This is a genomic window from Streptomyces sp. NPDC037013, assembly GCF_055607265.1.
Genome location: NZ_JBVJRV010000010.1, coordinates 115,344 through 340,587, shown reverse-complemented (window position 1 = coordinate 340,587; position 225,244 = coordinate 115,344). Strand labels below are relative to the sequence as shown.

The 225,244-nt window shown below is 71.5% G+C and carries 198 protein-coding genes, 5 tRNA genes and 5 pseudogenes (1 of these 208 running past the window's edge); 67 read left to right on the top strand and 141 right to left on the bottom strand.

Annotated features, from left to right (window positions below):
* Positions 1-248: 248 nt before the first annotated feature.
* The 3 genes from ACZ7DY_RS34250 to thyX form a co-directional block, all read right to left on the bottom strand.
* A complete protein-coding gene (locus ACZ7DY_RS34250; RefSeq protein ID WP_471142516.1) occupies positions 249-1,934 on the bottom strand; it encodes a ribonuclease J in 1,686 nt (561 codons plus the stop codon).
* A 149-nt stretch (positions 1,935-2,083) separates the two neighbouring features.
* A complete protein-coding gene (dapA, locus tag ACZ7DY_RS34245) occupies positions 2,084-2,983 on the bottom strand; it encodes a 4-hydroxy-tetrahydrodipicolinate synthase (protein WP_471142515.1) in 900 nt (299 codons plus the stop codon).
* A 190-nt stretch (positions 2,984-3,173) separates the two neighbouring features.
* Entirely contained in the window at positions 3,174-3,914 is a 741-nt protein-coding gene (thyX, locus tag ACZ7DY_RS34240) for an FAD-dependent thymidylate synthase (RefSeq protein ID WP_471142513.1), read from the bottom strand.
* 199 nt (positions 3,915-4,113) lie between these two features.
* Between thyX and ACZ7DY_RS34235 the strand changes: the two genes are divergently transcribed.
* Together ACZ7DY_RS34235 and ACZ7DY_RS34230 are read left to right on the top strand one after the other, a co-directional pair.
* On the top strand, positions 4,114-4,353 hold the full coding sequence (locus tag ACZ7DY_RS34235) for a hypothetical protein (RefSeq protein ID WP_471142511.1): 240 nt from the start codon (positions 4,114-4,116) through the stop codon (positions 4,351-4,353).
* 121 nt (positions 4,354-4,474) lie between these two features.
* The gene (locus ACZ7DY_RS34230) at positions 4,475-5,041 is read left to right on the top strand and encodes a hypothetical protein (protein ID WP_471142508.1); all 567 of its coding nucleotides are present in this window, start codon (positions 4,475-4,477) and stop codon (positions 5,039-5,041) included.
* 13 nt (positions 5,042-5,054) lie between these two features.
* Here ACZ7DY_RS34230 and ACZ7DY_RS34225 read toward each other — a convergent pair whose 3' ends face one another.
* From ACZ7DY_RS34225 to eccD, 6 genes and pseudogenes are all read right to left on the bottom strand, one after another.
* Entirely contained in the window at positions 5,055-5,507 is a 453-nt protein-coding gene (locus ACZ7DY_RS34225; protein ID WP_471142506.1) for a hypothetical protein, read from the bottom strand.
* A 35-nt stretch (positions 5,508-5,542) separates the two neighbouring features.
* Positions 5,543-6,295 (bottom strand): 4-hydroxy-tetrahydrodipicolinate reductase, encoded by a 753-nt coding sequence (gene dapB, locus ACZ7DY_RS34220; RefSeq protein ID WP_471142503.1) that lies wholly within the window; start codon positions 6,293-6,295, stop codon positions 5,543-5,545.
* A 52-nt stretch (positions 6,296-6,347) separates the two neighbouring features.
* Positions 6,348-7,727, bottom strand: coding sequence for a M16 family metallopeptidase (locus tag ACZ7DY_RS34215; protein WP_471142501.1), 1,380 nt, complete (start codon positions 7,725-7,727; stop codon positions 6,348-6,350).
* Positions 7,724-9,940, bottom strand: a complete 2,217-nt coding sequence (locus ACZ7DY_RS34210; RefSeq protein WP_471142498.1) for a polyribonucleotide nucleotidyltransferase — start codon at positions 9,938-9,940, stop codon at positions 7,724-7,726. The genes ACZ7DY_RS34215 and ACZ7DY_RS34210 overlap by 4 nt, the downstream gene beginning before the upstream one ends.
* A gap of 448 nt (positions 9,941-10,388) precedes the next feature.
* Positions 10,389-10,676 (bottom strand): 30S ribosomal protein S15, encoded by a 288-nt coding sequence (rpsO, locus tag ACZ7DY_RS34205; RefSeq protein ID WP_055568703.1) that lies wholly within the window; start codon positions 10,674-10,676, stop codon positions 10,389-10,391.
* 299 nt (positions 10,677-10,975) lie between these two features.
* A pseudogene (gene eccD, locus ACZ7DY_RS34200) lies at positions 10,976-12,142 on the bottom strand (type VII secretion integral membrane protein EccD); the annotation flags it as partial.
* Between the two features lie 299 nt (positions 12,143-12,441).
* Here eccD and ACZ7DY_RS34195 point away from each other — a divergent pair.
* From ACZ7DY_RS34195 to ACZ7DY_RS34160, 8 genes and pseudogenes are all read left to right on the top strand, one after another.
* Positions 12,442-12,756, top strand: coding sequence for a DUF397 domain-containing protein (locus tag ACZ7DY_RS34195; protein WP_471142495.1), 315 nt, complete (start codon positions 12,442-12,444; stop codon positions 12,754-12,756).
* Between the two features lie 444 nt (positions 12,757-13,200).
* Positions 13,201-13,281 (top strand): annotated as a pseudogene (locus tag ACZ7DY_RS34190) (SCO5717 family growth-regulating ATPase); the annotation flags it as partial.
* A 387-nt stretch (positions 13,282-13,668) separates the two neighbouring features.
* Positions 13,669-16,638 (top strand): nucleotide-binding protein, encoded by a 2,970-nt coding sequence (locus tag ACZ7DY_RS34185; RefSeq protein WP_471142559.1) that lies wholly within the window; start codon positions 13,669-13,671, stop codon positions 16,636-16,638.
* A gap of 398 nt (positions 16,639-17,036) precedes the next feature.
* Positions 17,037-18,935, top strand: a complete 1,899-nt coding sequence (locus ACZ7DY_RS34180) for an ABC transporter substrate-binding protein (RefSeq protein ID WP_471142493.1) — start codon at positions 17,037-17,039, stop codon at positions 18,933-18,935.
* A 3-nt stretch (positions 18,936-18,938) separates the two neighbouring features.
* Positions 18,939-20,033 carry an ABC transporter permease gene (locus ACZ7DY_RS34175; RefSeq protein ID WP_471142490.1) on the top strand — a complete coding sequence of 365 codons (1,095 nt, stop codon included), beginning with the start codon at positions 18,939-18,941 and terminating at the stop codon, positions 20,031-20,033.
* On the top strand, positions 20,030-20,974 hold the full coding sequence (locus ACZ7DY_RS34170) for an ABC transporter permease (protein ID WP_471142488.1): 945 nt from the start codon (positions 20,030-20,032) through the stop codon (positions 20,972-20,974). The genes ACZ7DY_RS34175 and ACZ7DY_RS34170 overlap by 4 nt, the downstream gene beginning before the upstream one ends.
* Before the next feature lie 38 nt (positions 20,975-21,012).
* Positions 21,013-22,041 carry an ABC transporter ATP-binding protein gene (locus ACZ7DY_RS34165; RefSeq protein WP_471142556.1) on the top strand — a complete coding sequence of 343 codons (1,029 nt, stop codon included), beginning with the start codon at positions 21,013-21,015 and terminating at the stop codon, positions 22,039-22,041.
* Between the two features lie 29 nt (positions 22,042-22,070).
* On the top strand, positions 22,071-23,072 hold the full coding sequence (locus ACZ7DY_RS34160; protein ID WP_471142486.1) for an ABC transporter ATP-binding protein: 1,002 nt from the start codon (positions 22,071-22,073) through the stop codon (positions 23,070-23,072).
* A 95-nt stretch (positions 23,073-23,167) separates the two neighbouring features.
* Here the strand turns inward: ACZ7DY_RS34160 and ACZ7DY_RS34155 are convergent, their stop codons facing one another.
* From ACZ7DY_RS34155 to rimP, 9 genes are all read right to left on the bottom strand, one after another.
* Positions 23,168-24,121 carry a bifunctional riboflavin kinase/FAD synthetase gene (locus tag ACZ7DY_RS34155; RefSeq protein ID WP_471142484.1) on the bottom strand — a complete coding sequence of 318 codons (954 nt, stop codon included), beginning with the start codon at positions 24,119-24,121 and terminating at the stop codon, positions 23,168-23,170.
* Positions 24,122-24,255: 134 nt separating this feature from the next.
* Positions 24,256-27,891 (bottom strand): serine protease, encoded by a 3,636-nt coding sequence (locus ACZ7DY_RS34150; RefSeq protein ID WP_471142481.1) that lies wholly within the window; start codon positions 27,889-27,891, stop codon positions 24,256-24,258.
* Between the two features lie 251 nt (positions 27,892-28,142).
* Positions 28,143-29,051: a tRNA pseudouridine(55) synthase TruB gene (gene truB / locus ACZ7DY_RS34145; RefSeq protein ID WP_471142480.1), complete on the bottom strand. Its 909-nt coding sequence runs from the start codon at positions 29,049-29,051 to the stop codon at positions 28,143-28,145.
* Positions 29,048-29,512, bottom strand: coding sequence for a 30S ribosome-binding factor RbfA (gene rbfA / locus ACZ7DY_RS34140; protein WP_471142477.1), 465 nt, complete (start codon positions 29,510-29,512; stop codon positions 29,048-29,050). Before rbfA ends, truB begins: the two co-directional genes overlap by 4 nt.
* Positions 29,513-29,562: 50 nt before the next feature.
* Positions 29,563-29,856, bottom strand: a complete 294-nt coding sequence (locus tag ACZ7DY_RS34135; protein WP_471142474.1) for a DUF503 domain-containing protein — start codon at positions 29,854-29,856, stop codon at positions 29,563-29,565.
* A 162-nt stretch (positions 29,857-30,018) separates the two neighbouring features.
* On the bottom strand, positions 30,019-33,111 hold the full coding sequence (infB, locus tag ACZ7DY_RS34130) for a translation initiation factor IF-2 (protein WP_471142471.1): 3,093 nt from the start codon (positions 33,109-33,111) through the stop codon (positions 30,019-30,021).
* Positions 33,112-33,269: 158 nt separating this feature from the next.
* Positions 33,270-33,548 (bottom strand): YlxR family protein, encoded by a 279-nt coding sequence (locus ACZ7DY_RS34125; RefSeq protein ID WP_471142468.1) that lies wholly within the window; start codon positions 33,546-33,548, stop codon positions 33,270-33,272.
* Between the two features lie 130 nt (positions 33,549-33,678).
* The gene (nusA, locus tag ACZ7DY_RS34120) at positions 33,679-34,668 is read right to left on the bottom strand and encodes a transcription termination factor NusA (protein WP_471142466.1); all 990 of its coding nucleotides are present in this window, start codon (positions 34,666-34,668) and stop codon (positions 33,679-33,681) included.
* Between the two features lie 2 nt (positions 34,669-34,670).
* Positions 34,671-35,168, bottom strand: coding sequence for a ribosome maturation factor RimP (gene rimP / locus ACZ7DY_RS34115; protein WP_471142463.1), 498 nt, complete (start codon positions 35,166-35,168; stop codon positions 34,671-34,673).
* 267 nt (positions 35,169-35,435) lie between these two features.
* Between rimP and ACZ7DY_RS34110 the strand changes: the two genes are divergently transcribed.
* The 3 genes from ACZ7DY_RS34110 to ACZ7DY_RS34100 are packed head-to-tail and all read left to right on the top strand — an operon-like array spanning position 35,436 to position 37,384.
* Positions 35,436-35,978 (top strand): hypothetical protein, encoded by a 543-nt coding sequence (locus ACZ7DY_RS34110; protein WP_471142460.1) that lies wholly within the window; start codon positions 35,436-35,438, stop codon positions 35,976-35,978.
* The gene (locus ACZ7DY_RS34105) at positions 35,975-36,448 is read left to right on the top strand and encodes a ferritin-like domain-containing protein (RefSeq protein ID WP_471142458.1); all 474 of its coding nucleotides are present in this window, start codon (positions 35,975-35,977) and stop codon (positions 36,446-36,448) included. The genes ACZ7DY_RS34110 and ACZ7DY_RS34105 overlap by 4 nt, the downstream gene beginning before the upstream one ends.
* Before the next feature lie 27 nt (positions 36,449-36,475).
* Positions 36,476-37,384, top strand: coding sequence for an aminoglycoside phosphotransferase family protein (locus ACZ7DY_RS34100; RefSeq protein WP_471142456.1), 909 nt, complete (start codon positions 36,476-36,478; stop codon positions 37,382-37,384).
* 59 nt (positions 37,385-37,443) lie between these two features.
* Here the strand turns inward: ACZ7DY_RS34100 and ACZ7DY_RS34095 are convergent, their stop codons facing one another.
* The 6 genes from ACZ7DY_RS34095 to dxr all read right to left on the bottom strand — a co-directional run bounded on the left by ACZ7DY_RS34095 (position 37,444) and on the right by dxr (position 45,038).
* Entirely contained in the window at positions 37,444-39,138 is a 1,695-nt protein-coding gene (locus ACZ7DY_RS34095; RefSeq protein WP_471142454.1) for a proline--tRNA ligase, read from the bottom strand.
* Between the two features lie 79 nt (positions 39,139-39,217).
* The gene (locus tag ACZ7DY_RS34090) at positions 39,218-39,760 is read right to left on the bottom strand and encodes a GNAT family N-acetyltransferase (protein WP_471142452.1); all 543 of its coding nucleotides are present in this window, start codon (positions 39,758-39,760) and stop codon (positions 39,218-39,220) included.
* 30 nt (positions 39,761-39,790) lie between these two features.
* The gene (locus ACZ7DY_RS34085; protein WP_471142450.1) at positions 39,791-40,639 is read right to left on the bottom strand and encodes a GNAT family N-acetyltransferase; all 849 of its coding nucleotides are present in this window, start codon (positions 40,637-40,639) and stop codon (positions 39,791-39,793) included.
* A 455-nt stretch (positions 40,640-41,094) separates the two neighbouring features.
* Entirely contained in the window at positions 41,095-42,252 is a 1,158-nt protein-coding gene (ispG, locus tag ACZ7DY_RS34080; RefSeq protein WP_471142448.1) for a flavodoxin-dependent (E)-4-hydroxy-3-methylbut-2-enyl-diphosphate synthase, read from the bottom strand.
* A 210-nt stretch (positions 42,253-42,462) separates the two neighbouring features.
* Complete coding sequence (locus ACZ7DY_RS34075; protein ID WP_471142445.1) at positions 42,463-43,764, bottom strand: M50 family metallopeptidase; 1,302 nt, start codon at positions 43,762-43,764, stop codon at positions 42,463-42,465.
* On the bottom strand, positions 43,761-45,038 hold the full coding sequence (dxr, locus tag ACZ7DY_RS34070; RefSeq protein WP_471142444.1) for a 1-deoxy-D-xylulose-5-phosphate reductoisomerase: 1,278 nt from the start codon (positions 45,036-45,038) through the stop codon (positions 43,761-43,763). Before dxr ends, ACZ7DY_RS34075 begins: the two co-directional genes overlap by 4 nt.
* A 250-nt stretch (positions 45,039-45,288) precedes the next feature.
* Here dxr and ACZ7DY_RS34065 point away from each other — a divergent pair.
* A pseudogene (locus ACZ7DY_RS34065) lies at positions 45,289-46,179 on the top strand (alpha/beta hydrolase); the annotation flags it as partial.
* 111 nt (positions 46,180-46,290) lie between these two features.
* Positions 46,291-47,355, top strand: coding sequence for a serine hydrolase domain-containing protein (locus ACZ7DY_RS34060; RefSeq protein WP_471142553.1), 1,065 nt, complete (start codon positions 46,291-46,293; stop codon positions 47,353-47,355).
* A gap of 21 nt (positions 47,356-47,376) precedes the next feature.
* On the opposite strand, the gene ACZ7DY_RS34055 is transcribed toward ACZ7DY_RS34060, so the two are convergent.
* The 5 genes from ACZ7DY_RS34055 to ACZ7DY_RS34035 form a co-directional block, all read right to left on the bottom strand.
* Positions 47,377-49,320 carry an acyl-CoA dehydrogenase family protein gene (locus tag ACZ7DY_RS34055; protein ID WP_471142441.1) on the bottom strand — a complete coding sequence of 648 codons (1,944 nt, stop codon included), beginning with the start codon at positions 49,318-49,320 and terminating at the stop codon, positions 47,377-47,379.
* A gap of 134 nt (positions 49,321-49,454) precedes the next feature.
* Positions 49,455-50,336 carry an SDR family NAD(P)-dependent oxidoreductase gene (locus ACZ7DY_RS34050; protein WP_471142438.1) on the bottom strand — a complete coding sequence of 294 codons (882 nt, stop codon included), beginning with the start codon at positions 50,334-50,336 and terminating at the stop codon, positions 49,455-49,457.
* A gap of 160 nt (positions 50,337-50,496) precedes the next feature.
* On the bottom strand, positions 50,497-51,942 hold the full coding sequence (locus ACZ7DY_RS34045; protein ID WP_471142436.1) for an aldehyde dehydrogenase family protein: 1,446 nt from the start codon (positions 51,940-51,942) through the stop codon (positions 50,497-50,499).
* Positions 51,943-52,294: 352 nt separating this feature from the next.
* Positions 52,295-53,980 carry a PucR family transcriptional regulator ligand-binding domain-containing protein gene (locus tag ACZ7DY_RS34040; protein ID WP_471142433.1) on the bottom strand — a complete coding sequence of 562 codons (1,686 nt, stop codon included), beginning with the start codon at positions 53,978-53,980 and terminating at the stop codon, positions 52,295-52,297.
* A 192-nt stretch (positions 53,981-54,172) separates the two neighbouring features.
* Complete coding sequence (locus tag ACZ7DY_RS34035; RefSeq protein ID WP_471142431.1) at positions 54,173-56,326, bottom strand: ATP-binding protein; 2,154 nt, start codon at positions 56,324-56,326, stop codon at positions 54,173-54,175.
* Positions 56,327-56,614: 288 nt separating this feature from the next.
* On the opposite strand from ACZ7DY_RS34035, the gene gabT reads away from it, so the two are divergent.
* Positions 56,615-57,949, top strand: a complete 1,335-nt coding sequence (gabT, locus tag ACZ7DY_RS34030) for a 4-aminobutyrate--2-oxoglutarate transaminase (protein ID WP_471142429.1) — start codon at positions 56,615-56,617, stop codon at positions 57,947-57,949.
* A 221-nt stretch (positions 57,950-58,170) separates the two neighbouring features.
* The gene (locus ACZ7DY_RS34025; RefSeq protein ID WP_471142427.1) at positions 58,171-59,262 is read left to right on the top strand and encodes a phosphatase PAP2 family protein; all 1,092 of its coding nucleotides are present in this window, start codon (positions 58,171-58,173) and stop codon (positions 59,260-59,262) included.
* Here ACZ7DY_RS34025 and ACZ7DY_RS34020 read toward each other — a convergent pair.
* From ACZ7DY_RS34020 to ACZ7DY_RS33985, 8 genes and pseudogenes are all read right to left on the bottom strand, one after another.
* A pseudogene (locus ACZ7DY_RS34020) lies at positions 59,201-60,205 on the bottom strand (chitinase); the annotation flags it as partial. The gene ACZ7DY_RS34025 and the pseudogene ACZ7DY_RS34020 overlap by 62 nt on opposite strands.
* 259 nt (positions 60,206-60,464) lie before the next feature.
* Entirely contained in the window at positions 60,465-60,941 is a 477-nt protein-coding gene (locus ACZ7DY_RS34015) for a hypothetical protein (protein WP_471142424.1), read from the bottom strand.
* Between the two features lie 167 nt (positions 60,942-61,108).
* Complete coding sequence (locus ACZ7DY_RS34010) at positions 61,109-62,527, bottom strand: NAD(P)/FAD-dependent oxidoreductase (protein ID WP_471142421.1); 1,419 nt, start codon at positions 62,525-62,527, stop codon at positions 61,109-61,111.
* A gap of 50 nt (positions 62,528-62,577) precedes the next feature.
* Positions 62,578-63,381: an ABC transporter permease gene (locus ACZ7DY_RS34005; RefSeq protein ID WP_471142419.1), complete on the bottom strand. Its 804-nt coding sequence runs from the start codon at positions 63,379-63,381 to the stop codon at positions 62,578-62,580.
* On the bottom strand, positions 63,381-64,319 hold the full coding sequence (locus ACZ7DY_RS34000) for an ABC transporter permease (protein WP_471142417.1): 939 nt from the start codon (positions 64,317-64,319) through the stop codon (positions 63,381-63,383). The genes ACZ7DY_RS34005 and ACZ7DY_RS34000 overlap by 1 nt, the downstream gene beginning before the upstream one ends.
* Positions 64,316-65,482 (bottom strand): ABC transporter ATP-binding protein, encoded by a 1,167-nt coding sequence (locus tag ACZ7DY_RS33995; protein WP_471142415.1) that lies wholly within the window; start codon positions 65,480-65,482, stop codon positions 64,316-64,318. The genes ACZ7DY_RS34000 and ACZ7DY_RS33995 overlap by 4 nt, the downstream gene beginning before the upstream one ends.
* Before the next feature lie 113 nt (positions 65,483-65,595).
* Entirely contained in the window at positions 65,596-66,846 is a 1,251-nt protein-coding gene (locus ACZ7DY_RS33990; protein ID WP_471142413.1) for a polyamine ABC transporter substrate-binding protein, read from the bottom strand.
* Between the two features lie 69 nt (positions 66,847-66,915).
* Complete coding sequence (locus ACZ7DY_RS33985; RefSeq protein ID WP_471142411.1) at positions 66,916-68,418, bottom strand: gamma-aminobutyraldehyde dehydrogenase; 1,503 nt, start codon at positions 68,416-68,418, stop codon at positions 66,916-66,918.
* Positions 68,419-68,625: 207 nt separating this feature from the next.
* Between ACZ7DY_RS33985 and ACZ7DY_RS33980 the strand changes: the two genes are divergently transcribed.
* Positions 68,626-69,210, top strand: coding sequence for an NADAR family protein (locus tag ACZ7DY_RS33980; protein WP_471142410.1), 585 nt, complete (start codon positions 68,626-68,628; stop codon positions 69,208-69,210).
* Here ACZ7DY_RS33980 and ACZ7DY_RS33975 read toward each other — a convergent pair.
* A complete protein-coding gene (locus ACZ7DY_RS33975; RefSeq protein ID WP_471142409.1) occupies positions 69,207-69,944 on the bottom strand; it encodes a DUF4190 domain-containing protein in 738 nt (245 codons plus the stop codon). The genes ACZ7DY_RS33980 and ACZ7DY_RS33975 overlap by 4 nt on opposite strands.
* A 123-nt stretch (positions 69,945-70,067) precedes the next feature.
* Between ACZ7DY_RS33975 and ACZ7DY_RS33970 the strand changes: the two genes are divergently transcribed.
* Genes ACZ7DY_RS33970 through ACZ7DY_RS33955 form a run of 4 tightly spaced genes read left to right on the top strand, consistent with a single transcriptional unit; the run spans position 70,068 to position 73,271 of the window.
* Positions 70,068-71,132, top strand: coding sequence for an adenosine deaminase (locus ACZ7DY_RS33970; protein ID WP_471142406.1), 1,065 nt, complete (start codon positions 70,068-70,070; stop codon positions 71,130-71,132).
* A 24-nt stretch (positions 71,133-71,156) separates the two neighbouring features.
* Positions 71,157-71,837 carry a glycerophosphodiester phosphodiesterase gene (locus tag ACZ7DY_RS33965; RefSeq protein WP_471142405.1) on the top strand — a complete coding sequence of 227 codons (681 nt, stop codon included), beginning with the start codon at positions 71,157-71,159 and terminating at the stop codon, positions 71,835-71,837.
* 22 nt (positions 71,838-71,859) lie between these two features.
* A complete protein-coding gene (locus ACZ7DY_RS33960; RefSeq protein WP_471142404.1) occupies positions 71,860-72,756 on the top strand; it encodes a DUF72 domain-containing protein in 897 nt (298 codons plus the stop codon).
* A 47-nt stretch (positions 72,757-72,803) separates the two neighbouring features.
* A complete protein-coding gene (locus tag ACZ7DY_RS33955) occupies positions 72,804-73,271 on the top strand; it encodes a hypothetical protein (protein ID WP_471142401.1) in 468 nt (155 codons plus the stop codon).
* Between the two features lie 16 nt (positions 73,272-73,287).
* Here ACZ7DY_RS33955 and ACZ7DY_RS33950 read toward each other — a convergent pair whose 3' ends face one another.
* From ACZ7DY_RS33950 to ACZ7DY_RS33935, 4 genes are all read right to left on the bottom strand, one after another.
* Entirely contained in the window at positions 73,288-74,022 is a 735-nt protein-coding gene (locus ACZ7DY_RS33950) for a GNAT family N-acetyltransferase (RefSeq protein WP_471142399.1), read from the bottom strand.
* A 122-nt stretch (positions 74,023-74,144) separates the two neighbouring features.
* Complete coding sequence (locus ACZ7DY_RS33945) at positions 74,145-75,308, bottom strand: ABC transporter substrate-binding protein (RefSeq protein WP_471142397.1); 1,164 nt, start codon at positions 75,306-75,308, stop codon at positions 74,145-74,147.
* Between the two features lie 170 nt (positions 75,309-75,478).
* Positions 75,479-78,073 (bottom strand): MXAN_6230/SCO0854 family RING domain-containing protein, encoded by a 2,595-nt coding sequence (locus tag ACZ7DY_RS33940; RefSeq protein WP_471142395.1) that lies wholly within the window; start codon positions 78,071-78,073, stop codon positions 75,479-75,481.
* A gap of 150 nt (positions 78,074-78,223) precedes the next feature.
* Positions 78,224-79,663 carry a gamma-aminobutyraldehyde dehydrogenase gene (locus ACZ7DY_RS33935; protein WP_471142392.1) on the bottom strand — a complete coding sequence of 480 codons (1,440 nt, stop codon included), beginning with the start codon at positions 79,661-79,663 and terminating at the stop codon, positions 78,224-78,226.
* Positions 79,664-79,826: 163 nt separating this feature from the next.
* Here ACZ7DY_RS33935 and ACZ7DY_RS33930 point away from each other — a divergent pair, with 163 nt between their 5' ends.
* The 6 genes and pseudogenes from ACZ7DY_RS33930 (at position 79,827) to ACZ7DY_RS33905 (ending at position 85,867) form a co-directional block, all read left to right on the top strand.
* Positions 79,827-80,372 (top strand): Lrp/AsnC family transcriptional regulator, encoded by a 546-nt coding sequence (locus ACZ7DY_RS33930; protein ID WP_471142390.1) that lies wholly within the window; start codon positions 79,827-79,829, stop codon positions 80,370-80,372.
* Positions 80,357-81,736, top strand: coding sequence for an aspartate aminotransferase family protein (locus tag ACZ7DY_RS33925; protein ID WP_471142387.1), 1,380 nt, complete (start codon positions 80,357-80,359; stop codon positions 81,734-81,736). Before ACZ7DY_RS33930 ends, ACZ7DY_RS33925 begins: the two co-directional genes overlap by 16 nt.
* A gap of 198 nt (positions 81,737-81,934) precedes the next feature.
* A pseudogene (locus tag ACZ7DY_RS33920) lies at positions 81,935-82,708 on the top strand (ABC transporter ATP-binding protein); the annotation flags it as partial.
* A gap of 230 nt (positions 82,709-82,938) precedes the next feature.
* The gene (locus ACZ7DY_RS33915) at positions 82,939-84,114 is read left to right on the top strand and encodes a hypothetical protein (protein ID WP_471142385.1); all 1,176 of its coding nucleotides are present in this window, start codon (positions 82,939-82,941) and stop codon (positions 84,112-84,114) included.
* A 144-nt stretch (positions 84,115-84,258) separates the two neighbouring features.
* Positions 84,259-84,663 carry a VOC family protein gene (locus ACZ7DY_RS33910; protein ID WP_471142382.1) on the top strand — a complete coding sequence of 135 codons (405 nt, stop codon included), beginning with the start codon at positions 84,259-84,261 and terminating at the stop codon, positions 84,661-84,663.
* A gap of 37 nt (positions 84,664-84,700) precedes the next feature.
* Positions 84,701-85,867, top strand: coding sequence for an LOG family protein (locus ACZ7DY_RS33905; RefSeq protein ID WP_471142381.1), 1,167 nt, complete (start codon positions 84,701-84,703; stop codon positions 85,865-85,867).
* 41 nt (positions 85,868-85,908) lie between these two features.
* Here the strand turns inward: ACZ7DY_RS33905 and ACZ7DY_RS33900 are convergent, their stop codons facing one another.
* From ACZ7DY_RS33900 to rpsB, 10 genes are all read right to left on the bottom strand, one after another.
* Positions 85,909-86,700: a maleylpyruvate isomerase N-terminal domain-containing protein gene (locus ACZ7DY_RS33900; RefSeq protein WP_471142379.1), complete on the bottom strand. Its 792-nt coding sequence runs from the start codon at positions 86,698-86,700 to the stop codon at positions 85,909-85,911.
* A gap of 116 nt (positions 86,701-86,816) precedes the next feature.
* A complete protein-coding gene (locus ACZ7DY_RS33895) occupies positions 86,817-87,854 on the bottom strand; it encodes an ABC transporter ATP-binding protein (protein WP_471142550.1) in 1,038 nt (345 codons plus the stop codon).
* 26 nt (positions 87,855-87,880) lie between these two features.
* On the bottom strand, positions 87,881-89,584 hold the full coding sequence (locus ACZ7DY_RS33890) for an ABC transporter permease (protein ID WP_471142548.1): 1,704 nt from the start codon (positions 89,582-89,584) through the stop codon (positions 87,881-87,883).
* A complete protein-coding gene (locus ACZ7DY_RS33885; RefSeq protein WP_471142377.1) occupies positions 89,560-90,645 on the bottom strand; it encodes a thiamine ABC transporter substrate-binding protein in 1,086 nt (361 codons plus the stop codon). The genes ACZ7DY_RS33890 and ACZ7DY_RS33885 overlap by 25 nt, the downstream gene beginning before the upstream one ends.
* Positions 90,646-90,889: 244 nt before the next feature.
* The gene (gene rlmN, locus ACZ7DY_RS33880; RefSeq protein WP_471142375.1) at positions 90,890-91,996 is read right to left on the bottom strand and encodes a dual-specificity RNA methyltransferase RlmN; all 1,107 of its coding nucleotides are present in this window, start codon (positions 91,994-91,996) and stop codon (positions 90,890-90,892) included.
* Between the two features lie 103 nt (positions 91,997-92,099).
* The gene (locus tag ACZ7DY_RS33875) at positions 92,100-93,209 is read right to left on the bottom strand and encodes a phosphatidate cytidylyltransferase (RefSeq protein WP_471142373.1); all 1,110 of its coding nucleotides are present in this window, start codon (positions 93,207-93,209) and stop codon (positions 92,100-92,102) included.
* Between the two features lie 32 nt (positions 93,210-93,241).
* Positions 93,242-93,799 (bottom strand): ribosome recycling factor, encoded by a 558-nt coding sequence (gene frr / locus ACZ7DY_RS33870; protein ID WP_355811774.1) that lies wholly within the window; start codon positions 93,797-93,799, stop codon positions 93,242-93,244.
* A gap of 156 nt (positions 93,800-93,955) precedes the next feature.
* Complete coding sequence (gene pyrH / locus ACZ7DY_RS33865; protein ID WP_471142371.1) at positions 93,956-94,717, bottom strand: UMP kinase; 762 nt, start codon at positions 94,715-94,717, stop codon at positions 93,956-93,958.
* Positions 94,718-94,919: 202 nt separating this feature from the next.
* The gene (gene tsf / locus ACZ7DY_RS33860; protein WP_471142369.1) at positions 94,920-95,756 is read right to left on the bottom strand and encodes a translation elongation factor Ts; all 837 of its coding nucleotides are present in this window, start codon (positions 95,754-95,756) and stop codon (positions 94,920-94,922) included.
* A gap of 101 nt (positions 95,757-95,857) precedes the next feature.
* On the bottom strand, positions 95,858-96,784 hold the full coding sequence (gene rpsB, locus ACZ7DY_RS33855; RefSeq protein ID WP_471142367.1) for a 30S ribosomal protein S2: 927 nt from the start codon (positions 96,782-96,784) through the stop codon (positions 95,858-95,860).
* A 430-nt stretch (positions 96,785-97,214) separates the two neighbouring features.
* On the opposite strand from rpsB, the gene ACZ7DY_RS33850 reads away from it, so the two are divergent.
* On the top strand, positions 97,215-97,853 hold the full coding sequence (locus tag ACZ7DY_RS33850; RefSeq protein WP_471142364.1) for a peptidoglycan DD-metalloendopeptidase family protein: 639 nt from the start codon (positions 97,215-97,217) through the stop codon (positions 97,851-97,853).
* Here the strand turns inward: ACZ7DY_RS33850 and ACZ7DY_RS33845 are convergent.
* From ACZ7DY_RS33845 to proS, 18 genes are all read right to left on the bottom strand, one after another.
* Complete coding sequence (locus tag ACZ7DY_RS33845) at positions 97,822-98,379, bottom strand: TetR/AcrR family transcriptional regulator (protein WP_471142546.1); 558 nt, start codon at positions 98,377-98,379, stop codon at positions 97,822-97,824. The genes ACZ7DY_RS33850 and ACZ7DY_RS33845 overlap by 32 nt on opposite strands.
* Before the next feature lie 105 nt (positions 98,380-98,484).
* A complete protein-coding gene (whiG, locus tag ACZ7DY_RS33840) occupies positions 98,485-99,327 on the bottom strand; it encodes an RNA polymerase sigma factor WhiG (RefSeq protein WP_471142363.1) in 843 nt (280 codons plus the stop codon).
* 375 nt (positions 99,328-99,702) lie between these two features.
* Complete coding sequence (gene dprA, locus ACZ7DY_RS33835; RefSeq protein ID WP_471142360.1) at positions 99,703-100,863, bottom strand: DNA-processing protein DprA; 1,161 nt, start codon at positions 100,861-100,863, stop codon at positions 99,703-99,705.
* Entirely contained in the window at positions 100,860-102,479 is a 1,620-nt protein-coding gene (locus tag ACZ7DY_RS33830) for a YifB family Mg chelatase-like AAA ATPase (RefSeq protein ID WP_471142357.1), read from the bottom strand. Before ACZ7DY_RS33830 ends, dprA begins: the two co-directional genes overlap by 4 nt.
* Positions 102,479-102,904, bottom strand: a complete 426-nt coding sequence (locus ACZ7DY_RS33825; protein WP_471142356.1) for a YraN family protein — start codon at positions 102,902-102,904, stop codon at positions 102,479-102,481. The genes ACZ7DY_RS33830 and ACZ7DY_RS33825 overlap by 1 nt, the downstream gene beginning before the upstream one ends.
* Before the next feature lie 69 nt (positions 102,905-102,973).
* Entirely contained in the window at positions 102,974-103,282 is a 309-nt protein-coding gene (locus ACZ7DY_RS33820; protein ID WP_006139554.1) for a DUF2469 domain-containing protein, read from the bottom strand.
* 55 nt (positions 103,283-103,337) lie between these two features.
* Positions 103,338-103,814 carry an NUDIX hydrolase gene (locus tag ACZ7DY_RS33815; protein WP_471142543.1) on the bottom strand — a complete coding sequence of 159 codons (477 nt, stop codon included), beginning with the start codon at positions 103,812-103,814 and terminating at the stop codon, positions 103,338-103,340.
* A gap of 100 nt (positions 103,815-103,914) precedes the next feature.
* Positions 103,915-104,670 (bottom strand): signal peptidase I, encoded by a 756-nt coding sequence (lepB, locus tag ACZ7DY_RS33810; RefSeq protein ID WP_471142355.1) that lies wholly within the window; start codon positions 104,668-104,670, stop codon positions 103,915-103,917.
* Positions 104,671-104,746: 76 nt separating this feature from the next.
* A complete protein-coding gene (gene lepB / locus ACZ7DY_RS33805; protein ID WP_471142540.1) occupies positions 104,747-105,700 on the bottom strand; it encodes a signal peptidase I in 954 nt (317 codons plus the stop codon).
* Entirely contained in the window at positions 105,594-106,679 is a 1,086-nt protein-coding gene (gene lepB, locus ACZ7DY_RS33800) for a signal peptidase I (RefSeq protein WP_471142352.1), read from the bottom strand. The genes lepB (ACZ7DY_RS33805) and lepB (ACZ7DY_RS33800) overlap by 107 nt, the downstream gene beginning before the upstream one ends.
* The gene (gene lepB, locus ACZ7DY_RS33795) at positions 106,672-107,394 is read right to left on the bottom strand and encodes a signal peptidase I (RefSeq protein ID WP_471142349.1); all 723 of its coding nucleotides are present in this window, start codon (positions 107,392-107,394) and stop codon (positions 106,672-106,674) included. Before lepB (ACZ7DY_RS33795) ends, lepB (ACZ7DY_RS33800) begins: the two co-directional genes overlap by 8 nt.
* Before the next feature lie 45 nt (positions 107,395-107,439).
* Positions 107,440-107,790, bottom strand: a complete 351-nt coding sequence (rplS, locus tag ACZ7DY_RS33790; protein ID WP_471142348.1) for a 50S ribosomal protein L19 — start codon at positions 107,788-107,790, stop codon at positions 107,440-107,442.
* Between the two features lie 131 nt (positions 107,791-107,921).
* Entirely contained in the window at positions 107,922-108,743 is an 822-nt protein-coding gene (gene trmD / locus ACZ7DY_RS33785) for a tRNA (guanosine(37)-N1)-methyltransferase TrmD (RefSeq protein ID WP_471142346.1), read from the bottom strand.
* On the bottom strand, positions 108,743-109,285 hold the full coding sequence (rimM, locus tag ACZ7DY_RS33780; RefSeq protein WP_471142343.1) for a ribosome maturation factor RimM: 543 nt from the start codon (positions 109,283-109,285) through the stop codon (positions 108,743-108,745). The genes trmD and rimM overlap by 1 nt, the downstream gene beginning before the upstream one ends.
* A 94-nt stretch (positions 109,286-109,379) precedes the next feature.
* Complete coding sequence (locus ACZ7DY_RS33775; RefSeq protein WP_327353152.1) at positions 109,380-109,619, bottom strand: RNA-binding protein; 240 nt, start codon at positions 109,617-109,619, stop codon at positions 109,380-109,382.
* Positions 109,620-109,621: 2 nt separating this feature from the next.
* Positions 109,622-110,059 (bottom strand): 30S ribosomal protein S16, encoded by a 438-nt coding sequence (gene rpsP, locus ACZ7DY_RS33770; protein ID WP_150186450.1) that lies wholly within the window; start codon positions 110,057-110,059, stop codon positions 109,622-109,624.
* Between the two features lie 191 nt (positions 110,060-110,250).
* On the bottom strand, positions 110,251-110,847 hold the full coding sequence (locus ACZ7DY_RS33765; RefSeq protein ID WP_471142340.1) for a hypothetical protein: 597 nt from the start codon (positions 110,845-110,847) through the stop codon (positions 110,251-110,253).
* Positions 110,848-111,106: 259 nt separating this feature from the next.
* A complete protein-coding gene (gene proS / locus ACZ7DY_RS33760; protein ID WP_471142337.1) occupies positions 111,107-112,525 on the bottom strand; it encodes a proline--tRNA ligase in 1,419 nt (472 codons plus the stop codon).
* 218 nt (positions 112,526-112,743) lie between these two features.
* On the opposite strand from proS, the gene ACZ7DY_RS33755 reads away from it, so the two are divergent.
* Positions 112,744-113,604: a class I SAM-dependent methyltransferase gene (locus ACZ7DY_RS33755; RefSeq protein WP_471142335.1), complete on the top strand. Its 861-nt coding sequence runs from the start codon at positions 112,744-112,746 to the stop codon at positions 113,602-113,604.
* A gap of 12 nt (positions 113,605-113,616) precedes the next feature.
* On the opposite strand, the gene ftsH is transcribed toward ACZ7DY_RS33755, so the two are convergent.
* The 6 genes from ftsH to nsdA all read right to left on the bottom strand — a co-directional run bounded on the left by ftsH (position 113,617) and on the right by nsdA (position 123,561).
* Entirely contained in the window at positions 113,617-115,551 is a 1,935-nt protein-coding gene (ftsH, locus tag ACZ7DY_RS33750) for an ATP-dependent zinc metalloprotease FtsH (RefSeq protein WP_471142333.1), read from the bottom strand.
* A gap of 147 nt (positions 115,552-115,698) precedes the next feature.
* Positions 115,699-117,252 carry a signal recognition particle protein gene (gene ffh / locus ACZ7DY_RS33745; protein ID WP_471142331.1) on the bottom strand — a complete coding sequence of 518 codons (1,554 nt, stop codon included), beginning with the start codon at positions 117,250-117,252 and terminating at the stop codon, positions 115,699-115,701.
* A 136-nt stretch (positions 117,253-117,388) separates the two neighbouring features.
* Entirely contained in the window at positions 117,389-119,935 is a 2,547-nt protein-coding gene (locus tag ACZ7DY_RS33740; RefSeq protein ID WP_471142328.1) for a [protein-PII] uridylyltransferase, read from the bottom strand.
* 70 nt (positions 119,936-120,005) lie between these two features.
* Positions 120,006-120,344, bottom strand: coding sequence for a P-II family nitrogen regulator (locus tag ACZ7DY_RS33735; RefSeq protein ID WP_471142326.1), 339 nt, complete (start codon positions 120,342-120,344; stop codon positions 120,006-120,008).
* Positions 120,341-121,738, bottom strand: a complete 1,398-nt coding sequence (locus ACZ7DY_RS33730; protein ID WP_471142323.1) for an ammonium transporter — start codon at positions 121,736-121,738, stop codon at positions 120,341-120,343. The genes ACZ7DY_RS33735 and ACZ7DY_RS33730 overlap by 4 nt, the downstream gene beginning before the upstream one ends.
* Positions 121,739-122,085: 347 nt before the next feature.
* Complete coding sequence (gene nsdA / locus ACZ7DY_RS33725) at positions 122,086-123,561, bottom strand: transcriptional repressor NsdA (protein ID WP_471142320.1); 1,476 nt, start codon at positions 123,559-123,561, stop codon at positions 122,086-122,088.
* 421 nt (positions 123,562-123,982) lie between these two features.
* Here nsdA and ACZ7DY_RS33720 point away from each other — a divergent pair, with 421 nt between their 5' ends.
* Positions 123,983-124,645, top strand: coding sequence for a bifunctional DNA primase/polymerase (locus tag ACZ7DY_RS33720; protein WP_471142318.1), 663 nt, complete (start codon positions 123,983-123,985; stop codon positions 124,643-124,645).
* Between the two features lie 101 nt (positions 124,646-124,746).
* Entirely contained in the window at positions 124,747-125,229 is a 483-nt protein-coding gene (locus tag ACZ7DY_RS33715) for an SAM-dependent methyltransferase (RefSeq protein ID WP_471142315.1), read from the top strand.
* Between the two features lie 63 nt (positions 125,230-125,292).
* Here ACZ7DY_RS33715 and ftsY read toward each other — a convergent pair whose 3' ends face one another.
* A complete protein-coding gene (gene ftsY / locus ACZ7DY_RS33710) occupies positions 125,293-126,516 on the bottom strand; it encodes a signal recognition particle-docking protein FtsY (protein WP_471142314.1) in 1,224 nt (407 codons plus the stop codon).
* A gap of 199 nt (positions 126,517-126,715) precedes the next feature.
* Between ftsY and ACZ7DY_RS33705 the strand changes: the two genes are divergently transcribed.
* Both ACZ7DY_RS33705 and ACZ7DY_RS33700 read left to right on the top strand, forming a co-directional pair.
* On the top strand, positions 126,716-128,164 hold the full coding sequence (locus tag ACZ7DY_RS33705; RefSeq protein ID WP_471142312.1) for a purine-cytosine permease family protein: 1,449 nt from the start codon (positions 126,716-126,718) through the stop codon (positions 128,162-128,164).
* A 114-nt stretch (positions 128,165-128,278) separates the two neighbouring features.
* Entirely contained in the window at positions 128,279-129,262 is a 984-nt protein-coding gene (locus tag ACZ7DY_RS33700) for an LLM class flavin-dependent oxidoreductase (RefSeq protein WP_471142310.1), read from the top strand.
* Positions 129,263-129,316: 54 nt separating this feature from the next.
* Here ACZ7DY_RS33700 and ACZ7DY_RS33695 read toward each other — a convergent pair whose 3' ends face one another.
* The 4 genes from ACZ7DY_RS33695 to ACZ7DY_RS33680 all read right to left on the bottom strand — a co-directional run bounded on the left by ACZ7DY_RS33695 (position 129,317) and on the right by ACZ7DY_RS33680 (position 135,668).
* Positions 129,317-130,741, bottom strand: coding sequence for a sugar porter family MFS transporter (locus ACZ7DY_RS33695; RefSeq protein ID WP_471142307.1), 1,425 nt, complete (start codon positions 130,739-130,741; stop codon positions 129,317-129,319).
* 252 nt (positions 130,742-130,993) lie between these two features.
* Complete coding sequence (smc, locus tag ACZ7DY_RS33690) at positions 130,994-134,554, bottom strand: chromosome segregation protein SMC (protein WP_471142305.1); 3,561 nt, start codon at positions 134,552-134,554, stop codon at positions 130,994-130,996.
* A 225-nt stretch (positions 134,555-134,779) separates the two neighbouring features.
* Entirely contained in the window at positions 134,780-134,983 is a 204-nt protein-coding gene (locus ACZ7DY_RS33685) for a hypothetical protein (protein WP_055551056.1), read from the bottom strand.
* A 403-nt stretch (positions 134,984-135,386) separates the two neighbouring features.
* Positions 135,387-135,668: an acylphosphatase gene (locus tag ACZ7DY_RS33680; protein ID WP_471142302.1), complete on the bottom strand. Its 282-nt coding sequence runs from the start codon at positions 135,666-135,668 to the stop codon at positions 135,387-135,389.
* 139 nt (positions 135,669-135,807) lie between these two features.
* Here ACZ7DY_RS33680 and ACZ7DY_RS33675 point away from each other — a divergent pair, with 139 nt between their 5' ends.
* On the top strand, positions 135,808-136,695 hold the full coding sequence (locus tag ACZ7DY_RS33675) for a CAP domain-containing protein (RefSeq protein WP_471142300.1): 888 nt from the start codon (positions 135,808-135,810) through the stop codon (positions 136,693-136,695).
* A gap of 85 nt (positions 136,696-136,780) precedes the next feature.
* Positions 136,781-137,161, top strand: coding sequence for a winged helix-turn-helix transcriptional regulator (locus ACZ7DY_RS33670; protein WP_471142297.1), 381 nt, complete (start codon positions 136,781-136,783; stop codon positions 137,159-137,161).
* On the opposite strand, the gene mutM is transcribed toward ACZ7DY_RS33670, so the two are convergent.
* From mutM to ACZ7DY_RS33625, 9 genes are all read right to left on the bottom strand, one after another.
* Positions 137,134-137,994 carry a bifunctional DNA-formamidopyrimidine glycosylase/DNA-(apurinic or apyrimidinic site) lyase gene (gene mutM / locus ACZ7DY_RS33665; protein WP_471142295.1) on the bottom strand — a complete coding sequence of 287 codons (861 nt, stop codon included), beginning with the start codon at positions 137,992-137,994 and terminating at the stop codon, positions 137,134-137,136. The two genes, ACZ7DY_RS33670 and mutM, sit on opposite strands and share 28 nt — an antisense overlap.
* Before the next feature lie 136 nt (positions 137,995-138,130).
* Positions 138,131-138,949, bottom strand: coding sequence for a ribonuclease III (rnc, locus tag ACZ7DY_RS33660; protein ID WP_355811673.1), 819 nt, complete (start codon positions 138,947-138,949; stop codon positions 138,131-138,133).
* 7 nt (positions 138,950-138,956) lie between these two features.
* Positions 138,957-139,130 (bottom strand): 50S ribosomal protein L32, encoded by a 174-nt coding sequence (rpmF, locus tag ACZ7DY_RS33655; RefSeq protein WP_026165248.1) that lies wholly within the window; start codon positions 139,128-139,130, stop codon positions 138,957-138,959.
* 2 nt (positions 139,131-139,132) lie between these two features.
* Complete coding sequence (locus tag ACZ7DY_RS33650) at positions 139,133-139,807, bottom strand: YceD family protein (protein WP_471142292.1); 675 nt, start codon at positions 139,805-139,807, stop codon at positions 139,133-139,135.
* Positions 139,808-139,953: 146 nt separating this feature from the next.
* The gene (locus ACZ7DY_RS33645) at positions 139,954-141,024 is read right to left on the bottom strand and encodes a cell division initiation protein (protein WP_471142290.1); all 1,071 of its coding nucleotides are present in this window, start codon (positions 141,022-141,024) and stop codon (positions 139,954-139,956) included.
* 111 nt (positions 141,025-141,135) lie between these two features.
* Positions 141,136-141,615 carry a pantetheine-phosphate adenylyltransferase gene (gene coaD / locus ACZ7DY_RS33640; protein WP_469200100.1) on the bottom strand — a complete coding sequence of 160 codons (480 nt, stop codon included), beginning with the start codon at positions 141,613-141,615 and terminating at the stop codon, positions 141,136-141,138.
* A 26-nt stretch (positions 141,616-141,641) separates the two neighbouring features.
* Positions 141,642-142,235 carry a 16S rRNA (guanine(966)-N(2))-methyltransferase RsmD gene (gene rsmD, locus ACZ7DY_RS33635; protein ID WP_471142287.1) on the bottom strand — a complete coding sequence of 198 codons (594 nt, stop codon included), beginning with the start codon at positions 142,233-142,235 and terminating at the stop codon, positions 141,642-141,644.
* Between the two features lie 70 nt (positions 142,236-142,305).
* The gene (locus ACZ7DY_RS33630; protein WP_471142284.1) at positions 142,306-145,557 is read right to left on the bottom strand and encodes a helicase-related protein; all 3,252 of its coding nucleotides are present in this window, start codon (positions 145,555-145,557) and stop codon (positions 142,306-142,308) included.
* Positions 145,558-145,607: 50 nt separating this feature from the next.
* Positions 145,608-147,293, bottom strand: coding sequence for a DAK2 domain-containing protein (locus ACZ7DY_RS33625; RefSeq protein ID WP_471142281.1), 1,686 nt, complete (start codon positions 147,291-147,293; stop codon positions 145,608-145,610).
* A 219-nt stretch (positions 147,294-147,512) separates the two neighbouring features.
* Between ACZ7DY_RS33625 and rpmB the strand changes: the two genes are divergently transcribed.
* Positions 147,513-147,698, top strand: a complete 186-nt coding sequence (gene rpmB / locus ACZ7DY_RS33620; RefSeq protein WP_016642993.1) for a 50S ribosomal protein L28 — start codon at positions 147,513-147,515, stop codon at positions 147,696-147,698.
* Positions 147,699-147,813: 115 nt separating this feature from the next.
* Here rpmB and thiD read toward each other — a convergent pair whose 3' ends face one another.
* The gene (thiD, locus tag ACZ7DY_RS33615; RefSeq protein WP_471142279.1) at positions 147,814-148,608 is read right to left on the bottom strand and encodes a bifunctional hydroxymethylpyrimidine kinase/phosphomethylpyrimidine kinase; all 795 of its coding nucleotides are present in this window, start codon (positions 148,606-148,608) and stop codon (positions 147,814-147,816) included.
* Positions 148,605-149,573: a thiamine-phosphate kinase gene (locus ACZ7DY_RS33610; protein ID WP_471142278.1), complete on the bottom strand. Its 969-nt coding sequence runs from the start codon at positions 149,571-149,573 to the stop codon at positions 148,605-148,607. The genes thiD and ACZ7DY_RS33610 overlap by 4 nt, the downstream gene beginning before the upstream one ends.
* A gap of 208 nt (positions 149,574-149,781) precedes the next feature.
* Between ACZ7DY_RS33610 and ACZ7DY_RS33605 the strand changes: the two genes are divergently transcribed.
* On the top strand, positions 149,782-150,015 hold the full coding sequence (locus tag ACZ7DY_RS33605) for an Lrp/AsnC ligand binding domain-containing protein (protein ID WP_361720591.1): 234 nt from the start codon (positions 149,782-149,784) through the stop codon (positions 150,013-150,015).
* A 20-nt stretch (positions 150,016-150,035) separates the two neighbouring features.
* On the top strand, positions 150,036-150,533 hold the full coding sequence (locus ACZ7DY_RS33600) for a DUF3515 domain-containing protein (RefSeq protein ID WP_471142277.1): 498 nt from the start codon (positions 150,036-150,038) through the stop codon (positions 150,531-150,533).
* Between the two features lie 45 nt (positions 150,534-150,578).
* Here ACZ7DY_RS33600 and ACZ7DY_RS33595 read toward each other — a convergent pair whose 3' ends face one another.
* Genes ACZ7DY_RS33595 through ACZ7DY_RS33585 form a run of 3 tightly spaced genes read right to left on the bottom strand, consistent with a single transcriptional unit; the run spans position 150,579 to position 153,614 of the window.
* Positions 150,579-151,760: a D-alanine--D-alanine ligase family protein gene (locus ACZ7DY_RS33595; protein WP_471142274.1), complete on the bottom strand. Its 1,182-nt coding sequence runs from the start codon at positions 151,758-151,760 to the stop codon at positions 150,579-150,581.
* Positions 151,761-151,806: 46 nt separating this feature from the next.
* Positions 151,807-152,835 (bottom strand): NAD(P)H-dependent glycerol-3-phosphate dehydrogenase, encoded by a 1,029-nt coding sequence (locus ACZ7DY_RS33590; protein ID WP_471142271.1) that lies wholly within the window; start codon positions 152,833-152,835, stop codon positions 151,807-151,809.
* Positions 152,832-153,614, bottom strand: coding sequence for a lysophospholipid acyltransferase family protein (locus ACZ7DY_RS33585; RefSeq protein WP_471142268.1), 783 nt, complete (start codon positions 153,612-153,614; stop codon positions 152,832-152,834). The genes ACZ7DY_RS33590 and ACZ7DY_RS33585 overlap by 4 nt, the downstream gene beginning before the upstream one ends.
* Positions 153,615-153,812: 198 nt before the next feature.
* Between ACZ7DY_RS33585 and cofC the strand changes: the two genes are divergently transcribed.
* Positions 153,813-154,448, top strand: a complete 636-nt coding sequence (gene cofC / locus ACZ7DY_RS33580; protein ID WP_471142265.1) for a 2-phospho-L-lactate guanylyltransferase — start codon at positions 153,813-153,815, stop codon at positions 154,446-154,448.
* A gap of 14 nt (positions 154,449-154,462) precedes the next feature.
* On the top strand, positions 154,463-154,666 hold the full coding sequence (locus ACZ7DY_RS33575; protein ID WP_451515758.1) for a hypothetical protein: 204 nt from the start codon (positions 154,463-154,465) through the stop codon (positions 154,664-154,666).
* Positions 154,667-154,775: 109 nt separating this feature from the next.
* Here the strand turns inward: ACZ7DY_RS33575 and ACZ7DY_RS33570 are convergent, their stop codons facing one another.
* The 4 genes from ACZ7DY_RS33570 to leuC all read right to left on the bottom strand — a co-directional run bounded on the left by ACZ7DY_RS33570 (position 154,776) and on the right by leuC (position 158,138).
* Positions 154,776-155,468 carry an HU family DNA-binding protein gene (locus ACZ7DY_RS33570; protein WP_471142263.1) on the bottom strand — a complete coding sequence of 231 codons (693 nt, stop codon included), beginning with the start codon at positions 155,466-155,468 and terminating at the stop codon, positions 154,776-154,778.
* 161 nt (positions 155,469-155,629) lie between these two features.
* The gene (locus ACZ7DY_RS33565; RefSeq protein ID WP_471142259.1) at positions 155,630-155,866 is read right to left on the bottom strand and encodes an SCO5555 family protein; all 237 of its coding nucleotides are present in this window, start codon (positions 155,864-155,866) and stop codon (positions 155,630-155,632) included.
* 248 nt (positions 155,867-156,114) lie between these two features.
* Positions 156,115-156,708, bottom strand: a complete 594-nt coding sequence (gene leuD, locus ACZ7DY_RS33560) for a 3-isopropylmalate dehydratase small subunit (RefSeq protein ID WP_471142258.1) — start codon at positions 156,706-156,708, stop codon at positions 156,115-156,117.
* Positions 156,709-156,713: 5 nt separating this feature from the next.
* Positions 156,714-158,138 carry a 3-isopropylmalate dehydratase large subunit gene (gene leuC / locus ACZ7DY_RS33555; protein WP_471142256.1) on the bottom strand — a complete coding sequence of 475 codons (1,425 nt, stop codon included), beginning with the start codon at positions 158,136-158,138 and terminating at the stop codon, positions 156,714-156,716.
* A gap of 180 nt (positions 158,139-158,318) precedes the next feature.
* Here leuC and ndgR point away from each other — a divergent pair, with 180 nt between their 5' ends.
* Complete coding sequence (gene ndgR / locus ACZ7DY_RS33550; protein ID WP_468336647.1) at positions 158,319-159,038, top strand: IclR family transcriptional regulator NdgR; 720 nt, start codon at positions 158,319-158,321, stop codon at positions 159,036-159,038.
* 130 nt (positions 159,039-159,168) lie between these two features.
* Here the strand turns inward: ndgR and ACZ7DY_RS33545 are convergent, their stop codons facing one another.
* The 10 genes from ACZ7DY_RS33545 to ACZ7DY_RS33500 form a co-directional block, all read right to left on the bottom strand.
* Positions 159,169-159,654: a DUF4188 domain-containing protein gene (locus tag ACZ7DY_RS33545; RefSeq protein ID WP_471142253.1), complete on the bottom strand. Its 486-nt coding sequence runs from the start codon at positions 159,652-159,654 to the stop codon at positions 159,169-159,171.
* A gap of 248 nt (positions 159,655-159,902) precedes the next feature.
* Positions 159,903-159,975: transfer RNA gene (locus ACZ7DY_RS33540), tRNA-Glu, on the bottom strand.
* A 28-nt stretch (positions 159,976-160,003) separates the two neighbouring features.
* Positions 160,004-160,075 (bottom strand) — tRNA-Gln (locus tag ACZ7DY_RS33535).
* Positions 160,076-160,106: 31 nt separating this feature from the next.
* Positions 160,107-160,179, bottom strand: a tRNA-Glu gene (locus tag ACZ7DY_RS33530).
* 62 nt (positions 160,180-160,241) lie between these two features.
* Positions 160,242-160,314: transfer RNA gene (locus ACZ7DY_RS33525), tRNA-Glu, on the bottom strand.
* Between the two features lie 43 nt (positions 160,315-160,357).
* Positions 160,358-160,429, bottom strand: a tRNA-Gln gene (locus tag ACZ7DY_RS33520).
* Between the two features lie 87 nt (positions 160,430-160,516).
* The gene (locus ACZ7DY_RS33515) at positions 160,517-161,245 is read right to left on the bottom strand and encodes an HAD family hydrolase (protein ID WP_471142251.1); all 729 of its coding nucleotides are present in this window, start codon (positions 161,243-161,245) and stop codon (positions 160,517-160,519) included.
* Between the two features lie 134 nt (positions 161,246-161,379).
* The gene (gltX, locus tag ACZ7DY_RS33510; protein ID WP_471142248.1) at positions 161,380-162,858 is read right to left on the bottom strand and encodes a glutamate--tRNA ligase; all 1,479 of its coding nucleotides are present in this window, start codon (positions 162,856-162,858) and stop codon (positions 161,380-161,382) included.
* Positions 162,851-163,639: a fumarylacetoacetate hydrolase family protein gene (locus ACZ7DY_RS33505; RefSeq protein WP_471142245.1), complete on the bottom strand. Its 789-nt coding sequence runs from the start codon at positions 163,637-163,639 to the stop codon at positions 162,851-162,853. The genes gltX and ACZ7DY_RS33505 overlap by 8 nt, the downstream gene beginning before the upstream one ends.
* A 94-nt stretch (positions 163,640-163,733) precedes the next feature.
* A complete protein-coding gene (locus ACZ7DY_RS33500) occupies positions 163,734-163,934 on the bottom strand; it encodes a hypothetical protein (RefSeq protein WP_471142243.1) in 201 nt (66 codons plus the stop codon).
* A gap of 571 nt (positions 163,935-164,505) precedes the next feature.
* Between ACZ7DY_RS33500 and ACZ7DY_RS33495 the strand changes: the two genes are divergently transcribed.
* From ACZ7DY_RS33495 to ACZ7DY_RS33460, 8 genes are all read left to right on the top strand, one after another.
* On the top strand, positions 164,506-168,420 hold the full coding sequence (locus tag ACZ7DY_RS33495) for a sensor histidine kinase (RefSeq protein ID WP_471142240.1): 3,915 nt from the start codon (positions 164,506-164,508) through the stop codon (positions 168,418-168,420).
* A 9-nt stretch (positions 168,421-168,429) separates the two neighbouring features.
* A complete protein-coding gene (locus tag ACZ7DY_RS33490; protein ID WP_030787430.1) occupies positions 168,430-168,843 on the top strand; it encodes a roadblock/LC7 domain-containing protein in 414 nt (137 codons plus the stop codon).
* Positions 168,844-168,983: 140 nt separating this feature from the next.
* Positions 168,984-169,385 carry a DUF742 domain-containing protein gene (locus tag ACZ7DY_RS33485; RefSeq protein ID WP_471142237.1) on the top strand — a complete coding sequence of 134 codons (402 nt, stop codon included), beginning with the start codon at positions 168,984-168,986 and terminating at the stop codon, positions 169,383-169,385.
* Complete coding sequence (locus tag ACZ7DY_RS33480; RefSeq protein WP_471142235.1) at positions 169,366-169,950, top strand: GTP-binding protein; 585 nt, start codon at positions 169,366-169,368, stop codon at positions 169,948-169,950. Before ACZ7DY_RS33485 ends, ACZ7DY_RS33480 begins: the two co-directional genes overlap by 20 nt.
* A gap of 339 nt (positions 169,951-170,289) precedes the next feature.
* Entirely contained in the window at positions 170,290-173,436 is a 3,147-nt protein-coding gene (locus ACZ7DY_RS33475) for a sensor histidine kinase (RefSeq protein WP_471142232.1), read from the top strand.
* Between the two features lie 10 nt (positions 173,437-173,446).
* The gene (locus ACZ7DY_RS33470; protein ID WP_030787419.1) at positions 173,447-173,860 is read left to right on the top strand and encodes a roadblock/LC7 domain-containing protein; all 414 of its coding nucleotides are present in this window, start codon (positions 173,447-173,449) and stop codon (positions 173,858-173,860) included.
* A gap of 95 nt (positions 173,861-173,955) precedes the next feature.
* On the top strand, positions 173,956-174,546 hold the full coding sequence (locus ACZ7DY_RS33465) for a DUF742 domain-containing protein (protein WP_471142228.1): 591 nt from the start codon (positions 173,956-173,958) through the stop codon (positions 174,544-174,546).
* Positions 174,527-175,111, top strand: a complete 585-nt coding sequence (locus ACZ7DY_RS33460; protein WP_030361923.1) for a GTP-binding protein — start codon at positions 174,527-174,529, stop codon at positions 175,109-175,111. The genes ACZ7DY_RS33465 and ACZ7DY_RS33460 overlap by 20 nt, the downstream gene beginning before the upstream one ends.
* Before the next feature lie 64 nt (positions 175,112-175,175).
* Here ACZ7DY_RS33460 and ACZ7DY_RS33455 read toward each other — a convergent pair whose 3' ends face one another.
* On the bottom strand, positions 175,176-175,562 hold the full coding sequence (locus ACZ7DY_RS33455; RefSeq protein ID WP_471142225.1) for a tautomerase family protein: 387 nt from the start codon (positions 175,560-175,562) through the stop codon (positions 175,176-175,178).
* Between the two features lie 124 nt (positions 175,563-175,686).
* Between ACZ7DY_RS33455 and ACZ7DY_RS33450 the strand changes: the two genes are divergently transcribed.
* Positions 175,687-176,577 (top strand): LysR family transcriptional regulator, encoded by an 891-nt coding sequence (locus tag ACZ7DY_RS33450; protein ID WP_471142223.1) that lies wholly within the window; start codon positions 175,687-175,689, stop codon positions 176,575-176,577.
* Positions 176,578-176,608: 31 nt separating this feature from the next.
* Here the strand turns inward: ACZ7DY_RS33450 and ACZ7DY_RS33445 are convergent, their stop codons facing one another.
* From ACZ7DY_RS33445 to ACZ7DY_RS33415, 7 genes are all read right to left on the bottom strand, one after another.
* Positions 176,609-176,800 (bottom strand): acyl-CoA carboxylase subunit epsilon, encoded by a 192-nt coding sequence (locus ACZ7DY_RS33445; RefSeq protein WP_471142221.1) that lies wholly within the window; start codon positions 176,798-176,800, stop codon positions 176,609-176,611.
* Between the two features lie 62 nt (positions 176,801-176,862).
* A complete protein-coding gene (locus ACZ7DY_RS33440) occupies positions 176,863-178,455 on the bottom strand; it encodes an acyl-CoA carboxylase subunit beta (protein WP_471142219.1) in 1,593 nt (530 codons plus the stop codon).
* Positions 178,456-178,640: 185 nt separating this feature from the next.
* The gene (locus ACZ7DY_RS33435; RefSeq protein ID WP_471142217.1) at positions 178,641-180,989 is read right to left on the bottom strand and encodes a polysaccharide lyase 8 family protein; all 2,349 of its coding nucleotides are present in this window, start codon (positions 180,987-180,989) and stop codon (positions 178,641-178,643) included.
* Positions 180,990-181,152: 163 nt separating this feature from the next.
* Positions 181,153-182,082 (bottom strand): ABC transporter permease, encoded by a 930-nt coding sequence (locus ACZ7DY_RS33430; RefSeq protein WP_471142215.1) that lies wholly within the window; start codon positions 182,080-182,082, stop codon positions 181,153-181,155.
* Complete coding sequence (locus ACZ7DY_RS33425; protein WP_471142213.1) at positions 182,079-183,071, bottom strand: ATP-binding cassette domain-containing protein; 993 nt, start codon at positions 183,069-183,071, stop codon at positions 182,079-182,081. Before ACZ7DY_RS33425 ends, ACZ7DY_RS33430 begins: the two co-directional genes overlap by 4 nt.
* A 311-nt stretch (positions 183,072-183,382) precedes the next feature.
* The gene (locus ACZ7DY_RS33420; protein ID WP_471142212.1) at positions 183,383-184,231 is read right to left on the bottom strand and encodes a DUF4097 family beta strand repeat-containing protein; all 849 of its coding nucleotides are present in this window, start codon (positions 184,229-184,231) and stop codon (positions 183,383-183,385) included.
* 166 nt (positions 184,232-184,397) lie between these two features.
* The gene (locus ACZ7DY_RS33415; protein WP_471142209.1) at positions 184,398-185,018 is read right to left on the bottom strand and encodes a hypothetical protein; all 621 of its coding nucleotides are present in this window, start codon (positions 185,016-185,018) and stop codon (positions 184,398-184,400) included.
* A gap of 295 nt (positions 185,019-185,313) precedes the next feature.
* On the opposite strand from ACZ7DY_RS33415, the gene ACZ7DY_RS33410 reads away from it, so the two are divergent.
* Positions 185,314-185,949 (top strand): YceI family protein, encoded by a 636-nt coding sequence (locus tag ACZ7DY_RS33410; RefSeq protein WP_471142206.1) that lies wholly within the window; start codon positions 185,314-185,316, stop codon positions 185,947-185,949.
* A 167-nt stretch (positions 185,950-186,116) separates the two neighbouring features.
* Positions 186,117-186,671, top strand: a complete 555-nt coding sequence (locus ACZ7DY_RS33405; RefSeq protein WP_471142204.1) for a hypothetical protein — start codon at positions 186,117-186,119, stop codon at positions 186,669-186,671.
* Between the two features lie 31 nt (positions 186,672-186,702).
* On the opposite strand, the gene ACZ7DY_RS33400 is transcribed toward ACZ7DY_RS33405, so the two are convergent.
* Both ACZ7DY_RS33400 and ACZ7DY_RS33395 read right to left on the bottom strand, forming a co-directional pair.
* Entirely contained in the window at positions 186,703-187,311 is a 609-nt protein-coding gene (locus ACZ7DY_RS33400; protein ID WP_471142203.1) for a DUF6000 family protein, read from the bottom strand.
* A gap of 55 nt (positions 187,312-187,366) precedes the next feature.
* Positions 187,367-188,254 carry an alpha/beta fold hydrolase gene (locus tag ACZ7DY_RS33395; RefSeq protein ID WP_471142200.1) on the bottom strand — a complete coding sequence of 296 codons (888 nt, stop codon included), beginning with the start codon at positions 188,252-188,254 and terminating at the stop codon, positions 187,367-187,369.
* 22 nt (positions 188,255-188,276) lie between these two features.
* Between ACZ7DY_RS33395 and ACZ7DY_RS33390 the strand changes: the two genes are divergently transcribed.
* Positions 188,277-188,402, top strand: coding sequence for a hypothetical protein (locus ACZ7DY_RS33390; protein ID WP_471142198.1), 126 nt, complete (start codon positions 188,277-188,279; stop codon positions 188,400-188,402).
* On the opposite strand, the gene ACZ7DY_RS33385 is transcribed toward ACZ7DY_RS33390, so the two are convergent.
* On the bottom strand, positions 188,387-190,888 hold the full coding sequence (locus tag ACZ7DY_RS33385) for a hypothetical protein (RefSeq protein WP_471142196.1): 2,502 nt from the start codon (positions 190,886-190,888) through the stop codon (positions 188,387-188,389). The two genes, ACZ7DY_RS33390 and ACZ7DY_RS33385, sit on opposite strands and share 16 nt — an antisense overlap.
* A gap of 173 nt (positions 190,889-191,061) precedes the next feature.
* On the opposite strand from ACZ7DY_RS33385, the gene ACZ7DY_RS33380 reads away from it, so the two are divergent.
* Entirely contained in the window at positions 191,062-191,256 is a 195-nt protein-coding gene (locus ACZ7DY_RS33380) for a hypothetical protein (protein WP_471142194.1), read from the top strand.
* Positions 191,257-191,296: 40 nt separating this feature from the next.
* Here ACZ7DY_RS33380 and ACZ7DY_RS33375 read toward each other — a convergent pair whose 3' ends face one another.
* From ACZ7DY_RS33375 to ACZ7DY_RS33345, 7 genes are all read right to left on the bottom strand, one after another.
* Positions 191,297-192,679: a hypothetical protein gene (locus ACZ7DY_RS33375; RefSeq protein ID WP_471142191.1), complete on the bottom strand. Its 1,383-nt coding sequence runs from the start codon at positions 192,677-192,679 to the stop codon at positions 191,297-191,299.
* Positions 192,680-192,727: 48 nt separating this feature from the next.
* Positions 192,728-194,332 (bottom strand): citramalate synthase, encoded by a 1,605-nt coding sequence (cimA, locus tag ACZ7DY_RS33370; protein WP_471142189.1) that lies wholly within the window; start codon positions 194,330-194,332, stop codon positions 192,728-192,730.
* Positions 194,333-194,661: 329 nt separating this feature from the next.
* The gene (locus tag ACZ7DY_RS33365) at positions 194,662-195,927 is read right to left on the bottom strand and encodes a TolB family protein (RefSeq protein ID WP_471142186.1); all 1,266 of its coding nucleotides are present in this window, start codon (positions 195,925-195,927) and stop codon (positions 194,662-194,664) included.
* Between the two features lie 212 nt (positions 195,928-196,139).
* On the bottom strand, positions 196,140-196,748 hold the full coding sequence (locus tag ACZ7DY_RS33360) for a TetR/AcrR family transcriptional regulator (protein WP_471142183.1): 609 nt from the start codon (positions 196,746-196,748) through the stop codon (positions 196,140-196,142).
* Between the two features lie 179 nt (positions 196,749-196,927).
* A complete protein-coding gene (locus tag ACZ7DY_RS33355) occupies positions 196,928-197,779 on the bottom strand; it encodes a helix-turn-helix domain-containing protein (RefSeq protein WP_471142182.1) in 852 nt (283 codons plus the stop codon).
* 24 nt (positions 197,780-197,803) lie between these two features.
* Entirely contained in the window at positions 197,804-198,331 is a 528-nt protein-coding gene (locus tag ACZ7DY_RS33350; RefSeq protein ID WP_471142180.1) for a DUF6879 family protein, read from the bottom strand.
* Positions 198,303-198,563 carry a hypothetical protein gene (locus ACZ7DY_RS33345; protein WP_471142178.1) on the bottom strand — a complete coding sequence of 87 codons (261 nt, stop codon included), beginning with the start codon at positions 198,561-198,563 and terminating at the stop codon, positions 198,303-198,305. The genes ACZ7DY_RS33350 and ACZ7DY_RS33345 overlap by 29 nt, the downstream gene beginning before the upstream one ends.
* A 227-nt stretch (positions 198,564-198,790) precedes the next feature.
* On the opposite strand from ACZ7DY_RS33345, the gene ACZ7DY_RS33340 reads away from it, so the two are divergent.
* Positions 198,791-199,297, top strand: coding sequence for a hypothetical protein (locus ACZ7DY_RS33340; protein WP_471142175.1), 507 nt, complete (start codon positions 198,791-198,793; stop codon positions 199,295-199,297).
* A gap of 8 nt (positions 199,298-199,305) precedes the next feature.
* On the top strand, positions 199,306-199,473 hold the full coding sequence (locus tag ACZ7DY_RS33335; RefSeq protein WP_471142172.1) for a hypothetical protein: 168 nt from the start codon (positions 199,306-199,308) through the stop codon (positions 199,471-199,473).
* A 120-nt stretch (positions 199,474-199,593) separates the two neighbouring features.
* On the opposite strand, the gene ACZ7DY_RS33330 is transcribed toward ACZ7DY_RS33335, so the two are convergent.
* The 3 genes from ACZ7DY_RS33330 to ureA are packed head-to-tail and all read right to left on the bottom strand — an operon-like array spanning position 199,594 to position 203,106.
* Entirely contained in the window at positions 199,594-200,640 is a 1,047-nt protein-coding gene (locus ACZ7DY_RS33330) for an agmatine deiminase family protein (RefSeq protein WP_471142170.1), read from the bottom strand.
* Between the two features lie 13 nt (positions 200,641-200,653).
* Positions 200,654-202,375, bottom strand: a complete 1,722-nt coding sequence (locus tag ACZ7DY_RS33325) for an urease subunit alpha (RefSeq protein WP_471142168.1) — start codon at positions 202,373-202,375, stop codon at positions 200,654-200,656.
* Positions 202,372-203,106 (bottom strand): urease subunit gamma, encoded by a 735-nt coding sequence (gene ureA, locus ACZ7DY_RS33320; protein WP_471142165.1) that lies wholly within the window; start codon positions 203,104-203,106, stop codon positions 202,372-202,374. Before ureA ends, ACZ7DY_RS33325 begins: the two co-directional genes overlap by 4 nt.
* A gap of 155 nt (positions 203,107-203,261) precedes the next feature.
* Between ureA and ACZ7DY_RS33315 the strand changes: the two genes are divergently transcribed.
* Together ACZ7DY_RS33315 and ACZ7DY_RS33310 are read left to right on the top strand one after the other, a co-directional pair.
* Positions 203,262-204,704, top strand: a complete 1,443-nt coding sequence (locus ACZ7DY_RS33315) for a cytosine permease (protein ID WP_471142164.1) — start codon at positions 203,262-203,264, stop codon at positions 204,702-204,704.
* Between the two features lie 80 nt (positions 204,705-204,784).
* Entirely contained in the window at positions 204,785-204,979 is a 195-nt protein-coding gene (locus ACZ7DY_RS33310; protein ID WP_471142162.1) for a hypothetical protein, read from the top strand.
* A 78-nt stretch (positions 204,980-205,057) separates the two neighbouring features.
* Here the strand turns inward: ACZ7DY_RS33310 and ACZ7DY_RS33305 are convergent, their stop codons facing one another.
* Positions 205,058-205,987 carry a zinc-binding dehydrogenase gene (locus tag ACZ7DY_RS33305; protein WP_471142160.1) on the bottom strand — a complete coding sequence of 310 codons (930 nt, stop codon included), beginning with the start codon at positions 205,985-205,987 and terminating at the stop codon, positions 205,058-205,060.
* Positions 205,988-206,114: 127 nt separating this feature from the next.
* Here ACZ7DY_RS33305 and ACZ7DY_RS33300 point away from each other — a divergent pair, with 127 nt between their 5' ends.
* Entirely contained in the window at positions 206,115-206,753 is a 639-nt protein-coding gene (locus ACZ7DY_RS33300) for a TetR family transcriptional regulator (RefSeq protein ID WP_471142158.1), read from the top strand.
* Positions 206,754-207,042: 289 nt separating this feature from the next.
* On the opposite strand, the gene ACZ7DY_RS33295 is transcribed toward ACZ7DY_RS33300, so the two are convergent.
* Positions 207,043-208,134, bottom strand: coding sequence for a branched-chain amino acid aminotransferase (locus ACZ7DY_RS33295; protein ID WP_471142155.1), 1,092 nt, complete (start codon positions 208,132-208,134; stop codon positions 207,043-207,045).
* Positions 208,135-208,380: 246 nt separating this feature from the next.
* Positions 208,381-209,421 carry a 3-isopropylmalate dehydrogenase gene (locus tag ACZ7DY_RS33290; protein WP_471142153.1) on the bottom strand — a complete coding sequence of 347 codons (1,041 nt, stop codon included), beginning with the start codon at positions 209,419-209,421 and terminating at the stop codon, positions 208,381-208,383.
* Positions 209,422-209,550: 129 nt separating this feature from the next.
* Here ACZ7DY_RS33290 and ACZ7DY_RS33285 point away from each other — a divergent pair, with 129 nt between their 5' ends.
* Entirely contained in the window at positions 209,551-211,149 is a 1,599-nt protein-coding gene (locus ACZ7DY_RS33285; protein ID WP_471142150.1) for a purple acid phosphatase family protein, read from the top strand.
* Between the two features lie 38 nt (positions 211,150-211,187).
* Here ACZ7DY_RS33285 and ACZ7DY_RS33280 read toward each other — a convergent pair whose 3' ends face one another.
* Both ACZ7DY_RS33280 and ACZ7DY_RS33275 read right to left on the bottom strand, forming a co-directional pair.
* Positions 211,188-211,316, bottom strand: a complete 129-nt coding sequence (locus ACZ7DY_RS33280; protein WP_471142148.1) for a hypothetical protein — start codon at positions 211,314-211,316, stop codon at positions 211,188-211,190.
* 208 nt (positions 211,317-211,524) lie between these two features.
* Entirely contained in the window at positions 211,525-212,463 is a 939-nt protein-coding gene (locus tag ACZ7DY_RS33275; protein ID WP_471142538.1) for a LysR family transcriptional regulator, read from the bottom strand.
* Between the two features lie 188 nt (positions 212,464-212,651).
* Between ACZ7DY_RS33275 and ACZ7DY_RS33270 the strand changes: the two genes are divergently transcribed.
* On the top strand, positions 212,652-213,656 hold the full coding sequence (locus tag ACZ7DY_RS33270) for an NADP-dependent oxidoreductase (RefSeq protein WP_471142146.1): 1,005 nt from the start codon (positions 212,652-212,654) through the stop codon (positions 213,654-213,656).
* Here ACZ7DY_RS33270 and ACZ7DY_RS33265 read toward each other — a convergent pair.
* The gene (locus tag ACZ7DY_RS33265) at positions 213,650-214,213 is read right to left on the bottom strand and encodes a GNAT family N-acetyltransferase (RefSeq protein ID WP_471142143.1); all 564 of its coding nucleotides are present in this window, start codon (positions 214,211-214,213) and stop codon (positions 213,650-213,652) included. The two genes, ACZ7DY_RS33270 and ACZ7DY_RS33265, sit on opposite strands and share 7 nt — an antisense overlap.
* A 141-nt stretch (positions 214,214-214,354) precedes the next feature.
* Here ACZ7DY_RS33265 and ACZ7DY_RS33260 point away from each other — a divergent pair, with 141 nt between their 5' ends.
* Positions 214,355-215,062: a nitroreductase family protein gene (locus ACZ7DY_RS33260; RefSeq protein ID WP_471142142.1), complete on the top strand. Its 708-nt coding sequence runs from the start codon at positions 214,355-214,357 to the stop codon at positions 215,060-215,062.
* Between the two features lie 93 nt (positions 215,063-215,155).
* Positions 215,156-216,076, top strand: a complete 921-nt coding sequence (bla, locus tag ACZ7DY_RS33255) for a class A beta-lactamase (RefSeq protein WP_471142140.1) — start codon at positions 215,156-215,158, stop codon at positions 216,074-216,076.
* Positions 216,077-216,173: 97 nt separating this feature from the next.
* Here bla and pruA read toward each other — a convergent pair whose 3' ends face one another.
* Positions 216,174-217,805 carry an L-glutamate gamma-semialdehyde dehydrogenase gene (pruA, locus tag ACZ7DY_RS33250; protein ID WP_471142137.1) on the bottom strand — a complete coding sequence of 544 codons (1,632 nt, stop codon included), beginning with the start codon at positions 217,803-217,805 and terminating at the stop codon, positions 216,174-216,176.
* 40 nt (positions 217,806-217,845) lie between these two features.
* Positions 217,846-218,772, bottom strand: a complete 927-nt coding sequence (locus tag ACZ7DY_RS33245) for a proline dehydrogenase family protein (protein ID WP_471142134.1) — start codon at positions 218,770-218,772, stop codon at positions 217,846-217,848.
* Positions 218,773-218,935: 163 nt separating this feature from the next.
* Between ACZ7DY_RS33245 and ACZ7DY_RS33240 the strand changes: the two genes are divergently transcribed.
* On the top strand, positions 218,936-220,141 hold the full coding sequence (locus ACZ7DY_RS33240; protein WP_471142131.1) for a PucR family transcriptional regulator: 1,206 nt from the start codon (positions 218,936-218,938) through the stop codon (positions 220,139-220,141).
* A gap of 44 nt (positions 220,142-220,185) precedes the next feature.
* Here ACZ7DY_RS33240 and ACZ7DY_RS33235 read toward each other — a convergent pair whose 3' ends face one another.
* Positions 220,186-220,779 carry a TetR/AcrR family transcriptional regulator gene (locus ACZ7DY_RS33235; RefSeq protein WP_471142128.1) on the bottom strand — a complete coding sequence of 198 codons (594 nt, stop codon included), beginning with the start codon at positions 220,777-220,779 and terminating at the stop codon, positions 220,186-220,188.
* Positions 220,780-220,898: 119 nt separating this feature from the next.
* On the opposite strand from ACZ7DY_RS33235, the gene ACZ7DY_RS33230 reads away from it, so the two are divergent.
* Entirely contained in the window at positions 220,899-221,813 is a 915-nt protein-coding gene (locus ACZ7DY_RS33230; RefSeq protein ID WP_471142125.1) for an alpha/beta fold hydrolase, read from the top strand.
* A 34-nt stretch (positions 221,814-221,847) separates the two neighbouring features.
* Here ACZ7DY_RS33230 and ACZ7DY_RS33225 read toward each other — a convergent pair whose 3' ends face one another.
* Entirely contained in the window at positions 221,848-222,447 is a 600-nt protein-coding gene (locus tag ACZ7DY_RS33225) for a TetR/AcrR family transcriptional regulator (protein ID WP_471142123.1), read from the bottom strand.
* A gap of 96 nt (positions 222,448-222,543) precedes the next feature.
* Here ACZ7DY_RS33225 and ACZ7DY_RS33220 point away from each other — a divergent pair, with 96 nt between their 5' ends.
* Positions 222,544-224,079 (top strand): MFS transporter, encoded by a 1,536-nt coding sequence (locus ACZ7DY_RS33220; protein WP_471142120.1) that lies wholly within the window; start codon positions 222,544-222,546, stop codon positions 224,077-224,079.
* A 110-nt stretch (positions 224,080-224,189) separates the two neighbouring features.
* Here the strand turns inward: ACZ7DY_RS33220 and serA are convergent, their stop codons facing one another.
* Positions 224,190-225,244, bottom strand: partial view of a phosphoglycerate dehydrogenase gene (gene serA / locus ACZ7DY_RS33215; protein WP_471142118.1) — the 3' portion only. Its footprint extends 550 nt past the window's final position; 1,055 of the gene's 1,605 nt are visible here — the last part of the coding sequence; the start codon falls outside the window, past its right edge — the gene reads right to left on this strand; it ends in the stop codon at positions 224,190-224,192.

Sequence of the window (225,244 nt, the reverse complement as noted above, 5' to 3'; positions counted from 1 at the left end):
TACCAGATCCGTTTTCCGTTCCGTTCCCGGTTCGGATTTCATTTCCGGTGGCCGTTGGAGGGCCTTTGCCTTTCGGCTGATCCGACTTTATCAGAGATTCTGAGTCGGAATTTCCGCCCCGCTCGGGTTGGTCCCCGGCACCTGAAGTACCGCGGGTTCCCTCGCTGGCGGAGCCGTAAACCTAACGGAGCGGGGCGCCCCGATGCAAATCGAGGCGCCCCGCTCCTGAGCTCGTGCGGTCGGGAGGGTCAGACCTCGACGACCACCGGCAGGATCATCGGACGTCGGCGGTAGTTGTCCGAGACCCATTTGCCCAGCGTGCGGCGGATGAGCTGCTGCAGCTGGTGGGGTTCGACCACGCCGTCCTGGGCCGACTTCTCCAGGACTTCCTGGATCTTCGGGATGACCGTGGTGAAGACACCGTCGTCGATGCCGGAGCCACGGGCCTGGATGTGCGGACCGCCGGTGATCTTGCCGGTGCTGGAGTCCACCACCACGAAGACCGAGATGATGCCCTCGTCGCCGAGGATCTTGCGGTCCTTCAGCGCGGGCTCGCCGACGTCGCCCACGGAGAGACCGTCCACGTAGACGTATCCCGCCTGGACCTTGCCGACGATCTTCGCCTTGCCCTCGACGAGGTCGACGACGACGCCGTCCTCGGCGATCACGATGCGGTCGTGCGGGACGCCGGTGAGGGCGCCGAGCTCGGCGTTGGCGCGCAGGTGGCGCCATTCGCCGTGGACCGGCATCAGGTTCTTGGGCTTGCAGATGTTGTAGAAGTACAGCAGCTCGCCGGCCGAGGCGTGGCCCGAGACGTGCACCTTCGCGTTGCCCTTGTGGACGACGTTGGCTCCCCAGCGGGTCAGGCCGTTGATCACGCGGTAGACCGCGTTCTCGTTGCCCGGGATGAGGGAGGACGCCAGGATCACGGTGTCGCCCTGGACGATGCGGATCTGGTGGTCGCGGTTGGCCATGCGGGAGAGCGCGGCCATGGGCTCACCCTGGGAGCCCGTGCAGACCAGGACGACCTCGCTGTCGGGCAGGTCGTCGAGCGTCTTGACGTCGACGACGAGGCCCGGCGGGACGCGGAGGTAGCCGAGGTCGCGGGCGATGCCCATGTTGCGGACCATCGAGCGGCCGACGAAGGCGACTCTGCGGCCGTACTCGTGCGCGGCGTCCAGGATCTGCTGGATGCGGTGCACGTGGCTGGCGAAGCTCGCCACGATGATGCGCTTCTGGGCGCCGGCGAAGACGCCGCGGATCACGTTCGAGATGTCGCGCTCGGGCGGGACGAAGCCCGGGACCTCGGCGTTCGTGGAGTCGGAGAGGAGGAGGTCGATGCCCTCCTCGCTCAGCCGCGCGAACGCGTGCAGGTCGGTCAGGCGACCGTCCATCGGGAGCTGGTCCATCTTGAAGTCGCCGGTGGCGACGACCATGCCCGCGGGGGTGCGGATGGCGACGGCCAGGGCGTCCGGGATGGAGTGGTTGACCGCGACGAACTCGCAGTCGAACGGGCCGAGCGCCTCGCGGTCGCCCTCGACGACCTCCAGCGTGTACGGCCGGATGCGGTGCTCCTGGAGCTTCGCCTCGATGAGGGCGAGCGTCAGCTTGGAGCCGATCAGCGGGATGTCCGGCTTCTCGCGGAGGAGGTAGGGGACACCGCCGATGTGGTCCTCGTGGCCGTGCGTGAGCACGATGCCGTCGATGTCGTCGAGGCGGTCCCTGATGGACGTGAAGTCCGGCAGGATCAGGTCGATTCCGGGCTGCTCCTCCTCCGGGAAGAGCACTCCGCAGTCGACGATCAGCAGACGACCGTTGTACTCGAAGACGGTCATGTTGCGGCCGATCTCGCCGAGGCCGCCGAGCGGGGTGACCCGCAGGCCGCCCTTCGGGAGCTTCGGGGGGGCGCCCAGTTCAGGATGCGGATGACTCAAAAGACTCTCCTCACCACGCGCGCCACGTACCTCCTGGGCACGTGGCGCGTATGACGTTCGTGCAGTAGCAGTTGTTGTGTGGGGTGCGGGCGGCCGGCAGCTCGTGCCGCGCCCGCGGTGTCTCGCGTATTCAGTTGTGAAGTCTGTGGTTACAGATGTACCCCGCCGGCGGCGAGGTCGATCTTGAGCTGGTGCGTCTCCTCGGGCGACAGCTCCACCATCGGCAGACGGAGCGGGCCCGCGGGACGTCCCTGGAGGGCCAGCGCCGCCTTGGTCGTGATCACGCCCTGGGTGCGGAACATGCCGGTGAAGACCGGGAGCAGCTTCTGGTGGATCTCCGTGGCCTTCTGTACATCACCCGAGAGGTGCGCTTCGAGCATGGCGCGCAGTTCGGGGGTGACGACGTGGCCCACGACGGAGACGAAGCCGCACGCGCCGACGGACAGGAGCGGCAGGTTCAGCATGTCGTCACCGGAGTACCAGGCCAGGTCCGAGCGGGCGATGGCCCAGCTGGCGCGGCCGAGGTCGCCCTTGGCGTCCTTGTTGGCGACGATCCGGGGGTGCTCGGCGAGGCGGACGAGCGTCTCGGTGTTGATCGGCACGCCGCTGCGGCCCGGGATGTCGTACAGCATGACCGGCAGCCCGGTGCTGTCGGCGATCGCGGTGAAGTGCCGGAACAGGCCCTCTTGCGGGGGCTTGTTGTAGTACGGCGTGACGGTCAGGAGGCCGTGGGCGCCGGCCTGCTCGGCGGCGCGGGCGAGCTCGATGCTGTGACGGGTGTCGTTCGTGCCGACGCCCGCGACGATGTGGGCGCGGTCTCCGACGGCGTCCAGTACGGCTCGTACGAGATCGTTTTTCTCCGCGTCACTGACGGTGGGGGACTCACCGGTGGTGCCGTTGATGACGAGGCCGTCATTGCCTGCGTCCACCAGGTGGGCGGCGAGCTGCTGCGCGCCGTCGAGGTCAAGTGCGCCGTCCGCCTTGAAGGGCGTGACCATGGCGGTGAGGACCCTCCCGAAGGGGGTCTGCGGAGTGGAGGTCGGAGCCATGGGTAACACGCTACTCGCTGCTCAGCGCGGGGTCGCCCCTCGGGGGATGTGTGCGGACCTGACAAGTGTGGAGCCCGGCACTGCCTGCTCGGGGGTTCAAGCAGTGCCGGGTCCGTTTGATCAGGCTAGATGAACTTCACGAAGTGCCGCAATACGGACACTTCGCTCGGTGCATCCGCACATCAGTGCCTTACGGCGCCACACGTCCGTTCTTGTTGAAGGCCGCGTGGGTGAGAGGCATGAGCTCTGCCCAGTGCTTCTCCATCTTCTCGCCGACCATCTCGATCTCCCGCTGCGGGAACGAGGGGACCTTGGCGAGCTCGTGCTGCGTGCGCAGGCCGAGGAAGTGCATCAGCGAACGGGCGTTGCACGTCGCGTACATCGAGGAGTAGAGGCCGACGGGGAGCACCGCGCGGGCGACCTCGCGGGCGACGCCGGCGGCCAGCATCTCCTGGTACGCCTCGTACGCCCGGCGGTAGGAGTCCTCCATGACGCGGCCGGTGAGCTCCTGCTGGGCCTGGGTGCCCTCGACGAAGACGTACTTGCCGGGGCGGCCTTCCTGGACGAGCTTGCGGGACTCGTCGGGCACGTAGAACGTGGGCTGGAGCTCCCTGTAGCGGCCCGATTCCTCGTTGTACGACCAGCCCACGCGGTGCCGCATGAACTCGCGGAAGACGAAGATGGGGGCGCTGATGAAGAACGTCATCGAGTTGTGCTCGAAGGGGCTGCCGTGGCGGTCCCGCATCAGGTAGTTGATCAGGCCCTTGGAGCGCTCGGGGTCCTTCTGGAGCTCGTCGAGGGACTGCTCTCCCGCCGTGGAGACGCGGGCGGCCCACAGGACGTCCGAGTCGGTGGCGGCGTGCTTCACCAGCTCGACGGTGACCTCGCTGCGGAAGCTGGGCTTGAGGTCTTCGGTGGGGGTCTCGCTCAAGGCGGGGGTCCTTCCATGTGCATCACTCGGGCGGCGCCCACTCTATGGCCCGGCACCGACAATCGGCCGTCCGGTGACCCGCCGCCACATTCTTCGACTAATTTGCCGAATCAGGGCACCTTTTGGGCGATTCGAGCGTCTATCCATGTAACAGAGTCCACAGAGCTCCGTTCGAGACCCGTAAGGAGAAGCGCGCCCCATGTTCCGTCGGCGAGAGCCCGTCCCGTTCGCCTTCATCGCCGAAGCCGACAAGTTCCGCAGCAACGTCACTCCCCCGCCCCGAGAACGCGCGTCGGCCAGTCAGATCATGGGCCGCACGCTCATCGGCCTCACCGTGGTGGCCGGCCTCGTGGGATCCCTGCTCTTCGGGATGCCCGCCATGTCCGCCGACCAGTCGCCCGCGCAGCACCAGCAGTCCGAAGCCTCCGACGGACGCTGACCGCGCTGACCTGGGCCATCCGGCCCCGACTCGTCCGGACCCCCAACAGTGGTAGCCGACGGCACGGCTCGATAACCTCACCGGGCACAGCCCCTTGTGTGGATCGAGTGAGGATCAGCCCGTGCCCCTGCCTTTCCTGACCGCGGACCGCACTTTCGACGACGTGGCGGACGACGCCGCGCTGCCCTTCGACGACCGCGATCAGTGGCGTCGGCCCTACCGCCCCGGCCCCTGGCGGGTCGGGGCGTCCGCGCTTCTGCTGCTGCTCGCCTCGTTCGTCCTCTTCGCCGCCGTGATCATCGCGTTCGCGGACTCCCTGGCGGGCGCCGCGATCTGCGCGGGTCTCGCCCTGGTCACCATCGCGGGTGCCCTGCGGCTGCTTCGCGTGGGCACCTGGGTGAGCGCTCACGGGCTGCGCAAGGTCGGCTTCCTGACGACGCGGACGGTTCCGTGGGCGCAGGTGTCCGCCGTACGGACCGCGCAGCAGCCGGTGCGCTGGCTGGGTCTGCCCCGGACCGTGCAGGGGCAGGCGCTCGTCCTCGTACGACGTGACCAGGGGCCGCGCGACGGCGGGCCGCAGCTGCTGCTGACCGACCGGAGCGCCGACTTCCTCGCGCGGCACGAGGCGTTCAACCGCGCGGCCGACTCCATCGAAGTGTGGGCCGAGGAGTACCGGCCCACCGCCTGAACCAGAACCGCCCCTAGACGTTGACGGGCCGGCCCGCGTGCAGGGCGATGGCCCTCTGCATGGCCTTGCGTGCGCGGGGCGTGTCGCGGGCGTCGTGGTAGGCGACGGCCAGCCGGAACCAGCACCGCCAGTCGTCCGGTGAGTCCTCGGTCTCCGCCTTGCGGCGGGCGAAGACCTCGTCGGCCGAGTCACGGTCGATGCGGCCGCCCGGGGTCCGCTTCAACTCGTCGACCGGCAGGCCCCCTTCGGCCTCCAGCTCGGCGGCGAGGCGGTTGGCGCGCCGGACGAACTGGGTGTTCTTCCAGAGGAACCAGACACCGATGACCGGCAGGATCAGCACCGCGACACCGAAGGTGACGGTGAGCAGGGTGCCGTGCTGTATCAGGAGCACGCCGCGGCTGCCGACCAGGACGAAGTAGACGACCAGGACGGCGGCCGTGACGGCGTAGGTGAGCTTCGCGCGCATGTCTCTCAGCTGTCTCTCGGCGCTCGACTCCCGGCTCAGCCGAGATCCAGGAAGTGTTCGAGACCGAACGTGAGCCCCGGGGTGTCGACCACGCGGCGCGCGCCGAGCAGGATGCCCGGCATGAAGCTGCTGTGGTGCAGCGAGTCGTGGCGCACCGTCAGGGTCTCGCCCTCACCGCCGAGCAGGACCTCCTGGTGGGCGAGGAGGCCGCGCAGGCGCACGGAGTGCACCGGCACGCCGTCGACGTCCGCGCCGCGGGCGCCGTCCAGGGCCGTCGTCGTGGCGTCGGGCTGCGGGGCGCTGCCCGCGTTCCTGCGCGCCTCGGCGATGAGCTGGGCGGTGCGCGTGGCGGTGCCGCTGGGGGCGTCGGCCTTGTTCGGGTGGTGCAGCTCGACCACCTCGACGGACTCGAAGTAAGGCGCGGCGATCTGCGCGAACTTCATCGTGAGGACCGCGCCGATGGAGAAGTTCGGGGCGATGAGCACGCCCGTCTCCGGGGAGGCGGCCAGCGACGTGCGCAGCCGCGCGAGGCGCTCGTCGGTCCAGCCCGTCGTACCGACGACGGCGTGGATGCCGTGCCGTACGCAGAAGTCGAGGTTCTCCATGACGGCGTCGGGGTTGGTCAGCTCGACGGCGACCTGGGCGCCGGCCTCGGTCAGCGACTCCAGTGCGTCGCCGCGGCCGAGGGCGGCGACCAGTTCCATGTCGTCGGCGGCCTCGACGGCCTTCACGGCCTCGGAGCCGATCCGGCCCTTGGCGCCGATGACCGCCACGCGCAGCTTGCTCATGTCCTTCATTCCTTACGGGAGTCGGGCCCGCGGCTGCGGGGCCCTCACGTGGCTAGGCGACCGCTTCGTGGAGGCGGGCCGCCTGCTTGTCCTTGAGCGGGCCGATGGCCGCCAGGGACGGCCGGTGGCCGAGCACGTCGCGGGCCACCTCGCGGACCTCGTCGGGGGTGACCGCGGAGATCCTGGCCAGCATGTCGTCGACCGACATGTGCTCGCCCCAGCAGAGCTCGCTCTTGCCGATGCGGTTCATCAGGGCGCCGGTGTCCTCCAGGCCGAGGACGGTGGAGCCCGCGAGCTGGCCGATGGCGCGGCCGATCTCGTCGTCCGTCAGTCCGTGCTCCGCGACCTGGTCGAGCTCGTCGCGGCAGATCTTCAGGACGTCGTGGACCTGGCTGGGCCGGCAGCCCGCGTACACGCCGAAGAGGCCGGTGTCGGCGAAGCCCGACGTGTACGAGTACACGCTGTAGGCCAGGCCGCGCTTCTCCCGTACCTCCTGGAAGAGGCGGGAGGACATGCCGCCGCCGAGCGCGGTGTTCAGGACGCCGAGGGCCCAGCGGCGCTCGTCGGTGCGGGCGAGGCCCGGCATGCCGAGGATGACGTGGGCCTGCTCGGTCTTGCGGTTGATGACCTCGACGCGGCCGGAGGTGCGCAGCGTGCGCGAGCCCTGGCGCGGGGCGAGCGGGACCGCGTCGGTGCGCTGGAGCGCGCCGGCCTTCTCGAAGGCGGCGCGGACCTGGCGCACGACCTTGTTGTGGTCGACGTTGCCCGCGGCGGCGACCACCAGGTGCGTCGGGTCGTAGTGCTTCTTGTAGAAGCGGCGGATGCGGTCGGCGGTGAGGGCGTTGATCGTCTCCTCGGTGCCGAGGACCGGGCGGCCGAGGGGGGTGTCGCCGAGCATCGTGTGCGCGAACAGGTCGTGCACGCAGTCGCCCGGGTCGTCCTCGGTCATCGCGATCTCTTCGAGGATGACGCCGCGCTCGGCGTCGACGTCCTCCTGGAGGATCAGGGAGCCCGTCAGCATGTCGCAGACGACGTCGATGGCGAGCGGCAGGTCGGTGTCGAGCACGCGCGCGTAGTAGCACGTGTACTCCTTCGCCGTGAAGGCGTTCATCTCGCCGCCGACCGCGTCGAGCGCGGCCGAGATGTCCAGGGCGCTGCGCTTCCTGGTGCCCTTGAAGAGGAGGTGCTCCAGGTAGTGCGTGGCGCCGTTCAGGGACGGGGTCTCGTCACGTGATCCGACGTTGGCCCAGATCCCGAAGGTCGCCGAGCGCACGGAGGGCAGGGTCTCCGTGACGACGCGCAGGCCACCGGGGAGGGTCGTCCTGCGGACCGTGCCGATGCCGTGCTCGCCCTTGATGAGGGTTTGGGTACGGGCGACGGCCCGCGCCTCCGAGGAGGTGCGGGCCGTCGTCGTGGTGCTACGCGACGTCACTTGTCGGTGTCGTCCTTCTGGTCTTCGCCCTCTTCACCCTCGACGACGGGGATGAGGGACAGCTTGCCGCGGGAGTCGATCTCGGCGATCTCGACCTGGACCTTCTGGCCCACACCGAGGACGTCCTCGACGTTCTCCACGCGCTTGCCGCCGGCGAGCTTGCGGATCTGCGAGATGTGCAGCAGGCCGTCCTTGCCCGGGAGCAGGGAGACGAACGCGCCGAAGGTCGTCGTCTTCACGACGGTGCCCAGGTAGCGCTCGCCGACCTCCGGCATGGTCGGGTTGGCGATGCCGTTGATCGTGGCGCGGGCGGCCTCGGCGGCCGGGCCGTCGGCGGCACCGATGTAGATGGTGCCGTCGTCCTCGATCGTGATGTCGGCGCCGGTGTCCTCCTGGATCTGGTTGATCATCTTGCCCTTGGGGCCGATGACCTCACCGATCTTGTCCACCGGGATCTTGACGGTGATGATGCGCGGCGCGTTCGGGGACATCTCGTCCGGAACGTCGATGGCCTCGTTCATCACGTCGAGGATGTGCAGACGGGCGTCGCGGGCCTGCTTCAGCGCGGCGGCCAGGACCGAGGCGGGGATGCCGTCGAGCTTGGTGTCGAGCTGCAGCGCGGTCACGAACTGCTTCGTGCCGGCGACCTTGAAGTCCATGTCGCCGAAGGCGTCCTCCGCACCGAGGATGTCGGTGAGGGTGACGTAGTGCGTCTCGCCGTCGATCTCCTGGGAGATCAGACCCATGGCGATACCGGCGACGGCGGCCTTCAGCGGCACACCGGCGTTCAGCAGCGACATGGTGGAGGCGCAGACGGAGCCCATGGACGTCGAGCCGTTGGAACCGAGGGCCTCGGAGACCTGACGGATCGCGTACGGGAACTCCTCGCGCGTCGGCAGCACCGGCACGAGCGCGCGCTCGGCGAGGGCGCCGTGGCCGATCTCGCGGCGCTTGGGGGAGCCGACGCGGCCGGTCTCGCCGGTGGAGTACGGCGGGAAGTTGTAGTTGTGCATGTAGCGCTTGCGCGTCACCGGGGAGAGGGTGTCGAGCTGCTGCTCCATGCGGAGCATGTTCAGCGTGGTGACGCCCAGGATCTGGGTCTCGCCACGCTCGAACAGCGCCGAGCCGTGCACGCGCGGGATGGCCTCGACCTCGGCGGCGAGCGTACGGATGTCGGTCACACCGCGACCGTCGATCCGCTTCTTCTCCTTGATGACGCGCTCACGGACCAGGCTCTTGGTCAGCGAGCGGTACGCGGCGGAGATCTCCTTCTCGCGGCCCTCGAACTGCGGGAGCAGCTTCTCGCCGGCCAGCGCCTTGACGCGGTCCAGCTCGGTCTCGCGCTCCTGCTTGCCGGCGATGGTGAGCGCCTGGGCGAGCTCGGTCTTGACCGCGGCGGTCAGGGCCTCGAGGACGTCGTCCTCGTAGTCGAGGAAGATCGGGAACTCGCCGGTGGGCTTGGCGGCCTTGGCGGCGAGGTCCGACTGGGCCTTGCAGAGGACCTTGATGAAGGGCTTGGCGGCCTCGAGGCCGGCGGCCACGACCTCCTCCGTCGGCGCCTCGGCGCCGCCCTTGACGAGCTCGATGGTCTTCTCGGTGGCCTCGGCCTCGACCATCATGATCGCGACGTCGCCGTCATCGAGGACGCGACCGGCGACGACCATGTCGAAGACGGCGTCCTCGAGCTCGGTGTGCGTCGGGAAAGCGACCCACTGGCCCTTGATGAGCGCCACGCGCGTGCCGCCGATCGGGCCCGAGAAGGGCAGGCCGGCCAGCTGCGTGGAGCAGGAGGCGGCGTTGATCGCGACCACGTCGTACAGGTGGTCGGGGTTGAGAGCCATGATCGTCTCGACGACCTGGATCTCGTTGCGCAGGCCCTTCTTGAAGGAAGGACGCAGCGGGCGGTCGATCAGGCGGCAGGTGAGGATCGCGTCCTCGGAGGGCCGGCCCTCACGACGGAAGAAGGAGCCGGGGATCTTGCCGGCGGCGTACTGCCGCTCCTCGACGTCCACCGTCAGGGGGAAGAAGTCGAGCTGGTCCTTGGGCTTCTTGGACGCGGTGGTGGCCGAGAGGACCATCGTGTCGTCGTCCAGGTAGGCCACGGCGGAGCCGGCGGCCTGACGGGCCAGACGGCCCGTCTCGAAGCGGATGGTGCGGGTGCCGAACGTGCCGTTGTCGATGACGGCCTCGGCGTAGTGGGTCTCGTTCTCCACTGTTCTCCTACGTGTCTACGTTTCGTCTTCTCGCCCCTGGGCCCGTGTGGCCCGGGACGGCGTCCCTGGGGGCCCGTGACAGGGCCGCCCGTGGACCGGGGGTGTCCCGAGAGGCTCGGGACGGTGTCCCGTCCGGTCCGGGACTGTGTGGAGAAGCGCGCCGTGTGTGCGGGCCGGTCTTCGATCGAAGCACCCGGGATGTCCCGGGGGCCACTACCGAGGACCGGCGGCGGCTGGGTGCGCCTCTCCCTCGTCGGGGTGGTGCTCTGTGTCCCCGGGGGCGTCTTCTTCCCTACCCGCGGGGACGGGGTTCATCACCAGACTACAAAGCGCCGGTGACAGCGCGCATGTACAGCAAAGCGCATGTACATGCAGCAATGTGCATGTACAGCAAAGGGAGCGGCCCACTTCGAGTGCCTCGAGTGGGAACCGCTCCCTTCACGACGTCTTACTTCGCGCCCGCCGCACCGCGGCGGATGCCCAGGCGCTCGACCAGGGCACGGAAGCGCTGGATGTCCTTCTTGGCCAGGTACTGCAGCAGACGGCGGCGCTGACCGACCAGGATCAGCAGACCACGACGCGAGTGGTGGTCGTGCTTGTGGGTCTTGAGGTGCTCGGTCAGGTCCGAGATGCGGCGAGAGAGCAGCGCCACCTGAACCTCGGGGGAGCCGGTGTCGCCCTCCTTCTGGCCGAACTCGGTCATGATCTGCTTCTTCGTAGCGGCGTCGAGCGACACGCGTACTCCTCGTGATGTCTTCGAGTGCCTCCGAGTGCCCCTGGTCTACATCTCAGGGGAGCTTCCGTGACTCGGGAGGCCGGGATGGGCCGCCGGGCGCGGGTCCGGGTCCTTGGCGGGGCCGGGGCCGGTTCCTTGACGGGCAAGGGCCGGGGGTCCGGTTCCCTGGGGGATCCGGGGGTGCGCAGACAGGCGGTCGTTACACAGGGTACCAGTCGGCTTGTGGGGGGTTTGCCGGGGGCGGGTGCCCTACGGGAAGACTCGCCCGGCCGCTCCCCTCCCCCTTAAGGGAGACCCGCTCAGCTGGTCAGGGAGCGCGCGGCGCCGTAGACGTCGAGCACGGCGAGGCACAGCGGGACCAGGGAGAGCAGTATCGCCGATTCCGTGAGGTCGAGGAAACGGCCCCAGAAAGGGGAGAGCCCCTTCGTCGGAATGATCAAGGCGATGGCCGTCAGCAGGGCGCATCCCAGCGCGATGGCGGCCGTGAGCCAGACCGCACGCAGCTCCAGGGGGCCGCGGTCGCCGTGGAGGACCAGCTCCCGCAGGGCTTCGGTCGGCGGATTCAGGGCGAGACCGGCGAGCAGGAGGGCGATGGCGGCGATGCCCGCCACGAGCGCGCAGACGACCTGCGAGGTGTAGCGGAAGAGGCGGGCCCGCAGCAGCATCGCAAGCCCCGCGGCGAGCGCCAGGAGCTGTGCCCAGACGTCCCCCGAGAAGCCGAGGACGACGGCCGATCCCACGACGACGGAGGCCGATCCTGCGACCAGGCCGAGCAGCAACTCGTGACCGCGCCGCGCCTGGGCGGCGATGCGGGCCGCGTCGAGGGGGCCGGGGTCGGCCGACGGGTTCAGGTCGGCGTCGAAGTCCTCCTGCACGGAGCTGCGCGGCGAGGCGTAGCCGACGGGCAGCCTGGCGAACCGGGCGGACAGTCCCGGCAGGAACGCCACGAGGGCGATGGTCACCGGCGCGGTGACGGCGGCGGCGTCCGCCGGCGTGGCCTCGGTGATGATCGCGACGAAGGTCGCCAGGGCGCCGACCCCCGCCAGGAACGTGGCGGCCACGAAGGGGGCGTCGCTCCCCGGAGCGACGACGACGAGCAGGACCGACGCCACGAGCACGGTGACGCAACCGAGCAGGAACTGCAGCCGGCCGGGCCCCTCCCCCGCGTCCGGCGCGATGATCCCCGAGCCGGCGACGAGGAGGAGCGGCAGGGCGGCGAGACCCAGGACCGCGCCGGCGGCACGGTCCTCGTAGACCCGCACGCGCACCCCGGCGAAGGCGGTGAGGAGCAGGCCCACACCGCCCGCGAGGATGCCCGGCAGGCCGTGCGTGTCGTGGCGCACGGGGTCGGCGTACCAGAGCACGAAGGCCATCAGGAGGAGGACCAGGAAGCTCCCGCTCAGCCCGGCGCCGCGCAGCAGGGCGTCTCTCCACAGTCTGCGGTCCTGCAGCACGGCGGTGGCGATCGGACCTTCGCGCGGGGTGCCGGCGCCAAGTTCACCCTCACGCGCAGACCTGCCGGGGGTCGCGAACGACGTACGAATACCCAGTGGGGCCGGCAACCCGCGGACCGCTGCCCGTTACGAGCGTGAAGCCGTGCCGACGGACAGTGGCAAGCGCGGAGGTGGGACCGCGCCGGAGCGCACCGGACATGTGTGGATCGGGATCGGCCGCAGCCGCTCCGTCGCTCTCCCCACCTCGCCCCCACCTCGCCAAGTAGGCTGAACCGCAGGTTGGTTCGTACGTCGGGAAGGGGCCGGTCGTCATGGGCGAGGAACAGGGCGAGGACGTCAAGGCGCGTAAGGAGCGGGAGAAGGACGAGCTCTACGCCCTCGACATCTCCGGTGTCGAGTGGCACTGCGCTCCCGGCACGGAAGAGGCAGAGGAGCGCGTCGAGATCGCGTATCTGCCGGGAGGTGCCGTTGCGATGCGGTCTTCGCTGGACCCGGGGACCGTGCTGCGGTACACGGAGGCGGAGTGGCAGGCCTTTGTACTCGGGGCACGGGACGGGGAGTTCGACCTTGAACCGACGCCGCGGAATGGTGGCATGCCGGCGGACGGGGCGGGTGCGGCCGGCTGAGTCGGGGCGTGGCCGCGGGACAGCGGCCGCGGGAAGACTGTGGAGCGAGGGGTGTGCGGGACGTGGCGAGCGTCCTGCACACCCCTCCTCTCGTCTGTCGTTCGAGGCCGAGACCGGATTGTTGGGTACCGCTCGGCAGAGGGACCGAGGCCCGTGGTGGCGGGTCAATTCGGGGCGCAGTGTCATGTGTTGGGCGTTTTGTCCGGCACGGTTTGATGTATGGGGATCGCTCCTGGGTGGGGCGTGACGCAATGGACAGCATCGGCGGGGTGGACGGACCTGCCGTGCTCGAGGTTTTGGTGATTAGGCTGGGACCGGGCGCGACGCCAGAACCCTTGAGCGGTTCGTGCGCGTCCCTCAACGGGGAGAGCCAGGCGGATCGGACGACAGGAACGGTCGCCCCCCACCACGGCACGAGGGTGCTCGACCACACCAGGAGGCATTGTGAACAGCGATCGGGACGAGATCCGCGGGGGCTGGGATTCACCCGTCGATGATCAGTCCGACGCGGAGTCCGCTGCCGAGACGACGGGCGAGTTCACCATCGACTATGCGCCGCCCGCCTGGTACACGCAGAACGCGTCGAACGCCTCCGGCAGTGCGGGTGAGACGCCTTCGGCGCCGCCCGTCTCTACGCCGGCCACCACCACTCCTTCCGTTCCGGGTGCGCCTGCCTCCGGTACGCCTGCCTCGGGTTCGTCGACCTCCGGGTTGTCTTCCGTCGGTTCGTCTGCCTCCGGGTCGCCTGTCTCCGGTACGTCTGGGTCGGAGCCGGCCGCTGGAACGTCCTCGGGGGCCTTGCGTTCCGTTGCTCCCGCTTCGGACGAGAGCGGTGTTGTGGGCTCTGGTGCGGGTGATGACGGTTCGGGTGCGTCTGCGTCTGTGTCTCCTTCTGTGCCTCAGCCGCCTGTCATGCCGTCCTTTTCGGCTCCCCCGGCTCCGCCTCGTCCGTCGGCTCCGCCTGTGGCGCCTTCCGAGTCTTCGGCTCCTGCGGGGCCGCCTTCCGTCGGCGTTCCCAGCGTGGTGCCGAAGCTGCCCGTCGGCAGTGGGTTCCAGCCTGCTGTCCCGGAGGACACTTCCGAGGTCGACGGCGGGGACGTCGGCGGTTCTCAGGCGCCGGTGGCCTCGGGTAGCGGTGCCTCCGACTGGAGCGGGGCCCTTGCCGGGCCTGCAGCCTCGGTGCACGTAACCGGTGTTGTGCCCAAGAGCGAGGTCGATGCGCTGGCCGAGAGTCGGGACGGCGGCGACAGCGAGGGTGACCGTGAGACCGGTGACGCAGCTGAGGTTGAGGCTGGTATCGGTGACCGTGAGGGTGAGGAAGGTGGTGACGGGCTCTCCTCCGGGGCTGCTGTCGCGTCCCTCTCCACCGAGACTCCCGACCCTTCCGTAGGCGACAGTTTCGGGGGTGGTGATCTGGAGAGCGGCGCCACCATGCGGTTCTCCGCTCGTGACCTCAAGCGGGAGATCCGGGAGATCGAGGAGCGGGCTGCCGCTGGTTCGTCTGCCGACGGTGACCCTGACGTGGACGATGCTCCTCAGGGTGGCGATGGCGTCGGTTCGTCCGGTGATGCCGAGAGTCGTGACTCCGCACCCGCCTCCGACGAGCCCGCCCCTGAGGCCTCCGAGCCGCAGGCTCCCGCACCCGCGCCCCAGGACTCCGTGCCCGCTGCCGCTGCCGCCACCGACAGCGACAACGACGACGACGTGCAGGATGCGGTGCCGGCCTCCTGGGCTCCGCCCGCGCCGCAGGGTGGGCTGCCGCCGTTGCCGCCCTCGTTCCAGCCCGCGGCGCCTGCTTCGGCGCCTCAGTGGCCCGCGACCACGCAGGCTCCGCCGACCGCCCAGCCCTCGGTCGAGCCGGCCGCCGCCGCGCCGGTTCAGCCGCAGGCTCCGCAGCCGGCGCCTGGTGCGTGGCCCGCGCCGTCCACGCCGCCGGTTGCTCCGGCCGCCGAGGCTGCCCCCGCGCCTGCTCCTGCTCCTGCTCCTGCTCCTGCTGCGGAGGCCTCGCCCGGGGGTTACGGGTTCCCGCAGTCCGGGGCCGCGCCTGTCGCCCCCAACTCGCCTGCTCAGGGAGCCGGTTACGGGTTTCCGCAGCCACCCGTCCCTCAGGGTCAGCAGCCCGCGTATCCCGGTCAGCCGGTTCCGGGGCAGTCACCGCACGCCCCCGCGCCTCAGCCTCCGGCTCCCCAGGAGCCGCAGCCGCATGCGGCTCAGGTGCCCGGGCAGGCTCAGCCGCCCGCCCAAGCCGGAGGCTACGGTTTCCCGCAGCAGGCCGCCCAGCAACCCCAGGCCCAGGCCCCGCAGCAGCCGCAGCAGGTGCAGCAGCCGCAGCAGGCCCAGCCCCCCGTGGACCCCCGTACCGGTGCCGCCTGGCCGCAGGCTGTGCGGCACGATCAGCGGGAGCGGACCAACCCCGGGGCTCCCCTCGGTTACACCGCCGCCGTCGAGCTGTCCTCCGACCGGCTGCTGCGCAACTCCAAGCCGAAGGCCAAGAGCAGCCGGCCCTCGGGCGGCGGGTCGCGGTTCAAGCTCGGCGGCAAGAAGGAAGAGGCCGAGCGGCAGCGGAAGTTGGAGCTGATCCGGACTCCGGTGCTGTCCTGCTACCGCATCGCCGTCATCAGCCTCAAGGGCGGCGTGGGCAAGACGACCACCACCACCGCGCTGGGCGCCACGCTCGCCACCGAGCGGCAGGACAAGATCCTCGCCATCGACGCCAACCCCGACGCCGGTACGCTCGGCCGTCGCGTGCGGCGCGAGACCGGGGCCACCATTCGTGACCTCGTCCAGGCCATCCCGTACATCCACTCGTACATGGACATCCGGCGCTTCACCTCGCAGGCGCCGTCCGGTCTCGAGATCATCGCCAATGACGTCGACCCGGCGGTGTCGACGACCTTCAACGACGAGGACTACCGGCGCGCCATCGATGTGCTCGGGAAGCAGTACCCGATCATCCTGACGGACTCCGGTACGGGGCTGCTCTACAGCGCCATGCGCGGGGTGCTCGACCTCGCCGATCAGCTGATCATCATCTCCACGCCCTCCGTGGACGGGGCGAGCAGTGCGTCGACGACGCTGGACTGGCTCTCCGCGCACGGGTACGCCGACCTCGTCTCGCGATCCCTCACCGTCATCTCCGGTGTGCGCGAGACCGGCAAGATGATCAAGGTCGACGACATCGTGTCGCACTTCGAGACCCGCTGCCGGGGCGTCGTCGTCATTCCGTTCGACGAGCATCTCGCCGCCGGTGCGGAGGTCGACCTCGACATGATGCGGCCGAAGGTGCGGGAGGCGTACTTCAACCTCTCGGCGCTGGTCGCCGAGGACTTCGTACGGGCCCAGCAGCAGCAAGGGCTGTGGACGTCGGACGGGAATCCGCCGCCGCACATGGCTCCCCCGATGCCGGGGCAGGGGGCTGTCGGGGGTGGTCAGCCTCAGCCGTACGGGGGGCAGGTGCCGGCGGGGCAGGGGCAGGCTCAGCCGCAGGTCCCTCAGCCGCAGGCTCCCCAGCCTCAGGTTCCTCAGCCGCAGGCGCCGCAGCCTTATCCGGGGCAGCCTCAGCCGTACTCTCCTCAGCAGCCCCAGCCCCATCCTCAGCCTCAGCCGGGGCAGCAGCCCTACCCCCAGCAGGGGTGGCAGGCCGCCCCGCCTCCGCAGGCTCAGGCGCAGGTTCCTCAGGCCCAGCCCATGCCGCAGCCGCAACCCGGCCAGCCCGCGCAGCCCGGTCAGCCCGCGCCCGCGCAACCCGGTCAGCCCGGACAGGCCCCGCAGCCCGTCCAGCCCGGGGCGCCGTTCCAGCCGGGGGCGCCCTTCCAGCCCGGTGGTCCGCAGCAGGCCCCGCCGCCACCTCAGCAGCAACAGCAGCAACAGCAGCAGCAGTAACAGTCACGCCAACAGCCCAGTGGGCCCGTACCGTTCCTCGGTGCGGGCCCACCGGCCTTTCCGCCCCCGTTCACCGCACCCGGCACCGGGGGCTGTGCCCACCCGTTCCGCCGTGCGGAACGCCTGCCCACAGCAGCAGCGGGCTGGGTAGTCAACCCCCCAGGTCACGTCCCCCCCTCCCCCTCCGTCACCCCCTCACCAGCCATGCGTCAGTGGTCTTGACCAATGTGGTGGAAATCCCGGTCAACTCGTTGTTTCCGCAGGCCACATGGGGTTCACCTGCCGTTGACGCGCGCAGACCGGCGCTGGTAAACACTCATCCACCAGCTGACGTCCCTTGATCAACCAGCGTGCAACCAGCCATCCCTGCGCGAGCGATGACGCGAGGTCACCGACCCATGGACACACAAGATCAGCACGGCACCGGCAGATCAGCAGCACCGAAGAGAGCGGCACACCCGTCCCGTCCCCGCGGCCGCCTGAGGCTCGTGCTCGCGGGTGGTGCCGCCGCGTTCACCCTGACGGCCGGTCTCGCCACACCGCTCAACCCGACCCCGGAGCAGGCGTCCGCCAAGGACGGCGGGGGCAAGAAGGTCCTCACCGTCGCCGTGGCGCAGAGCGTCGACTCCCTCAGCCCGTTCCTCGCCCAGCGGCTGCTCAGCACCAGCATCCACCGGCTGACGTACGAGTACCTGACGAACTACGACGCCAAGGACAACAAGGCGATCCCCGGCTTCGCCACCTCCTGGAAGCCGTCGGCCGACAAGCTGACCTGGACGTACACCATCCGCATGGACTCCAAGTGGTCGGACGGCAAGCCCGCCACCGCCGAGGACGCCGCGTGGACGTTCAACAAGGTGATGTCTAAGGAGGGCACCGCGACGGCGAACTCCAACTTCGTCACCAACTTCGAGGAGGTCACCGCGCCCAGCCCCACCGAGCTGGTCATCAAGCTGAAGAAACCGCAGGCCACGATGGCCGCGCTCGATGTGCCGATCGTTCCCAAGCACGTCTGGGAGAAGGTCGACGACATCTCGAAGTTCAACAACGACAAGGACTTCCCCGTCGTCGGCAACGGCCCGTTCATCCTGACGGACTACAAGGTCGACCAGTACGTGAAGCTGAAGGCCAACAAGAGCTTCTGGCGGGGGCCCGCCAAATTCGACGAGCTCGTCTTCAAGACGTACAAGGACCAGGACGCCGCCGTCTCCGCCCTCAGGAAGGGCGAGGTGTCCTTCGTCGCCGGGCAGCCCGCGCTCACGCCCGCGCAGGCCGCGTCGTTGAAGAACGAGGCGAACATCAAGGTCAACGAGGGGCCGGGACGCCGCTTCTTCGCCCTCGCCACCAATCCGGGCGCCAAGACCAGGGACGGCAAGAAGTTCGGCGACGGGAATCCTGCGCTGCTCGACAAGCGGGTACGGCAGGCGCTCTTCCTCTCCGTCGACCGCGACGCGATCGTCGACAAGGTGTTCCAGGGGCACGCGGTCAAGGGGCAGGGGTACATCCCGCCGCGCTTCTCCGATTACGCCTGGAAGCCCTCCGCCGACCAGGAACTGACGTACGACCCGAAGCGGGCCGCCCGCCTCCTCGACGAGGCGGGCTACAAGAAGAACGGTGACGGCAAGCGCGTCGGCAAGGACGGCAAGCCGCTCGACCTGCGCATTCTGTGCCACGCCACGGACCCCAATGACAAGGCCGTCGGCAAGTATCTGAAGGAGTGGTGGGGCGATCTCGGCATCGGGCTCAAGGTCAACTGCCTCGACGACGTGTCGGTGCCCTGGTACGCCGGTGAGTACGACCTCGCCTTCGACGGCTGGTCCGTCAACCCCGACCCCGACTTCGTGCTCGGCATCCACACCTGCGCCGCGCTCCCGGTGAAGGCCAAGGAGAGCGCCGCCACCGACAACTTCATCTGTGACAAGAAGTTCGACGAGCTGTACGGCAAGCAACTGGCCGAGTACGACCCCGCCAAACGGGCGGACATCGTCAAGCAGATGCAGTCGTGGCTGTACGACTCCGGATACATGAACGTCCTCGCGTATCCGAATGCCGTCGAGGCCTACCGCACCGACCAGATCAAGTCCATCACCACCATGCCGACGGCCGCCGGGAACATCTACGGCCAGGACGGATATTGGAGCTGGTGGTCGGCGGTGCCCGCGGAGGGGAAGAGTTCCTCCAAGGACGGCAGCTCGACCGGTGTCATCATCGGTATCGCCGCTGCCGCGGTGGTGCTCGTGGGCGGCGGAGTCCTGTTCGCCCTGCGCCGCCGTTCTACCGCAGAGGACCGCGAGTAACGCATGACCGCTGACAGCAATCCCGCACTGCTCGACACCGAGGGCCCCCTGGGTCCCGGGGCCGACGGCGACCCGGCGAAGGCCGGGGCGCCGTCGGCCCGCGGGCCGCGCGCCCGCAACACCCGCGCCTACCTCCTCTACGTGGCGGGCAAGCTCGGCGGCGCGCTCGTGTCGCTCTTCGCCGTGCTCGTCACCAGCTTCTTCCTCTTCCGGCTGATCCCCGGCGACCCCGTCAAGCAGATGACGGGCGGCAAGCGCGTCTCGGCCGAGCAACTGGCGGCGATGCGCAAGGAGTTCGGCCTCGACAAGCCGGTCATGGCCCAGTTCTGGGACTACACCGGCAATGTCCTGAGCGGTGACTTCGGCACCTCGTACCAGTTCCACGCCCCCGTGATGGACAAGATCACGAACGCGCTGCCCGCCACGCTGCTGCTCACCGGAACGGCGTACGTCCTCTACACGCTCATCGGCATCTGGCTGGGCACCCGCACCGCCTGGCGCAACGGCGGGCTCAGCGACCGCCTCAACACCGGCCTCGCCCTGACGCTGTACTCCGTGCCGTCGTTCTGGCTGGGGCTGCTCCTGATCATCACCTTCGCGGTGGGGATCGGGCCGATCCCCGGGATGTTCCCGACCGGCGGTCTGGAGTCCGGGGGCGAGACCGGCTTCGCGTACGTCGTCGACGTCGCCCACCACATGGTGCTCCCCGTCATCACGCTGGTCGCCGTCGGGTACGCGCAGACCCTGCTCGTCATGCGGTCCTCGCTCCTCGACGAGATGGGCAGCGACTATCTGACGACCGCGCGCGCCAAGGGGCTGCGGGACGACCTCGTGCGGCGCCGGCACGCCGTGCCGAACGCCATGCTGCCGACCGTGACGCTGATGTTCGTCAACCTCGGCACGGTGGTGGCGGGCGCGATCCTCGTCGAGACCGTCTTCTCCTGGCCGGGTCTCGGCGGGCTCTTCTACCAGGCGCTGAGCGTGCCCGATCTGCCGCTGGTGCAGGGGCTGTTCTTCGTCTTCTCCACCGCGGTGATCCTGATGAACACCCTGGCCGACGTGATCTATCCGCTGCTCGATCCCCGGGTGGGCCGATGACGACCGAATCCGCACCGACCACGCCGCCGGCCGCTCCGCCGGCCGCCGTGAAGAGCGCGCGGTCGCTCGCCTGGACGCGCCGGCGGCACTCCGTCGTCCGCTTCTGGCGCGCGTACCGTACGCACAAGGCCGGGCTCTTCGGCCTCGCCGCGCTCGTCCTGATCGCCCTCGCCGCGATCTTCGCGCCGCTGCTCGTCGGCTCCGACGCGCAGAGCGTGACACAGGCGCCGGGCAAGCCGATGGAGTCGCCCAGCGCCGAATTCCCGCTGGGCACCGACCAGTTCGGGCGCGATCTGCTCGGACTGCTGGTGTGGGGCGCGCGCATCTCGCTCTCCGTGGGGCTGCTGGCCGCGGTCCTCTCGGTCGCCATCGGCACACTCGTCGGCATCACCGCGGGCCACTTCAAGGGCTGGTACGCCACCGTCATCATGCGCGTCACCGACTGGTTCCTGGTGATGCCGACGCTGGTCCTCGCCATCGCCCTCGCCTCCGTGATGTCCCGCTCGATCTGGACGATCATCCTGGCGATCGGCGTGACGACCTGGCCGACGACGGCGCGTCTGGTCCGCGCCCAGACCCTCGCGGTGGAGTCGCGCCCCTACATCGAGCGCGCCCAGGCGCTCGGCGGCGGCCACGGCCACATCATGACCCGGCACGTGCTGCCCAACGTCATGCCGCTCGTCCTCGCCCAGACCACGCTGGTCATCTCCGGCGCCATCCTCACCGAGGCCACGCTCGCCTTCCTCGGCCTCGGTGACCCGACCAACGTCTCCTGGGGCGGCCTGCTGCAGGACGCGCGTGAGGCGGGCGCGGTCAGCGCCGGTCACTGGTGGTACCTCGCGCCGCCCGGACTGGCCATCGCCATCGTCGCGCTGGCGTTCACGCTGTGCGGCCGTGCCGTGGAATCCGTGCTCAACCCCAGGCTGGGGGCCTCCCGTTGAACGACGTACCGAAGGACGTACAGGACCCGCAGAAGGACCTGAAGCAGGCAGCGCGGGCCGAGGGGGCCCGCCTTCTCGACGTGCGGGACCTCGAGGTGACGTACGCGAACGGCGCCGCCGCCGTCCGCGGCGTCAACCTCCACGTCGACGCGGGCCACAAGCTCGGCGTCGCCGGCGAGTCGGGGTGCGGGAAGTCCACGCTGGCGCTGGCCCTGCTGCGCCTCCTGCCCGCCGGCACGAAGGTGTCCGGCGAGATCCTGCTCGACGGCGAGGACGTCCTCGCCATGAAGTGGGGGCGGGTCCGCGCGGTGCGCTGGGCGGGCGCCTCGATCGTCTTCCAGGGCGCGATGCACTCCCTGAACGCCGTTCACCGCATCGGCGACCAGATCGCCGAGCCGATCCTGCTGCACAAGAAGGCGACGCAGGCGGGTGCGCAGCGGAAGGTCGGCGAGCTCCTCGAACACGTGGGGCTGCCCGCGGCGCGCGCGCAGGCCTACCCGCACGAGCTCTCCGGCGGCCAGCGCCAGCGCGTGATGATCGCGATGGCCCTCGCCTGCGACCCGCGTCTGATCATCGCGGACGAGCCGACGACCGCCCTGGACGTGATGATCCAGGCCCAGATCCTGCGCCTGATCGAACAGCTGGTGGCCGAGCAGGAGCTCGGCCTGATGATGATCAGCCACGACCTGGCGGTGCTCTCCGACACCTGCGACCGGCTCGCCGTGATGTACGCAGGCCGCGTCGTCGAGGAGGGCCCGGCCACCGAGGTCTACGAGAACGCCCGGCACCCGTACGGAAAGGCCCTCTCCGCGGCCTTCCCGCGCATCGGCGACGCGGCGTCGCGGTTCGCGCCGCGCGGTCTCGCGGGCGATCCGCCCGACCCGTCCGACCTGCCGACGGGCTGCACGTTCCACCCCCGGTGCCCGGTCGCCCTGGACATCTGCGCCACCCAGGACCAGGCCCTTCGGGAGGCCGGGCCGCACCACCGCGCGGCATGCGTCCACGCGGGCGCGCCGCTGCCGGCCCAGCCCACGTCGGCGCCCGCGACGGCGGAGCGCACGCCGTGACCGAGAGCCCTCGCGAGAAGGAACCGCGCATGACCACTGGCACGACGTCGCGCGAGAGCGACGGCCCGCTGCTGTCCGCCGCCGGCCTGCACATCGCCTTCCCCGGCCGCCGCGGCGCGCCGACCGCACGGGCCGTGGACGGCGTCGACCTGGACATCAAGGGCGGCGAGATCGTGGCCCTGGTCGGCGAGTCGGGGTGCGGCAAGACGACGCTGGCCCGTTCGCTGCTCGGCCTGGTGGCGCCGACCACCGGCCGGGTGACGTTCGGCGGCAGGCCGCTGGAGTACTCGGGCCGCGCGCTCAAGGCGTACCGCAAACGGGTCCAGCTGGTCCTCCAGGACCCCAGCGGCTCGCTCAACCCCCGGCACACCGTGTACGACGCGGTCGCGGAGGGGCTGCGCATCCACGGGTACCCGGGGGACGAACGGGCCGCGGTCGGCGAGGCCCTCTCGCGGGCGGGGCTGCGGCCGCCCGAGCGGTTCTTCCTGCGCTACCCGCACGAGCTCTCCGGCGGCCAGCGCCAGCGCGTCGTCATCGCGGGCGCACTGGTCCTCGAACCCGAACTCATCGTCGCCGACGAGCCGGTGGCCTCGCTCGACGCCTCGGTGCGCGGCGAGATCCTCGCCCTGCTGCTCCGCCTCCGCGACGAACTCGGGCTCTCCGCACTGGTGGTGACGCACGACCTGGGTCTCGCCTGGAACATCGCGGACCGGGTCGCGGTGATGTACCTGGGCCGGATCGTGGAGACCGGCACGGTGGAGGAGGTGCTGACGGCGCCTCAGCACCCTTACACCCAGGCCCTGTTGTCCGTCCTGCCGGAGGCGCCCGGCGACCCGGTGGTCCTCACGGGTGAGCCGCCGGACCCGTCACGGATCCCGGGTGGCTGCCGCTTCCACGCGCGCTGCCAGGTGCTCGCCTCGGGTGAGGCGGAACGGGCTGGGGTCGCGGGGCGGTGCCGGGAGGTGGACCTGCCCCTGCTGGGCGGGGGAGGCGGGACGCAGGTTGCCTGTCACTGGGCGGCGACGCGCTAGCTTGTGCCGGGAAGGGTCGCTGGGCGGCCGCCCGCCGGTGGGGGCTTGTCGCGCAGTTCCCCGCGCCCCTGAAGAGCGCCCGGCCACCGCAGCGGCTAGGCCTCCCGCGCCGCCTCGACGAGCTCCCGGCACCGCTTCACGTCGTCCCCCATCGCCACCAGCAGCGACTCGATGGAGTCGAACTTCGCCTGTCCCCGCACGAAGGCGAGGAAGTCGACGGCGACGTGCAGGCCGTAGAGGTCGAGGCCGACCCGGTCGATCGCGTACGCCTCGACCGTGCGCTCGGTCCCGTCGAACTGCGGGTTCGTGCCGACCGAGATCGCCGCGGGCATCGCCTCGCCCTCGACGTGCAGCCATCCGGCGTAGACGCCGTCGGCGGGAATGGCGGTGTGCGGCAGCGTCTCCACGTTGGCGGTGGGGAAGCCCAGCTCACGGCCGCGCTGGGCGCCGCGCACGACGATGCCCTCCACCCGGTGCGGGCGGCCGAGGATCTCCGCGGCGCCCGTCACGTCGCCCTCGGCGACCAGGCGCCGGGTCAGGGTGGACGAGAAGGGCTCGCCGCCGCCGGCCGCACCGCTGACGTACAGGTCGACGACCTCGACGTCGTAGTCGTACGTCCCGCCGAGCTCGGTCAGGAAGTTGACGTCGCCCGCGGCCCTGTGGCCGAAGCGGAAGTTGGGGCCCTCGACGACCACGCGCGCGTGCAGCTTGTCGACGAGGACCTTGACGACGAAGTCGGCGGGCGACAGCTTCGAGAACTCGGTGGTGAAGGGCAGGATCAGCAGCGCGTCCACGCCCAGCTCGGCCATCAGCTCGGCGCGCCGGTGGTGCGGGGCGAGCAGCGGCGGGTGACTGCCGGGCCGCACCACCTCGCTGGGGTGCGGGTCGAAGGTGACGACCACGGCGGGCACGCCGAGCTCCCGCGCCCGCTCCACGGCACGCCCGATGATCAGCTGGTGACCGCGGTGCACGCCGTCGTAGGAACCGATGGTGACGACGCTGCGCCCCCAGTCCTGGGGGATGTCCTCCAAGCCACGCCAGCGCTGCACTTCTTTGCTCCTCGCCGAACCCGTATACGTCACGTACATCTGTACGTTCCCATTGCCGATTGCGCAGGACTAAGACTGCCATGCCGACGGGTCACGGCTCGCACCGGAGGGAGTGGCGGGGGTCACTCGTGCGGCTAGGCGGGGATCCGGACGCCGCCCGCGAGGCGCTCGATCGTGCGGCGGGCGCTCGGTCCGACCACTGCGGCCCACTCCTGCGGCGCCGCGCCGATCCAGCCCGCGACGAGCGCGGCGAAACCGGGCCGGTCGCGGGCCAGTTCGACCAGCCGCCGGTCGAAGCGGGAGGCGCCCTCCGGGGTGCGGACGAGCAGCAGTCCGGTGCGGTGCACGCGGTCGCGGGTGCGGGCCTCGCCGCACTCCCCCGCGCCGTGCGCCACCGCCCGCAGGACGCTCTCCAGGACGGCGGGGTCCCGCTCCTGGCTGAGCAGTACGTCGAGCAGCTCGCCGCGCAGGGCGCGCGAGGCGGCGGTGCCGGGCGCGGCGAGCACGGGCGCGAGGGCCTCCCGCACCCGGGCTGGGCGGCTGTGCAGCAACCCGGCGACCAGCGGGAAGAGGACGGGACGCACGCCGGGCCCCTGGTCGAGGCGCCGGTCGATGTACGCCGCGGCGGGTCCGGCCGCTTCGGGGCGGGCCTCGACGAGGTCCTGGACGAGGGTGGCCACGCGGCGCGCGAGGGCGGGCGTGGTCACGTCGGCGAGGGCGGTCAGGACGTCCTCGGCCACCGGGCCCGGCGCGTGCAGGCGGCCGCGGAAGGCGTCGAGCACCGGCTCGGGGTGGGTGGCCAAGGCGGTGGCGAGAGCGCCCGGGGGCAGCTGCGGGTCGCCCACGGCGAAGCGGAGCAGGGCTTGGCACAGATAGCGGGAGCGGGTCTGCGGGTCACGGACGAGGAGGGCGAGCGCCGCGCCGTGCGGGGTGTCGTCGGCGGGGCGGGCGAGCAGCGCGAAGGCGGTGTGCCGCAGGAGCTCACGGTCGGCGTCCGCGCGGGCGTGCGGGGCGGTGCGCAGGGCGTGGGCGGCGGCCGCGGCGCGGCGGTCGGGGCGCTCGTCGTCGGCCCAGCGGGCGACCGCGCGGCAGAGCGCGGCGGGCTCCTCCTCGGCGAGGGCGGCGAGCAGCTCGTCGGCGCGGGGGTGGGCGCGGTCGACGAGGGCCTCGGTGAGCTCGTCCATGGCCCGGTGCCGGTGGGTGTGGAGCAGCGCCTGGGCGGCGGAGGCGACGGTGGCGTCGGGCGCGGCGGCCAGGGGCCGTTCGTCGCCGAACCAGCGCACGAGGTGCGGCTGGACGCCGGCCGGGTCGGCGACGAGCAGGTCGGCGACGGCGTCGAGGCAGCGGCCCGGGGTGCCCGGCGGACCGTCGTGCACGACGAGCCGGGCAAGCAGCGCGAACCGCTCGGGTGCGCGCAGCGGCAGCGTCAGCCAGAAGGGCGTCCCGAACTCCCCGCGCTCGGCGAGCGGTTCGAGCACGGCGAGGTACGGGGAGGCGTCGGGGACCCGCAGCAGCACCTCGCGCAGCAGGTGGGCGGCCCACCAGGCGGCGTCCCCGGTGCCGTCGTCCGCCGCGGCCACGGCGTCCGGCCCACCCCCGTCCGGCCCATCCCCGTCCGCTCCCCCGGCCGCGTCCCGCTCCCGGGCGAAGTCCGCCAGCGCGTCGGCCAGGCCGACCAGACGGGAGGCGAGCTCGGCGGCGCCCTGGCGGCGGCCCAGCGTCAGCAGTCCCTGGATCACGGGGCCGATGCGGTGGCGCGGCACGGGGAGCGGGCGGGCGGGGGCGGGGGCGGCCGGGTCACGCCGCCGCTGCTCCGGGACCTCCGGGGGCCTCGGCGCCCCCTCGCCGCCGGGCCGGAACCGGTGCCGGTGGACCAGTGACGTCAGTGCGCCGTCCACGTCCAGATGCGTCCCCTGGAGCCAGTCGGCCAGCTCCTCGTGGGCGAAGCGGTAGCCGGCGCCCGCGGGCACGAGCAGCCCCTCCGTGAGCACGGCCGGCGCCCATCCCGTACAGCCGCCGAACTCCCCTCCGACGCCCTCCCGCCGCAGCTCCCCCCAGGGGAAGACCTCCTCGAAGGCGGCGGTGTCCAGTCCGCCCTGGCCGGGCCCGAGACAGCGCCGCGCCGCCTCGTGGACCTGCCCCGAGACCACCGCGGCGAGGCGGCGCACCGCACTCCCGCGCACTCCGGCGGGGGCCGCGAGGCGTACCGCGACCCGCAGGCACAGCAGGTCGAGGTAGGCGCCGAAGAGCTCCTCGCGGTCCGGGGTGCCCGGCGGCGGGGCGTCCGGGAGCGCGGCCCGCACCTCGGAGAGGAGCCGCAGCGCCAGCGGATGGCGGGCGTCGGCGGGGGCGAGCGCGCCGTCGGGGATGCCGTACAGCGCACGGGCGTGGCGGGCCTGCGGTTCCGGCAGGTCCTCCAGGCATACGTGGCCGGGGAGCCCTGTGCCGTCGTCCGCAGCATGCAGTGTCGCCGCGTCGAAGTGGGCGCCGGCCTGCTCCCAGTACTCGGCACGGCAGGCGACGACGAGGCGCGTCCCCGTCTCCCGCAGCCACCGGGCCGTGCCGTCGCTCCACCGGTCGAGGCGGTGGGCGAGCGCGGGCGGCATTTCCTCGGGCCCGTCGAGCAGCAGGAGCAGCGGCCTTCCCGCGTCCCGCACGAGGCGGGCCACCCGGTCCGCCGAGACGTCGCCGAGGTGCTCGGCGGGGGTCTCCCGGGCGGCGGCGAGGATGCGTGCGGCGCGGTCGAGTGCCCGGTCCACGGCGTCGGCCACGGACGCGTCCGCGCCCTGCAGGTCGGCGCCGCGCAGCCACAGGGTGGGGGCGGGCTCGGTGCCCCGCGTCCGCTGCGCGGCGAGCGCGGCCAGTTCCGTGGTACGTCCCGTTCCGGGGTCGCCGACCAGGCCGATGACCCGGGCGGCTCCGGTGGTGAAGGCGGCCAACTCCCGTGCCGTGTCGGGCCGTTCGACCGGTTCGTGGGGCGGGGCGCCCGGGCCGTCGGAGCCCGCCGAAGTGGCGGTGAGGTGGAGCGCGCCCGCGAGGTTGAGGTCCTTGCCGTGGGCGGGGACGGTCGCGGCGTTCCGCGCGAGGAGGGCGGCGAGCGGTCCTTCCGGGTCGGCGGCGGCCGCGTCGCGCAGGCTGACCGCGTATCCGGCGGGGCGGTGCGTGACGGTCTCCTGGCCGGGCGGGCCGGGGGCGGCGGGCAGCAGGGCGGTGCCAAGGACGGCGAGGACGGCGCCGGTGGAGGCGTCCAGGACGGGCCCGCCCGCGGCCTGGCCGCCGAGCCGCAGCGCGTCGGCGCCGTCGGTGCCGATCGCCAGCTCCAGGGCGGCGCCCACGAGGTGGAAGCGGTCCGTCGCCGTGTACGTGACCGCCGCGGAGCCGAGGACGCGTGCCTCGCGCCAGCCGAGGGCGGCGATCCGCACGTAGGTGCCGGTCTCGACGGTGTCCCGCACGGTGACGGGGAGGGGCGGCAGGGCGAGCCCGTGGCTGTGCACGAGGGCGAGGCCGGTTTCCGGCAGCGCCACCACGGAGTCGGCGGAGACCACGCAGGTGCGGTCGCCGGGTGCGTGCAGCACGATCCGGGCCAGGCCGTCGACGGCCTCGTGGCTGGTGATGACGGTGCCGTGCTCGTCGGCGGCGAACCCCGTGCCCCGCGGGCGGCCTGCGAGATCGCGTATCCGCACCAGGGACCGGTCGGGCGCCGGGAGTACGGGGCCGCCCGGCTCCCCGCCGTCCCCTGCGCTCCCGGCCCGCGGGCCGCGTCCCGCCATGCTCGAACCTCCCCACCATGCCCTGTGCTTCCGACCGTAGGTCGGGGGTGATCAGCGGGACAGATCGAGACGCGAACGCGCCCCCTTCCGACCCCGCGGTTCACTCCGAGCGCCTGCCCGAAGGGGTGAATGGGGGTGCGGCGGTGGATACACCTCTAAGAGGGGGGACGGTGGAGCGGCGGACCTGGGTCCGCCGCTCCGCGACAAGGGGGGCGAAGGGGAGACGACGGGCAAGCCGCCGGGGCGGGGTGCTACGCGAAGACCGCGAGGCTCTTGGCCTTGCCCCTCGACTCCTCCGCCAGGACCAGGAAGCGGCCCTCCGGGTCGAAGACGGCGACGGCACCGGCGCCCGCGTACTCCTCGGGCATGTCGATGCGGACGCCGTTGAGCAGCAGCCTGCCGCGCCTGTCGTCCACGTCCCAGCGCGGGAAGGCCCGGCCGGCGGCCTCGGCCACCGGCATGACCGTCAGCTCCTCCTGGAGCTGGTCGAGGGTCTTGGCCGCGTCCAGCTTGTAGGGGCCGACGCGGGTGCGGCGCAGCGCGGTCAGGTGGCCGCCGACGCCGAGATCGGCGCCGAGATCGCGGGCGATGGCCCTGATGTACGTCCCCGAGGAGCAGACGACCGAGACGACCAGGTCCAGGACGGGCGTGCCGTCCTCGGCCACGGCCTCGCGGACGTCGTACACCGTGAAGGCGGAGATCGTCACGGGCCGGGCGGGGATCTCGAAGTCCTCGCCCTTGCGGGCGCGCGCGTAGGAACGCTTGCCGTCGATCTTGATGGCGCTGACCTTCGACGGCACCTGCATGATGTCGCCGGAGAGCTTGGCGATGCCCGCGTCGATCGCCTCACGGGTGATCCCCGAGGCGTCGGCGGACGAGGTGATCTCGCCCTCGGCGTCGTCGGTGATCGTGTTCTGCCCGAGGCGGATGGTGCCCAGATACTCCTTCTCGGTCAGCGCCAGATGGCCGAGGAGCTTGGTGGCGCGCTCCACGCCGAGCACGAGGACGCCCGTCGCCATCGGGTCGAGGGTGCCGGCGTGCCCGACGCGGCGGGTCCTGGCGATCCCCCGCATCTTGGCCACCACGTCGTGCGAAGTGAAGCCGGACGGCTTGTCGACGATGACGAGGCCGTCCGGCGTGGTGGTGCTGCTCTTGCTCATGCGCGGGCGTCGCCGTCCGTCTCGTCTGCGTCCTCGGCGTCCTCGGGCTTCTTGTACGGGTCGGCGTCGCCCGCGAACTCGGCGCCCGCGGAGACCTCCCGCACCTTCTCGTCCGACATCCGCGCCTTGTCGAGGAGGTCCTCGATGGCCCGGGCGTTGTCGGGGAGGGCGTCCGCCACGAAGGCGAGGGTCGGCGTGAACTTCACGCCCGCCGCCTGGCCGACCGCCGAGCGGAGCACGCCCTTGGCGCTCTCCAGGCCCGCCGCCGCGGCCGCGCGGTCCTCGTCGTCGCCGTAGACCGTGTAGAAGACCGTGGCCTCCCGCAGGTCACCGGTGACCCGGGTGTCCGTGATCGTCACGTGCGTGCCGAGCCGCGGGTCCTTGATCCCGCGCTGCAGCTTCTGCGCAACCACCTCTCGGATGAGGTCCGCCAGCCTTTTCGCCCGCGCGTTGTCGGCCACTGCTCCGTCTCCCTTATCCCCGGGCATTCCCTGGGCTTGTCTTGCTGTGTTCAATCGTCGTCGCCGTGCAGCCGCCGCCGGACCGACAGCAGCTCCACTTCGGGCCGGGCGGCGACGAAGCGCTCGCACCGGTCCAGTACGTCCGTGAGATGGCCCCAGTCGCCCGACACCACCGCGAGGCCGACTTCGGCCCTGCGGTGCAGGTTCTGATCGCCCACTTCCGCCGCGCTCACCGCGAACTTGCGCTGGAGCTCGGCGACGATCGGGCGGACGACGGAGCGTTTCTCCTTCAGCGAATGTACGTCGCCGAGGAGCAGATCGAAGGACAGAGTCCCCACATACATGTGTGTCCGGATGTCCCGCCGGTACGGGGTAGGCGGCCCCGCCGACGACTTGGCGGGGACACCAGAACCGTACACGGAACGGCCGGGGCCGATCGACGGGATTTTCCCCGTCGACCGGCCCCGACACCGACCACGCGGATCGGACTGCGGTGAGGCAGTCGATCAGCCGCGCGGCTTCTCGCGCATCTCGTACGTCGCGATGACGTCGTCGACCTTGATGTCGTTGAAGTTGCCGAGGTTGATACCGCCCTCGAACCCTTCGCGGATCTCGGTGACGTCGTCCTTGAAGCGGCGCAGACCCTCGATGTTGAGGCTCTCCGCGATGACCTTGCCATCGCGCAGCAGGCGGGCCTTGGTGTTGCGCTTGACCTCGCCGGAACGGATGAGGACACCCGCGATGTTGCCGAGCTTGGACGAGCGGAAGACCTCGCGGATCTCCGCGGTGCCGAGCTCGACCTCCTCGTACTCCGGCTTGAGCATGCCCTTGAGGGCCGCCTCGATCTCCTCGATGGCCTGGTAGATCACCGAGTAGTAGCGGACGTCGACGCCCTCGCGCTCCGCCATCTGCGCGGCACGGCCGGCCGCGCGGACGTTGAAGCCGATGACGATGGCGTCGGAGCCCATCGCCAGGTCGATGTCCGACTCGGTGACCGCACCCACACCGCGGTGCAGGACGCGGATGTCGACCTCTTCGCCGACGTCCAGCTGGAGCAGCGAGGACTCGAGGGCCTCGACGGAACCGGAAGCGTCACCCTTGATGATGAGGTTGAGCTGCTGGATCTCGCCGGCCTTGAGCACCTTGTCCAGGTCCTCGAGCGAGACACGGCGCACGCGCTTGGCGAACGCGGCGTTGCGCTCACGGGCGGCACGCTTCTCGGCGATCTGACGGGCCGTACGGTCCTCGTCGACGACCAGGAAGTTGTCGCCGGCGCCCGGGACGTTGGTGAGACCGAGGACGAGGACCGGGGTCGACGGACCCGCCTCTTCCACGTTCTCGCCCTTGTCGTCGAGCATCGCGCGGACTCGGCCGTACGCGTCACCGGCGACCATCGTGTCGCCGACGCGGAGGGTACCGCGCTGGACGAGGACGGTCGCGACGGCGCCGCGGCCCTTGTCGAGGTGGGCCTCGATCGCAATACCCTGCGCGTCCTGCTCCGGGTTGGCCCGCAGGTCGAGCGAGGCGTCAGCGGTCAGGACCACGGCCTCGAGCAGCTGCTCGATGTTGAGGCCCTGGCGCGCGGAGATGTCGACGAACATCGTGTCGCCGCCGTACTCCTCGGCCACCAGACCGAACTCGGTGAGCTGACCGCGCACCTTGGTCGGGTCGGCACCCTCGACGTCGATCTTGTTGACCGCGACCACGATCGGCACGTCGGCCGCCTTGGCGTGGTTCAGCGCCTCGATCGTCTGCGGCATCACACCGTCGTTCGCCGCGACCACGAGGATCGCGATGTCGGTGGACTTCGCACCACGGGCACGCATGGCGGTGAACGCCTCGTGACCGGGGGTGTCGATGAAGGTGATGGCGCGCTCTTCGCCGTTGACCTCGGTCGCGACCTGGTAGGCACCGATGTGCTGGGTGATGCCACCGGCCTCGCCCGCGACGACATTCGTCTTGCGGATGGCGTCGAGGAGGCGGGTCTTTCCGTGGTCGACGTGACCCATGACGGTCACTACCGGCGGGCGGGCGATGAGGGCCTCTTCGCCGCCCTCGTCCTCGCCGAACTCGATGTCGAACGACTCGAGCAGCTCGCGGTCCTCCTCCTCGGGGCTGACGATCTGAACCGTGTAGTTCATCTCGTCGCCGAGGAGCTGCAGCGTCTCGTCGGAGACGGACTGCGTGGCCGTGACCATCTCGCCGAGGTTCATCATCACCGCGACGAGCGACGCCGGGTTGGCGTTGATCTTCTCGGCGAAGTCGGTGAGGGAGGCACCGCGCGACAGGCGAACGGTCTCGCCGTTGCCGCGAGGCAGCATCACGCCGCCGACCGACGGGGCCTGCATGGCCTCGTACTCCTGGCGCCTCTGCCGCTTCGACTTGCGACCGCGACGGGCGGGCCCGCCGGGACGGCCGAAGGCACCCTGCGTGCCACCACGGCCACCGGGACCACCCGGACGACCGCCGAAGCCGGGACGGCCGCCGAAGCCGCCGCCGCCACCGGGACGACCGGCACCGCCGCCACCGGGACCACCGGGACGACCGGCGAAGCCGCCGCCGCCACCGGGACCGGCCGGACGGCCCGCGAAGCCGCCGCCACCGGGACGACCGCCGCCGCCACCCGGGCGACCGCCGCCGCCGGGACCACGGCCACCGCCGGGGCCACCGCCGGGACGCGGGCCGGCAGCGGGACGCTGCGGCATCATGCCCGGGTTCGGACGGTTACCGGCGGGACCGCCGCCGGGACGCGGAGCCTGCGGACGAGGCATGCCGCCCGGGGTCGGACGGGCGCCGCCCTGACCCTGCGGACGGGGAGCGCCACCGGGGCCACCCTGGCCGCCGGGGCGCGGGGCACCGCCGGGGCCGCCCTGGCCGCCGGGGCGCGGGGCACCGCCGGGACGGGGCGCCTGCGGGCGCGCCATGCCGGTGGAGCCACCGGAGGTGAAGGGGTTGTTGCCCGGACGCGGGCCCGAGGGACGGGCACCACCGGGACGCGGGGCGCCACCCTGGCCGCCGGGGCGCGGGGCACCCTGACGGTCGCCGCGGTCACCACGGCCCTGGCCCTGACCCTGGCCCTGGCCCTGAGCGGGGGCCGGACGGCCACCCGGCTTCGGGGCACCCGGGCGAGCGGCCGGACGGGGGGCCTGCGGGGTCTGCGGGGCCGCGGGCGGAGCGGTGAACTCCGGAGCGGCCGGAGCCGGCGAGGCCGGCGCGGGCTTGGGGGCCGGCGGCTTCGGGCCGGGCGTCGGGCGCGGGCCCGGGGTCGCCGGCGAAGCCGCGGGCTTCTCGGCCGCGGCGGGCTTGGGCGCCGGCGGCTTGGGCGCGGCCGGACCCGGACGGGCGGCCTGCGCGGAGGGGGCCGCCGACGGGGTCGGCGGCTTGGGGGCGGCCTGCTTGCGCGGCGCCCCGGGCTTGGCGGCGGACTTGCCGTTGCCGCCGCCCTGCTGGAATGCGTCAGTCAGTTTGCGTACCACCGGCGCCTCGATCGTCGAGGACGCCGAACGTACGAATTCACCGAGTTCTGTGAGCTTGGCCATGACGACCTTGCTCTCTACCCCGAACTCCTTGGCGAGTTCGTATACCCGGACCTTAGCCACTTCGCTCCTTTTAGGTCCGGGTTACGCCGGACCGTCGCTACTTCATGGGCGTACTCATCGCGTGCTCATCGAGTGCTCATCGCAATCTCGACCTACTTCCAACTCGCGGAATACCAAGGCCGCACGGGGTTCCGTGCAACCACGTCTTGCGCTGTTGCCTACTGGGCAACTGTCTCGACAGTCCGGCGCAATGCCGCCGTGTCGAGCGGTCCCGGGGCCCGGAAGGCCCGAGGGAACGCCCGGCGGCGGACCGCCAGGTCCAGACAGACCAGGGCGGGGTGTACATAGGCACCCCGGCCGGGCAGCGTACCGCTTGGATCGGGGACGCAAGCGCCCTCTTTCGCCACGATGCGCAGCAGTTCGCTCTTGGCCGCTCGCTCCCGGCACCCCACACAGGTGCGCTCAGGGCATGCGCGGGCATGCGTCCGGCCAGACACGCTAAGTCTACCTCCCCGCACCGACCTCACCCCTTTGGGGCAAGAATCGAACGGCTACTCGCCACATACTGTCGTGATCGAAGCGGTGGGCGCCCGGAATTTATTCCCGTGACGCCCCGGCCGCGGGCCCTCACTGGTCGGCGGGCTGCTCCGTGTCGGGCCTGATGTCGATGCGCCAGCCCGTGAGCCGCGCGGCCAGGCGGGCGTTCTGCCCCTCCTTGCCGATGGCGAGCGACAGCTGGTAGTCCGGCACGGTCACCCGGGCCGAACGCGCGCCGAGGTCGACGATCTCGACCTTGCTGACGCGGGCCGGGGAGAGCGCGTGGGCGACCATGTCGGCCGGGTCGTCGGACCAGTCGACGATGTCGATCTTCTCGCCGTTGAGCTCGGCCATGACGTTGCGCACACGGCTGCCCATCGGGCCGATGCAGGCGCCCTTGGCGTTCAGTCCCGATCGCGTCGAACGGACCGCGATCTTGGTGCGGTGGCCGGCCTCGCGGGCGATGGCCGAGATCTCGACGGAACCGTCGGCGATCTCCGGGACCTCCAGCGCGAAGAGCTTCTTCACCAGGTTCGGGTGGGTGCGCGAGAGCGTCACGGACGGACCGCGGACGCCCTTCGCCACCCGTACGACGTAGCTGCGCAGGCGCATGCCGTGCGGGTACTCCTCGCCCGGCACCTGCTCCTGCACCGGCAGGATGGCCTCCAGCTTGCCGATGTCGACCAGGACGTTCTTCGGGTCGCGGCCCTGCTGGACCACGCCGGTGACGATGTCGCCCTCGCGTCCCGCGTACTCGCCGAGCGTCGCGTCGTCCTCGGCGTCGCGCAGCCGCTGCAGGATGACCTGCTTGGCGGTGGTCGCGGCGATGCGGCCGAAGTCGGAGGGGGTGTCGTCGAACTCCTTGGGCTCCTGGCCCTCTTCGAGGTCCGCCGGGTCCTCGGTCGCCCATACCGTCACGTGACCGGTGTCGCGGTCCAGCTTCACCCGGGCACGGCGGAAACTGCCTTCGGTGCGGTGGTAGGCGATGAGGAGGGCCGACTCGATCGCCTCGACGAGGAGGTCGAAGGAGATCTCCTTCTCCCGGACCAGACCCCGCAGGGCACTCATGTCGATGTCCACGGCTACGCCTCCTCTTCCTTCTTGTCCTTGCGGTTGAACTCGACCTGCACGCGCGCCTTGTCGATCTCGTCGAAGGCGAGGCGGCGGGACGTGGCCTTGCGGCCCTTCACGCCGGGCACCTCGAGGTCGAGGCCCTCGTCGTCCACGGCGAGGATGCGGGCGGTGATGTCGCCGCCCTCCGTCAGCTGGAACTTCACGAGGCGGTCCACGGCGCGGACATAGTGCCGGTGCTCGGTCAGGGCCCGCTCGGCGCCGGGGGAACCGACCTCCAGGTCGTACTCCCCCTCGCCCATGGCGTCGCTCTCGTCGAGCTTCGCGGAGAGCAGGCGGCTCACTTCCGCGATCGTGTCGAGGTCCACGCCGTCCTCGGAGTCGATGACGACCCGCAGCACTCGCTTGCGTCCGACCGAGGCCACTTCGATCTCTTCGAGATCCAGGTCCTGGGAGCTGACGAGCGGTTCCAGTAGTTGCCGCAGCCTCTCGCTCTGGGTGGTGCTCATCCGGGTGACTCCTCGGCCGCGTGTGCTGTTGTGGGTGCGTTGCAAGTCTGCGTGTCAGGTCAAAGGGTATCCGGTCCGAAGGGGTGTTGCCGCCCACGGGCGGGACGATGCGCCGCTCCGTTCCGAGCCGATCGCCGGTACGGAGGCGGTCCGAAGGTACGGTGATCACCGGGCCCGTGCCCACGGATCTCCGTTTCCGTCCCTTTCCGTTCTTTTCCGCTCCCTTCTCGTTCGCGCCTTTTGGCCTTCCTTCCGAGGACGTCTGCCGTGCCGTCGTATCTCACCGCTCCGCGGTCCCGCCCCGGACCGCGCCGAAGGAGTCTGCTGACCGGGACCGCCGGCCTCGCCTCGGCGGCGCTGCTCGCGGGCTGCACGGACTCCGGCGGCTCCGCCGGCGAACGTACGTCCGCCGAGCGGCGGCTGCGGGCCGGTGCGGCGAAGGACAGCCGGGAGCTGCTGCGCCGGTACGACGCCGTGCTCGCGGCGCACCCCTCGCTCGCCGGGCGGCTCGGACCGCTGCGGGCCGAGGTGCTGCGGCACGCGGAGGCGTTCTCGGACGAGCGCGCGACCGGCTCCGCCGCCCCGTCGGGCCCTGGCTCCCCGTCCGCCTCGGCGGCCCCCGCGCCGAAGCCCTCCGTCTCCCCCGACCCCGACAAGGCCGTACGCGAACTGGCCAGGGCCGAGCGCGAACTCGCCGACCGCCGGGGCGAGGCCCTCGTGGACGCCCCCGCCGAACAGGGCAGGCTGCTGGCCTCGGTGGCCGCCGCCGGCGCCGCCCACGCGTATCTGCTGACGGAGGGCGACAAGTGAGCACCACGAGCGCGTCGAAGGACGCGGAGCTGAAGGCCGTACAGGCCGCCCTGAGCGCCGAGCACGCCGCCGTGTACGGCTACGGCGTCGTCGGCGGCCGGATCGGCGAGAAGCGCAGGGCCGAGGCGCGCACGGCCTACGACGCGCACCGCGCCCGCCGCGACGAGCTGCAGCGCGCGGTGCGCGACCTCGGCGGCGAACCGCAGCCCGCGGACGCGGCGTACTCGCTGCCCTTCCCGGTGCCGGACCCCGCTGCGGCCGCACGCCTCGCCGCCGAGCTGGAGGACCGGGTGGCGGGCGTCTACTCCGATCTCGTACGCGCCTCGTCGGGCACCCGGCGGGGCACCGCGGCCCGGGCGCTGCGCGAGGCCGCGGTCCGGGCGGCGCGCTGGCGGGGCGGGAGCGTAGCCTTCCCTGGGCTCGCCGAGCGGTCGACACCTGAATCCGCACCGGCGACCCCCAAGGCGTAACGCGCTCAGGAAGGGAACCACCCGCGCATGGCTTTCGAACCGCCGCAGCGCCTCGTCACCGCACTCGGCGAGACGGCGCGGGACGGCGACGACTGGCTGGAGAAGCTGCCCGAGGCAGTCGAACAGTCCGTCGCTCTACGCGAGTTGACCGTCGAGCGGGTGCACGTCCCCGGCGGTCGCAGCGGCCTCGTGCTGATGGTGCGGCAGGCCGACGGCACGCCCGCCGTCCTGAAGCTGGTGCCGCCCCGCTCGCGCCCGGAGAGCGAGCGTGCCGCCCTCGCCCACTGGGGCGGACTCGGCGCCGCCCGGCTGCTCGACCCCGAGTGCTCGGACGGGGCGCTGCTCCTCGAACGGCTGCACCGCGACGTCTCCGTGCGCTCGCTCCCCGAGGCGAAGGCCCTGCTGGAGGCGGCGGGGACGCTGCGGCGGCTCTGGGTGGAGCCGCCCGCGGGGCACCGCTTCGAGACGGTCGCCGAGCGGACGGGACGGCAGGCCGACGCGATGCGGGCCTCCGTGCGGACACAGGAAGACGTCGAGCCGCTGGTCGACGCGGCGCTCGCGGCCCGCGACGCGCTGCTCGCCGAGGAGGCCGGGGGCGTGGCGCCGCGGCTGCTGCACGGCACGTTCCGGCAGAGCAAGGTGCTCGCCGGGGACCGCCTGCCGTGGCTGGCCGTGGGTCCCGACCCGGTCGTCGGCGACCCCGCCTTCGATCTGGCGCGGCTGGTCCGTGACCGGGTCGAGGATCTGATCGCCTCGCCGTCCGGCGCCTCGATCACACGGCGGCGCGTGAAGAAGCTCGCCGAGTCCCTCGAGGTGGACCAGGAGCGGTTGCGCGGCTGGACGCTGTTCCGGGCCGTCGAGTCGGGCGTCCGGGCGCTGCGGGTGGGGCGGCCCCAGGACGCGGAGCTCCTCCTGGAGTTCGCGGGCTGGCTGTAGCGGGTACGCGCGAAGGGCGCACCCCGTCATACGGGATGCGCCCTTCGCGGGTGTCCGGGTCAGGCGGTGAGGCGCGCGATGGCCTCGTCGACGGTGAGCTCCTCGCGCTCGCCCGTGCGGCGGTCCTTCAGCTCAAGCACGCCCTCGGCGGAGCGGCGGCCCGCGACGAGGATCTGCGGGACGCCGATCAGCTCGGCGTCGGTGAACTTCACGCCCGGGGAGACCCCGGCCCGGTCGTCCACGAGGACGCGCGCGCCCGCGGCGCCCAGCTTCTCGGCGACGTCCAGGGCCAGCTCCGTCTGGAGGGCCTTGCCGGCGGCGACGACGTGGACGTCGGCCGGGGCGATCTCCTTGGGCCAGCACAGGCCCTTGTCGTCGGCGGTCTGCTCGGCGAGCGCCGCGACCGCGCGGGAGACGCCGATGCCGTACGAGCCCATGGTCACGCGGACCGGCTTGCCCTCCTTGCCCAGGACGTCGAGCTGGAAGGTGTCGGCGTACTTGCGGCCGAGCTGGAAGATGTGGCCGATCTCGATGGCGCGGTCCAGCTTGAGGCCGGCACCGCACTTCGGGCACGGGTCGCCCTCTTCGACGACGACGACGTCGAGGTAGTCGTCGACCTCGAAGTCGCGGCCGCAGACCACGTTCCTGGCGTGCTTGTCCTGCTGGTTGGCGCCGGTGATCCAGGAGGTGCCGGGGGCGACGCGCGGGTCGGCGATGTAGCGGACCTTGTCCAGGCCCTGCGGGCCGACGTAGCCGCGCACGAGGTCGTCGCGGCCCTCGAAGTCCTCGGCGGTGACCAGCTCGACCTCGGCCGGGGCCAGGTGCTCGCCGAGCTTGCCGAGGTCGACCTCGCGGTCGCCGGGGACGCCGACGGCGACGATCTCGCCGTCGACCTTGACCAGGAGGTTCTTCAGGGTCGCCGACGCCGGGACGCCGAGGTGCTCGGCGAGGGTCTCGATGGTCGGGGTGTCCGGGGTGTCCAGCTCCTCGACCGGACCGTGCGCCGAGCCGTCGACGGGGGCGAGCGCGAAGGTGACGGCCTCGGTGTTGGCGGCGTAGTCGCAGGACGGGCAGTCCACGAAGGTGTCCTCGCCGGCCGGGGCCGGGGCCAGGAACTCCTCGGAGGCCGAGCCGCCCATGGCGCCGGAAATGGCGGACACGATGCGGTAGTCGAGGCCGAGGCGCTCGAAGATCTTCTGGTAGGCGCCGCGGTGCAGGGCGTATGCCTCGGCGAGGCCCTCGTCCGTGGTGTCGAAGGAGTACGAGTCCTTCATCTGGAACTCGCGGCCGCGCAGCACGCCGGCGCGCGGGCGGGCCTCGTCGCGGTACTTCGTCTGGATCTGATAGAGGATCACCGGCAGGTCCTTGTAGGACGAGCACTGGTCCTTGACGACCTGGGTGAAGATCTCCTCGTGGGTCGGGCCCAGGAGGTAGTCGGCGCCCTTGCGGTCCTTGAGGCGGAAGAGCAGGTCGCCGTACTCGTCGTAGCGGCCCGATGCCTGGTAGGGCTCCTTGGGCAGCAGGGCCGGCAGGAGGACCTCCTGGCCGCCGATGGCGTCCATCTCCTCGCGGACCACGCGGGCGATGTTCTCGTAGACCTTCTTGCCGAGCGGCAGCCAGGTCCAGATGCCGGCGGCGGTGCGGCGGACGTAGCCGGCCCGGACCAGCAGCTTGTGGTTGAGCGTCTCGGCGTCCGCGGGGTCGTCGCGCAGCGTCTTGACCATCAACCGGGACATGCGCTGGACCTGGGCCATGATTGTTAACTCCTGCTGCGTGAGGGTGATGTCCAGGAGGTTAGCCGGGGCCCGGGCGCGGGCGGAAATCGGTTGTCGCTCAGACCCGTCGCGGCAGGGGCAGCGGGGCGCCCATCACGGCGTACGGCTTGGCGGCGCTGGGGAACAGGACGCGGCGGGCCAGGTCGGTGTAGCCCAGGGAGCGGTACAGGCCGCGGGCGGGGCTCTCGACGTCGATCGCGGAGAGGATCGAGCGGGGCTCGGGGACGCCCTCTGTGATGGTGGTGATCAGGGTGCGGCCGATGCCGCGGTTCTGGTGGCCGGGGTGCACGTGCAGCTCGGTGATGACGAAGGAGTCGTCCAGCCAGTCGTCCAGGTCGCGGCCGCGCAGATACGGCTCGACGACCGTGGACCACCAGTGGTGGCGGTCGTTGGGCATGCCGTAGACGAAGCCGACGAGCCGGTCGTCGGGAGTGGTCGCGCCGAACGCGCGGGCCCCTGGATACGTGGTGTGGCGCAGGACGATCTGCCGCCGTACGGCCACTTCCTCGTCGCTCAGCCCGAAGGCGTGGGCCTGGACGCGCAGCGCGTCGTCCACGCGTGCGGCGAGGTCGAGGGGCCCGATCACGACGTCGTCTGTCATAGGGCCGACCCTACTTCGCGTCGCCCGTGTTCAGAACAGGACGCTCATGAACGCACCGACCTCCTGGAAGCCCACCCTTCGGTACGCCGCTCGCGCCGCGGTGTTGAAGTCGTTGACGTACAGGCTGGCGACCGGGGCGATGTCGGCGAGGGCGTAGCGCAGGACGGCCGCCATGCCGGGGGCCGCGAGGCCGCGGCCGCGGTACTCGGGGGCCACCCAGACGCCCTGGATCTGGCAGGCCTGGGCGGTGGCGGCACCGATCTCGGCCTTGAAGACGACCTTGCCGTCCCGGTCGAGGCGGGCGAAGGAGCGGCCGGAGCCGACGAGTTCGGCGACGCGCGCCTGGTAGAGGAGTCCGCCGTCGCCGGCGAGCGGGGAGACGCCGACCTCCTCGGTGAACATCGCCACGCAGGCCGGCATGATCGTGTCCATCTCGTCCTTGCGGACACGGCGGACGTACGGGTCGGGGGTGACGTCGTCCGGCAGCCGGTCGGTGACCATCAGGGGCTGCTGGGCGCGGACCTCGCGGGCGGGGCCCCAGGACGGTTCGAGGAGCCGCCACAGCTGGGCGGTGGGGGTGGCGGGGCCGACGATGGAGGAGCAGCGGCGGCCGGACCTGCGGGCGCGGTCGGCGAAGCCGCGGACGGCTCGCGGGGTCGCGCAGATCGGCACGAGGTTGGCGCCCGCGTAGCAGAGGGAGGCCAGCATGCCGTCCTCGTACCAGCCCCACATCTCGCCGCCGAGGCGCCATGGGTCGAGGCCCGCCACCTGGACGCGGGCGGTCACGAAGGCGTTCGCGACCGGCTCACGTCCGAGCACGGCGAGCGCGGCGTCCAGGTCACTCGGTTCGAGGACCCTGGTGGTGGTCTGAGTCAACACGTGCGGGGGCCTCACCATACGGTCTGCTGATCTCCGCACTGTACCTGGCGGGGGCGCCTTGTGCGGGGGGTGCCTTTTGTCCGTGGGGGCTCTGGGCTCGTGGGCGGGGGCCGGCGGGTGGGGGGCTCGCGTCTTTCGCCGCTTCGACGTGGGGGCTTCGGTTTCGCCGGCGGGGGCCGGCGGGTGGAGGGCGCGCGTCTTTTTCGCCGCTTCGACGTGGGGGCTTCGGTTTCGCCGGCGGGGGCCGGTCGGTGAGGGCGGGGCTTTTTCGCCGCTTCGCGGCAGGAGATCACCCACCCGCCCGCCCGTTTGCCCCGCGACGTCGCGTCGCCGTAGGCGCGGGCAGGGGGTTCCTGGGCTTTGCGGTGCGGGGTAAACGGGTGGGTGGGTGGGAGAAATCCGCCGCGAAGCGGCGGGGCAGAGTTCCCCCACCGCCCAAGCGCGCAGCGGAACCGTCAGCCCGCGACAGAGATCGTCGGCTCGCCGGAGGCCACGCCGTCCTTCTCCATCTGCTCGGCGATCTTCATCGCCTCGTCGATGAGGGTCTCCACGATCTTGGACTCGGGGACGGTCTTGATGACCTCGCCCTTGACGAAGATCTGGCCCTTGCCGTTGCCGGAGGCGACGCCGAGGTCGGCCTCGCGGGCCTCGCCCGGGCCGTTCACGACGCAGCCCATGACGGCGACGCGGAGCGGGACCTCCATGCCGTCCAGGCCCGCGGTGACCTCTTCGGCGAGCTTGTAGACGTCGACCTGGGCGCGGCCGCAGGAGGGGCAGGAGACGATCTCCAGGCGGCGCTGGCGGAGGTTCAGGGACTCCAGGATCTGGATGCCGACCTTGATCTCCTCGGCCGGCGGGGCCGACAGGGAGACGCGGATCGTGTCGCCGATGCCCTCGGAGAGCAGCGCGCCGAAGGCGACCGCCGACTTGATCGTGCCCTGGAAGGCGGGGCCGGCCTCGGTGACGCCGAGGTGCAGGGGGTAGTCGCACTGGGCGGCGAGCTGGCGGTAGGCGTTGACCATGACCACCGGGTCGTTGTGCTTGACCGAGATCTTGATGTCGCGGAAGTCGTGCTCCTCGAAGAGGGACGCCTCCCACAGGGCCGACTCGACCAGGGCCTCGGGGGTCGCCTTGCCGTACTTCTTCAGGAGGCGGGCGTCGAGGGAGCCCGCGTTCACGCCGATGCGGATGGGCGTGCCCGCCTCCTTGGCGGCCCGCGCGATCTCCTTGACCTTGTCGTCGAACTGCTTGATGTTGCCCGGGTTGACCCGGACCGCGGCGCAGCCGGCGTCGATCGCCGCGAAGACGTACTTCGGCTGGAAGTGGATGTCGGCGATCACCGGGATCTGCGACTTCTTGGCGATGACCGGCAGTGCGTCGGCGTCGTCCTGCGTGGGGCAGGCGACGCGGACGATCTGGCAGCCGGAGGCCGTCAGCTCGGCGATCTGCTGCAGCGTGGCGCCGATGTCCGACGTACGCGTGGTCGTCATCGACTGCACCGACACCGGCGCGTCCCCGCCGACGGCCACCGTGCCGACCTGGATCTTGCGGCTGACCCTTCGGTCGGCGAGCTTGGTCGGAACGGACGGGATTCCGAGCGAAACGGCTGTCATCTGGCGAGCATCCCCAAGAGTGTGGATCACAAGAGCGTGAGTCGAGGTCCCGAGATCGGCGGGCTCCAGACTTCGAGATTACGGCACCCGGTAGTGGCCGAACACATCCCGTCCGAAACTCCACCCAATGGAGGGCGGCCCGTCACATAGGGTGCCGGGCCGCCGCAAAGTTCACGTATCCGGACGCCCGTGCCGGAGCGTCCGGTTCCGTCAGGAGATCCGCACCGGATTCACCACGTCCGCGATGAGCACCAGGATGGTGAAGCAGATGAAGATTCCCGCCACCACGTAGGCGACCGGCATCAGCTTGGCGACGTCGAACGGGCCCGGGTCGGGGCGGCGCAGGACCTTCGCCACGTTGCGGCGGACGGACTCCCACAGGGCGCCGGCGATGTGGCCGCCGTCGAGCGGGAGCAGGGGCAGCATGTTGAAGAGGAAGAGCGAGAGGTTGAAGCCCGCGATGAGGAACAGCATCATCGCGATCTGGTTCTCCGGCGGGATGTCCAGCGTGAACACGTCACCGCCGACGCGGGCCGCGCCGACCACGCCCATCGGGGAGTCCTGCTTGCGCTCGCCGTCGCCGAAGGCCGCGTTCCACAGGTCGGGGATCTTGGAGGGCAGGGCGACGATCGACTCGACGCCGTTCTCCATCATGTCGCCCATGCGGTCCACGGACTGGCCGAAGGACTGCTGGACGATGCCGGTGGCGGGGGTGAAGCCGAGGAAGCCGGCGTAGACGTACTTGCCCTCCACGTAGGCGCCGTCGCCGTCGGTCTGGGTGACCTGGTTCTTGATCAGGTTCGCGTGCAGGTCCAGCCGCTTGCCGTCGCGCTCGACGGTGATGGTGGCCGGGCCGATGGTCTTGCGGATCTGCGACTGGAGCGTGGACCAGTCGTCGACGGGCTTGCCCTGGAAGGCGACGATCTTGTCGGCGGGCTTCAGCCCCGCGGCCTTGGCGGGGGCGGGCTTGTCGCCCTTCTCGCACTTGGAGCGGTTCTCGCTCTGCTGGATGACGCAGTCGGAGACCTTGCCGACCTGGGTCGTCTGGCTGCTGATGCCGAACGTCATCATCACGCCGAGGAAGATCGCCACGGCGAGGATCAGGTTCATGAAGGGCCCGGCGAACATCACGATGACGCGCTTCCACGGCTTGCGCGTGTAGAAGAGGCGCGACTCGTCGCCGGGCTGCAGCTCCTCGAAGGCGGCCGAGCGGGCGTCCTCGATCATGCCGCGCCAGGGCGACGTCGACCGTGCCTCTATGCGGCCGTCGGCACCGGGCGGGAACATGCCGATCATGCGGATGTAGCCGCCGAGGGGGATGGCCTTGACGCCGTACTCGGTGTCGCCCTTCTTGCGCGAGAAGAGGGTCGGGCCGAAGCCGACCATGTACTGCGGCACGCGGATGCCGAACATCTTGGCGGTCGAGAGGTGCCCCAGCTCGTGCCAGGCGATCGAGAAGAGCAGCCCGATCACGAAGACGACTATCCCGAGGATCATCATCAAGGTCGTCATGCACGAGCCTCCGCGGTCGTCTTGCCGGCCAGTTCACGTGCCCGAGCACGCGCCCAGGTCTCCGCCTCGAGGACGTCCGCGACGGTCAGGGAGGTTCCCGCCCCGGCGGAGGCGGGGACGCCGTGTTCCTCCACGGTCCTCGTCACCGTCTCCATGATGCCGTTGAAGGGCAGCGCGCCCTTCAGGAACGCGTCCACGCACTCCTCGTTGGCCGCATTGAACACCGCCGGGGCCGTCCCCGCGAGCTCCCCGACGTGCCGGGCGAGCCGGACCGACGGGAACGCGTCGTTGTCCAGGGGGAAGAACTCCCAGCTCGAAGCCTTGGTCCAGTCGAAGGCGGGGGCCGCGTCCGGGACGCGTTCGGGCCAGCCGATGCCGATGGCGATCGGGCCGCGCATGTCGGGCGGGGTCGCCTGGGCGAGGGTCGAGCCGTCGGTGAACTCCACCATGGAGTGCACGTACGACTGGGGGTGGACGACGACCTCGATGCGGTCGAAGGGGATGTCGTAGAGGAGGTGCGCCTCGATGACCTCAAGACCCTTGTTGACCAGCGTCGCGGAGTTCACGGTGATGACCGGGCCCATGGCCCAGGTGGGGTGCGCCAGCGCGTCCTCGGGGGTGACGTGCGCGAGGTCGGCCTTGGTCCGGCCGCGGAAGGGGCCGCCGGAGGCGGTGACGACGAGCTTGCGCACGTCGGCGCGGGTGCCGGCGGCCAGCGCCTGGAAGAGGGCGGCGTGCTCGGAGTCGACCGGGATGATCTGGCCGGGCTTGGCGATGGCCTTGACCAGGGGGCCGCCGACGATGAGGGATTCCTTGTTGGCGAGCGCGAGGGTGCGGCCCGCCTCCAGGGCGGCGAGCGTCGGCGCGAGGCCGATGGAGCCGGTGATGCCGTTCAGCACCGTGTGGCACTCGGAGGCGGCGAGCTCCGTCGCGGCGTCGGCTCCGGCCAGGATCCCGGGGAGCGGCTCCCCCGTCCCGTACTCCGCGCGGAGCGCCTCGCGCAGTGCCGGTACGACGTCCTCGCGGGCGACCGCGACCGTCTTCACCCGGAGCTGTCGTGCCTGCTCGGCGAGGAGGCCGACGCGGCCGCCCGCGGCGGAGAGCGCCGTGACGCGGAAGCGGTCGGGGTTGCGCCGGACGAGGTCGATGGCCTGGGTGCCGATCGAGCCCGTGGAGCCGAGGATCACGATGTCCCGCGGGCCGTCCCCGTCCGTGACGGAGACGGGGTCGAAGACGAGATGCGGGTCGGCGAGGGGAGATGGGCTGTCGCTCATCCCCCTATTGTGGCCGCAACACGCGTCCGCTCCGACAGGGCATGCCCGGTTGGGGGCGTGCGGGGCGCGCGGCGGGAGCCCCGCACCGTGCGACGTGCGCCCGGCGGACCGTCACGGGCCCGTGCTCCGCGGTGCGGCGGGGGCTCGGCCGTCCCGGTGACCCGGACGGCGCCGACCGGTGCGTCATCGGGGCGGTATGCGCGACGGATGGCGGATGAACGCCGGGAGCGGCCCGATCAGGATGGCCGTCATGGATCCCGAACTCGAAGCATTCATACCCCTGCTCCCCTGGATCGATCTGGCCGACCCGGTCGCCACCCGCGAGAGCCTCGCCGCGCACACGGCCGACCGGCCCCTCCCCGACGCCCCGGACCTGGAGATCGAGAACCGCACCGTGCCGGGCGACCCGGAGGTGCCGGTACGGATCTTCCGGCCGCGCCGGGCCCGCGGCGCCCTCGTCTGGCTGCACGGCGGCGGGTTCGTCTTCGGCGACCTCGACAGCGACCACCCGGCCGCCGCCCACCTCGCCGAGTCCTCCGGAGCCGTGGTGATCTCGGTGGGCTACCGCCTCTCCCCCGAACACCGGTTCCCCGCCGCCCTCGACGACGCCTACGCCGTACTGACGTGGACGGCCGAGCACGCCGCGGAGCTCGGCGTCGACCCGGACCGGATCGCGGTCGGCGGCCACAGCGCCGGAGCCAACCTCGCGGCGGCGATGACGCTGCGGGCCCGTGACGAGCTAGGCCCGCGGATCTGCTTCCAGCTGCTCAACCAGGCCGGCCTCGACGACCGCCAGGAGACGTGGTCGCAGCGGAACTTCACCGGGACGCCCTGGATGAACCGCGACCGGATCGCCGCCTCCTGGGGGCACTACCTGGGCTCCCGCCCCGCCACCCCCTACGCCGCCCCGGCGCGCGCGGCCGACCTCTCCGGTCTGCCGCCCGCCCACATCGCCACCGCGGAGTTCGACCCGAACCGGGACGAGGACATCGAGTACGCGCTGCGCCTGCTGCGGTCGGGCGTCTCCGTGGAGCTGCACCAGTGGCCCGGCACCTTCCACGGCTCGCAGGCCCTGCTCTCCGCCGACGTGTCCCGGCGCCAGGTCGCCGAACTCGGCGCGGCCCTGCGCCGGGCCCTGGCCGACGGGGCGCCGACGGCCCCCGGACCGGGGGAAGCGGGCAGAGCCGAGAACGCCGGCCGGCTTGATCCCGTGGGGCTGCAAGCCGCCCTGGACGCCGTGCGCCGCGCGGGGATGCCCGGCATCTTCGCCGAGGTGCGCGACGGCGACCAGGTGTGGCGCGGCGCCAGTGGCGTCGCCGACATCGAGACCGGGCGGCCCGTCACCCCGGACCTGCACCACCGGGTCGGCAGCGTCACCAAGTCCTTCACGGCCGCCGCGGTCCTGCAGCAGGTCGACCGCGGCCTGATCCGGCTCGACGCGCCGATCGGCACGTACCTGCCGGAGCTGGTGCCCGGAGAGCGCGGCCAGAAGGTCACGGTCCGCATGCTGCTCAACCACACCAGCGGCTTCAGCGACTACCTCCCCTACGCGTTCCCGTCCTTCAAGAACTTCCCGTCCCTGGCGGACCTCTCGCCCGAGAGCCTGGACGACAACCGGTTCCGGCATTTCGCCCCGGAAGAGCTGATCGAGATGGGGCTCTCGGCGCCGCCGGGAAACGAGCCGGGCGCCGCCCTCGGGACGTACTCCAACACCAACTACCTGCTCCTCGGCCGGCTCCTGAAGGAGGTCACCGGCCTCACGCCCGAGGAGTGCATCACCCGGAACGTCATCCGGCCCGCCGGGCTGGCGCACACCTCGTTCCCCTGCGGCCCGCGGATCGAGGGGCCGCACGCGCGGATGTACGAGTCGCTGTACGGCCTGATCGACCCGCCCCGCGACTACAGCGTCTACGACCCGTCCTGGGTGACCACCGGCGCCGGGCTGGTCTCCACCCCGGCCGACCTCAACCGCTTCTTCGGCAAACTGCTCGCCGGCGAGATCGTCGAGCAGCCGTCGCTGGCGCAGATGCAGCGCACCGTCCCGGTCCGCTCCCTGGACGGCGGCAAGACCCTGGACTACGGCCTCGGTCTGCACCGGGTCGCGGTCCCCGGCGTCGGCGTCTTCTGGGGCCACGACGGTACGGTCTGGGGGGCCGGGACGACGTCCCTGACCCGCGCCGACGGCGGGCGGCAGCTCTCCCTCGCGATCAACCTCATGCGGTGGAACAAGGCCGACTCGTCGGGCAGACCGCAGCCCCACCCCATCGACGCCCCGCTGCTGGCGCTGCACCAGCGGGCGATGGGCATCGGGGGGTGAGACCGCGGTCCGCCGGCGGGATCAGCCTTCCTTGATCACCCTGCGGACGTCGGGCCGGGGGGTCGCGGGCGTCTTGGTGTCCGCGATCCAGGGCCCGTCGCCGGACGGGTCGACGACGCCCTGTTCGAGCCAGGTGTACGTGCCGGAGAGGACGCCCTTGACCACCTTGCGGTCCAGGTCGTCGGTGTTGGTCCAGAGCCGGTCGAAGAGTTCGTCGATCCGGATGCGGGACTGGCGGCAGAAGACGTCGGCCAACTGGTACGCCTCGCGGCCGTACTCCTCGGTGGTGCGCAGGAGTTCGGCGCGGACGCACGCCGCGCTCATCGCGAAGAGCTCGGCGCCGATGTCGACGACCCGGCCGAGAAAGCCCTGCTTGGTCTCCATCTTCCCCTGCCAGCGGGACATGGCGTAGAAGGTGGAGCGGGCCAGCCTGCGGGCGTTCCGTTCGACGAAGCGCAGGTGCCCGGAGAGGTCGACGTGGCCCGCGGGGTGGAACTCGGCGTACGAGCGCGGGAGCTGACCGGGGCCGGTGACCAGCTTGGGCAGCCAGCGGGCGTAGAAGCCGCCGGCCCGCGCGCCCGCCCTCGCCTTGTCGGAGAGCGTCTTGTCCGGGTCGATGAGGTCGCCCGCCACCTTCAGGTGGGCGTCCACGGCCTCGCGGGCGATCAGCAGGTGCATGATCTCGGTGGAGCCCTCGAAGATGCGGTTGATGCGCAGGTCGCGCAGGATCTGCTCGGCGGGGACGGCGCGTTCGCCGCGGGCCGCGAGCGACTCGGCGGTCTCGAAGCCGCGGCCGCCGCGGATCTGGACGAGTTCGTCGGCCATCAGCCAGGCCATCTCGGACGCGTACAGCTTGGCGAGTGCGCCTTCGATGCGGATGTCGTTGCGGTCCTCGTCGGCCATCTGCGAGGACAGGTCGAGCACCGCCTCCAAGGCGAAGGTGGTGGCCGCGATGAAGGAGATCTTCGAGCCGACGGCCTCGTGGAACGCGACCGGTTTGCCCCACTGCTCGCGCGCCGCCGACCACTCCCGGGCGATCTTCAGGCACCACTTGCCCGCCGCGACGCACGACGCGGGCAGCGACAGGCGCCCGGTGTTCAGCGTGGTCAGGGCGATCTTCAGGCCCGCGCCCTCGGGGCCGATGCGGTGGGCGGCGGGGACCCGGACCTGGTGGAAGCGGGTGACGCCGTTCTCGATGCCGCGCAGGCCCATGAAGGCGTTGCGGTTCTCCACGGTGATGCCGGGCGAGTCGGACTCGACGACGAACGCCGTGATGCCGCCCTTGTGGCCCTCGGACCTCGGGACGCGCGCCATGACGACGAGCAGGTCGGCGAGTACGCCGTTGGTGGTCCACAGCTTCACGCCGTCGAGCACGTACTCCTCGCCGTCAGGTACCGCCGTGGTGGCGAGGCGGGCCGGATCGGAGCCGACGTCGGGCTCGGTCAGCAGGAAGGCGCTGATGTCGGTGCGGGCGCAGCGCGGCAGGAACTCGTCCCGCTGCTCCTGGGTGCCGAACAGCTTCAGCGGCTGGGGCACGCCGATCGACTGGTGTGCGGAGAGCAGCACGCCGATGGCGGGGCTGGCGGAGCCGGCCAGGGCCAGCGCCTTGTTGTAGTACACCTGGGTGAGACCGAGCCCGCCGTATTTGGGGTCGATCTTCATGCCGAGGGCGCCCAGTTCCTTGAGCCCGTTGACCACTTCGTCCGGGATGCGCGCCTCGCGCTCGATGAGGGCGCCGTCGACCTTCGTCTCGCAGAAGTCGCGGAGTCTGGCGAGGAACTCCTCGCCGCGCCGCGCGTCCTCGTCGGGGGGCATCGGGTGCGGGTGGATCAGGTCGAGCCTGAACCGGCCCAGGAAAAGTTCCTTGGCGAAGCTGGGCTTGCGCCAGTCCTGCTCGCGGGCGGCCTCGGCGACCTGCCTGGCCTCGCGTTCGCTCACTGACGGTTTGGGGGTTGGTGCGGTCATGAGGAGCTCACCTCGCCGCGGAGTGGGGCCCGCCGGACCGGGTGGCCCGGCGTCGACCCGTTCGGTTGCTGACAGAAGCGTGCGGTTTTACGGATGCCTGCGGTTCTGCGGATGCGTGCGGTTACCGACTGGTGCTACTGGATCGTTGGTACCCGATTCGTCCCGGTCCCACCAGTCCTCGCGCAGGCTTCGCTCCCCTGGCGCAGGTCGAGGAGGCGGTGGGTCAGCTCCATCAGGCGGGCGCGGGCGGCCGGGTCGTAGGCCTGTTCGTGGGCGCGGGTGTCGGTGAACCGGTCGAAGTAGCGGCCCGTGGTGTCGTGCAGGTCGGGGTCGAGGAGCAGCCGCACGGTGGGCCGTACGCCCTCGTCGACGCCGACGGCGGGGGTCAGGCCGTAGGCGCGCAGCCCTTCGGTGTCCATGAGGTGGGCGGGGTGGAGGGTGTTCACCGTGACGCCGGTGCCGTCGAGTTCGGCGGCGAGCTCGAAGGTCGCCATGATCATCGCGAGCTTGCTGCGGCAGTACGCGCGCAGTCCCTCGTAACCGTTCTCCAGCATGACGTCGTCGAAGTCGATCGTCTCCTGCCCGATGGAGGCGACGTTGACGACGCGGGCCGGCGCGGAGGCGGTGAGCAGCGGCAGCAGCCCGCGCGCGAGGGCGTAGGGGGCGAGGTGGTTGACGGCGAACCGCAGTTCGTGGCCCTGCCTGCTGAACTCCCGCCGCAGCGGCTCGGCGCCGCCGCCCGCGACGGCGTTGTTGACGAGCCCGTCGAGCCGGGGCTCGGCGGCCCGGACGCGGGTGGCGAGCGCGCGGACCTCTTCGAGGTCGGCGAGGTCGGCGAGGTAGGTGCGGACGGCGGCGGCCGGGGCCCGGTCGCGCACCTCGGCCGCGACGGTGTCCAGGCGCGCCCGGTCGCGTCCGTGCAGGAGGACGGTGTGGCCGCGGTCGGCGAGGTCGAGGGCGATGCCGCGGCCGAGGCCCTGGGTGGCGCCGGTGATCAGGATCGTACGTGTGCTCATGTCCGCCACTGTGGCGGCGCGGGGCGACGGGTGGGGAGAGCCACCGGAGCCTGGTGTCAGCACCACCAGGGTCCGGCGGCGCGGCACCGGCGTCGCGGCGCACGACGACGGCCGGAGCCCCCGCACAGTGGGCTCCGGCCGTCGGCCTCGGGGGCGCGGGCTACAGGGCCAGGCCCGTCAGGACCATCACGCGCTCGTAGGTGTAGTCGTCCATCGCGAAGCGGACGCCCTCGCGGCCCACGCCGGACTGCTTGACGCCGCCGTACGGCATCTGGTCGGCGCGGTAGGACGGGGCGTCGCCGATGACCACGCCGCCGACCTCCAGGGCGCGGTGCGCGCGGAAGGCGGCCTGCAGGTCGTGGGTGAAGACGCCCGCCTGGAGGCCGTACTTGGAGTCGTTGACGGCGTCGAACGCCTCGCTCTCGCCGTCCACCTTCTTCAGCGTGAGGACCGGGCCGAAGACCTCCTCGCAGGCGATGGTGGTGTCGGCCGGTACGTCGGCGAGCACGGTCGGGGCGTAGGCGGCGCCGTCGCGCTTGCCGCCGGTGAGGATCTTGGCGCCGGCCTTCGCCGCCTCGTCGACCCAGGACTCGACGCGCTTGGCGGCGTCCTCGTTGACGAGCGGGCCGACCTCGGTGGCCGGGTCGGACGGGTCGCCGGTGACCTGGGCCTCGACGGCCTTGACCACGCGCGGCACCAGGCGGTCGTAGACGGAGGCGTCCGCGATGACCCGCTGCACGGAGATGCAGGACTGGCCGCCCTGGTAGTTGGAGAACGTCGCGATGCGCGAGGCCGCCCAGTCCAGGTCCTCGTCGGAGGCGTAGTCGGCGAGGATCACGGCCGCGCCGTTGCCGCCGAGCTCCAGGGTGCAGTGCTTGCGCGGCACCGAGTCCATGATCGCGTAGCCGACCTTCTCGGAACCCGTGAAGGAGATGACCGGCATCCGCTCGTCCTGGACGAGGGCGGGCATCTTGTCGTTGGCGACCGGCAGGATGCTCCACGCGCCGGCCGGCAGCTCGGTCTCGGCGAGCAGCTCGCCGATGACCAGGCCGGAGAGCGGGGTGGCCGGGGCGGGCTTGAGGATGATCGGCGCGCCGACGGCGATGGCCGGGGCGATCTTGTGCGCGCAGAGGTTCAGCGGGAAGTTGAACGGCGCGATGCCGAGCACGACGCCCTTGGGGAAGCGGCGGGTGAGGGCGAGCCGGCCCTGGCCGCCGGCGTCGGTGTCCAGGCGCTGGGCCTCGCCGCCGTTGAAGCGGCGGGCCTCCTCGGCGGCGAACCGGAAGACGGAGACGGCGCGGCCGACCTCGCCGCGGGCCCACTTGATGGGCTTGCCGTTCTCGGCGGAGATCAGCTGGGCGATCTCCTCCGTGCGCTCCACGAGCCTGCGGCTGACGTGGTCGAGGGCGGCAGCGCGGACGTGGGCCGGGGTCGCGGCGAACTCGTCGCGCACGGCGTACGCGGCGGCGACGGCCTCCTCGACCTGGGCGTCGGTCGGTACGGCGGCCTTGCCGACGAGCCGTCCGTCCCAGGGCGAGGTGACGTCGAGGGTGGTCTCGCCGGTGGTCTGGCGACCGGCGAGCCAGAAGGCGTGGATGGAAGTCATGTCGATTCCCGGCCCTTCCGCGGAGGTGTGTCTGGGGGTACGTCCCTCACCGTAGGGGCAGCGGGAGCGGCTGACGTTTGTCCGGCGCGGAGTACTGGCCGGGGGGCCTGCACCGGTTTGTATGGGGCGGGGCCTTTGTTTGGGCGTTTCCCGCGTGCGGGTGCGTTGTGGCTGGTCGCGCAGTTCCCCGCGCCCCTGGGATACCCGGCCGGCCCGGTGACGTTTACGTGCCGCCCGCCCTGCTTATCGCTCGGGGCGTTGCCCGTCGCGTGCGAGTGCGTCTCGGCTGGTCGCGCAGTTCCCCGCGCCCCTGGGGTACCCGGCGGGGCCCGCGACGTCCACCGGGGGAATCTCAGTCTGTGCCCATGGACGTTGCCTTGAGGGAGAGCCACAGTTCCATGCGGACGTCCGGGTCGTCGAGGGAGCGGCCGAGGATCTCCTCGACCCTGCGCATGCGGTAGCGCAGGGTGTGCCGGTGCACGCCGAGGTCGGCCGCCGCGGCGTCCCACTGCCCGTGCCGGGAGAGCCAGGCCCGCAGCGAGGCGACGAGGTCGCCGCGGCCCGTCGCGTCGTGCTCGTGCAGCGCCCGCAGCAGGCCGTCCGCGAACGCCCGCACCGCGTCGTCGGCGAGCAGCGGCAGGACGGAACCGGCCGCCAGCTCCTCGTGCTCGACCAGGGCGCGGCCGCGCCGCCGCGCGACGGACAGCGCCTGTTCGGCCTGTTTGTACGCGGTGGCCGCGGCGATCGGCCCGGCCGGCGCGGAGAGGCCCATCACCAGCTCGGCCTCCTCGCCGGACCCGGCGGACTCCCGCCCCGCCGCGCCCCGCCCCGCCTCCAGCGCCGTCGCGTACTGCGCGCAGGCCCTCGCCCCCGCGCCGCCGTCCACGACGAGCAGCACGAGCCGTTCGCCGTACGGCACGACGAGCAGTGCCTCGCCGGAGCGCGCGGTCGCCGCCTCGACGACGTCGACGAGCGCGGCGAGCGGGTCGCCGCCCGCCGAGACATCGGCCACGGCGGCCAGGACCGCGGCCGAGGCGGTGCCGGCCGTGCCGGTCTCGCCCTGTTCCTCGGCGCCCGCCCGTACCCGGGCCGCCGACGCGGACGCCACTTCCGCGACGACGAGGCGGAAGGGCGCGTCCAGGAGGCCGCCGTACAGATTCCCGGCGACGGTCCGCGCGTGGTCGGGCTCCCCGGCGAGCAGCATCCGCAGCACGGCGGCGCCGATCCGCTGTTCGGCGGCGTGCAGCGAGCGGGAGCGCTCCGTGGTGAGGGTGAGCAGCGCGATGGCGGAGTGCAGCGCGTACCGCTCGGCGGTGCCGAGGGTCGACGCCGTGCCGACGGCGAGCGCGGCGCGCGGGCGGCGGCCGGTGCCCAGCGAGTGCAGCTCCACGCGGTCCTCGGTGCCGGAGACGACGGAGCTCGCGGGGGCCGGGCGCTCGCGGAGGCGTTCGACGTCGGCGGTGAGGCGGGCGGCGCGGCGGTTGGCCCACTCGGGTGCGGTGGCGACGACGGCGCCGGACGCGTCGTACAGCGCGGCCCAGCCGTCGACCTGGCCGGCGAGGGCGAGCAGCAGCCCTTCGGGGCCGTCGGTCAGGGCCTGCTTGGTCAGTTCGCGCTGGGCGGCGAAGCCCGCCGTGACGGCCTTGTACTGCTCGGCGGCGATGGCGGCGGAGACGGCCTTGCTGATGGCGAGGAACGGGGTGCGCCGCGGCACCTCGATGAGCGGCAGGTCCGCTTCGGTGGCGGCGTCCAGGAGGGCCTTGGGGATGTCGGGGTAGTGCACGCCGACGGCGAAGCCGAGGCCGACGACGCCTGCGCCCGCGAGCCGTTTCACGTAGCGCCGCATGGCCTCCGGGTCCTCCGCGTCCAGCTTCAGCGCGGTGATCAGGAGCAGCTCGCCGCCCTCCATGTAGGGCACGGGGTCGGCGAGCTCGCTGGCGTGCGCCCACCGCACGGGGGCGTCCAGGCGCCCCTCGCCCGCGCGCACGGTCAGCTTGAGCGCGGAGTGGTGGACGAGCGAGGCGAGCGTGGGCGGCATGGGACCTTCAGGTCTGCGGCAGGCGGGGCGGGCGGGTTTCCGTCGACGGGTGTGGATCTTTTGGCCGGTCCGTATGAACGACCTGTGTCGATTCTGCCTCACCGTACGGTGCGCTCGGGACCGAACACCTCGTACGTGACGATCCGGGAACCCGTCCGCGCTGGGCCCTTCGGGTACCCCTCCCCGGCGGCTTCAGGCCCGCAGGTCGACGAGGAGCGGAGGCGCGTACTCGCCCCGTACGTCGGTCAGCGACAGCACGGCGTGCCCCGGCGGCACCCCGTGCGCCAACTCGGACGCGGACCACCGCTCACGCTCGACCTGGCGGACGGTGACGGCGCGGGCGGTCGGGGCGTGGCCGGTGATGACCCGGCGCAGCACGTGCACGGTCTTGCCCAGGGGGGTCTCGGCGATGATCTGCCGGTCGGTGACGTCGCGCGCCTCCGTCCACTCCTTGCCCCAGACCTCCGCGAAGTCCTGGCCGTCCCACGGGGTGAGGCCGGAGAGCGCCATGCGGCAGCCGGTCGCGCCGAGCAGCGGCGTGCGCAGCGGCCGGGGTACGTCGTCGAGCGTACGCAGGGTCATGACGACGCCCGCGTTGGCGGACCGCAGGCGCTGGATGCGGCGTACGGACTCCGGGGTGACCGTGCCGGACGCGTCGTCCAGGACGAGACAGGCGAAGAGCGAGCGGTCGTCGCGGGCGGTGGCGCTCGCGGTGAACTGGGCGAGGACGAGGCGGGCCAGGATCCGCGAGGCGTCGGCGTGGCCGCGTTCGGGGAGGTCGATGCGGACGCGCACGGGGTGGTCCAGGGCCCGCAGCGAGAACGGGGTGCTCTGTCCCGAGGTGTCGAAGAAGGCCGCGAACGCGGGCCGGTCGAGCAGCGCGATGCGGTCGGCGAGGACCGCCCCCGGGTCGCCCGGGTGGCCCGCCTGCCGTTCCCGGGCGTCGAGCTCGCGGATCATGGCCTCCTGCCCGGCCTCCTGCAGCGCCTTGCGCAGCGCGCCGAGCCGGTCCGGCGAGCCGTCGAGCAGGGCGCGCAGTTCCGGCACGGAGGGGAAGCGCCGGTGGACGGCGAGGAAGGGGCCGAGGAGCTGGGCGAGGCAGGTCGTGGAGCGGCGGCTGTCGCCGCTGGGGTGGGGGTCGACGAGGTCGCCGACGAGCGCCTCGGCGAGTACGGCGGCGGCCTCGTCCGGGTCGTCGGTACCGCCGTACAGGTCGAGGTCGTACACGGAGTCGGGGTGTCCGACCCGTACCACCACGTCGTAGTCCTCGGCGGGCCCGAGCCCCGCGCCCGCGGCGCCGACGACCACGACCGCGGCCCGTCCCGCGAGGGCGCCCAGACACAGCGACTCGGCGATGGGCCAGACCACGCGGGCGGTCTTGCCGGACCCGCCGGGCCCCACGGCGAGCAGCGAGGTGCCGATCAGGTCGGGCCCGAGCGCGAGCCCGGTCCCGCGGTAGGCGTACGGGTTACGGGGGTCGTCGACGGTCGTCCCGATCCGCACCTGCGCCGTGGCGAGGTCGTGGCGCGCGGCGCGCTGGGGCAGGTCGCGGTCGCCGGACGGGTGCATGCAGGCCGCGGCCCCGTCCCGAACGACCGCGTCGTTGAAGGCGGCGAGCGGGCTGCGGCCTGCGCGTACCGAGCGCCAGGCCCGCGCGATCCGGGCGTGGTCCACGTCCCGCATCAGCCCGGCCCGCGCGTCGGCGGCGAGCCGGTCGGCGGCGTCCCGCGCGCCCGCGGCCCGCAGCTGCGGCCACTGGGCGGGGTCCTCCTCGGGGGCGGGCGGCGGCGGGGGCGCGTCGGGGCGGCGCAGGAGGGGGACCACGAACCGTCGCCAGACCTCGGACCAGCGGCCGATCCGGCCGACGGCGATCATGATGCCGACCACGATGACGGTGTAGTAGCCGTACCAGACGACGGCGTTGCCGATCGGGTCGGCGGTGTGGATCCAGGCGTCGGGCAGGAGCAGTTCGAGCGGCAGCACCCACCAGCCGCCCAGGTATCCGTTCCACAGCAGGGACCACAGGAGCCATCCGACGAGGAAGGCGATGAGCGCCCCGCTCAGCAGCTGCCGCGTCGGGATGACCTCGGGCTCCTGCTCCGGGCGCGGCCGGTGCGCGAACCGCCAGATGCCGGGCGGCGCCGCGGGGCGCGGCGCCCGCAGCCAGGCCAGGAAGGCGGGCCCGTCGGGCAGCGGCGCCGCCCCCGGTGCCTGCGCGGGCCGGGGCGGGACCCCGGGCGCGGGCACCCCCGCGAGCGGCACCGCGGCCCCGTGCGGAGGCGCCGCCGGGCGCGGCACAGGCGTGGCATGTGTGCCCTGCGCGTCCTGCGTGCCGTCGGAATCCATGATTCTTGCCCCCTGGCCTGCCGCTCTCCTGGTTCGCGGCTCAATCTAGTGCCCCCACAAGGGGAGTTCACCGGATACGCGCCCGGGCCTGCGGTGATCCGCTCTCCGGGAAGCCGCCGGCCGCACCCCGTACCGCCCGCGCGCCCGGCCGGCCCGCTATGTCCATCGCGGACAACCGCCACGGCGAACGACTCCCCGATGGAGCATGCCCGCGCCCTGGCGGCGCCCCTAACCTGCGAAGAAAGCAGTAGCGCGTCCGTATCGTCGCCCCACCCCCCAGGAGCCCCCATGACCGCCCTTCCCCAGGAGCGTCGCGTCGTCACCGCCATTCCCGGCCCGAAGTCGCAGGAGCTGCAGGCCCGCCGTACCGCCGTGGTCGCCGGTGGCGTGGGCTCCGTGCTGCCCGTCTTCGCCGCGCGCGCGGGTGGCGGCATCATCGAGGACGTCGACGGCAACCGTCTGATCGACTTCGGTTCCGGCATCGCCGTGACGTCCGTCGGCGCCTCCGCCGAGGCCGTGGTGCGCCGGGCCACCGCGCAGCTCGCGGACTTCACCCACACCTGTTTCATGGTCACGCCGTACGAGGGCTACGTCGCCGTCGCCGAGGCGCTCGCGGAGCTCACGCCGGGTGACCACGAGAAGAAGTCAGCCCTGTTCAACTCGGGCGCCGAGGCCGTCGAGAACGCCGTCAAGATCGCCCGTGCGCACACCAAGCGCCAGGCCGTCGTCGTCTTCGACCACGGCTACCACGGCCGCACCAACCTCACGATGGCGCTGACCGCCAAGAACATGCCGTACAAGCACGGCTTCGGCCCGTTCGCGCCCGAGGTCTACCGTGTCCCGGTCGCCTACGGCTACCGCTGGCCGACCGGTGCCGAGAACGCCGGACCCGAGGCCGCCAAGCAGGCCATCGACATGATCAACAAGCAGGTCGGCGCCGAGAACGTCGCCGCGATCATCATCGAGCCGGTGCTCGGCGAGGGCGGCTTCATCGAGCCCGCCAAGGGCTTCCTGCCCGAGATCGTGAAGTTCGCGAACGACAACGGCATCGTCTTCGTCGCGGACGAGATCCAGTCGGGCTTCTGCCGGACGGGTCAGTGGTTCGCGTGTGAGGACGAGGGCATCGTCCCCGACCTGATCACCACCGCCAAGGGCATCGCGGGCGGTCTGCCGCTCGCCGCCGTGACGGGCCGCGCCGAGATCATGGACGCCGCGCACGCGGGCGGCCTCGGCGGCACCTACGGCGGCAACCCGGTGGCCTGCGCCGGTGCGCTCGGCGCCATCGAGACGATGAAGGAGCTCGACCTCAACGCCAAGGCGAAGAACATCGAGTCGGTCATGAAGGGCCGCCTCTCCGCCATGGCCGAGAAGTTCGACATCATCGGCGACATCCGCGGCCGCGGCGCCATGATCGCCATCGAGCTGGTCAAGGACCGCACGACCAAGGAGCCGAACCCGGAGGCGACCGCCGCGCTGGCCAAGGCCTGCCACGCGGAGGGCCTGCTCGTGCTGACCTGCGGCACGTACGGCAACGTCCTGCGCTTCCTGCCGCCGCTGGTCATCGGCGACGACCTGCTCAACGAGGGCCTGGACATCATCGAGGGCGCGTTCGCCCGCGTCTGAACCGCCCGGCAGCATCTCGCGCGAAGGCCCGTACGGATCTCCGTACGGGCCTTCGTGGCGTCCGGGGGGCCGTCTCGGCGTGTGACGTGCGCGGACCTCGCGCGATGGGGCCGCCGCGCCCCGGAGTGACCGTCGGGGCGTGTGAAGAAGGTGTGCGGGCCCCATGTCGGGTTGCCGATCTGTCTGTCGGGCCGCAATCACCTGCCGTACGGTTTCTGCAGTTGAGAGAAACACCCCGCCCCCGGGGGACCGTGGGCGGCGCCATGGTGGAGCCTCCCCAGCCCCGCCTTGGTCGTGCCTTTGCGCACACACCCGGAGTCTCTGGCTCCGGAACTCCTCACCGATCGGACGGCCGCCCGCCCCACACCCCCCGGGGCGCGCGGACCACCGATCCCGACGGCCGCCTCGGCGCCTCACCCGACGGACCCGCCTCTGCGGGCCGGCTCGGACAGGCCGGGCCGGCCGCCACCGAAGGGCTAGCGCACTCCCCCCCTTGCGCTAGCCCTTCGGCATGTTCCGGGGCGCGTGCCCGTGCCGCCGCGCGCTCGTCGCACGCGGGGGCGAGCGTTCCTGCCAGGGTGGGGGCCATGTCTGCATCTCCGGCCCCGGACCCCCGGGGCGTCCCAGCCGCGCCGGAGGACCGGGCGTCCGTGCCGCGGCGCCCGGCCCTCGCGCTCGCCCTGTGCGGGCTGCTCTTCGCGGTCCTCACCTGGCAGGTCCTCGCCGACGGCCCGCTGCGGCGCGCCGACGAACGCGCCGGGCACGCCCTCGCGGGCAGCAGGCTGCCGGACCGCGCCGCGGAGCTCCTCGCCGACCTCGGCAACATCACGGTGGCGGTGCCGGTCCTGGTCGCCGTCGCCGCGTACACCGCCTGGCGCGCCCGGCGGGGCGGCGCGTTCCGCTGGTGGCTGCCCGCCGTCGCCGCGCTCGCCGCCCTCGCCGCGGTGCCCGTGCTCGTCGCCCCGCTGAAGGCGCTGGTCGGCCGGCCGGGGCCGCCCGGCTCCGCGGGACACGAGGGCTTCTATCCGTCGGGCCACGCGGCGACCGCCGCGGTCGCCTACGGCGCGGCGGCCCTGCTCCTGCTGCCGCTGCTGCGCGGCGCGTACGGCCGTCGCGAACTGCTCATCGGCTGCTGCCTGTTGAACGTCGCCGTCGGGTACGGGCTCGTGCGGCGCGGGTACCACTGGCCGCTGGACGTGGTGGCGAGCTGGTGCGTGGCCGTGGTGCTGCTGCGGGCCGCGCTCGCCGTGGTCAGCCGAAGTACGCGTCGAAGTTCTTCGAGAACTCCCAGCCGCCGTAGCGGTCCCAGTTGATCGACCAGGTCATCAGGCCGCGCAGCGCGGGCCAGGTGCCGTGGGTCCGGTACGAGCCGCAGGCGCTCCCCTTGGTCAGGCAGTCCAGGGCCTTGTCGACCTCGGCGGGCGGCACGTGGCCGTTGCCCGCGTTGACGGAGGCGGGCATGCCGATGGCGACCTTCTGGGGCGGCAGGGGCGGGAAGACGTTGTTCGCGTCGCCCGCCACGGAGAAGCCGGTGAGCAGCATGTCGGTCATCGCGATGTGGAAATCCGCGCCGCCCATGAAGTGGTACTGGCCGTCCAGGCCCATGACGGGCCCGGAGTTGTAGTCCTGGACGTGCAGCAGCGTGAGGTCGTCGCGCAGGGCGTGGATGACCGGGAGGTAGGCGCCCGCGCGGGGGTCCTGGCCGCCCCACTTCCCGGTCCCGTAGTACTGGTGGCCGAGCTGCACGAAGAAGGTCTCCGGCGCCATGGTGAGCGTGAAGCCGCTGCCGTAGCGGGCCTTGAGGGTCTTCACCGCGGAGATGAGGTGGACGATCGTGGCGGTCTTCGGCTTCTTGAAGTCCGTGTCGTCGGCGTCCATGGCGAGCGAGTGGCCCTCGAAGTCGATGTCCAGGCCGTCGAGGCCGTACCTGTCGATGATCGCGGAGACCGATGAGACGAAGGTGTCGCGGGCCTGCGCGGTGGTGAGCCGCACCTGGCCGTTCTGGCCGCCGACGGATATGAGGACCTTCTTGCCCGCCGCCTGTTTGGCCTTGACCGCGGCCTTGAACTCCGCCTCGGTCTCGACGTTCGGGCACTCCGTCTTCGGGCAGAGGCCGAAGCGGATGTCGCCGGAGGTCGGGGAGGTGGGTTCGCCGAAGGCGAGGTCGATGACGTCCCAGCTGTCGGCGGTGTCGGCGAGCCGGGTGTAGCCGGAGCCGTTGGCGAAGCTGGTGTGCAGGTAGCCGACGAGGGTGTGGTCGGCGGGGGCGGCGGCCGTTTCCGCGGGGGCCGCCGTCGCGCGGGTGGAGAGGAGGCCGGACGCGGCGAGCGCGCAGGCGGCCACGGTGACCACGGCGAGACGTCTGATGCGACTGGCCCGGCCGGTGTGGGGCAGGAATCGGCCGGTGCGGGGCGAGATGGGGCGGTCCACAACTGCCTCCGGACATGGGGGGATTGGAGGGCGGGTCGCGCTCAACTTGGTCCAGACCAATCGAGTTGTCAAGGTGTCCGGCAGCTCACCCCTCCTCCTCCCCCGCAAGCCGCGCCGTCGCCTCGTGCATCGCGAGTTCGAGCAGCGCGGGATCGGTCAGGGTGCCGGAGCCGTCCGGCGGGACCAGCCAGCGGACACCGCCCGAGGCCCGCCCCGGATGGGGCACGACGATCCAGGTGCCGCGGCCCGCCCCGCGTACCCCCGTGCCGAGCCAGCGCGAGGCCGTGCCCGGCGGCACGAAGAACCCCATGCGCTCGTCACCGAAGTCGGCGAGCACGGGCCCCGGGCGGTCGACGCAGCGGGTCAGCACGTCCAGCGTGGGATAACCGAGGTCACCGGGGAGGATCAGCACGTCCCAGCGCCGCCCGGCCGGCAGAAGAGCCACCCCGAGGGGGCTGCGCTCCCACTCCCAGCGGCAGGCGTCCGGGTCCGGTGCCACCGACACCAGCCATTCGACCGCCGACTTCGCCCCTGGACCACCCGATCCGCGTGAGCCGGTCATGGTGAGACCTCCCTTTCCTGTACGACAACAGCGCTCGTGTCAGGAGAGAGAGGTCTCGGGGCGGAGCATTACGCGGGTTCGGGCCGCCGGTTGGTGGTGAGGGGGCGCGGGGGACGGGCGAGGCGTGCGCCGGTAGATCACACCCCGCTCACCGGCCCGTCGTCCGGTCAGCTGTCGAAGCCGAGGCCCAGCTTGTCCATCGTCTTGAGCCAGAGGTTGCGCCTGCCGCCGTTGGCATCGGAGCGGGCGAGCGACCACTTGGTCAGCGCGACGCCGGTCCACGCGAACGGCTCCGGCGGGAATGGCAGCGGCTTCGTGCGGACCATCTCCAGGCTCGTGCGCTCCGTCCGCTCGCCGGAGAGCAGGTCGAGCATGACGTCGGCGCCGAACCGGGTGGCCCCGACGCCGAGCCCCGTATAGCCCGCCGCGTAGGCGACCCGGCCCTTGTGGGCGGTGCCGAAGAACGCCGAGAAGCGCGAGCAGGTGTCGATCGCGCCGCCCCACGCGTGCGTGAAGCGCACCCCCTCAAGCTGCGGGAAGCAGGTGAAGAAGTGCCCGGTGAGCTTGGCGTACGTCTCGGGGCGGTCGTCGTACTCGGCGCGCACCTTGCCGCCGAACGGATAGATCGCGTCGTACCCGCCCCACAGGATGCGGTTGTCGGCGGAGAGCCGGAAGTAGTGGAACTGGTTGGCGCTGTCGCCGAGTCCCTGGCGGTTCTTCCAGCCGATCGAGGCGAGCTGCTCGTCGGTGAGCGGCTCGGTCATCAGCGCGTAGTCGTAGACCGGCACGGTGTACGCGCGCAACCGCCTGACCAGCGAGGGGAAGATGTTGGTGGCGAGCGCGACCTGGCCGGCGAAGACGCGCCCATAGGGGGTGCGGATCGCCATGCCCGCCCCGGCGGAGGCCAGTTGGAGGGCGGGCGTGTGCTCGTAGACGCGTACGCCCTTGGCCAGGCAGGCCCGCTTCAGGCCCCACGCCAGCTTCGCCGGGTTCAGCATGGCGACGCCGTCGCGGTCCCAGAGGCCGCCGAGGAAGGTCGGCGAGTCGACCTGCTCGCGCAGCGCGTCCGCGTCGAGCAGTTCGCTGCCGCCCGCCAGCCCGTGCCGGGCCATCTCCTCGTACATCTCGCGGAGTTCGGCCAGCTGGTGCGGTGCGGTGGCGACGTCGATCTCGCCGGTGCGCTCGAAGTCGCAGTCGATGGAGTAGCGCTTGACGGCCGCCTCGATCTCGTCGAGGTTGCGGGCGCCGAGCTCCTCCAGCTTCCCGATCTCGCCGGGCCAGCGGGCGAGGCCGTTGCCGATGCCGTGGGTGAGGGAGGCGGCGCAGAAGCCGCCGTTGCGGCCGGAGGCGGCCCAGCCCGCCTCGCGGCCCTCGACGAGGACGACGTCACGCCGCGGGTCGCGCTCCTTGGCGATGAGCGCGGTCCACAGTCCGCTGTAGCCGCCGCCGACCACCAGCAGGTCGCACCGGTCGTCGCCGGTGAGGGCCGGCTCGGGCGAGGGCCTGCCGGGGTCGTCCAGCCAGTACGAGACCGGCCGGGCGTCGGAAAGGGAGGAGGTCCAACGGGTCATGGCGCTTGGGGCCATGATTTCCACTCCTTCGAGAGGTCAGGGCGTCAGTCGGGAACGTGGGAACGTCACTGCGCCTGTTTGTTGCGTCGCTTGCCGAAGAGCATTCCGGCGAGCACGAGAATGACGGCGACGAGGAACATCGCCGTACCGATCACATTGATCTGAACGGGCGTGCCCCGCTGCGCCGATCCCCAGACGAACATGGGGAACGTCACGGTCGAGCCCGCGTTGAAATTCGTGATGATGAAATCGTCGAAGGAGAGCGCGAAGGCGAGCAGCGCGCCCGCCGCGATGCCGGGCGCGGCGATCGGCAGCGTGACCCTCAGGAACGTCTGCACGGGTCCCGCGTAGAGGTCCTGCGCGGCCTGTTCCAGGCGCGGGTCCATCGACATGACGCGCGCCTTGACGGCGGTCACCACGAAGCTGAGGCAGAACATGATGTGGGCGATGAGGACCGTCCAGAAGCCCAGCTGCGCGCCCATGTTGAGGAAGAGCGTGAGCAGCGAGGCGGCCATGACGACCTCGGGCATCGCCATCGGCAGGAAGATCAGCGAGTTGACCGCGCCGCGCGCCCGGAAGCGGTAGCGCACGAGCGCGAAGGCGATCATCGTGCCGAGCACGGTCGCGCCGATCGTCGCCCAGACGGCGATCTGCAGGCTCAGCGACAGCGACCCGCACATGTCGGCGACGCCGCACGGATCCCGCCACGCGTCGAGCGAGAATTCCTGCCAGGAGTAATTGAAGCGCCCCTTCGGTTTGTTGAAGGAGAACACCGTCACGACGACGTTGGGAAGCAGCAAATACGCGAGCGACAACAGGCCCGCGATGACGATGACATTGCGTCGCAGCCAGCGGAAGAAAGCGGCCATCAGACGAGATCCTCCGTCCCTGACTTGCGGATGTAGAAGGTCACCATGAAGAGGATGGCGGCCATGAGGATGAAGGAGAGCGCCGCGGCCGTCGGGTAGTCCAGGATGCGCAGGAACTGCGTCTGGATGACGTTACCGACCATGCGGGTGTCGGTGGAGCCGAGGAGGTCCGCGTTGACGTAGTCGCCCGCCGCCGGGATGAAGGTGAGCAGGGTGCCGGAGACGACGCCCGGCATGGAGAGCGGGAACGTCACCTTGCGGAAGGTCGTGGCCGGTGTGGCGTACAGGTCGCCCGCGGCCTCGTGCAGCCGTCCGTCGATGCGCTCCAGCGAGGTGTAGAGCGGCAGGATCATGAACGGCAGGAAGTTGTACGTGAGGCCGCAGATCACCGCGAGGGGCGTGGCGAGGACCCGGTCGCCCGAGGTGACGCCGAGCCAGCCGGTGACGTCCAGGACGTGCAGGGAGTCGAGGGCGCCCACGACGGGCCCGCCGTCCGCGAGGATCGTCTTCCACGCCAGCGTGCGGATGAGGAAGCTGGTGAAGAAGGGCGCGATCACCAGGACGAGGATGACGTTGCGCCAGCGCCCCGCCCGGAACGCGATGAGGTAGGCGAGCGGGTAGCCGAGCAGCAGGCACAGGATCGTCGCGGCGCCCGCGTACAGCACCGAGCGCAGGAACTGCGGCCAGTAGTCGGTGGCCGCGTCCCAGTACGTGGCGAAGTGCCAGGTGACCTTGAAGCCCTCTTCGAGGGAGCCGGTCTGTACGGAGGTCGACGCCTGGTAGACCAGCGGCAGCGCGAAGAAGACGATCAGCCAGAGGATGCCGGGGAGCAGCAGCCAGTAGGGGACGAGGCGGCCGCGTTTGCGGGGCTTGCGCGGGGCGGCGTCCGCCGGTTCGGTCGCGGGCGCCGGGGGTGGCGCGTCGGTCACGGTGGTCATGCGGAGACGTCCTCCTCGACCTTCTCGACGCCCGCCTCGGCGTCCTGTGCGGCGTCCAGGCCGAAGGTGTGCGCCGGGTTCCAGTGCAGGACGACCTCGGCGCCGGGGGTGAGCCTGCCGTCGCGCTCGATGTTCTGCGCGTACACCTCGAAGGAGGGACAGACGGGACTGCGGACGACGTACTGCGTGGAGACGCCGATGAAACTGCTGTCGGCGATGCGGCCCGTGATGCGGTTGCGGCCCTCGGGAATCTGCCCCGCGTCGTCGGCGTGCGTGAGGGAGATCTTCTCGGGGCGGACACCGACCAGGACCTTGCCGCCGGTGGCGGTGGGGCCGCTGCACCGGGCGGCGGGCAGCGTCAGCTTGCAGTCGCCCGCCTTGACGACCAGGTCGCCGCCGGACGCGGCGCCGGTCTGGATCTCGGCCTCGATGAAGTTCGAGGTGCCGAGGAAGTTGGCGACGAAGGTGGTGCGCGGGTTCTCGTAGAGGTCGGCGGGGGCGCCGAGCTGTTCGACCCGGCCGCCGTTCATCACGGCCACGGTGTCGGCCATCGTCATGGCCTCCTCCTGGTCGTGCGTGACGTGCACGAAGGTGATGCCGACCTCGGTCTGGATGCGCTTGAGCTCCAGCTGCATCTGGCGGCGCAGCTTCAGGTCGAGGGCGCCGAGCGGCTCGTCGAGGAGGAGCACCTTGGGGTGGTTGATGAGGGCGCGGGCGACGGCGACGCGCTGCTGCTGGCCGCCGGAGAGCTGGTGCGGCTTCTTGCGGGCCTGCTCGCCGAGCTGGACCAGGTCGAGCATCTCGCCGACCTTGCCCTTCACCGATTTGATGCCGCGCCGGCGCAGGCCGAAGGCGACGTTCTCGAAGATGTCCAGGTGCGGGAAGAGCGCGTACGACTGGAAGACGGTGTTCACGGGCCGCTTGTACGGCGGCAGGGCCGTCACGTCCTGGTCGCCGAGGCGGACCGTCCCGGTGCTCGGCTCCTCCAGGCCCGCGATCATGCGGAGCGTGGTGGTCTTGCCGCAGCCCGAGGCGCCGAGCAGCGCGAAGAAGGAGCCCTGCGGCACGGTGAGGTCGAGCGGGTGCACGGCGGTGAAGGAGCCGTACGTCTTGCTGATCCCGGTGAGGCGGACGTCGCCGCCGTGTTCTTGAGCAGTGGTCATGGTGAGGTCCAGGAGAAGTCGGGGGGGACAGGAGGCGCCCCTTCAGGGGCGCGGGGAACTGCGCGAGCAACCACAGGAGAGCCGCGGACGCATTCACGCCGAAGCGCAGCCGCCTACGTCCCCGTGAGCTTTGCGAACTTCTCTTCGTACGCCGTCTCTTCCTTGGGCGTGAGCGACCGGAACGCCCGTGACTTCTCCTTCATCTCCTTGTCGGGGATGATCAGCGGATTCGACGCCGCGTCCTCGTCGATCTTCGCGAGCGCGTCCCGCACCCCGTCGACGGGGCAGACGTAGTTGATGTACGCCGCGAGGCGGGCCGCGGGCTCCGGCTCGTAGTAGTAGTCGATGAGGCGTTCGGCGTTCTTCTTGTGCCGGGCCTTGTTCGGGACCAGGAGGTTGTCCGAGGACGTGATGTAGCCCTGCTCGGGGATGAAGAAGTCGACCTCGGGGTTGTCGGCCTTCAGCTGCACGATGTCGCCGGCCCAGCCGAGGCAGGCGGCCATGTCGCCCTTGGCGAGGTCCGAGGTGTAGTCGTTGCCGGTGAAGCGGCGGATCTGCTTCTTGTCGACGGCCTTCTGGAGGCGGGCGATGGCCGCGTCGAAGTCGTCGTCGGTGAAGTCCTCGGGGTTCTTGCCCATGTCGATGAGGGTCATGCCGACGGAGTCGCGCATCTCGGAGAGGAATCCGACGCGGCCCTTCAGCTTCGGGTCGTCGAGCAGCTGGGAGACCGAGGTGACCTTCTTCCCGCCGGTCGCCTTCTTGTTGTAGGCGATGACGGTGGAGATGCCGGTCCAGGGATACGAGTACGCCCGGCCGGGGTCCCAGTCGGGGTTGCGGAACTGGGCCGAGAGATTGGTGTACGCGTGCGGCAGGTTGGCCGGGTCCAGTCTCTGGACCCAGCCGAAGCGGATCAGCCGGGCGGCGAGCCAGTCCGTGACGCAGATGAGGTCGCGTCCGGTCTCCTGTCCTGCGGCGAGCTGCGGCTTGATCTTCCCGAAGAACTCGACGTTGTCGTTGATGTCCTCGGTGTACTTGACCTGGATCCCGGTGCGCTTCGTGAACGCGTCCAGGGTGGGCCGCCGGCTCTCGTCCTTCTCGTCGACGTCCATGTACTCGGTCCAGTTGGAGAAGGCGATCCGCTTCTCCGTGGCCGAGTGGTCGTCGGAGGAGACCTCGCCCTGTTCCTTGCCCGCCGCGGGGATCCCGCAGGCGCTCAGGGTGCCGAGACCGCCGACGGCGAAGGCGCCGCCCGCGGAGGCGCGCAGCAGCGAACGGCGGGTCAGGGATCCCCTGCCGTTGCGCAGACTGCGGTGCATGGCGGCCAATTGGGCCGGGGACAGGAGGTCGGGCTCGTACTGCTCCATGCGCGTGGTTGCCCTTTCGGGAGGAAGGCGGCCGCTGGTCGTGCGGCCTGCGGCCCTGCGGCCTGTTGGCTATCGGTCCCCGAAAATCGTGCGGTGCCAGTCCTTGCGGACCACTGCGGTGTTGTCGAACATGACGTGCTTGACCTGCGTGTACTCCTCAAACGAGTACGCGGACATATCCTTTCCGTAGCCCGAGGCCTTGTAGCCGCCGTGCGGCATCTCGCTGAGGATCGGGATGTGGTCGTTCACCCATACGCACCCGGCCTTGATCTCGCGGGTCGCGCGGTTGGCCCGGAAGACGTCGCGGCTCCAGGCGGAGGCGGCGAGGCCGTACGGGGTGTCGTTGGCCAGCCGGATGCCCTCGTCGTCGGAGTCGAAGGGCAGCACCACGAGGACCGGCCCGAAGATCTCGGACTGCACGACCTCGCTGTCCTGCGCGGCGTCGGCGATGAGGGTGGGCTTGTAGTACGCGCCGGGGTGGTCGAGCGCCGCGCCGCCGGTGACCACGCGTGCGTAGGAGCGGGCCCGCTCGACGAAGCCGGCGACCCGGTCGCGGTGCGCGTGCGAGATGAGCGGCCCCATGTCGGTGCTCGGGTCGAACGGGTCGCCGAGCCGCACGCTCTCCATGAGGTCGGCGACGCCCTGCACGAAGGCGTCGTAGAGGGGACGCTGGACGTACGCGCGCGTGGCGGCCGTGCAGTCCTGCCCGGAGTTGATGAGCGCGCCCGCGACCGCGCCGTGTACGGCGGCCTCGAGGTCGGCGTCGTCGAAGACCACGAAGGGCGCCTTGCCGCCGAGTTCGAGGTGCAGCCGCTTGACGGTGGCGGTGGCGATCTCGGCGACGCGCTTGCCGACGCCGGTGGACCCGGTGAAGGAGGTCATGGCGACGTCGGGGTGGCCCACCAGGTGCTCGCCGGCGTCCTTGCCCGCGCCCGTGACGATGTTGACCACGCCGTCCGGGATGCCGGCCTCGGTGGCGGCCTGCGCGAAGAGCAGCGAGGTGAAGGGGGTCAGCTCGGCGGGCTTGAGGACGATGGTGTTGCCCGCCGCGATGGCGGGGAGCACCTTCCAGGCGGCCATCTGGAGTGGGTAGTTCCAGGGCGCGATGGAGCCGACGACACCGATCGGCTCGCGCCGTACGTACGAGGTGTGGTCCCCGGTGTACTCGCCGGCCGACTGGCCCTGGAGGTGGCGGGCCGCGCCCGCGAAGAAGGCGGCGTTGTCGACGGTGCCGGGGACGTCGAACTCCCGGCTCAGCTTGATCGGCTTGCCGCACTGCACCGACTCCGCCTGCGCGAACTCCTCGGCGCGCTCGGCGAGGACGCCCGCGAAGCGGTGCAGGGCGTCGGAGCGCTCGCCGGGGGTGGCGCCCGCCCAGCCGGGGAACGCCTCGGCGGCCGCGGCGACGGCGGCGTCCACGTCGTCTCTTCCGGCGAGCTCGTACGTGTGGACCGCCTCGCCCGTGGCGGGGTCGACGACGGCATGGGTGCTGCCGGAGGTCCCCTTGGTCAGCCGCCCGGCGATGTACTGCGCGCCGTCCGCGAAGTGGTCCCGCGCCTGGAAGTTGTGCATGACGCTCTCCTCCGCCGCCCTCCCCGTCCCGCGGGGGTCGGCGTAGCTCCAGATCGATTTGAGTGCCGATCCTGACAGAGGGCCGGTGGCCCAACAAGTGATTCCGTTGTTGCCTTTTGGTTACGCGACGGAATCTGTCGACCACGTGTCGAGTCATCCCGAAAAACCAAGGACGGAATGTCCGTGGCGCGTGCCAGACTCGCGTGCATGACGGAGATCGACTCGAACCGCCCCATCCGCTCGGTGGAGGCGCTGGTCAGCGCCGTGCGGGCGGGCGAGAGAGTGAAGTACCTGTATTTCTGGGGCCACACCCCCCGCCGGGACGGCTCCCTGGGGCCGAGCTGCCTCAGCCAGTGGTGGCCCGCGCCCTTCACCGTGGACGGCGTGGCGTACGCGACGGCGGAGCACTGGATGATGGCGGCCAAGGCCCGCCTCTTCGGGGACCCGGACGCGGAGCGGGCGGCCCTGACCGCCCGGACCCCCGCCGAGGCGAAGAAGGCGGGCCGGCTCGTGCGCGGCTTCGACGAGGCGCTCTGGTCCCGCGAGCGGTACGAGATCGTGGTCGAGGGCAGCGTCCACAAATTCGCCTCGGACCCCGCGCTGAGGGCCTTCCTGACGGGGACGGCCCCCCGCGTCCTGGTCGAGGCGAGCCCCCTGGACCGCGTGTGGGGCGTGGGGCTCGCGGCGGACGACCCGCGGGCGCAGGACCCGGCGAAGTGGCGGGGCCCGAATCTGCTCGGGTTCGCCCTCATGGAGGCGCGGTCCCTGCTGGCCGAGCCCACGGCCGGCTAACGCCGCGCGAGCACCTCCGCGGAGACGGCGTGCCCGCCGGAGCGCCCGGCGTCCGCTCCCTCATCGGCCCAGTCGTCCGGCACCACCAGCAGGAGCACCAGGAACGCCACACCCAGCACGATGCCGGCCGCCCCGCAGATGATCCCCGCGAGCGCCTGGCCCCCGTTGGTCGCCTCGCCGCGCCGTGCCTTCGCGCGCCCCACCGCGCCGAAGATCACCGCGAGGATGCCGAGGACGATCGCGAGCGGCCACAGGCAGAAGCCGACCGCGGCGATGATCCCGAGGACGAGCGCGGTCACGCCCATGCCGTTGGCGGGCGCCATCGGCATGGCGGGCCAGCCGTAGCCGGGCGCGCCCGGACCGCCCGCACCGCCCGGGTACGCCGGGTATCCCGGGTATCCGTACGGCGGCTGCCCGGGGCCGTCCGGGGAGACCGGGGGCGGCGGCACCGGCTCGCCCGGCGCCACGAAGGGATTGCCGGCCTGCGGATCGCCGCCCTGCGGCGCACCGGGCGGCACGGGAGCCCCGTACGGCGGCGCGAACCCACCGGACGGTGCCCGGCTCCCCCGCTCTCCGGCGGCCCCCGCCGCGCTCGCGGAGCCGACCGCCCCCGCATCCTCGCCCGGCGGCGCCCAGGGGTCCCGCTCCCCCGGCTCTTCCCGCTCCTCCGGCGCCCCGGGCGCCCCCGCGCCACCCGTCCCGGGCACGGCGTCATCCTCCGACTTGGCGGACATCACGGGTCACCTCTTTCGTACGTTCCGTCATGCTACGGCCCCCGCTTGGCCCGTGCCGGGCGCCGCCTACGATGAGCCCGACCCACCGATCAGCCGATCAAGCCCGTTCCTGGGGAGGAAACCGTGACCGAGCACCAGCAGACCGCAGCCGCACCGGACAGAGACCAGCACGCGTTCATCGCCGGACTGCCCAAGGCGGAACTGCACGTGCACCACGTCGGCTCGGCCTCCCCCCGGATCGTCTCCGAGCTCGCCGCCCGGCACCCCGACTCCGCGGTGCCCACCGACCCCGAGGCGCTCGCCGACTACTTCACGTTCACGGACTTCGCGCACTTCATCCAGGTCTACCTCTCCGTCGTCGACCTGATCCGCACCCCGGACGACGTGCGCCTGCTCACCTACGAGGTGGCCCGCGACATGGCACGGCAGAACGTCCGCTACGCCGAGCTGACCATCACCCCGTACTCCTCCGTCCGCCGCGGCATCGACGACCGCGCCTTCATGGACGCCATCGAGGACGCCCGCAAGGCGGCCGAGAGCGAGTTCGGCACCGTGCTGCGCTGGTGCTTCGACATCCCCGGGGAGGCCGGTCTCGTCTCGGCGGAGGAGACGCTCCGGCTCGCCGTCACCGACGGGCTGCGCCCCGAGGGGCTGGTCTCCTTCGGCCTCGGCGGGCCCGAGATCGGCGTGCCGCGCCCGCAGTTCAAGCCCTACTTCGACCGGGCCATCGCCGCCGGCCTGCACTCCGTCCCGCACGCCGGCGAGACAACGGGACCCGAGACCGTCTGGGACGCCCTCACCCACCTGCGGGCCGAGCGCATCGGCCACGGCACCACGTCCGCCCAGGACCCCCGGCTCCTCGCCCACCTCGCCGAGCACCGCATCCCGCTGGAGGTCTGCCCGACCTCGAACATCGCGACCCGCGCGGTCCGTACGCTCGACGAGCACCCGCTCAAGCAGTTCGTCGAGGCCGGCCTCGTCGTCACCATCAACTCGGACGACCCGCCCATGTTCGGCACCGACCTGAACACCGAGTACGCCGTGGCGGCCCGACTCCTCGGCCTCGACGAGCGCGGCATCGCCGACCTCGCCAAGAACGCGGTCGAGGCCTCCTTCCTGGACCCGGCGGGCAAGGCGCGGATCGCCGCCGAGATCGACACGTACACGGATACGTGGCTCGCCCCGTAAGTACCGCGGCACCACAATGGGCCCATGCGCACCGTGACTGCTGTGGCCCACCGAGGCGACCCCTACCGCGTCCGTGAGAACACGATCCCGTCCCTGCGCTCCGCGCTCGCTCTGGGCGCGGACGCGGTGGAGGTCGACGTCCGTCTGACCGGCGACGGCGTGCCCGTCCTACTGCACGACGCGACGCTCAAACGGCTGTGGGGGTACGAGCGGCCGCTCGCCGTCCTGTCCGCCGCCGAGGTCGACGGCCTCACGGAGGGCGGCGTACCGACCCTGGAGGCGGCGCTCGCGGCCACCGAGGGGCACCGGCTCATGATCGATCTGCCGGGTGCGACGCACGACGCGGTCCGCACCGTGGTCGGCGCCGTCGCCGAGTGCGGCGCGGCCGACCGCGTGTACTACTGCGCGGGCGGGGAGTCGATGCTCGCCGTGCGCGAGGCCGATCCGGCCGCCGAGATCGCGCTGACCTGGACGACGCTCGCGCCGCCCCGTCCCGTCCTGCTCGACGCGGTGAAGCCGCGCTGGCTCAACTACCGTTTCCCGCTGGTCGACCGGGACCTGGTCTTCCGGGTGCACCGCCAGGGCCTGCTCGTCTCGGCCTGGACCCCGGACACCCGCCGTTCGATGCGCCGCCTGATCGACGCGGGCGTGGATGCGATCACCACCAACCGCGTCGACGTCCTGAGGTCGTTGCGCACGTCCTGACTCTTCGGGGTACCCGGGCCGGATGAGCGAGAGCGAGATTCTGGTGGGGACCTGTTCGTGGACGGACCGCGCGCTGCTGGCCAGCGGCTGGTATCCGCGGGGCCTCAGGGACGCCGAGGGGCGGCTGCGCCACTACGCGGGGCGCTTCCCCGTCGTCGAGGTCGACTCGACGTACTACGCGCTCCCGGCGGAGCGCACCTGCCTGCAGTGGGCTGAGCGCACCCCGGACGGCTTCCGTTTCGACGTGAAGGCGTTCTCGATGCTGACCGGGCATCCCACCCGGCAGAGCGTCCTCCCGGCCGACCTGCGCGGCCGGGCGGCCGGTCCCGGACTCGTCGACGCCGTGTGGCGGCGCTTCCTGACGGCGCTCGAACCGCTGCGCGCGGCCGACCGGTTGGGCACCCTGCTCTTCCAGTTCCCGCCCTGGTTCGCGCCGGGCGGCAGGTCGGAGAACACGCTCGTGGAGTGCGCGCGGCGCGCCGCGGGGTGGCCGGTGGCCGTGGAGTTCCGGCACGCGGACTGGTGGGGCGAGGAGCAGCGGGACCGGACCGCCGCGCTCCTGTCGGAGCTGGACCTGGCGGCGGTGGCGGTCGACACACCGCAGGGCCTGCGCCACTCCCTGCCCCCGGTGGCGCCCGTCACCGTACGGCGGCACGCGGTGATCCGCTTCCACGGCCGCAGCGAGGCGTGGGGCACCGGCTCCAAGGAGGACAAGTTCCGGCACAGTTACTCGGAGGCGGAACTCGCCCAGTGGCTGCCGCGCATACGTCACATGGCGGCGCACGCGGACGAGGTCCACGTACTGTTCAACAACTGCTGCGGGGACGCGTCCGTCCGGGCGGCGGAGACGATGGCCCGCCTGGTCGAGACGGACATCGCCGGGCGCGTCTCCCTGGGGACCCGCTCCACCTCCACCTGACCGCCGGGCGCGGCGCCCTTCCACGGGCCGAGAGAGGAAGACAGGTCGTGACATCCGGGTGGGACTGGGACGGCGACGCGAGCTTGCTGCGTTTCGACGACCCGGCCGAGTGGGACGCCGCGCACGAAAGCGGCCGGGTCCACCTCCTGGGCTCCGCCGCGATCGGGCTGGCCTTCAACTGCCCGTTGGAGGAGGCCGCGCCCCGCATCCTCAGGGCGATGCGGCTGCCGGACCACCACCAGCGCTGCTTCGCCCACACCGCGGCGGGCACCGCGGCACGGCTCAACGGCCGGCTCACCCCTGAGCTGTACGCGGCGCTGCGCGCGGCGGGCCACCGGGGCTACGCGGAGACCGCCGTCGACGACACGCTCACCTTCGTACCGTTTCGGGAGCTGCCGCTCTGGTTCAAGTGGCGTGCGGTCGTGTCGAGGGTGCGGGCCAAGCCGGCGGCCTGGCGGCTCGGGATCGCGTACGCGGCCGGGGAGGCGTGGCGGGCCGTGCGCCGCCGACGCTGAGCCGCCCGCGCGCCCGTCACGGAGTGCGGAACCCGCGGAACGTCACCGGTTTCCGGGTCTTGAAGCCGAGCCGCTCGTAGAGGGCGATGGCGCCGGTGTTGGCCTCGGCCACGTGCAGGAAGGGACGCTCGCCCCGCGCCACGACGCGCGCGACGAGCGCGCCCACCAGCCGGGCGGCGTGGCCCTTGCCCCGCGCCCGGGGGGCGGTGCAGACCGCGCTGATCTCCGTCCACCCCGGCGGGCGGAGCCGTTCGCCGACCATCGCCACCAGGTCGCCCTGCTCGCGGATGCCGAGATAGGTGCCGAGTTCATGGGTACGCGGCCAGAACGGTCCCGGCCGGGTCGTCTCGACGAGGGCCAGCATCTCGGGCACGTCGTCCGCGCCCAGCTCGACCACGCCGGCGTCGGCCCCGGCATCCGGCGCACCGGGCCGCCCGGTGCCCGGCCAGATCATCTGCCGGCCCTCCAGGACGAAGACCGGCTCCCAGTCCGACGGCGGCAGGGCCGGGCAGCTGAACATGTCGGCGAACGCGTCGGGACCGAGCAGCCGGGCGAGATCGGCCCACTGAGCCGGGCCCGCGTCGGCGGGCACCGAGGAGAAGGTCGCGACCTCCGGCAGATAGGTGGCGGCCTGCCCCACCCGGCGGCCCAGATGCGCATGGGCGCCGCGCAGCGACGCGCCCACCGGGTCGTCGAGCGCGACGACGTCGCGGTCCTCCATCGTGCTGCGCCTCTCGGGTCGTCCGGTCATCCGGTCGCCCAAGGCGGCCGAACGATCGACGCCCCGGGTAGCCGCAGTCTAAAGGGGCCGGACCAGGGCCCCCACGGCCCCCGGGGACCACGCGCTCCCCGCCCCCGTACAGCTCGCCCCTCTTACAGCCCCACCAAAGAATTCCACCGCTTGGCGAACTCCGTCCGTTCCTTCGACGTGATGTCCCGGGCGATCGCGAGGCGCTTGCGCATCGCGGTGTCGGGGAAGATCAGCGGGTCCTCGGCGAGGGCGGCGCGTTCCTTGTCCTTGGATGAGGCGAGGACGTCGCGGGCGGCGGGGACCGGGCAGACGTAGTTGACCCAGGCCGCGAGTTCGGCCGCGACCTCGGGCTCGTAGTAGTGGTCGACGAGCTTCTCGGCGTTGCTCTTGTGGCGGGCCAGGTTGGGGATCATCAGGGACTCGGCCCACAGCTCCGCGCCCTCCTCGGGGACGATGAACTCGATGTCCGGGTCGTCCGCCTGGAGCTGGATGACGTCGCCGCTGTAGGCCTGGCAGGCCAGGACGTCGCCGCTGGAGAGGTCCTTGATGTAGTCGTTGCCGGTGAAGCGGCGGATGTGGTGGGAGGCCACGAGCTTCTCGACCCGGTCGCACATCCGGTGGAAGTCGTCCGCCGTCCACTTGGTGATGTCGACGCCGTCGCCCTGGAGCAGCAGCGCGAAGGCCTCGTCCAGGCCGGACAGCAGCGTCACCCGGCCCTTGAGGTCGTCGGCCCACAGGTCGGAGACGTGCTTGATCTCGCGGCCGACCTTGCGCTTGTTGTACGCGATGCCGGTGATGCCCGACTGCCACGGCACGGTGAACTTCCGCCCCGGGTCGAAGTGCGGCGAACGCAGCTGTGGGTCCAGGTACTTGGTGACGTTGGGCTGGTGCGCGCGGTCCATCTCCTGCACCCAGCCGAGCCGTACGAAGCGCGCGCACATCCAGTCGCTGATGACGATGAGGTCGCGGCCGGTCTCCTGGTGGTTCATCAGGGAGGGGCTGATCTTGCCGAAGAACTCGTCGTTGTCGTTGATCTCCTCCGTGTAGCGGACGTCGATCCCGGTCCGCTTCTCGAAGGCGTCCAACGAGGGGCGCTCCGTCTTGTTCTCGTCGTCGGTGTCGATGTACAGCGGCCAGTTGGCGAAGGTCAGCGCCTTGTCCCGGGCCGAGCGGTCGCCGGCGGAGCGCTCGTCCGGCGCGATGTACGCGGCGGGCACCCCGCAGCCCGCCAGCGTGCTGACGACCGCCCCGCCGCCCAGGGCGCGCAGCAGGGAACGGCGGGACACGGGGGAGGCTATGGGGCCGGGGTTCGCTCGCACCCCGGCAGCATGCTCCTGTGCTCCCCGGCCGGACAATGGACGCAGCGTCGAGCCCCACCGCGTGGAGCCGACACCTTGTCGATCACCTTGGGTCGATCGCCGCGGGACGCGTCGGTGCCGGGTGCGCGGCCCGGACGTCAGGCCGGCTCCAGCCATCCCGCCAGGTCCCCCGCCGTGACGCGCTCCAGCGGCGCCGCGTCGACCGGGCCCGGGTACAGGCGGTACACGGTGCCCGCCGCGGTGTCCTCCGCCCCGGCCAACTCGCCGTGCAGCAGGGCGAGAAGGGCCCGGCGACCGGTGAGTTCCGGTTCGGCGCGCGGGATGTCCGGCTCCCAGCCGTCGTGGACGCGCAGCGCGAAGTCGGCGCGCGGTTCGTCCTCGGCGCGGCGGTAGCCGCGCAGGACGTGGTCACGGCCGCGCACGTACACGTCGCCGTCGGTGCGGGCGGCCGCCGTCCAGCAGGCCAGGTCCCAGAGGGTGGCCCGGCCGCACGGCAGGAAGGTGTCGAGCAGGTCGTTGCCCATGCGGCCGATCTGCTTGCGGTAGCGCCACACGTCGTGGCGCGTCTCCGTCGTGGCGAGGGTGACATCCGTCCACCAGGCCTGCCGCGCCCGCAGGTCGACGATCATCGGCATGCGCAGCTGCGCGTCGCCCCCGAGGTCGAAGCGCTGCCGGATCGTGCGCGGGTCGTAGACGGCCCGCGCCTTGCCGCGCACCGCCATGAACCCCGCGAAGGCGTCCGGGAGTTCGTCGAAGGGCACGTCGTTGAAGGAGAGGACGACCGGCACCACGAACCGCACGCCGGCGTGGGCGAGGCGCGGCAGGTCGAGGTCGAGGTACTCGGTCGCGCCGTGCGGCGGGGGCGCGGAGGTCAGGTCACCGGAGTGCCGGGCCGCCCCGCCCGCGTACTGCAGGTGGGTGTAGTCGCAGAGGCCGACGTAGCGCCACAGGTCGTCGTAGAGCGCGACGGACAGGTCGAGGTCGACGCGGGTGCCCTTGGGCTGGAGCCAGTGCAGGAAGAGCCGCACGGTCTCGCTGTCGGCGGGCATGGGCAGGGAGCTGCCGCGCGGTACGGCGACGAGCGAGGTGGCACTGGCGCGCTCGGCGGACGGCACCGGCAGGTCGGCGAGCGAGGCGTCCAGGACGGCCACGTCGTACCGCTGCCCGTCGCGTCCGGTCAGGCGCCGCACGGCTTCCGCCTCGATCAGCTCACCGGTGCGGCCGGCCACCAGGGCGGGCAGCGGCGGCCGGTGGTCCTCGACCGCGTACGCCTTGGTGACCCGGCCGCGCGGGAAGAAGACACGGCGGTGCCCCGGCAGGTGACGGACCTTCATCCGGCCGTACGCGCCGAGCAGCGGGCCGGGGCCGGAGCGCGGCAGGACGTCGGCGAGGGCCTCCGCCACCGTGTCCGGGAGCGTCGTCGTGCCCGAGCGGGCCAGCAGCAGGTCGAGGCGGCGCAGCAGTTCGCCGGGGCGCTCGCGCAGGAGGGGGACGGCGGCCGGGACGTCCCAGCGGGCGAGGGCCTCCTCGACGCGCCCCTGCCAGGTGACGGTGTGCAGCCGGCCGCCGGTGAGGCGGACGTCCTCGTGCCGGGCGGCCTCGGCGAGCAGCACCTCGCCGAGGGCGTCCTCGCCGACGCGGGTGCCGCGCAGGGCCGCGAAGGCGAGCGCCACGCGCGGGTGGCGGCGGGCGTACTCGAAGGGGTGCAGGGTTTCGCCGAGCCGCTTCCACGCGCGCGGGTGGCGGGCCATGTCCTCGGCGAGGCGCCGGAAGCCGAACCCGTCGAGGAGGGCGAGGAGTTCGCGGCGCAGGGGCCGGGAAAGGCCGCGCAGGCGCGGCGGTTCGAGCAGGTCGGGGTCGCCGCCGGAGCGTACGACGAGTATGCGCAGCACGTCCGTGGCGGTGTCCGCGTACCGGGCGAGGAGCGACGGCGCCTCGGGCAGGCCGAGGAGCGGGGCGAGCGCGAGTGCCGTGCTCTCGCGCAGTGGGATCTCCGCCGGGAGCCGGTCGGCGGCGTCGGCCGGGGCGAGGTGGCCGAGGAGCAGGACGAGGTCGTCGTGGTCCTCGGGGTTGAGCGGTGTACGGCGGGCGAGCAGCGCGGTGAGTTCGGCGGCGAGGTCGCCGGGGGTGGCCAGGCGCAGGACGCGCAGGGCCGCGCCGCCGTCGCCGCCGAGTCCGGCGCCGGTGTCGAGCCAGGGGTTGGTGGGGCCGTCCGTCTCGTAGCGGTTCTCGCAGACCGGGCAGGCGTACCAGACGCAGCACTCGTCGCAGCAGCCGAAGTCGTCGATCTTCTCGACGCAGTCGTCGCAGAGCAGGTGGGCGCAGGGGCCGAGGGCGCGGACGCGGTTGCCGGTGCCCGCGCAGTTCATGCAGGGCTGGTGGGGCTGGGCGGCGAGGCGCGCGAGGACGGTGTCGGTGTAGTGGCCTGCCGCGTACTGGTACGGGATCTCGTCGGGGAAGCGCCGGAAGAGCGGGGCGTGGTGGCGGTCGGAGCCCATCAGGGCGTCGACGCCGTCGAGCAGCTCGCACCCGGTGGCGGCGAGCTCGTCGGCGGGGAGCGCGGTCAGCGCGCGGCGCAGGGGCGCGGTCAGGAGGTGTCCGCGGGCAACGAGTTCGGCTTCGAGTGCGACCACGCCGGCGTCGGTCGCGGCGGTCCGCCCGGGGCCTTCGGGGACGTACACGCTCTGCCGGCGGCGCAGCAGCAGCCAGGCGAGGTCGTCGGTCGTCGTCATCAGGTCCCACCCCCGTGGTGCGGAGAGAAGCGGGGGCGGAGAGTGGGCGCGCTACGGATTCTTTTGCAGAGAAGAGAAAGAAGGAAGCACACCACGGAGCCGCCCCCGCGTACGCAACGGTACGCGGGGGCGGGCAGACGGTCACACGATTTATCCCTCGATGGACGTCATCACGTGCTTGATGCGCGTGTAGTCGTCGAAGCCGTACGCCGAGAGGTCCTTGCCGTAGCCGGACTTCTTGAAGCCGCCGTGCGGCATCTCCGCGACCAGCGGGATGTGGGTGTTGATCCAGACGCAGCCGAAGTCGAGCACCTTGGACATGCGCATCGCGCGCGCGTGGTCCTTGGTCCACACCGAGGAGGCGAGGGCGTAGTCGACGCCGTTGGCGTACTCGACGGCCTGCGCCTCGTCCGTGAAGGACTGCACGGTGATGACCGGGCCGAAGACCTCGTTCTGGATGATCTCGTCGTCCTGCTTCAGACCCGAGACGACGGTCGGCGCGAAGAAGTAGCCCTTCTCGCCGACCCGCTGGCCGCCGGCCTCCACGCGCGCGTGGGCGGGCAGCCGCTCGATGAAGCCGGTGACCTGCTTCAGCTGGTTGGCGTTGTTGAGCGGGCCGTAGAGCACGTCCTCGTCGTCCGGCTGGCCGGTCTTCGTGTCGGCGGCGGCCTTGGCGAGCGCCGTCACGAACTCGTCGTGGATGGACTCGTGGACGAGCACGCGCGTGGCGGCCGTGCAGTCCTGGCCCGCGTTGAAGAAGCCCGCCATCGAGATGTCCTCGACGGCCTTGGCGATGTCGGTGTCCTCGAAGACGACGACCGGCGCCTTGCCGCCGAGCTCCAGGTGGACCCGCTTGAGGTCCTTGGAGGCGGACTCGGCGACCTGCATGCCGGCGCGCACGGAGCCGGTGATGGAGGCCATCGCCGGGGTCTTGTGCTCGACCATCAGGCGGCCGGTGTCGCGGTCGCCGGTGACGACGTTGAAGACGCCGGGCGGCACGATGGAGCCGATGATCTCGGCCATCAGGACGGTCGACGCCGGGGTCGTGTCCGAGGGCTTGAGGACGACGGTGTTGCCCGCGGCGAGCGCCGGGGCGAACTTCCACACGCCCATCATCATGGGGTAGTTCCACGGCGCGACCTGCGCGCAGACACCGATCGGCTCGCGGCGGATGATGGAGGTCAGACCCTCCATGTACTCGCCGGCGGCGCGGCCCTCGAGCATCCGAGCCGCGCCCGCGAAGAAGCGGATCTGGTCGACCATGGGCGGGATCTCCTCGGACCGCGTGAGTCCGATCGGCTTGCCCGTGTTCTCGACCTCGGCGGCGATGAGCTCCTCGGCCCGCTCCTCGAACGCGTCTGCGATCTTGAGCAGGGCCTTCTGACGCTCGGCGGGCGTCTGGTCGCGCCAGGCCGGGAACGCGTCGGCGGCGGCCTTCATGGCGGCGTCGACGTCGGCCTGACCCGACAGCGGCGCGGTGGCGTAGGCCTCGCCGGTCGCCGGATTGATCACCTCGGTGGTCCGTCCGTCGGCCGCGTCCCGGAATTCTCCGTTGATGTAGTTGCGCAGACGGCGCAGCTCGGTGGTCACTTCCGGCCCTCCAAGTCAGATGTCCAGTGGATGAGACACCCACCCTAGTCGCTGTACCGACGCTTTCAACATACCCAGCGGCCCAGAACTGCGGAATCCGTGATGATTGAAGCCACAGACAACGAATTTCATCGATCTGGCCTTGCGGAAGTGACGAGACGTCGTGCACAGTGAGGTCGTGGCCAGTCGCAGCGCAGACCCCAGCAGCCCCCGCGGCTCCCGCACCGGAAACCCGGGCGGAAGCGGCTATGGGAACGGCACTCCCCCCGTGGACGCCGTCTCTCTGGCGATCATCGAGCAGCTCCAGGAGGACGGACGCCGTCCGTACGCCGCCATCGGCAAGGCCGTGGGCCTCTCCGAGGCGGCCGTGCGCCAGCGCGTCCAGAAGCTGCTCGACCAGGGCGTGATGCAGATCGTCGCCGTCACGGACCCGCTCACCGTGGGTTTCCGCAGGCAGGCGATGGTCGGCATCAATGTCGAGGGCGATGTGGACCCGGTCGCGGACGCCGTGGCCGCCATGCCGGAGGCCGAGTACGTGGTGATGACCGCGGGCTCGCACGACCTCCTCGTGGAGATCGTCTGCGAAGACGACGACCACCTGCTCGAAGTCATCAACAAGCGCATCCGCGCCCTCCCCGGCGTGCGCTCCACCGAGAGCTTCGTCTACCTCAAGCTCAAGAAGCAGACCTATATGTGGGGAACCCGATAGCCGTGAGCAAGGACCTCAGCCAGACCGCCTACGACCACCTGTGGATGCACTTCACCCGCATGTCGTCGTACGAGAACGCGCCCGTCCCCACCATCGTGCGTGGCGAGGGCACCTACATCTTCGACGACAAGGGCAAGAAGTACCTGGACGGCCTCTCCGGCCTCTTCGTCGTCAACGCAGGACACGGCCGTCACGAGCTCGCCGAGACCGCCTACAAGCAGGCGCAGGAGCTGGCCTTCTTCCCGGTGTGGAGCTACGCCCACCCGAAGGCCGTCGAGCTCGCCGAGCGCCTCGCGGACTACGCGCCGGGCGACCTCAACAAGGTCTTCTTCACCACCGGTGGCGGCGAGGCCGTCGAGACCGCGTGGAAGCTGGCGAAGCAGTACCACAAGCTCACCGGCAACCACACGAAGTACAAGGTCATCTCGCGCGCGGTCGCCTACCACGGCACCCCGCAGGGCGCCCTGTCCATCACCGGCCTGCCGGCCCTCAAGGCCCCCTTCGAGCCGCTGGTCCCCGGCGCGCACAAGGTGCCGAACACCAACATCTACCGCGCCCCGATCCACGGCGACGACCCCGAGGCCTTCGGCCGCTGGGCCGCCGACCAGATCGAGCAGGAGATCCTCTTCGAGGGCCCCGAGACGGTCGCCGCCGTCTTCCTCGAGCCGGTGCAGAACGCGGGCGGCTGCTTCCCGCCCCCGCCCGGCTACTTCCAGCGCGTGCGCGAGATCTGCGACAAGTACGACGTGCTGCTCGTCTCGGACGAGGTCATCTGCGCCTTCGGCCGCCTCGGCACGATGTTCGCCTGCGACAAGTTCGGCTACGTCCCGGACATGATCACCTGCGCCAAGGGCATGACCTCGGGCTACTCCCCGATCGGCGCCTGCATCATCTCCGACAAGATCGCCGAGCCGTTCTACAAGGGCGACAACACCTTCCTGCACGGCTACACCTTCGGCGGCCACCCCGTGTCCGCCGCGGTGGGCATCGCCAACCTCGACATCTTCGAGAAGGAGGGCCTGAACCAGCACGTCCTGGACAACGAGGACGCGTTCTACCAGACCCTCCGCAAGCTGCTCGACCTGCCGATCGTCGGCGACGTCCGCGGCAACGGCTTCTTCTACGGCATCGAGCTGGTGAAGGACAAGGACACCAAGGAGACCTTCAACGACGAGGAGACCGAGCGCGTCCTGTACGGCTTCCTCTCCAAGGCGCTCTACGACAACGGCCTGTACTGCCGTGCCGACGACCGCGGCGACCCGGTCGTCCAGCTCGCCCCGCCGCTGATCTCCACCCAGGAGACCTTCGACGAGATCGAGGGCATCCTGCGGCAGGTGCTCACGGAGGCGTGGACGAAGCTCTGACCGTCCACCCGGCCACTCGTATGATCGAGTGATCAACACCGGCCCCGGGGGCGCCCGTTCGAGTGAGAACGGGCGCCCCCGGGCCGCGTCTTTTCCGGGCAGCTCCGCCCGAATCCCTAGCGTGCCCAGTGACCGATCGGCCCCGCCTTCGTTCCCCCGTACGGGGGAGGCAAACTGATCTGAACCGAGGTGTACGTGATGGTGGCTCCGCCGGACAACGACGTGCTGTGGGCACGCACCCTGCACGTCACGCACAACGGCTCCCCCGCCCTCACCGGCGTCTCGCTCGGTGTCCGCGAGGGCGAGATCCTCGCCGTCAACGGCCCGCGCGGCAGCGGCAAGACGACGCTCCTGCGGTGCCTGTCCGGACAGCTGCTGCCGCAGCAGGGCGAGGTGTGGTTCAACAGCACCCCCGTCCACACGATGGGTCCCTTCGTACGGGAACGTCTGCGCCGCGACCGCTTCGGCTGGATCGACCCCGAACCACGGCTCGTTCCCGAACTCACCGCCTGGGAGAACGTCGCCCTGCCGCTGATGCTGCGCGGCTCCTCCCACCGCGCCGCCAAACCGGCCGCCCTGGAGTGGCTCGAACGCCTCGACATCGGCGGCTGCGCCCGCAAGCGGCCGCACGCCCTCCTCCAGTCCGAACGCCAGCGCGTCGCCATCGCCCGCGCCCTGGTCACCACGCCGTCCGTGCTCTTCGCCGACGAGCCCACCGCCCCCCTGCACCGCGCCGACCGCGCCCACGCGCTGCGCACCCTGACGACGGCGGCCCGCTCGCACGGCATCACGGTCGTCCTCGCCACGCACGACGCCCAGGTCGCCGCCCTCGCCGACCGCACGATCACCCTCCTGGACGGCCGCCGCGTGAACACGCTCCACCTCCCGGACGGGGAGGACCTCGCGGACGTGGCGAGCGGGGGAAGGGGAGGCGGGGGGCAAGGCGCGGAGACGGCTGGTGCGACGTCTGCGCCTGTGTCGACGTCGGCTTCGGCTTCGGCTTCGGCTTCGGCTTCGGCTTCGGCTTCGGCTTCGGCCCAGGGTCCGGCTCCGGCGTCGGCCCCCGCCCCGGCCATGGGTACGGGTACGGGTACGGGTACGGGTAAGAGCACGGGTACGAGCACGACCAGTACGGCCAGTGCAGCCGGCACGGCCGGTACAACCGCCACCTCCCCCTCCGCCACGACGGAAGGTCGGGCCGCGTGCTCGCTCTCCGTCTAGCCCGGGGCGCCCACCCGCTCGTCCAGCTGCGGCGCCTCCTCGTCGCCGCCGCGTCCGCCGGCACCGGATTCCTGCTGCTGTGCACGCTGGCGTACGCGATGGAGCACCCGGGCGCGGGTGCCGTGCTGCGGCTCGCGTGGTGTCTCGCGCCGATCACCGCCACCGTGTACTTCGCCGTCGCCGTGGCCCGTACCGACCCCGCCACCCGGCCGCGCGGCGGACTCTCCGCGGTGGGGCTCGGCCCGGCCCGCCTGATGGTCTTCGCGGCGATCTCCACGGCCGTGTCCTGCGTGCTCGGCTCCATGCTGGCGCTGCTCTTCTTCCTGCACCTGCGCGGCGACATCAGCGGCCTGCCCTTCGACGGCGCCGCGACGGATCTGCTCGCCGGCGGCCATCCGCTGCCGCTCGCCGCCGCCCTCACCCTGCTCGCCGTCGTCCCGGTCGCCGCGTCGGCCGCCAGCGCCGTCGTACTGCGCCCGCGCCGGGCCAAGGCGACCGGCACGGAAAGCGCTTCGGAGCCCGCCGGGGAACCGGACGCCCCGGGCCGGCCGCCGGGCGGCCTGCCCTGGGGGGTGGCGCTGCTCGCGGTGGGTCTCGCCGTCGAGACGTACGCGGGCCGCTCCGAGACCCGGCCGCGCGACGGCTTCCCCATGCCGGGCAGCGCCGACGGCAGCCCGGTGGGTGTCCTCGCCGGCTGGGCGCTGACCGCCCTCGGCCTCGTACTGGTGGGGCCCGGACTGACCTACCTCTGCGGACGGGTCCTCCAGGCCGTGCGGCCGGGGGCGCTGCGTCTGCTCGCCGGACGTGTCCTCCAGGAGGAGGCCCGGCGCATCGGACGGCCGCTGGGCGTGCTGTGCGCGGTGGCGTCGGGGGCGTACGCCTCGATCGTGCTGTACGCGGGCCCGCGCCCCGCGGTCGGCCCGCTCACCACGCTCGGCGGACTGCTCGTCGCCGGCTGCGCCGTGCTGACCCTGGCCACGAGCGCCGTCGAGGCCAGGCAGTCCCGCTCGCACACGACGGACGCGCTGCTCGGGCTCGGGGCGCCCGCCACGCTGCTGCGCGGTTCGGCGGCCCTCCGCGCCGGCGTGCTCGCCGCCGTGTTCGCCCCGCTGACCTGGCTCGTCGCGGAGCTGGCGGCGACCCCGCTGATGCCCTGACGCCACGGTCCGCGGGCCGTCGACGCGACGGCCCGCGCGGGGGCGGGAAAACGCGCGAAAAAAAGTTCGCGGCTCGCGATGAGTTCCGCGTCGAACGGATGTCTACTCCTCCGTAAGGCACACGCACCCACTGGAGAGACGCTCATGTACCAGCAGATGATCTTCGTGAACCTGGCCGTTTCCGACGTCGCCGCGTCGAAGAAGTTCTTCACCGACCTCGGCTACACGCTCAACCCGCAGTTCTCCAGCGACGAATGCGCCTGCGTGGTGATCAGCGACACCATCATCGCGATGATGCTGAGCAAGGAGCACTACGCGAACTTCACGCAGAAGGAGATCGCCGACGCCACGAAGACCAGCGAGACGCTGCTCTGTCTCAGCGCCGAGAGCCGCGAGAAGGTCGACGAGCTCGTCGACAAGGCCATCGCCGCGGGCGCCACGGCCGGCAAGGTCCAGGACTACGGCACGATGTACGGCCGCGCCTTCGACGACCTGGACGGCCACACCTGGGAGATCATGTGGATGGACCCGTCGGAGGTCCAGGGCTGACCGGCCCCCGCCGGGCGCCCCTGCTTAGCATGGGCGGATGCAGCCCACTCCCGAACACGCATCCGCCCCGCAACTCCCCGGCGAGGACCGTGAGATCGAGACCCTCGCCGAGTTCGACGAGCTCTTCGGTCGCGGCGCCCTCGCGGGCTGCCGCGTCCAGGCCGTCGACCTGACGGAGCGCACCGCCGCGCTCCTCGCGGCGGACGTCTCGGGCGCCGTCTTCCTCGGCTGCCCGATGCGCGAGGACGCCGCCGCGAAGGTACGGGCCGGCGGCGCGCTGGTCTTCCCGCCCGTACCCGGCCTGCCGTTCAACCCGTACCGCGGGCTGCTGTACTCCCCCGACGACCTGTTCGCCGGACTCGCCGACGGCGGGTACGAGGCGACGCCGGACGCCCACGCGTACGCCTGGTTCCAGCGGACCAAGTCCGACGGCGACGTCTTCTCGTCGATGCTGCGCGCCATCCACGACGACTCCATCTCCGACGCCCTCGACGAGCACCTCGTCGGGGCACGGGTGGTGGGCGTCATGGGCGGTCACGCGATGGCCCGCGGCACGGACGCCTACGCGGGAGCGGCACGGCTCGGCCGCGCCCTGACCCGCGCCGGTTTCACGGTGGCGACCGGCGGCGGTCCGGGCGCGATGGAGGCCGCCAACCTCGGCGCCTACGCGGCTCCCCTCGACGATGCCATGCTGGACGAGGCCCTCGAACTCCTCGCCAAGGCCCCGTCGTTCACGCCGTCGGTCACCGAGTGGGCGCGCGCCGCCTTCGCGGTCCGCGAGCGCTGGCCGGCCGGTGGCGCCTCGGTGGGCATCCCCACTTGGTTCTACGGCCACGAGCCGCCGAACGCGTTCGCCTCCCACCTGGGCAAGTACTTCGCCAACGCCACCCGCGAGGACGGCCTCCTCGCCCGCTCGAACGCGGGCGTCGTCTTCCTGCCCGGCGCCGCGGGCACGGTCCAGGAGGTCTTCGACAACGCCACGCCCAACTACTACGAGTCCCGCGGCGAGCCCACCCCCATGGTCCTGGTCGACCGCGCCCACTGGACCGAGCACCTGCCGGTCTGGCCGCTGCTGCGGTCGCTGGCCCGCGACAGGCCGATGGAGTCGCGGATCGCCCTGGTGGACGCGGTGGACGAGGCACCCGGCGCGCTCGCCGAGCTGCTGTCCGCCGGGCCTACGAGCGGATCGGCGGACACCGCGTAGGACCGTCCCCCGCGCCACACCCGCCCCTCCGTCCCCGGGTCTCAGCCGAAGCTCGCCCGCTCCAGCCAGAAGTCAAGGAGCGCCCGCTCCCCCAGCACCTCCACGTGCCCGCTGTCCAGCGGCCGTCGGCGGTAGAAGGCGAGCAGCACCTCCGTGAGCGGGCCGCGCAGCGCCACCGTGGCCTTCGCGTGGCCCCGCCGCCAGGTGAAGCCCTCGTCGCCGAATTCGATGAGCCACTCGGCGTCGAGGCCGGCCGGGGCGTCGGTGGCGTGCAGGTGGATGCTCCGGCCCGCGCCCTTGAGCTCGGCGGCGCTGTCCCGCGGGTCGGTGCGCTGGGCGAGCGCGACCAGGTCGAGCCATTCGTCGATCGCGTCGGCGGCGACGTCCGCGTCGATCTCGTGGGCGACACCGGCGGTGAGGGCCGCGTCCGCCCGGTGGATCGCCAGTTCGTGCGTCATGCGCCGCGCCCAGAAACCGGCGCGGTGGTCGCCCGCCCACGACCAGGCGGGGGCGTCGGCGCCCGCGGCACGGAACGTCCGCGCGCCGAGCTCACCGGTCGCGGCCAGCCACGCGTCGAGGGCGGCGGGGTCGTCGCCCTCGGGGCCCCCGCACTCCGGGATGTCCTCCTCGGGGATGTTCTGCCCGGCGCGCGTGGCGACCAGCCGTTCGCTCCAGCGCACGGCCCCTCCGGCGTGCCGCGCCAGCTCGGCGAGCGTCCAGTCGGGGCAGGTCGGCACGGTGGCCGTGAGGTCGGCGCCGGACAGGGCGGCTCTCAACAGGTCGATCTGCCGGGCGACTTCGTCGCAGTACCGTTCATGGCTCAATGTCGTCATGGGCGAACAGTAGATCGATGTCGGGGCGGCGGGCCCTTGGTTTTCGGTGGCGTCGGGCGCGGACCGGCCGACGGGGGGCTGCCTCCGGCCCCGACCCCGGCCCTCGTTCCCGACCGTCAGCCGTCTCCGTCGAGGACCACGACGTCCCCGGCGTCGAACCCGACCCCCACCATCGCGCCCACCTCCGGCGCCTCGCGCAGCGCGCACGCCGCCTCCAGGCGCGGCCCCTCCTTCGGCTGCAGGCGCACCGCGACATGCGTACCGCGGAAGGTGCGCGCCACCACCTCGCACCGCAGCCCCTCGCCGGGCGCGGCGAGCCGTACGCCGGCCGGCCGCACCAGGATCTTGTGGCTGCCGTCCGGGGTGCCCGGGGCGACGGGGATCCTGCCCCACACCGTGTCGGCGGCCCCGCCCGCCACCGTCGCCCCGACCACGTTGTCGAAGCCCAGGAAGCGGGCCACGAACTCGTCGGCCGGGTGCCGCCACACGTCGAGCGGCGTGCCGGACTGGGCGATGCGGCCGTCGCGCATGACGACGACGCGGTCCGCGAGCGCGAAGGCCTCGCCCTGGTCGTGCGTGACGGCGAGCACCGTGGTGCCCAGCTCGTCGAAGAGTTCGCGCAGTTCGACGACGAGGCGCTCACGGAGGGAGCGGTCGAGCTGGCCGAGCGGCTCGTCGAGCATCAGCAGACGCGGCCGAGGGGCGAGCGCCCGCGCGAGCGCGACCCGCTGCTGTTCGCCGCCGGAGAGCGAGGCCACCGCGCGCCGCTGCGCCCGGGGCAGCCCGACGAGCTCCAGCAACTCGGCGACACGGTGGTCCTGTTCACTCCGTGAGGCACGGCGCATGCGCAGTCCGAACGCGACGTTGCCCGCCACGTCGCGCTGCGGGAAGAGCTGGTGGTCCTGGAACATCAGGCCGACGCCCCGCTTGTGCGCGGGCACCCCGCGCTGGTCGCGGCCGTCCAGCAGGACGCGTCCGGAGTCCAGCGGCTGGAGTCCGGCCACCGCCCTCAGCAGTGTCGACTTGCCGCTGCCGCTCGGGCCGAGGACGCAGACGATCTCGTGCTCGCCGACGTCGAGGTCGACGGCGTCGAGCGCGGCCCGCGCCCCGAAACGTACCGTCGCCTCCCGCAGACTCAGCAGCGCGTCCGGCACCTTCGTCACGTCCGTCACGTCCGTCATCAGAACTCCCCCGTGGTGCGCTGGGTACGCATGCGTTCCAGGAGCAGCAGAGACACCGCGCACACCACCATGAGGATCGTCGAAAGGGCCATTGCCTGGCCGTAGTTGAGGTCACCGGCGCGGCCGAGGAGGCGCGCCACGGCGACCGGCAGCGTCGGGTTGTCCGGCCGCGCGATGAAGACGGTCGCCCCGAATTCGCCGAGCGAGACGGCGAAGGCGAACCCGGCGGCGATCAGCAGCGCCCGCCGCACCATCGGCAGGTCCACCTCCCGCCACGCCCGCAGCGGCGACGCCCCGAGCACCGCGGCGGCCTCGCGGAGGCGTCCGTCCACGGCGCGCAGGACGGGCAGCATGGTCCGTACGACGAACGGCACGCCCACCAGCGCCTGGGCGAGCGGCACCAGGATCCAGCTGGTCCGCAGATCCAGCGGCGGCTCGTCCAGCGTGATCAGGAACCCGAAGCCCACGGTCACCGCGGAGACCCCGAGCGGCAGCATGAGCAGCGCGTCGAGGCCGCGGACGAGCCGCCCGGCCCGGCGGGTGAGCGCGGCGGCGGCGAGCCCTCCGACGGCGACCGCGATGGCGGTGGCCACGACCGCGTACCGCAGGGAGTTCCATACGGCCTCGATCGGCGGCACCAGGAAGGCGCCGCCGTCCGCCGAGGTCAGCTCCCTGTAGTACGCGAATCCGTAGCCCCCGGGGCCGTCGAAGGAGCGCTGGATCAGGACGCCGAGGGGCAGCAGGATCAGCAGGGCGACCGTCGCCATGACGAGCCCGAGCAGCGTCCACTGCCCGGCGCCGCGCGGCCGGCGCGCGACCGCCGCGGCGTCGACGAGCTTCAGCGTGCTCTCGCGCCTGCGGACGGTCCACGCGTGGATCGCGAGGATCAGGCCCACCGCCGCGAACTGCACGATCGTCAGGACGGCGGCCGTCGGCAGGTCGAGCAGCTGCGCGGTCTGCCGGTAGATCTCCACTTCGAGCGTCGAGTACGCGGGTCCGCCGAGGATCTGCACGACGCCGAAGGAGGTGAAGGTGAAGAGGAAGACCATCAGCGCGGCGGCGGCGACCGCCGGTCCAAGGGCGGGCAGGGTCACCGTGCGCCACGCGGTCCAGCGGGAGGCGCCGAGCATCCGGGCGGCCTCCTCCTGGCGCGGGTCGAGCTGCGACCAGAGGCCGCCGACGGTGCGGACGACGACGGCGTAGTTGAAGAAGACGTGCGCGAGCAGGATCGCCCAGACGGTGGTGTCCAGGCGCACCCCCCACAGCTCGTCGAAGAGGCCGCCCCGCCCGATCAGGGCGAGGAAGGCCGTCCCGACGACGACGGTGGGCAGCACGAACGGCACGGTCACCACGGCCCGCAGCGCCTGCTTGCCGGGGAAGTCGAAGCGCGCGAAGACGTACGCGCCGGGGAGCGCGATCAGCAGCGTGAGCGCGGTCGACGCGAGCGCCTGCCAGGTGGTGAACCACAGCACGTGCCGGATGTCGGACTGCCCGAGGACGTCCCCGATCCGCCCGAACCGCCAGACCCCGCCGATGTGCAGCCCGCGCGCGACGATCGCCGTGACCGGATAGGCGAAGAAGAGCGCGAAGAACGCGACGGGCACGGCCATCAGGCCGAGCCGCGCCGCGCTCCCCCGCCCGAGACCCCGCCCGAGTCCAGCGCGGCGGCGGGAGCCGGCTACTTCAGTACGAGCGAGGTCCACGACTTGATCCACGGCTCGCGGTTCTCGGTGATCTTCTTCGGGTCCATCGTCTGCGGGTCGTCGACCCTCACGCCGTGCTTCGTGAACAGCTCGGGCAGCGCGGCGCCCGCGCGCACCGGGTTCACGAACATGTTCAGCGGCATGTCCTCCTGGAACTTTTTGCCCGCGAGGAAGTCGAGGAGCGCCTTGCCGCCCTTGGTGTTCCCTGCGTTGCTGAGCAGACCCGCGTACTCGACCTGGCGGAAGCAGGTGCCGGTGGCGACGCCGGTGGGCGCCTGCTTGGGCTGCGGCTTGCCGTAGAGCACCTCGACGGGCGGCGAGGAGGCGTACGAGACGACGAGCGGGCGGTCGCCCTTGGCCTTCTTGCCGCCGGCGGACCCGGAGAACTCCTCGTTGTACGCCTGCTCCCAGCCGTCGACGACCTTGACGCCGTTGGCCTTCAGCTTCTTCCAGTAGCCCTGCCAGCCGTCGTCGCCGTACTTCGCGGCCGTCCCGAGCAGGAAGCCGAGGCCGGGCGAGGAGGTCGAGGCGTTCTCGGCGACCAGCAGGTTCTTGTACGAGGGCTCGGCGAGGTCCTCGAAGGACTTCGGAGGCGCCAGCTTCTTGTCGGCGAAGTACTTCTTGTCGTAGTTCACGCAGATGTCGCCGCTGTCGACGGGGGTGACCCGGTGCTTGCCCTGGTCGGCCCGGAACTCCGGCTTGATCTTCGCCGCGTCCTTGACCTCGTACGACTGGAAGAGGCCGTTGTCGAGCGCGCGCGAAAGGAGCGTGTTGTCGACGCCGAAGAAGACGTCGCCCTGCGGGTTGTCCTTGGAGAGGATCGCCTTGTTCACGGCGGCGCCGGCGTCGCCGTCCTTGAGGACCTTGACCTTGTATCCGGAGCGCTTCTCGAAGTCCTTCAGGACGTCCTTGGAGACGTTGAAGGAGTCATGGCTGACGAGCGTCACGGTCTTCGAGTCCGACTTCGCGGAATCCCCGTCGGAACTGCCGCACGCGGAGACGGCGACGAGCCCGATCCCCACCGCCACGGCGGTGAACGTGACCTTCTTGGTGGTGCTCACTGGAACTTCCTCCTGGGTGTCCAGGAAGAGACGCGGCCCCGCCCGCCGGCCTGATGGCCCGCGGGCAGGGCGCTACAGCTTGAGTCGTGCCCGAACTCCCTACCCGGAATGACCCGGGCGAGGTTCAGAGGGTCTGCGGCCCACCTGTCCCAGTGGCCGCACTCTCAGCGCTGTGGCGCTCCCCTGTCGGAATATGCAGATGTCTGTACGAGGCCGTACGCCCGTCAGCCTACCCCTCGGCCGTCTACCGCTCGGCGGCGGCGAGCTGGCCGCACGCCCCGTCGATCTCCTGACCACGGGTGTCCCGGATCGTGACGGGCACGCCGTGCGCCGCGATGGCCTCCACGAACGCCTTCTCGTCCTCGGGCCGCGAGGCGGTCCACTTCGAGCCCGGCGTGGGGTTCAGCGGGATCAGGTTCACGTGCACCGGCTTGCCCTTGAGCAGCCGCCCGAGCCGGTCACCACGCCATGCCTGGTCGTTGATGTCGCGGATCAGCGCGTACTCGATGGAGAGGCGGCGGCCGGACTTCGCGGCGTACTCCCACCCCGCGTCGAGGACCTCCCGGACCCGCCAGCGCGTGTTGACCGGGACGAGCGTGTCGCGCAGCTCGTCGTCCGGCGCGTGCAGCGAGATGGCGAGGCGGCACTTGAAGCCCTCGTCGGAGAACCGGTGGATGGCGGGCACGAGCCCCACCGTCGACACGGTGATCCCGCGCTGCGACAGGCCGAGGCCGTCCGGCTCGGGGTCGGTGAGCCGGCGGATGGCGCCGGTCACGCGGTTGTAGTTGGCCAGCGGCTCGCCCATGCCCATGAAGACGATGTTGGACAGGCGCGCGGGCCCGCCCGGGATCTCGCCGTCCCGCAGCGCGCGCATGCCGTCGACGATCTGGTGCACGATCTCGCCCGTCGACAGGTTCCGGTCGAGGCCGGCCTGGCCGGTGGCACAGAACGGGCAGTTCATCCCGCACCCGGCCTGCGAGCTGATGCACATGGTGACCCGGTCCGGGTACCGCATCAGCACGGACTCGACGAGCGTCCCGTCGAAGAGCCGCCAGAGCGTCTTGCGGGTGGTGTCGTCGTCACAGCTGATGTGCCGCACCACGGACATCAGCTCCGGCAGCAGCGCCTCACGGAGCTTCTCGCGCGCCCCGGCCGGAATGTCGGTCCACTCCGCCGGGTCGTGGGCGTACCGCGCGAAGTAGTGCTGCGAGAGCTGCTTGGCGCGGAACGGCTTCTCGCCGATGGCGGCGACGGCTTCCTTGCGCTCGGCGGGCGTGAGGTCGGCGAGGTGCCGCGGCGGCTTCTTGGCTCCGCGGGGCGCGACGAAGGTGAGTTCTCCGGGCTTAGGCATGGTCCATCCAGTGTCGCAGACATACGAGGAGGGGCTCGCCGCCCTGTGGACAACGAGCCCCTCACGTACAGAAGTGCAGGTCAGACGGTGTGCACTGGAGCGCTCAGCCCGACCCGACGAAAGCCACGAGCAGCAGCCACACCACCGGCGCCGTCGGGAGGAGGGAGTCGAGGCGGTCCATGATGCCGCCGTGGCCCGGCAGCAGCGTGCCCATGTCCTTGATGCCCAGGTCCCGCTTGATCATCGACTCGCCGAGGTCACCGAGCGTGGCGCTCGCCGCGACCGCGAAGCCGATCACCAGGCCCTGCCACCACGCGCCGTCGTCGATGAGGAACTGCAGGCAGAGCGCGCCCGCCGCCATCGCGAAGGTGACCGCGCCGACCAGGCCCTCGCGGGTCTTGCCGGGGCTGATGCGCGGCGCCAGCTTGTGCTTGCCGAAACGCCAGCCGATCGCGTACGCGCCGGTGTCGCTGACCACGGTCAGGAGCAGGAACGTGAGCACCCGGTAAGGGCCGTCGTCCGCGGTGAGCATCAGCGCCACGAACGTCGCGAGGAACGGCACGTAGAAGGCGGCGAAGACCCCCGCCGTGACGTCCTTGAGATAGCCCTCGGGCGGTTCGGTCATGCGCCAGACCAGGACCGCGAGCGCGGTGAGCGCCATCGCGACCCACGCCCCCTCGACCCCGCGCACGTACCCGGCCACGACCATCGCCGCGCCGCCCACCGCGAGCGGCACGAGCGGCGCCTTGATGCCCTTGCGCTCCTCCAGCCGCGAGGTGAGCTCCCACAGGCCGACGACGACGGCGACCGCTATGACCCCGATGAAGACGGCCTTCACGATGAAGAGCGACGCGATGATCACCGCGCCGAGTCCGACACCGACTCCTATGGCCGCCCCGAGATCACGCCCCGCGCTCTTCTTCTGCGGCGCTGCCGGGGCGGGCTGCGGCTCTGGTGCGCTGGGCATGGGCTCCTGCGGAGGCTCGTCACGGAACAGGGGGCCGCCCATCCGAGTGGCCCCCCGGTCGTCGTCCTGGTCTCCGCCGCTCACGGGTACGTCGGGCACGATGGGCATGGGCTGCGTCTCAGACGGAAACAGCGCGTCCTGCGCATCGTACGCGGGACCTGGCGGGGTCGCCCCCTGACCTGGTCCCTGGTCGGGCGGCCCCCAATACCCGGCTCTGGGCGGCGCCCCCCAGGAAGAGTCGTTCACGAATCGGATCCCTGATTCCTCGGACTCGAGCCTCAGACTTCGAGCAGCTCGGCTTCCTTGTGCTTGAGCAGCTCGTCCACCTGCGTGACGTACTTCGCGGTGGTGTCGTCGAGCTCCTTCTCGCCGCGGCGGCCCTCGTCCTCACCGATGTCGCCGTCCTTGATCGCCTTGTCGAGGGCTTCCTTGGCCTTGCGACGGATCGACCGGATCGAGATCTTGGAGTCCTCGGCCTTGGTCTTGGCGACCTTGATGAACTCCTTGCGGCGGTCCTGGGTCAGCTCGGGGAACGTCACCCGGATGATGTTGCCGTCGTTGCTCGGGTTGACGCCGAGGTCGGAGTCCCGGATCGCCTGCTCGATGTTGCGCAGCGCGCTCTTGTCGAACGGGGTCACCACGGCCATCCGCGGCTCGGGCACCGAGAACGAGGCCAGCTGGTTGATCGGCGTCAGCGCGCCGTAGTAGTCCGCCACGATCTTGTTGAACATCGCCGGGTGCGCACGGCCGGTGCGGATCGCGGCGAAGTCCTCCTTGGCGACCACGACGGCCTTCTCCATCTTCTCCTCGGCCTCGAGGAGGGTCTCTTCGATCACCACTTGCTCCTGCGTGTCTTGAGTAGGCCCGGCTAGCACGGGGCGGCCGGCTGCGTCGCGTCTCTTTCCTGCACGGTGTCCGACCGGCAGGGCTTTGTCCATCCCCTCAAGGGGCGTCTCGCGTACGTCCCTTGAGCCTGGTCCAGGTCCCTGAGGTCAGGCCCGGCTTCCCTGGTCGCCCACGAGTGTGCCGATCTTCTCACCCTTGACGGCCCGGGCGATATTGCCCGCGGAAAGCAGCTCGAAGACCAGGATGGGCAGCTTGTTGTCCCGGCACAGCGTGATCGCCGTCATGTCGGCGACCTTGAGGTCGCGCGTGATGACCTCGCCGTAGCCGAGGGCGTCGAACTTCACCGCGTCGGGGTTGGCCTTGGGGTCGGAGTCGTAGACGCCGTCCACGCCGTTCTTGCCCATGAGCAGCGCCTCGGCGTCGATCTCCAGGGCACGCTGCGCGGCGGTGGTATCGGTGGAGAAGTACGGCATGCCCATGCCGGCGCCGAAGATGACCACGCGGCCCTTCTCCAGGTGGCGCACGGCGCGCAGCGGGATGTACGGCTCCGCGACCTGGCCCATGGTGATGGCGGTCTGGACGCGGCAGTCGATGCCCTCCTTCTCCAGGAAGTCCTGGAGGGCGAGGCAGTTCATGACGGTGCCGAGCATGCCCATGTAGTCGGAGCGGGCCCGGTCCATGCCGCGCTGCTGGAGCTCGGCGCCGCGGAAGAAGTTGCCGCCGCCGATGACGACGGCGATCTGGGCGCCGTCGCGGACAACGGCGGCGATCTCGCGGGCGATGGCGTGCACCACGTCGGGGTCGACCCCGAGGCCGCCCCCACCGGCGAACGCCTCGCCGGAGAGCTTCAGCAGGAAGCGTCCGGCGACTTTGCCGTCATCACTCTTCGAGTCGGCCTTGGTGGTCATGTGGTTCTCGCTTCTCTTACTTGGCACACATGCGAAGAAGGCCACTGCCGGTGGGGTGTCGTTCGCATCCCATGCTCGGCAGTGGCCTCCTCGTCAGATCCTGCGGTCGTACGTCGCGTCCGAGTATCCCCTCGTGGAGACGCCCGCGCGCGGGCGACCGCTGTCGACCCTAGCGGGGTCTACCGTCGATCGCGGTACGGACTCAGATGCCGACCTTGATGCGCGAGAAGCGCTTCAGGGTGACACCGGCCTCGGCGAGAACCTTCTCGACCGACTTCTTGTTGTCCAGCGCGTACGGCTGGCCGAGGAGGGTGGCCTCCTTGAAGAAGCCGTTGACGCGACCCTCGACGATCTTCGGGAGGGCGGCCTCGGGCTTGCCCTCGGCGCGGGTGGTCTCCTCGGCGACGCGGCGCTCGGACTCGACGACCTCGGCCGGGACGTCCTCGCGGGAGAGGTACTTCGGCGCGAAGGCGGCGATGTGCTGGGCGATGCCCTTGGCGACGTCGGCGTCGGCCTTGTCCAGCTCGACGAGGACACCGATCTGCGGGGGCAGGTCGGGCATCGTGCGGTGCATGTACGCGGAGACGTAGGCGCCCGAGAACTGCGCGAAGCGGTCCAGGACGATCTTCTCGCCGAGGTTGGCGTTGGCCTCGTCGACGTACGCCTGGACGGTCTTGCCGGCCTCGATCTCGGAGGCGAGCAGCGCCTCGATGTCGGCCGGGGACGTCTTGGCGATGTGGGCGGCGAGGTTGTTCGCGACGGCCTGGAACTTCTCGCCCTTGGCGACGAAGTCCGTCTCGCACTTCAGCTCGACGATGACACCGGAGGTGTTGTCGTCGGCGATGAGGGAGACCACGGCGCCGTTCTCGGCGGAGCGGCCCTCGCGCTTGGCGACGCCCTTCTGGCCCTTGATGCGGAGCGCCTCGACGGCCTTGTCGACGTTGCCCTCGGCCTCGTCCAGCGCCTTCTTGCAGTCCATCATGCCGGCGCCCGTGAGCTCACGGAGCTTCTTGACGTCAGCGGCGGTGTAGTTCGCCATGATCGAAATTTCTCTCTCGAAGTCTGAAAGATCTACGGAGGTCTACGGGTGAACGGCGGGGGCCGATCGGGCCCCCGCCGTCAACCACCGAACCTGTGCGGTCAGGCCTGCTCGGCGTCCGCGGCGGGCGCCTCGACGGCGGCAACCTCGGCGGGAGCCTCGGCCTGCTCGGCGTCGGCGGCCTTCTCCGTCTCGGCGGACTTCTGAACCTCGGCGTCGGCCTCGGCGGCCTTTGGCTCGTCGGCCTTCTTCTCGCCCTCGAGCAGGTCGCGCTCCCACTCGGCGAGGGGCTCGCCCTGGGCCTTCTCGCCCGGCTTCGAGTCACCGGCGGCAGCACCGGAACGGGCGATGAGGCCCTCGGCGACGGCGTCGGCGATCACGCGGGTGAGCAGGGTGACGGAGCGGATCGCGTCGTCGTTGCCCGGGATCTTGTAGTCGACCTCGTCGGGGTCACAGTTGGTGTCGAGGATGGCGACGACCGGGATGTTGAGCTTCCGGGCCTCGCCGACCGCGATGTGCTCCTTCTTGGTGTCCACGATCCAGACGGCGCTGGGCACCTTCTGCATCTCGCGGATACCGCCGAGGGTCTTCTCCAGCTTGGCCTTCTCGCGCGAGAGCACGAGAAGCTCCTTCTTGGTCAGACCGGACGCGGCGACGTCCTCGAAGTCGATCTGCTCGAGCTCCTTGAGGCGCTGCAGACGCTTGTAGACGGTCGAGAAGTTGGTGAGCATGCCGCCCAGCCAGCGCTGGTTGACGTAGGGCATGCCGACGCGGGTGGCCTGCTCGGCGATGGCCTCCTGCGCCTGCTTCTTCGTGCCGACGAACATGACCGTGCCGCCGTGGGCGACGGTCTCCTTGACGAACTCGTAGGCGCGGTCGATGTACGACAGCGACTGGAGCAGGTCGATGATGTAGATGCCGTTGCGCTCGGTGAAGATGAAGCGCTTCATCTTCGGGTTCCAGCGACGGGTCTGGTGACCGAAGTGGACGCCGCTTTCCAGCAGCTCCCGCATCGTGACGACGGCCATGGCCGTTCTCCTTGAGATTCTCGGTTGTGCCGCGGGTGCCGGACGGCACTCGCGCCTGACGCCCCGGTGCGCCTTGCCCACGAGGGACCGAGAGGCGCTGACGCCGGCTGTTTGACGGCCTGGTGTCGGGGCGTGCGAAGTCGACCCGGTGACCCGGATCGCCACAAGAAGTGTACGGGACCCGCGGGGTACCGGATGACGCCGCCGTCGACGACCCCGACGACGGCTCGGAGCTGGGGCTTCGGGTGGGGCGGCAAGGGGGCAGGGAGGGGGGTGCTGAGGGGGCGACGGGGGTGGTGAGGGGCGAGGGGGGTGGGTCCGGACGCCGGTCCTCCCACGATCGGGTGAGGCGGCTGTCCACAACCCGGCCGTCGTCCACAGATCCGGACCATGATCCCCGCGGATCGGTCCGGCGCGGGACGGTTCTCGTATGCGCCTCGAACTCCTGCTGCCGGTGCTGGCAGCCCTGCTCGCGTCCACCCTGTCCGCGCCCGCGGCCCCACGCCGGGCCCCTCACCCCGCCCCACCGACGGGCCCACCGACGTCCCTGCCGACAGCCACGGCCTGGCCGGTGGGCTCCCGACCCGAGGTCGTACGCGGCTGGGCCCCGCCGGCATCGGCGTACGGCGCGGGCCACCGCGGCGTGGACCTCGCCGCGCCGCCGGGCGGACCGGTGCGGGCGGTGGTCCCGGGGCGGGTCGCCTTCGCGGGCCGGGTGGCGGGCCGGGGCGTGGTCTCGGTGGAGCTGACGGGCATGGGGGATCCGCCCCTGCGCACGACGTACGAACCGGTGCGGGCATCGCTGAAGAAGGGCGACGAGGTCGGGGCGGGCCAGACGGTGGGCACCTTGGAGTTCCCGACGGGCCACTGCCCGCAGAGCTGCCTCCACTGGGGCCTGCTCAGAGCCGGGACCTACCTGGATCCGCTGAGCCTGCTGCCACCGTGGCTGCTGGGCCGGGGGCCGTCCCGTCTGCTGCCGGTGCACACCGGAGAGCGCGGCCCCGGCTCCGGGGGCCTCGCCGGGGGACCCGGGGGACTCAGCCCCGGACACCGCGCAGGGCCATGGTGACGGCCGCCTCGGTGATGGCGGCGGGATCCTCGGCCGCGCCCAGTTCGATGCGGCGGACCGCGGCGTCCACGATGCCCTGCAGGAGCATCGCCGCCATCCGCGGCTGCTCGTGCCCCAGCTCCTCCAGCGCTTCGACGATCATCGCGATGAGACCGCCGTGCGCGGCCCGGATCTTCTCCCGCGCGCCGGCGTCCAGCTCACTCGCGGAGATGGCGACCACGGCACGGTGGCGCCGGTCCCCCACCAGAGACAGCTGCCGCCGCACGTACGCCTCGACCTTGCCCTCGGCGGACTCCGCGCCCTCCATCGCCGCCGACACCTCCGCCGCCCAGACGGGGAAGTCGACCTCGCACAGCTCTTCCACCACGGCCGCCCGCGACCGGAAGTACTCGTACACGGAGGACCGGGCGAGTCCCGTGCGCTCGGCGAGAGCGGGGAAGGTCAGCGCCTCCGTCCCGCCTTCGGACAGCAGGGAACGCGCGGCGTCCAGCAGGGCCCCGCGCTGCATCGACCGGTGCTCGGCCACTGAGGCCGCTCGAATCCTTGGCACGGCTCCACTTTACGGACGGGGCGCCGCCGGCGGGAGCCGCCGCCGTGCTCGCGCCGTCGGGGCAGGGACGATTCAGCGCGCTCAGCGTCCAAAACTCGCCAGCTTGGCCCGCAGCTGGAGCACGGACTTCGTGTGGATCTGGCTCACCCGGCTCTCGGTCACCCCGAGCACGTTGCCGATCTCGGCGAGCGTGAGCCCTTCGTAGTAGTAGAGCGTGACGACGGTCTTCTCGCGCTCCGGCAGCGTGTTGATCGCCCGCGCCAGCAGCCTGCGCAGCTCCCGGTCCTCGGCGACCTCCACGGGGTTGTCGGCCGCGTGGTCCTCGAGCGTGTCCATCAGGCTGAGCCGGTCGCCGCCCTCGCCGCCGACGTGCAGCAGCTCCTCCAGGGCCACCACGTTCGCCAGCGACAACTGGCTGAAAACCGCGTGCAGTTCTTCGAGCGCGATCCCCATCTCGGCGGCGACCTCCGCCTCCGACGGAGTCCGTCGCAGCTGCGCCTCCAGCGTGGCGTAGGCCCGCTCGACATTGCGTGCCTTCTGCCGCACGGAGCGGGGGATCCAGTCGAGGGCCCGCAGTTCGTCGATCATCGCCCCGCGGATGCGGGTGATCGCGTACGTCTCGAACTTGATGGACCGCTCGATGTCGAACTTCTCGATCGCGTCGATCAGCCCGAAGACCCCGGACGAGACGAAGTCGGCCTGCTCGACATTGGGCGGCAGCCCCACGCTGACCCGGCCCGCCACGTACTTGACCAGCGGCGAGTAGTGCAGGATCAGCTGCTCCCGCAGCCGCCCGTCGCCCGTCTCCTTGTACGACCGCCACAGCTCGTCCAGCGACGAGGGGGCGGGGGGCCGCTCCCGCTCGCCGCTACGAGCGGCGGGGGGAACCGCTGCCCGGTCGGAGCCTGAGGTGTGCTGAGGCATTCGTCGCCTTGAGCCGTTCTGCCGTGAACTGGTGAGGTCGTGTGGAGCGTGGCGCTCGCGCGGACCGGGGAGGTCGCGCGGGTCGGGGAGGTCGCGCGAGCCGGCCGGGGGGCCGGTGTCACTCGCGCCGGTGCGGTGGGGAGCGTGCGTGGGGTGAATGAGGTCGTCCGTCTGGTCGCCTGGCCGGAATCCTCGTGAGCGTAGCGTGACTAAAGTGTCGCAGTGTGCGAAGAGTATGGGATCGCGCGTGCGCAGATACGTTCCGTTGGGCGCTCCGGAGGGTCGATTCCGTCGCTCTGCGTGAGGAGCCTGGCGTATCAACTGCCCGATTTCCCAAGGTCGTCGGGGGTCATCCGTCCGGCGGAACACGCTCGGTCACGATTCACCTCCATCGGCGAAGTCGGACGCGATCGCCTGGCGTGTCAACTGCCAGCCATCGCCGTGTCGTTCGACGAACCCCAACGACTGAAGCTCGTACAGTCGCCCGACCGCGTCATCCTCGGTCGTCGCGGCCCCCGCCGCTACATCGCGCGCCCCCGCACACCCCCGGCCGGGCAGGGCCGCGAGGACACGCTGCACCCCCGGGGCGAGCAGGTCACGCGGGACGACGGGCCCCCGGCGGGGCGGCGCCAGCTCCCCCATGTCGCCGACCAGTTCGACGACTTCGGCGGCGTCGCTCACCAGGACGCCGTCACCCCGTAGCAGTTCGTGCACCCCCGCGGAGAGACCGCTGGTCGCGGGGCCCGGCACCCCCATGGTGAAGCGCCCCAACTCCTGAGCGCTGCGTGCCGTGGCGAGCGCCCCACTGCGGTACGCGGCCTCGACGACCACCGTCCCCCGGGTCAGCGCGGCGATCACCCTGTTCCGCTGGATGAACCGGCTCGGCGTCGGATGATCGCCCGGTGGCAACTCACCCACGACCAGACCCTGTTCCGCGATGCGTCCGATCAGTTCGGCGTGGCCGCGGGGGTAGGGCCGGTCGATGCCGCAGGCGAGCACGGCCACGGTGGCGCCGCCGGCCCCGAGCGCCCCGCGGTGGGCGGCGCCGTCCACGCCGTACGCCCCGCCGGAGATCACGACCCAGCCGCGCTCCGCGAGCCCCGCGGCGAGGGCGGCCGCCATGTGGGCGCCGTACGGCGTGCAGGCCCGCGCCCCGACGACGGCCACCGACCGCAGCGCCCACATCCGCAGGGACGGCCGCCCCCGTACCCAGAGTCCGACCGGGCGCGCGTCGCCCAGGTCGTCCAGGGTCGCCGGCCACTCCGCGTCGCCCGGGCACACGAACCTTCCCCCGACGTCCCGTGCCGCCGCGAGATCCCGCTCCGGCCGCACGGTGGCCGTCCGCGCCCGCAGCCCCTCCCACCTCCGCGCGCTCACCCCGGGCAGCCGCTCCTCGTCCGCGCCGAGCCTGCGCAGCACCTCCGCGGCACCGATCTCGCGGAGCCACCGCCCGCCGACGGCGTCCCCCGGCTCCAGCACCCGGGTCAGGGCGACGCGGGCGAGACGCTCCTCGTCGGGGGACGGGGCCCTGGTCACCGCCCATCTCCGATCGCCATCGGCACGCCCCGGGAGACTCCCGTGCGCAGTTGCAGCGCGAGGGCGACGTCCTGAGCGGTCGGGCGGTCATGTCCCGCCAGGTCCGCGACGGTCCAGGCCACCCGCAGGACGCGGTCGAGGCCACGGGCGGTCAGGAAACCCCGCTCCAGGTCCAGTTCGGCCGCGTCCAGCGCGCCGGGGGCGGCGGGCCAGCGCGTGCGCAGCGCGTGGCCGGGGACTTCGCTGTTGAGGTGCCAGCCCGTGCCGGCCAGCCGGGCCGCCGCCCTCTCCCGCGCGGCGCGCACCCGGTCGGCGACGGTCCGGGTGGACTCGCCGCGTGTGCCGTACCCGGCCAGCTCGGAGCGGGTGACGGCTTCCACCTCGACCTTCAGGTCGACCCGGTCGAGCAGTGGTCCCGAGAGCCGGGCCTGGTAGCGGCGGATGACGGAGGCGGGGCATTCGCAGCCGTCGCCCAGCAGGGTGTGCCGGCCGCAGGGGCAGGGGTTGGCCGCGAGGACCATCAGGAACCTCGCGGGCAGCCTCACCACCCCCGAGCTGCGCGCGATCACCACATGGCCCGATTCGAGGGGCTGGCGCAGCGAGTCCAGCGTCTGGCCGCTGAATTCGGGGGCCTCGTCGAGGAAGAGCACGCCGCGGTGGGCGAGGGAGACCGCTCCCGGGCGGGCGATGCCCTTGCCGCCGCCCACCAGGGACTGCATCGTCGCGGAGTGGTGCGGCGCGCAGTACGGCGCGATGTCCACCAGCGGCTTGCCCGGCGGCAGCATGCCCGCCACCGAGTGGACCGCGGTGACCTCCAGGGACTCTTCCCTGGTCAGCCTGGGCAGGACGGCCGGGAGGCGCTCCGCGAGCATCGTCTTCCCGGCCCCCGGCGGCCCTTGCAGGAAGAGGTGGTGCGCGCCCGCCGCTGCCACCTCGACTGCGGTCCTGGCGGGCGCCTGCCCGACGACGTCGGCCAGGTCCCACGCATGGGCGTCGTCCAGGGCGTCGCTGAGGCCCGTGCCGATGCCGGTGCCGGGCACGCAGAGCCCCGCGAGCATCGGGTCGGGCCGCCCGGCCTCGACCGGCTCCTCCTCCGGCACCGGCTCGTCGGTCAGGACCGCGACGAGCTGGCGCAGACTGCGCACGCCGAGGACCGAGACACCCGGCACCAGAGAGGCTTCCGCCGCCGTGCACTCGGGGACGACCACCTGTTCGTACCCCGCGTCGGCCGCCGCGAGGACGGCGGGCAGCACGCCCCTGACCGGCCGCACCCGGCCGTCGAGGCCCAGCTCCCCGATCATCACGATGTCGGCGAGGACCTTGGGGTCGATCCGCTCGGCCGCTCCGAGGACGGCGCACGCGACGGCGAGGTCGAAACCACTGCCGCCCTTCGGCACCGACGCCGGGCTCAGTCCCACCGTCAGCTTCTTCTGGGGCCACTCACCGCCGGAATTGACCACGGCGGCCCTGACGCGGTCGCGGCTCTCGCTCAGGCTCTTGTCCGGCAGGCCCACCAGCGTGAACGCCGCGACCCCGGGCTCCAGATCGGCCTGCACCTCGACGACCACGCCCTCGACGCCGACCAGGGCGACGGAACACGTACGCGCGAATCCCATCAGGCCACCCCCCGCGCGTGCTCCACCACGGGGTTGCCGCGCCGGGGGATCAGGACGCCCACCAGGTCGATGCGGACGCCGCCGGGAGGCGGTCCGCCGCGCTCCTCGATCCAGCGCTCGGCGAGCCTGCGCAGTCGCTCCGCCTTGGTCGGGCCGACGGCCGCCATCGGATGCTCGAACGGCACCGAGCCGGCCCGCCCCGCCCTGCGCGTCTTGACCTCACAGACGACGTGGGCCTCGCCGTCCATGGCCACGATGTCGATCTCACCGGTCCTGCCCGCGCGCCAATTGCGCTCCAGAACCGTCATTCCCGACTCGACCAGCCGCCGCGCGGCCAGATCTTCGCCGTACCTGCCGAGTGCACCCCGTGCGTTCATGCCGGCACCACCTCCGGCATCCACGGTCGCGGTTCCGCCCGCAGCCATTGGATCTTGGTGGACTACTCGCCGGTTGTGGACAAGTCCGCCACCCCTGCGGGCGAAACCGACCGCGGCTCAGCTGCCCGGCAACTCGAGATCGCTCTTGTTCAGCTCCTCGATGTTCACGTCCTTGAACGTGAGGACCCGCACCTGCTTGACGAACCGAGCGGGCCTGTACATGTCCCACACCCAGGCATCCGCCATCGTCACCTCGAAGAAGACTTCGCCCTGGACCGAGTGCACCTGCATCTCATAATCATTGGTGAGGTAGAAACGCCGCTCGGTCTCGATCACGTATTTGAACAGACCGACGACATCGCGGTACTCCCGGTAGAGCTTCAGCTCCATCTCGGTCTCGTACTTCTCGAGGTCCTCGGCGCTCATGGCATGTTCCCCTTCAGCCGTGCGTCCCCCTATTGTGCGTCAGCCCCGCGAGCCCCTACACGATTTCCGTGTCGAGGACCTCGGGCCGATCCGGGGGCCCCTCGTCGAGCAGCCTGCGCAGCAGCCCGGCGAGCCTGGTCGGGTACACCGTCTCATGAGCCCCGGTCAGTTCTCGGCACGTCCACCAACGTGCTCCGGCGACACTGCGCTTTTCCAGCTCCGTGAGGCCCTCCGCGGCGATCGCCGTCTGCGTCGTGCGCGCCAGGTAGTACCACTCGTCCTGGTCCCAGCGCCGCCCGGCGAACGGAAAGGAGCAGACCCGCCGCCACAGGACCGGGCCGAGCTCGACCTCTGTGATGCCGGTCTCTTCCCGCAGCTCGCGCAGGGCGGCCTGTTCCCGCGTCTCGTCGCCCTCCACGCCACCGCCCGGCGTGAACCACCAGTCGTCCGAGGGGTTCTCCGGCTCGTGGCCGTGCAGCAGCAGGATGCGGTCGCTGCCGTCGAGCAGGACCACCCGCGCGACCCGGCGCAACGGCCGGTCGGCCGGCGCGGCTTCCCGGCCCTCGACCTCCGAGGTCTCTGCGGTCCCCGTAGCTTTCGTCGCTCCCGTGGCCCCCGCAGTCGACGCGTCCTCAGCCGACACGGGCTGCCTCCCGCGTCCGGCTCCCGCCGCGCCCGCGCCCCAGCCGCCTGGCCACCGGCCCGTACGCGGCGCCGCCCAGGACCAAGACCATGCCCGCCACCACCGCGGTCACCACCAGGCGCAGCGGTCCGGGCCGCGAGATGCCGCCCGGCATGTCCGCGAACCCGTCGGGCCGGTCCAGCATGCCGAACTTGTCCATCGGCCAGGCCACCGCGTCGACCCGGGCCTGCACGGCGCCGCGCGGCACCGACCCGTGGTCCGCGTCGCCCAGGTGCACGCTGGAGTCGAGAGACCCGCTGCGCTCGTCACCGAGGAGGAAGAGGCGCCCCTTGGGAACCGTCGTGGTGGGGATGCCGGTCGCCGCGGCCCCCTGCCCCTCGGGAAGATACGGTTCTGCGACTTCCTTGCCGTTGACGGTCAGCTTGCCGTCCTTGCAGCAGGCCACCTTGTCGCCGCCTATCCCGACGACGCGCTTGACCATCGGCAGGTCGCCCCAGGTCGCCTGCTTGAAGACGACGACGTCCCCGCGGCGCACGTCGTCGCCGTCTATCCGCTGCGCGAGGACCCGGTCGCCCGAGCCGATCGTCGGCGTCATCGAGCCGGTGGGGACGGTGTACGGCTGGTACAGGAAGGCACCCCAGGCGAACCCGCCGAGGAAGAGCACACAGCCGAGGGCCACGGCGATGCCCGACAGCACGCTGCCGAGCCGTCCGCGGCCCTCGTCCGTACGTTGTGTCCTGCTCATCCCAGTGCTCCCCCGTTTCGGAGACGATCCCGCCGTATGTCCTGGCGGCGGAAGATCGGCGATCTGGGACGGCACCCTACCCGGCGGTACTGCCGCCAGAAACCCTCGCGCCGCGGGCGGCGGCCACCGTGAGCCGGCGGCGGCGCCACAGCACGATCGGGACCGCACCCGCGAGTCCGAGGGCGCCCGGCGCCGCGCCGGAGAGGGCGTTGATCCCCGGCTGGTCGAAGGTGTCGGGCTTGGGCAGCGTGGCCCAGCGGGTGGGCGGCCAGGCGATCACGATGGCGCGGCCCACGACGTTGTCCACGGGGACGGCACCGCCGCCGGGCTGGTTCTGGTGGTAGCGGGAGTCCAGGGAGTTCTGCCGGTGGTCACCCATGACCCAGATTTTGCCCTTGGGAACGGTCACCTTGAACTGGCCGCCCTGGTCGTCGACCGTGCACGGGGTGTTGCCCGCGAAGACGTACGGCTCGTTGAGCGCCTTGCCGTTGACCTTCACCGGGCCCGTGCCCTTGCACTCCACGGTGTCGCCGCCGACGGCGATGACCCGCTTGATGAGGTCCTTCTCGTCGGCGGAGGGCATCAGGCCGACCCAGCCGAGGACCTTCTGGACCGCGTTCGGGTCGGGCGTCGGCTCGCCGTCGAGCCAGTGGCCCGGGTCCTTGAAGACGACGACCTCGCCGCGCTCGGGCTCGGAGCCGAACCACGGCGTCAGCTTGTCGACGAGGACGCGGTCGCCCTGCTGCAGCGTGTTCTGCATCGAGTCCGAGGGGATGGAGAACGCCTGGACCAGGAAGGTCTTGATGACCAGGGCGAGGACCAGGGCGATGCCGATGAGGAGCGGAAGCTCCTTCCAGAAGGAACGGGACTTCTTCTTCCGCTCCGCCTCCCGGTCCTTCGTCGCGCCGTCGACCTCGGCGGCGTCACTCCCGGGGGTGGCACCGCTCTCGACGGCGTCGACGCCCGGCTCGTCGGATTGCCCCGGCCGCTCCTCGGGTCCCTCGTGTCCGGATCGTGCGCCGACCGCCAAATCCCCCACATCCACTCCTCAGTCCGTGCCGCCGCCTGCCCCAGATGCGATGCAGGCCCACCACTCCCATAACGAGCGGGAGTTCCGCAGGGGTCGGGAGCCGGATCAATCCATATCGATCGCCGGGGGCCACCCTATGCGACGCTCCTGTGAGGGTGCCCGATGCCGCACGCGCGTCGGTGACCGAGGCGTACGTCTTGGGCTCCTCCAGCTTGCGCCAGTGGCCGAAGGGCCAGGCGATCACCATCGCGCGCCCCACCACCTCGTCCTCGGAGACGGTGCCGTGGAACTTCTCGGTGCGGTGGAAACGGGAGTCGGCCGAGTCGCTCCGGTGGTCGCCCAACATGAAGAGGCGCCCCTTGGGGACCTTGACCTCGAACGCGAAGTCCGACGGCTTGTCGCCCGGGTGGATGTAGGGCTCGTCCAGGGGCACGCCGTTAACGGTGACCTTGTCGTTCTCGTCACAGCACTTCACGGTGTCGCCACCCACGCCGACGACGCGTTTGATCAGGTCCCGCTCGCTGTCGGAGGGCAGCAGACCGATCTGGGTCAGGCCCTCTTTGACCTGCTTGACGACGACCGGGTCGTCCTTCTTCTTGCCCTGTTCCTCTTCGAGCCAGTTGCCCGGGTCCTTGAAGACGACGACGTCGCCGCGTTCCGGCTTGGCGCCGAACCACGGGGTGAGCTTGTCGACCAGGACGCGGTCCCCGATCCGGATGGTCTGCTCCATGGAGCCGGAGGGGATCACGAAGGCCTGCACCAGGAACGTCTTCAGGACCAGGGCTATCAGCAGCGCCACGCCTATCAGGAGCGGCACCTCCTTGATCGCCGAGCGTCGCCTGCGCCGCTTGACCTTCTTCGCCAGCCTGCGCCGGTCGGCCCGGCCGGGCAGGACCGGGCCGTCGGTCGGCCGGGAGCCGGTGGGCAGCCGGGTGTCCGCCCGGTGGCCGGCGCCGCGCGTCCGTCCGCGGTTACCCATGGGGCCCGCCGGGATCGGGCACGCGCGCGTAGCTGCCGGGCCGCTTCAGGGACGTCCAGTGGCCGACCGGCCAGGCGATCCAGTCGGCCCGGCCGATGACCTCGTCGACGGGGATCATGCCGCCGCCGGGCTCGCCGAGGTGGTCGCGGGAGTCACGGGAGTCGCTGCGGTGGTCGCCGAGGAGGAACAGGCTGTCCTCGGGGACGACCACGTCGAAGGGGACCTGGGAGGGTGCGTTCCCCGGGTAGAGGAACGGCTCGTCGACGGGCTCGCCGTTCACCTTGATCCTCCCCCGCTTGTCGCAGCAGACCACCCGGTCTCCCCCGGTGCCCACGACCCGCTTGATGTAGTCGGCCTCTCCGAAGTAACCACTGCCGTCGAAGACGACCGCGTCACCCCGCTGCGGCTCGGAACCGAAACGGTACGCCAACTTGTTGACGAGTACCCGGTCCCCGGAGCGGAACGCAGGCTCCATGGAGCCGCTCGGAATCTGGAAGGGCTGCACCACGAACGTGTTGACGACGAGCAGGAGACCCAGGCCCAGCAGGAACACCAGCGTGAGCCTGCCGCCCGGCAGCCAGTCGGTCAGCGACGCGAAAAAGGAGCGCGACCGTTCCTCCGTCCCCTCGGCTGCTCCGTCGACGTGCGGGACGTCTCCGGAACCGGAGGGTGGGGAGGAGCGGTCGCGCTCCGTGTGCTGTGCTTCGGTGTCCATCGGAGCCAGATGCTATCCGGCTCCGCCGTGGACCCGCGCGCGAGCTCAGCTCTCGCGCTTCTCCTTGATCTTCGCGGCCTTGCCGCGCAGGTCACGGAGGTAGTACAGCTTCGCGCGACGGACGTCACCGCGGGTGACGAGCTCGATCTTCTCGACGATCGGGGTGTGCACCGGGAAGGTGCGCTCGACGCCGACGGAGAAGGAGACCTTGCGGACCGTGAAGGTCTCGCGCACGCCGGCACCCTGGCGGCGGATGACTACGCCCTTGAACTGCTGCACACGGGAGCGGTTGCCCTCGATGACGCGGACGTGGACGTTGACGGTGTCACCCGGGCGGAACGCGGGGACGTCGCTGCGCAGCGACGCGCTGTCGACGGAGTCGAGCAGGTTGGCCATGATCGTCTGCTTTCTTCACTGATGCCACAGGTCATCAGCGGAACGTGGTGATGAGGATTCGGTAGCTGATCGCGTCGGGCGGGCGTCTTTCCCCCTGTGGCAGGGGCGCACGCTGGACGTACAGCAGCGGCCTATTCTTCCACGGCTTCGGGGTCTCGCCCAAATCGGCCGTCCGGTCCCGGCCGCCACCCCAGGATCGAGAGCATCTCGCGGTCCTTCTTGTCGAAGGCGCCGGGGTCGCAGCGCTCGATGAGATCGGGTCTGTTGCGGGTGGTGCGCCGCAGCGCCTCATCCCGGCGCCAGCGCGCGATCTTGCCGTGGTGGCCGCTGAGCAGGACGTCGGGGATGCCGTGCCCGCGCCACTGGGGAGGCTTGGTGTAGACGGGGCCTTCCAGGAGGTTGGCCATGGCGCCCGGGGCGAAGGAGTCGTCCTGGTGGGACTCGGCGTTGCCGAGCACGCCCGGCAGGAGCCGGGCCACCGCCTCGGTGATGACCAGGACAGCGGCTTCCCCGCCCGCGAGGACGTAGTCCCCGATGGAGACCTCGTAGACGGGCATGCGCGTCGCGTACTCGTCGGTGACGCGGCGGTCGATGCCCTCGTAGCGCGCGGGCGCGAAGACGAGCCACGGGCGCTCGGAGAGCTCCACGGCCAGTTCCTGGGTAAAGGGACGGCCGCTGGGCGTGGGGACGACCAGGGCGGGCCCGTGGGCACCGGCCTCGTATCCCTCGCCGAGCACGTCGTCGAGGGCCTCGCCCCAGGGCTCGGTCTTCATGACCATGCCGGGGCCGCCGCCGTAGGGGGTGTCGTCGACCGTGTTGTGCCGGTCGTACGTCCACTCCCTGAGGTCGTGCACCTGGACGTCGAGCCGGCCACGCGCGCGTGCCTTGCCGACGAGGGAGACGTTCAGCGGTTCCAGGTACTCGGGGAAGATCGTGACGACGTCGAGACGCATTACGCCTCGTCCCGCGTGGAGGCGATCTCGGCGCGGTCGTCGATGAGCCCGGGGGGCGGGTCGATGACGGCCTTCTGCTCTTCGAGATCGATCTCGACGACGATCTCCTCGACGAAGGGGATCATCACCTCGCTGCCGTCGGGCCGCTCCACGATGAACAGGTCCTGCGAGGGCAGGTGCGAGATCTCGGTGATCCGGCCGACCTCGGTGCCGTCCGCCAGGACGACGTCGAGGTCCATGAGCTGGTGGTCGTAGAACTCGTCCTCTTCCTCGGGGAGCTCTTCGGGGTCCACCTCGGCGATGAGGATCGTGTTGCGCAGCGCCTCGGCGCCCGTGCGGTCGCGCACGCCCTCGAAGCGCAGCAGGAGGCGGCCGCTGTGCACCCGGCCGGACTCGATGGTCAGCGGGCCGACGGAGGCGGGCTCCGTGGCGAGGACGGCGCCGGGGCCGAGCCGCAGCTCCGGCTCGTCGGTGCGGACCTCGACGGTGACCTCACCCTTGATGCCGTGGGCACGGCCGATGCGGGCGACTACCAACTGCACTGCGAATCTCTCCTCATCCACGACTACGGGCCGGGGAAGGCCCTGAAGCCCTCCCCGGCCCGAGCCGGTGCTGCTGTGGTTCTACGAACCCGGTTCAGCGAACCTGGTCCACGTCGACGAGGTCGACGCGGACACCGCGGCCACCGATGGCGCCCACGACGGTCCGCAGAGCGCGAGCGGTGCGGCCGTTGCGGCCGATCACCTTGCCGAGGTCATCGGGGTGGACCCGAACCTCGAGAACGCGTCCACGGCGCAGGGTGCGCGAGGCCACCTGCACGTCGTCGGGGTTGTCGACGATGCCCTTCACGAGGTGCTCGAGAGCCTCCTCGAGCATGCTCAGGCCTCGGTGGACTCGGTGGACGCGGCTTCGGCCTCGTCCGCCTTCTTGTCCGACTTCTTGGCCTTCTGGGTGATGGCCTCACCCTTGGCGTCGTCGCCCTCGAGACCCTTGGTGAAGGCCTCGAACGCGGCGCGCTTGTCCTTGGGCTCGGCGACCTTCAGCGGCGCCGGGGCCGGCAGGCCCTTGTGCTTCTGCCAGTCGCCGGTGAGCTTCAGGATGGCCATGACCGGCTCGGTCGGCTGGGCGCCGACGGACAGCCAGTACTGGGCACGCTCCGAGTTGACCTCGATGCGCGAGGGGTTCTGCACCGGGTGGTACAGACCGATCTCCTCGATGGCCCGGCCGTCACGGCGGGTACGGGAGTCGGCGACGACGATGCGGTAGTGAGGCGAACGGATCTTGCCCAGACGCTTCAGCTTGATCTTGACTGCCACGGGAGTGGTGTCTCCTGGTCTTGACGTGGGTGGGCACAACGGGGATGCCGCGTGGGGTTGCGGTACTCGAGTGCCCGATGGACGCGTCAGCCGGAGGAGAGAGGGGTCCTGTGCGACTGTCGAGTACAGCTAGCCATTGTGCCATACGTCGCCGGGGCACCCGAACCCGGTCCGGGCGCCCCGGTCGCGGCTCAGCCCACGCCCACACCGACCACTTCCGGGATCCGGAACGGCTTTCCGCAGCCCCCGCACATGATCGGCGCCTGGGCGAGCACGGAGGGCACGACGCGGACGTTGCGCCCGCAGTCGCAGACCGCCTTCACGCGCACGCCTCCTCCGGAGGAGCCGTGCCGTGCGGCCGGTCCCCGGAAGCTGCGCGCGGTGTCCGCCGTCGTCGCGGCGGTGTGTGCCTTCAGCGCGCGCTGCAGGCGTTCGATCGTCGGTCGATAGCGCTTCTTCGCCTCCGGATTGAGCGTGACCAGCGAGAAGCCGCTGCTCGGGTGCGGCTCCTCGGGGTGGTCGAGGCCCAGCTCCTCGGCGATCGCGAGGAATCTGCGGTTGTGGTAGCGGCCGGCGCGTGAGGTGTCGCGTACGCCGCGCGAGGCGGCGATGCCATGGACTGCCTCGTGAAGCAGTCGCTCGAAGGAGAGCTCGGCGCCGCAGGCGGACGACGACTCTCCGATCAGGGATTCGGGCGCGGCAAGGTCGGGCAGCTCGGGGTGGTGCCGCTGAATGTCGGCCCACGCCTGTGCCAGCTCTGCGGCGAGAACAGGTGGTGTCGTGCTCACGTCGTGACAACGAGCCGAGTGCCCTCGGGGTTCCATTCCGGGGCATCCCAAATAATTTGCACGTACCCGTCAGTTGCCATTGATGCGTCCGGACGAGGGCGGGTGCGCTGATCTGCGGAGAAGCCTCACAGCTCGCATCAAGCCGGTACGTAGTGGCGCGTACGCCCCAGCGCGTAGGACACGTCCTCGCGCCGGGGCCCGTGGTGTCCGGGCGGGCGCGCGGCCCGCGGACGAGCGCGCCGGTGCCGACGCGTGCCGCTCAGTAGGCGCGGGCCACGACAGCGACGTTACCCGGGGTCTCGTCGGCGTCCGGCACCGCCCCGTCCTCAGCGACCAGACACCGTACGGTCAGGCCGTGCCCGGCCAGTCCGGCCTCGCCCTCCACACCGAGCGCGGCCCACGGGAGGCGGGCCCAGCCGCCGGCCTCGGCGGCCTCCACCGCCTCCCCGACGGTACGGACGTCCGCGGTGCGGGACTCGCGGCGGGCGCGGGCCTGGCTCAGGAGCAGCGCCTGGTCCTCTTCGAGGATGCCGGGCAGCAGGGCGGCGAGTGCGTCGATCGGCACCGGCTCCTTGTTCCCGCCCGGGATGCGGCGCGTCAGCATCGCGGTGCGGCTCTCCAGATCGCGCGGCCCGACTTCGACGCGCACCGGCACGCCCTTGAGCTCCCAGTCCACGGCGCGCCGTCCGAAGGGGGTGTCCGTACGGTCGTCGACCTGGACGCGGACGCCCGCGGCGGTCAGCCTCGCGCCGATCTCGCGGACCTCGGCGAGCACGGCGTCGTCGCCCTTGACGGCGAGGACGACGGCCTGGACCGGCGCGAGCCGGGGCGGTACGCGCAGGCCGCGGTCGTCGCCGTGCATCATCGCCAGGGCGCCGATCATCCGTGTCGTGCTGCCCCAGGAGGTCTGCCAGACCAGTTCCTGTTCGCCCTCCTTGGACAGGTACCGGGTGTGGAAGGCCCTGGCGAAGTTCTGGCCGAGCTCGTGGCTGGTGCCGAGCTGGAGGGCCTTGCCGTCGCCCATCATCCCTTCGAGGGTGAGGGTGTTGATGGCGCCGGCGAAGCGTTCGGCGGCGGTCTTGCGGCCCGGCACGAAGTCCATGGCGAGCACCTCGCGCAGGAAGGCCCCGTAGACGTCGCGGTGGATGCGGGCGGCGAAGTCGCGTGCCTCCTCGTACGTCGCGTGGGCGGTGTGACCCTCCTGCCAGAGGAACTCCGAGGTGCGCAGGAACAGGCGGGGGCGCATCTCCCACCGGACCACGTTGGCCCACTGGTTGATCAGCAGCGGCAGGTCGCGGTAGCTCTGCACCCACTTGGAGAAGTACTCGTTGACGATCGTCTCCGAGGTGGGCCGGACGACGACCGGCTCCTCCAGCTCCTTGCCGCCGCCGTGCGTGACGACGGCCAGCTCGGGCGCGAAGCCCTCGACGTGCTCGGCCTCCCTGGTCAGGTACGACTGCGGGATGAGGAGGGGGAAGTACGCGTTCTGCGTGCCCGTCGCCTTGATGCGGGCGTCCATGTCCTGCTGCATCCGCTCCCAGAGGGCGTAGCCGTACGGTCGGATCACCATGGTGCCGCGCACCGGACCGTTGTCGGCCAGCTCGGCCTTGTTGATCAGATCCTGGTACCAGCGCGGAAAGTCGTCCGCCTGGGGCGTGAGCACGGGTGTCTTGGCCATGGCGCGCATGGTAGGTGCGAGGCCCCGGAGAATGCGCGTATTTATCCCCCCAGGGGGCGCACGACGGTGGCACGCAAGCATTGGCACACAACCTCTGGACGCCACGACGGATGCGGAGTTCTCTGGCATACGGGGGGAGTGTGAGCGCACGGCACGGGGGCGGAGGAACCGTTGAATTCCGGCACGGCACTAACTCTCGTTGGATTGGGGCGCTTTCGATGACACCAACACTCGTGCAGTCGCACCTACCCCGCGCGGGCGCCACGCCCCGCGTGGACCTGGGCGCACGCGCGCGTGACTGGGCGGAGATCCAGGAACGGATGCTGGTCCCGCTCTATGAAGCGGTGTACGAACGGCTCGAAGTGGGTGAGGGCACGCGGCTCCTGGGCCTCGGCTGTGGTTCCGGACTGGCCCTGCTGATGGCGGTCTCACGCGGCGCCGCGGTCACCGGCGTCGATCCGGCCCGGCCCGAACGCCTGGCCCTCGCGCGCGAACGGCTGCTTCCGGAGGCGGCGGGGGACGCACGCACGCGTGCCGACACCCGGCTCGTCGAGGGAGGCCCGGCGGACGCGGCGGAGCCGGGCCTGCCCGCGTACAACCTGGTCACCGCCTTCCAGCCGATCGGCTGCACGGCGGGTGACTCCGAAGGGCTCTCCGAGCTCCTGGAGGCGGCGGCTCCGCTCGCCGGACGCGGCGCCCCGGTGGTGCTCGCCGGCTGGGGCCCTCCGGAGCGGTGCGCGACCTCCTCGGTCCTGCGGGTGGCGACGAAGCTCGCCGATCCGCTGCGGTCCACCGGAAGCTGGCGTCCCGCGCTGCGGGACGACCTGGAGGAGGTCGCTCAGCGGGCCGGGCTCAAGCCGGACGGTTCGGGCCGGGTGGCCTGCCCGTTCGGGTACGCGGACGTGGAGAGCGCGGCGCGCGGGCTGCTCTCGACGGGGCTGTTCGACGCGGCGGTGGGCGCGACGGACCAGGCGCAGGTCGACAAGGAGCTCACCGAGGCGCTCCATCCGCACCGGCGCGCGGACGGGACGGTGTGGATGCCGAACGTCTTCCGCTATCTGATCGCCCGCACTCCGTAGCCCGGCGGGGGGCTAGGCGTCCTTGGTCATGCGCGTGATGCCCGCGACCCGGTACGCCTGCGCCTCCTCGAGCGTCTCGTTCTCCAGCAGCGCCGCGGCCAGCGCGTCCAGTTGGTCCCGGTGCTCGCGCAGCTGCCGGCAGGCACTCTCGTAGCACTCGTCGACGATCCGCCGCATCTCCGCGTCGATGGTGTCGAGGGTGCCGGGGGCCGCCGCGAGTCCGTACGCCTGCTGGGCGTCGTTGGGCAGGGCCGAGAGGCGGCCCACGCGTTCGCTCATGCCCCAGCGGCCGACCATGCCGCGTGCGATGTTGGTGACCTGTTCGAGGTCGCTCTCTGCGCCGGTCGTGATGACTCCGTAGACGACGTGTTCGGCGGCCATGCCGCCCAGGGCGCCGATGACGCGGCCCCGGAGGTACTCCTCGGTGTAGGCGTACTTGTCGGAGTCGGGGGTCGAGAGCGTCACGCCCAGGGCACGGCCGCGCGGCACGATCGTGATCTTGCGGACCGGGTCGGCGCCGGGCTGCAACATGCCGAGCAGGGCGTGGCCGCTCTCGTGGTACGCGGTGCGTCTGCGCTCCTCCTCCGGCATGACGAGCGGGCGTTCGGCGCCGAGCTGCACCTTCTCCATGGCTTCGGAGAGGTCGGCCTGCGTGACGGCCCGCTGTTTGCGCTTGACGGCGACGAGGGCGGCCTCGTTGGCGAGGTTGGCCAGTTCCGCGCCGGTCATGCCCGGTGTCGTACGGGCGACGTGGGCGAGGTCGACGTCGTCGGCGAGCGGGATGGACCGGGTATGGATCTTGAGGATGGCCTCGCGTCCGCCGCGGTCGGGCGGGGAGACGTTGACGACGCGGTCGAACCGTCCGGGCCTGGTGAGGGCGGGGTCGAGGACGTCGGCGCGGTTGGTGGCGGCGAGCACGATGACGCCTTCCGCGCCCGAGAAACCATCCATCTCGGTGAGGATCTGGTTGAGCGTCTGCTCGCGCTCGTCGTGGCCGCCCATTCCGCTGCCGCCGCCCCGGGCCCGTCCGATGGTGTCGATCTCGTCGATGAAGATGATCGACGGCGCCACCTTGCGGGCCTCGGCGAAGAGTTCGCGTACGCGGGAGGCGCCCACGCCGACGATCATCTCGATGAACTCCGAGGCGGAGGCCGAGAAGAAGGGCACGCCGGCCTCGCCCGCGACGGCGCGCGCGAGCAGGGTCTTGCCGGTGCCGGGCGGTCCGGCGAGCAGCACGCCGCGCGGCATCTTGGCGCCCATCGCACGGTAGGCGTCCGGGTTCTTGAGGAAGTCGACGACGTCGTTGAGCTCGCCCTCGACCTCGTCGATCCCCGCCACGTCCTCGAACGTGGTGCGCTTGGCCCCGGGCTCGAGCTCCACGGGCTTGGGCGGCGTCTTGCGCCCGAGCATGCCGCCCCCGCCGCCCATTCCGGCGCTCATGCGCCGGGCGATGAAGATCCACAGCACGACGAGGAGCAGCATCGGCGCCAGCGAGATCAGCAGGTTCGACAGGAAGCTGCGCTCCTGCACCACGGGCTCGGCGGTGACGGTGACGTCGTGCTTGGTCAGGTCGGCCCAGAGCTTGTCGTCGGCGAAGGCGGGCCGCTGGGTCGTGAACTTGGTGTACTTCCCCTTGTCGCCGTCCGGCTTGTCCTGCTCCTTCTTGAGCTGCCCCTGGATCGCGTCGCCCTTGGAGTAGATCTTCGAGACGTTGCCGTCGTCGACCTGTTTGCTGAACTCCGTGTACGAGATCGTCGGCTCGTCGCCGTCGTTGAAGAAGGACAGGACGACGTTGGCGATGAGGTACACGATCAGCGCCGTCAGGATCAGGCTGCCCCAGCCGCCCGGCATCTTCTTCTTCGGCGGCGGGGTGGGGGCGGGCGGCGGCGCGCCCTCGGAGCGCCAGGGCCGGTCGGGCGTCTGACGCGGCGGCACAGGGTTGCTCATATCCGGACGTTACGTCAGAAAAGACACCCAAGCACCCGCTCCGGGCCACCGGGAAACGCCGAGGGCGCCCCTCCGGAGAGGGGCGCCCCAAAGACGTACGACGGAGAGCGGGCCGCGACGGATCGGACGGGCCCCGGCTCGCCGGAGTCAGCCCATGAACTTCTTGAAGTCCTCGGGAAGCTCGAACTTCTGTCCGTCCTGGCCGGCCGGAAGCCCGAAGGCGCCGCCGGACTGCCCGGCCTGCTCGCGGCGGGCCGCGGCCTCCTGCTCCTCCTGCTTGCGCTTCATCGGGTTGCCGGAGCGGCGCTTGCCCTTGGCCTGCTTCTGCTTCTTCTTCTGCTTGCCGGCACCGCCACCCATGCCCGGCATCCCGGGCATACCCGGCATGCCGCCGCCCTGGGCCATGCGGGACATCATCTTCCGCGCCTCCATGAACCGCTCCACGAGGTTCTTCACGGCGCTGACGTCGACACCGGAACCCTTGGCGATACGGGCCCGGCGCGAGCCGTTGAGGATCGTCGGCTCCTGACGCTCGGCGGGCGTCATCGACTTGATGATGGCGGCGGTACGGTCCACGTCCCGCTCGTCCAGATTGTTGATCTGATCCTTGATCTGCCCCATCCCGGGCATCATCCCGAGCAGCTTGCTGAGGCTGCCCATCTTCCTGACCTGCTCCATCTGGGCCAGGAAGTCGTCGAGCGTGAAGTCCTGGCCCTTCTTGGAGGCCAGCTTGGAGGCCATCTGCTCGGCCTCCTGCTGCGAGAAGGTCTGCTCGGCCTTCTCGATCAGCGTGAGCATGTCGCCCATGCCGAGGATGCGGGACGCCATGCGGTCCGGGTGGAACGCGTCGAAGTCGTCCAGCTTCTCGCCGTTCGAGGCGAACATGATCTGGCGGCCGGTGACGTGCGCGATCGACAGGGCCGCACCACCGCGGGCGTCACCGTCGAGCTTGGAGAGCACCACGCCGTCGAAGCCGACGCCGTCCCGGAAGGCCTCGGCCGTGTTGACCGCGTCCTGACCGATCATGGCGTCGACGACGAAGAGGACCTCATCGGGGCTGACGGCGTCGCGGATGTCCGCGGCCTGCTGCATCAGCTCCTGGTCGATGCCGAGGCGACCCGCGGTGTCGACGATGACGACGTCGTACTGCTTGGTCTTCGCGAACTCGATCGAGTCCTTGGCGACCTGCACCGGGTCACCGACGCCGTTGCCCGGCTGGGGGGCGTAGACGCCGACGCCGGCGCGCTCGGCGACGACGCTCAGCTGGTTGACGGCGTTCGGGCGCTGGAGGTCACAGGCGACGAGCAGCGGGGCGTGGCCCTGCCCCTTCAGCCAGAGACCGAGCTTGCCCGCGAGGGTCGTCTTACCGGCACCCTGCAGACCCGCGAGCATGATGACCGTCGGGCCGGTCTTCGCGAACCGCAGCCGGCGCGTCTCGCCGCCGAGGATGCCGATGAGCTCCTCGTTGACGATCTTGATGACCTGCTGGGCGGGGTTGAGGGCCTGGGAGACCTCGGCGCCGGTCGCGCGCTCCTTGACCTGCTTGATGAAGGACCGGACGACGGGCAGGGCCACGTCCGCCTCGAGCAGGGCGATGCGGATCTCGCGCGCCGTGGCGTCGATGTCCGCCTCGGACAGGCGGCCCTTGCCCCGGAGGTTCTTGAATGTCGCTGCGAGGCGGTCGGAGAGAGTATCGAACACGGCGGTCGCGAATCCTCGGGTCGGGGAAAGGGGAACAGGTCGCCTTCCAGGGTATCGGTCGGCCACGACTGCGGGGACCGTGCGGTGGGCTTGGACACCTCAGGTGCGGGCGGGCGTCCGCTCCACCGGTCACCTCCTACCCCCGCAGCGCCTCCTCCACCGTCCGGGCCACCCGGGTCGCCCGCTCCCTCGGCAGGGGGGCGCCGGACGTGTCCGTGACGTAGAACGCGTCCACCGCGTTCGACCCCAGCGTCGACACGTGCGCGCTCCGCACCATCACCCCCGCCGCCTCCAGCGCCCGGCCGATCCGGTGCAGGAGGCCCGGGGCGTCCTGGGCCCGCACCTCGATCACCGTCGCGACCCGTGAACCCGCGGGCGCCACCGACACCCGGGCGGGCGGCGCGACGGTCCCGCGGCGGCGCGGGTACGCCGCCTCCCGTTCCGCGAGCCGCGCCTCGATGTCCAGCGAGCCGTCGAGCGCCCGCACCAGATCGGCCCGCAATCGTGCCGCCTGCGGAAGCGACCCATACTCTGCCGCGACCCGCCAGCTCAGCAGCAGCACCGAGGACGGCACCGGCAGCGTCACCTCCCGCAGCTCCGCCGCCCGTACCGCCAGCCGGTGCATCGCCAGCACCCCGGCCACCGCGGAGAGCACCCCCGGCTGATCCGGCACCGCGACCGAAAGCTCCACACCGAGCGGCTCCCCATCCGCCGCGGACCTCTCCGCCGCAGACTTCTCTGCCCCAGACCTCTCCCCCGCCGGTCCGTCGTCAGACCCGGTCTCCGTGGCCTGGGCCTCCTCCGGCCCTTCCGGCCGGGTCCGCAGCGCGAGCACGGGGCCGCCCGTGCGGAAGGCCTCGACCGCAAGGCGCTCCTGCTCGGCCGTCGGCGCCGCGTCCTCCGTCTCGGACGGCTCGTCCCCCGACAGCACCGCCGCCACCCGTTTCACCAGGTCGGCGACGAGCGCCCCCCGCCACGCCGACCAGGCCGCGGGGCCGGTCGCCAGCGCGTCCGCCTCGGTCAGCGCGTGCAGCAGCTCCAGCGTCCGCACGGAACCGACCGCCTCCGCGACCCCCCGTACCGTCGCGGGGTCGTCGAGGTCGCGCCGCGTCGCGGTCTCCACCAGCAGAAGATGGTGGCGGACGAGGCACGCGAGGACCGCCACGTCGCCCGCGTCGAACCCGATCCGCGCCGCGACGTCCCTGGCGATGATCTCCCCGGCCGTGGAGTGGTCCCCGGGCCACCCCTTGCCGATGTCGTGCAGCAGCGCGGCGACGAGCAGCAGGTCCGGCCGGTCCACCCGCCGCGTGAACTCGGCGGCCCGCACCGCCGTCTCCACCAGGTGCCGGTCGACCGTCCAGGTGTGGACGGCGTTGCGCTGCGGCCGGCACCGCACCCGCTCCCAGTCCGGCAGCATCCGCGTGATGAGCCCCTCGGCCTCCAGCGCCTCCCAGACCTCGACCGTCGGACGCCCCGCGCCGAGCAGCGTCACGAGTTGCTCGCGCGCCTCGGCGGGCCACGGCGTGGGCAGCGGACGGGCCACGGCGGCCAGGCGGCGCACGGCGTGCAGCGAGAGCGGAAGCCCGGCCTGGGCGGCGGCCGCGGCGGCCCGCAGCGGCAGGACGGGGTCGCGTTCGGGGCGGGCGGCCCGCGCGAGGACGGCCTCACCGTCCTGTTCGACGACCCCTTCGGCCAGCGGTGTCCGCTCCGCGGTGGCCCCGCGACCGCCGCCGAGCAGTGTCCGCAGCCGCGGTCGCCCGGCCCGCGCCCGCAGCACCCGGCCGACCTCGCGCCAGGTGACGTCACCGGCGTACGAGATGACGCGGGCGGACTCGTACACCTGCCGCAGCAGGGTGTCGGCGTCCAGCAGGCCCAGTTCGGCGGCGACCTGGTCCTGTTCCTGGAGGGCGAGCCGGTCGGTGGCCCGGCCCGTCGCGAGGTGCAGCGCGTCGCGCACGTCGAGGAGTTTCCCGCGGGCTTCGTCGAGCCCTTCGCGGGGTGCGTCGGCGAGCCAGGACGCGGCGATCGCCCGCAGCGCGGTCGCGTCGCGCAGTCCGCCCCTCGCCTCCTTCAGGTCGGGTTCGAGCAGATGGCCCAACTCGCCGTGGCGCTCGGCCCGTTCCTCGCACAGCTCGCGCAGCTCGGGCAGCCGCTTCACCGCCTGGTTGCGCCAGTCGGCGAGGACGGCCGTGCGCAGCGCCGTGGTCATCCCCGGGTCGCCGGCGACATGGCGGGCGTCGAGCAGCCCGAGGTGCACCTTGAGGTCCTCGCCGGCGGTCCTGCGGGCCTCCGCGGGCGTCCGCACGGAGTGGTCGAGGGCCAGCCCGAGGTCCCAGACGGGGTACCAGAGGCGGTCGGCGAGCGCCGCCATCTCCCCGGCGCCCGCGCTCCCGTCGTGCAGCAGGAGCAGGTCCAGGTCGCTGCGGGGCGACAGCTCGCCGCGCCCGTACCCGCCCACCGCGACGAGCGCGGTGCCGCCCGGCGCACCGGCGGGTCCGCCCCCGGCCCCGCCGCCGCTTCGGAAGAGTCCGGCCAGCCAGTCGTCCGTCAGCTGCGCGAGGGCGGAACGGCGCGGCGGCCCGGACCGCGACTCCTCGTGGAGGAGCCGCAGCCGGGCCGCCGCGTAGCCGCTGGGTCCGGAGTCTTCCGATGTCGTTTCGGTCGGTGCGTCCACACTCGTCACCCAGCAGCTCCTGTTCCGTCCCGCTCAGTTCCGTTCGATCCCGCTCGGCCCGCGCACTCCGCCCGCCGCCTCACAGGGCGTCGGGTCCGCGCTCCCCCGTCCGCACCCGGACCGCCGTGTCGACCGGGACGCTCCAGACCTTGCCGTCCCCGATCTTGCCGGTCCTGGCGGCCTTGACCACCACTTCGAGGAGCTGTTCGGTGTCGTCGTCCTCGACGAGGACCTCGATACGAATCTTCGGCACGAGATCCACCGTGTACTCGGCACCCCGGTAGACCTCGGTGTGTCCGCGCTGCCGGCCGTAGCCGCTGGCCTCGGTGACGGTCAGACCGTGGACACCGAAGGCCTGCAGCGCCTCCTTGATCTCGTCGAGCCGGTGCGGCTTGACGACCGCGGTGATGAGCTTCATGCGTCCACCTTCTTGTTCCGCTGAGCCTTGGCCTGCGCCTGTGCCTGGGCCTGACCGCCGGCCCCTGTCCCGGCACCGGCGCCGCCCGGGCCCGGTACCGCCGTACGGGAAGCCGTACCGCCGCCCGCCCCGCTGAAGTCGTAGGCGGTCTCGGCGTGTTCCACCTGGTCGATGCCCGAGACCTCGTCGTCCTCGCTGACCCGCATCCCCATCGTCCTGTCGATGAGCAGGGCGAGGACCGCCGAGGCGATCAGGGAGTACGCGAGGACCGCGCCGACTCCGGCGAGCTGCTTCCCCAGCTGTTCGAGGCCGCCGCCGTAGAAGAGGCCCTTGGCCTTCGACTGGCCGCCGCCGGTGGCGAAGAAGCCGACGAGGATCGAGCCGGCGACGCCGCCGACCAGGTGGACGCCGACGACGTCGAGCGAGTCGTCGTATCCGAACCGGAACTTGAGTCCGACTGCCATGGCGCAGAGCAGACCGGCGATGGCGCCGATGGCGATGGCGCCGAGCGGCGAGCAGGAGCCGCCGGATGGCGTGATCGCGACGAGGCCGGCGACGGCTCCCGACGCGGCGCCCAGCGTGGTGAAGGTGCCGTGGCGCAGCTTCTCGTAGAGGAGCCAGGCGAGCATGGCGGCGGCGGTGGCGACCTGCGTGTTGACGAACATGAGCGCGCCGACGCCGTCGTCGTTGCCCAGCCACGATCCGGCGTTGAAGCCGAACCAGCCGAACCAGAGCAGGGCCGCGCCGAGCATCACGAGCGGCAGCGAGTGCGGCCGCATCGGGTCCTTCTTGAAGCCGACGCGCTTGCCGATGACGAGGATGACGCCGAGCGCCGCGGCACCGGCGTTGATGTGGACGGCCGTGCCGCCCGCGAAGTCGATGACGCCGAGCTCGAAGGCCCAGCCGCCGGCGCCCCAGACCCAGTGGGCGACCGGGAAGTAGACGACGGTGGCCCACAGCGCGATGAACAGCGCCCAGGCGGAGAACTTCACGCGGTCCGCGAGGGCGCCGCTGATCAGCGCGGGGGTGATGATCGCGAACATCAGCTGGAAGACGGCGAAGACGTAGACCGGGATGGTGTAGCCGTCCCAGAGCTGGTTGATGCCGAGCCCGCTGAGCCCGACGAAGTCGCTCTCCCAGCCGAGGAGGCTGCCGTGGTCGGTGCCGAACGCGACGGAGAAGCCGTACAGCACCCAGAGGATGGTGACGATCCCCAGGCTGATGAAGCTCATCATCAGCATGTTCAGGGTGCTCTTGACGCGGACCATGCCTCCGTAGAAGAAGGCGAGTCCCGGCGTCATGAGCATCACCAGGGCGGAACAGATGAGCATGAACCCGGTGTTGGCGGCAGACAGCTCTGGGGCGTCTGCGGCGATCGTGATGCCTGGGGGCATCGGCGTCTCCTCGTCGTCGTATGCGGCCCGTGCGGTGCGGCCCGTGCGGGCGGAGCGTGTGCGGTGCCGAGGGGCCCCCGCTCGGGGAGCGCGGGGCTGTGGGGCGGTTATGCGCCAGAGATTGGCGCAGCACGATTTCGGCGGGGGCCCCTCGGTGTTTCGCCGCGGTGACGAAGAGGTCGGGTGTGTTACGCGGTCATGAACCGGCGGGTCACGCGGGGTGCCCTTCCGGGCCCGGCGCGGGGCACGAGAACCGGCCGCGGCGGCCATCCGGCTGACTGGCATGGGGGAGCCGAGTCGGGCTGTTCGGGATGGTCCTGCCGCGGCCGGGGCCGGGGGTGCCGGGCTCAGACCGCTTCCGCGGTCTCCGGCATCTCGATGGCGAGCCGCTCGGTGATCTGGACGACTTCGGGGACGTCGCCGAAGTCCCGCACGGCCGTGTCGACGGTCTTGCGCAGGCGGGTGTTGACCCGCTCGGAACGGACCTTCTTGGCGATGTCGAGGGCCTGCCCGGCGAGGACCGTGCTCTGCTCGGGCTCGCGTTGCAGCAGGTGGACGGTGGCTTTGCCGATGAGGTTGAGCGCGTACGAACGCTGGTGTTCGAGGTCCCTCTCGAAGAGCTCCACGGCGCGGTCCATGACGGGCTCGGCGAGCGAGGCGTAGGTGGGGCTGCGGCCCGCCACGTAGGCCAGGTCGCGGTACGAGTGGGCGTTCTCGCCGTTCAGCTCGGCCTCGGAGAAGAAGCGGATCCAGTCCGGCTCGGGCTCGGGGAAGTCCTCGGCGTCGGCGAAGGTGTCCTCGGCCATCCGCACGGCGCGCTTGCACTTGCCGGGCTGCCCCATGCTGGCGTACGCCCGGGCCTCCATCGCATACAGCATGGCCTGGGTGCGCGGACTGGCGCAGTCCCGGCTGCCGTACTGGGCGAGGTGGATCAGTTCGAGCGCGTCGTCGGGCCGGCCGAGGTGGATCATCTGGCGGCTCATGCTGGAGAGGATGTACGACCCGAGGGGCTTCTCGCCCGCCTCCTTCGCGGCGTGCAGGGCGAGGACGAAGTACTTCTGGGCGGTGGGCTGGAGCCCCACGTCGTAACTCATCCACCCGGCCAGCTCTGCCAGCTCGCCCGCGACCTTGAACAGGCGCTTGGAGGTGGCCTCGGGCTGCGGCTCCTGGAGCAGGTCCGTCACCTCGTGCAGCTGTCCGACGACGGCCTTGCGGCGCAGCCCTCCCCCGCACTGGGCGTCCCACTGGCGGAACATCACCGTCGTGGACTCCAGGAGGTCCAGCTCCGGTTTGGAGAGCCGGGCCGGGCGGCGCTGCGCGGCGGGCTCGGGCTCCGGCGGCGCCGTGGCGGAGGGCGAGGGCACCAGCCAGCGCTGCATGGGCTCGATGAGGGCGGGGCCCGCGGAGAGCGCGAGCGAGGTGCCGAGGAAGCCACGGCGGGCGAGCATCAGGTCGCTGCGGGAGAACTCGCTCATCAGGGCGACCGTCTGCGGCCCGGTCCAGGGCAGGTCGACGCCGGAGGAGGCGGGGGTACGGTGCGCGGCACGCAGGCCCAGGTCCTCGACGGCGACGACGCAGCCGAACCGCTCGGAGAAGAGCTCGGAGAGGATGCGCGGGATCGGCTCCCTGGGGTTCTCCCCGTCGAGCCAGCGGCGCACCCGTGAGGTGTCCGTCGAAATGTGGTGAGCACCCAACTGCCGGGCCCTGCGGTTCACTTGGCGGGCGAGCTCGCCTTTCGACCAGCCGCTGCGCACGAACCAGGACGTGAGCATCTCGTTGGGGCGCTTCTCAGCGTTCACGCCGCCTCCGCCGTTGCCGCCCACTGGAACGCCCCCATCCATCAAGCCACTTGTGCGCTGTCCACGCCAAGCCCTAACAGAATGCCGCGCCTTGCGGCTGTCCGTCCGGAGAATGTCACCCATCGAACAGGAAACCGACTTGCCTCCGGCATACCCACGAGTGCTCGAACTCCCAGGGTCATGTACCGAAAGTAATCCTACGATCACCCGTCCGGCGAGGGCGATCGCGGAAACGCCACCATTCGCCACCCCTTCGAATGAACTCCCGGGCCGCCACAAGCGATTCACTTGACATAGGACGAACGAAAGTGGGCGCAACGGAGTGCAGTGGGGCGCATGAACTCCCGCGCACCACCCGGGAATCCACCGAGCGCCGCCTTCAGAACAGAGGGCCACGATCCGATCCGTCACGTAACCAGGGCGTGCTCGACCCGTTGGAGGGGGCATGGGCTTCACGATCGGCGGCATCCGGGGAACCGACCGGCCCCGGACCGGATCACGCCGGCGCGGCCGCGCGTCGGACTGTACGGCGGTGGCGGAGTACACCGGTCTGTGGGGCTGGGACGCGGTCCCCGGCGCCCGGGCCCTCGACGGCGTCTGCTCGTGCGGGCAGAGCGACTGCCCCGCCCCCGGCGCCCACCCGCTGGCGTTCGCGCCGGAGGTCCCGGCCGGCGCCACCCTCGACGAAGTGTCCGACGCCTGGGCCGAGTTCCCCGGCGCGGCCGTACTGCTGCCGGTCGGGCGCGCGTTCGACGTGATCGAGGTGGCGGAGACGGCGGGGCGGCACGCCCTGGTCCGGCTGGAGCGGATGGGGCTCCCCCTCGGGCCGGTGGTCGTCACCCCCGACTGCCGGGCGCAGTTCTTCGTCGCCCCCGGAGCCGCGGCCGAACTCCCCCAGCTGCTCTACCGCATGGGCTGGGACGACGCCGCCCTGGACCTGCACGGCCTGGGCCGCGGCACCCACATCACCGCGCCCCCGTCCGACCGCGGCGGCCTCGGTCCGGTCCGCTGGCTCCGCTCCCCCGCGCTCGACACGGCGACGAACCCGCCCCAGGCACGGCTCCTGCTCGGCACATTGGCGTACGTCGCACACCGGTCACCGGCCTAGTCCCGGCACATCACCTCACGGCACATCACCTCACGGCACGGCTCCGCGCGTCAGAACGACCGGCCCGTGCGCGACGGCGGCCGGAGCGATAGAACCGGCCCATGCAGAGCTTCGAGATCACCCCGATAGGCACCGTCCGCAACGACCGCACGGATGTCCGGCTCACGGACCGGTGGGGCGCCGTCCGCAGCACGATCACCGTCGACGAACGCTTCGGCGAGGCATGCCTCCAGGGGCTGGAGGACTTCTCGCACGTGGAGGTGGTCTTCGTCTTCGACCGGTTCCCGGACCCCGGCCTTCCGGGCACCGTCGGCCCCCGCGGACCCCGGCCCCCGCGCGGCCGCGCCGACCTGCCGCCGGTCGGGGTCTTCGCCGACCGCGGCCCCCGCAGGCCCAACCGCATCGGGGTGACGTGCTGCGCCATCGAGTCCGTCCGCGGGCGCGAGCTGACGGTGGTGGGCCTCGACGCGGTCTCCGGCACCCCGGTCGTCGACCTGAAGCCCGCCATGGCGGAGTTCCGCCCGGCCGAGATCGAGCAGCCGGAGTGGGTCGGCGCCCTGATGTCGGAGTACTTCAAGCCGTAAGGGCCCCCTCACACCGTGAAGGTGCGAGGGGGCCCTTACGCGTACGCCCGAGGGTGCGAGGCCTCAGTCGCCGATGAGCGCGTCCACGAACGCCTCGGGCTCGAAGGGGGCCAGGTCGTCCGCGCCCTCGCCGAGACCCACCAGCTTGACCGGCACGCCCAGTTCGCGCTGGACGGCGACGACGATGCCGCCCTTGGCGGTGCCGTCCAGCTTGGTGAGGACGATGCCCGTGATGTCGACGACCTCGGCGAAGACGCGGGCCTGGATCAGGCCGTTCTGTCCGGTCGTGGCGTCGAGGACGAGCAGCACCTCGTCGAGCGGGGCGTGCTTTTCGACGACGCGCTTGACCTTGCCGAGCTCGTCCATCAGGCCGGTCTTGGTGTGCAGGCGGCCCGCGGTGTCGATGAGGACGACGTCCGCGCCGTCCGCGATGCCCTCCTTGACCGAGTCGAAGGCGATCGACGCGGGGTCGCCGCCCTCGGGGCCGCGCACCGTGCGGGCGCCGACGCGCTCGCCCCAGGTCTGCAGCTGGTCGGCGGCGGCGGCGCGGAAGGTGTCGGCGGCGCCGAGGACGACCGTGCGGCCGTCGGCGACGAGGACGCGCGCGAGCTTGCCGGTGGTGGTGGTCTTGCCGGTGCCGTTCACCCCGACGACCATCACGATGCCCGGCGTCTCCAGGCCCGACTCGGTCTTCACGGTGCGGTCGAGGTCCGCGCCGACGAGCGTGAGGAGCTCCTCGCGGAGCAGGGTGCGCAGCTCGTCCGGGGTGCGGGTGCCGAGCACGCGCACGCGCTCACGCAGCCGCTCCACGAGCTCCTGGGTGGGGGCGACGCCGACGTCCGCGGTGAGCAGCGTGTCCTCGATCTCCTCCCAGGTGTCCTCGTCGAGGTGCTCGCGGGACAGCAGCGTGAGCAGTCCCTTGCCGAGCGCGTTCTGCGAGCGGGAGAGCCGGGCGCGCAGCCGGACCATGCGGCCGGCGGTGGGCTCGGGGGTCTCGATCTCCGGCGCGGCCGGTTCTTCGGCGACCGGCTCCTCGACGACGACCGGGGCCGTGGCCGACGGCTCGGCGAGCGGGAGTTCCACCTCCTCGATCGTGCGGCGCGGTTCGTCGCGCGGCGTCTCGGCCTCTTCGCCGACCTTCGGTTCGGCGGGAGGGGCGGTGATGGTGGGCGCGGAGGGCGGGGCCTGCGGGGGCAGCTGCTTCTTCTTGCGGCTGCCGATCACGAGCCCGCCGAGCGCGCCGATCACGACCACGGCGATGACTACAGCAAGGATGACGATTTCCATAACCCGTCCAGTATCGGCCATGCCACCGACGGAGGCCCAGATTGGAGTTTCCTCCAAAGAACATATGCCTCTTGAGGGCACTACTCGGACTAAAGTACGATGGAGGTCCCCGCATCAACGCGCGTAGAGTCCATCGCGAATCACCCCCACCGGCGGATCGCGACGTTGCGATCCGAGCGAGAGGCACGGACCCACCCCCATGAGCAGCACCACCGCCGAATCCGAAGGCGCCCTCGAGACACGCGGCCTTGAGCCCGTCCCGGACGCCGAGCGCACGGGCAGGACCCGCGAGCTCTTCCCCACCTGGGTAGCGGCCAACATCAGCGTCCTGCTGCTGACCATGGGCGCCGGCCTGATCGTCTCCAACGGCCTGAACATCTGGCAGGTCCTGGTCGTCGCGCTCGTCTCCCCCCTGCTGAGCTACGGCATGGTCGGCCTGATCTCCATCGCCGGCAAGCGCGGCGGTTCGCCGGGCATGACGCTCTCCCGCGCGGTCTTCGGCCAGCGCGGCAACCTCTTCCCGGGCGCGCTCATCTGGGTCGCCCGCTGGGGCTGGGAGACGATCAACGCGGTCACCGGCGCGTACGCGATCATCACGGTCCTGGACATCTGCTTCGGCGTGGAGTCCAGCACCTGGCTGACCGTCGTCACGCTGGTCGCCTTCGTCACCTGCACCTTCCTGATCAGCGGCCTCGGCCGCAAGATCCTGCACATCGCAAGCACCTGGTCGACGTACGCCTTCGGCGCCTTCAGCGTCCTCGTGCTGATCTACCTCCTCGCCGAGACCGACTGGTCCGCCGTCTTCGACAAGCCCGCCGGTTCCACGGCGATGATGGTCGCGGGCGTCGGCACGATCGCCGCGGGCGGCATCAGCTGGGTCCCCACCGGCCCCGACTTCACCCGCTACCTGCCGCGCGCCGCCTCCAACAAGCCGCTGATCGGCCACGCCATCGGCGGCGCGGGCATCGTCGTCGTCCCGATGGTCCTGATGGGCGCGGTCATGGCCGTCTCCGACCCGAAGCTCTCGTCGGCGCAGGACCCGGTCTCCTTCCTCGGTGAGCTGCTGCCGATGTGGATCGCGGTGCCGTATCTGCTGATGGCCCTCATCGGCATGCTGCTGATCAACTCAATGTCGATGTACTCCGCGGGCTTCACCGCGATGACGCTCGGCATCAAGGTCCCGCGCGCGTGGGCGGTCAGCGTGAACGCCGTGATCAGCCTGATCTTCGGCTACATCCTGATGAACGTGGCGACGAGCTTCATGGGCTCGTTCATCTCCTTCCTCACGCTGCTCGCGGTCGCCTTCTCCGCCTGGATCGGCGTCTTCGGCGTCGACATGCTGCGCCGCAAGACGTACGACGGCGAGGCGCTGATGGACACCAAGCGCACCAGCGCCTACTGGTACAAGGCGGGCTTCGCCTGGCAGGCGATGACGGCGTGGGCGCTCGCCCTGGTGGTGGGCATGCTCTTCACCAAGGTCGACTGGTTCAGCGGCCCGCTCGCCACGTCCTGGACCGGCCGCCACGGCCTCGGCTGGCTGACCACGATCGTCGTCGCCGCCGTGCTGTACGCGATCCTGCCGAAGACGCCGCTGGTGGAGAAGGACGCGGCCACCGGCAAGGGCGACACCGAGCTGATCTCGGCCTGATCCGCGCGGACACCCGTACGGATCGATCCGACTCCCGTACGAGGCTATTCATCTGACATCACGTCAGCTAACGTCCCCCTTCGCCGCCCACGCACGGTGAAGGGGGACGTTTCCATGCCCGCCACAGTCGTACGTTTCAACCTCGTCGATCCCGCGGCGACACCCGCGTCGCTGAGCGAGCGCTACCGGGCCGCCCTGGAGATGGCCGCCTACGCGGACGACCGCGGCATCTCCACCGTGCAGACCGAGGAGCACCACGGCACCCCGAACAACTGGATCTCCTCGCCGTTCACCTTCGCCGGAGCCGTCTTCGGCGCCACCCGGCGCATCGCGGTCACGGTCTCCGCGGTGATCGGCCCGCTGCACGATCCGCTGCGGCTCGCCGAGGACATCGCCGTACTCGACCTGCTGAGCGCCGGCCGCCTGGTCACGGTGGCGGGGATCGGCTACCGGCCCGAGGAGTACGAGCAGGCGGGGGTCGACTGGAAGAGCCGCGGGAAGCTCCAGGACGAGCTGCTCGAGACACTCCTGAAGGCCTGGACCGGCGAGCTCTTCGACTTCCGCGGCCGGACCGTGCGCATCACGCCACGCCCCTTCACCCAGCCGCATCCGCTGCTCCTGGTCGGCGGCTCGTCGAAGGCGGCGGCCCGGCGCGCGGCCCGGTTCGGCCTGCCGTTCTTCCCCAGCGCCCACCTGCCCGACCTGGAGGCGTACTACACGGCGCAGCTCGCGGAGCACGGCACCGAGGGGTGGACGATGATGCCCGCCGCCGAGACCCCGCTCCTGCACATCGCCGACGACCCCGACCGCACCTGGGCCGAGCACGGCCGGCACTTCCTGCACGAGGCGCGCACGTACGCCTCGTGGCAGTCCGCGGAGATCCGTTCGGCGGTGAAGTCGGCGGCGACCACCGTCGACGAGCTGCGCGCCGAGGGCGTCTACCGGGTGCTGACGCCCGAGGAGTGCGTGACGTACGCGAAAGAGGGGGCGGCCAGCCTCATCCTGCATCCGCTCGCCGGCGGGATGCCCGTCGACGAGGGGTGGCGCAGCCTGCACCACTTCTGCGAAAACGTACTGCCCCGGCTCAAGGACAAGTGAGACACGAGTCCTTCAGCCGGGGCAGCTTCCTGAAGAGGAGGGGGCAGCGGGGGTTTAGCCCATCTCCTCCAGGGCCTTGCCCTTCGTCTCCTTGACGAACTTCATGACGAAGGGGATCGAGACGGCGGCGAACGCGCCGTAGATGATGTACGAGCCGGTCAGGGACCACTCGGACATGCTCGGGAAGGTCTTGGTGATCGCGAAGTTGGCGAGCCACTGGGCGGAGGCGGCCACGCCGAGCGCGGCGGCACGGATCCGGTTGGGGAAGATCTCGCCGAGCAGCACCCAGACGACCACGCCCCAGGAGAGGGCGAAGAAGAGCACGAAGGCGTTGGCGGCGATGATCGCGGTCAGGCCCTGCGCGTTGGGCAGCGAGACGTTGTCACCGGAGCCGGTCTTGTACGAGAACGCCCACGCCATGGTGAACAGGGCCAGGGCCATGCCGGCGGAGCCGATGATGGCGAGGGGCTTGCGGCCGATGCGGTCGACGAAGATCATCGCGATGACCGTGCCGATGATGTTCACGATCGACGTCTCGAACGAGTACAGGAACGAGCTGGAGGGGTCCTTGCCGATGGACTGCCACAGCTGGTTCGAGTAGTAGAAGATCACGTTGATGCCGACGAGCTGCTGGAAGACCGAGAGCCCGATGCCGATCCAGACGATCGGCAGGAAGCCGACCTTGCCCAGCAGGTCCTTGAAGGACGGCTTGTGCTCGCGGTGCAGGCCGATCTCGATCTCCTGGACGCGCGCGTCCAGGTCGATGGTGTGGCCCTCGACCTCGCTGAGGACCTTCTTGGCCTCGGTCTGACGGCCGGCCGAGATCAAAAAGCGCGGGGACTCCGGGATGATGAAGGACAGCAGCCCGTAGAGCAGCGCGGGGATGACCATGACGCCGAGCATCCACTGCCAGGCCTCCAGGCCGCCCAGCTTGCCGCGCTGGTCGCCGTCGGCCATGTTCAGGATGCCCCAGTTGACCAGCTGGGAGACGGCGATGCCGATGACGATGGCGGCCTGCTGGAAGGAGGCGAGCCGGCCGCGGTAGGCGGGCGGCGCGACCTCGGCGATGTACGCGGGGCCGATCACCGACGCCATGCCGATGCCGATGCCGCCGATCAGGCGCCACATGGTGAGGTCCCAGGCCGCGAACGGCAGGGCGGAGCCGACCGCGCTTGCCGCGAAGAGCACGGCGGCGATCTGCATGCAGCGGATGCGGCCGATGCGGTCGGCGATGCGGCCCGCCACGGCGGCGCCGACCGCGCAGCCGAGCAGCGCGGTGGCGATGATCCAGCCGAGCATGTTGGCGTCGACGTCGAACCGGTGCTGGATGGCGACGGTCGCGCCGTTGATCACCGAACTGTCGTAGCCGAAGAGGAAGCCACCCATCGCGGCGGCCGCCGTAATGAAGATGACATGTCCCAGATGGTCCGGGTGGGCCTCTCTGGCTCCGGACCGGGGCGCCTGCGATGTGCTGGTCACGTGTACTCCTCGGGCCACCGGCAACGTTGCCGGGGGTGGGGGCGAGCTCTTCAAGTGGCGCACAACTTCACGCCGCCCACCACCTGAAGGTAAAAGCAACGTTGCAGAGACTATGCCTTCAAGTTTCGAAGTCAATAGGAGGGCTGCTGTGAATTTGAGGGCACTTCGAGGTCGCACTCGTTCAAGTGTTGAAGTGATGGTTTAAGTGATCAAGGAAGCCCGTCGGCGATCAGGGAAGCCCGTCGGCCGCGGCTACCGCAGGCGCTGGCTGATCACCTTCGAGACGCCGTCGCCCTGCATCGAGACCCCGTACAGCGCGTCGGCCACCTCCATCGTGCGCTTCTGGTGCGTGATCACGATGAGCTGCGAGGCCTCCTGCAGCTCCTGCATGATGCGGATGAGCCGCTGCAGGTTGGTGTCGTCGAGCGCCGCCTCGACCTCGTCCATCACGTAGAACGGACTGGGCCGCGCCTTGAAGATCGAGACGAGCAGCGCCACGGCCGTCAGCGACCGCTCGCCGCCGGAGAGCAGCGAGAGCCGCTTGACCTTCTTGCCCGGCGGCCGGGCCTCCACATCCACGCCGGTGGTGAGCATGTTGTCCGGGTCGGTCAGGACCAGCCGCCCCTCGCCGCCCGGGAAGAGCCGCGAGAACACGCCCTCGAACTCGCGGGCCGTGTCGTGGTACGCCTCGGTGAAGACCTGTTCGACCCGTTCGTCGACCTCCTTCACCACCTGGAGGAGGTCGGTCCGCGTCTTCTTCAGGTCTTCGAGCTGCTCGCTGAGGAACTGGTGCCGCTCCTCCAGCGCCGCGAACTCCTCGAGGGCCAGCGGGTTCACTTTTCCGAGCTGCTGATACGCCCGTTCGGCTGACCTGAGCCGCTTCTCCTGCTCGCCCCGGACGAACGGCACCGGCCTGTTGCGCGGATGCTCGGGGTCGTCGGGCAGTTCCTCGCCCTCGGCGGGGGGCGAGGGCGGCACGAGTTGATCCGGGCCGTAGTCGGCCACGAGTCCCGCCGGTTCCACACCGAGCTCCTCCAGTGCCTTGGCCTCCAGCTGCTCGATCCGCAGCCGCTTCTCGGCACCTAGTACCTCGCCGCGGTGAACTGAATCAGTCAGTTTGTCGAGTTCCGCCTTCAGCTCCCTGCCCCGGGTGCGCTCGGCGGCCAGTTCCCGCTCCCGTACCTCCTTGGCCCGCTCGGCCGCTGCCCGCTCCTCCTCGGCCCGTACGAGGGAGACCTCGACGTGGGCGAGGAGCTGGCGCCCGCCGGCGGCGACCGCCCCGGCGACCGCGGCCTCGTGCCGGAGCCTGGCCCTGCGCTGCTCGGCACGCGCGCGTGCCTCGCGTTCGGCGCGCGCACCCCGGTCCAGGGAGTCCGCGCGGCCCGCGAGCGCCTTGACCCGCTCCTCGTGCGTACGGGCCTGGAGCCGGGCCTCCATCTCGGTCTGCCGGGCGTTGGCACCGTCGGCGGCGAGGCGGTCGCGCACCGAGGTGTCGGGCTCCTCCTCTTCCCCCGCCGGGGACGCCTCCTCGGCGACGGCGAGCCGCTCGGCGAGTTCCTCGGCCTCCTCCACCGCCCGGTCAAGGGCGTCCTGCGCCTTGGCCGCCGCGGCGGCGGACCGTTCCGCCTCGCCCGCCGCGCCCCGCGCCTGCCCGGCGAGCCGGCCCAACTGCTGGGCCACCGCGGACTTCTCCCGGTCGGCCGCCCGGCGCCGCTCCCCCAACTCCTCGGCGAGCGCGGCACATTCGGCGCGCCGCTGCCCCGCACGCTCCTGCTCCGCCGCCAACTCCTCGCAGCGCGCGCCGAGTTCTTCGAGCTCGGCGGCGGCCTCGTCGACGGATGCCTGTACTTCGAGCAGGCTCGGCGCCCCCGCGGAGCCGCCCTGCGCGAAGTGCGCGCCCAGCAGGTCCCCTTCGGCGGTGACGGCGGTCAGGTCGGGGTGCGCGTAGACCAGGTCCTCGGCGTCCTCCAGCGTCCCCACCGCGACGATCCCGCGCAGCAGCCGCCGCACGGCGGGCATCAGCTCCTCAGGGCCCCGTACGAGGTCGGCGACGGGCGGCGGCCCCTCGGAGCGCTCGGTGCGCGGCTCGTCCGGGGCGCCGCCCAGCAGCAGCGCGGCCCGCCCGGCGTCCTGCTTGCGCAGCAGCCGGATCGCCTCGGCGGCCGTGCTCGGACCGCTCACGGCGACGGCGTCGGCGCACGCCCCGAGCGCCGCCGCCACCGGCACCTCGTACCCGGGCGCCACGGTGAGCCGGCCCGCGGCGGGCCCGAGCACCCCGGTGAGCTGGTCCTTGGCGGCGAGCAGCGCGCCGGTGCCGTCCTTGCGGCGCAGCCCGAGCGCGAGCGCCTCGTGCCGGGCGGCGACCGCGGCCCGTCTGCGTTCGACGGCGGTCGCCGCCTCCCGGGCGGCGGTGAGTGCCGCCTCGGCCTCGGCCAGCTCCCGCTTCGCCGCGTCGTGCCGTTCGCCGAGCTCCGCGTCGTCCGCGTCGAGCCCGTCGACCTCGGCCTTGAGCTGCTCGTACTCCTCCTGGGCGGCGACGGCGCGCTCGGCGGCCTCGTCCCGGGCGACGGCGAGGCGGTCGATCTCGGCCTGCGCGGACGCCGCACGCGACCGGGCCGCGTTGACCTGGCCGTGCAACCGTGCGAGGCCCTCGCGCCGGTCGGCGATGGCCCGCGCCACGTCCTTGAGCCTGCGCTCCTCCACCGCCAGCTGCCGTTCGAGCTCGGCCCGGTGGGCGACGGTGTCCTCAAGCGCGTGCTCGGCGGCCTCCAGGGCCGCTTCGAGCTCGGCCTCCTGCTCGCGGATCCGGGCGGCCTCGCGCTCCATGTCCTCGGGGTCGCGCCCGCGCCGCTCCTCGGGGGGCGCGGCGGTGGCGCTCTTGACGCGCGCGTCGGCCAGCGAGACGGTGCCGCGCACCCGCTCGGCGAGCTGCGACAGCTCGTACCAGGTCTGCTGGGCGCGCTGCAGGCGCGGGGTGAGGCGCCGCACCTCCTCCTCCAGCTGCGCCTCGCGCTGCAGGGCGGCCTTCAGCCGGGCCTCGGCGCTCTCCTTGCGCTCCTTGAGCGCGGCCTCGTCGGCGACCTCCGCCTCGAGGGCCTCGCGCAGCCGTACGAGGTCGTCGGCGAGGAGCCGCAGGCGGGCGTCGCGCAGGTCGGCCTGGATGACGGCGGCCCGTCTCGCCACGGCGGCCTGCCGGCCGAGCGGCTTGAGCTGGCGCCGCAGTTCGTCGGTGAGGTCCTGCACGCGCGCGAGGTTGGCCTGCATCGCGTCGAGCTTGCGCAGCGCCTTCTCCTTGCGCTTGCGGTGCTTGAGGACGCCCGCGGCCTCCTCGATGAACGCGCGCCGCCCCATCGGGTCGGCGTGCAGCACGCCGTCGAGCTGGCCCTGTCCGACGATGACGTGCATCTCGCGTCCGATGCCGGAGTCGGAGAGCAGCTCCTGGATGTCGAGGAGGCGGCAGGTGTCGCCGTTGATCTGGTATTCGCTGCCGCCGTTGCGGAACATGATCCGCGTGATGGTGACTTCGGCGTACTCGATGGGCAGGGCGCCGTCGGAGTTGTCGATGGTGAGGGAGACCTCGGCGCGGCCGAGCGGGGGCCGCCCGGTGGTGCCGGCGAAGATGACGTCCTCCATCTTGCCGCCGCGCAGGGACTTGGCGCCCTGTTCCCCCATGACCCAGCTGAGCGCGTCCACGACGTTGGACTTGCCGGATCCGTTGGGTCCGACGACGCAGGTGATACCCGGTTCGAACTTCAGCGTCGTGGCGGACGCGAAGGATTTGAAACCGCGCAGGGTCAGGGCCTTGAGATGCACGCCGTCGGACTCTACCTTTCGCTGACAGTTTCACCCATGAAGGTGCAGGGCACATCAGACGGTAAAGAAAGCAGCGTACGCGGGCGAAAGAAAGAAGGGACGCCGAAGCGTCCCTTGCAGATCTCAAGATCAGCGTCTGACGTGGACAGACAGACCAGACAGAGCGCCGACCAGTACGGGCTCAATTACTGCGCAGCCCTTTGTTACGTCGTGATCGGATAGGGGTCAGGTGAGCGCAGGCTCCGCCTGGGGTACGTCGATGCTCTCCAGGAGCGATTCGTGAGAAGCGGCAGCCGCCAGCGCGTCGTTCTCCGCCTGGATCCGACCGAGCTCGGATTCCAGGTCCTGCACGCGCTGCTGGAGCCGTCGCATCTCGGCGAGGAGTCGCGGGTCGCTGCCGCCGACGTAACCGAGAAGCGCCTTTGCCATGATGGATGGTCCTCCACACTGAGTGACCGACCGAAGCGGTGGTGGGTCGTGAGGGAATCGCACCCGCGGTGCTTGGCACTCGTTGTTTTGCTGGGTCTTGCTGGCCGTTCTCACATGCCAAACAGCTAAGGTGCGCGGGGCTTCCAGAGTCTCACCAAAAAGTTTGACGGTCAACACGATCACGCCCCGTATTGGCGGGCGACCCGGGGGCGCGCGGCCTTCGAACGGGCGGCGCTGCTTCTCCTTCGGGGCCCTGGGGGCGTGGAGATCATCCTTACCTGCGGAGCCTGCCACGGCAAGCGGTTCTTGGCAACCACCAGGCTTTTTCTGCCCCGGGCAGTTGCCCGGGACACGCGTCCCCGGGCGCCGCGCCGGCGCCCGGGGACGTATCCGCGGGTCACGGTCACCGAATGGCGAAGGTCTCGTATATGCCACGTGGTGTGTCCCAGATCTCGGTGACACCGTCGACGCGCCCGGGTGTGTCGCCCTCGCGAAGCCAGTCGAGCAGTTTCTGGCAGCCGGTCCTGGGACCTTCCGCGACCACTTGTACGCGGCCGTCCTCCAGATTGAGAGCAAAACCACTCAGGCCGCCGATCTCCAGCGCCTTGGCCCGCGTGAACCAGCGGAATCCCACGGCCTGCACGCGTCCGCGCACCCAGGCGGTGAGTCGTACGTCTTCGTTCATGAGTGCACGCTAACCGGCCAATTGCTCTGTGGGCACTTCGTCCCCATGCGCCATCGCGTACAGTCCCGACTCGATGAGCCTCACCCGTATGGGTGAGCCACCTTGTTCATGAGGGTTCGTGAGGACGAAAGGCCAGGAGATGGGACGCCACCGACGCTCCGGCGCTGGACAGGCCGCCACCCCTGAGAACCACCCGGGGACGGTGTCGCACCGCCGCAGGGGCCGCGCCGCCACCCCGGTGCGCACGGGCCTGCTCGGCGTCTCCGCAGCCGTCGCGATGGGCGCCGTCGCCGTCGCGGCGGGCGTGCTTCCCGGCAGCGACAGTTACCGGCTGGGCGGCGGGGACGACCCGGGCAAGGTGCGCTCCGCCGCCGCGCCGACCGGGGTGGACGCCCAGGGCGGCTCCCACGGCACCGCCGAGCGCGGCGAGCCGACGACGGGCAGCGGCACCGACCACTCCAAGGCGCCGCGGTCCACGCCGACGCCGACCCCCTCCAAGGCCGCCCCGAAGCCCTCGAAGACGCCGTCCGCCAAGCCGTCGCCCCGGGCCCCGAAGCCGGAGCCGGAGAAGAAGACGACGCCGACCCCCTCCCGTACGGCCGAGGAGAAGCCGAAGGCTCCCCCGGTCGGCGCCCGGTCCTCGTCCGAGGAGGCGAAGGCCGAGGCCGAGGTGATCACCCTGGTCAACCAGGAGCGGGCCAAGGCGGGCTGCCGCCCGCTGGAGGCCGACGACCGGCTGGCGACGCTGGCCGGCGACTTCAGCACCGACATGGCCGAGCGCGGCTTCTTCGCCCACACCGACCCCGACGGCGCGACCCCGTGGGACCGCGCCGAGAAGGCCGGCATCTCCGGCCTTGGCGGCGAGAACATCGCCCGCGGCCAGGCCGACGCGCAGGCCGTGATGGACGCCTGGATGCACAGCCCCGGCCACCGCGCCAACATCCTCAACTGCGACTACAAGACGGTGGGCGTCGGCGCGCACTTCGCACCGGGCGGCCCCTGGTGGACGCAGGACTTCGGCTTCTGAGCCCGCCTCCTGCCCCACCGACTGACCCCCACCCGGAACAGGGCACTAACCTTTGGTTAGCGCTGTGCGGGAGTAGGGTGTCCGCATGGATTCCACCGACCTGGCGTACGACGTGTTCTCCCGGGCCTGCCCCTCGCGGCGCACGCTGGAGCACGTCACCGGACGCTGGGGAGCGCTCACCCTCGGAGCCCTGCACGACGGCACCCTCCGCTTCAACGAACTGCGCCGCCGCGTCGACGGCGTGAGCGAGAAGATGCTCTCCCAGACCCTGCACGCGCTGGAGCGCGACGGGCTCGTGCACCGCGAGGCGCAGCCGACCAACCCGCCGCGGGTGGATTACCGGCTCACGCCGCTGGGACGGGAGATCGCCGACCGTCTCCTCGCCCTGATCCACTGCGTGGAGGGCCGCCAGGACGAGGTGCTCGCGGCGCGGGAGCGTTACGACGAGGCGCGCGGCGGCCGCTGACAGCGGGGACAGAAGTAGCTCGACCGGTTCATCCAGGGCCGCCGCCGGATCGCGGTGCCGCAGCGCCGGCAGGGCTCGTCCTCCCGGCCGTAGGCGTCCAACGACCGCTCGAAATACCCTGATTCACCGTTCACGTTGACGTAGAGGCTGTCGAAGCTGGTGCCGCCGACCGCGAGCGCCGCGTTCATCACATCCCTTACGTGGCCCAGGAGTTCGGCCGTGCGCGGGCGGGTGAAGGTGCCGGTCGGCCGCTCGTAGTGCAGCCGCGACCGCCAAAGGGCCTCGTCCGCATAGATGTTGCCGACGCCGCTGATCAACGACTGGTCGAGCAGGGCCCGCTTGATCGTCGTACGGCGGCCGCGCAGCGCCCGGTGGAAGGCGTCGTCGTCGAACGCCTCGTCCAGCGGGTCGCGGGCGATGTGCGCGATGACGTCCGGGAGTCCGTCGGAGGTGTTGGCGTGGAGGGAGAGCCCGCCGAAGGTGCGCTGGTCGACGAAGCGGAGTTCGGTGCCCTGCTCGTCCTCGAAGCGCATCCGGATCCTCAAGTGCTTCTCGTCCGGCGCCTCTTGGGGCTGCACGAGGAGCTGTCCGCTCATGCCCAGATGGGCCAGGACGGAGTGCGCGGAGTCGGCGAGCGGCAGCCACAGATACTTGCCGCGCCGCTGGGCGAGCCCCATCCGGTGCCCGGTCAGCCGGGCCGCGAAGTCGTCGCCGCCCGCCACGTGCCGCCGCACCGCGCGCGGATGCAGCACCTGCACCTCGCCGATGAGCCGCCCGCTGACCCACCGCTCCAGACCACGCCGGACGACTTCGACTTCGGGCAGCTCGGGCATGTCCGCTCCGGGGGATGCAGGGGAATGGGGGTCGGGAGTTCAAGGGCTCGCGGGATCGCGGATCCGCGGGATCGGGAAAGCACAGTGCCGGCCACCCCCGTGAAGAGGGCGGCCGGCACCGAAGGATGGGCGGCCGTCAGGCCGAGGGGGTGTCGGCGATCCCCTCGGACTGCGCGGCAGCGGCGGCCTCGGCCGCCTTGATCCGCTCGTCCGCCGCGGCGCGGATCGCGCGCCACGCGGACTCGGCGGCCTGCTGCTCCGCTTCCTTCTTGCTGCGGCCGGTGCCGGTGCCGTACGAGACGCCTCCGACGCGGGCGGCAGCAGTAAAGGTCTTCTCGTGGTCGGGGCCGCTCTCCGTGACGAGGTACTCGGGTACGCCGAGGCCCTCCGTCGCGGTGAGCTCCTGCAGACTGGTCTTCCAGTCCAGGCCCGCGCCCAGGTTCGAGGACTTTTCGATCAGCGGGTCGAAGAGCCGGTGCACCAGCTCGCCCGCAGCGTCCAGACCCTGGTCCAGATAGACCGCGCCGATCACCGCTTCCAGGGTGTCGGCGAGGATGGATGCCTTGTCCCGGCCTCCCGTGCCCTCTTCGCCCCGGCCGAGCCGGATGAAGGAGCCGAGTTCGAGGCCGCGGCTGACCTCCGCCAGCGCACGCGAATTGACCACCGCGGCCCGCAACTTGGCCAGCTGGCCTTCGGGCAGGTCGGGGTGGGTGCGATACAGCGTGTCCGTGACGACGAGGCCGAGCACCGAGTCCCCGAGGAACTCGAGCCGCTCGTTCGTCGGCAGGCCGCCGTTCTCGTACGCGTACGAACGGTGGGTCAGCGCGCGCACCAGAAGGGCGGACTCGAGCTTGTACCCGAGCCGCCCTTCCAGAAGCGTGTGGGACGAGGCCGTTGTCTCCGCCAATTTCTTGGCGTCTTCCGCCTTCTTGGGGCTAGACACGGTGCCTCTCACCAGCCGCTCAGACCTCGAGGACCTGGCGCTTGTTGTAGGTGCCGCAGCTCGGGCACGCGATGTGCTGCTGCTTGGGCTCCTGGCAACGCTCACACGAAACCAGGGTGGGGACCGCAGCCTTCCACTGCGACCGGCGGTGGCGCGTGTTGCTGCGCGACATCTTCCGCTTCGGAACAGCCACGGCTACTTCTCCTGCTTCTCGTCGACGCCCGCTTCCGCTTCGGCGCCGCTCATCTCGTCCTTCTCGCCGTCCTGGATGGTGCCAGCGAGTCCCTGCAAAGCCGCCCAACGGATGTCGACGGCGTCATGGTGGTGGTCCGGGTCGTCCGCGAGCCGTACCCCGCACTGGGAGCACAGGCCCGGACAGTCGTCCTGGCACACCGGCTGCATCGGCAGTGCGAGCACCACCGCATCACGCAGCACAGGCTCGAGGTCGAACATGCCGTCCTCGAGACAGAGCCTGTCCTCGTCTTCCTCGGCGTCGTCGGCCGGTTCCGCAGCGCGGCCCCGGTCGTCGGCGTCAGGGTACGAGAACATCTCCTGGAAATCCGCGTCGAGCTCCAGCTCGAGCGGCTCCAGACACCTTACGCACTCCCCCTCGGCCGTTGCACGGGCGGTGCCTGTGACAAGCACCCCTTCCATGACCGACTCGAGGCGGACCTCCAGCTGGACCGGGGCGCCCTGCGGCACCCCGATGACCCCTTCGATGCCGAAGCCGTCCGGCGGACCGGGGGCTTCGACCTCGCGGGACACCCGCTGCAGGGCACCAGGACGCCGCCCCAGCTCGTGTGTGTCGAACACGAGGGGGTTTCGGTGGTCGAGGCGCGTGCTCAGGGTGTTTCCTGCTTTCGGATCCAAGAGTTTCAGGGGGCGGCCGCACCGGTGCACCGGAAACGGGGCTTGGGTGGGCAGCCTGAGCCGCGGACGTATGCGCGACCGAAGAGCCAGGATACTTGACCATCCGCTCTCGGCCCAATCCGGACCAGGACCCGTGCCCGCTCCCGCTAGCGCCCCTGTTCGTACTGGCGCAGCTGCTCGGCGCTGATCATGGTCGTGTCGAAGAGGCTGGTCTCGTCGAGGACCGCCGGCTGCTGCGGCTGGTCCTGGAGATGGGGCTGGTCCTGGAGCTGCGCCTGCTGCGACTGGCCCTGGTCGTAGCCCTGCTGCGGGTAGCCGTACTGGTCGTGCTGGTACGCGTACGGATCCTGCTGGCCGTACGGCTGCTGGTACGCGTACTGGTCCTGTTGCTGGTGCTGGTACCCGTACGGGTCCGGGTGCTGGTGCGGCACCGCGTAGGGCTCCTGGGCCGGGATGGGCGGGGCCTGGGCGGGCGGCTGCGGCACGTGCTCCGTGGGGGTGGCGGGGCCCGCGAGGTCCGCGAGGTACTCGGCGTCCGTGGTGTGGCCCTGGGTCGCGGGGCCCTCCCCCAGGGTGCCGAGCTCGTCGGCGGGGGCCCGGCCGTGCAGGGTCTGGCGGCCGCGTCCGACGGCCTCCAGCGTCTTGGCGAGGACCGCCTCGAAGGCGCCGAGCTTGGCGTCGACGTACGCGTCGGCGTTGCGGCGCAGGGTCTCGGGGTCGTGGCTGCGCTCGGGGGCGTCCTCGTCCTCGTACCCCTGCTCGTCGAGGCCGGGGCCGGTGCCGAGGAGCTTCTCGCGGCCGCGGCCGACCGAGCCGAGCGTCTTGGTGAGGACGACCTCGAAGTTGGCGAGCTTGCTGTCCACGTAGTCGTCGGCCTCGGCGCGCACCTCCTCGGCCGTCCGGCGGGCCTCCGCGAGGATGCGGTCGGCCTCGCCCTGCGAGCGGCGGGCGACCTCCGTGTCGGAGATCAGGGAGCCGCGCTCGGCGTGCGCGCTCTCGATGATCCGCTCGGCCTCCTGGCGGGCCTGCTCGACCAGCTGCTCGCGGCCGCCGATGAGCTCCTGGGCCTGGGCGAGGGAGCCGGGCAGCGCCTGGCGCACCTCTTCGAGCATCGAGAGCAGATCGGCGCGGTTGACCACGCACGAGGCCGACATGGGCATGGAGCGGGCGCTGCCGACCGCCTGCACGATCTCGTCGATCTTCTTCTGCACGTCCACCGTGTGCTCGCCACTCTCTACAGCTGGTTGGGAGACGGACGGGACGACTGTAAGGCCAGTGGCCGCCCGCCCGACACCGGGTGACGAACCGTCAGTACGGCGGTTCGGGCGTCACTTCTTGCCCAGGCGTTCGACCAGGGCCTCGTGGACCACCGGCGGCAGCAGGTGAGCGACGTCGCCGCCCCACGCGGCGACCTCCTTGACCAGCGAGGAGGAGAGGAAGCTGTAGGTGGGATTCGTCGGGACGAAGAGGGTCTCGACGCCCGAGAGGCCGTTGTTCATCTGGGCCATCTGGAGTTCGTAGTCGAAGTCGCTGACCGCGCGCAGCCCCTTGACGATGGCCGGGATGTCGCGCTGCTTGCAGAAGTCGACGAGGAGACCGTGGAAGGACTCCACCTCGACGTTGCCGAAGTCGGCGGTGACCTGGCGGATCAGCTCGATCCGCTCGTCGATCTCGAAGAGGCCCTTCTTCGACTGATTGATCATCACCGCGACGTGCACCACGTCATACAGCTTGGAGGCGCGGGCGATGATGTCGAGGTGTCCATTGGTGATGGGGTCGAAAGACCCCGGACATACGGCGCGGCGCAACGTGAGTCCCTCGCTCTCCGGTCCGGTCATGGCGCGACGCTTGGGTCGTCGCACGTAGAGGCGGCGCGACCGTACCAAAACGTCCCCTCGCCGTAGCGACGGGACCTGAGGGGTTCAAAACCCTCCGGCCAGCCGAATTCTCCGCCTCTTGTACTGCGTTCAACGGTGACGAGCGCGTCGGGTGTGAGCCAGCCCTCCGAGCGGAGTGTGAGCAGGATCTCCCGAAGATCGTCATCACCGACCGCATACGGCGGGTCGAGAAAGACCAGGTCGTACGGGGTGGGAGGGGCTCCCCCACGGACGATCTGGGCGGCTTTGCCCGCTCGGACCTCGGCGCCGGGCAGGCCGACCGCCCGTACGTTCTCCCTGATGGTGCGCGCCGCCCTGGCGTCCGCCTCGACGAGCAGGGTGTGCGCGGCGCCCCGGGAGAGCGCTTCCAGGCCGACGGCCCCGGAGCCCGCGTACAGGTCGAGGACCCGGGTCCCGTCGAGCGTGCCCTGAAGGGCCTGCCAGGTGGAGAAGAGGCCCTCGCGCGCGCGGTCGGACGTGGGGCGGGTGCCGTTGCCCGGCGGGACGGACAGGCGGCGTCCGCCGGCGGTGCCGGCGATCACGCGGGTCATCTGGTTCCTTCTGGCTGGCCGGTATGCGCCACGTTGGTGGGCTGTCTCCACGATATGGCGTACCCGGCGCTCACCCCTTGTCGAGGTACTGCTCGCGCTCCTCGTCGAGCAGGGCGTCCAGGGCGGTGCGCAGCGCGGGCAGCCGCTCCAGGTCGGGGTCGTCGGCGACCACGGCGACGGCCTCCTCGCGGGCAGCGGCGATGATCTCCTCGTCCTCGATGACGGCGAGCATGCGCAGCGAGGAGCGGACGCCGGACTGGGCCTGCCCGAGCACGTCGCCCTCGCGGCGCTGCTCCAGGTCGATGCGGGAGAGCTCGAAGCCGTCGAGCGTGGCGGCGACGGCGCCCAGGCGGCCGCGGGCGGGGCTCGCCTCGGGCATGTCGGTGACCAGGAGGCAGAGGCCGGGGGCCGAGCCGCGGCCGACGCGGCCGCGGAGCTGGTGCAGCTGGGAGACCCCGAAGCGGTCCGCGTCCATGATCACCATGGCGGTGGCGTTCGGGACGTTCACCCCGACCTCGATGACCGTCGTCGCGACCAGCACCTGGGTCTCACCGGCGGCGAAGCGGCGCATCACGGCGTCCTTGTCGTCGGGCTGCATCCTGCCGTGCAGGACCTCCACCCTCAGCCCCTGGAGCGGCCCGCGCGCGAGCTGCTCGGCGACCTCGATGACGGCGAGCGGGGGCCGCTTCTCCGCGGTCGCCGCTTCCTCCGCCTTCTCCTCGGCGGACTTCTTCGCGCCGGCCTTACCGGACTTGCCGGCCTTCTTGGGCTCGTCCTCCTCGTCGCCGATGCGCGGGCAGACCACGTACGCCTGGTGGCCGTTCTCCACCTCCTCGCGCACGCGCTCCCACGCGCGGGCGAGGAAGTGCGGCTTGTCCTGGGCGGGGACGACATGGCTGGCGATCGGGGAGCGCCCGGCGGGGAGCTGGTCGAGGACCGAGGTCTCCAGGTCGCCGAAGACCGTCATCGCGACCGTGCGCGGGATGGGGGTGGCCGTCATGACCAGGAGGTGCGGGGGCTGCTTGCCCTTGCCGCGCAGGGCGTCGCGCTGCTCCACGCCGAAGCGGTGCTGCTCGTCGACGACGACCAGGCCCAGGTCGTGGAATTGCACCTTGTCCTCGATCAGCGCGTGCGTGCCGATGACGATGCCGGCCTCCCCGGTGACCAGGTCGAGCAGGGCCTGGCGGCGTCCGGCGGCGCCCATGGAGCCGGTGAGCAGCGTGACCTTGGTGGCCTGGTCGGCACCGCCCAGCATCCCGCCCTCGGCGAGCTCGCCCATCATCTCCACGATGGAGCGGTGATGCTGCTGGGCGAGGACTTCGGTGGGCGCGAGCATGGCGGCCTGCCCACCCGCGTCGACGACGGCGAGCATGGCGCGGAGGGCCACCATGGTGTTGTGCGTCACCGTGAAGTTGTCGGTGACGTATGCCCTGCTCGGGTGAGCGACGCTGATGCACTGGACCGGCTTTCGCCCGACGAACTCGGCGCTGCGGATCCCCCTTCGGAACGTGTTGTACTTCGGCCTCGCGCACACGCGCTCCGCTTTGCGGGTCAGCCTGAACGGCGGGTAGTCCTCGGGCAACGCGACCGACACGTTGAATGCCGCCTTCTTCGGCAGCACCCTGGCTCTTCCTCCGAGCGAGCGCACCAGCCAGGCGACATCCTCGGCCAGCCGAAGGGACGCAGAGCACAGCGAGATGCTCAACCCGTCCGCCTGGATCGTGCCGTCCGTGTCCAGCAGCCCCTGCAGCAGGGCCAGGCGGTTCTTGATCGAGGTGTTCTTGAAGACCTCAGGGACGAACTTGCCGTGCGAGGTCACCCCCCACAACCCCATGTCACGCAACGCCTGAATGACCGGATTGCGCTTGCCCCCCGACCGTTGTGCCAGCTGGATCGTGTAGTCGCACGACGAACCCGACACACGGACCAGACGGCACTCCGGCGCCACGGCATCGGCCGCCGCGTCGCGGATCTCCGCGTCGATCGTCGACAGCCGCAGATTGTGGCGGAACGACCCGTCCCCCAGCAGGAGGCCGAAGAGGTAGGGGTCGAGCGGCAGCAGTTCGTCGTGTCCCAGATCAGTCGGAGCGGCGGCGGGCAGGTACCACTTCGACGAGCCGTTGGCCTTGAAGAGGTCCAGGCGGATCTCCCTGGTCGTCAGAACCTTCGGCTGCTGCCCCCGGTGCCAGCCACAGCTGGTGCCGACGATCCAGAGGTGTTCGTCATCGCATTCGACAGAGCTGCCGTCGGAGAGCGTCAGACGCCATACGTCACGCTCCCCCTGAGGAAAGACTCCGCTGACGACAGCGGTCTCCCCGGTAGGGACGACGACAAGGTCTCCGGCCTTCATGTCGCCCATCGGACGGAAACCCTCGGGCGTCAGCACCAGCGAGTCGAGCGGCTGCGCCTTCCCGGATCCGACCTCGCCCTGGAGGAGGCGGTGCATGGGGTGTTCGGTGGCGAGGTCGTCGAAGATTTCCTTGGAGACCTTCTGCTGGCCCTCGGTGAGGGTGAAGGGCAGCTTGGCGTCGAAGGCGTCCAGGAGGCCGCCGGGCCTGGGCCTGCGGGCCACTGCGGGCAGTTGCGCGTCCGCGTACCGCCGGCGGGCCAGGGCGACCTGGAGGACGAAGGCCTCGTCCCACTTGAGGCGGTCGCGGGCGGCGGCGATGTCCGCCTTCGAGTGCGGTCGGTGGATCTTCAGGAGGGCCTCGGTGAGCGGGATCAGGCCGCGGCCGTCGCGCAGGGCGGCGGGCAGCGGGTCCTCGGCCTCCTGGGCGCTGGGCAGGACCATGTCGACGGACTTGGCGATTTTCCAGGACTCCAGCTTGGCGGTGGCCGGATAGATCGGCAGGAGGGCGCCGGCCCAGGAGCCGACGGTCTCGCCGGCCTCGTCGCCCTCGGTCCTCAGCAGTTCGTACGCGGGGTGGGCCAGCTGCATCTTGCGGTTGAAGACCGACACCTTGCCCGCGAACATCGCGCGGGTGCCGGGCAGCAGGTCCTTGTGCGGCTTGTGGATGCCGCGGCCGAAGAAGACGAGCTGGACCTGGCCGCTGCCGTCGGTGATGGTGACCTCGAGGCGCTGGCCGCGGCCGCCGTTGAACTTCAGGACGCGTGCGCTCGCGACCTGGGCGACCACCGTGACGTGCTCGTCCAGCGGGAGGTCGGCGAGGCGGGTGAGCTCGCCGCGCTCGGCGTACCGCCGGGGGTAGTGGTGCAGGAGGTCGCCGACCGTGTGCAGGTCGAGGTTCTCGGCCATCACCTTCGCGGTGGCGGGGCCGACCACTTTCTTCAGGGGTTCTTCGAGCGCGGGCACGAGATCCATTGCACACCACGGCACTGACAATGCGGTGCAGGTCCCCGGGATACGCCGGGCTACTCCACGCCGATCAACATCAGCGCCGACTGCCGGCCGCCGCGGTAGACCACCGTGTCGACGGCGAGGTACGCCTCGCGCACGTGCTTCTCCAGCTGTTCCGCGACGGTGTCGGGCACGGATTCGCCGAGCACCAGCGTGACCATCTCGCCGCCGGCCGACAACATCCGGTCGAGGACGGAGGCCGCGGTGCGGGCCACCTCGGCGCCGATCACGGCGACGTCGCCGTCGATCATGCCGAGCACGTCGCCGGCCTGGCAGATGCCGGCCATGGTCCAGGACTGCCGCTCGGCGACGGCCAGTTCGCCGTACCGGGTCGCGCCGGCCGCCGAGGTCATGGCGACGACGTCCTCGTCGAAGCGGCGGTCCGGTTCGTGCACGGCGAGCGCCGCGATGCCCTGGACCGCGGAGCGGGTGGGGATCAGCGCGACCCGTACGCCTTCGGTGCGGGCCTGTTCGGCGGCGGCGGCCGCGGTGTGCCGCAGCTCGGCGTCGTTGGGCAGGAGCACCACCTCGCGGGCGTGGGCCCGCCGGATCGCGTCGAGGAGTTCACCGCTGCCGGGCGGCTCCCCCGCGCGCGTGGGCACGGTGGTGGCCCCGGCCTCGCCGTAGAGGCCGGCGAGGCCTTCGCCGGGGACGACGGCGACGATGGCGCGCTGCGCGCGTTCCCGGGGCGGCTGTGCGGTGGTGTGCGCGTCGCCCGCCCCGAAGTGGGTGATGCGGATGCGGTGCGGGCGGCCCGCCTCCACGCCCGCCTCGACGGCCGCTCCGGCGTCGTCGACGTGGACGTGGACGTTCCAGAGGCCGTCGCCGCCGACCACGACGAGCGAGTCGCCGAGCCGGTCGAGCCGGTCCCGCAGCCGGGTGACGGCGGTGTCGTCGGCTTCCAGGAGGTAGATCACCTCGAAGGCGGGGCCTCCCGCGTCGCCGGGCTGGTCCTCGCACTCGGCGTCCTCCACGCGCGCGTGCCGGGCGGCGCCCCGGTGGACCACGGTCTCGCCGGAGAGGGCGCCGACCAGCGCCCCGAGGACCGCCACGAGGCCCCGGCCGCCGGCGTCCACGACTCCGGCGCGGCCGAGCGCGGCGAGCTGGCCGGGGGTGGCCTCCAGGGCCGCGCAGGCGCCGTCGTACGCCGCCCTGGCCACGGCTCCGCAGCCGCCGTAGCCGTGGCCGTCGGCGCCGGTCGCCGCGTCGGCCGCGGCGGTGGCCACGGTCAGGACGGTGCCCTCCACGGGGTGGGCGACGGCCTGGTAGGCGGATTCGGCGGCCTGTCGCAGCGCGCGCTCCAGCGTCCGGCCGTCCACGTGATCTCCGTCACCGGCGGGCGGGCCGTCCGGTGCCTCCTCGGCGGCGATGACCTGGGCCATCCCCCGGAGCAGCTGCGAGAGGATGGTGCCGGAGTTCCCGCGGGCCCCCAGGAGCGCTCCGTGCGCCATCGCCCGCACGGTCTCGGCGAGCGACGGGAGGGCCGGCTCGTGGCCCGTGAACGCGGCGTCGACCGCCTGGGAGGCGGACTCCACGGTCAGGTAGAGGTTGGTGCCGGTGTCCCCGTCGGCGACGGGGTAGACGTTGATGGCGTCGATCTCCTCGCGGGCCCTGCCCAGGGCGTCCAGAGCCAGTCGGCACCAGGCGCGCACCGCGACCGCGTCGAGGTTCTGCGGCACCTGTTTCGCCTCCTTGACCATCCGGAATGGACGCAGCGTAGACCCCGGGTGAACGCGAGGGCCGCGGCGGGGGCCGGGCCGTCCGTGGTAGTTTCGTTCTATCGAAGCAGTCGTTGTATGCTGCTCCGGTTGCCCGATACCCATCGGGCCATTCCTCCTGGCAACGCCACTTCGATCATTGCACTGATCCCGGCATGCCGGGATTAACCGTAAGTGCATCTGAAGTCTTTGGAGTGACCCGTGGCTGCCAACTGCGACGTCTGCGGCAAGGGGCCGGGCTTCGGCAACAACATCTCGCACTCGCACCGCCGTACGCCCCGTCGCTGGAACCCGAACATCCAGCGTGTGCGTGCCGTGGTGAGCGGGACGCCGAAGCGCCTCAACGCCTGCACCTCGTGCATCAAGGCCGGCAAGGTCTCGCGCTGACGCCAGCGCGGCCACCTAGCTGGTTGCTTGAATGAGCCGGTCCCCTTCTGGGGGGCCGGCTCTTTCGTCTGCCCTGGGGGGCCTGGCCGCCAGGGCAGACGGCGCGGGCCGGAAGCTACGCCCCGCCGGACCGCCAGCCGTGGTCCACCGGGCCGATCCCGTCGCCGAGCGCGAAGCCCGCGGCGATCGCCCCGGTCACGTACTCCTTGGCGGCCGTCACGGCCCCCGGCACGCTGTCCCCCTTCGCCAGCCGCGCCGCGATCGCGCTGGCGAGGGTGCAGCCGGTGCCGTGGGTGTGCCGGTTGTCGTGGCGGGGGGCGCGCAGGACGTGCTCCTCGGTGCCGTCGGTGAGCAGGTCCACGGCGTCGCCGCTGAGGTGGCCGCCCTTGATGAGCACCCACTTCGGGCCGTACGCGAGGACGGCGGCGGCGGCGCGCCGCAGGCCGTCCTCGGAGTCGACCTCGATGCCGGTGAGTTGCGCCACCTCGTCGAGGTTGGGCGTCGCGACGGTGGCGACCGGCAGCAGTCTGGTGCGCACCGACTCCAGCGCGGAGGCCGCGAGCAGCGGGTCCCCGTGCTTGGAGACGCCCACCGGGTCGACGACGGCGGGCGCGTCCGTGCCGGCGAGCAGGTCGGCGACCTCCTCGACGAGTTCCGCGGAGGCGAGCATGCCGGTCTTCACGGCCTGTACGCCGATGTCGTCGACGACGCTGCGGTACTGGGCCCGCACCGCCTCCACCGGAAGCTCCCAGAACCCCTGGACGCCCAGGGAGTTCTGCGCGGTGACGGCGGTGACGACGCTCATGCCGTGCGTGCCGAGGGCGAGCATCGTCTTCAGGTCGGCCTGGATGCCGGCGCCGCCCCCGGAGTCGGAGCCGGCGACGGTCAGGACGCGCGGCGGGGCGTTCACCCCTCTTCTCCGTTGTCCCCGAAGTGGTCCCAGCCCTTGCTGGTCCAGGGGGCGCCGTCCACGGTGACCTGGGGCAGCGCGGAGGGATTGAGGACCTCGCCGATGACCTTCCAGCGGGCGGGCAGCTTCACGTCCGGCGGGAAGGTCGCCACGATGGCGTGGTCCTCGCCGCCGTTGAGCACCCACTGCAGCGGGTCGACGCCGACGGCCTGCCCGATGTCGTTCATCTGTGAGGGCACGTCGACGTCCTGGGAGCGGATGTCGATGCGGACCTTGCTGGCCTCGGCGATGTGCCCGAGGTCGGCGATGAGGCCGTCGCTGACGTCGGTCATGGAGGTCGCGCCGAGGCCGGCGGCGGCGGGGCCCGCGTGGTAGGGCGGCTCGGGCCTGCGGTGGGCCTCCACGAAGGCGCGTGGTGAGCGGAAGCCGCGGGAGAGGACCGCGTGCCCGGCCGCGGACCAGCCGAGCCAGCCGGTGACGGCGACGACGTCGCCGGGCTGGGCGCCCGCGCGCGTGACGGGCTCGTGGTTGCGCAGGTCGCCGAGGGCGGTGATGGCGACGGTGATCGTGTCGCCGCGTACGACGTCGCCGCCGACGACGGCGGCGCCCGCCACCTGGCACTCGTCCCTGAGGCCGTCCATCAGCTCGGTGGGCCAGCTCGCGGGGAGCTCGGCGGGCACGACCAGGCCGAGGAGCAGCGCGGTCGGCACGGCGCCCATCGCCGCGATGTCGGCGAGGTTCTGCGCGGCGGCCTTGCGGCCCACGTCGTACGCGGTCGACCAGTCGCGGCGGAAGTGCCGCCCCTCCAGGAGGATGTCGGTGCTCGCCACGACCCTGCGGTCCGGAGCGGACACGACCGCGGCGTCATCGCCCGGGCCGAGCCGTACGGCCGGGGTGGTGGTGAGCCGTGAGGTGAGCTCTCTGATGAGCCCGAACTCCCCCAACTCGCCCACGGATCCCTTCACCGAGTCTCACCATGCCTTTCACGCTGCCCGGCCCCCGGTCGCGAGCCGCCTCTGTCGTCGGTACGGTCGAGGTGACCGTCAACTTCTGTTGTCCGTCCACCACGATGTGCGCGCCACAGGTCCCCCGGGTCTCCCCGCGGCGAGCGGCGACGCGGTACCGTGGCGTCCCTTCTCCCCACATGATCCTCGTGGCCGCCCTGGAGGTTCCGTGGTACAGGCGTACATCCTGATCCAAACAGAGGTCGGCAAGGCGTCGACCGTCGCCGAGCTGATCGGCAAGATCGCAGGAGTGATCCAGGCCGAGGACGTGACCGGACCCTACGATGTCATCGTGCGCGCCCAGGCGGACACGGTCGACGAACTCGGCCGCATGGTGGTCGCCAAGGTCCAGCAAGTGGACGGCATCACCCGAACCCTGACCTGCCCGGTCGTGCACTTGTAGCCCCCGTCTACCCTGGCCCGGTGAACTTCCCCCGTCTCCGGCGCCGCTGTCTCACAGGAACGTCCGCCGTCGCTCTGCTGATCACGACAGCGGCCTGCTCAACTACGGACGACGAGGCGTCGGTGGTGGTTCCGTCCCCGGACGCGAAGACCGCCGGACTCTGCCGGGACCTGCACGAACAGCTGCCGAAGAAGATCGACGGGCTGGGGCGCACCGACCCGGGGCCGAAGTCGGAGTTGACCGCCGGGTGGGGAGACCCGGCGATCATACTGCGCTGCGGCGTGCGGCGGCCCCCCGAGATGATCGACCCGGCCTACGCGGGGCAGAACGGCGTGCGGGTGAACGGCGTCGCCTGGCTCCTGCAGAAGCGCGACGACGGGTCGTACACCTTCACCACCGGGGCGCGGCTCGCCTATGTGGAGGTGACGCTGCCCGCGGAGCGGACGGGGGACGGCCTCGGTCCGCTCACGGACTTCGCCGCCCCCATCAAGAGGACCATCCCCAAGGGGATCGCCTGACCCCCGCCCGCGCGGGCCGCACGGCCCGCGCGGTCCCGGTGTGCGCTAGCGCAGCCCGGTGGAGCGGTTGAGGGCCGCCTGGATGAGGCGGTCCACCAGCTCCGCGTAGCCGACGCCGCTCTTCTCCCACATCTGCGGGTACATCGAGATGGGCGTGAAGCCGGGCATCGTGTTGATCTCGTTGATCACGAACCGGCCGTCCTCGGTGAGGAAGAAGTCGGCGCGGACCAGTCCCTCGCAGGAGGCCGCCTCGAACGCCTCGACGGCGAGCCGCTGGATCTCGGCGGTCTGCTCGGGCGTCAGCGGCGCGGGCACGAGTCCGGGCGTCGAGTCGATGTACTTCGCCTCGAAGTCGTAGTAGTCGTGCGTCTGTACGGGCGGGATCTCGGCCGGCACGCTGGCGCGCGGGCCGTCCTCGAACTCCAGCACGCCGCACTCGATCTCACGGCCGCGCAGCAGCGCCTCGATCAGGATCTTCGGGTCGTGGCGCTGCGCCTCGGCGATGGCCTCGTCGAGGCCGTCGAAGGAGTCGACCTTCGTGATGCCGATCGAGGAGCCCGCGCGCGCGGGCTTGATGAACAGCGGCCAGCCGTGCTCGCCGGCGAAGTCCGCGATCCGCTGCCGGGCGCCCGCCTCGTCCTGCCGCCACTCGCGGGGCCGGATCACCAGGTACGGGCCGACGTTCAGCCCGAAGGAGGCGAAGACCCGCTTCATGTAGTCCTTGTCCTGGCCGACGGCCGAGGCGAGGACGCCCGAGCCGACGTAGGGCACTCCGGAGAGCTCCAGGAGGCCCTGGAGGGTGCCGTCCTCTCCGTAGGGACCGTGCAGCATCGGGAAGACGACGTCGACCTCGCCGAGGGCCTTGGGCACGGAGCCGGGCTCGCTGTAGACGACCTCGCGGTTGCCGGGGTCGACCGGGAGCACGACGCCGCCGTCCACGGAGTCGGCGAGTTCGGTGACGTTCGGCATCCTGCGGTCGGTGATGGCCATCCGCTCGGGCTCGTCGGCGGTCAGCGCCCACCGGCCGTCCGTGGTGATGCCGATCGGCAGGACGTCGTACTTGGTGCGGTCGATGGCGCCGAGGATGGCGCCGGCCGTGACGACGGAGATGCCGTGCTCCGAGCTGCGGCCGCCGAACACGACGGCCACGCGCGGCTTGCGGAGCGGCTGCCCAGAGCTCGGCTCGGGGCGCGGCTCAGGGCTCTGGGGGAGGTTCTCGCTGCTCATATCGCGTTGAGAGTACCCGTTGCCCCGGAAGTAGTCAGGCGTGCCGTCAGCGGCGCTCGGGCTTGGCGCTGCGGGACATGAGGTCCTTGAGGGCGACCACCGGGGGCGTTCCCTGGTGCACGATGCCGACGACCGTCTCCGTGATCGGCATGTCGACGCCGTGGCGGCGGGCCAGATCGAGCACGGACTGGCAGGACTTGACGCCTTCGGCGGTCTGTTTGGTGACCGCGATGGTCTCCTCCAGGGTCATGCCCTTGCCGAGGTTGGTGCCGAAGGTGTGGTTGCGCGACAGCGGCGACGAGCAGGTCGCCACCAGGTCGCCGAGGCCCGCGAGTCCGGAGAACGTCAGCGGGTCGGCGCCCATGGCGAGACCTAGCCGGGTGGTCTCGGCGAGGCCGCGGGTGATGAGCGAGCCCTTGGCGTTGTCGCCGAGGCCCATGCCGTCGGCGATGCCCACGGCGAGGCCGATGACGTTCTTCACGGCGCCGCCGAGCTCGCAGCCGACCACGTCGGTGTTGGTGTACGGGCGGAAGTACGGCGTGTGGCAGGCCGTCTGGAGCCGCCGCGCGATGGCTTCGTCCCGGCAGGCGACGACCGCGGCGGCGGGCTGCCGCGCGGCGATCTCGCGGGCGAGGTTAGGTCCGGTGACGACGGCGACGCGGTCGGCGGGGACCTTCGTGACGTCCTCGATGACCTCGCTCATCCGCATGGCGGAGCCGAGTTCGACGCCCTTCATGAGGGAGACGAGGACGGTGTCGGGGGCGAGCAGGGGCGCCCACTCGGCGAGGTTGCCGCGCAGGGTCTGCGAGGGGACGGCGAGGACCGTGAAGTCGGCGTCCGCGGCGGCCGCGGCGGGGTCGGTGGTGGCGCGGAGGTTCGCCGGGAGCGCGACGCCGGGGAGGTAGTCCGGGTTGGTGCGCGTGGAGTTGACCGCGTCGACGAGTTCGGCGCGGCGGCCCCACAGGGTGACGTCGCAGCCCGCGTCGGCGAGCACCATGCCGAAGGCCGTACCCCAGGAGCCCGTTCCGAAGACGGCGGCCCGCACGGGCCCGGCCGGGTTCACGGGGTTCGTCACTTGCTGTCCTCCGGGGTGCTGTCTGCGGTGCTCTGCGCGGCGCGGCGGCCGGCTGCCTTGCGTCGTTGTTCCAGCCGTGCCCTGCGCGGGTCGTACGGCGTCTCGGGGGCCTTCTCGCCCCGGATCTCCTCCAGGAGTTCGGTGATCGCGGCCATGATGGTCTCGGTCACCTCGCGCAGTACCTCGGGCGTCGGCTCCTTGTCGTGGAAGCGCGACAGGTCGACGGGGGGCCCGGCCTTCACCTGGAGGGTCTTGCGCGGGAAGAAGGCGGGCTTCTTGCTGTACGGCGGGAGGGCGAGGTTGGCGCCCCACTGCGCGACGGGGATCACCGGGCACTTGGTCTCCAGCGCCACCCGCGCGGCACCGGACTTGGCCGTCATCGGCCACATGTCGGGGTCCCTGGTGAGGGTGCCCTCGGGGTAGAAGGCGACGCACTCACCGCGCTCGATGGCGGCGACCGCGGCCCGGAACGCGTCGAGCGCGTTGGTCGTCTCGCGGTAGACCGGGATCTGGCCCGTGCCCTTCATGACCTTGGCGACGAAGCCGCGCTTGAAAAGGCCGTCCTTTGCCAGGAAACGCGGCACTCGTCCGGTGTTGTACTGGAAGTGCGCGTACGAGAACGGGTCGATATGGGAGTTGTGATTCACCGCGGTGATGAATCCACCCTCGGCCGGAATGTGCTCCATTCCGCGCCAGTCCCGCTTGAACAGAACCACCAGCGGCGGTTTTGCAATCACCGCCGCAAGGCGGTACCAGAAGCCGATTCTGCGGCGGGACACGCGGACACCTTCCTCCATGAGCCTGGTCGGCCGCACAAGTGTCGCCCCAGGCTGCCGGTCTGTCGAGAACACCGTACGCCCACCCGTCTCCCGCCACCGCTCCTGTGCCGGGGCGCTGTGCGCGCCCCCCTTCCCACTCCCCCGCGCCCGCTCCCCCCAGCAGGTCACAATGGGCCCGAAGCGAAGGACGGAGCGCCCGTGCAGTGGACCCTGGTCATCCCCCTGAAACCGCTGGCGCACGCCAAGAGCAGGCTCGCCGCCGCCTCCGGGGAGGGGCTGCGCCCCGGGCTTGCCCTGGCATTCGCGCAGGACACCGTGGCCGCGGTGCTGGCGTGCCCTGCGGTACGGGATGTGGCGGTCGTCACGGACGACGCCCTGGCGCGCCGCGAGCTGACGGCCCTCGGCGCGCGGGTCGTGCCCGATGCGCCGGGGGGTGGCCTGAACGCCGCGCTGGCCCACGGAGCGGCCCTGGTGCGCGCCGAACGGCCCCGGGCGCCCGTCGCGGCCCTGAATGCCGATCTTCCCGCGCTGCGTCCCGCGGAATTGTCCCGCGCCCTCGATGCGGCCTCCGCATTTCCCCGCGCATTCATGCCGGACGCGGCGGGAATCGGGACGACATTGCTGTGCGCGACGGCCGGAGCGGAATTGCGGCCGGCGTTCGGCACGGATTCCCGTGCGCGGCACGCGGCGTCCGGAGCCGTGGAACTCTCGCCCGACGGCGTCGATTCCCTGCGCCAGGACGTGGACACCGGGGACGACCTGCGGGCGGCTCTCGCGCTGGGGGTGGGCCCGCACACCGCGGCAGCCGCGGCCGGGCTGCTCATCGCCGACTGAGTACGCTGCTCCCCATGCAGGCCACCGCGTACACGTACGACTCCGAGACCCGCAGCGGCAGCGTGCTGCTCGACGACGGCACTCCGGTGCCCTTCGAGGCCCCCGCGTTCGACGCGGGCGGGCTGCGGCTGCTGCGGCCGGGGCAGCGCGTCCGCATCGAGGTGGACGGCGAGGGCGCCGCGCGCCGCATCACGCTGGTGACGCTGCAGACGTTCTGAGCCACGTGGCCGCACGGCGGGGCATGGCGCGGGAGAACCGTCCGTACACACGACGCGGGCCGGGCTCCCCCGTGGGAGTCCGGCCCGGCGCGTGAGTGCCCTCGTGCCCTTACTTCTTGCGGGCCGTGGCCTTCTTGGCGGTCGTCTTGCGCGCCGTGGACTTCTTGGCGGGCGCCTTCTTGGCGGTGGCCTTCTTCGCCGGCGCGGTCTTCTTCGCCGTGGCCTTCTTGGCGGCGGGGGCGGCCTTCTTGGCGGTGGTCTTCTTCGCCGTCGCCTTCGTGGCCGTCGACTTCGTCGCCGTCTTCTTGGCGGGGGTGGCCTTCTTCGCGGCGGCCGCCTTCTTCGCCGTCGCCGTGGTCTTCTTGGCGGTGGTCTTCTTGGCGGTGGCCTTCTTCGCCGTCGCCTTGGTCGCCGTCTTCTTGGCGGTGGCCTTCTTGGCCGCGGCCTTCTTGACGGTCGCCGAAGCGCCGCCGGTCAGGCTGCCCTTGGGCGCCTTCTTGACCGCGACGTCGTTCTTCGGGAGCTTCTTCGAGCCGCTCACCAGGTCCTTGAAGCCCTGACCCGCGCGGAACCGCGGAACCGAGGTCTTCTTGACCCGCACGCGCTCCCCGGTCTGCGGGTTGCGGGCGTAACGGGCCGGGCGGTCGACCTTCTCGAACGAGCCGAAACCGGTGACCGAAACGCGGTCCCCGCTGACCACGGCACGGACGATGGCGTCCAGGACCGCGTCGACGGCGTCGGCGGCCTGCTGGCGGCCCCCCACCTTGTCGGCAATCGCTTCTACGAGCTGCGCCTTGTTCACGTCTTCCCCTTCGGAGACATTGCCGGGAGCGAAATACTCCGGCTTTTTCGCACGTTAGGCAGATATATACCGCAAATCAAACACGAAACGGGCTAATCACCCTTGTGCCGCAACGAAGTGGCCCATCTCAGAGTTCCTCGAAGGCCCGTTGAGGCTGCGGATCAGGTGTCTTGGGGGAATCGGCCCTCGTCAGCTTCGTCGAGGGACGCCATCAATCGCTCCAGACGCCTTGCCGCATCGGCCAGATCGTGTTTGGCCGCGGCCGTAATGACCAGCAGCTTCCGGGTCAGCGCCATCCGTACGCCCTCCGGGACTTGCAGTGCGCGCACTCTTGCGTGCGCTTCCTTCAGTTGGTCCGCGACGAGCCCGTAGAGCTCGAGTTGGCTGTCACGTCCCATGCACCGATTGTGCCATCTGGGGCGAGTTGTCGCCTCCGCAGGGGGTAACTGCCGCCGTCCGCCGCCCTCCTGAGGGTACCCCGTCCCGCCGAGTACAAGGGGATTTCCAGCCTCTTCTTCCTTCTCGGACAAGGGAGTTGAGACCACCCGTTCAGGTCATCGGGTGCCCCTCGGAGGCCGCACACAGATGTACCCCCAACCGTCCACGATTGGGGGTACATCGGGGTCCCGCGGGGTGTTGCGGGGTGTCAGACCTGAACGGTCCGCGGCTTGTACGAAGGACGCTTGGTCTCGTACGCGGCGATGTCCGGCTCGTTCCGCAGCGTGATGCTGATGTCGTCCAGACCGTTCAGCAGACGCCAGCGGGCGTTCTCGTCGAGCTCGAAGTCGGCGGTGACGCCCTCGGCACGGACTTGGCGATCCCGCAGGTCAACCGTGATCTCGGCCTGCGGATCGCGCTCCGTCAGCTCCCAGAGCGCGTCCACCACCCGCTGGTCGAGCACCACGGTGAGCAGGCCGTTCTTCAGCGAGTTGCCCCGGAAGATGTCGGCGAAGCGCGAGGAGATGACAGCCTTGAAGCCGTAGTTCTGCAGCGCCCACACCGCGTGCTCGCGGGAGGAGCCCGTGCCGAAGTCGGGGCCGGCCACCAGGACCGTGGAACCCTGCCGCTCCGGACGGTTGAGGACGAACTCGGGGTCCTTGCGCCAGGCCTCGAAGAGTCCGTCCTCGAAACCGTCCCTGGTGACCTTCTTCAGCCAGTGGGCGGGGATGATCTGGTCGGTGTCGACGTTGCTGCGGCGCAGCGGCACGGCCCGGCCGGTGTGCGTGGTGAATGCTTCCATGGTTCTCAGACTCCGGCGGTCACGGGGGCGTCGGACAGGTCGGCGGGCGAGCTCAGGTGGCCGGTGACCGCGGTGGCGGCGGCGACCTGCGGGGAGACCAGGTGGGTGCGTCCGCCCTTGCCCTGCCTGCCCTCGAAGTTGCGGTTCGACGTGGAGGCCGAGCGCTCGCCGGGCGCGAGTTGGTCGGGGTTCATGCCCAGACACATCGAGCAGCCGGCGTGCCGCCATTCGGCCCCCGCGGCGGTGAAGACCTTGTCCAGGCCCTCCTCGACGGCCTGCAGGGCGACCCGGACCGAGCCGGGGACGACCAGCATCCGTACGCCGTCGGCGACTTTGCGGCCCTCGACGATGGAGGCGGCCGCCCGCAGGTCCTCGATGCGCCCGTTGGTGCAGGAGCCTACGAAGACGGTGTCGACCTTGATGTCGCGCAGCGGCTGCCCGGCGGTCAACCCCATGTATTCCAGGGCCTTTTCGGCGGCGTGGCGCTCCGAAGCGTCTTCGTACGAAGCCGGGTCGGGGACGTGCGCCGAAAGGGGCGCTCCCTGGCCCGGGTTGGTGCCCCAGGTCACGAACGGGGCCAGCGAGGCGGCGTCGATGTAGACCTCGGCGTCGAAGACCGCGTCGTCATCGGTCTTCAGGGTCTTCCAGTACGCCACCGCGGCGTCCCACTCCTCGCCCTGCGGGGCGTGGGCGCGGCCCTCGAGGTAGTCGAAGGTGGTCTGGTCCGGGGCGATCATCCCGGCGCGGGCGCCCGCCTCGATGGACATGTTGCAGATGGTCATGCGGGCCTCCATCGAGAGTTTCTCGATGGCCGCGCCGCGGTACTCCAGGACGTAGCCCTGGCCGCCGCCGGTGCCGATCTGCGCGATGATCGCGAGGATCAGGTCCTTGGCCGTGACGCCGTCGGGCAGTTCGCCGTCGACGGTGATGGCCATGGTCTTGGGGCGGGCCATCGGCAGCGTCTGGGTGGCGAGGACGTGCTCCACCTGGGAGGTGCCGATGCCGAACGCCAGCGCGCCGAACGCGCCGTGGGTGGAGGTGTGCGAGTCGCCGCAGACCACCGTGGTGCCGGGCTGGGTCAGGCCCAGCTGCGGTCCCACCACGTGGACGACGCCCTGCTCGACGTCGCCCAGCGGGTGCAGGCGCACGCCGAACTCGGCGCAGTTCTTGCGCAGCGTCTCCAGCTGGGCGCGCGAGACCGGGTCGGCGATGGGCTTGTCGATGTCGAGGGTCGGGGTGTTGTGATCCTCGGTGGCGATGGTGAGGTCGAGCCGCCGCACCTGACGGCCGGCCTGCCGGAGGCCGTCGAAGGCCTGGGGGCTGGTCACCTCGTGCAGCAGGTGCAGATCGATGAAGAGGAGGTCGGGCTCGCCCTCGGCGCGCCGGACGACGTGGTCGTCCCAGACCTTCTCCGCGAGTGTCCTACCCATCGCTTTCCCTCCGACCGGCCTGTTCGCCGGCCCAACTAGAGAATCCGTTCGTCGACGTGCGTACGCCTCGTGCCGCACGTGGACCGCCGATCCGTTGGTCCGCGGATCGCTCCTACAGAGTGGCGGGTTCCACGGGAAATTGAACTTGCGTTTCACAGAGTGAGACGGGAGTATCGACGCATGGACAACTCTAGCGGCGTCGGCGTTCTCGACAAGGCGGCCCTTGTCTTGAGCGCTCTGGAGTCCGGTCCGGCCACCCTCGCGGGCTTGGTCGCGGCCACCGGGCTCGCACGACCCACGGCCCACCGACTCGCCGTGGCACTGGAACACCACCGGATGGTGGCGCGCGACATGCAGGGCCGTTTCATTCTCGGCCCTCGTCTCGCGGAACTCGCGGCGGCGGCCGGCGAGGACCGCCTGCTGGCGACGGCGGGCCCGGTCCTCACGCACCTGCGCGACGTCACCGGCGAGAGCGCGCAGCTCTACCGCCGGCAGGGCGACATGCGCATCTGCGTGGCGGCGGCGGAGCGCCTCTCGGGCCTCAGGGACACCGTCCCGGTCGGCTCGACGCTCACCATGAAGGCGGGCTCGTCGGCGCAGATCCTGATGGCCTGGGAGGAGCCGGAGCGCCTGCACCGCGGCCTCCAGGGCGCCCGCTTCACGGCCACGGCCCTCTCGGGCGTACGCCGCCGGGGCTGGGCCCAGTCGATCGGCGAGCGCGAACCGGGCGTCGCGTCGGTTTCCGCACCCGTGCGCGGGCCCTCGAACCGTGTGGTCGCCGCCGTCTCGGTCTCCGGTCCGATCGAGCGCCTGACCCGCCACCCGGGCCGCATGCACGCCCAGGCGGTCATCGACGCGGCAGGACGCCTCTCCGAGGCACTGCGCCGCTCGGGCGGCTGACGCCACCGGCGCCGGTGGCGCCGCTCCTCGTACACGGCGCCGGAAGGACACCGCCTCAACGCCGCGGCGGCCCCTTCCGGCGCTTCACTCTTCTCTGGGGCCCGCAAGCCCCTCCGCGGTCCGCGAGCCCTCAGGCCGCCTTCAGACGGTCGGCCGCCCGGTCCCCGCGACGCCCCACCGGGACCACGCCGGAGACGGCCCCCAGGCCGAACGGCGGCATGTTCACGTACACGGCCTCATACGCGCCGGCCGGGACGACGAAGGTCTCGTGCCAGAAGCCGACCTTGCCCCTGCCCTGCTTCAGACGGCGGTTGAAGGCCGTCCACGCGGGCCGGTGCTCCTTGTCCGTCGCCGCCGAGTAGGCCAGCAGCTTCTCCTGGGACTCCCAGTACTGGACCACGTAGATCAGGCGCGGCCCGCCGAGGAGCAGCCGGTAGCCCAGCAGTCCGCTCTCCTCGTCCCGCGACAGCTCGTCGAGCATGCGCGGCATGGCCCGGAAGACGGGCCACCAGCTGCGGACGGCACGGAAGTGATTGATGTGCATCCCGATGTGGAAGACGACCACCTCCCCGTCGGCCTCGGCGGTCATGCGTCCGTCAATCGGCTTGGTGCTCATGGCAGTTCCCCCTCCGTGAAGCCCGGACCCCGCTTTGGATAGCTCCGCTACCCATAATGGATAGTGGCACTCTCCAAGAGAGGGTGCAAGAGGGATGCACGAGAGGTCTCCGGCTCACAGGAGGGCGCCAACTGGCCACGCCCGGAACGGATTTGGGCGGACGGGGGCGGATAGGGCCGGACGGGACGGGGACGGGTCCGGGCATGACGAAGGGGCCCTCCCTGATGGGAAGGCCCCTTGCCGTTCTGTACCCCCGACCGGATTCGAACCGGCGCTACCGCCTTGAGAGGGCGGCGTGCTAGGCCGCTACACAACGGGGGCGAGGATCGTGCGTCTCCGCGTGATCCAGCTGGGCTACCAGGACTCGAACCTAAACTAACGGAACCAGAAACCGTCGTGCTGCCAATTACACCATAGCCCAATGTGGTCTAGACCAAGTCTAGGACCTACAGTACCCCCGACCGGATTCGAACCGGCGCTACCGCCTTGAGAGGGCGGCGTGCTAGGCCGCTACACAACGGGGGCCCTAGCGATCCTGCATCAGTAACAGTGGGTGCGACCCGATCTGTTCCCGCGGGAAGGATCTGTACCCCCGACCGGATTCGAACCGGCGCTACTGCCTTGAGAGGGCAGCGTGCTAGGCCGCTACACAACGGGGGCTTCGTGGACGAGATCCACATTTTTTGCAGATGAGCTCTGCGAGCTGGCCTACCAGGACTCGAACCTAGACTAACGGAACCAGAAACCGTCGTGCTGCCAATTACACCATAGGCCATCAAAACTCAACCCCTTGCGGGATTTCTGTTTGATGTGCGCTTCCCGACCGGACCTTTCGGCCCTCTCGGGCGGCGCAGGAAGAACATTACCCGAAGGTGGACGGCGCTCCAAAACGGGTATTCGCCCGCAGCAGCGCGGGGAGCTCGGAGAGACGCGTGATGCGGTGTACGCCCGTCGGGCCGTCCTGCGCCGAGCCGTTGCGGTCGAGCCAGATGCCGAGCAGGCCGGCGTCCCTGGCGCCCCGGGCGTCGATCTCCGGCTGGTCGCCGACGTAGGCGATCTCTGCGGGTTCGAGGCGCAGTGCCGTGCAGACGGCCTGGAAGGCTTCCGCGGCGGGTTTGGAGAAGCCCAGGTCGGCGGCGCACAGGACCGCCTCGAAGCGGCCGCGGATGCCCAGGACGGTCAGCTTCCGGTCCTGTACGGCCAGGGCGGAGTTGGACAGGACCGCCTGGCGGTAGTCGCGGGCGAGGGCGTCCAGGGCGGGGAGCGTGTCGGGGAAGAGGGACCAGGCCGACTCGTAGTGACCGACGTAACGCGCGAACCAGGCCTCGGCGTCGTCGTCGGAGAGGTCCGGGGCGTCGAGGAAGTCCCGTACGCGGTCGCGCCGCTGCTGCTCGAAGGCGACCTCACCGGCGCCGAAGCGGGCCCAGTGGCGCTCGGTGAGCCGCCGCCACAGGGCGAGGGCGCGCTCGGCGGACTCGTACCGCTCCAGGAGGCCCTCGGCGGTGAGGTGCGCCCGCATGCCGGCGGAGTCGGCACGCGCGTAGTCGAAGATCGTGTCATCGATGTCCCAGACCACGGCTTTGATCGGCATACCGCCGACGGTAGCCGCACTCCCGCCTCCTGGCTGGGGGTTCGGGGGTCATCCCCCGGTCGGCATGGTTCGACCGTATGCGAAGGACCCGGGAGCCGTGATGGCTTCCGGGTCCTTCGGCTGCGTACGCGTCGTTACGCGGCGAGCTTCGCCAGGGCCGCGTCGATGCGGGTGAGCGTCTTCTCCTTGCCCAGGATCTCCAGGGACTCGAAGAGGGGCAGGCCGATCGTGCGACCGGTGACGGCGACGCGGACCGGGGCCTGGGCCTTGCCGAGCTTCAGGCCGTGCTCCTCGCCGGCGGCCAGGACGGCCTCCTTGAGGGAGTCGGGGGAGGTCCAGTCGGCCGCCTCCAGCTTGGCGCGGGCCGTGCGCAGGAGGGCGTCGGAGCCCTCCTTCATGGCCTTCGTCCAGGACGGCTCGTCGAAGACCGGCTCCGGCAGGAAGAGGAAGTCCACGTTGTCCGTGATCTCGGAGAGGACCTTGAGGCGGGTCTGCGCGTGCGGCGCGATGGCCTGCCAGGCGGCCTCGTCGAACTGCTCGGGGGCCCAGTTGGCGTGCGGGGCGCGCAGCCAGGGCTCGCAGGCCTCGGCGAACGTCTTCACGTCCAGCATGCGGATGTGGTCGGCGTTGATCGCCTCGGCCTTCTTCAGGTCGAAGCGGGCGGGGTTCGGGTTGACGTCCGCCACGTCGAACTTCGCCACCATGTCGGACATCGAGAAGACGTCCTGGTCCGCGGAGAACGACCAGCCCAGGAGGGAGAGGTAGTTCAGCAGGCCCTCGGGGAGGAAGCCGCGCTCGCGGTAGATGTTGAGGGAGGCCTGCGGGTCGCGCTTGGAGAGCTTCTTGTTGCCCTCGCCCATCACGTACGGCAGGTGGCCGAACTCGGGGATCGTCTTCGCGATGCCGAGCTCGATCAGGGCCTTGTAGAGCGCGATCTGGCGGGGGGTGGAGGAGAGCAGGTCCTCGCCGCGCAGGACGTGGGTGATCTCCATCAGCGCGTCGTCGACCGGGTTGACCAGCGTGTACAGCGGGGCACCGTTGGCACGGACGATGCCGTAGTCCGTGACGTTCTCCGGCTGGACGGTGATCTCGCCGCGGACCAGGTCGGTGAAGGTGGTGGCCTCGTCGGGCATCCGGAAGCGGACGATGTGGCTGCGGCCCTCGGCCTCGTACGCCTGCTTCTGCTCGGCGGTGAGGTCGCGGCAGTGGCCGTCGTAGCCGGAGGGCCTGCCGGCGGCGCGGGCGGCCTCGCGGCGCGCGTCGAGCTCCTCGGTGGTGCAGTAGCAGGGGTAGGCGTAGCCGCCGTCGAGGAGCTTGGCCGCGACGTCCCGGTAGATGTCCATGCGCTGCGACTGGCGGTACGGCGCGTGGGGGCCGCCGATCTCGGGGCCCTCGTCCCAGTCGAAGCCCAGCCAGCGCATCGAGTCGAGCAGCTGCTCGTACGACTCCTCCGAGTCGCGGGCCGCGTCGGTGTCCTCGATGCGGAAGACCAGGGTGCCCCCGTTGTGCCGGGCGTAGGCCCAGTTGAAGAGAGCGGTGCGGACCAGGCCCACGTGGGGGTTGCCGGTCGGCGAGGGACAGAACCGTACGCGTACGGGGGTCGCGTTAGCCACGCTTGATCACCTTGTTGGTGAGAGTGCCGATGCCTTCGATGGTGACGGCGACCTCGTCGCCGACGTTGAGGGGCCCGACGCCTGCCGGGGTGCCCGTGAGGATGACGTCGCCCGGGAGCAGCGTCATGGCCTCGGAGATGTTGACGATCAGATCCTCGATGGAGTGGGTCATCTCGCTGGTGCGGCCGAGCTGGCGCTGCTGTCCGTTGACCGTGCACTGGATGGTGAGGTCGCTCGGGTCGAGCTCGGTCTCCACCCAGGGGCCGAGCGGGCAGGCGCTGTCGAAGCCCTTGGCGCGGGCCCACTGCTTCTCGCGGCGCTGGACGTCACGCGCGGTGACGTCGTTGGCGCAGGTGTAGCCGAAGATCACGTCCTTGACCCGCTCGCGCGGGACCTCGCGGCACATGCGGCCGATGACCACGGCCAGCTCGGCCTCGTGGTGCAGCTCCTCGGAGAACGAGGGGTACGTGATGGCGTCGCCGCTGCCGACCAGCGAGGTGGACGGCTTGAAGAACGCGAAGGGGGCGTCGGGGACTTCGTTGCCGAGCTCCGCCGCGTGTTCCTTGTAGTTGCGGCCGAAGGCCACGATCTTGTTCGGGAGCACCGGCGGCAGCAGGCGGACCTTGCTCAGGGGGACCTTGGTGCCGGACAGCTCGAAGTCGGCGTACGGGATGCCCTTGATGATGTCGAGGACGAGCTCGCCCTCCTTGCCGGGGGCGCTCTCCCCCTCGACCGCGCCGTAGCCGACATTGCCGTCGATGGAGAACCTGGCGATGCGCACGCTCTAGCCTCTTGGGGTGGTTTGCGGAGTGACACCCCAGGCTAACGCGGGGGCCTGTGGCCTGCTGACGACATTCCTCCGGGTGGGGCCGCCTCTAGACGGCGGAGGGGGTGGCGGCCTCCGGGGCGTCCATGAGGATGGTGCGCTTGGGGTTGGCGGTCTGCGTCGGCAGTTCGACGGCGTGCTCCGGCTGCTCGGGCGCGGCCTGGAACTCGTCCGCGTCCGTGAGGTGCGCGAGCGTGGTGCGGCGCGGGTTGGCTATGTTGCGGAACATCGTCGACTTCACAGTCTTCATCTGCTGTTCGGACCTTGTCGGTTGTGGCGTCGTGTGGCGGACGCGGTTGTCGGATTCGCCATCCCTGTAAAGCGTCAGGCTAAACATCCAATTCCCGGCCAAAGTCCGGAAGACGCCATGATCTTCGTGTGAGTTTGCTCACGAGGGAGCCGACAAAAGGGTCAATTCAGGCCCGGGTTCCGCCAGTTGGAAACGGACATTGCGCCACTGAAGCCACCATTCCGCTCTTGATCATGAAGACTGGGACACCCCCTGCCGCCAGGAGCTTTGTGGGTAAGGGTCCGTTTTGGACCAGATCACTTTCTACGTCTCGTCACCCCTCACTCACACCGTGTCACGTAGGTCGCGGCGCGACACACGGGCCTTGTTGGAGATCCGGCACTGTGCTGGAATTCCCGGGACCGCCGCGGGATCGAACCGGCGCGCAGGGGCGCAACAGCGCCGAGTGGCGGCGGGAAGGGGGAGCAGCGCCGGTCACTCAACGACCACCATGGGGCGTTCGCCGCCCCACGACGCCGACACCGTCCCGCCGTTATCCGGCAGGACGCCTGGTCCAGAGGTTGCGACGCTAGTGCAGGGACGTTTCAAGAGGGATGGCAAGGGGTCTCCCCAGGCCGACCACGGCCGAGGAAGTGCTCCGGCGGAGCCGGAGCGCGGCTCCTCGCCCCAGCACGCCCAGAACCCCGGACCGGGTGCGCCCGGCGACAGCGGCCCCGGCGCACGCCAGGGGTCCGCCGGCGGCGGCACGGCGGCCGCCCCGGCCAAGGGCAAGGGCAAGGGTTCGGCCGGCACCAAGACGCCCACCGGTCCCGGCTCGCGAATAGCCCTGCGCAACTGGCGCATCTCCACCCGCCTGGTCTCGCTGCTCGCGCTCCCCGTGATCACCGCGACCTCGCTCGGCGCGCTCCGCATCAACTCGTCCATGGACGAGATCCAGCAGCTCGACAACATGAAGCTGCTGACCGAGATGACCAAGCAGGCCACCGAGCTGGCCGCGGCGCTCCAGGAGGAGCGCGACAAGTCGGCGGGCCCCCTCGCGCACGGCGCCGACGCCTCGGACTACACCGTCAAGGGCGCCCGCGAGAAGACCGACCGCGTCTACCGCAACTTCCTCCAGGGCACCCAGGACCTCAACGACACCGACGGCGAGAAGGGTCTTCTCGGCGTCCGGCACAGCGCGGTCCAGATCACCCAGCAGCTCCAGGGCATCAACGACGTCCGCAAGAACGCGTTCAAGGACGAGAAGTCGACCTCGCAGACGGTCGAGGCGTACAGCCAGCTCGTCGAGCAGCTGCTCAAGCTCTCGCAGGACATGGCGCAGGCGACGAGCAACCCGGACATGATCCAGCGCACGCGCTCGCTGGCCGCCTTCTCCTCCGCCAAGGAGTACGCGTCCGTCCAGCGCGCGATCATCGCCGCGGCCCTGCCCGCCAACGACAGCCAGTACGGCAAGATCTCCGAGACCGACCGCACCTTCGGCCTCAGCGCCAACGAAAAGGAGCGCTCGGAGCTCCAGACGTTCAGCAAGATCTACGCGGGCAACGCCGGTGAGCTGACCAAGCCCATCGACGGCGCCAACCCCGCGGTCAAGGCCGCCAACGAGTACGCCAAGCGCGTCCTCGAGCAGGAAGGCGGCATCAAGCTCCAGGACAAGCGGTCCTACAAGGACTGGGTCGACGCGGACACCACCAAGATCGACGCGATGTCCAAGATCGAGCTGACGCTGCTCGGCGAGATGGAGCAGAAGGCCCGCGAGCTGCGCAACGAGTCGGAGCAGTCGGCCATCCTCAACGGTGCGCTGATCCTCCTCGTGCTCGGCGTCTCGCTCGTCGGCGCGTTCGTCGTCGCCCGGTCCATGATCCGCTCGCTGCGCCGGCTCCAGGACACCGCGACCAAGGTCGCCCAGGACCGCCTGCCCGAGCTGGTCAAGCAGCTCTCCGAGTCGGACCCGCAGGACGTCGACACCTCCGTCGAGTCCGTCGGTGTGCACTCCCGGGACGAGATCGGCCAGGTGGCCGCGGCCTTCGACGACGTGCACCGCGAGGCCGTCCGCCTCGCCGCCGAGCAGGCCCTCCTGCGGGGCAACGTCAACGCGATGTTCACCAACCTCTCGCGCCGTTCGCAGGGCCTCATCCAGCGCCAGCTCTCGCTCATCTCCGAGCTGGAGTCGCGCGAGGCCGACCCGGACCAGCTCTCCTCGCTCTTCAAGCTCGACCACCTCGCGACCCGCATGCGCCGTAACGGCGAGAACCTCCTCGTCCTCGCCGGTGAGGAGCCGGGCCGCCGCTGGACCCGCCCCGTCCCCCTCGTCGACGTGCTGCGTGCCGCCGCGTCCGAGGTGGAGCAGTACGAGCGCATCGAGCTCTCCTCGGTCCCCGCGACCGAGGTCGCCGGACGCGTCGTCAACGACCTCGTGCACCTCCTCGCCGAGCTGCTGGAGAACGCGACCTCGTTCTCCTCGCCGCAGACCAAGGTCAAGGTCACCGGTCACGCGCTGCCCGACGGCCGCGTCCTGATCGAGATCCACGACACCGGCATCGGCCTCTCCCCCGAGGACCTCGCCGCGATCAACGAGCGGCTCGCGTCGCCGCCCACCGTGGACGTCTCCGTCTCCCGCCGCATGGGCCTGTTCGTGGTCGGCCGCCTCTCGCAGCGCCACGGCATCCGCATCCAGCTGCGGCCGTCCGACTCCGGCGGCACGACCGCGCTGGTCATGCTCCCCGTCGACGTCGCCCAGGGCGGCAAGAAGGTGCCGGGCAAGCCCGGCGCGCCCTCCCCGACCGGTGGTCCCGCGGCGGCCCAGGCCGCGGCGGGTGCCGCGGCCGCGCGCCGCGGCGCCGGCACGGGCAACGGCGGCCCCGGTCTGACCGCGGGCCCCGGCCGTGGCGGTCCGGCGCTCGCCGGTGGTCCCGGCGGCGGTCCCGGCGGCGGTGGTCAGGGCGGCCCCGGTCTGCTCGGTGCCGGCGCGCCCCGCCAGCAGGTCGCGGGCTCCGGTCCACGGGCCGCGCTGCCCTCCCGGGACACCGGACAGGGCCAGGGCCAGCAGCGTCCGCAGGGCGGTCAGCCGCAGGCTCCGCAGGGCGGCCGCGGCGGCAACGCGCCGCAGCCTCCGGTGCCCCAGCAGCGTACGAACGCCATGAACCCCCCGGCCGGCTCCGGCGCGGGCAACGACCAGGCCGGCCAGGGCCGCAGGCCGCAGCTGCCGCCGCGCGGTGGTCCGCGCGCCGAGCTGCCCGGCGGCAACCCCGCGCCGAGCGTGCCGGGCGGCGACCAGCCGGCCCCGCGCGTGCCCAGCTGGAGCGACGAGAACGCGCAGCCGCACATCTCGCGCGAGCCCTTCGACACCCCGCGCGGGCACGAGGAGCCCGAGTCCACCGGGCAGTTCGCCCAGGCGGCCCCCGACGACCCGCTGGGTCCCGGCTCCACCGCCGAGTTCCCCCGCCCCGACTTCGACGGCCCGGCGCCCGGCGCGCCCGCGCCGCAGGACAACGGCTCCACGGGCCAGTTCGTCCGCTCGGACGTCTTCGGAGGCGGTGGCGGTCAGCAGCCCGGCCGGCCCGTCGACCAGAGCGCCCGGAACGATTTCCGGCAGGACGATCCGCAGGGCAGGCCGCAGCACCAGGCGGGCGGTCCCGCGCAGCACGGCAACCGGGAGATGCCCGACTACACCGTGCCGCGTCCGCCGGCCCCGCGCCGCGGCGAGGGCGCCCCGCACCAGGGCATCCCCCAGCAGCCGCAGCCGTCCGGACCCCAGCCGACCGGACCTCAGCCGACCGCGCCGCAGCAGGGCCAGGTTCCGCAGCAGGGTCAGCTGCCGCCGCACCACCAGCAGGCCCCGCAGCCGCTGGAGCCCACGCAGCACCTGCAGCCCGCCGAGCCCGAGCCGCTGCCCCCGGCCGGCCCCGGCGACGGGCGCACGCCGCTCTTCGACACGCTGGAGACCAACTGGTTCCAGCAGCAGCAGAACCAGCAGGCCGCCGAGGAGCAGAGCCGCCGGGCCGCGCAGCAGGAGCAGCAGAGCCGTCAGGCCCCGCAGCCCCCGCAGCACCAGCCCCCGCAGCACCAGGCCCCGGAGCCGGCGCGCCACCAGGCGCCCCAGCCGCCGCAGCGCCCGCTCCCCTCGCGCCCCCAGCGCCAGGACCCGGCCGCCGCGCCCGCGGCGGGCGACGCCACCAACGGCGCCGGCACCCCCGGGAACTGGCGTTCCTCCCCCAACGACGAACTGGGCCGGCAGGCCGAGCGCGTCCGGCAGCCGTCCGCGGGCGGCGTCACCACATCCGGACTGCCGCGCCGGGTCCCGCGGGCCAATCTGGTCGCGGGCACGGCCCAGCAGCAGCAGGACAGCACAGGTCCGCAGGTCTCGCGTGCGCCCGACGACGTACGCGGCCGGCTGACGAATCTCCGTCGGGGTATCCAGCAGGGGCGCCAGGCCGGCACCGGCCAGACAGGCAGTTTCCCTCGCCCCACTCACCAGCAGGAGCGTTAGTTGAGCCCGATGAGCCAGGCGGCACAGAATCTGAACTGGTTGATCACCAACTTCGTGGACAACACCCCAGGGGTGTCCCACACCGTGGTGGTCTCCGCCGACGGACTCCTTCTGGCGATGTCCGAAGGCTTCCCCCGCGACCGCGCCGACCAGCTCGCCGCGGTCGCCTCCGGGCTGACCTCGCTGACCGCCGGGGCCTCCCGGATCTTCGAGGGCGGCACGGTGACCCAGACCGTGGTGGAGATGGAGCGGGGGTTCCTCTTCATCATGTCCGTCTCCGACGGTTCGTCCCTCGCGGTGCTCGCGCACCCCGAGTGCGACATCGGCCTCGTCGGGTACGAGATGGCCCTCCTCGTCGACCGCGCGGGCGCCGTCCTCACCCCGGACCTCCGCGCCGAGCTGCAGGGCAGCCTGCTCCACTAGCCCGAGCACGCTCCGAAGCCTTACCCCTTCGGCCGCCCCACCGACCGAACGTACTGACCAACCGTCCGGCCGCCACACTGCCCCCACCGGCTCTGTCAGACGGCACACGCAGATGACCTGCTGTCCCGCCCGGAGGATCCATGACCCCGCCCACCGCCTCACACAACCCGTACGGGGACCCTTCGTACGGACTGGAGGGCGACCAGCCGTTGGTGCGTCCCTACGCGATGACCGGCGGCCGGACGCGGCCCCGCTACCAGCTCGCCATCGAGGCGCTGGTGAGCACCACGGCCGACCCGGCCCAGCTGATGGGGCTGCTCCCCGAGCACCAGCGGATCTGCCACCTCTGCCGTGAGGTCAAGTCGGTTGCCGAGGTCTCGGCCCTTCTGGCGATGCCCCTCGGGGTGGCCCGGATCCTCGTGGCGGACCTGGCCGAGGCCGGGCTCGTCGCCATCCACCAGCCCGGCGGCGACGAGAACGCCGGTGGCCAGCCTGACGTGACACTGCTCGAAAGGGTGCTCAGTGGACTTCGCAAGCTCTAGCGGTTCGAGCCCGGCCCGGTCCACCACCTCCGCGAAGATCGTGGTGGCGGGCGGCTTCGGCGTGGGCAAGACCACGTTCGTCGGGGCGGTCTCCGAGATCAACCCGCTGCGCACCGAGGCCGTCATGACGTCCGCGTCGGCCGGCATCGACGACCTCACCCACACCGGGGACAAGACCACCACGACGGTGGCCATGGACTTCGGCCGCATCACCCTGGACCAGGACCTGATCCTGTACCTCTTCGGTACGCCCGGTCAGGACCGCTTCTGGTTCATGTGGGACGACTTGGTCCGTGGCGCGATCGGCGCGGTCGTGCTCGTGGACACCCGCCGTCTCGCCGACTGTTTTCCGGCCGTCGACTACTTCGAGAACAGCGGGCTGCCGTTCGTCATCGCCCTCAACGGCTTCGACGGCCACCAGCCGTACACGCCCGACGAGGTGCGCGAGGCGCTGCAGATCGGGGACGGCACTCCGATCATCACGACCGACGCGCGACACCGTGCGGACGCAAAGAGTGGCTTGATCACGCTGGTGGAACACGCACTTATGGCACGTCTCAAGTAGGCAGGTCCGTACGGCAGTTGCCGTAGTCCATACGGAGTGATCTGTGTCCTTTGACACGGTCGCTCGCCATGTTCATAACGTTTCGACAGAGAATTGCCCGGTGACCGCCACGCGTCGCTGTCACCTGGTGTCGCTGTGCTCACAAGAGCCCCGCCTTTTGGCGGGGCTCGCTCTTTATGACCGATTTATCTGAGGCTTACACCACGGGGAACCGCCGCTTCCCACTGTTTGGAAGAGCAGCCCCTGACGTGCTGGAATGCGCTGAACTGCCCAGTAGCACGGGCCTTGGAGACGACAGCGGCACGACGTGAGTGCCGCCGCCGAGAGGTTGTTGGTCGAGTGAGGCGAAGCAAGCCGAGCCCCGCGGCATCCCCCACCGGGGACACGCGGGGCAACTTCACCCCGCCGCCGCGCACAGCGGCGTCCCCCGCCGACATGGCCACCGCGCCAGGAAACGAGCCCCCGGCCGCCTCCGGTGGACGGATGTCCCCCCGCAACTGGCGCGTGCCGACCCGGCTGAACGCGATCCTGCTCATACCCGTGCTCGTCGGCCTGGTCATGGGCGGTTTCCAGGTCAAGGGGTCCATCGACACCTGGAGCGAGGCCCAGGACGCCGAGAACACCGCCCGTCTGGTGCGGGCGTCGCTGAACTACGGCAACCGTCTCATCGAGGAACGCGACATCTCCGCCGCTCCGCTGCTGAACGGCAAGCGGAACGACCCGGCCGTCGTCAAGGCGCGCAAGGCCACCGACCAGGCCGCCGCCGAGTTCAAGTCGGCGGCCGAGAAGATGCCGGACAAGGAAGGCCTCAACCGCCGCCTCGCCGGCTTCCGCAAGGTCGAGCCGAAGCTCGGTCCGCTGCGCCAGGCCGCGTACACCACCAAGCTGCCGGGCGTGCAGACCGAAGAGGGCTACGTCGCCATCCAGCACCCCCTGATGGAGTTCGCCAACGAGCTCGGTCTGGGCACCGGCAACATCACCAGCTACGGCCGTACCGTCTACGCGATCTCCCTCTCCAAGGCAGCTCTCTCCCTGCAGCGGTCCATCGGCACCCATCTGCTGGTCAAGCCGGGTCCCGGCACCGGTTCGTTCACGCTCCAGCGCACCTCCCTCTCCTCGTACGCCTACCTCGAGCGCATCGCCATCGAGGAGTACACCGGTGGTGGCACCCCCGAGGACGTCGCCAAGCTGGAGGACGCCAAGAAGGAGCTGGCGGCCGCCGCCGACAAGCAGGCGGGGCCGGCCCTCTCGCAGGACAAGATGGTCGCGGCCATCGCCACCATGCCGAGCACCCAGCCGAGCGCACGCGTCGAGCTGGCCGGCAAGGGCATCACGCCCAAGGCCTGGTGGGCCACGACCACCGCCAAGTTCGACGCGTACCGCACCATCGAGTCGGACCTCGCCGACAAGGCCGTGGACGAGGCGTCCGACATCGCCGCCACCGCCCAGCGCAACGCCTACATCACCGGCGCCATCGTGGTGCTCGCGCTGCTCGCCGCCTTCATCCTGGCCGGGCTCATGGCCCGCCAGATGTCCAAGGCGATGCGTCAGCTGCGTACCGCCGCCTTCGGCATCGCCGAGCAGCGTCTGCCGATGCTCGTCGACCAGCTCTCGCGCACCGACCCCGGTCGCGTCGACACCCGGGTGCAGCCCATCCCGATCAACTCCACGGACGAGATCGGCGAGGTCGCCCGCGCCTTCGACCAGGTGCACCGGGAGGCCGTCCGGCTCGCCGCCGAGCAGGCGCTGCTCCGCGGCAACATCAACGCGATCTTCACCAACCTGTCGCGCCGCAACCAGTCGCTGATCGAGGGCCAGCTGACCCTCATCACCGACCTGGAGAACAACGAGGCCGACCCGGACCAGCTGGAGAGCCTCTTCCGCCTGGACCACCTGGCGACCCGCATGCGCCGCAACGGCGAGAACCTCCTGGTCCTCTCCGGCGAGGAGCCGGGCCGCCGCTGGGACCAGCCGGTCCCGCTGGTCGACGTGTTGCGCGCCGCCTCCTCCGAGGTGGAGCAGTACGAGCGCATCGAGCTCTCCGGCGTGCCGGAGGCCGAGATCCACGGCCTGGCCGTGACCGACCTCGTGCACCTGCTCGCCGAGCTCCTGGAGAACGCCACCACGTTCTCCTCGCCGCAGACCAAGGTCCGCGTCACCGCGACCCGGCTGCCCGACGGCCGCATCATGGTCGAGATCCACGACAAGGGAATCGGCCTCACCGCCGAGGACTTCGCGGACATCAACCACAAGCTGGCCAACCCGCCGACCGTGGACGCCGCGATCTCGCAGCGCATGGGCCTGTTCGTGGTCGGCCGGCTCTCCGACCGGCACGGCATCCGCGTGCAGCTGCGCCCCTCGGGCGAGCAGGCGGGCACGACGTCGCTGGTCATGCTGCCGGACGCGATCACCCACGGTGGTGGTGGCGAGCAGGCCGCGCACGACAGCGAGTTCACCGTCTCCTCGATCATCCCGGAGCAGCAGGCCCTGGAGGCCGAGCCGCTGCGCACGGCCGCCGAGCTCGGCTTCGACGACAGCCGTTACCACGGTGACGGTTCCGAGGCGCAGCCCGAACTCGACCCGGTCGGCCGCTCGTTGATGCGCGAGGAGCGCAGGGCGGCCCTGGAGGCCCAGGCCCAGCAGCCCGGCGGTCACCGTCCGCTCTTCCGCGACGAGGTGGAGCCGCAGCAGCAGCCCCAGCAGGGCGGGCAGCACGGCGGGTACGAGCAGCAGGCCGGCTACGACCAGCAGGCTCCCGTCTACGACGAGCAGCAGCAGGCGGGCTACGACCAGGGCCAGGGTTACGAGAACGAGCAGTACGGCAACAGCGGGTACGCGACCGCGCAGTACGCCGACGACGGCTACCGCGAGGAGCAGTACCCGGCGGAGCAGTACTACCAGGAACAGCCTGCCCAGGACGGCTACCAGGCCGGTTACCAGGACCCGCAGATCTCCTATCCGGAGCGCTCCCACCAGGATGACTGGCCCAGCGGTGACGGCTACCAGGCCGATTACGGCCAGGAAGCGGAATCTGCCCCACCAGCCCACGCGGCCGACGCCGAGCGCGTAGGCTTCGACCGGCCGGGACCGACTCCGTCCGTCGTCCACGAGATGACCGACGCGGGCCTCCCCCGCAGGGGTTCCTCCGGTGCGAACGGGAACGAGAGCTCCCCCGCCGCCGGCGAGGGCCGGGACGACTGGCGTTCGTCCAACGACGAGCGCTGGCAGCGTGCCGAGCGCCTCAAGGAGCCGAAGGCGGGCGGGGTCACCTCGTCCGGACTCCCGCGGCGGGTGCCCAAGGCCAATCTGGTCGAGGGCACCGCGGAACAGACCCCACAGGGCGGCCCCCAGGTCTCCCGCGACCCCGAGGACGTACGGGGCAGGCTGAGCAACCTGCGCCGGGGCGTCCAGCGGGGACGCACAGCAGGCAGTGACACGAATGGCCAGGGCTTCAGCCCTGATAGCACCTACAACCAGGAGCGTTAGTGTGAGCCCGATGAGCCAGGCGGCACAGAACCTGAACTGGTTGATCACCAACTTCGTGGACAACACCCCAGGGGTGTCCCACACCGTGGTGGTCTCCGCCGACGGACTCCTTCTGGCGATGTCCGAAGGCTTCCCCCGCGACCGCGCCGACCAGCTCGCGGCCGTCGCCTCCGGGCTGACCTCGCTGACCGCCGGGGCCTCCCGGATCTTCGAGGGCGGCTCCGTCACCCAGACCGTTGTGGAGATGGAGCGAGGATTTCTCTTCATCATGTCCATCTCCGACGGCTCGTCGCTCGCCGTTCTCGCCCACCCAGATGCGGACATCGGTCTCATTGGGTACGAGATGGCACTTCTTGTCGACCGCGCGGGCACCGTTCTCACGCCGGACCTGCGCGCGGAGCTCCAGGGGAGCCTTCTCAACTAACAGACAGACGGTGCGTTTTCGTGTCCCGTGCCCGTAAGGTTTCGGGACGCGGCTCCACAGTGATGGTGCCCGGCACAGTTGGAGGAGGAAGCAACGTGGCAACACCCCCAGACGGTTCGTCATCGGCGAACTGGTCCCCTGGTCATGGCCAGGGCGGCCGGCACGACGGCGGTCCGAACAGGTACAACTTCCCCTCCGCGCCGAGCCACCGCCGCCAGTCGTACGGGCAGCCCCAGCAGCCAGGACCGCGCCCGTACGACCAGGGCACGCCGGCGCACGCGCCCCGTATCCAGCCCGTGCAGCCCCAGCGGCGCGCCCCCGAACCGGCGCCCGCCGGGTCGGCGAGCAACCCCCTGGTGCGCCCGTACGCCATGACGGGCGGCCGCACCAGGCCGCGCTACCAGCTCGCCATCGAGGCGCTGGTGCACACCACCGCACAACCGCACCAGTTGCAGGGCCAGTTGCCCGAGCACCAGCGCATCTGCAACCTGTGCCGCGAGATCAAGTCAGTCGCCGAGATCTCGGCGCTGCTCTCCATCCCCCTCGGCGTCGCCCGGATCCTCGTAGCCGACCTGGCGGAGGCCGGACTTGTCGCCATCCATCAGCCCGGCGGCGACGAGACCGCCGGCGGCCAGCCAGACGTGACACTGCTCGAAAGGGTGCTCAGTGGACTTCGCAAGCTCTAGCGGCGGAGCAACAGCCCGCTCCACCACCTCCGCGAAGATCGTGGTGGCGGGCGGCTTCGGCGTGGGCAAGACCACGTTCGTCGGGGCGGTCTCTGAGATCAACCCGCTGCGCACCGAGGCCGTCATGACGTCCGCGTCCGCGGGCATCGACGACCTCACCCACACCGGGGACAAGACCACCACGACGGTGGCCATGGACTTCGGCCGCATCACCCTGGACCAGGACCTGATCCTGTACCTCTTCGGTACGCCCGGTCAGGACCGTTTCTGGTTCATGTGGGACGACTTGGTCCGTGGCGCGATCGGCGCGGTCGTCCTGGTCGACACGAGGCGGCTCGCCGACTGCTTCCCCGCCGTCGACTACTTCGAGAACTCCGGGCTGCCCTTCGTCATCGCCCTCAACGGCTTCGACGGCCACCAGCCGTACACGCCCGACGAGGTGCGCGAGGCGCTGCAGATCGGCCCGGACACCCCCATCATCACCACGGACGCGCGACACCGCGCGGACGCGAAGAGCGCGCTGATCACGCTGGTCGAGCATGCGCTGATGGCGCGGCTGCGGTAGTCCCCCGTACCTGTTCTTGCCCGTACGCGGATATGGCCCGCACGCCTCGGCGTGCGGGCCCCTGTCACTTCCGGCGGTAGTGCGCGAACTGGGTCACGCCCCCATAGCCGTAGCTCTCGGGGTGCAGTTCGTGCAGGGCGACGCCGCCGCGGGCGAGCGGGCCGAGGAGCCCGGTCAGGAAGTCCTGGGCCCCGGCGATGAAGGCGGCCTTCTCGGCCGCGCTGTTCGTGCCCGCGGTGAGACTGACCTCCAGGTGTGCGTCGAGGGCGCCGGACAGGGGTTTTCCGGCCACGTGGTAGCGGTCGGCGGGGACCAGGTCGAGGTGGACGACGGTACGGGCGCGGGACTTGCCGAGCGCGGAGACGGCGAGGCGGGTCAGCCCTTCGGCGAGCGCCTGGCGCACCTCCGCGGGCAGGTCGGGGTCGGTGACGGTGGCCCTGATGTGGGGCATGGCTCTCCTCGAGTCGTACGCCGTGGTCACTGCGGTGCCGCCCGGTGGCGGCCCGTGGCCCACCCTCGCCCGGACCGGCACCCTTGATCCAACGCAGAGCCGTCATCCCCTATGAGGCCGCCTCATGACCGTGAACTTCCCGCAGCTCAGAGCCTTCGTCGCCGTCGTCGACGCGGGCGGCTTCAGCGCGGCGGCCGCCGAGCTCGGCATGAGTCAGTCCGCGGTGTCGCACGCCGTGGCCTCCCTGGAGCGGGAGCTGACCGGCGCGCTGCTCATCCGGTCGGCCCCGGTGCGGACCACGGTCCTCGGCGAGCGGGTCCTGCCGTACGCCCGGAGCGCGCTGTCGGCGGTGCGCTCCGTCGAACAGGTCGCCGCGGACGCCGCCGACGCCCTGACCGGCACAGTGCGGCTGGCCGCCACCCCCACGGTCTGCCAGGGCCTGCTGCCCGGCCTGCTGCGGCACTGGCGCCAGAGCACGCCCCAGGTCACGGTGCGGGTCTTCGAGGGCGACAGCGCCGAGATCGGCGACTGGCTGGAGAACGGCACGGCCGACGCCGCCGTCCTGGTCGACCCGGAGCCCGGCCCCGGCGTCCTGCTCGCGGTCGACGGCTACCGCGCCCTGCTCCCCCGGGACCATCCGCTGGCGGGCGAGCCGGCCGTCGACATCCGCGACCTGGAGGACGACGACTTCCTGATCTCGCCGGGCGGCTGCGAGGAGCGCGTCCGCGCGGTCCACGGCCTCGCGGGGCAGGAGCTCGCCCCGGCCCGCCGGGTCCGGGACCTGGCGACCCTCATCAGCATGGTGCAGGCGGGCCTCGGCGTGACCGTGCTGACGGAGGCGTCCCGCTCCCTCGTCCCGCCCGACCTGGTGCTGCTGCCGCTTTCGCCGCGGACCTCGCGGCGGCTCGTGCTGTCGGGGCCGCGGGGGAAGGCCTGGCATCCCGCGGTGCGCGCCCTGGCGGAGTCCGCCGCCGCGCAGCTTGCCTCGGGACACGTCGAGGCCCCGCCTCCCTGAGGGGAAGCGGGGCCTCGGCGGAATGCGGGTGTCAGCCCTGCCAGCTGTGCGGGGCGCGGAAGCCGGGGCTGCGCTCGAGGCGGCGCCAGCCGGCCTTGTCACGGCCGCGACGCGCGGGGGCGGCAGGCTGGGCAGCGGCGCGCGCCAGCAGGATCGCGGTGATGGCCGCGACCTCCTCGGGTTCGGCGTGACCCTTCTCGACGCGGATGTCGGGGGCATTCATCTGCAGCGTTCTCCTTGTGGGCTACTGCGTGGGTTACTGCGGTCGTGGACGCCGGCCCGTCGCTACTGCGGGGGGTTGCCGTGCTTGCGCGAGGGCAGGTCGGCGTGCTTGTTGCGGAGCATGGCGAGGGACTTGATGAGGACCTCGCGGGTCTCGGCCGGGTCGATGACGTCATCAACCAGACCGCGCTCGGCGGCGTAGTAGGGATGCATCAGCTCGGCCTTGTACTCCTTGACCATCCGCGCCCGCATCGCCTCAGGATCCTCCGCGGCCGCGATCTGCCGCCGGAAAATCACATTCGCAGCACCCTCGGCACCCATGACGGCGATCTCGTTGGTCGGCCACGCGTAGGTCAGGTCCGCGCCGATGGACTGGCTGTCCATGACGATGTAAGCACCGCCGTAGGCCTTGCGCAGGATCAGCGAGATCCGCGGCACCGTGGCATTGCAGTACGCATACAGCAGCTTCGCACCATGCCGGATGATCCCGCCGTGCTCCTGGTCCACCCCGGGCAGGAAACCGGGGACGTCCAGGAGGGTGACGATGGGAATGTTGAAGGCGTCGCACATCTGCACGAACCGGGCGGCCTTCTCCGAGGCCTCGATGTCCAGGACACCGGCCAGCGCCTGCGGCTGGTTGGCGACGATCCCCACCACCTTGCCGTCCAGCCGGGCCAGCGCACAGATGATGTTGCGCGCCCAGCGCTCATGGACCTCCAGGAAGTCACCGTCGTCGACGAGCTCCTCGATGACCTTGGCCATGTCATAGGGGCGGTTGCCGTCCGCCGGCACCAGATCCAGCAGGACGTCGGAACGCCGCTCCACCGGGTCCTCGGACTCATGCGCCGGGGGGTTCTCCCGGTTGTTGGAGGGCAGCATCGAGATCAGGTAGCGGACCTCGGCCAGGCAGGTCTCTTCGTCGTCGTAGGCGAAGTGGCACACACCCGAGGTCTCGGCGTGCACATCCGCCCCGCCCAGCCCGTTCTGGCTGATCTCCTCCCCCGTCACCGCACGCACCACATCGGGGCCGGTGATGAACATCTGCGAGGTCTCACGCACCATGAACACGAAGTCGGTCAGCGCCGGCGAGTAGGCCGCGCCGCCCGCGCACGGGCCGAGCATCACACTGATCTGCGGGATGACGCCCGAGGCCCTGGTGTTGCGCTGGAAGATGCCGCCGTAACCGGCGAGCGCCGAGACGCCCTCCTGGATCCGGGCGCCGGCGCCGTCGTTGAGCGAGACCAGCGGCGCACCGGCCGCGATCGCCATATCCATGATCTTGTGGATCTTCGTGGCATGCGCCTCACCCAGCGCCCCGCCGAAGATCCGGAAATCGTGCGCGTAGACGAAGACCGTGCGGCCCTCCACCGTGCCCCACCCGGTGATGACACCGTCGGTGTACGGCTTCTTCGCCTCCAGGCCGAAGCCGGTGGCCCGGTGCCGGCGCAACTGCTCGACCTCGTTGAACGAACCCGGGTCAACCAGGAGTTCGATCCGCTCGCGTGCGGTCAGCTTGCCCTTGGCGTGCTGCGCCTCGGTCGCCTTCTCGCTCGGTCCCCGGAGGGCCTCGGCACGGATCTCATGCAGCTCGGCCACCCGGCCGCGCGAGTCGGTGGGCTCGCTCCCGGAGGAAGCGGTCTCGTCCAAAACGGTCATGTAAGCGACCTTACGGAGGGCTCCCAGGGAAACGGACCGTCGACTCCTCACAGTCTCCGGGCCGTTTTCCTGGCACCCCCGGACAGAAGAGAGCCGCCGCCATGAAGAAGTGACGGCTCAGCCCCTCCTCCCTTGTGGGGGTTCCACAAAAAAGCCCCCACCGGGTGGTCATCCGGAGATCTCCGTCACCTGAGAGACACCTCACACCGGTGGCTCGCGCACGCCTTTCCCGGCGTGATCCGCAGCCGCAGCGACCTGCCCGTGGCGACCACCTCCACCGAGGGGTCCTTGCTCACCACGCGGGCCACGGGACGGTTCCAGACACATTCGAAGGGTTCTCCGGTGCGCGGGGGTTCGCTCACACGCACGGTAGCCGTTCTCCCCCGCTGCCTGAGCAGCACGCTCGACGGCGCGGTGACGGCGAGCGGCCCCGCCTCCCCCGCCTGCCAGAAGTTGGCCCCGGTCAGCCCGAGCGAGTCCACGGCCACCGCCTGGACCTCGTCCGAATTGGCGAGGACCGACAACCAGCGGCGGTCGGCGGCGCGGGCCGCCAGGGTGCGGCGCGACGCCCCGGGCATCAGGACATAGGCGTACGTAGCGTCCGTGGGGTCCGTGCCGTGGTCCAGCCACAGCGTCTGCCAGCGCCGGGTCCGGCGCTCGGTGGAGCTGGTGGTGTTGATGTCGGACCAGGCGCCGGTGCGGTCCTCGCGCAGGGTCCGCAGCCCGGACGTACCGCCGGGGAAGACCCAGCCGCCGTGGCCGTCCAGGTGGGCCCAGCGGGGGCGCGCGCGGTCGTCGAGGGTGAAGGCCGCGGTGCCGGACTCGCCCAGGTTGCGGTTGTCGACGACCGTCTCCACCGGGACGCCGTCCCCGGCGGTGATCCCGGCGCCCAGGCAGATCACGGCGTCCGCGGCGCAGAACCACGACTTGCGGGCCCGCAGCGTGGAGCCGAGCCCCTTGACGTGCTGGCCGACGGCCGCGAACTCGCCGTCCGTCGCGCCGCCCACCCAGGTCACGGCGGGCCTTGCCGCGCCCCACTCGCCGCCCGCCCTGTCGGGGAGCCGTTTGGTGGAGACCGTCGTGCCGGGCAGCCGGTAGGGGTCGACGGTCGGCCAGAACCAGTCGGTGTACTGGTCGCCGCGGCTCCCGGCGGCCCACCAGTAGAGCATTCCGGCGCCCGTGTGCCAGCCGCGCGGGTTCTCGCCGTTGCCGCACTCGTAGTACGCGATCCGCTCCGAGGCCATCGAGAGGTTCGCCGTGAAGGCGGGGCGGCGGTGCACCGCGCGGTCCATGGCGGGAAACAGCCGGTGCTCCACCGGCTCCGGCGCCGCCGCCACACCGGAGTCCGCGACCGCGTGCAGCCGCGCCAGGTCGGCGACCCCGAACTGCCGGGCGGTGAGGATCGGCGTCACGGTGTCCCGCTCGATCCAGCCCTTGATGCGGGCGTGCCAGCGCCGCCGTTCGGCCGCGCTCGCGCCGCCCGCGAGCAGCGCCATGGCGGCGATCAGGCCCTGGCCGTGGAAGTGGTCGCTGCGCATGATCCTGCGGTCGTCGCTCTTGAGGTAACCGCGGCTGATGGCACGGCCGTTGACGCTGTCCATCATCAGGCCGTCGACGATCAGGGGCGCGTACGCCCGCTCGACGCTGTCGAGGATGATCTGCTTCTTGGGGTCGGTGACCTCCCAGGTCGACCCGGCGAGCAGCGCGAAGAGCCGGCCGAGGCCGTCGAGCATGACCTGCCCGTACGTTCCCGAGTACGCGACCCAGGTGTGCTGGACGAACGAGCCGTCCGCGTAGAGGCCGTCGCCCTTCGTCACGTAGGGAAAGACGGGTGAGAGCGCGTCACGGGCGAGGGCGACCTTGGCCGGGGCCCTGCCGAGGATGCCGCGCAGGGCGACCGAACGGCACAGGTCGACGCGGTTGGCCCCGGTCGATGTGCCGGTGTAGTCGCCGATCGCGGAGTCGGGGACGAAGTGGTCGACGGCGGCGAAGGCCTTGTCCCTGCGTGCCGCGCCGAGCTCGTCGTGGAGCGCCGCCACGATGTCCATGAGGAGCCGGGGGCTGCCGATCTGCCACTCCCACCAGTTGCCGTAGCGGGTGGTGGCGGAGTGGTAGACGGTGTCCCCGAGGTGGTCGAGGCCGCGCAGGACGTCGGCGAGGAGTCCGGCGTCGCCCGTCGACCCGGTGCCCTCGCAGATGTACGCCTGGGTCATCGTCCACAGCCTGCTGTAGCTCAGGGTGATGCCGGCGGGCGGGTCGAACGGGGCGTCGGGCCAGAGGGACTTGGCGCCGGGCGCCATGGCCGAACGGAAGGCGCGGGCCAGGTCGCCGGTCTCCTTGAGCCGGGACGCGTACGGCTCGGTGGCGGGGTCGTACCCGGTGCCGAGGGAGATCTCCAGCCAGCGCTTGCGCAGGACGGTGAACTCGTCGTCGTCCGCGGCGGCGTACGCCGGGGCCGGCAGGGTCAGCATGGCGGCGGCTCCGGTCGTGCTGAAAGCGGTTGCGGCGAGAAACGTACGGCGGGTTGGGGTCATGCGTCAGGGGTGTATCAGGCGGGGGAAAGCGCTGTCTATACCTCTGACGGGGTCGGTGTTTGGTCGGTGTGCGGGGGGACAGGCCAAGGGGGAGGGTGGCCGTGGACCGTGGTCGGGCCCGCGGAGGCCCCCGCCCTGCCCCTCCCCCCATCCCCCTCCCCCGCTACCGCCTCGCGCTCCGCCGGAAGAGCGAGCGGGACCACAGGAAGCCGAGCAGGGCGATGGCGAAGCCCCAACCGACCGCCAGCGGGCCGAACTTGCCGATCTCCCCGCCGGTCAGCAGCCCGCGCAGCGTCTCGGTGAAGGCGGTGTAGGGCTGCCACTCGGCGAAGGCGCGCAGCGCGCCCGGCATCGAGTCGAGCGGCACGAAGACGCTGCTGAGGAAGGGCAGCAGGAAGGAGAAGGGCAGAGCGACGCTGCTGGCCGCCTCCGGAGCCTTGACCAGCTGCCCGAGCGCGACCGCGAGCCAGGTGAGGGCGCAGGACATGAGGGCGAGGAGCCCGGCCGCCGCGACCCATTCGAGGGGTTCGGCGCCGGAGCGGAAGCCCACGAGAAAGGCCACCCCGGTGACGAGGACGATGCTCAGCATCGTCTGGATGACGGCGCCGACGGCACGCCCCGTGAGGATCGAGGAGCCCCTGATCGGCATCGTCCGGAAACGGGCGACGATGCCTTCGGTCATATCCATGCTGACGCCGACGGTGGTGGGCAGGACGCCCGCGCCGACGGCCATCAGCAGGATGCCGGGGACGAGGTAGTCGATGTAGTCGCCTGACCCTTCGGCGCCCATGCCGGCCGACATCGCGCCGCCGAACACGTAATTGAAGAGCAGCAGCATGGCGATGGGCATGCTCACCAGGCTGATCGTCATCGCCGGGTAACGGCGGGCGTGCCTGAGGTTGCGGCGCAACATGGTGAGGGAGTTGCGCAGCCCCGAGGTGGGCTCGGGGGTGGGACGGTCGCGGGGGCGGTCGGGGTGGCGGTCGGGACCCGGCCGGTCACGGCGGGAGGGGGTGCCGGCGTCGCCGCGGTCGGCGGTCGCGGCGGGGGCGTGTGCTTGTGCTTGTGCTTGTGCTCCGGTGCTGTCGCTCATCGGGTCGTCGCTTTCTCGTTCTCGGGGTGGCCGGTGACGGCGAAGAACACGTCGTCCAGATCGGGGGTGTCGATGGTGAGCCCCTCGACTTCGAGCTCGGCGGCGTCGATCCAGTCGAGCACCGCCTTGACCGACTTCAGGCTGCCGTCGCTGGGGACTTGCAGTGTCAGGGCCGCTTCGTCGCGGGTGCCGATGCCGAGCGTCCGGGCCGCCTCGTCCAGGCTGCCGGGATCGGCGAAGCGGAGCAGGACGTGACCGCCGGGCACGAGCCGTTTGAGTTCGGCGGCGGTGCCCTGGGCGACCAGCTTGCCGTCGTTCAACACCGCTATCCGGTCCGCGAGTTGGTCGGCTTCGTCCAGGTACTGGGTGGTGAGGAAGATGGTGACGCCGTCGCTGACGAGGTCGCGCACGAGCCCCCACATGTCGTGCCTGCTGCGCGGGTCGAGTCCGGTGGTCGGCTCGTCGAGGAAGATGATGCGCGGATTGCCGACCAGCGTCATCGCGATGTCGAGCCGGCGCCGCATGCCTCCGGAGTACGTCGATACGGGCCGCCGCGCGGCCTCGACGAGGTCGAACCGCTCCACGAGGTCGGCGGTGAGGCCCCGTGCCGTGCGCCGGCCGAAGCCGTACAGGTCGGCCATGAGGAGGAGGTTCTCCTCGCCGGTCAGGAGGTTGTCGACGGCGGAGAACTGACCGGTGACACCGATCGCGGCGCGCACCTGGTCCGGCTCGCGGACGAGGTCGTGCCCCGCGATCCGTACGTCCCCGGCGTCCGCGGCGATGAGCGTGGACAGGATCTGCACGGCGGTCGTCTTGCCCGCGCCGTTGGGGCCGAGGAGGGAGAAGATCGTCCCCTGGGGGATCTCCAGGTCGATGCCGTCCAGGACGGTCTTCTCGCCGAAGGACTTGCGCAGACCGGTGGCGGTGATCGCCGGGGGGCGGGGCGGGTGGACCGGGTTGGGCGAGGGGACCGGGTTGGGCGTTGCCATGTCCGTTGTCCGTTCCTTTCGGGTGGGGCGCTTTGGGATGGGGGTGCCGTGGAAAGGGGGGCGCGTTTGGGATGGGGGTGCCGTTGAGAGGGGTGGGGCGGCTGTTGCGGGGGGGAGGAGGGAGGGGGCTGTTGAGTGCGACGGACGCGTCGGCTCCCCACCCGGCGGCAGGGCCTCACGCCGGGGGGAGCCGCGCGTCCGGTGGGCCTCACGCCCAGCGGAGTGTCATGCCCAGGGGCAGCCTCACGCGCGGTGGAGCCTCACGCGCGGTGGAGGCTTATGCGCCGTGGAGTCTCACGCGCCGTGGAGTCTCACGCGCGGTGGATCGAGATGTCGCCGAGGCCCGTGCGGGCGCGCAGCTTGAGGGTGTCGGTGGCCTCGCCGGGCGCCGCCGGGCTCCCCGACTCCTCCAGCGACTGACGGACGACGCCCGCCTGGGTCCGTACGTCGAGCCACGCGGCCGTACCCTCGCGGATGCCGACCTCGATCTTGCCCGCGGCCGTCTCCAACTCGCCCGTGCCACGCGTCATTTCGCCGACGCGGATGGCGCCGTTGGCGGTCTTGACGGTGAGGTCGGCGGCCGCGCGGTCGATGGTGACGGCGCCGTTGGACGCCTTCACCGTGATGTCGCCCTCGATGTCGCCGAGGCCGACGGGGCCGTTGGAGTTCTTGACCACGACCGCTCCCCGGACCTGGCCGAGCCGGATCTCGCCGGAGCCGGTGCTGACGTCGGCCGCTCCGTGCACGCTTCCTGCGGAGACGTCTCCGTAACCGGTGGTCGCCCGGACCTCCGCGGCCCGTTCGATCCGTACGTCCCCGGCGGAGGTCTTCAACCGGGCGTCGCCGAGGGGGCCTTCGGTGGTGATGTCCGCGAGGGCGGCCGTGGCGTGCACCTCGGAGCCGGCGGGCAGCGCGACCTCCACGTCGATCGACGCGTTCTTGCCGAAGATGGAACGTTCCTTGGGCCCCTTGACCAGCAGCTTTCCGTGGGCGTACTCGACGCGGGTGCGTTCGGCCGCCTTGATGTCCACCTCCCGGCCCTCGCTGCTGGGACGTACGTCCACGACGGTGTCCGCACGGTCCCCGGCCACGATCCGCAGGTGCCCCACGTCGAGGGTGAGGGTGGCGATGATGGGCTTCGGGGTGTCGAAAGAAGGCATGGCTGTCCCGTCCTGGGGTCTCGTCGGGCCCTGGGGCCCGGTCGGTGAAGTGTGTGGTCGGCCGGTGGGTGAGGTCATTGCGGCCCGGGTCGGTGGTCGCGGCCCCGGACCTGCGGTCGAGGTCCGGCGCCAGGGGCCGGGGCCTTGAGGCGCGGGTCGTCGGGGGCTACCGCACCCATCCCGTGAAATCGCTGCCGGCGCCCCAGAGTTCACGACCGCCTGACCCCGGGCTCTCCCGGAGGTGAGGCCGCTCCACGGCGTCGGAGACGGTCCGGACGAGCCAGGCGTTGACCGAGAGGCCGTCACGGTTCGCCGCCTCCTCCACACGCGCCTTGGTCCGGGCCGGCAGCCGGAAGTTGATCCGGGCGGTCCCGCTGTCACCCGTGTCACCGGACGTGTCACCGGCCGCGCCATCGGTCTCGGCGGCGGCTGCGAGACCGGCCGGCTCCGCGGCCGGCAGGGAGGGCACCCGATGCGCCGCCATGAGCGCCGCGTACTCGGCTTGCGCGTCGAACGCTCCCGCCGCCGGCGGCGGTGTCACCACGAACTCGAGATCGGCCCCGCGCAGTCGTACGTCGACGGAGCCCGGCGCCAGATCGACGGTGATCTCGTCCGCGGCGGCGGAGATCGCGTGCAGAAGGGTGAGGCGGGCGGCCGACTCCAGCGGGGCGGTGAGGCGCTCGGCCAAGAGACGGGCCTCGTCCCCGCCCGCCCCATCCGTCCCGCCCACCCCGGCGGCCACGGCGAGCTCGTGCCGGAGCTGTCCTACGTACGGCGTGAGGTTCATGACGCCATCATGGCACCGCTTTGGCGCCACGGCAACACCCAAGATGGCGCAGCGTGCATTCACCCGACCCCGAAGCGCACTTTTCGCAGGCCAGAGCCGCGCAGCGGGGCTGACGCAGCTCCAGCGCCACCATGGCACCACGCTGACGCCACCCCGCCCCCCTCCGGGGCAAACAAGGATGCACCCAAGACACACCCCCCTAGAGGTTGAATATTGAACGGAATGCCGCTACCTTCAATCTCGTTGAACTTTCAACAGCAGCTCCCCACCGGAGCTCGTCCCCAAGGAGCACGTCATGGGTCTCTTCGGCCGCAAGAACGACACCGACACCGTCACCGCCACCCCGGCAGCAGCCACGGCCACCGCGCCCGCCGCGGTCAACCCGGAGCTCGCCGCGCTGACCGGTGACTACACGATCGACCCCTCCCACACCACGATCGGCTTCGTCGCCCGGCACGCCATGGTCACGAACGTCAAGGGTTCCTTCCTCGACTTCACCGGCTCGCTGTACCTGGACGGCACCGAGCCGTCCCGCTCGACCGCATCCATCGACGTCAAGATGGAGAGCATCGACACCGGCAACGCCGACCGTGACGGGCACCTGAAGAGCGCGGACTTCTTCAAGACGGAGGAGTTCCCTGAGATGACCTTCCGGTCCACCAAGGCGGAGGCCCTCGGCGGGGACGACTACCGCATCACCGGTGACCTGACGATCCTGGGCACCACTAAGCCGCTCTCCATCGACCTGGAGTTCAACGGCTCGGCCAAGGACCCGTTCGGCAACGAGCGCGTCGGCTTCGAGGGCAAGGCGGAGATCCTGCGCTCGGAGTGGGGCCTCACCTGGAACGCGGCGCTGGAGACCGGCGGCGTGCTCGTCTCCGACAAGATCAAGCTGAACTTCGACATCTCGGCGATCAAGTCCGGCGCCTGACCGGACCGGCTCCTGACCGGACCGGCTTCCGACGGACGCCCGGCCGGCACCCGGCCGGAGCCCGTCTCCGATCCGAACCCCGCCCCCGCCGCCCGCTCCGGGCACACCCCACGGCCGCGTCCGCCCACCGGGCCCGCGGCCGGTGAGGTGCGCGCTAACGTTTCGCCGTGTCCGAGTTCATACAGCAACTGCCCGCGGTCATCGGCGTACTCATCGGTGCGATCGGGTCCTACGTGGCGATCACGCGGGGCGACCGCATCCGCTTCCGGCGCGAGCAGGCCGCCCGCTGGGAGGAGCGGCGGCTCGCCGTCTACACCGAGTACGCCCGGGTGCTGCGGCAGACCGTGAGCCTCACCTACCGGGTCGCCGCCCACCTCGGCAACGACCCGCACCCGCATCCCCTCTCCCCCGAGGAGGCGGTGCCGCACTTCACCCAGGCCGCGGAGGCACGGGATCCCGCCGGGGAGGCGCTGCTCATGCTGGGCGCGCCGGAGGTGGTCGACGAGGCGCGGCGGTGGGTGCTGACGGTGATCGAGATGGAGCGGTTCCTGCGCGAGGACACGCACGACCCCGAGGCGTGGGCGGACTTGCTGGAGCGACAGCGGGCCGGCCGTGAGGCGTACTACGCGGCGGTACGGCGAGACTTGGCGCTGCCACCGGGCCACCCGGGCCGCTGGCCGATCACGGCCACCCCCACTCCCCCACCGGCTCCTTCCTCGTAACTCTCCCCCTCGTGGGCAGAGGGTGCTGTGCCTATCCCGCTGGGCGTAGCTCTGCGCATTCGTCGACGAAGGCACAGAGTCGGCGGATCAGGCTCACATGGGTGGTGGGGGCGTCGGCGTGGCCGCCACCGGGTCGCCCCTGGAGCCACTGGTGCCACAAGCCGTCCGGGGACAGGAAGCGGGCGGCCCTGTTGTCCCCGAGGTTCAGATCGATGCAGCAGAGGGCGCCCATGGCCACGAGTTGGTCGTAGCCGAGGTCGGGGCGGCGCAGGTAGGCGGTCAAGTGGCCGGCGTCGTCCGGTGTGCCGAAGTTGGCCAGGGTCACGCAGTACGCAAGGCCGACACAGCAGACCTCGCCGGCCAGGAGAAGCTCCCCGATCCGTGCACGGAACCCGGTCCGACGGGACACGGCGATGAGCCAGGCGGCAGTTCGGCGCTCACGCCACCCGCCGTCAAGAAGGGTGACGAGTTCAGGCGTGGTGATGCGTTCGGCGTCCTCGGCGAGGCGTCGCGCGAAACGGTCGTGCTCGGGCTCCGCCAAGTGCAACAGACCGCCGCCGAGCTTGAGGTAGCGGCGTCCGGGCTGGACATAGCGGCGGATCAGGTCCCGCGGCTCAGCGTCTTCGTCGGCATGGCGCACCCGCAGGATCCTGTCTCACCGGGGGCCATCGGGCCAGCCGTTTCGGCGCAGCTGCTCAACTCCCCTTCGTGTGGCTCAGGATCACCTCCGTCAGTGGGGCGTGTACCGCCGGCGGGAGTGCGTGGCCCATTCCCGGGATCTCCACCAGCCGCGCCCCCGCGATGACTTGGGCGAGGTGTTGCGGGTGCGGGAGCGGGAAGACCGGTTCCGCCGTCGCCGAGATGACGAGCGTGGGGACCTCCGTCCGGGCCAGTTCGGCGGTGCGGATCATCCCGGAGGAGTCGGCGCGGCCGTGGGCCGAGGAGTCCAGGTAGCTGCCCGCGTGCTCGATGATGCGGCGTTCCAGGTCCCTGAAGTACGCCTCGTCGAAGGGGATCTGGTCGCCGTTCAGCAGCCGCCAGTGCTCCACCCTGCGGTCCAGCTCGGCCTCCGGGCCGTTGTCCTCGACGGGGCGGGACCACATCTCCAGGATCTCCGGCGCGACCCCGGGCAGTTCCGCGACCGGGACCCGCACACCGTCCGGCCGGACGTACGGCGTCTCGCTCAGCGCGCACGTGCCCAGCAAGGTCGCACTCAGCACCCGCTCGGGATGGTCGGCGAGTACCAGCTGGGAGAGCATGCCACCCAGCGAGAGGCCCACGAGATGCGCGCGCTCGACACCGAGGCCGTCCAGGACCGCCACCGCGTCCCGCGCCAAGTCGGTCACGGCGTACGGGTGTTCGTCAAAGGGCCGGGTCGATCGGCCCGTGTCGCGGTGGTCGTAACGGATGACGTGATGGTGTGCGGCGAGCGCCTCCACCAGCGGCTCGGGCCAGCCGAGCCCGGATGCCTGGGCCCCCATGACGAGGAGCAGCGCCGGGGCATCCGGGTCTCCGCGCCGCTCGGTCCACAGCCGCACTCCCGGTGCGACCTCGACGTACTGTTCCTGCACTCCTCGCGACATGAGCCGTCCTTCCCCCTGTTGGATGTTCAAGACGGAACGTATCGTCTCGCATATCGGCGGCAAGGTCAAGCACGACAATGACGATGCCAATGACAACCACCATCGGCTCACGTCCGGCAGCGCCGATCCGGATCAGGTGTCGGGGTGATGGGTGCGCGCCTGCGCCCCCTCGGCGAGGCCGCTTCTGGCCCTCAGGGCGTCGAGCACCAGCCCGGCGGCGCTGTCGGCGGCTGCGGCACGGGTGCGAAGTTCCTCGATGCGGCCTTGCTCGGCGAGCAGGTGGGCCAGCCGCCACCGGGCGGACTCGTTGCCCGCGTCGGCCAGGGTGCGCAGGTCGTCGAGGCGGCCATCGCCGGCGAGGACGTCGACCGCCCTGTTGGCATTGGCGATGGCGCCGCCGGCCCGGGGCTGGGCCAGCAGAGTCGCCACTGCTCCGTCCAAGTCCCCGCAGTCGGCCAGCAAGTTGGCCAGCCGGTACCAGGCGCCGTCGTGGCCGCTGTCGGTCAAGGGGCGCAGGATCGCCGTCGCCTCCTCGACCTCGCCGTGTTCGGCGAGCACGTCGGCCAGCCGGCAGGCGGCCTGCCCGTCGCCGGTGTCGGCCAGACCGCGCAGGATCGCCAGGGCCTCGTCGAGAGCGCCCTGCCGCGTGAGCAAGCCGGCCAGTACGCAGCCTGCCGCCGCCTCACCGGTGGCGGCGCGGGCGCGTAGTCCGGTGATGTCTCCCGTACGTTCGAGTGTCTTGGCCAGGGCGTGCGCGGCGTACGGGTCGCCGCTGTCGGCGCGGGCCCGCAGCTCCTCGGTCCTGCCGTACTTGACCAGCAGCTCGGCCAGCCTGAACGCGGCCTGCACATGGCCGTCGTCGGCGGCGGCGCGCAGTTCGTGGAGGCGGTCCTGTTCGGCGAGCACCTTCTTGATGTGGCGCGCGGCGCTGTCGTCGCCCTCGGCGGCCCAGGCACGCAGGTGGGACAGCGCCTCCTGCACGTATCCCTGTTGGAGGAGGCGGGCGACCAGCAGCCGTGCGGCCACGGGGTCGCCGCCGGCCCGGCCCCGGGCGCGCAGCCCGGCCAGGTCCCCCTGACCGGCGAGCACGTTCACGTACACGGAGTTGGCGCCCCGGTCCCCCGCGTCGGCCCGGGTGCGCAGCTCCTCGATCCGCCCGGCGGCGAGCAGCAGCTCACCCAGTTGCATCCCCGCATAGATGTCACCGCCGTCGGCGGCCCGGCGGTACAGCACCTCCGCGTAGTCCGCCGCGTCCAGGCGGCGCGCGTTGTGGGCCAGGGACTGGGTGTCCCACGGGTGGTAGTGGTCGATGACGGCCTGCCACAGCGTCTCGGGCACCGGCTCTGCGTGGCGTTTCCGTTTCGCCTGCTGGTGGAGGTAGTCGGCCACCAGATAGCCGGTGATCCTGCCCTTGCCGCCGCTCGCGTCCACCACACCGACCGGCCGCAGAACGGCGGCGGCGCCGTGCAGTCGCGCGGTGGCGTACTCCAGCGCCTCGTCCAGCGAGCTTTCCTCGGTCCTCGCCTGCTCGGTCTCCGTCAGGTAGCCGGGAACCACGGCCGCAAGCAGTTCGCGCGACAGAGGGGCACGGGCACCGAGGCGGCGCAGGTCCAGCGCTGCGGTGATCAGCGCCTTCGCATACGGGTCCGCGTGGGTCCACCGCGTCTCCAGGTGCGGGGCAGCCGCCAGGAACTGGGTGAAGCCGACGTCCGGGGTGTCCAGCGCGAGACGGATCCTACGGTCGGCGGACAAGGTCTCGGCATGGAACCGCTCGGCCGGGGTGAGCGACTCCGGGACCCGCACCAAGTGGGCCAGTTCCAGGAGCTTTCGGGCGTCGGCCCCCGGATCCGGCCGGCCCGGCACGCGCGCCTCCACGCGTCCGGTGTACTCGTCCGACCACAGCGTGCCCACCAGGACCAGCCCCGCGCCGATCAGACGCCGCGCCGTCGCCGCGGTCAACGACGCCGTGCCGTCGAGGTGTTCCTGCAGCTCGTCCAGCCACACCACCGTGCGCCGGACCTCGTCGGCGTCCAGGGCCCGCAGGCCGGTGGCGTCGGCCGGATCGGGATGGAGCAGCCACCACTCGGGCAGCTCCGCGCCGACCGCCTCGTACAGGGAGCGGGTCTTGCCCACCGACGAGTCGCCGGTCAACAGCACGAAGCCGCCCTGCCGGGCCGCGGCCGAGACGGCGGTGCGCAGATCGCCGTCGAAGTCACGGGGTACGTAGGCGGGCAGCTCGGTCGTGTCCGGCTCGCTCACGACCCGGACCGATGGGTGCACGCCGAGCAGCAGAGGGCGGGCTTCGCGGACCCGTACGGCGTCGGCGGGCCGGCCTCGGTGGGCGTGCTTGACCCGTTCGTAGGCCCTCAGCCAGGGCCGCCGAGCCGCCTCCCCGAGACCGCAGGCACTGAGGAACGCGACGACCGTCTCTTCCTGCGGCATCGAACCGCCGGGGGCCAGCAGGTCGCTGATCGTGCTGCGGGCCGGCCCCGACTCTTTCTTCAGGTCGCTGTACGAACGCGTCCCGCGCAAGGCCTCAAGAGCGGCCTTGAACTCGGTCAGGGTCTCTATTCGCTCCGGGTCGGGGCTTCCCGCCGGGCCGGGGGTGTTCGGTGACCTGGCGTCAGGGGCCATCGACTCACCGTACCGCAGCCGACCGGACCCCCGGTGAGCTCTGCGGCGAGCCCGGCCGGTGTCCGGGCTTGTCCGGAGGAGATGCCGGACAGGTCGGCGCCCTGATTCATTCGAGGTGTCCGAGGGAATGCCGGCCGGCCCCTCCACCGCGCACGGAAGCGGAGCAGATCACCATGGATCACTCGTTCACCCTCGCGGGCGAGCTCATCCGCCTCGCCGACTCCCTCGCGGCCCTCGCCGCCGCCGCGCTGACCCTCATCGCCGCCCGCGCGCGGCGGACCCACGACCGTGACGCCAACTGCGATCACGGCGACCATGACGACCTGGGCGATCTCGGCGACCTTGGCGACGACACGGACGTCCAGTAGCGCGCCGCTCAGGGCTCAGACCTCTGCCGGAGTACTAGAACTAGAACCCGCCCCCGCCGAAGTCCCCGCCGCCCCCGAAGTCCCCTCCTCCGCCGAAGTCCCCTCCCCCGCCGAAATCGCCGCCGCCGAAGTCGCCCGGGTCGAAGTCGGCGCCGGAGAAGTCGCCGCCCTCGTAGCCGCCGCCGAAGTCGCCGTAGCCGGATCCGTAGTCCGCCCCGTAGGCGGGGGTCGCCATCATGCCGCCGAGCATCGTGCCGAGCAGCAGGCCCGGCAGGATGCCGCCGCCGAAGTACCCGCCGGCCCAGGGCCCGTACGCCGGTCCCGCCTCCCAGTAGGGCCGCCGGTCGCCGTACTCCGTGGCCACCGTCCGCACCATCGGGTCCTGCCCGTCCGCGAGGCGCGCCGCGTCCGCCGCGCACACCGGGACCGACCGCTCCGGCGCGCCCGCGGGCGCCCACCTCGCGTCCTCGACGGACGGCCCGTGCCGGGGGTCGAAGAAGCAGGGGGCCCGCCGCTCGGGCAGCTCGCGCCCCTCGCGCCGCGCGGCGAGCAGGGCGAGGGAGAACCGGCCGTCCTCCAGCGCCTGGGTGACGGCCCGCACGTCCTCGGGGCGCGTGGCCGCCGCCATGTACGCCTTCGCCTTCTCGTACGCGTCCAGCGCGCGCTCGTAGTCCGCGCGCATCGCGTCGTCCGCGCCGGCCTCCGCGGGGTGGAAGTCGAGCCGGTCGAGCTCCTCGCCGAACGCGGTGATGTCCTCGTCGACGACGACGGACAGCTTCCGCAGCGCCTCGCGCCGGCTCTCCTCGTGCCGCCGCTTCTTGCGCCGGATCACGGCGTACGCTCCGCCGGCACCGGCGACGAGCACCACTCCGACACCGACGAGGCCGCCGGTCGACACCCCGTCGTCCGGGCCGCCGCCCCAGGACCGCGGCGCCTTGCCGCGGGCCTGTGCGAGGGCCTGCCCGACGAAGTGGTCGAGCTGGACGGCGGTGTCCTCGCCCTGGACGAGGGAGACGAGGTTGTTGACGGCGTTGCCGGTCAGGACGGAACGGTCGGCCTTCGCGTCGAACCCGCCGCCGAGCCGGACGGCGTAGAGACCGGTCACGCCGGTCTCGGCGCGCAGCTTGCGGAAGATGTCCCGCTGCGGGAAGTCGCCCGGCAGCACAGCCACGAAGACGGGCTTGTCCGCCTTCTCGATCTTCTGCGCGAGCGCGTCGGCCTGCTCCCCGGACAGCTGGTCCGAGGCCGCGGGATCCACGTAGACCGGGCCCCTCTTCCACGCCTCGGCCACCGCCGACGTGCCGGCGGCGGCCGGTGCCACGGTGGCCGCCGGCGCCCCGGGGGCCGCGGTGAAGGACGTGGCACCCAGAACGAGCAGGAGCCCGGAGAGTCCCACCGTGATCCGCTTCGTCCGATTCCTCATACTTCGAACGTAACCCAGCGGGGGCCGCCGCGGCGGTTCTGGAAGGGCTTATTCGACCGGCTCGACCCCGGCGCGCAGCAGGCCGTACGTGTACGCGTCCTCAAGGGCGCCCCACGACGCCGCGATGACGTTCTCCGCGACGCCGACGGTCGACCACTCGCCGACGCCGTCGGTCGTGGAGATCAGGACGCGCGTGGTGGAGGACGTGCCGTGCTTGCCCTCCAGGATGCGGACCTTGTAGTCGACGAGCTCCAACTTGGCGAGCTGCGGGTAGATGCGCTCCAGACCGACCCTGAGCGCCCGGTCGAGGGCGTTGACGGGGCCGTTGCCCTCGGCCGTGGCGACGATGCGCTCGCCCTTGGCCCACAGCTTCACGGTGGCCTCGTTGGCGTGCGTGCCGTCGGGGCGGTCCTCGACGATGGCCCGCCAGGACTCGACGCGGAAGTAGCGGCGGGCGCGGCCCTCGGCCTCCTCGCGGAGCAGCAGTTCGAAGGAGGCGTCGGCGGCCTCGTACGTGTACCCCTGGAGTTCGCGCTCCTTGACGCGGTCCACGACGCGGCCGATCAGCGCGCGGTCGTCGCCGAGGTCGACGCCGAGTTCCTTGCCCTTGAGCTCGATGGAGGCGCGGCCGGCCATGTCCGAGACCAGCATGCGGATGCGGTTGCCGACCAGGTCCGGGTCGATGTGCTGGTAGAGGTCCGGGTCGACCTTGATCGCGGAGGCGTGCAGGCCCGCCTTGTGGGCGAAGGCGGAGACGCCGACGTAGGGCTGGTGGGTCGACGGGGTCAGGTTGACGACCTCGGCGATGGCGTGCGAGACGCGGGTCATCTCGCGCAGCGCGCCCTCGGGCAGGACCTGCTTGCCGTACTTGAGCTCCAGGGCGGCGACGACGGGGAAGAGGTTGGCGTTGCCGACGCGCTCGCCGTAGCCGTTGGCGGTGCACTGCACGTGGGTGGCGCCGGCGTCGACGGCGGCGAGGGTGTTGGCGACGGCGCAACCGGTGTCGTCCTGGGCGTGGATGCCGAGCCGGGCTCCGGTGTCGGCGGCGACGGTGGAGACGACGGCCTGGATCTGGGCGGGCAGCATGCCGCCGTTGGTGTCGCACAGGACGACGACGTCGGCGCCCGCCTCGGCGGCGGCCCGTACGACGGACTTGGCGTACTCGGGGTTGGCGCGGTAGCCGTCGAAGAAGTGCTCGCAGTCGACGAAGACCCGGCGGCCCTGCCCGCACAGGTAGGAGACGGTGTCGCGGACCATCTCCAGGTTCTCTTCGAGGGTGGTGCGCAGGGCCAGCTCGACATGGCGGTCGTGGGACTTGGCGACGAGCGTGATGACGGGGGCGCCGGACGCGAGGAGGGCGTTGACCTGCGGGTCGTCCGCGGCCTTCGCGCCGGCGCGGCGGGTGGCGCCGAAGGCGACGAGGCGGGCGTGCCGGAAGGTGATCTCCTGCTGGGCGCGCGCGAAGAACTCGGTGTCGCGCGGGTTGGCGCCGGGCCAGCCGCCTTCGATGAAGCCCACGCCGAAGTCGTCCAGGTGCCGGGCGATGGCCAGCTTGTCCGCGACGGTGAGGTTGATGCCCTCGCGCTGCGCGCCGTCGCGCAGCGTCGTGTCGAAGACGTGGAAGGAATCGTCGGGTGCGCTGGTTTCCGTCATGCTGATCTGGCTCCTGTGTCGGATCTCGGTCTACCGGAATGACCGGCTCCACCACCCCCAATGATCCCTCGCGCTCCGTGTCCGGCTGCAGTTGGGCCGGGAAACGAAAAAACCCCTCGCGGGTGCGAGAGGTCTGCGCGCGGGTCGAGGCGACGGTGTCCGCCCGTACGTGATGGATACGAGGCGGTCACTGCGGACCGGCGCGCCTGCTGCCAATAATCATGGCGAACGAGAGCACGACAGGCAGCTTGCCACGGTTCGCCGCCGCGCGGAACGGCGTCTCACGATGCGGGCGGCGCGTGGTCGCGCCGCCCGCGTCGGGTCGAACGTCAGCGCAGGCGGCGTACGAAGATGTCGTCGCCGTCGTTGGTGTCGCCGGGCAGCAGCGTGGCGTCGGAGGAGGAAAAGGCGATCCGGCGGGCGCCCGCCGAGATGCCGCCGGGCAGGACCGTGGCGGTGGCGGCGCCGCCGGTGGTGTCCGGGGTGACGAGCGTGGTCGTGCCCTTCTTCAGGTCCCGCAGGTAGACGGGCCACTCCTTGCCGTACTCGCTGCCCGGCTCCGCGAGCTCGGACATGAAGGTGAGGTACCGGCCGTCGGCGCTGATGGCGGGGGCGCGGGTGTAGACCTCGCCGGGGCCGCCCTGGGTGCCGTGGATGCGCTGGTTCCGCCCGGAGGCGATGTCGTGCACGAAGACGTTCCAGGAGGCGTCGTCGTCGCCGGGTACGAGATGGGGGTCCCGGGACTCGAAGACGACCGTGCGGCCGTCACCGCTGATGGACGGCTCCAGGGACTCCTTCTCGGTCCTGGACCCGTCGTGGGAGCGGTCGACCTGGGTCAGCTTCCCGGTCCTGCGGTCGCGCAGCCACAGATCGCTCCAGTCGTCGCCGCGCGGGCCGTTGACGAAGGAGGTGGCGTAGACGACGTACCGGCCGTCGTCGCTGACGGTCGGCGAGTGGGCGTCGCGCTCGCCGTCACCGCCCGTGTACGGGTGGCTGACCTTCTCCGTGGTGCCGGCCCGGCGGTCGCGCAGGAAGACCGCCGTGCCGTCGAAGCGGGGCCCGTCGGTGCTGAAGACGGCGTAGCGGGCGTCGGCGCTCAGCGAGACGCTGCCCGCGCTGTCGCCGGGGTAGCCGTCCGGCAGCCCGACGTCGAGGCGCTCGACCTTCTTGGTTTTACGGTCGTAGAGCCGCACGTCACGGTCGGAGTAGGAGTTGGCGGGGCCGGAGAGGAACGCGACGTAGCGGCCGTCGGCGCTCAGGGAGGGACCGCTGAGCCGGCGGCCCGGCAGCGAGACACGCTCCGTCCTGCCGGTGCGCAGATCCCGTACGAAGATGTCGCCCGCGCCGTTGGTGTCACCGGCGGTCAGGTCGGTGGCCTCGGAGTCGAAGGCGGCGAACCTGCCGTCGCGGCTGATCACGGCCCCCTCGGACCGGTCGTTCGCCGCCTTGCCCCCGGCGGTGACGCTGACGCCCTCGGTGCGTGGCGCGGCGGCGGTGGCGGGTGCGGCGGAGGCGGCCTGGAGGGTGGTGACGGTGACCGCGGCGACGACGGCCGCGGCGGCCAGGGCGGTGCGCTTGCGGTGGCTGGCGTACATGGTGAAGTCCCCCGTGCTCGTTCGTGGTCGGTGGTGCGCATGCGGGGGCCCGGCCGTGCGGGTGGCGTGGCACGGCGGCCGCGTGGTGGCGGCCGTGGGCTCCGGCACCGTCCCCCTACGACCCCGTCGGGGTCCCCACCCCCGCCCGGCCCCTTGCCGACATGGACGGTCTCCCGGGCGGCGCGGTTCCTGACGCCGGCGTCCGCGCGGTCCTAGGAGGCGGCGGAGAGCGATCCGTCCAGGAAGTCCCGTACGTGTGCGAGCACTTGGGTACGGCCCGTGCCCCGCAGGCCGATCGCCACGTGGATGGCGAAGCCGTCGAGCAGCGCCCTCAGCCGGGTCGCGAAACGGTCCGGGTCGACCGTCTTGAACTCGCCGCGCGAGACGCCCTCGGCGAGCAGCGCCACCAGGTCGCGGTGCCAGGCACCCTCGATCGCGGCCTGCCGGTCGCGGCCGTCCTCGTCGGCGTTGAGGGAGCGGTTCCAGACCTCGAGCCACAGGGTCCAGTGCGGGTCGCCCGGCCCGTCGGGGACGTACAGCCCGACGTAGGCGTCCAGGCGCTCGCGGGCCCTGCCGGGGCGGGCGAGGAGGCGGCCGCGCTCGGCGCCGAGGCGGCCCTCGCTCCACTCCAGGGTGCGCAGGAGCAGTTCGTCCTTGGTGCGGAAGTAGTAGAGGAGGTGGCCGGAGCTCATGCCGACCTCACGGCCGAGCGCGGCCATGGTCAGCTTCTCCAGGCCGCGTTCGGCGATCATCTCCATGGCGGCCGCCAACACGTCCTCACGCGGTGGGGCGTTCTTCCGCGCGCGGGCCTGACCGGCCATGTCCGTACTCCTTGATCACACCTTCGGCCGCCGCCGGGAAGCAGACCCCGTCCCGCGCCCGCCGCACCACCGCGTCCGGCGCCCCATCTTAGGCACCACGCCCCGACACACGGTGAGCCGGACCCGGCCCGGCTGGCGGCGTACGGCCGGGGCTTCTCCGGCGCGGCTGCGCACCCGTTTTAGTGCAGCGCTTCGATCGCGCGCACGATCAGCTCTCGCGCTTCGGCCCCATACACGGCCATGCCACGCAGCCGCTCGAAGGCGGAAGCGTAGAGGGCGACCTCGGAGGGCTGCGTGACGTTCACCTCCGCGCTCACCAGCTCCACGGAGACGTGGACGTCGTCGTAGATGTGGAAGGTCTCCTCAGGCCAGCGTGTCCGTCGGGCCGCCATGGGGATGATTCCGAGGGATACCGCAGGCAGCGCTCCGACGGTGAGAAGAAAACCGAGTTGGGCGGCCATCGCCTCGCGGCCGGCGACCTGGTAGCGCAGCACCGGCTCCTCGATGACCACCACGAAGTAGTGGCCCTGCTCCTGAATGATCCGGGAACGCTCCACCCGGGCGCGGGCAGCGTCAGCACTTTCGTCGACCGGCAAGTCGTGCACATGCGCCGCGATCCCCAGGACGGCCTGCGCGTATCCCTCCGTCTGCAATAGCCCCGGGACGATGCTCGACGAGTACAGCCGGAAGGACTCCGTCTCACGGAACGCCTGCACCCGGCTCTCTTGCAGGTGGCGCAATCCCGCACGGACCTGCTCGCGCCACTGCCGGTACATCGACTCCGCGCTGATGGACTGCACGACGAGATCGTTCGCGTGATCGCCCGCACCCACTGCTGCGCACCACCGGCGGATGTCGGTGGCGGTGGGCCCGGTGCGGGCGTTCTCAATGCGGGACGTCTTGGAGTGGTGCCAGCCGCATGCCGCAGCCAGCTGCACGACCGTGAGTCCGGCTTCCTTCCGGAGGTCGCGCAGCCGGTGGGCGACCGTTTCACGCGCGGCCTGGGCAGAGCTCGACGGCGAGGCGGGCATGAGGCGTTGGCCGGTGCTCTCTCTTCAGCGGATCTTGTAGAGGTCGTGCGGGGTCGCAAGGGCCCATACGGCATCGAACGCCTCGGCGCACAGCCGTGCGCTCGCTTCATCGGTGGAGACCTCGTGGCCGACGGAGGCGCCGTTGCCGGAAAAGAACCCCCACCGGACAACTTGGCCGTCGAACAGCCAGAAATCGTTGCCCGGCAGCGCGAGAGCGGAGGCGTTGCGCCGGGGCAGCCATCGCACGTCCTCGCCCGCGTGCAGGTTGACGCTCGTGGAGGCGTGCTCGTAGCGGATGTAGTCGGTGACCGGCTCGGAGACGATGCGGGCCCGCTTGATCGAGACGCCGCGAGCCACGGCCCGAGAGACGAGGTCGACCCACGGGGCCCAGTCCGGGGAGGCGGGGTCTGTGTCGAGACGGCCGGTGTCGAGCCACTCCCTGAAGTCGTCGGCCTCTGCCGCTACTCCGTAGTGGTCCCGCATCTCCAGGTGCACGGCGGATCGTGTGGCGCCGGCGAAGAGGTCAGCGATGGTCGGAGCGTTCGAGGGCATCACACGCCTCCCTGATCATCCTCACCATACGGGCAGGAATACGGACGACGGCCTCACCCTCCGGAATGCCGACGGCGTGACCGGGCACCTCGAAAGCAGCTGCTTCTGCGGCCATCTCGGGCCCTGGCTCCCACCCTTGGAAGACGAGTTCCTGCGCGAGGTGATCGACCCAAACGGTCGGAGAGTCCGCGGTCTTCGTCTCAGGGTCGATACCGATGAACGTCAACGGCACGTCAACCTCCGCCTGTCGGTGTGCAGTTCTGTGTGTCACCGTCGTGCAGCAATCTCGTCCGGTCAAGGGGTAGCGGGGCGAGTTACCCCCGCAAGGGGGCTCTTCCTGCACACATCTGCACATCGCTGGCTGTGGCGCACAGCACGCTCCTAGCGTCGGGAGACACAGCGAACCCCGGTGACCGCGCGTGCGGCCCCGGGGCGTGGCCGACTGGGTTAGGAGTCGACATGGCCGAGAGCATGGCCCGGGCCGTGACTGCGGAAGGCAGGTTGGGCGACGCCGCGTTCGACTGGCTGGCGCGTGCCCGGCGGGAGCCGCGCCTGGCGCAGCGGGAGTGGGTGGAGCGCGGCGCTGCGTTACTGCCCCTCGGCACTCGGTTCAACGCCGTGTGCTTGTCCGCACGGATCGTGCACGCGGGCGTCGACACCGATGACCCGGAGACGGTGGCCGCGGCGCTGGCCCACCTGCTCTGCGGCCCGGTCATCCACCACCGACCGAAACAGACGTACTACGCACTGACCGCACCGCATCCGCCCACCCTGTGGGCCCGCGCCGACGAGGCCCCGATGCTCGGCGCCGGTCACTTCCTCTCCGTCCCGGCCCCGGACATGCTCGGCCCGTACGGCCTGCACTGGGTCGTGCGCCCACGCATCGTCGGCGACCTGTGCCCCGTGCCGTCCGTCGCCGCCCTCGTCCACATCGCGATCGGCGCGGGGGCGGGGGGCCATCGGTGAACGCCCCCATGAAGACCACCGACCTGCGGCAGTACGAGCACGAGGTCTACGTGATCCTCCTCATGCACACCGTGGAGTGCGCCACCTGTGGGGCCGAGCAGGACTGCCCGGACGCGGCGTGCATCCGGCGCGTACTGCGAGAGACGCGGTTCGTCCTCCGACACGGCGATGAGTGAAGGTACGCGGTTCTGCCGGCGCTGTGACGAGTCCGGCCTGCCCGGGCAGGCCATCGTGACGTACGTGAAGCCGTCGGTCTCGGTCGGCGGGCACGTCGTCATCGTGCAAGACCGGGGCGCTCAGCGGCCCGTGACCGCCGGCTGTTGCTGGGTGATGCAGTGGATTCCGCCTCCGCCGGCGAAGATCGTGCGGGCGTCGACGAGCGTCACCGTGCGGTCGGGGAAGAGGCCGCGGAAGATGCCCGCCGCGAGCTCGTCGTTCGGGTCGCCGAAGGCGCAGAGGACGACGCCGCCGTTGCAGAGGTAGTGGTTGATGTAGGAGTAGTCGACCCAGCCCTCGTCGTCCCTGAGGACGGTCGGCGCGGGGACCTCGACGATGCGCAGGGTGCGTCCGCGCGCGTCCGTCTGGCCCTTGAGCATGGCGATGATCTCCTTGCTGACCTCGAAGTCGGGGTGCTCGGGGTCGCGCTGGGAGTGGACGAGGACGACGCCGGGCGCGGCGAAGGCGGCGACGATGTCGACGTGGCCGAGGGTGCCGTAGCCGTGGCCGGGGTAGTCGGCGGTGAGGCCGCGGGGCAGCCAGATGGCCTTGGTGGTGCCGAGCTGGGCGTGGATCTCCGCCTCCACCTCGGCCTTGGTCAGGCCGGGGTTGCGCTCGGGGCCGAGCTGCACGGTCTCGGTGAGCAGGACGGTGCCCTCGCCGTCGACGTGAATGCCGCCGCCCTCGTTCACCAGGCGCGAGGGGTACGTACGGGCCCCGGCGAGGTCGGCGACGTACGCGCCGATCTTGGAGTCGTGGTCCCAGCGCGCCCACTCCTGGGCGCCCCAGCCGTTGAACGTCCAGTCCACGGCGGCCAGTCGGCCCTTGCCGTCGGTGAGGAAGGTCGGCCCGATGTCCCGCATCCAGGCGTCGTCGAGTTCGCGCTCCACCACCTCGATGTCGGGGCCGAGGAGCTCGGCCGCGTACGCGGACTGGGCGGGGCCGCAGACCACGGTGACCGGCTCGAAGCGGCGTACCGCACGGGCCACGGCGGCCCAGGCCAGGCGGGACTCGTCCAGGCCCGCCGGGTCGTCGAAGGTGGGGTTGGGGCACGGCCACGCCATCCAGGTGCGCTCGTGCGGGGCCCACTCGGCGGGCATGCGGAAGCCGTCGGCGGCAGCAGTCATGTGACGTACACCTTCAGAGGAAGTAGAGGCGGTTGAGGGAGACGGAGTCGGCGGGTTCGGAGCGGACCGGGTCGCCGTCGAGGGTGACGAGGCCGGTGCGCTGGTTCACGTCGACGGCGCCGGTGCGGGAGTTCAGGCGGAGGTCGGCGGGGCCGATGCCGCGGGTGCCGCGCACGGCGACGCGGCGGCGGCGGGTGGGCATCAGGTCGTTGCCCTGGTCGACGGCGGCCTGCGCGACGAACGCCACGGAGATGTCGGCGGGCACGGCGCCGTGGGCGCCGAACAGCGGGCCGAGGACGAGGGGTTCGCAGGTGTCGGTCGCGGCGTTCGGGTCGCCGGTGACGCCGTAGGCGGGGAAGCCGGACTTGAGGACCATCTGCGGCTTGGCGCCGAAGTACTGCGGGCGCCAGAGCACGATGTCGGCGAGCTTGCCGACCTCCAGGGAGCCGACCTCGTGGGCGAGGCCGTGCGCGAGGGCGGGGTTGATGGTCAGCTTGGCGATGTAGCGCAGGACGCGCGCGTTGTCGTCGTGCTCGCCGTCGCCCTCCATCGGGCCGAGTTCGGCCTTCATCTTCCCGGCCATCGCGAAGGTGCGGCGGACGGTCTCGCCGGCCCGGCCCATGCCCTGTGCGTCGGACGAGGTGATACCGATGGCGCCCAGGTCGTGCAGTACGTCCTCGGCGCCCATCGTGCCGGCGCGGATGCGGTCGCGGGCCATCGCCGCGTCGCCGGGCAGGTCGGTCTTCAGGTCGTGGACGGAGACGATCATGCCGTAGTGCTCGGCGACGGCGTCCCGGCCGAAGGGCAGGGTGGGGTTGGTGGAGGAGCCGATGACGTTCGGCACGCCCGCCATCTTCAGGACGTTCGGTACGTGACCGCCGCCGCAGCCCTCGATGTGGAAGGCGTGGATGGTGCGGCCTTCGAGGACCTTCAGGGTGTCCTCGACGGAGAGACACTCGTTCAACCCGTCGCTGTGCAGGGCGACTTGGACGTCGTGCTCCTCGGCGACGCGCAGCGCGGTGTCGAGGGCGCGGGTGTGCGCGCCCATGTCCTCGTGGACCTTGAAGCCGGACGCGCCGCCCTCCGCCAGCGCCTCGATCAGCGGGGCGTCGTGGGAAGACGAACCGCGGCCGAGGAAGCCGATGTTGACGGGCCAGGCGTCGAAGGCGTTGAAGGCGTGGCGCAGTGCCCAGGGCGAGTTGACGCCGACGCCCCACACCGGTCCGAACTCCTGGCCGATGATGGTGGTGACGCCGGAGGCGAGGGAGGCCTCCATGATGCGCGGCGAGAGCAGGTGGACATGGGTGTCCACGGAGCCCGCGGTGGCGATGAGGCCCTCGCCGGACACGATGGACGTGCCGGTGCCGACGACGACGTCGACGCCGTCGAGGGTGTCGGGGTTGCCGGCCCGCCCGATGGCGTGGATGCGGCCCTCGCGAATGCCGATGGAGACCTTGCGGATGCCCTGCACGGCGTCGATGACGACGACGTTGCTGATCACCACGTCGCAGGTCTCGCGGACCGAGGCGGCTTTCAGGTGCAGTCCGTCGCGGGCCGTCTTGCCGAATCCGGCGAGGAACTCGTCGCCGTGCTTCTGCGCGTCGGACTCGACGCGGATCGTCAGGCCGGAGTCACCGAGCCTGACGTGGTCGCCGGCGCGGGGGCCGTGCGTGGAGGCGTACTCGTACGGGGTGAGGCGGCGCGGCTCGGCGGGGTGGCCTCCGGGGCGGCTCATCGCTCGACCTCCTGGTCGCTCTGGTCGGTCACTTCCGGGACGCCGAGGCTCGTTTCCGGAACGCCGAGGTAGCCGCAGGCGGCGGCCCGGCGCAGGGCCTCTTCGCGGGCGCCCGGCGCGTCCAGCGGCCCGTCGACCAGGCCCGCGAAGCCGATGGCGATCCGCTCGCCGCCGATGGGCACGAGACCGACGTCGGCGCTCTCGCCGGGCCCGAAGCGGACCGAGGAGCCGGCGGGGACGGCGAGGCGCAGGCCGTAGGCGGCCGCGCGGTCGAAGTCGAGCCGGGGGTTGGCCTCGAAGAAGTGGAAGTGCGAGGTCACGGAGACGGGGACGGCGGCGGTGTTGCGCACGGTCAGCGTCACGGCGGGGGCCGGGTCCTCGTGCTGCGGGCCGGGCAGGAGCGCGCCGGGCGCCTCGTCGCCGAGGCCGGGGCCGATCGGGTCGGAGACCACGGCGAGGCGGGAGCCGTCGTCGAAGACGGCCTCCACGTGCACCTCGGTGACGACGTCGGCGACGCCGGGCAGCACGTCGCCCGGGCCGAGGACGGCGCGGGCCAGGTCGACGGCCTCGGCGAGCCGGCGGCCGTCGCGGGCCGCCTCGCAGACGGTGTCGGCGATCAGCGCGGTCGCCTCGGGGACGTTGAGTCTGAGGCCGCGCGCCTTGCGCGACCGGGCGAGCTCGGCGGCCCCGAAGAGCAGCAACCGGTCGCGTTCGGTGGGCGTGAGTCGCACGCGCCGTACCTCCCTGTTCCACATTTAGAGCAACACTCTAACTACGAAATCCGCATGCGGGAAGCATTGACGGGAGGGGGTTCCACGCGTCACATTGAGCGCTGCTCAAATGTCGGGGCAACCATCGGGACCAAGCGAGCGTCAGGGGCACCCTCATGCCGATAGAACAGCGCGGAGTCGACACCATCCCGGACGGGGAACGCACCAGCGGCCCCCGCGATCTCGTGTCGATCCTCATCGGCTCCAACCTCTGCCTCGGGGTGATCGTCTTCGGCTGGCTGCCGGTGTCGTTCGGCCTCGGCTGGTGGGAGTCGGTCAGCGCGGTGGTGGCGGGCACGGTGATCGGCACGGCACTCACCGCGCCGCTCGCCCTGGTCTCGCTGCGCACCGGGACGAACCTCTCCACCTCGTCCGGCGCCCAGTTCGGGGTGCGCGGCCGGCTGGTCGGCTCGGTGGTGGGCCTGCTGCTCTCGCTCGGCTACACCGCGCTGACCATCTGGATCGGCGGCGACGTGATGGTGGGCACGCTCCACCGCCTGCTCGGCCTGCCGGCCGGCGGCCTCTCGTACTCCGTCGTCTACGCGCTGCTCGCGGCGGCCACCGTCGCGGGCGCCGTCTACGGCTACCGCGTGCTGCTGCGCCTCTCCCGCATCCTCGCCGTCGGCATGACGGCGCTGCTCATCCTCGGCGTCGTCGCGTACGGGCCCGACTTCACGACCTCGGCGCTGCCCGGCGCCGGCGGCTACGCCCTCGGCTCGTTCTGGCCGACCTGGCTGCTCGCGCTCGTCGCGGCGGGCCTGTCGGGACCGATCGCCTTCATCACGCTCCTCGGCGACTACACCCGCTACGTATCGCCGGTCCGGCACAGCTCCCGCAAGGTGCTCGGCGCGGCCTGGGTCGGTCTGATCGCCGGGCTCCTGATCCCCCAGCTCTTCGGCACGTTCACGGCGTACGCAGCCCGCGCCGCCCTCGACTACGCGGGCGGACTCGTCGACGCCTCCCCCACCTGGTACCTCGTGCCGCTGCTGCTCGCCGCCTCGGCGGGCTCGGTCGGCAACGCGGGCCTCATGCTCTACTCCATGGGCCTCGATCTCGACGCGATCCTGCCCCGCGCCTCCCGCGCCCGCGCCACGTACACGGTCGCCGCCGTCGCCGCCGGGTGCGTCTTCGTCGGGCACTTCGCCTGGGAGGCGCAGGACGCGATGACCTCCTTCGTCCTGCTCCTGACGGCCATCGGCACCCCGTGGGCGGTGATCACCCTGATCGGCTTCGTGCGCTGCCGCGGGGAGTACGACGCCGAGGCCCTGCAGGTCTTCAACCGCCGCTCCAGGGGCGGGGTCTACTGGTACCGCTCCGGCTGGAACGTGCGGGCCACCACGGCCTGGGCACTGGGCGCGGCGGTCGGCCTGCTCGCCGTCTCCCTGCCGTCGTACGAGGGCCCGCTGCTCGGCCTCACGGGCGGGGTCGACTGCAGCTTCCTGCTGTCGGGGCTGGTGGGCGGTGCGGCCTATCTGGCGCTGACCGCCCGGGAGCGCGCCACGGTCCCGGGCGCCCTGGAGACGGCCCCGGCGGCCGTCTCCGCTGATCACGTAGCCTGAAGCGGACCGTGATCACCTGATCAGGTGCTCAGGTGCTCAGGTGATCAGCAGGGGACCGCAGCAGGACGGGAGCCACCACCATGGAAGAACTCATAGGACTCGGCGTGCGCGCCGCCAAGGGCGCCGGTGCGGCGGTCCTCGGCGTCGTCGACGCCCTCACCGGCGGCCCGCTCACCCCGGTGGGGTCGAACGTGCCGCCACAGGACGACGAGAAGGCCGACGGCGAGAAGGGCGACGGCGACGAGGCGAAGGCGGACGGCAGCGCGAAGGCCTGAGCGGCGCGGAGGTCGGCGGTGGCGGTGCGGGGCGGCCGGGTTCCTGGCCGTTCCGCTCCAGCACAGCCCCGCCCGATCTCAGCCGATGTCCAGGATCGCCTTGCCGTGCAGGCGGCGGTCGAGGAGTGCGCCGACCGCCTCCGGCGCCTTCTCCCAGGAGCCCCGCCAGGACTGGCCCGCGTCGAGGTCACCGGCCGCGACCCGGGCGGCCAGCCGGGTCAGGTCCGGGCCGAGCCCCGGGCAGTCCAGGAGGTAGAAGGTGGCGATCGTGCGGTTGTGGCGGCCGCCGTCGCCGAAGAACGCGCCGTAGTCGAAGTGTTCGCCCTCGCCGCCCGAGTGGCCGACCGAGACCAGCGTGCCGTTCGGCGCCAACTGCCCGAAGGCCTCGACCAGTTGACGACCCGCCACCAGGTCCACCACACCGTCCACCGGCGCGCTCGCCGCGCCGGGTGAGGCGACCACCTCGTGCGCGCCGAGCCGGCGCAGCTCCGCACCCTGCGCGGCGGGGTCCCGCGTCACCGCGACTACTTCCGCCCCGCCGAGCCGGGCGAGCTGCACCGCGTAACGGCCGACGCCGCCCGTCGCCCCGGTGACGAGGACGCGCCTGCCGAGCAGCGGGCCGATCCGGTCGAGGGCGCGCAGCGCGCTCGCTCCCGCGACGGGGACCGTGCTGATCGCGCCGAGGTCGGCGCCCTCGGGGACCGCGCCGATGAAGTCCGTGTCCACGGCGCGCAGTTCGGCCCAGCCGCCGGTTTCCCCCAGGGTCACCACCGGGGTTCCCGCCGCAGGGCCCGATCCGTCGGCGGCGGCACGCTCGACCACGCCCGCCGCGTCCCAGCCGAGCACCGCGCCCTGCGCCGACCCCTCGATGCCCCACTTCACCTCGCCGTAGTTGAGGGAGGTCGCCGTCACGCGGACCAGCGCCTGGTGCGGGCCGGGCTCGGGGTCCGGGGCATCGCCGAGGCGCAGGCCGCCCGGGGCGGTTCGGTCGACGAGAAGTGCGCGCATGACAGGGGGCCTCTCGGTAAAAGGGCAGGCAAGCCGGACAGCCCCAGTGGACGCCGGCGTCGGCAATAGTGCCACCGAGTGGCAGAAGCCATCAAGGGGCATTCGCTCCCCGGGCTACACTTTCGCCATGGAGACCGAACAGCTGCCCCTGCGGGAGCGCAAGAAGCTGCGGACGCGGCAGGCGCTCGTGGACGCCGCCCTGGAACTGTTCACGGAGCGCGGTTTCGACGGCGTCACGCTCGACGTGCTGTGCGATGCGGTGGAGGTCAGCAAGCGCACGTTCTTCCGCACCTTCAGCAGCAAGGAAGACGTGGCGATGGCGCCGACCCAGGACCTGTGGGCGGCGTTCCTCGATGAGCTGGAGCGGATCGAACCGGCCCCGGGGCAGCCCCTGTTCGACGTCCTGCGGGACACGCTGCTCGCGGCGCTGGACCGGATGCCGGAGGAGGGGTGGACGGACCGGGTGCTGCTCAGCCGGCGACTGGCGGCGGTCACCCCGTCCATGGACGCGCACGGGCTGGCCTTCTGCGACCGGACCAGCCGGGCGGCGGTCGAGGTGGCGCGGCTCCGCTTTTCGCTGGCGGGGGCGCCTGAGGGGGATCTGCGGGTGCGGCTTGCCGTTGATGTGCTGGTGGCGGCGTTTCACCGGGCGTTGGAGGGGTGGGCTGAGGAGGCCGGGGCCGGCCCCGGGCGCGGGGCGCTTGCGGTGAGGTTTCGGGACGCCTGCGGGGCGGTGCCGGGGAGTCTTACGCTGCCCGCGCGTTGAGGGCGGGTGCCGCTTTGCCCTTCGGCTGCGGGCCGGTGGGGGTTGATCGCGCAGTTCCCCGCGCCCCTGAACCGCACCTGGCGTGCCGCCCCACGCGGCCTTGTCCCCCCCCCGGCCTCAGCAGTTACTCGGCCGCCGGCCGGTGGGGGTTGGTCGCGCAGTTCCCCGCGCCCCTGGGCGGCGCCTGGCGTGCCGTCCCACGCGCACGTACCCCCCCCGGGGGTTGTCGCGCAGTTCCCCGCGCCCCTGAACCGCACCTCGCGTGCCGCCCCGCGCGGACTTGCCCGTCTCAGCCGAGGTCGTGCATCCAGCCGTGGTGGTCCTTGGCCGTGCCGCGCTGGATGTCCAGGAGCGCCTCGCGGAGCTTCATCGTGACCTCGCCCGGCTCGCCGCCGCTCTGCTGCCACTCGCCCGCGTTGCACTTGACCGTGCCGACGGGCGTGATGACCGCCGCCGTGCCGCAGGCGAAGACCTCGGTGAGGGTGCCGTTCTCGGAGTCGGTCTTCCACTGGTCGATGGAGACGCGCGCCTCCTCCGACTCGTAGCCGAGGTCACGCGCGACCGACAGGAGCGAGTCGCGGGTGACACCGGCGAGGAGCGAGCCGGTGAGGGTGGGGGTGACGATCTTGTTGCCGTAGACGAAGTACAGGTTCATGCCGCCCAGTTCCTCGACCCACTTGTGCTCCACGGCGTCGAGGTAGGCGACCTGGTCGCAGCCCTTCGTCGCGGCCTCGGCCTGCGCGAGCAGCGACGCGGCGTAGTTACCGCCGGTCTTGGCGTCGCCCATGCCGCCGGGCACGGCGCGCACCCGGTCCTCGGAGAGCCAGATCGAGACGGGCTTCACGCCGCCGGGGAAGTACGCGCCCGCGGGCGAGGCGATGACGACGAAGAGGTACTCGTTGGCGGGCTTCACGCCCAGGCCGACCTCGGTGGCGATCATGAAGGGGCGCAGGTAGAGGGATTCCTCGCCGCCGTGCGCCGGGACCCACGCCTTGTCCTGGCCCACCAGGACGTCGCAGGCCTCGATGAACGTCTCGACGGGCAGCTCGGGCATGGCGAGGCGGCGCGCGGAGGCCTGGAAGCGGCGGGCGTTGGCGTCGGGGCGGAACGTGGCCACCGTGCCGTCGGGCTGCCGGTACGCCTTGAGACCCTCGAAGATCTCCTGGGCGTAGTGCAGGACGTTCGTCGCCGGGTCGAGCGCCAGCGGACCGTACGGCACCAGCTGGCCGTCGTGCCAGCCGCGGCCTTCCGTCCACTTGATCGTCACCATGTGATCGGTGAAGTGGCGGCCGAACCCGGGGTTCGCCAGGATCGCCTCGCGCTCGGCGGTGGCCAGCGGCGTCGAGGAGGGCTTGAGCTCGATGGTCGGCGTCGTCGTCATGAGTACTTGTCCTTCACGTGTGATGGTGACGGACCGCGCTCACATCCGTACGCCCGGTACTAGGACGTCCGAGTTTCCCTGCTGCTTTCACGGCCCCACGTTCGATTATCGCCCGTGGGGTCCCGATGAAGAAACGGCATGATTGCGGCCCGGGGGTCGATGGTGACACCCGGGGGCCGCATACGAGAAGCCGCCGGGTGTCGGCAAGGGACCCGGCGGCTTCTGTCTGATCTTCGAGCTACCGGGTCAGCCCGCTACTCGTACGGCGAGCGCGTCGCCGATCTGCTCGGTGCTGCGCACCGTGTCGCCGCGCTCCGCGAGGTCCGCGGAGACCGCGTCCTCGATGCGGGCGGCCTCCGCCTCGTAGCCGAGGTGGCGCAGGAGGAGGGCGACGGAGAGGACGGTGGCCGAGGGGTCGGCCTTGCCCTGGCCGGCGATGTCCGGCGCCGAGCCGTGCACCGGCTCGAACATGGACGGGAACTCGCGGCTCGGGTTGATGTTGCCGGAGGCGGCGACGCCGATGCCGCCGGAGACGGCCGCGGCGAGGTCGGTGATGATGTCGCCGAAGAGGTTGTCGGTGACGATCACGTCGAAGCGGCCGGGGTCGGTGACGAGGTAGATCGTCGCGGCGTCGACGTGGATGTAGTCGGTGGTGACCTCGGGGAACTCCTCGGCCACCTTGTTGAAGACGTTGGTCCACAGGTGCCCGGCGTAGGTGAGGACGTTGTTCTTGTGGACCAGCGTCAGCTTCTTGCGCGGGCGGGCCTGGGCGCGGGCGAACGCGTCGCGGACCACGCGCTCCACACCGAAGGCCGTGTTCACGGAGACCTCGGTGGCCACCTCGTGCGGGGTGCCCTTGCGGATGGTGCCGCCGTTGCCCGTGTAGGGGCCCTCGGTCCCCTCGCGCACGACCACGAAGTCGATCTCGGGCTGGCCGGCCAGCGGGGTGGCGACGCCCGGCAGCAGCTTGGAGGGCCGCAGATTGACGTGGTGGTCGAAGAGGAAGCGGAGCTTCAGCAGGAAGCCGCGCTCCAGGACACCGGACGGGACCGACGGGTCGCCGATCGCGCCGAGCAGGATCGCGTCGTGCTGCTTGAGGGCGGCCGCGTCGGCGTCGGTGAGGGTCTCACCGGTGGCGTGGTACCGCTTGGCGCCGAAGTCGAACTCTCTCGTCTCCAGCTTCACATCCTGCGGGAGCACGGCGTTGAGGACCTTGAGCCCCTGGGCCACGACCTCTTGGCCGATGCCGTCTCCGGGGATGACTGCGAGATTGATGCTGCGAGACATGTCGGCACCCTACTCTTCGTCCCACGGGATGACACCGGATGTCCGTCATGCGGACAGCCGCCTCGTCGACGGCTGTTGTTCACCCGGGCGTCCGCCCGCGGTTGGTCCCGGCCGGGAAGTCCTTCCGGCATGGACACCCCGAACGTCGGCATCCCCGCGCGGCTCGCCGCCCGGCTGAGCATGCCCGAGCAGCACGCGTACCTGCGCGCGAAGTTCTCCCGCCGCAAGGTGCTCGCCGGTTCGTTCGCGGCGGCCGGCGCGGTGGGCGGTCTGGCAGGTGGCGTGAGCCTGCTCGGCGGCGGCCCGGGCACCGCGGGCGGCGCCGCGCCGGCCGCGCTCCCCCGGTCCGCGCCGCCCGTGCCGGTGCGCGTCGACGGGAAGCTGGTGGCCCCCTTCGGCCGGCACCTCGCCTTCGGCGCCGACCCGCGGACGCAGCTGCGGATCTCCTGGCAGGTGCCGTTCGCGGTCGGCTCCCCGTATGTGCGCGTGGGGCTCCAACCGTGGGAGCTGGGCGAGAAGATCGAGGCGGAGGTGCGCGACCTGCACACCCCGTCGCTCTCGAAGAAGCTGCCCGCGGTCGAGCAGTACTACCTGCACGCCGCGCTCGACGGCCTGCGGCCCGGCACCACGTACTACTACGGCGTCGGCCACGACGGCTTCGACCCCGCCGCACCCGGGCGCCTCGCGACGCTCGGCACGTTCAGGACCGCGCCGGCCCACGCGGAGGACTTCGTCTTCACCGCCTTCGGCGACCAGGGCGTCAGCCCGCACGCGCTCGCCAACGACCAGCTGATCCTGGGCCAGAACCCCGCCTTCCACCTGCACGCGGGCGACCTCTGCTACGCGGACGACACCGGGCACGGCAAGGAGTCGGACACCTACGACGCGCGCGTGTGGGACACCTTCCTCGCCCAGACCGAGTCCGTCGCGAAGTCCGTGCCGTGGATGGTGACCACCGGCAACCACGACATGGAGGCCTGGTACTCGCCGAACGGCTACGGCGGCCAGCGCGCCCGCTGGTCGCTGCCCGGCAACGGCTTCGACCCGGCCCGCGCGCCGGGCGTCTACTCCTTCCGGTACGGGAACGTCGGCGTCGTCGCGCTGGACGCCAACGACGTCTCGTACGAGATCCCCGCCAACAGGGGCTACTCGAACGGACGCCAGACCGCCTGGCTCGACAGGCGGCTGCGCGAGCTGCGCGCCGACGACGCCGTGGACTTCGTGGTGGCCTTCTTCCACCACTGCGCGTACTCGACGTCGACGCACGCCTCCGACGGCGGGGTGCGCGACGCGTGGACGGAGCTGTTCGACCGTCACCAGGTGGACCTGGTCGTCAACGGCCACAACCATGTCTACGAGCGCACGGACGCCATCAGGGGCGGCGAGGTCGGCAGGCCCGTGCCGGTCGGCGCGTCGACCGATCCGACGCGCGACGGCATCGTGTACGTCACCGCGGGCGGCGCGGGCAAGGACCTCTACGGTTTCGGCGCCGGGGTGCGCGACAGCCACGAGGGCGACGTCCACGATCACGAGAGCGTCGAGACCTTCCACTGGACGAAGTCGCGCGAGCGCCACCCCGAGACCGTGGAGTGGTCACGGGTGCGCTACACCGGCTTCTCGTTCCTCGCGGTGGAGGTGACCGCCGGGGCGCACCCGAAGCTCTCGGTCTCCGCGCTCGCCGAGAGCGGCGAGCGCGTCGACCACTTCGAGGTGGTGCGGGGCGCCTGACGGATGGCGGCAGGCGCAGCGGACGGGGGTGGCGGGGCTCAGTGTCCCGTCTCGCCGCCGTTGTCCCTGCGGTCGAGGGCGCGCTGGAGGGCGGCCGCGGCGTTCTTGCGCTCGGAATCGGTCTTGCGGGAGATGTGGCGGACTCGGCGGGCGGTCGTCTCGGCCATGGGAGATCCACTCCTTGAGGGAAGGGTGTTTTCGAGACTCCCTCACTGCCCGGGGGGGCGTGAGGGGCACCAGCCAGAAGGGGCGGGGAGCGGCGGAGCGGCAGGGTTCGCCTGCGTGCTGCTCCGGCTCAGGGCCGCCATTCGCTTGATCAAGCGAGACGTTCGGCTTCTCCCAAGCTAAGGGAGGACGGAGCGTCTGTCTCCACAATTACTCGGACTTCCTACTATCTGAGACGGCGATCGCCCGGCCGGGCCCCGGCTCGCGCCCGTTCGGTCGGCCTTGCACCGCCCTGAGCTCGCGGATCAGCGCGCGGACGGCTGCGGAGGCGGCCAGTTCGGGGGTGGTGACGTAGCCCACGGAGCGGGTGGGGCGCTCCGTTCCGAGATCGGTGATCTCGATCGAGTCCGGTGCTCCGATCAGGGAGAGCGCGGGCATGATCGCCATTCCGTGACCGTTGCTCACCATCGAGAGCACCGCTCCGTCGTCCTCGGCCAGGACCGTTGCCCGCGGGATCCACTCCTGCCGTCCCCACCACTCCCGCGTGTACGAGCCGCAGTTCTCGTGCCAGTCCACCAGCGGCAGCGAGCGGGGCTCGGGGTGGCCTGCCGGGTGCACGAGCGAGTACGGCTCTTCGAGGAGTACGTCGCCGACGAGCCCGGCGGGCACCGGCGAGGTGCCCCCGATCGTCGCGATGCCGAGATCCGCCCGGCCCTGCGCGACCTCACCCGCCGTCCCCGCGCCCAGCTCGCGCACCACCCTGACCTCCGGCCGGATGCCGGGGTGGCGGGCTGCCAGCCGCTCCAGGGCGGCCGGCAGCAGGTGCAGGGCGGCGCTGCGGAACGCGGCGACGCGCAACGTCCCCGCCAGGGCCACCCCGGGCCCGCCGGTACCGTCGGCCTCCCGTCCGGCGCCGCGCGCCTCCACGGCGAGGGTGTCGAGCAGCCGCAGGACCCGCCGGGCGTGCGCGGCCGCCACGGCGCCGGCCGCCGTCGCGGTCGCCCCCTTCCTGCCCCGCTCGAAGAGCACGGCGCCCACCTTGCGTTCCGTGCCGCGGATGGAGTGCGAGACCGCAGACTGGGTCAGCCCCAGCGCCTGCGCGGCCGCGGAGAACCCGCGCTCGCGGTCGACGGCGTCCAGGATCCGCAGCTCGTGCGGGGCGAGGTCGGCGGGGAGGGCGGCGGTGGCGCGGGCGGGGCGGCCGGGTCTTCCCGGAACCGGAGCAGTGGTCGGCTTCAGGGGGCTCACCTGCTTCTATGAGGGCTCTTCATGGTTCGGCGCGTTCCATGAGCGCAACCCGCTGCCCGGCTCCGGCATTCCTGCATACGGTCACGGACATGACCGAGACCGCGCTCACCGTGCACCAGACCGCCCGCCCCCACGGCTTCCCCACCGCGGGCCACTTCGCCTTCGTGGAGTCTTCGCTCCCCCGCCCCGCCGCTGGCACCGCCCTCGTGGAGAACCTCGCCTGGTCCGTCGACCCGTACCACCGCGAGATGATGGACGGCGACTTCGCGCTCGACGCCCCGCTGGAGGGCCGCACCGTCGGTCGTGTCGTCGACTCCCGCGACCCCGCCCTTCCCGAGGGGGAGATCGTCATGCACCGCAAGGGCTGGCGCACGCACTCCGTGGTCTCGCCGGACGAGGTGCGCCGGCTCCCCCGGTTCGACGGCGTGCCCCTCTCCGCGCATCTGAGCATCCTCGGCGGCACCGGCCTGACCGCATACGTGGGTCTCACCCGTATCGCCGAACTCCGCGAAGGGCAGGACCTGTTCGTCTCCGCGGCGGCCGGCGGCGTCGGTACGGCCACCGGGCGCCTGGCGCGGCTCATGGGCGCGGGCCGGATCGTCGGCAGCGCGGGCTCCGCGGCGAAGGTGAAGTACCTCACCGAACACGTCGGCTACGACGCGGCCTTCGACCACCGCACCGGCCCGGCCGCGGAGCTGCTCGCCGGGGCCGCGCCCGACGGCATCGACCTGTACGTCGACAACGTGGGCGGCGAGCACCTGGAGGCCGCGATCACCTCGCTGCGCGTGTACGGCCGGATCGTGCGGGTCGGCACGATCACGCAGTACAACGCGACCGGCGCCCCGTACGCGCTGCGCAATCTGCCCGACATCGTCGAGAAGAGCCTGCGCATGGAGGGCTTCCTGGTGCGCGACTACGCGCATCTGCAGGAGGAGTTGTACGAGTTCGTGGTGCCGCATCTGCAGAGCGGGCGGGTGCGGCCGGACGAGACGGTGGTGGAGGGGTTCGAGCACATCGTGGAGGCGTTCCTCGGGATGCTGCGCGGCGCGAACCAGGGCAAGATGATCGTCCGTTCGGCCGCGGCGGCTCAGTAGACGTCCCCGTCCCGCCAGTCGATGAAGAGCCCGTGGGCCGGGTCGAGGTCCCCGCCCCGGAGCAGCGGCGGATCCTCGTCCGGCATGAGGACGGCGCCCTCCGGCCCGAGCGTGCCGACCGCGCCCCGCCACTCCCGCCAGCCGCGTCCGAGATAGAGCCGGGCCCCTTCGGCGGAGGCCGAGAGCGCCCCCAGGTCGTACGCCGCGTCGATGACCCGCTCCAGCGCGCCCATCACCTGGCCGCCGATGCCCTGCCGCTGCCGGTCGGGGCTGACGGCGACCGCTTCGACGTAACCGACGCGCAGGGACCGGCCGTTGTGCAGGATGCGGCGCTGCACCACCGAGCCGTGCGCGATCAGCCGCCCCGAGTCGTCGTGCACGAGGGCGTGGATGCCGCCGAGGCCGTGCTCCCAGTCGTGGTCGCCGAAGTCGCCGTCGAAGGCCTCGTCCAGGAGGGCGCGGGCGGCACGCAGTTCGGCCGCGGTGAGATCGCTGGTGTGAGCTGTACGCAGAGTGTGCACGGGCCCACGGTACTCAGACCGTATCCGGGTACGCATCCCGATTTGCCCACGCTCACGCCGAGCATGACGGGGGTCGGAGCGGGACGGGGCGGGGCGACCGTCCCGTTCCGGCCCCGGAGGGTCCGGAATTGGTCTGCACCATGGCGCGGAGCCCGCCCCGCGCCGCAGAATCTGACCATGCCTGAGACCGAACAGCAGCGAGAGTGGACCCCCATCCACGGCGAGCCCTGCCGGACCGTCCCCTACCGCCCCGCCCGTATGCCCGCGGCCGAATCCCTCGACCGGGCGGCCGAGTTGCGGGCCCGGATGGACGAGCGGCGCACGGTACGGCAGTTCGCCCCGGACCCGGTGCCCCCGCAGGTCGTGCGGGACGCCATCGCCTGCGCGGCGACCGCGCCGTCCGGCGCCCACCAGCAGCCGTGGACGTTCGTCCTCGTCCAGGACCCGGAGGTGCGCCGCCGCATCCGCGAGGCCGCCGAGCACGAGGAGCGCATCTCCTACGACGGGCGGCTCGGCGAGGAGTGGCTCGCCGCCCTGCGCCCCCTCGGCACCGACGAGGTCAAGCCGCACCTGACGGACGCGCCCGCGCTGATCGTCGTCTTCCAGCAGCGCTACTGGCTGGGCGAGGACGGCACCAAGCACAAGCACTACTACGTCGACGAGTCGGTCGGCATCGCGGTCGGCATGCTGCTCTCCGCGCTGCACCTGTCCGGCCTGGCCGCGCTGGTCCACACGCCGAGCCCGATGCGCTTCCTCCAGCAGGTGCTCGGCCGCCCGGAGAACGAGAAGGCGTTCGCGGTGATCCCCGTCGGCTACCCGGCGCCGGACTGCGAGGTCCCCGACCTCGTACGGAAATCCCTCGGCCAGGTGCTCGTCGAGGTCTGAGCCCGGACCGGGGGGGGGCGGCCGAGGGAAGGTGAGCCGGGACCAAGGGGAGGCAGGATCAAGGGAGTTGCCACGCCCGGTAGCGTCGGGATCATGAACTCGACTCCCTCCCGCAGAACGCTCCTCGGCGCGGCCGCGGCCGCCCCCGTCCTCCTCGCCGCGTCGGGCACGGCGGGCGCGGCCGCCCCCTCGGCGGCCGGCGTCCCCGCGGCGACCGCCGGCGACGCCCGGCGCCGGCTGCGCGAACTCGAAGAGAGCTACCCCGGCCGGATCGGCGTCCACGCGCTGCACACCGGCACCGGCGCCACGCTCGGCCACCGCGCGCACGAACGCTTCGCCATCGCCTCGACGTTCAAGGTGCTGGCCGCCGCGGCCGTCCTGCGCCGGGCGCGCGAACAGGAGCCCGGCCTGCTCGACGTACTGGTCCGGTACGGGCCCGACGACCTCGTCACCAACTCGCCGCGGACCGAGCTGCACCTCGAAACCGGCATGACCGTACGGGAGTTGTGCGACGCGACCCTCACGTACAGCGACAACGCCGCCGCCAACCTGCTGATGCGGCGAATCGGCGGGCCTTCCGGCATCACCGGGTTCGCCCGCTCCCTCGGCGACTCCCGCACCCGCCTCGACCGGTGGGAGCCCGACCTGAACACCAACATCCCCGGCGACCGGCGGGACACCACGACACCCGCGTCGATGACGGCGAACCTGCGCCGGCTCGTCCTCGGTGACGCCCTCCACCCGCTCGACCGCGGTCAGCTGACCCGCTGGCTCCTGGAGAACACCACCGGCGACCGGCGGATCCGGGCCGGGCTCCCGGCCGGCTGGCGGGTCGGCGACAAGACCGGCTCGCCCGCCTACGGCGGCGTCAACGACGTGGCCGTCGCCTGGCCGCCGGGCGGGGCTCCCCTGGTGATCTCCGTCTACACGACCCGCCTCGACCCGGACACGCCCGGCGAGGACCGCATCGCCGAGGACATCACCCGCGTCGTCGTCGACGCGCTCACCGGCTGACCCCCGGCCCCGGTGGATACGACGCCGCCTCCGACCGGGGTGGGGCCCAGGTCGGAGGCGGGGTTCGGGGGCGGGCCGCAGGGGCCCGCGGCGGGCGTCAGCCCATGTGCGGGTAGCCGTACTCGGTCGGCGGGACCAGCGTCTCCTTGATGGCGCGGGTCAGCGTCCAGCGCTGGAGGTTCTGCGGGGCGCCCGCCTTGTCGTTGGTGCCGGAGCCGCGGCCGCCGCCGAAGGGCTGCTGGCCGACGACGGCACCGGTCGACTTGTCGTTGATGTAGAAGTTGCCCGCGGCGTAGCGGAGCTTCTCCATCGTGTACGCGGCCGCGGCGCGGTCGTTGGCGATGACCGAGCCGGTGAGCGCGTAGTCGGAGACCGACTCCATCTGGGTCAGCATCTCGTCGTACTTCTCGTCGTCGTAGACGTGGACGGCGAGGAACGGGCCGAAGTACTCGGTCGTGAAGACCTCGTTGGCCGGGTCGGTGCACTCGACGACGGTCGGGCGCACGAAGTAGCCGACGGAGTCGTCGTAGGTGCCGCCCGCGACGATGGTGCAGGACCCGTCCGCCTTGGCGCGGTCGATGGCCGCCTTGTTCTTGGCGAACGCGCGCTCGTCGATGACGGCGCCGATGAAGTTCGACAGGTCGGTGACGTCACCCATCTTGATGCCGTCGACCTCGGCCGCGAACTCCTCCTTGAACCCGTCGTTCCAGATGGAGGCCGGGATGTAGGCGCGCGAGGTGGCGGAGCACTTCTGGCCCTGGTACTCGAAGGCGCCGCGGGTCAGCGCGGTCTTCAGGATCGCGCGGTCGGCGCTCGGGTGCGCGACGACGAAGTCCTTGCCGCCCGTCTCGCCGACGAGACGCGGGTAGGTGCGGTACTTCTTGATGTTCTCGCCGACCGTCTTCCACAGGTGCTGGAAGGTCGGGGTCGAGCCGGTGAAGTGGATGCCGGCCAGGTCGCGGTGGTTCAGGGCGACCTCGGAGACGGCGATGCCGTCACCGGTGACGAGGTTGATGACGCCCTTGGGCAGACCGGCCTCCTCCAGGAGCTGCATGAGCAGCACGGCGGCGTGGGTCTGCGTCGGGGACGGCTTCCACACGACCACGTTGCCCATCAGGGCCGGGGCGGTGGGGAGGTTGCCCGCGATGGCGGTGAAGTTGAACGGCGTGATCGCGTAGACGAAGCCCTCGAGCGGGCGGTGGTCCAGACGGTTCCAGACGCCCGTGGCGTTGGCCGGCGGCTGCTCGGCGAGCAGGTCACGGGCGTACTTCACGTTGAAGCGCCAGAAGTCGACGAGCTCGCACGGGGTGTCGATCTCGGCCTGCTGGGCGGTCTTCGACTGGCCGAGCATGGTGGAGGCGGCCAGGGTCTCGCGCCACGTCGTGGAGAGCAGCTCGGCGGCGCGCAGGATGATCGCGGCGCGGTCGTCGAAGGACATGGCGCGCCACGCCGGGGCGGCGGCCAGGGCGGCGTCGATCGCGTCCTTGGCGTCCTGCTGGGTGGCGCCGCGGCCGGTGCCGATGACGGACTTGTGGTTGTGCGGCTGCACGACCTGGAAGGGCTCGCCGCCCCCGAGACGCTTGACGCCGCCGATGGTCATCGGCAGCTCGATGGGGTTCTCGGCCAGCTCCTTGAGCTTGGTCTCGAGGCGGGCGCGCTCCGGGGAGCCGGGCGCGTAGCCGTGCACCGGCTCGTTGACCGGCGCGGGGACCTGGGTCACAGCGTCCATGAGTTCCGTATCTCCTTAAGGGGGGTCGGGGGAAGGGAGCTCAGCCCTTGGTGAGGATGGAGCGGCCGAAGAAGAGGAGGTTCGCCGGCTTCTCCGCGAGACGGCGCATGAAGTAGCCGTACCAGTCGGTGCCGTAGGCGGTGTACACGCGCATCCGGTGGCCTTCGGCGGCGAGCCGCAGGTGCTCGTCGCTGCGGATGCCGTACAGCATCTGGAATTCGTACTCGTCCAGTTTGCGCCCGGCGCGGCGCGCGAGCTCCTGCGCGATGGCGATGAGTCGCGGGTCGTGGGACCCGATCATCGGGTACCCCTCGCCGTCCATCAGGATCCGCAGGATGCGGACGTACGCCTTGTCGATCTCGGCCTTGTCCTGGTACGCGACCTCGGCGGGCTCTTTGTAGGCCCCCTTCACGATACGCACCCGGCTGCCGTTCGCGGCAAGGCGGCGGGCGTCGGCCTCGGTGCGGAAGAGGTAGGCCTGGATGACGCAGCCGGTCTGCGGGAAGTCCTTCCGCAGCTCGTCGTGGATGGCGAACATGGAGTCGAGGGTGGTGTGGTCCTCGGCGTCCAGGGTGACCGTGGTGCCGATGGCGGCGGCGGCCTCGACGACGGGGCGCACGTTGGCGAGGGCCAGCTCGTGGCCGCCCTCCAGCGCCTGGCCGAACATGGACAGCTTCACCGACATCTCGGCCCTGGTGCCGAGGCCCAGGTCCTTCAGACGGTCGATGAGCGTCAGGTAGGCGTCGCGCGCCTCGTGGGACTGCTCGACGGTGGTGATGTCCTCGCCCACCACGTCGAGGGTGACCTCGAGGCCCTTGTCGGCGGCGTCGACGATGACCGGCACGACCTGGTCGACGCTCTCACCGGCGATGAACCGGGCCACGACCTGCTTGGTGCCGGGGGCCGCCGAGACGAAACGGCGCATCTTGTCGCTGCGTGACGCGGCGAGGATCACGGGACCCAGCACGGGGCACCTCCACGGGTGTACGAAAACGGGTGCCTTACCGGCATAACCCCTCTCAGGAGGAAATGCGGCGGTACGGCACGGAGAACCACCGTGAAATCTAGGGATCACGCCCACCGCGAGCCATCGACACCTGTCACGCATCCGTGCCCTGGATCTCAGACAGATGTCTGAAGAAAGCGGGGGGCTGCGGGAGAATGAGGTGGTGAAGGGTGACTACCAAGAACTGGTCGACGAGATCTCGGCACTGCTCGGCGCCCCGGCGACCTTGGAGAACCGCGACTTCGAGCTGATCGCCTTCGGCGCGCACGACGGCGGCGGCGACGGCGCGGGCGGCTTCGACGCGACCGTCCTCGACCCGGTCAGGACCCGGTCGATCCTGACCCGCAGGTCCACCGCCGAGGTCCGCTCCTGGTTCGAGGGCTTCGGCATCACCCGCGCCACGTCCCCGGTCCGCATCCCGCCCACCCCGGAGGCGGGCGTCTACCGGGGCCGGATCTGCCTGCCCGTACGCCACCGCGGCTTCGCCCTCGGATACGTGTGGCTGCTCGACGACGAGCCGGGGCCCGGCGATCAGCAGCTGGCCGCCGCCATGGAGGTGGCCACCCGGATCGGCGCGCTGCTCGCCGACGAGGCGCAGGCGGGCGCCGACCTGACCCGGGAGTTCCGCGCGGTCCTGACGGCCGAGCGGGGCTGGCAGCGCGACATGGCGGTGGCCTCCCTGCGCACGGCGCTCGGCGCCCGCGGCGACGGCCTGCACGCGGTGGTGTGCGTGGCGCCGTGGCGCTCGGCCGATCCGGACGACGCCCCGGCCGCCCGTACGGTGCCGGGTGCGGCGGCGGTGTGCACGGTGCCGTGGGGCACGACCGCGCAGTCGCTCGCGGCCCTGGTGCGGCTCCGCTCGGCCGACGCGCTCTCCCCCGCGCACTCGGCGGCCGCGCGCCTTCTGGACGCGGCGCCGGGCGCGGCGGCCGGCATCGCCGGGGCCCGGCACGGTCTGGAGGATCTGGGTGCGGCCTGGTGGGAGGCGTCGGGGGCGGCGCGCGCCGCGCTGGCCGAGCGGCGGTTCGCGCCGGTGGCGCAGTGGTCGGACGTGGGCCCGTACCGCCTGCTGACCGCCCTGCCCCCGGAGGCGGCACACGACCCGGTGGGCACGCAGCTCCTCGGCCCCACCCACCGCGAACTCGCCCGTACCGCCGAGGTGTTCCTCGACTGCGCGGGCCAGGCGGGCCGCGCCGCCGCCGAGTTGGGCATCCACCGCCAGACGCTCTACTACCGCCTCTCGCGCGTGGAGCAGCTCACCGGCCTTGACCTGGACGACGGCGAGGACCGGCTGCTCCTGCACATGGTGCTGAAGTCGTCGCGGCTGTGAGGCCGTTGAGGATCCACCTGGCGGCGGGGGCGGCGTCGGCGTCGCTACTCGGGCGTGACCGTCGCCGCCCGTGACAGCGCGTCGACGGTCACACCCACGATGGCCCGGAGCTGCGCCGGGCTCGCGCCGGCTCTGCTCATGACGGCGAGGGACTGGTTCACGGCGGCCACGTGTTCGGCGAAGGCGTCGACATCGCAGGCGGTCAGGCGGCCCGCCGTCAGGGCGGCGCGCAACCGCGCGCGCTGCAGGCCCAGCGCCTCCGTGACGCGGGCCGCGACGCGCTCGCTCAGCACCGGGACCGCCATGGCCGACTGGGCGATCAGGCATCCGTCCGGCAATGCGGGATCGGCGATGCGGGCGAGGGTGACGTCGAAGAACGCGCGGACGGCCGCCGAGGGGTCCGCGGCCGCGCCCGAGAGGGCGTCGTCGTACCTCGCGCCGTACCGCGCGGCGTAACGATCCAGACAGCGCAGGAAGAACGCGTCCTTGCCGCCGAACGAGGAGTAGATCGAGCTGCGGTTCAGGCCGGTCGCGCGGGACAGGTCGTCCAGCGAGGTGTCGGCGTAACCCGCCCGCCAGAACTGGATCATCGCGGCGTCCAGCGTGGTCTCCATGTCGAACTGCTTCTTGCCTGCCACGGGGCGCTTCCTTGCCGGTGTGTCGGTGTCGCGTTCTGTGCCGCGCTGCCCCACCATCCTATCCTGAACCAATCAGTTCAAGATGTGTTAGCGTCCGAGGCCCCGAGCCCCCACGACCGATGGAGATCCTCGTGACCAACCCCGTCCCCGACCTGCCCCTGCGCCCCTTGGCGGGGTTCACGCACCGCTGGGTCGACGCCGACGGCGTCCGCCTCCACGCCGTCGAGGGCGGCCGGCCCACCGGCCCGGCCGTCGTCCTGCTCGCCGGGTTCCCGCAGACCTGGTGGGCCTGGCGCAAGGTCATGCCCGCCCTCGCCGACCGGTTCCACGTCATCGCGATCGACCTGCCGGGCCAGGGCCACTCCGCGCGTCCGGAGCGCGGTTACGACACGCACACGGTCGCCGCGCACGTCCACGCCGCCGTCCGGGCCCTGGGGGTCACGGACTACTGGTTGGCCGCCCACGACGTCGGCGCCTGGGTGGCGTTCTCGCTCGCCCTCACGCACGAGGAGGGACCGCGCGGGGTCGCCCTGCTCGACGCGGGGATCCCCGGCATCACCCTCCCCGAGGCGATACCCACCGACCCGGACCGGGCGTGGAAGACCTGGCACTTCGCGTTCCACCTGGTACCCGACCTGCCCGAGACGCTGCTCGCCGGCCGCGAACGGGAGTACGTCGCGTGGTTCCTGCGGATGAAGTCCCTCTCCCCCGGCACGTTCGACGACGCCGAGATCGACCACTACGCGGCGGCCCTCGCGGCCGACGGCGGCCTCCGCGCCTCCCTCGCCTACTACCGCGCGGCCGCCGAGTCGGCGCGCCGGAACCACGAGGCGCTGAAGCGGCGGCACCTGACCGTGCCGGTCCTCGGGATCTCCGGCAGCCACGGCTCCATCCCGGACATGGCGGCCTCCCTCGCCCCATGGGCCGACCACACCACGGGGATCGTCGTGCCCGACGCCGGCCACTTCATCCCCGACGAGCAGCCCGAAGCGGTCGCCGCGGCCCTGGCCGATTTCATCCGCGCCGACGCCTGACGTCCCGGTAGGGGGCCGTGGCCGCCCGCCCCTCCTACTGCCCGTCGGCCCCGGGGTTGGACCCGGCGCGCTCCATCACCCGGCGCAGCCCCTCGGTCAGCTGTTCCGCCGTCGTCGCCGAGTCCGGGTCGAAGAGCCACTGCACCATCAGGCCGTTGAGGAGCGTGGTGTAGAGGCGGCCCTCGCTCTCGACGACGTCATCGGAGAGCTCGCTCTCCTCGATGCCGGTGAACAGCGCCGCGAGGCCGCTGCGCCCCTCCTTCTGCGCCTCGATCAGCAACTCCCTGATCCCCGCGAGGCGTTCGCCCTGCGTGATGACCTCCAGGGTCATCATCCAGATGGGGCGGATCCGGGGCATGGAGTCGATGATGTTGCTCCACACCTCGTGGAAGCGCTCCAGGCTGCCCCTTGCGGCACTGCCCTCGGACCGTGAACTCTCGAAGTCGTCGCCCATCGGCTCGACGAGCGCGATGAACGCCTCCGCGAGGAGCGCGTCCTTGGAGCCGTAGTGGTAGCCGATGGAGGCGAGGTTGGTCCCCGACTCCTTCACGATGTCGCGGGCCGTCGTGCGCACGAACCCCTTCTCCAGCAGGCAGCGCTTCGCGCCCTCCAGCAGATCTTCGCGGTGTCCCATGCCCGCCACTGTACGCCGATCCATACGGACGTCTTACACAAGCGATCTATACGCCCGTACTAGACAGACGTATAAGACGTCCGTACAGTCCTCGGCATGCAGACGAACCCCCGCGCCACCCGCAAGGAATGGACCGCCCTCGCCGTCCTGATGCTCCCGCTGCTCCTGGTCTCGATGGACGTCTCCGTCCTCTACTTCGCGATCCCGGAGATCAGCGCCGACCTGCGGCCGAGCGGCACCCAGCAGCTCTGGATCTTCGACGTCTACGCCTTCGTGCTCGCCGGGCTGCTGATGACGATGGGCTCGCTGGGCGACCGCATCGGCCGCCGCAGACTCCTCATGTTCGGCGCCGCGGCCTTCGGGGCCGCCTCCCTCATGGCCGCCTACGCGGGCAGCGCCGAGCTGCTGATCGCGGCCCGCGCAGTCCTCGGCATCGGCGGCGCCACCCTGATGCCGTCCACGCTCGCCCTGGTGCGCAACATGTTCCGCGACGACGGTCAGCGCGCGAAGGCGATCGGCATGTGGCAGGGCGTCATGGTCGCCGGCATCGCGCTCGGCTCGGTGCTCAGCGGCGTCCTGGTCGCGCACTTCTGGTGGGGCTCGGTCTTCCTGGTCAACCTGCCCGCGATGGTGCTGCTCCTGCTCCTCGCGCCCGTCCTCATCCCGGAGTTCAAGGACCCGGAGCCCGGCCGCTTCGACCTGCTCAGCGTGCCGCTCTCCATGGCCGCCGTCCTGCCGCTCGTCTGGGGCCTCAAGGAGATGCCGGCCGAGGGCATCAAGACCTCGTACGTCGTGTCCGTCGCGGCCGGCCTCGTCTTCGCCGCCCTCTTCGTCCACCGGCAGCGCACCACCGCCTCACCGATGATCTCGCCGGACCTCTTCCGCGGCCGGGGCCGGGCCTTCGGCGCCGCCGTCTCACTGAACCTCATCTCCGCGCTGGCGATGATGGGTTCGGCCTACTTCACCACCCAGTACCTGCAGTCCGTGCTCGGCAAGAGCGCCATGGAGGCCGCGCTCTGGGCGCTGCTGCCCTCGGTGTTCATCGGCTTCGCCGCGCCCGTCGCCACGGCGCTCGTCCAGCGCGGCATGAACCGCGCGCACGTCGTCGCCACCGGCTTCGCCCTCTCTGCCTGCGGTTACGGTCTGCTCGCCGTCACCGGCACCGACTCCCTCTGGCTCGTCCTCGCCGGAGCGGGCGTCCTCGCCTGCGGTGCCGTCGTCATCGGCTCCCAACTCACCGACCTGGCCCTCGGCGCCGCCCCGGCCGAGAAGGCGGGCACCGCGTCCTCGCTCCTGGAGACGGGGCAGGAGTTCGGCGGCGCGATGGGCATGGCTCTGCTCGGCTCCATCGGCAACGCGGTCTACCACGCCAGGATCCCGGACTCCACCCCCGCCGAGGCCCGCGAGACGCTCGGCGGCGCGGTGGCCGCCGCGCACCGGCTCCCCGCCGGGGCGGCCGGCGATCTCCTGACGGCGGCCCGCTCCGCCTTCACCGACGGCATGCACGCCGCGGCGGTGACCGGCATGGTGGTTCTGCTCGCGGCGGCGGTCCTGGCCTCGGCGGCGCTGCGCGGGGTGCGGGTGCGGGAGGCGGCGGCCGGGGAGAGCGCCGAGGCGAAGGTGCTGGTGTGACGCGGACGCGTACACACGGACGCCGGGCGGGCTGGATGATTCCAGCCCGCCCGGCGTTCGAGGAAGGACTCGGCGGAGCAGGTGCTCACGGCACCCGCAGGCGCCCGGTGCTAGTCCGTGAGGTCGACGGCGCGGGCGGACTCCGCCCCGATCTCCGCCGACAGCTCGTTGAGGACGGACTGCGGGACCGTGTCGTCGACGGTCAGGACGGCCAGCGCCTCGCCGCCCACGTCGGCGCGGGCGACCTGCATGCCCGCGATGTTGATGCCCGCCTCGCCGAGGACGCGGCCGACGGTGCCGACGACGCCCGGCCGGTCGGCGTACCGCAGGACGACCATGTGGTCGGCGAGCGCCAGGTCCACGTCGTACTCACCGATGGCGACGATCTTCTGGAGATGCTTGGGGCCGGCCAGCGTGCCGGAGACGGCGATCTCCTCGCCGTCGGAGAGCGTGCCGCGCACGGTCACCACATTGCGGTGGTCCGGCGACTCGGAGCTGGTGGTCAGCCGGACCTCGACGCCGCGCTCCTGCGCGAACAGCGGCGCGTTCACGTACGACACGGTCTCGTCCACGACGTCCTCGAACACGCCCTTCAGCGCGGAGAGTTCGAGCACCTTGACGTCGTGCTGGGTGATCTCGCCGTACACCTCGACGTCGAGGCGGGCCGCGACCTCGCCCGCGAGGGCGGTGAAGATGCGGCCGAGCTTCTCGGCGAGCGGCAGGCCGGGGCGGACGTCCTCGGCGATGACCCCTCCCTGGACGTTCACCGCGTCCGGGACCAGCTCACCGGCGAGCGCGAGCCGCACCGACTTGGCGACGGCGATGCCCGCCTTCTCCTGCGCCTCGTCCGTGGAGGCGCCGAGGTGCGGGGTGCAGACGACCTGGTCGAACTGGAAGAGCGGGGAGTCCGTGCAGGGCTCCTTCGCGTACACGTCCAGGCCGGCGCCGGCGACGCGGCCCTCCTTGAGGGCGGAGTACAGCGCTTCCTCGTCGACGATGCCGCCGCGCGCGGCGTTGACGATGCGGACGGTCGGCTTGACCTTGTGCAGCGCGTCGTCGCCGATGAGACCGAGCGTCTCGGGCGTCTTGGGCAGGTGCACGGTGATGAAGTCGGAGACCTCGAGCAGCTCGTCGAGGGAGAGGACCTTCACGCCCATCTGCGCGG

Bases quoted from the DNA above. Each gene is read 5' to 3' on its own strand.
- ACZ7DY_RS33995 (WP_471142415.1), bottom strand. From the start codon at position 65,482: ATGACCACTGCTCAAGAACACGGCGGCGACGTCCGCCTCACCGGGATC.
- ACZ7DY_RS33670 (WP_471142297.1), top strand. From the start codon at position 136,781: ATGGATTCCACCGACCTGGCGTACGACGTGTTCTCCCGGGCCTGCCCC.
- ACZ7DY_RS34015 (WP_471142424.1), bottom strand. From the start codon at position 60,941: ATGACCGGCTCACGCGGATCGGGTGGTCCAGGGGCGAAGTCGGCGGTC.
- ndgR (WP_468336647.1), top strand. From the start codon at position 158,319: ATGGACAACTCTAGCGGCGTCGGCGTTCTCGACAAGGCGGCCCTTGTC.
- ACZ7DY_RS33515 (WP_471142251.1), bottom strand. From the start codon at position 161,245: ATGCCGATCAAAGCCGTGGTCTGGGACATCGATGACACGATCTTCGAC.
- ACZ7DY_RS33355 (WP_471142182.1), bottom strand. From the start codon at position 197,779: ATGCCCGCCTCGCCGTCGAGCTCTGCCCAGGCCGCGCGTGAAACGGTC.
- ACZ7DY_RS34010 (WP_471142421.1), bottom strand. From the start codon at position 62,527: ATGGCCCCAAGCGCCATGACCCGTTGGACCTCCTCCCTTTCCGACGCC.
- ACZ7DY_RS33940 (WP_471142395.1), bottom strand. From the start codon at position 78,073: ATGACGACGACCGACGACCTCGCCTGGCTGCTGCTGCGCCGCCGGCAG.
- ACZ7DY_RS33470 (WP_030787419.1), top strand. From the start codon at position 173,447: ATGAGCCAGGCGGCACAGAACCTGAACTGGTTGATCACCAACTTCGTG.
- ACZ7DY_RS33575 (WP_451515758.1), top strand. From the start codon at position 154,463: ATGCAGGCCACCGCGTACACGTACGACTCCGAGACCCGCAGCGGCAGC.
- leuD (WP_471142258.1), bottom strand. From the start codon at position 156,708: ATGGAAGCATTCACCACGCACACCGGCCGGGCCGTGCCGCTGCGCCGC.
- bla (WP_471142140.1), top strand. From the start codon at position 215,156: ATGAACTCGACTCCCTCCCGCAGAACGCTCCTCGGCGCGGCCGCGGCC.
- leuC (WP_471142256.1), bottom strand. From the start codon at position 158,138: ATGGGTAGGACACTCGCGGAGAAGGTCTGGGACGACCACGTCGTCCGG.
- ACZ7DY_RS33425 (WP_471142213.1), bottom strand. From the start codon at position 183,071: ATGGCAACGCCCAACCCGGTCCCCTCGCCCAACCCGGTCCACCCGCCC.
- ACZ7DY_RS34235 (WP_471142511.1), top strand. From the start codon at position 4,114: ATGTTCCGTCGGCGAGAGCCCGTCCCGTTCGCCTTCATCGCCGAAGCC.
- ACZ7DY_RS33440 (WP_471142219.1), bottom strand. From the start codon at position 178,455: ATGACCGTTTTGGACGAGACCGCTTCCTCCGGGAGCGAGCCCACCGAC.
- ftsH (WP_471142333.1), bottom strand. From the start codon at position 115,551: ATGAGCAACCCTGTGCCGCCGCGTCAGACGCCCGACCGGCCCTGGCGC.
- rlmN (WP_471142375.1), bottom strand. From the start codon at position 91,996: ATGCCTAAGCCCGGAGAACTCACCTTCGTCGCGCCCCGCGGAGCCAAG.
- ACZ7DY_RS33675 (WP_471142300.1), top strand. From the start codon at position 135,808: ATGGGACGCCACCGACGCTCCGGCGCTGGACAGGCCGCCACCCCTGAG.
- ACZ7DY_RS34185 (WP_471142559.1), top strand. From the start codon at position 13,669: ATGCCGTCCTTTTCGGCTCCCCCGGCTCCGCCTCGTCCGTCGGCTCCG.
- ACZ7DY_RS33385 (WP_471142196.1), bottom strand. From the start codon at position 190,888: ATGGCCCCTGACGCCAGGTCACCGAACACCCCCGGCCCGGCGGGAAGC.
- trmD (WP_471142346.1), bottom strand. From the start codon at position 108,743: ATGCGTCTCGACGTCGTCACGATCTTCCCCGAGTACCTGGAACCGCTG.
- ACZ7DY_RS34040 (WP_471142433.1), bottom strand. From the start codon at position 53,980: ATGCCGCCCACGCTCGCCTCGCTCGTCCACCACTCCGCGCTCAAGCTG.
- whiG (WP_471142363.1), bottom strand. From the start codon at position 99,327: ATGCCTCAGCACACCTCAGGCTCCGACCGGGCAGCGGTTCCCCCCGCC.
- ACZ7DY_RS33435 (WP_471142217.1), bottom strand. From the start codon at position 180,989: ATGACCCCAACCCGCCGTACGTTTCTCGCCGCAACCGCTTTCAGCACG.
- ACZ7DY_RS33735 (WP_471142326.1), bottom strand. From the start codon at position 120,344: ATGAAGCTCATCACCGCGGTCGTCAAGCCGCACCGGCTCGACGAGATC.
- ACZ7DY_RS33230 (WP_471142125.1), top strand. From the start codon at position 220,899: ATGGAGATCCTCGTGACCAACCCCGTCCCCGACCTGCCCCTGCGCCCC.
- ACZ7DY_RS33630 (WP_471142284.1), bottom strand. From the start codon at position 145,557: ATGGATCTCGTGCCCGCGCTCGAAGAACCCCTGAAGAAAGTGGTCGGC.
- ACZ7DY_RS33395 (WP_471142200.1), bottom strand. From the start codon at position 188,254: ATGTCGCGAGGAGTGCAGGAACAGTACGTCGAGGTCGCACCGGGAGTG.
- ACZ7DY_RS33960 (WP_471142404.1), top strand. From the start codon at position 71,860: ATGAGCGAGAGCGAGATTCTGGTGGGGACCTGTTCGTGGACGGACCGC.
- ACZ7DY_RS33825 (WP_471142356.1), bottom strand. From the start codon at position 102,904: ATGGCTGCGGGCGGAACCGCGACCGTGGATGCCGGAGGTGGTGCCGGC.
- ACZ7DY_RS34075 (WP_471142445.1), bottom strand. From the start codon at position 43,764: ATGACGACCTTGATGATGATCCTCGGGATAGTCGTCTTCGTGATCGGG.
- ACZ7DY_RS33310 (WP_471142162.1), top strand. From the start codon at position 204,785: ATGGAAGAACTCATAGGACTCGGCGTGCGCGCCGCCAAGGGCGCCGGT.
- ACZ7DY_RS33685 (WP_055551056.1), bottom strand. From the start codon at position 134,983: ATGGCAAAGGCGCTTCTCGGTTACGTCGGCGGCAGCGACCCGCGACTC.
- rpsB (WP_471142367.1), bottom strand. From the start codon at position 96,784: ATGGCCGTCGTCACGATGCGGGAGCTGCTGGAAAGCGGCGTCCACTTC.
- ACZ7DY_RS34195 (WP_471142495.1), top strand. From the start codon at position 12,442: ATGGGCGAGGAACAGGGCGAGGACGTCAAGGCGCGTAAGGAGCGGGAG.
- ACZ7DY_RS33950 (WP_471142399.1), bottom strand. From the start codon at position 74,022: ATGACCGGACGACCCGAGAGGCGCAGCACGATGGAGGACCGCGACGTC.
- ACZ7DY_RS33705 (WP_471142312.1), top strand. From the start codon at position 126,716: ATGAGCAGCACCACCGCCGAATCCGAAGGCGCCCTCGAGACACGCGGC.
- ACZ7DY_RS33455 (WP_471142225.1), bottom strand. From the start codon at position 175,562: ATGCCCCACATCAGGGCCACCGTCACCGACCCCGACCTGCCCGCGGAG.
- ACZ7DY_RS33500 (WP_471142243.1), bottom strand. From the start codon at position 163,934: ATGAAGACTGTGAAGTCGACGATGTTCCGCAACATAGCCAACCCGCGC.
- ACZ7DY_RS33335 (WP_471142172.1), top strand. From the start codon at position 199,306: ATGAAGACCACCGACCTGCGGCAGTACGAGCACGAGGTCTACGTGATC.
- ACZ7DY_RS33775 (WP_327353152.1), bottom strand. From the start codon at position 109,619: ATGCTCGAGGAGGCTCTCGAGCACCTCGTGAAGGGCATCGTCGACAAC.
- cimA (WP_471142189.1), bottom strand. From the start codon at position 194,332: ATGACGGAAACCAGCGCACCCGACGATTCCTTCCACGTCTTCGACACG.
- mutM (WP_471142295.1), bottom strand. From the start codon at position 137,994: ATGCCCGAGCTGCCCGAAGTCGAAGTCGTCCGGCGTGGTCTGGAGCGG.
- ACZ7DY_RS33380 (WP_471142194.1), top strand. From the start codon at position 191,062: ATGGATCACTCGTTCACCCTCGCGGGCGAGCTCATCCGCCTCGCCGAC.
- ACZ7DY_RS33360 (WP_471142183.1), bottom strand. From the start codon at position 196,748: ATGGCCGGTCAGGCCCGCGCGCGGAAGAACGCCCCACCGCGTGAGGAC.
- ACZ7DY_RS33390 (WP_471142198.1), top strand. From the start codon at position 188,277: ATGTTCAAGACGGAACGTATCGTCTCGCATATCGGCGGCAAGGTCAAG.
- ACZ7DY_RS33325 (WP_471142168.1), bottom strand. From the start codon at position 202,375: ATGAGCCGCCCCGGAGGCCACCCCGCCGAGCCGCGCCGCCTCACCCCG.
- ACZ7DY_RS33220 (WP_471142120.1), top strand. From the start codon at position 222,544: ATGCAGACGAACCCCCGCGCCACCCGCAAGGAATGGACCGCCCTCGCC.
- ACZ7DY_RS33445 (WP_471142221.1), bottom strand. From the start codon at position 176,800: ATGAATGCCCCCGACATCCGCGTCGAGAAGGGTCACGCCGAACCCGAG.
- lepB (WP_471142352.1), bottom strand. From the start codon at position 106,679: ATGGGTAACCGCGGACGGACGCGCGGCGCCGGCCACCGGGCGGACACC.
- ACZ7DY_RS33595 (WP_471142274.1), bottom strand. From the start codon at position 151,760: ATGAGCAGCGAGAACCTCCCCCAGAGCCCTGAGCCGCGCCCCGAGCCG.
- ACZ7DY_RS33755 (WP_471142335.1), top strand. From the start codon at position 112,744: ATGACACCAACACTCGTGCAGTCGCACCTACCCCGCGCGGGCGCCACG.
- ACZ7DY_RS33285 (WP_471142150.1), top strand. From the start codon at position 209,551: ATGGACACCCCGAACGTCGGCATCCCCGCGCGGCTCGCCGCCCGGCTG.
- ACZ7DY_RS34100 (WP_471142456.1), top strand. From the start codon at position 36,476: ATGGCTTTCGAACCGCCGCAGCGCCTCGTCACCGCACTCGGCGAGACG.
- ACZ7DY_RS33850 (WP_471142364.1), top strand. From the start codon at position 97,215: ATGCGCCTCGAACTCCTGCTGCCGGTGCTGGCAGCCCTGCTCGCGTCC.
- ACZ7DY_RS33265 (WP_471142143.1), bottom strand. From the start codon at position 214,213: ATGCGTACCCGGATACGGTCTGAGTACCGTGGGCCCGTGCACACTCTG.
- ACZ7DY_RS33985 (WP_471142411.1), bottom strand. From the start codon at position 68,418: ATGCACAACTTCCAGGCGCGGGACCACTTCGCGGACGGCGCGCAGTAC.
- ACZ7DY_RS34000 (WP_471142417.1), bottom strand. From the start codon at position 64,319: ATGACCACCGTGACCGACGCGCCACCCCCGGCGCCCGCGACCGAACCG.
- ACZ7DY_RS34135 (WP_471142474.1), bottom strand. From the start codon at position 29,856: ATGTATGTGGGGACTCTGTCCTTCGATCTGCTCCTCGGCGACGTACAT.
- ACZ7DY_RS33680 (WP_471142302.1), bottom strand. From the start codon at position 135,668: ATGAACGAAGACGTACGACTCACCGCCTGGGTGCGCGGACGCGTGCAG.
- ACZ7DY_RS34160 (WP_471142486.1), top strand. From the start codon at position 22,071: ATGACCACTGGCACGACGTCGCGCGAGAGCGACGGCCCGCTGCTGTCC.
- ACZ7DY_RS33545 (WP_471142253.1), bottom strand. From the start codon at position 159,654: ATGAGCACCAAGCCGATTGACGGACGCATGACCGCCGAGGCCGACGGG.
- ACZ7DY_RS33280 (WP_471142148.1), bottom strand. From the start codon at position 211,316: ATGGCCGAGACGACCGCCCGCCGAGTCCGCCACATCTCCCGCAAGACC.
- ACZ7DY_RS33700 (WP_471142310.1), top strand. From the start codon at position 128,279: ATGCCCGCCACAGTCGTACGTTTCAACCTCGTCGATCCCGCGGCGACA.
- dapB (WP_471142503.1), bottom strand. From the start codon at position 6,295: ATGAGCAAGCTGCGCGTGGCGGTCATCGGCGCCAAGGGCCGGATCGGC.
- lepB (WP_471142355.1), bottom strand. From the start codon at position 104,670: ATGAGCAGGACACAACGTACGGACGAGGGCCGCGGACGGCTCGGCAGC.
- ACZ7DY_RS33900 (WP_471142379.1), bottom strand. From the start codon at position 86,700: ATGACGACATTGAGCCATGAACGGTACTGCGACGAAGTCGCCCGGCAG.
- gabT (WP_471142429.1), top strand. From the start codon at position 56,615: ATGACCGCCCTTCCCCAGGAGCGTCGCGTCGTCACCGCCATTCCCGGC.
- ACZ7DY_RS33420 (WP_471142212.1), bottom strand. From the start codon at position 184,231: ATGCCTTCTTTCGACACCCCGAAGCCCATCATCGCCACCCTCACCCTC.
- ACZ7DY_RS34055 (WP_471142441.1), bottom strand. From the start codon at position 49,320: ATGACCGCACCAACCCCCAAACCGTCAGTGAGCGAACGCGAGGCCAGG.
- ACZ7DY_RS33730 (WP_471142323.1), bottom strand. From the start codon at position 121,738: ATGCCCCCAGGCATCACGATCGCCGCAGACGCCCCAGAGCTGTCTGCC.
- ACZ7DY_RS33300 (WP_471142158.1), top strand. From the start codon at position 206,115: ATGGAGACCGAACAGCTGCCCCTGCGGGAGCGCAAGAAGCTGCGGACG.
- ACZ7DY_RS33330 (WP_471142170.1), bottom strand. From the start codon at position 200,640: ATGACTGCTGCCGCCGACGGCTTCCGCATGCCCGCCGAGTGGGCCCCG.
- ACZ7DY_RS33905 (WP_471142381.1), top strand. From the start codon at position 84,701: ATGCAGCCCACTCCCGAACACGCATCCGCCCCGCAACTCCCCGGCGAG.
- ftsY (WP_471142314.1), bottom strand. From the start codon at position 126,516: ATGGAAATCGTCATCCTTGCTGTAGTCATCGCCGTGGTCGTGATCGGC.
- ACZ7DY_RS33965 (WP_471142405.1), top strand. From the start codon at position 71,157: ATGCGCACCGTGACTGCTGTGGCCCACCGAGGCGACCCCTACCGCGTC.
- rplS (WP_471142348.1), bottom strand. From the start codon at position 107,790: ATGGCCAACCTGCTCGACTCCGTCGACAGCGCGTCGCTGCGCAGCGAC.
- ACZ7DY_RS33410 (WP_471142206.1), top strand. From the start codon at position 185,314: ATGGGTCTCTTCGGCCGCAAGAACGACACCGACACCGTCACCGCCACC.
- ACZ7DY_RS34035 (WP_471142431.1), bottom strand. From the start codon at position 56,326: ATGGATTCCGACGGCACGCAGGACGCGCAGGGCACACATGCCACGCCT.
- ACZ7DY_RS33305 (WP_471142160.1), bottom strand. From the start codon at position 205,987: ATGCGCGCACTTCTCGTCGACCGAACCGCCCCGGGCGGCCTGCGCCTC.
- ACZ7DY_RS33820 (WP_006139554.1), bottom strand. From the start codon at position 103,282: ATGAGCGCCGAGGACCTCGAGAAGTACGAGACCGAGATGGAGCTGAAG.
- ACZ7DY_RS33365 (WP_471142186.1), bottom strand. From the start codon at position 195,927: ATGTACGCCAGCCACCGCAAGCGCACCGCCCTGGCCGCCGCGGCCGTC.
- ACZ7DY_RS33490 (WP_030787430.1), top strand. From the start codon at position 168,430: ATGAGCCAGGCGGCACAGAATCTGAACTGGTTGATCACCAACTTCGTG.
- ACZ7DY_RS33625 (WP_471142281.1), bottom strand. From the start codon at position 147,293: ATGGTCAAGGAGGCGAAACAGGTGCCGCAGAACCTCGACGCGGTCGCG.
- pruA (WP_471142137.1), bottom strand. From the start codon at position 217,805: ATGGACGCTGTGACCCAGGTCCCCGCGCCGGTCAACGAGCCGGTGCAC.
- ACZ7DY_RS34090 (WP_471142452.1), bottom strand. From the start codon at position 39,760: ATGACAGACGACGTCGTGATCGGGCCCCTCGACCTCGCCGCACGCGTG.
- ACZ7DY_RS33980 (WP_471142410.1), top strand. From the start codon at position 68,626: ATGACGGAGATCGACTCGAACCGCCCCATCCGCTCGGTGGAGGCGCTG.
- ACZ7DY_RS33450 (WP_471142223.1), top strand. From the start codon at position 175,687: ATGACCGTGAACTTCCCGCAGCTCAGAGCCTTCGTCGCCGTCGTCGAC.
- ACZ7DY_RS33565 (WP_471142259.1), bottom strand. From the start codon at position 155,866: ATGGGACGTGACAGCCAACTCGAGCTCTACGGGCTCGTCGCGGACCAA.
- rimP (WP_471142463.1), bottom strand. From the start codon at position 35,168: ATGAGCACCACCCAGAGCGAGAGGCTGCGGCAACTACTGGAACCGCTC.
- ACZ7DY_RS33830 (WP_471142357.1), bottom strand. From the start codon at position 102,479: ATGGGATTCGCGCGTACGTGTTCCGTCGCCCTGGTCGGCGTCGAGGGC.
- ACZ7DY_RS33375 (WP_471142191.1), bottom strand. From the start codon at position 192,679: ATGAGGAATCGGACGAAGCGGATCACGGTGGGACTCTCCGGGCTCCTG.
- tsf (WP_471142369.1), bottom strand. From the start codon at position 95,756: ATGGCGAACTACACCGCCGCTGACGTCAAGAAGCTCCGTGAGCTCACG.
- ACZ7DY_RS33485 (WP_471142237.1), top strand. From the start codon at position 168,984: ATGACCCCGCCCACCGCCTCACACAACCCGTACGGGGACCCTTCGTAC.
- ACZ7DY_RS33990 (WP_471142413.1), bottom strand. From the start codon at position 66,846: ATGGAGCAGTACGAGCCCGACCTCCTGTCCCCGGCCCAATTGGCCGCC.
- ACZ7DY_RS33290 (WP_471142153.1), bottom strand. From the start codon at position 209,421: ATGTCTCGCAGCATCAATCTCGCAGTCATCCCCGGAGACGGCATCGGC.
- ACZ7DY_RS34045 (WP_471142436.1), bottom strand. From the start codon at position 51,942: ATGACTTCCATCCACGCCTTCTGGCTCGCCGGTCGCCAGACCACCGGC.
- ACZ7DY_RS33910 (WP_471142382.1), top strand. From the start codon at position 84,259: ATGTACCAGCAGATGATCTTCGTGAACCTGGCCGTTTCCGACGTCGCC.
- dapA (WP_471142515.1), bottom strand. From the start codon at position 2,983: ATGGCTCCGACCTCCACTCCGCAGACCCCCTTCGGGAGGGTCCTCACC.
- ACZ7DY_RS34180 (WP_471142493.1), top strand. From the start codon at position 17,037: ATGGACACACAAGATCAGCACGGCACCGGCAGATCAGCAGCACCGAAG.
- ACZ7DY_RS33975 (WP_471142409.1), bottom strand. From the start codon at position 69,944: ATGTCCGCCAAGTCGGAGGATGACGCCGTGCCCGGGACGGGTGGCGCG.
- proS (WP_471142337.1), bottom strand. From the start codon at position 112,525: ATGGCCAAGACACCCGTGCTCACGCCCCAGGCGGACGACTTTCCGCGC.
- ACZ7DY_RS33295 (WP_471142155.1), bottom strand. From the start codon at position 208,134: ATGACGACGACGCCGACCATCGAGCTCAAGCCCTCCTCGACGCCGCTG.
- ACZ7DY_RS33350 (WP_471142180.1), bottom strand. From the start codon at position 198,331: ATGCCCTCGAACGCTCCGACCATCGCTGACCTCTTCGCCGGCGCCACA.
- ACZ7DY_RS34050 (WP_471142438.1), bottom strand. From the start codon at position 50,336: ATGAGCACACGTACGATCCTGATCACCGGCGCCACCCAGGGCCTCGGC.
- ACZ7DY_RS34175 (WP_471142490.1), top strand. From the start codon at position 18,939: ATGACCGCTGACAGCAATCCCGCACTGCTCGACACCGAGGGCCCCCTG.
- ACZ7DY_RS34150 (WP_471142481.1), bottom strand. From the start codon at position 27,891: ATGGCGGGACGCGGCCCGCGGGCCGGGAGCGCAGGGGACGGCGGGGAG.
- ispG (WP_471142448.1), bottom strand. From the start codon at position 42,252: ATGACAGCCGTTTCGCTCGGAATCCCGTCCGTTCCGACCAAGCTCGCC.
- ACZ7DY_RS33720 (WP_471142318.1), top strand. From the start codon at position 123,983: ATGGGCTTCACGATCGGCGGCATCCGGGGAACCGACCGGCCCCGGACC.
- ACZ7DY_RS33270 (WP_471142146.1), top strand. From the start codon at position 212,652: ATGACCGAGACCGCGCTCACCGTGCACCAGACCGCCCGCCCCCACGGC.
- ACZ7DY_RS34060 (WP_471142553.1), top strand. From the start codon at position 46,291: ATGCCCGGCATCTTCGCCGAGGTGCGCGACGGCGACCAGGTGTGGCGC.
- ACZ7DY_RS33240 (WP_471142131.1), top strand. From the start codon at position 218,936: ATGTCTGAAGAAAGCGGGGGGCTGCGGGAGAATGAGGTGGTGAAGGGT.
- ACZ7DY_RS33715 (WP_471142315.1), top strand. From the start codon at position 124,747: ATGCAGAGCTTCGAGATCACCCCGATAGGCACCGTCCGCAACGACCGC.
- ACZ7DY_RS33415 (WP_471142209.1), bottom strand. From the start codon at position 185,018: ATGAACCTCACGCCGTACGTAGGACAGCTCCGGCACGAGCTCGCCGTG.
- ACZ7DY_RS33260 (WP_471142142.1), top strand. From the start codon at position 214,355: ATGCCTGAGACCGAACAGCAGCGAGAGTGGACCCCCATCCACGGCGAG.
- ACZ7DY_RS33430 (WP_471142215.1), bottom strand. From the start codon at position 182,082: ATGAGCGACAGCACCGGAGCACAAGCACAAGCACAAGCACACGCCCCC.
- rsmD (WP_471142287.1), bottom strand. From the start codon at position 142,235: ATGACCCGCGTGATCGCCGGCACCGCCGGCGGACGCCGCCTGTCCGTC.
- ACZ7DY_RS33340 (WP_471142175.1), top strand. From the start codon at position 198,791: ATGGCCGAGAGCATGGCCCGGGCCGTGACTGCGGAAGGCAGGTTGGGC.
- ACZ7DY_RS33315 (WP_471142164.1), top strand. From the start codon at position 203,262: ATGCCGATAGAACAGCGCGGAGTCGACACCATCCCGGACGGGGAACGC.
- pyrH (WP_471142371.1), bottom strand. From the start codon at position 94,717: ATGACCACCAAGGCCGACTCGAAGAGTGATGACGGCAAAGTCGCCGGA.
- truB (WP_471142480.1), bottom strand. From the start codon at position 29,051: ATGAGCAAGAGCAGCACCACCACGCCGGACGGCCTCGTCATCGTCGAC.
- ACZ7DY_RS34225 (WP_471142506.1), bottom strand. From the start codon at position 5,507: ATGCGCGCGAAGCTCACCTACGCCGTCACGGCCGCCGTCCTGGTCGTC.
- ACZ7DY_RS34005 (WP_471142419.1), bottom strand. From the start codon at position 63,381: ATGGCCGCTTTCTTCCGCTGGCTGCGACGCAATGTCATCGTCATCGCG.
- ACZ7DY_RS33225 (WP_471142123.1), bottom strand. From the start codon at position 222,447: ATGGGACACCGCGAAGATCTGCTGGAGGGCGCGAAGCGCTGCCTGCTG.
- ACZ7DY_RS34095 (WP_471142454.1), bottom strand. From the start codon at position 39,138: ATGGCCCAGGTCCAGCGCATGTCCCGGTTGATGGTCAAGACGCTGCGC.
- lepB (WP_471142349.1), bottom strand. From the start codon at position 107,394: ATGGACACCGAAGCACAGCACACGGAGCGCGACCGCTCCTCCCCACCC.
- dxr (WP_471142444.1), bottom strand. From the start codon at position 45,038: ATGAGCGACAGCCCATCTCCCCTCGCCGACCCGCATCTCGTCTTCGAC.
- ACZ7DY_RS34170 (WP_471142488.1), top strand. From the start codon at position 20,030: ATGACGACCGAATCCGCACCGACCACGCCGCCGGCCGCTCCGCCGGCC.